This window comes from Heyndrickxia sp. FSL W8-0496, from assembly GCF_038007825.1.
Classification (GTDB): Bacteria; Bacillota; Bacilli; order Bacillales; family Bacillaceae_C; genus Heyndrickxia; species Heyndrickxia oleronia.
In genome coordinates this window covers 2,134,442-2,365,127 of the sequence record NZ_JBBOXX010000001.1, presented here as the reverse complement: position 1 = coordinate 2,365,127, position 230,686 = coordinate 2,134,442, and the positions used below count along the sequence as shown (strand labels likewise).

Below are 230,686 nucleotides of genomic sequence, written 5' to 3'. Positions count from 1 at the left end.
GATCTGGATTGTGCCTCCGTAATTCCACCATAATACCAATCACTGCAATAACTAAAGGTATGGCCCATATTAAGGCATATTTCCTAAGTAAATTTGTCGCTCCAACATCATTAGCTTTATTTGCATACCAGGTTAAAAAAACGGCTGAAATATAAAGAACTGCTGCAATTGCAAGAACGACTATACTCCATGTTAAAGGACTAGTAAACAATCCCCAGTAATCTAAAACCGGCTGTCCATTTTGCAGGGATATAAAGCCGCCTTCAGAGATAGTCAATACAACAGATAATGCAGCAGGTAATAATAATCCAGCCACACCATACATAAATGAGTAGCCCTTATGTCCCCGTGAACCATATGATTCAAAAGCATAATAACTTCCTCGAATGGATAATAAGATTATCCCAATACTTGCTGGTACCAGTAGGGTTGTACCATAGTAAAAAGCAGTTTTTGGAAAAAAACCTACAGTTCCAACGAAGAAAAAAACTAAAAATACATTGGTTATCTCCCAAACAGGTGATAGATAACGTTGGATAATATGTGTTAGTATATGCTGGCGCCCCGTTAGAACACTATATGCATTAAAAAAGCCTGCTCCGAAATCAATGGATCCAATAATGACATAACCAAATAAGAATAGCCACAATACTGATATACCTAATATTTCTAAATTCATAATCCAGCACCACTCCTATCAGCTTGTCGATCGGCAATTTCTTTTTCAATTGGATTTTTTCGGAACATACGAAGTAAGACAACTACACTTCCAATTCCAAGAACTAAATATAATAGACAAAAGAGCATCAGCATAAGATCAACATGTTCACTTGTTGTAGCTGCATCAGCCACCTTCATATATTTATACAAGATCCAAGGTTGACGCCCCACCTCTGCGAGCCACCAGCCCGCTTCCAAAGCAATAATTGATAATGGGCCACCGGCTACGATGATCCAACGAAACCAATTTGAAGAGATAAATTTCCATTTCTTGATTTTACCAAATACAAATATAGCAGAAAATACGATCATAAATGTTCCAATCATAACCATCGTGTCAAATAAGTAATGAATATATAAAAGGGGGGTTTCATCTTTTGGAAATTCATTTAACCCTGTTACCTCAGCTACTGGGTTCGTATGGGCTAATATACTTAAAGCATAAGGAACTTTAATGGCATATTTCACTTCCTCCCCATTGATTACACCAAATAATTTTAGCGGAGCTCCTTTTTCTGTTTCAAAATGCCATTCTGCAGTGGCAAGTTTTTCAGGTTGGTATTCCACTAAATATTTTGCAGAAAAATCTCCTATAACTAAAGTAGCTACCGAAAATACTAGACCTAATTTCATATATAAGAATAAGGCTTTTTTATAGTAAATATGTACAGAACCTTTTAATATTCTAAATGCTGCAATTGCAGCTAATACAAATGCAGAAGTCATATAAGCAGTAACAAGAACATGTCCTACTTTTGTTGGCATTGCTGGATTCAGCATGGCGAGAACAGGTTTAATATTCACTAGTTGACCATTTACTCCATCAAACCCTTGTGGTGCATTCATAAAAGCATTCACAATCGTAATGAACACAGCAGACATGGATGCACCAATGGCTACCGGGATTAGTAAAAGCAAATGCTTTTTTTGATTTTCGAATCGATCCCACGTGTATAAATAAATGCCTAGGAAGATAGCTTCAAAGAAAAAGGCAAATGTCTCCATAAAAAGGGGCAAAGCGATCACATTACCTGCTAGTTGCATGAAATTTGGCCATAATAGAGATAATTGAAGCCCAATAGCCGTTCCAGTTACAACACCAACTGCTACTGTAATAACAAATCCACGTGCAAGACGTCTTGCTAGCAAGATATAGTGCTCATCATTCTTCTTTATGCCAACCCACTGTGCAATCATAATCATCAACGGAACGCCGACACCGATTGTAGCGTATATAATGTGGAACGATAAAGTAAGTTCAGTTAAAACACGACTATAATAAACAGCATTTCCGTTGTCCATACATAAAACCTCCTTAGCCTCCGAATATTCGCCCAATAATTGACAATAGCATGATCCCAGCTACAATAAAGCTGAGCCACATAAGTTTCTTTTCTTGAGATTTATACATACCATCAACTCCTTATTTAGTATCTTACCCTTTTAAACAATTTATTAACTTTATTCTCGTATATAAATAATGAAAAATTACTGACTAAGAGTCCATTCGAGATTGTAGGAACGATGTATTGTTCATTAAAATAGAAGAAAACAAAAAGAGATTTTGATAGCCAAAATCTCTCCTTATTTTCAATTATTCTCTTTTTACTGCCTCAAAAGTTACTGGTACATTAGGGTTTTCCGGATATTTACCAAACTGATAATTTTCAGAAACGACAATATGCTCAAAGCCAATATGCTCTAATAAAAGTCTGAATTCTTCTATTCCATACCACCTTAAGGGAAAGCGCTCCAATTCAGTTTGTATGAGTGTACCATTTCTCCATTTCTCATATCGTCCATGTGAGATAAAATACTGATTAATATAATCTACCTCAACATTAGTTGTTTCTAAAGTAATCACATCTCCGTTTTTACAGGTCCATGTTCTTGTAGAAACTTTTCCTAAATCAACTTCAGTTTGTAAGAAAATATCAATGATTAATTTCCCACCATCTGCTAGATGTCGATGAAAATTATGTAATGCTTGAATGGACCTTTCTCTTTCATGTAGTAATAAAAATGTTCCAGATGGAATAATAATTGCCTCATATTTCATTTCAAGCGAAAAGCTTTCCATTTTAGCCTCGAATAGCTTTGGATTCAAACCTCTTTTAAGACAATTTTCACGACATATAGTCAACATTTCGTTTGAAATATCAAATCCATCCACCTTAAATCCTTCTTCTAAAAGAGGAATAAGAATCCGTCCTGTACCAGTTGCTGGTTCCAGTATTGGCCCACTAATAGATGCAAGTCTTTTACTATAAAATTCAATATCACCAAATGAATGACCTATTGGCTTATCCAAATCATATACTTCAGATGAAAGCTTGCTATAATAACTTAACAAAATCAACCCTCCAAATATTATTCAGTGCGATCCTTTTATGATTATCAACACAAATCGTTTTTAATAACAATTCCATATTCCAAGTAAATTTTTAATAAAGTTAATGCTTCCCCCCAACCAATTGCACAATCTATACAAGCTACAATATCATGCTCAGTATTGACGTATCCTATTTCATCTAATTGGACTAGAGTCCCATTCTTATAATCTATCAGTTTAAAAGAAACCATCGTTTTTCCCTTCACAGGGGACCACTGGAATACAAAACGTTGATTCGGGATAGCCTCTAGGATTGCTCCACCATCTTCCATATCCCTTTCATCAATTCCGAACTTTGACCATCTTAATTTGATTTCCCCAGTTCCATCCGGTCTAATATCCAGCCTTGTATCATCCGTAAACCAAGCATTCCATCCGTCTGCAGATGTAAGTACTTCATAAATCTTTTTTCTATCTACTTTTATATATGTACAATGTTGAATCGTAGGCATAGGGGGTGCTCCTCCATACAATCTTATATTAATTTGTACATGCTTTTACAATGAAAATTAGTATTACTATCATTACTAATGATAGTAAATTTATTAAACAACCACCGTCTGGAGATCCAGTAAGTGCTCTTGCAAAAGTATTGTTTAGTATGGCTCCTGGATTTTTTGACTGTTCTTTTGACTGAAGTTTGTCTCTCTGCTCTCTAGACATCAAGTTCATTCCTTTCGAGTGAACATATATTTATAAAAAAATATGATTGAAACTTGCGGGTTGAGAGAAGGTACAAGTTCAGTTAAAAAGTTTAATTTCCGCTCTTTTAGTATGGCTCTTTTCTCAAACATTGTTGCTATTTAGGCAACAAACTATACTACACTTAGTATTATGATTAGAGAAAATACATTGAACTTTGCTCCAATCTCCTTTTTTGTTCTATTCAATTCCTTTCATTTGGATTATAGTATGTAAATATGGAATTGTATATAAATATTTGTAATTATAGAAAATTTCACTTTATTGTTATTTATAACAGTAAAAATAGGTTTTCACCTTTAATCGAATGACTATAGTATACTTTTTAGTCAATGTATATGCTAATCTATGTAATAGTATGGCCTGGCATTTATATACGGCTTTAGATCATTTTTTATAATATATAGTAAAGTAATCAACTTCCTTATATGGATAAATTATAGATTGCGAGAGTTCATTAAGATACGTATTGAAGGGACACCATTTGAAGTTACTTATAATAACGTGTAGCAAATACGCAGGTTTAATGGATTTATGTACCCATTAACGAGCAATTCCATAGACCTAGATAAATGAAAAATAAAAAAAGATTCTATCCATAACCGTATAATTTATCTCTTGAAGCTTGCTTTGTATTTCAAAAAAAGTTGGATATGACACCTTAATTGCTTCACTATTTTCAATAACCGTTTCTCCATCAGCAAGACATCCTGCAATGGAGAGCATCATCCCGATACGGTGATCTCCTCGGCTGTTTACGTAAGCCCCTTTCAATGGGGTTCTACCATGAATAATTAACCCATCTCCAGTTGTTTCAATATGTGCACCCATTCTAATTAATTCCTCAGCTACGGTATTAATACGATTAGTTTCTTTCACTTTTAGTTCACTAGCATCCTTAATAATGGTTGTTCCTTCTGCTTGGGTAGCTGCAAGAGCAATAATTGGAATTTCATCGATTAACCTAGGAATCATTTCACCAGCGATTTCCGTTGCTTTTAAAGGGGCAAATTTAACTTCCAAATCGGCAAATGGCTCGAATGATTGTTCCTGCTTGCCTGTTATTTTAATAGAAGCCCCCATCCTCTCTAAAACATCAATGATCCCCGTTCTAGTTTGATTTATTCCAACTCTTTGAATGGTAATATGACTATTAGGTATAATAGAACCAGCTACTAAGAAAAATGCTGCAGACGATATATCTCCTGGTATATCAATTGTTGTGGCGGTTAGGCTCTGCTTCCCCGCAATAGTTACTTTTTTACCACTTCGGTGTATCGTTACTCCAAATGCCTTGAGCATGCGTTCAGTGTGATCTCTTGAGAAATGAAGCTCCGTAACAGAAGTTGTTCCTATTGCATGAATGCCTGCAAGTAGGATTGCCGATTTAACCTGTGCACTAGCAACTGGCATTGTATAATCAATAGCATGCAAACTTCTTCCATTAATGGTGAGTGGAGTATACTTACCATCTTGACGTCCATCCATTTTCGCGCCCATTAACCATAATGGTTCAACAATTCGATTCATCGGTCGTTTAGCAATGGAAGAATCCCCTTGCAAGCAAGCGTATAAAGACAAACCTGCCAGTAAACCCGATAACAATCGGATAGTTGTTCCCGAATTTCCAACCTCAAGTACAGATGTAGGCTCCCTTAAATGCTCTGTCCCTTTCCCATCAATTTCTACATAATCCCCTTCCTGCAAAATGTTTACTCCAAGCTGCCTTAGACACGAAATCGTACTCAAACAATCTTCTCCTGGCAAAAATCCTTTCACCACCGTTTTTCCGTTCGCAATTCCACCTAACATAATAGCTCGATGGGAAATCGATTTATCCCCAGGAACAGCTATCGTTCCATTAAGACCATTTTTTGTTTTCCTTACTACTTTTACTGTCACTAGTTTCACTCCTGCTATTATTTTTCACTGAATTCATTGATCAACCTTTAAACATGACTTGGTAAAGAATCACGGTATTCTTTTGCACCTTCAAAAAAATGATGGATCGCTTGTTCATCACCAGTCTGTAGAACAGTAGTTAAATTACGAATTTCATTCATCCAATCCTCCATTAATTCCATTAAATTACGGCGGTTATCCATAACGATTTCGCTCCAAATGCTTGGATTACTTGAGGCAATTCTTGTTATATCACGAAATCCTCCTGCTGCCATTTGACGGATAAGGGGTTCTTTTGTAGCATGTTTTTTTGCTTGATTCACCAATACTCCAGCCATTAAATGTGGAAGATGACTAATCATTCCTACAATATAGTCATGCTCATCCTTGTCGAGAATATGGAGACGTGCATTGGTACCTCGTAACCAATTCTTTAATTCACTTATTCTATTATTACTGATTTCAGGGGAAGGCGTAAGAATATAGTACGCACCGTCAAATAAATGTAAATCGGCATTTTCTACTCCGGTTTTATGAGAGCCCGCAATCGGGTGCCCGCCAATAAAGGTTACTTTTCTATTAAACACCTCATTAGCAGCCTCCATTATCTCCCCTTTTGTACTACCTGTATCTGTAATAATGACATTTTCTTTCAATGTCATGCTTGCTAACTGTTTCATTATTTTTCTCAGTTCTAATACAGGTGTTGATAAAATGATTAAGTCGGCAAGTTCTGCTCCTTGCTGTAAAGAATCCACTTTTTCATCAATAGTGTTGAGTTCAATTGCTTTTTCTATTTCATGTTGATGAATATCTAAACCATAAATTTTTGCACTTGGATGCTGTTTTTTTATTGTAAGGGCAAGTGATCCACCGATTAATCCTAACCCTACAATTAATACATTTCCTTTCATCATTAACCTCCATCATTACTATCCATTTATTGAGCGTTCTTTTATAAATTCCTTAATTGCCTCTCTGACTCTTTCATTTTGCTCTGCTAAACCAATCGTAATCCGCACACATGTTGGAAATCCTAATTGTTTGCCGGATCGAACGATAATTCCCTTTTCCAATAAAAAATTTGTAACTTCGTCCCCATCCCATTTAAAATCTATTAATACAAAGTTCCCCTCTGAAAGATAAACTTTTAGCCCATTGTCTAAGGAAAAAGCATAATATTTCTCCCTCTCAGTCGCATTTTTTTGAAAGCATTCCTTTACAAATTCTTGATCGCTTATTGCCGCGGCAGCAGCCATTTGGCCAAGAACATTTGTATTAAATGGTGGGCGGGCCGCTTCTAATTTTTGAATAATGTCGACAGATGAAATCCCATATCCCACTCGTAAACTAGCAAGCCCGTAAATTTTCGAAAACGTTCTCGTAATCATTACGTTAGGGAAATCCTCAAGCAATTCGATCGTATTACCTGGCTGTTCCACATATTCAAAATAAGCCTCATCCAGTACTACAAATACATCGTTAGGAACTTTCTTCAAAAATGTCCAAAGTTTCTCGATAGCAATATAAGTTCCCGTTGGATTATTTGGGTTGCATACCCATACCACGGTTGTATTTTCATCGATGGCTGATAGCATTCTGTCCAAATCATGAATCCCATCTATTAATGGGATTTCTCGAACCTCCCCACCCTCTAGCACTGCATTATGCTTATACTGTGAAAAAGTAGGGGTAGCCATTACTGTATTTTTCCCAGGTTGTATTAAAGACCTTGAAATGATTTGGATTAATTCATCCGTTCCATTTGTAAAAATTAATTGATTCGGATTAACCTCTAAAAGTGAGGCGGTGTCCGCTCTTAGTTTGCTAGCTTTTCCATCTGGGTAAATATTTAATGTACCGCCAAATTCTTTTAATGCAGGATCTACTTTTAGTGAATAACCATATGGATTCTCATTTGAAGCTAATTTGATAATCGAATGTCGCGTATGATGAGTCTTCACTTCAGCAATTGATTTACCGGGTTGATATGCATGTAGTTGATGCATTTGTTCTTTCCATTTCATTTTGACTACACTCCTTATTGTTAACTTGTAAATCTAAAAAAGTTTTTCTGAGTAACTCTTGATTAACTTTTTGCCTAACGGGGTTTCCTAAATCCTGCAGCAAAACAAATACAGGTTCATTTCTAATAGATTTTTTATCTCGAACCATCCACTCCAAGATTGCCTCAAATGAACAATTCTCAGGAATTTTCCACTCATACCCCAATTCCTCTAGCCAACTGATAAAGCTTTCATAAGGAAAAGCAAATGGATAGATTTGCATACTTAGGTTCAATGCATAAACGATTCCTATCAAGACAGCTTCACCATGAGTTAATTCACCAAACCCAGCTTCCGCTTCTAAGGCATGGGCGAGGGTATGACCGAAATTTAAATAGGAGCGAATATCTTTTTCCACTTCATCCTGTTTCACAATATTTGCCTTGGTTTCAATGCCTTTTTTTAAATATCTTTGTAAAGGAAATGCAGTAAGATCTTTGAGTGATTTTATTTCAGTTATCAATTCCTGTAAAAATAATGGATCTGAAATGATGGCATGCTTAATGATTTCCGCAAATCCACTTCTTTTTTCCCGAATGGATAATGTTGCTAAAAATTGAGTATCATAGATAACTAGATCTGGCTGCTTAAAAGCGCCAACCATATTTTTTCCCAATGGATGATTAATCCCTACCTTGCCTCCGACCGCACTGTCATGAGCCAAAATAGTGGTAGGAAGCTGAATGAAAGCAATGCCCCTCATATAAGTGGCGGAAACAAACCCTGCTAAATCACCAATTGCCCCACCGCCAAAAGCTAAAACAACCGAATGACGATCCATCCCGTGATTCATTCCAAATGAAATACAATCTTGATAAATCTCAAATGTTTTTGCATTCTCACCGTTGGGAGCTATATAAATATGGCTATCTATATTAGGAAGATGGTTCGTAAGTGTGTCGAGATGCAATTCCTTTAAATCCGTATTAGTGATAATCCATAGCTTTGAAAACTCGGTTAAATGATCCTTTAAATTCCCGAGGATTTCTCTTCCTAAATAAACATGATAGTTTTTCGATGCGGTCGAAACATGAATGACATCCATGTTAAAATCCCTTAGCATATACTCTGTGATCTTCAATGGATTGCTTCAATAACTCATAACGATCACTGCAAAATTGTTCGGTTATCGCAGCGGCTAGCTCCCAAGCAACAACCGCTTCTGCCACGACACTTGCGGCTGGAACTGCACAGCTATCGGAGCGTTCGATACTTGCTGAAAATGACTCTTTTGTATCTATATCAACACTTTTCAACGGTTTATATAGAGTAGGAATCGGCTTCATTACCCCTCTCACAACAATCGGCATACCTGTAGTCATTCCTCCCTCAAAGCCTCCTAATCTATTAGTCGAACGAACATATCCTTCATCCTCATTCCAGATAATTTCATCATGCACTTCACTGCCTGGTAATCTCGCCATCCCAAAGCCTAGTCCAAACTCAACACCCTTAAAGGCATTAATACTTAATATTGCTTGGGCAATTTTCGCATCCAACTTCCGATCATATTGAACATAGCTCCCTACACCAATCGGCATGCCTTCTACTATGACCTCTACAATACCTCCAATTGAATCGCCATTCGCTTTCGCTTGTTCAATAGCCTCTATCATTTGTTTTTCCACTTGTTCATCAAAGCAGCGAACGGGTGATTCTTCAGTTTTTTGCTGTAATTCTTGAATATTTTCATATTGTGGTGGATTTGCTCTCACTCCACCAATTCCTAAAACATGTCCGGCAACTTCAATTCCAAGCAGGGTAAGGAGTTTTTTAGCAACTGCTCCTGCTGCAACCCTAACCGTTGTCTCTCGTGCTGAGGAACGCTCTAGAACATTTCTCATATCGCGATGTCCGTACTTAATCCCACCAACTAAATCAGCATGACCTGGTCTTGGTCTCGTTACCTTTCTTTTCACTTCTTCTTGATTTTCCAAAATTAAAGGATCAATTCCCATGATTTTTGTCCAATGCTTCCAATCCTTATTTTCGACGACAAGGGATAACGGTGATCCTAATGTGAATCCATGGCGAACACCTCCAGTGATATTGACCATATCAGTTTCAATTTGCATCCTTCTTCCACGTCCGTAGCCTTTTTGGCGGCGGGCGAGTTCATGATTAATATCCTCTGTAGTTAAAGGCATCCCCGCGGGTATCCCCTCGATAATCGTTGTCAGTTGCGGACCATGTGATTCACCTGCTGTAATATGTCTCATGTCGTAATCCTCCTTTCATCCCTGCTGAACCGCAGGGATCTACTAATCTATTTTTAAAATGCTTTTACGCTAATTTTTCTTGTAACGTTTTTAATTCCTGGATAAACTCATTAAACTGCGGTATATCCATTTGCTGTGCTGCATCTGATAGTGCCACTGCTGGATCTGGATGTACTTCTGCCATAATTGCATCGGCACCAATGGCCAACGCCGCTTTCGCAGTAGGAAGCAGTAAATCTCGTCTTCCAGTCGAATGTGTCACATCGACTACGACTGGGAGATGGGTTTCTTTTTTCAATATAGGCACGGCCGAAATATCCAGCGTATTTCTTGTCGCTTTTTCATAAGTGCGAATCCCACGCTCACATAGAATGATTTGATTATTTCCTTGTGAAATGATGTACTCTGCTGCATGGATGAACTCTTCAATCGTTGCAGAAAGTCCTCGTTTTAAAAGTATGGGTTTATTCACTTTTCCAACTGTTTTAAGTAAATCGAAGTTTTGCATATTGCGAGCCCCAACTTGAATGACATCTACGTAGTCTAGTGAAAGCTCTACATCATTAGGTGAAACAATTTCACTAACAATCGACATTCCTAATTCATTTCCAACTTCTCTTAAAATCTTCAGACCTTCTACCCCTAAACCTTGGAAGTCATAAGGTGATGTCCGTGGCTTAAATGCACCACCACGCATGATACTTAAGCCTTGCTCTTTCATAGCAATGGCGACCTCTCTTACTTGTTCATAGCTTTCAACCGCACATGGTCCCATAATAAATCTTTGTTTTCCATCACCAATTGTTTCACCATTAATTTCAACAATGGTATTTTCAGGATGCGCTTTCCGGGACACTAGCAATACTTTTCGACTATTGTCTTCTTGAAGCTCTAAGCTTGCTTTAAATATTTCCTTAAAAATATGTTGAATGGTTGATGTTTTGAAATGTCCGTGGTGATGTTTAATAATTAAGTCAAGTGATTCTCGTTCACGAACAGGATCAAAACGAGTAACACCTTGTTTCTTCTTTTCCTCTCCAATTTCCTGGACGACCTCTGCTCTTTCGTTTAATAGATTTAAAATTTCTAAGTTAATCTCATCAATTTTGTTGCGTAATTGCGTTAATTTATTCGTTGTCATATTCTTTCCTCCTGATATTTATAATGAATATTCGTGATTTTTAAGTAAAAATTTTTATTGGAACCTAAGTATATACTTGATTACATCACCTCCTTTGCATTGATTTGAATGGTTATAAAAATAAAAAAAACCCTACTGGTTTTTCCAGTAGGGACGATTGTTTCGCGGTACCACCCTAGTTGTGAACAAACCTGTTCACCTCTCAATTTTGTTAACGATCATACGACCGTCTTTCCCTTCACAAAGATTTCTCTTTGCTTCGAAAAAGAAGCTCCAGGATTGTAATTCATGTTGATCTTTGTACTGATTTGCACCACCATCAGCTCTCTTGAACAGGGAGATCATCCACTACTTGCTTCCTTTCTTTGCCTTTCTTTGCCTTGCTTTGTATTAAATTTTGATAATAAAAAAGTCCCTACTGGTTTTCCAGTAGGGACGAACTTGTCGCGGTACCACCCTAGTTGTGAACAATCTTGTTCACCTCTCAATTTTGTTAACGATCATATGACCGTCTTTTCCTTCACAAAGATTTCTCTTTGCTTCGAAAAAGAAGCTCCAGGATTGTAATTCATGTTGATCTTTGTACTGATTTGCACCACCATCAGCTCTCTTGAACAGGGAGATCATCCACTACTTGCTTCCTTTCTTTGCCTTTCTTTGCCTTGCTTCGTATTAAATTTTGATAATAAAAAAGTCCCTACTGGTTTTCCAGTAGGGACGAACTTGTCGCGGTACCACCCTAGTTGTGAACGTACTTGTTCACCTCTCGATTTTGTTAACGATCATTTGACCGTCTTTTCCTTCACAAAGACTACTCTTTGCTTCGAAAAAGAAGCTCCAGGATTGTAATTCATGTTGATCTTTGTACTGATTTGCACCACCACCAGCTCTCTTGAACAGGGAGATCACACATTACTCGTGTTCCTTTCAATGCCGAACGTATAATTATTATTTTTCACATTATATATTGATTCAAGAAGATAAGTCAATAATTTTTTTAATAAGTTTATTTTTCATTTTTAAAAATATAGCTTATTTTTTGACACTTCTTAATTTAATAGAATTTCCATCTTATTCACCATAAATGATCCAAACAAGAGCTATTTTTTCCTAAAAGAAACACCTGAATATAGCAACATTTTGAAATGGAATAGAATTTTTTTTGTTAATCACTTGGATTGATGCAACACCTTTGCGCCTCTTTCCTATTGGCTAAAAGAAGTTAGCTGAATCTAAATTAAAGAAACACCATTACTCAAAATTGATTTAAAAAAAGATTTTTGTCGTGAGTCAATAATCCATACTTGTCCATTAATCCTGAATACAATGTTAAGTGAACAACTTATAAGGAGGTGATAGATTTGTCAGGAAATGAATTTCATCATGAAATGGGATCAGGTCCACAAGGTGTATGGCGTCCTGCAAAAAGAAATGGCCACCGGCATTCTGATGGGGGAATGAAGACCTCAACATGCCAACAATTAGCCGACATTATCGGAGGTGTGGTCATCGCTTCATCCCCAGCATGCGTTGTTCAGCGGCTGCGAAATATTAATGCTACGATTTTAGGTCGGCAAACCGAGTCCCCTTTAGCCCTTCCATTTGCTCTTTCCTTTGAAAACAATGTAAGAGGAAACACCCTTAACCTTGGGGAAACGGTACTCCTTCAAAAAGAAGCTAATGCTCTGATGTCTGCCTTACAAAGAAGAGACCTTATCGTAACTGCTTTCCATAATCACTGGCTATTTGAGAAACCACGGTTAATGTATATGCATTGGGAAAACGTTGGAGATCCATTTGAGTTTGCTGTAAATAGTTTTGAAGCTGCCAAAGAAGCTAGACTTTTCTAAGATTATGTTTCTTAGGTTTACGACATGGAGGTGATTTAATGGAAAGACGCGACGTTTTTGAAAATTGGTTCAGATATGTTAATCGTGATATCGATCCAAGCTCATTCGGGAGCAATCAGATGGATTTTGATATTGAATCTAGTTCAAATCCTATGGGGCGACACTCCAACGAACGTATGAGAAGTACAGATCGTGGTGCTAGTAGGAATATAACTGCTTCAACATGCCAACGACTAGCAGATATTATCGGCGGTGAAGTTATTTCAGCTGCACCAGTGTGTACTATCATGCGCCTTCGTGATATTAATGCTACTATTTTAGATCGCCGCACGCGTTCACCGCTTGCACTCCCGTTTATGTTATCCTTTGAAAATAATGGGTTAAATCTTGGTGAATCAGTAGTTCTCCAAAAAGAACTCAATCGAATGATTGCCGCATTACGGAAAAGAGGCCTAATCGTAACGGCCTTTCATAACCATTGGCTCTTTGAAGAACCACGTTTAATGTATATACATTGGGAGAATTTAGGCATGTCTGCGGAAGAATTTGCTAGAAATAGTTTTGCTGCTGCAAAGGAAGCAGGACTATTCTAAAGATAAAGCCATTTGTGATATGTATTAAAATAATCACAAATGGCTTCTTTTTTTGATTTTGCCCCAATGTTCTCTAAGAACTTACTAAGCAGTTTATCTATGAGAATCGTAACGTTATTTAATTGTTTAATCCATTCGATAATGTAATTAAGTCCTTTTTTGTTTTGACACAAAAAAGCAAGTTGAAGTTTTAACGAATAACTAGCTGCTGAAACCACTACACATTTACATTTCACTGCGAAAAGTGCTACAAACTTCATAAGAATCCCTGAATCCTTTATTGGGTGTAAAAAGCGGCAGTTAGGCTTTTACAAATGCAACAAACTATATGAAAACAACCTTCTATAAATTTCTCGTTATTCCAAGTAATGGAGCATTTCTCCGATGTATCTGATAAAGTACCAAGTACCTTTTTATGGATATCTCCATCGATTCCAATTGAAGTATAGCCTGATAGGTATAATCTATTGTGATGGAGAACATAGCTTTTCGTTACCTTGAACACGCGGTTTTCTCCTTTTGGGGATGCATTCGCTCTTTTTTTCTACCTCTAACTATACAAGTATCAAATTCATCCAATATCCTTCCCTTAAAAAAAACCAGTTACAAGGACTTTAGCGAACCAACCTTTTAAGATTACAAGGACAATATACCACCAAAAACCACTTGCTATTTTTCTGAAATGGAATGATAAAAGTTCCAAACATAATGTAGAACAGGGACTTTTCTAATAATAAGAAAAAGTCCCTGTCTTTCTACTTTATAAAATTTGAAATGGCTTTAATATTTTCTTTTTAATGACGAGAAGGTAGATCCATAAACGTACTAACTGAATTAATGTTATGACGAGATGGAAGATCCGCTAAGTTAATACTATCTTGTTGGATAGTTTTTACATGACGGGAAGGTAGATCTGCTATCGTATGTGAGTTTCCACCTACATTAACTAATCCAATTACTCCCAATGATAAAATACATGTTGCTACTAGTTTTTTCATATAAATTCCCTCCATAATTTTTTTTAATATGTCAATGAGCCTAGTAATTTCTTTTTTTCATTTTTTACTAGATCAGCATATTCATGATCTTCATATGTTTCAAATAAGAAAGAAGCTTTATTCATATATTCAATACCTGAATCGATATTCCCCATTTTTATGTAATTTTCCCCAATCTGATAATGAAGATCTGCAAACTGGTAGCTCACCTCATTATCGATACAAGTTTGAATGCCAAATTTACAAAAAGTAATAGAGTCTAAATACTCCCCTACCTTGGTTAGTACCTGTGCATATGAATAGAGAATTTTTATTCTGATTTTAGAGTCAATTAAATATGGTAATTGGTCCATATTTTTAATTGCTTCTTCGAAAAGATTAATTGCTTCATAATAATTGTTATCATCTTTTTCTATTATTGCTATACTGGCAAGAATATCTATTTCACTTTCTGTTAAATTCTGCATAGACGGATTAGTAAGTTTAATTGCATCTCTTAATAATTGAATAGCTAACTCTTTATTTTTTTCTAGATAAAAGCTACAGATCCCTTCGTGCCATAGTAAATATTGTCTTTTAGATGCATGAAGGAATATAGGGTTATTCTTTTCAGTTTTAATAATATTTGAGATTGCCATATAGTTTCTTTGTTTTTTATAATGATCAATTAGGTTAAATACACTTTTTACATAATTAAAATGACTGGTATATGAAAAATCAAAAAAGTAATTTAATTCTACATTTAATTTATCGGCAAAACTTGCTAATTGTTCAAGTGTAGGGTATTTTTTTCCTTTCTCAAAAAGGATTAGATCTTCCACAGAGCAAACATTATCCGCTAAATCAACCATTTCTATTTTCTTATAAACTCTTAATGAATTAAGAACTTCTCCCAAGTTCAAATATTCTAAATTCATATGGCAACTCCTTCCTTTCTTTATTATAGTTCAAATTTCCTGTTAATCAATCAAATTTTAGGTATTTTGTAGTATATAATAACAATTTTTTGGTCAATGTTAAAAAAACGCCAGATCTATAGTTATGTCTGCCGCTTTGTCAATGAAAATCTATTAAAAATTAAAGATGGAGTTGTTTCAAATATTATGTGAAGTGAATTTCCTAAATATAATTTCACATTCAATCTTACATTCAAAGTTGATATATTTTTTCATTTTCACTTATTTGATGTATGTTTCATTTACTGCATGCATATCTGAAATGAGTATGGGTTTTTGACTTTATTCGTGTTTCTTATACGAAATCATGATATAAATCACTTAATTCTAAAATTTTCTTTTTTATTTTAGCTCTTAACTCTATGGGTTCAACTACTTTTGCATGCTTTCCCATTTGTATAAAATAATCAGTCAAAAAGTCTAATTCTATTTCACTTATTGACCCCTTAATGACTCCATAGCCTTTACTGTCTATTGCTATTTCATAATATAGCGAAACATTAGATTTATATTTTTCTATTCCTTCAGGTGTTAATTCCACAACAAGCTCATAGTCTTTTCTCTTTGTTAAAATGTTTATAATATCATTTAAGTTGGTATCTTTTAGATTGATCTTGTCATTTCTTGCACTTAATCCTATTTCTAATATTCGATCGCAACGAAAAAGTCTAAATTCCTTCCTAAGATAACAATACGAAGGACAATACCATCTTCCATACTGAGAAAATAATCCAACTGGTTGAATTTCTCTTTTAACCCCCAAGTAAGAAATCCAAAGCGGTTCATTTCCAATTACCGCCATAAATAGATCTTTTAATAATGGACTTTCTTTACTCTGATTATCTATTTTAAAATCAATCTTATTTTTAATTAAATCTATTTCATCTTTCATCTTTCCGTTTAAGTTCAGATAGAATTTTTTAATGATGGAATTATATTCCGATTCAAAAGGCAGGCTAATAAAATGTTTTAAAGACAAAAGAGCAAAAAAGATAGAGAAAGTTTCCTCTTTTGTAAAAGAGACTGCAAGTAGATTTTTTTCTTCTAAAACTTGATATCCTCCATTAGCCCCTACCTCTGAAATTAATGGAACCCCTAAAATACTTAGTTCTTCTAAATCCCTTAGAATCGTTCTTCTTGAAACATTAAATTCTTTTGCTAAATCATCTACCTTAAACTTTTTGACTCGGTTAATATACAATCTTAATTCATTTAATCTAATTGCTTTACTCAAATTTTTTCACCCCTTTTGCTAATTGTGTCATCAATTGTCACTATTACATTATATACTGAAGATAGTATCAAATTAATAGAATTTTTATAATTTAATTAGGAGTGATTAATAATGAACCAAACTGAGAAAAAAGAGATTTTAATCGTAGTATTAGAGGAATTCGCTGATTGGGAAATGTCTTATGTAGCAGCTTTTTTAAATAGTACAGACAAGTATATCACTAAGATAGTTAGTGTAGATGAGGGCGTAATAAAGTCAATCGGCGGAATAAATGTCCTTCCAGATTATACTTTAAAAAGTATACCGGAAATCTTTTATGGATTAATACTAATTGGTGGAAACTCTTGGCGTAAGCCTCTAAACAATAACGTCATTCCAATAATGGAAAAGGCACTTACTATGGATATTCCAATAGGGGCAATATGTGATGCAACAGTCTTTATGGGAGCCAATGGATGGTTAAATGAAGTAAGGCATACAAGCAATGATCTTAATGATTTGAAAACTTATGCAAAAGATAACTACAAAAATGAAATGAATTATGTATTAGAACAAGCAGTTTCTGACGGAAAAATTGTGACCGCAAATGGAACAGCTTCATTAGAATTTACAAAAGAAATTCTTGAATTATTAGAAGCATATCCGAAGGAACATATTAATCAACTTTACAATTTCCATAAATTAGGTTATTACGAGGCACTAAAAACAAATTCATAAATATCCAATATTCACAATGCACATAATCCTTAAGTTCGGAATTTATGTGCATTTTACATTTACAATAATTACTCATAAATACCTTTCTAAAAAGAAATTTATTTGAAATCTTATACTCACATTAATTGTGAATGTTTATGTATTTTTGTTTTACTTTTTCCGTTAACCTGCACCGATAGTTCAATAAGCAATGCACCGAAATAGCAGCTTGATCTGTGACTATTGTAACAGTTAGTTAAATTATACACTATTTATTTCTTTAATTTGAAGGTTTCTGATTCTCCGTTCCAATTTATAGTTACCTTAATAACATCATCTTCGTGAAAAACTGCGCAACCGCTACAAGAATGTCCACCTAATTTCAAAACACCACTATTATTTAAATCACTAGTTCCATCCATTTTCCCAGATGGATATTCAAAATGATATTTTATTTTTTTTGGGGTGGTGTTCTTACCTTTATACTTTATTGTAAAATATGTGGTTTCGCTGTTTGTACCGATCACTTTAGCTTCAAAATTAACATACCAATTTTTACTTCTCCCAGTGAAATGCATTTCCTTTGTTTTTGAACAAGCACTAAAAAACAAAGAAGAAAAAAGAAGTATAACAAAAGCTTTTTTAAGCAAATAATCATCCCCCTTTTTTATTTCCAACTTACTACTGCAAGTTGTTTCTTTCTAAATTCCCCAAATAATTGAATAAGAAATACAAAGCAGTGCATTATAGGTAGGTATATTCCACAATCATTGTCCAAATTCCCCCTTGTTGAACAAAACTGCTCCGTTTGTTTATTTAGAATCCTTCACCATTTCATCTTTATCTTAACATGACTCAAATCCTTTTAATATTTAACTTAACGACCTAATTCTATTAGAAAAAGACGCCTTCTTACTAAAGAAAAGCGCCCGATTGCTAAATATAATTAATGTATCGGAGACGAACACCAGAAGATGTTGTTACTGAGAGTTATTATTTTCAACTGCTGTATTTCCCATGGCAATAGAAATTCTATTCCAACTGTTGATTTGATTGATTATAAAAATTAGGTCAACATATTGTCTTTCGTCATAATATTCACGTACTCGTTGATAAAGCTCATCTGGCAAGCGTTTTGTCGGAATTAAAGTCACATGCTCTGTCAACTCAAGAGCTACTTTTTCTGCATCTGTGTAAAATGTACACTCTCTCCAAGCACTAATACAATACAAACGTTGTTCCGTTTCTCCCATTTTTCTAGCATCTGCCGTATGCATATTCAAACAGTACGCACATCCATTTATTTGTGAAGCACGAATTTTTATAAGTTCACGTAGTTTACGGTCTATACCTGTAGTTTTCGTATACTTTTCCATTTCCATCATCATTTTAAGTGCTTCTGGTGCTACATTGTAATAATCAATTCGTTGTTCCAAATTAATTCCTCCTTTTACTTCTTTTCATTTATGATTTTTAATATAGATGCTAATCTAGAAGCAGCTATTTCAGCTGTTTTTTAGTGAGATTTTAACCAATAATAATAGCCACTTTTGGATACATCTACCAATATACATACAAAGGAAAAGAATAGTTTAACATGGACTTTTTTTCATAAAATTTTTTATTAATTGGAACCTCTTCCATTCCCCCTTTCACATTTTTATGATTTTTTTAGCACATCATTCTCTACTTCTTGAAAATTAATTTTAGCTTTACGATCTTCGAGATGGATTGTCAGTCTACCTTTATCTAGCTCTTTAGCCTTTCTTGATTCTCCCTCTAGCCCCTTAATCTTTCTGGATCAAGTGTTTAACACAGTGTCGTATAGCAGAATGATCAATACATCATTCCTTTGTGACTGTTTTAGAACCAATCCCCTTTTTAAAGTCTAGATCAACGGTCCTTTTCTTTAAGGTAATACAATATAATATGTCTCACTAATTTTCCCCATAAAAAATCCTCCTATAGTAGACAGTTTAGTATGCCTTCCTTTTTGTCTACTATAAGTTGAGCATATTATTATAGGATGTGCCGTTTTTATAATCATCGCTTCATTGGAATGATATCTGACACAAAATCAAAATAAAAAGTACGCTTCCCCTTTTTTGCCATAATGATAAGTGCATGAATCAGCAAGGCTAACCAAATGATGATTACAAATATGAAGATAACCATCGTTACCCACACATGAATAGCGTAAAAGTGAGATTCTATTTCTAATGTAATGTGATCGAGTAGGTTAACTAACTCAGATGCCAGCCAAGGTAAATATAAGGCAATAGTTCTTTTTAACACAGCTTGCCATGAAGGGGTATCTCCCTCCAAATTCGAAAGTTTAAATCCCATAATATTTGTTCCGATTGTTTTTCCTCCCCATCGAAGAGGTAAAAAAAAGTACAATACCACAAAGCCCACAGTTGTATAGATCATTTCTACGAATCCACTTGATGTTAGTAGTCCGACTGTGAAAGAAAATGTCACTTTAATGAAAATATAATCTATAAGTATGGCAAGTAATTGTGAAAGTGGTGAAACTAGATGGATCTTCTGCATTTTTTCCGCTTTCGCCAATAGTTTTTCCCTCGAAGGAAATAAAGCCAATATGAATGGAGCAATAAGGAAACCAAAAAGCGCACCTGTACTATTTAACATCAGATCGTCAACATCAAATAAACGATAGGGACATTTGTAAATTCCGTAAATCCCTGTAAGCTGCGTTACTTCGTAAAAGAGAGACAGGGTAAATCCTAAAGCTAATGCTCTTTTCCAATATCGTTTTTCTTGGAAAAAATATCTCAAATATACTCCAAAAGGGAGTAATAACAGAAAATTAAATGCCGCCTGCCAAAAGGCACTTTGATTGAATATTTTTATATATGACCTCGGTTGTGTCCAACTAATTGAACTGCTTTTCAATGTATCACGAATAAAGGTGAATGGTCTTAATGAATAATAAATGGTATTTGGTTTTTGAAAATCACATGTATTTCTAGTTGACGGTAAAGGCAAGAGAACTAAAAATAGTGCTGATAACATATAGAAAATAAACGAGTAAAAAACAATGGAAGCCCAAAAACTGAAATATCCATACTTTCTATAACTATATACCAGCCAAGGAATGACCAGTAGAAAACCCAATATACAGAACATAATAAAAGCGGTCATTATTGGTAGGGTATATACAGACACAAAAACACTTCCTTTGCTCTTATACATTGAATCCATTGAAACGCTGATAATATTCGCTGATTTACCCAGCTTGTTTTGCTTTATTATTGTTTAATTGGATTCCATGCATTCATAGTGTAATTACTTCTTAATGGATGCTAAATCGCCATACTTATCCTAATGGACCCATCTTAAAGAATTTAAACCAAATGACAAAATTAATATCTAAGGAAATGATTCTTTCCTTTTGTTTTATGGATATATTCATATACTAATTACTCCCTTTAATATGTAGCTTCTTTTATTATATTATTATAACGAACCAACCTTTCACGATATTAATGTTAACCTTACAAAAACCTTAAAAATTATGGACGAAAAAGTCGCAAGTAAATGGATACTTAAGGCTTCCTGCTATCATTTCGGCAGGGCTTTTGCATTGACTAGGGGAAAAGGAAAGGTGGTAACAGTGTAATAGATCGAATAGCTAAAAGACGTTTCATTTTTAATTCTTTGAGCATTAGTAAATTATTGATTAAAGCAGGATATTTTCCACAAACCTCTTAACTCCATATTCAACAGGAATTGAAAAAACCGTTATTTTGAAAAGTTATTAACCAAAATAACGATTATTTTTGTTTAAAATTCCTTTTTATCATAAAGTTTGATTATTTCTTATAGAAGTAAAGACCCTCTATCGCTTAAGTGAATATATCCACAATTATTATAAAGAACCATATTAAAGGACGCTTTCTCACTAAAGAAAAGCGCCCGAGTTGTTGTATATTGTAGCTAATTCATTTTTGGACGAACAATCCAAACTACAATAATTTATTGATTATTGTTAAACATTACTTAGTTTTTGAAGGTTAATAATTATTTACAATTTCTATTCAATTATCCCATACCCTTCTGGTGCAGGTATACCATGTTCTGCAGAACGACTGACTGATTCCCACTCTTTCCATGTGGATATACGTTTTTCGGCATTTTCAATAGCTAAATCGTAGACAATGCTTCCTAGAATCAAGCGCAGAGGTGGATTCTCACTATTGATCATTTTTATGATAGCTTCGGCTGCCAACTTAGGATCACTATCAACTGAGTCGGTTGAATTTTGTTTAGCCATTTCTTCACGTAATGAATCATATTCTTTTTTCTGAACAGTAAAGCCCATTTTTAAATAAAGATTCGTCCAGTAACCTCCGGGTTCTACAATAGTTACTTTTATTCCAAAATGAGCAGCTTCTTGTGCTAAAGCCTCGCTAAATCCCTCTAAAGCAAATTTACTAGCACTGTATATTCCGGACATAGGACCGCTGATCAGTCCACCGATACTTGATATTTGAATAATATGCCCAGAGCCCTGCGTCCTCAAGTACGGCATAACTGCTTGGCAAACCCAAACTGCTCCATAGAAGTTCGTCTCCATTTGACTTCTTACTTCATCTTCATTAAACTCTTCAATCATTCCCATTATCATATTTCCTGCATTGTTTATGACAATATCAATTTTCCCAAAATGTTTAATAGCTGTTTCCACTGTAGCAAAAACATCACTTCTCTTCGTAACATCAAGACTTAAAGGAAGTAACATTCCTTCATATTGGCCTTTTAACTCATTCAGTTTTTCAATATTTCTAGCGATGCCAACAACCTTATCCCCTAACTCTAATGCTTTTTTCGTGAATTCGTATCCTAGTCCACTGCTTGCACCTGTAATAAACCATACTCGTGCATGTTCAACGTTACTAAATGTCATATATAATCCCTCCGCTTAATCATATTTTTTCAGGAGCATTTAATGCTTATTATTACGAGTAAACAAAAGTAAAAAAATAAAAAGCATAGGCGATCTGCCTATGCTCCAAAAATATAGAAACTTCAATTAAATCCATCTTTATGACACTTTTTCTACAAAAAACAATCAGAAATAACCATTTTTTGTTATAGAAATAGCAAAGATAAAGCACCCTCTTTTATAATCGTATAATGAAGGCTTCCCATAAAAAGGACAGATCTATCCTATTTTCTCTGAGCATAAGCAGAGCCTTTGAACGTATAAAATTAACGGTTCAAAGATAGGATATCAATCATTCGGAAGCCTCCATTCATAAAAGTTAATTCAAGTATAACAAGTTTCCTTAATATGTCAAATAGATTTTTATAAATATATACCCTTTCCTGAGTATTTATTAGCAAAAGGACTTTGGTTGCTCACGTTTGACCCGATTACAATATAATTTGCCTTATGTACTCGGATTTCTTCACAACTATATTGAAAAAATAAGATTTTAATGATCAATTATACAAGGCATTCCTGCTGCCTGATATTGTGTAGGAACTCCTTCTTAGATTGAGGGGATTTTTAATCATTTTGTAAAATAGCTCAAGCAAGAATAACTTACAAACAATATACTATATCAGTAGTAATATGAGTTCCATTTTCACTTCCTGCCACTCATCAATTATTACTCCCTTCATTTTAAAAGTCCCTTCTCAATAATGAGAAGGGATTAAGTTTATTTCACAACTTGTAAGTTTCTTTTCTCACATAATGTTGGAACTTGTTTAGTATTAATTATTACTCATAACCATTTTCGTAACGATTATCAGCTCCTAATTTTGTTCTATCGCAAATTTAGCCATAAAAAAACACCTCAAAATGTTAGATTTATAGCTAACATTTGAGTGCAACATTAACACCCTCCATTAGGAAAAGAATCTAACTACCAGTGGTAATTATATAGTCCATTTGAGTTCTGAACAAAGTTATTAAATCACCATGGGGTTGATACAAGTTTCTCAATTATAGTTAGATTATCTTTTTAGTTCATTCCATATAATGTAACAACATCATAAATATTAAATTTTATCCTCCCGTATGGTGGAAAGTTTTCATCCTCCCATTTGTCCGATGACACGTCCTTCCTTCCGATTATCAATCTATTAGTGAAACATAACCAATCATAATCTTTCATTCCTCTAGTCTTTTAAATTTCTTTAGAACGCATAGTTAGTTTTTCTCTGATACAGATCCTTTTTTTGATACTGGAGCATTTTTGCCTAATATAACAGAAAAGACAACGATCACCGCTATTAGCAGAGTGAATAATGTGATCGATTCATTTAAAAATGCAGCTGCAAATAGAATCATTAAAAATGGTTGTAAGTACTGTATCTGACTAATTCGGGCTATTCCTCCCATAGCCATTCCACTATACCAGGCGACATATGCTAGAAATTGACTAACAACGGCTAGATAAATAAAACTAATCCAAGCACGTATTGGGACATGAAGCATATCGGTCGTGAGGTTTAGTCCAACTGGAATAACGAAAAATGGAGCACCAATCATGATTGCCCAAGCAATCACTTGCCAGCTACCTAATTCCTTTGCTAATATTCCACCCTCTGCGTAACTTAATCCAAGTATAACAACTGCTGCTAGTAAAGCTAAATCGGCAAATTGTAGTTGACCGAATCCAAGATGAAGCGCATACACAATTACGGCTAAAGAACCGATTATACTTGAAATCCAAAATTTAAGAGAAGGAATTTCTTTTGCTCTAAACATAGCAAATCCGGTTGTCGCTAATGGTAACAGGGCCAATTCAACAGCTCCATGAGAAACCGGTAAGAATTCCATTGCCCAAGATGTGAGGAGAGGAAATCCTAAAACTGCACCAACAGCAACAATAAGAAGACTTTTGAATTGAAGTGGAGAAGGTAATTTTTCTTTTCGAACAATCAATACCACAGCTACTAAAATAGCAGCAACAACTGTTCTTCCTAAACCCACTACTGTAGTCCCAAAATACTCTACTGCAATACTTGTAGAGGGAAGTGTTAAGCTAAAACAAATGACACCTACTAATCCCAACAATAATCCAAATTTCTCTCTGTTTTCTCGTTGCATCATTACCTACCCCTATCCATATATTTTGTCTCATATCTGTACCATTTTTTATTTTTATTAAAATACCGTTCGGATATAATCTAAATAATAATAGGTGCACACACTGAGTTAAACCATTTTTTTACCTATCTGTCATGGTACAGTTAAAGGAGAATCAATTTATGGGATTAAAATATTTTAAGATAATGGAAGAAATTAAACTTCAGCTGATAAATGGATCTCTCATTGCAGGTAGTAAACTCCCTTCTGTTCGTCAGTTATCTGAGCATTTCTCATGTAGCAAAAATACAGTCATTAAAGCATACACTGAACTAGAAAAAGAGCATCTAATTTATTCTGTTCCTAAAAGTGGCTACTATGTTGTTAATGAATTACAAAATGGGAAGAAAGAAAAAGAAGCGATTGATTTTTTGTCTGCTGGTCCAGATAAAAGAGTGATACCTTATATTGAATTTCAACATTGTATAAATCAAGCAATTGAACAATATAAAGAAGAGCTTTTTACATACTCTGATCAACAGGGGTTTTACTCATTACGAGTACAGTTAGTGAAATATTTACAGAATTTACAGGTATTCACTCAACCTGAAAGAGTAGTTGTTGTTTCAGGCTCACAGCAAGCCCTAAATTTATTAGTTTCTATGCCATTTCCAAATGGCAAAAACAATATTCTAATTGAACAACCTACTTATTTCGGGTTTATTGAGTCCGTCACTCTACATCAAGCTACTACTTTTGGAATTGAGTTATCGATGGAAGGAATTGATCTTGATCGTCTGAAATACATTTTTCGAAATAATGATATAAAATTTTTCTATATTATTCCGAGATTTCACAACCCTCTCGGACATTGTTACACGAATAGTGAAAAGAAAAAAATCGTTGATTTAGCTAAAAAATATGATGTATATATAGTGGAAGATGATTTATTAGGAGACCTTGATCCAAATGCCAAATCAGATTCTTTATTTTCTTTTGATCCTTATGGAAGAGTGATTTATATTAAAAGCTTTTCAAAAGTTTTCCTTCCAGGGCTAAGAATTGCTGCGGTCGTTCTTCCTGCAATTATGATTAACAACTTTTTACGATATAAATTTAGCTCGGATTTTAATAGTTCAGCACTTTCTCAGGGTGCACTAGAAATCTATTTAAAAAGTGGTATGTTTAATAGCCATCTCAAAAGAATAAAAGAGGTATACCTCACAAAAATGCAAATCCTACAAGAAGCATGTGAATTATTCCTGCCGGCTAATACTCATTTTTCTAAACCGACTTCAGGATTCTATCTATCCATCAGTTTGCCCGAGAATGTGACAGCAAAACAGGTAGTTCATATGCTAAACGAGCAGCATATATATGTTGATGATGCCTCTAGAATGTTTTTACCAGAATATAAAAAGGAAAATCTCCTTCGATTAAGTATCTCTCAAGTAAACGAGAGTCATATTAAACTAGGGATAGAGCAATTGGCATACTGTATTTCTTTAATTGATAGAAGAAAAAAATCTATAACTCCTAATAGATTTTTTAATTTTTTGTAGGGTTCATCTTTAATCAATATTCAATAATCTCAAGAAGACTCTTTGTCTGTCATAAACCTAATTCAATTAGAAGCTATACATCCAAATTCAATAGAGCGATTTTTATTGAATCTAACCATGTTGGTTTGATAATACAAGCGCAGATACTCCAATTAATATTATACCCATGATGGCTGGAGTGGAGTGGCTAACAATTGAATACAACTGTCCGCCAATAATCGGTCCAATAACTCGAGCTAGCGATTGAATGCTTTGAGAACCACCAAGTATACGCCCTTGTTCTCTGATGCTAACAGATTTTGAAAGCATGCCATTAAATGATGGACCAAAGATAGAGTCACCGAACCCAAAGAATATCATACCTACTATAAAGAGTGGATAAAATGCTGTTAATGCTGAAACAGCAATAAAGATATAACCTATAATTTCATTTATCATACCTAAAAGAGCAATTTTTTTATCTGTCACAAGCTTAAGTAATCGTGGCATAATGATCGCTTGCGAGATGATATCAAGCACTCCCATTATTGAAAATGTCAAACCAATTAGAACAGGCTTCCATGCAAAGGTATCAATTGAAAATTGAGAGAAAATAGCTTGTAATGATCCATTAGGAATCCATATTAGGAATCCAGTAATTAATAGCCATTTAATAGATTTAAAGGAAAAAATGTTTGATAGTTGAATAAACGGATTGAGATCCTTAGCGGAAATGCTAGAAGAGCGTCTAGGCTTTTCTAGGCTCTCAGGCATAAAGAAATATCCATATATGGCATTAAGCAATGTTAATATAGCGCCAGCATACAAAGGGACGCTATTCCCAAAAGTTGCAAGTGCCCCTCCAATTGTAGGACCGAGAGTAGTGCCAACTCCAACAACTGCACTAATCCAACCAAAGAATTTTGTGCGTTCACTGGAGGGAGTGATATCAGCAAAGTAAGCAAAAATCGCTGAAATTTCACCACCTGTCAAACCCTCAATGGTACGTCCAAGGAAGAGAATCCAAAGTGCCCCTCCAAGACCAAAAATAAAATAACCAAGACTAGAACCGATTAAGCTAATAATCAACACTGGACGACGACCATACCTGTCACTTAATGCGCCTAAAACTGGTGCAGCCAAGAATACAGAAAGTGCGTATATAGAAGTAATGAGTGTTATTGCAGTAGCCTGACTGTTTGAATCACTAGTATAAGATTTTACTAGAAAAGGTAAAACAGGGCTTACGATAGTCAATCCTAGACCTGTTAAAAAGACAGAGATAAACCCAAACGTTAGTGCGTGTTTATTGATTGAAGTATTCATAATATTTCCCCTCCAAGGTTATTGTTTCCTCGTTAACAAAATTAGTTTACTCCTTTATTGTTTCCTCGTCAACAATAAAACAAAATAAAAAAATACCACTTACACAGTGATATTTTTCAAATGTTGCCTGTATCGACCAATGAAACGAAAAATAGTGTTGAAATCGTCATCAGTCATGTTTTTAAATACTTCTTTGTCACGTTCGAGAAACGTCCGATGTAATTCTTGATGGACATTATTTATTTTTTGCCCATTCGTTGTTAATCGGAAATATATCTCTTTTTTATTTTCAGCATTTTGATAGCTCTCAATAATATTTTTCGCAATAAGCTTCTTGGTGAGCTTACTTATAGCACCTCGAGTCATATAGCTTGCCGCCGCAAGTTTTGTTACGTTTGCATTTGGGATTAGGGAGATATTTTCGATCAATTCTATCTCACTCAATGTATAGCCATCTATAGCCGATTCTAGTTCTGGTTTATTAAGCCAGGTTATTTCATTGCATAAATCCATAAGTTCACTCATTAACTGCTGCCTTTTATCCATGATAGCACCTTCCCGATTTATATAAAGTATACCCGGATTTTGTTTCTTTCGCAACAAAGCCTCAACAGTCTAAATGTTGTACAGTTACTCATAAAATTCACGAGTCTTATGATCTTCTAATACTTAATACGCTAATAATACTTTAATGAGTCCTAATTAATAAAATCTCATCTTGGTTCTTTACTTAAGCATAAACAGAAATTGGTTGTTTTGGTGGTTCATAATCCAATTAGAATGAACTCATACAATTATTAAATTCGCCAACATTTCATAAATTCCTTCATTTACAAACTTGCTTCAATAATTCAATAACATACTTACTCAATTAAAATTACAATCGATTTTACACTAATAATACAATTTGAATATTAAAGATTTTTTAGGTAAAAATACCAATAATTCGTAGTCCAGCATAGTATTTTTCACTTTACTCAGGAGGTTGTTTATGAAAGGGAAATGGAAAATGTATTTGATACTGTTTTTGCCTTGGTTATCTGTGGGAAAGCTCGGAAAAAATTCCTTTCTTCGCTTCCTCCCTACTATTATTTTTAGTGACTTGATTATTGCACTAATAAGTGAGCTATCACAAAAGTTAAAATGGTGGAAAGTAAGAAATCCTATCTTCCCTAAATTAGCAACAGATGTCTCTTTTGTTTTTGGTCCTTTTACTATCATAAATTTTTGGGTCTTTAAAATGACGTACAAGAGATTTTGGTTGTATTTATTGAGTAATATTTTTGCTGACTATTTATTTGCTTATCCTTTAACAACAATAGCAGAGAAACTAGGTATATATAAGATGGTTAAAATGAGCCGAAAGCAACTTTTCCTATTAAGTGTGGCCGTAGCAATTCTAAACTACTTGTATCAAAAAGTATTTGTTGAGCCTCTTAAAAGAAAAACTTCATGAAAAAGTTGTTAGGAGAATTAAAATATACACGGCCGTAAAAAAAATTAAAAGCGATGATCTATAACTAAGAACTATACAAAAGACCCCTGGTTAATGTAATTAGCCTTATCAGGATATTTATGAAAAAAACAGATAAAGAGTATTTAGCCTAACCAGAGTTCCCTGTGCGAACAATAATTCTATCTCCTTTTCACTTAAACAAAACAGAAGATTCTTTAAGATTATTCAATTCATTGATACCACCTTATCATTTTTCCATACATAAAAATAAATGAGTATTTTTTCGAAATATAAAATTTTTTATCAAAAATACTATTTCTATGGTATAATAAACAAACCATTTACTGTTACCTTTTTTTGAGGGGAAATCATAAGTAAAATATACTTATGATTTCCCCTCTTTTGCATTAAAAGGGACAGGGGGTCGGTTCTTTTGTCCCACTGGGACGAAAGAACCGACCCCCTGTCCCTCCGGATTTCATTAAAACGGCCATTCGAAATCAATTAACAACTCATTCCGATGAGGTTAATCAAATGATTATAAATAAATCCTTCGTAATTGGAATATGCAGATACAATCGGAAATCGCTTCAAGAAATTATACATAATAATGTGAAACTTGATATTAAAGTACTCGGAATGCTTATTCTAGAAAAGGATATTGATACGGATTTAGCCTTAAAGACCATTAATTCAATCAAAGTTTATGGTGTGCTTAAAATAAAAAATTATAATCTTAAAAAAACAATTCAACAATTTATGTAATTAAAATGTCATCGAAAAAGTCTGATCAAATAGCCAGTTTTCGTATTTTTGTTTCTTCTGTAAAATCCCTATTTCCGGCCTTTCAAATCGAATAAATGCTTTTGGCGCTTGAAGTTTGTAGCTTTTTCTCAGTTATTTATACTTAATATTAACAATGCTTTAGATAATGACTTATCAAACAATGGAAAATAAAAAACAGACTCAAAATGAGTCTGTTTTTTTATGCAACAATTAAGCTTTTACTACGTTAGCAGCTTGAGCTCCACGTTGACCTTGTTCAACGTCAAAAGTTACTTTTTGACCTTCTTCAAGTGTTTTGTAACCTTCGCCTTGGATCGCTGAGAAATGAACGAATACATCGTCTCCGCCTTCAACTTCGATGAAGCCGAATCCTTTTTCGCTGTTGAACCATTTAACTGTACCTTGTGTCATGTAAATCTTCCTCCTAGTGTGCAATACACACATTGTATTACTATCCTTGCTCAAGTGATATCAGGCGATATGTTAAAAACACTATCTTTTCCTTACATACCGAACAAAAATAATTCTTATTTAGAATAACAGATATAATTAAAAAATGCAAGTTTTTGCTAAAACAATTTTAAAATCATTTTTTCATATCAAGCATAAAAATTACATGATATATTAATCCACTAAATATTCATTTGATAATGAAGAGTTTAAATACCTTGCCATACCTGTTTTCGTTTTTTTGAATCCCAGTTTTTCATAAAATCCTTCGTTTCCAGTAGTAGCAATTAGGTGGACACACGAAACATTCTTGAAACGCTCGATAAAATAATGAATGATTTCTTTTGCTATTCCTAATTTTTGAAAGTCTCGATGAACAACAATATCATAAATTGCTGCATTGAACACTCCATCTGAAAGTGCTCGACCAATTCCAACAATCTTTCCTTCTGTCATTATTATACAAACTTCATTACTATTTTTAAAAACTGTTTGTATAATTTCTATTGTATGTTTATTCCAACCGACAGATTGATAGACCTCACGGATCTCTTCCCATTTCACATCATCTATCGTATTTTTTATTTCTAAAATCATACTCCCATTCTCCTTTTTAGCTAAAAAACATATATAATCAGTTCTAATTCACACCATTCATGGTGTCCCAATTGCCTTGGCTTTTACGAATATGAACGATCTGACCAATGTGATACGCATGATGTATTGGAATGTTTAATAACACTTCCCACCAAGTACTATTAGAATCATGTGGTGGATTGCTGTCTAACTTAGTTTCATGACAGTTTGAAATCTCTTCTTCCCATTGTTTTAAAATTTCATTAAATTGTTGAAGGATGGATTTCCAGTCACTATCATTTTTATAGATGAATGTTTGATCATTTATAATATCTTCCTTAATTACCATTTTCCCTTGAAATCTTTTTAAGTAAAGTTCATTCCAAAACAACAAATGCTGAATAATTTCTTTAATGCTATTTGTTTTATCTACATCTTTATACACAGCATCTGCATCATTTAGACCATTTAAAGCGTCATTTAGTGAAGAAAACCAGCCGCTTTCATTATGACAGGCACGCATTTGCTCTAGTAAAAATTCTTTACGTTCCATAAAAAACACCCCTATACATTTATATGTTATGTATTCTCTACTACTATGAATAATCCTCTTTTAAATCATAAGAATGAAAAATCACAAACAGGTTTTTACCTAATTTATACAATAACCCAGTAAAAACACTAAAAGACGTCATTTATTTGTGATATGCTAAAACATATCATTGAATTCATTAAATTTTTAGTGGGTGATTCTTTTTGGAACCGATTTTACATCAACCATATATTAAACACCTCGAATTAAAAACGAAGGAAATTCCATCTTATAATTATTATCCATTCAATCTTCCCATTCTGAAATCAATAGACAGGATTCAATTTCATCCAAAGGTAACTTATTTAGTAGGAGAAAATGGAATGGGCAAATCTACTTTACTCGAAGCGATTGCCGTTGCTATTGGATTTAACCCAGAAGGAGGAACCTTTAACTTTAATTTTTCCACCTATGATTCCCATTCAGAATTGGAACAGTATATAAAACTAGCCAAAGGGGTTTTTCGCCCAGAAGATGGTTTTTTTCTTCGTGCAGAAACATTTTATAATGTTGCTTCCAACATTGAACAATTAGATAATGAACCATTATCTGGTCCACGGGTCATCGATTCTTTTGGAGGCGTTTCTTTACATGAGCAATCACATGGGGAATCCTTTTTTAATACGTTTTTAAATCGATTTAATGGTAATGGCCTATATATTCTGGATGAACCTGAAGCAGCACTTTCCCCTATAAGACAATTATCCATGCTAACAAGAATCCATGAACTTGTGAATCAGCAATCACAATTTGTTATCGCCACACACTCACCAATTATTATGGCGTATCCAGATTCAAAGATTATTGAGTTAACTGATGAAGGAATAAATGAAGTTTCATTAGAGGAAACCAACCATTATTCTATTATGAAACAATTCTTTAATGATAAAGAAAGATTACTACATCATCTATTCCAACATGAAGAATGAAGGGGCTGTCTGAGGACTTTCAGACACCCCCTTGATCATTATTTTATCTACAACTCACTATAACCAACTCTACCATTTGATTCCCTTTATAGGGCATTTTTATTTATATCTACATGTGGTTCAAGTGTAATAGAAATTTACTTGTTTTTATATTCCATATGAATGAATATACCATCCTGAATATTGCAAAGGTCAAAATACTCTTTGTTATATATGCAGATTCCACTGACTTAATAGTCTCAAAAAGGTTTCCATTTTAACTTCTTTGCTTCCTCATAACGTTTTTCAACATTTCTCCAATACACAATATTCCACCATGCATCAACGTATTGATCGCGGTTATTTTTGTATTGTAAATAATAGGCATGTTCCCACACATCTAAGACTAAGAGTGGAATAGTATCCCATTGGGTTAGAAATTGATGTCTTTCTGCTTGAAGAATTTCTAAGCGATGTGAACGTGGTGACCATACTAATATGGACCATCCAACCCCTTCAACTTTTTTAGCAGCCTCTGAAAAATGCTTTTTGAATAGATCATAACTCCTAAAATCATTTCGAATTTGCTTTGCTAATTCACCTTGTGGCATCCCTCCTCCATGGGGGTTCATTACTTCCCAAAAAATTGTATGGAGATAATGTCCTGATCCATGGAACGCCGCTTCTCGCTCCCAATGTTTGATTAATTCATATCTATTTTTGTTACGTGCCTCCTCTAACATCGTTTCAGCCTTATTTAATCCATCTACATAACTTTTATGGTGTTTATCATGATGAAGTCTCATAATTTCTTCACTTATATATGGCTCTAATGCATTATACTCATAGGGTAATGGAGGAAGTATATGTTTACCAATTGGAATTGCCGTTTGAATTCTGTTTCGTTTTGCTTCTAGGGGCTTTAATGATTGATTAATGTCACTTACGGAGCGTTGAATCATTAAAATTTTTGATTCATTTGTTTGCGAGTCTTCAAGTTGCTTGTTAACTAGTTCTTTCGTTTCATTAATCAATAATTGAATATCCTCCTCCCCAGTATCATTGTTTAAATCTACAATAAAAATTGATACCTCTTCCAACCATGAATTTACATCATTCAAATAACTTCTCAGTTCTTCCTGATTGGCCATCCCCTTCATCTCCTCTCTCACTCACTATTTCTATTGTATTGTTGCTCACATGTACACATACCAAAATGTAGTCACGTATGTTGTAAAACCCGTCTGGAAAATATAGTATAATAATAAATAAAATGCGAAAGTGAGATAACAGATGGAATCAAGGGAAGAACTAGAACTAGAACTCAAAAAAATTAAAAAATGGGAAAAATCTGCTAGTGGCCTATGGATCTGGGAACGAATCAGCAGACTTCCATTTAAACTACTGGACAAGTTAACCCCTCATTTTATCCATAATAAGATTGGCATTCTTTTAGATGAATTAGGAAGTTTTATTCAAACGGGTGGCAAATATTTAACTTCTGAAAAACAAATTTTTCGCTTAATTGAAAAAGAGACTGAAGTTAGAATCGAAAGTTACGAGGACATTGATCATCTTTCTTTACAAGAAATGAGGACCATTTGTGATGACCTTATTCAACGTCGGACAAAGGTAGCCACACTCCAAGGAGCAACAACGGGGATTGGTGGAATCGTTACATTGGCGATCGATATTCCTGCAATTTTAGGCTTGTCATTAAAAACATTACAAGAAATCGCAATCGTTCACGGTTTTAATCCAAATAATAAAGACGAACGAATATTTATTCTAAAATGCTTGCAATTCTCATCTTCAGATGTTGTAGGGAAAAAAGCCATTTTAAAAGAGTTATCCGCCTTTTATAATCAAGATGAACGCTCTAATGAAGTAATGTCACAATTACAAGGCTGGCGCGAGGTTGTCTACACGTTCCGAGATCAATTTGGGTGGAAAAAGCTATTTCAAATGGTTCCCATTGCCGGAATACTTTTTGGAGCGATCTCAAACCGCTCCATGATAAATGATGTAGCAGAAGTTGGAAAAATGTTATATCAAAAAAGAAAGGTCCAAGAACGGTTACATCTTTTAGAAATGAAAGATTTTAATTAGATAGATGAAAACTTCATCAAATATTCCATAGAAAAAATAACAATGGCAAAACCACTGAAAATAAATGATCAGTGGTTTTATTTAAATAACTGGGTAATGGCTTTATTCCTGCCACCCTGTTAACTCATTATTATCAAAGGTTAAATGTTTAATATCTGAGTACACCCATTGTTCTGATACTCCTTGTTCTGTAGGGAATATCTTAATTTGTCGTGGTTTCCCCCAAGCTGAATGAATTACTTCCTGCTTTGACATACCAATCTCAAGCGGGATATTTTTTACTTGATCAGCTTTATATTCTTGATTCATAATTCTCTTATTAATTTTTACAATATATTTTTCTTTCCACTCATCTAATGCTACATATTTTGTAACAAATGCTTCTATTTCTTTATTTTTTTCTCCTTGATACATGGGGTTAATACTTGAAAGTAAGTCAAAGAAGTGGTTTGTTTCTCCATTTTTTTGAAATTCTTCAATGGCATACCCATACGATAACAAACTATCTAAAGTTTCTTTCTCTAGCGTATCATCTGTATAGGAATGTAAAGAATCAAAATTCCCATTTTCGATGATTGATAAAATGCTTTTTATCTTTTCTTTCTTAGCATCTTCTTCTTTTTTCACTTCTGCAACAATTTGCTTTACACTTTTAACTAAATCCTCTGACAATACTTCCTTATGATCTATAAATCCTTCAGTATACAAGAAATATAGTCTTTTATGATCCTTTGAAGTTATTAAATGTTGTACAACCTCATTATACATCTCATTAGCCGTATTTCTTGCTCTAGTTGTAGTAAACTGATCAATATATTGACTATATGTTTCGAAAAAATTCTGGGCACTATAATTCTCCTGTGCTTCAACTTCTAATATTTCCAACCAGGAAAGTTCTGTTTCTGTTGGCTCATTTCCTTCCTTTTCAGATTTTTGTTGAATCGTAGTATTCGAACATGCTGATAAAACAAGTATGGTAAACATTAAAAAAATCGAGAGTGCTTTTTTCAATATATACTCCCCCTTCATTGAGTTATTGAGAATTTATCAACATTCTATGTAGATTTATATTTATTTTTGCACCCAAATTGTCTTTGTATAAGCAATCTTCATCCCAGCTCGCTCCATATTATTTTGGCTAATGCTGCCGAACCTCGCTTGTCCAACAATCATTGTACAATCTAGTGCTTTTGCAAGTTGAATCCGGGAACTTATTAAGGCTTGATGAATTCCATTATTTCTAAAACTAGGTTCAGTAGCAGCTGCTGCAAGGGTTGCAATTGAATCTTGAATAAAGATGACACCAACACCAGCTGGTTGGTCGGAGAAGGATGCAAGATAAAAGGTCCAACCATCCCTATTATGTAGGACCTGATTATTTTGCGCGATTCCATCCTGTACAAATGCAGGAAGCTGGAATCCATTCGCATAAATTTCTGCGAATAAGTGAAATTCATCCTTTTCTAATTCACGTATCCATATTTCTGAATATGCATGATCATTTATTGATTGCAAATCGGCAAATAAAGTTGAATGAAAATCAGTTTGATAGAACCCAATATTAGCTAAATAGGTTAAGAACTTAGAGGATACATGTGCTGGAGTAATTTCTAAACGAACCGGAATATCTTTTTGCTTATAATAATTAATGATATTTTCAACTTCGTTTTGATCTTCATCTGTTATACCCTTTACAGTATTAAATGATGGTCCCGGAATATTCCTGGTTGAGAAAGCTGTAGCATTACCGAATGTTTTGACTTCAATCCCCATGGGATTTGAATGGATATTTTGAATAGCATTTAATCTTGAATGAAGTGTATTTATTTCAGCAGCTTCTAAAACTTTTGCCAATTCATTTGTTACTACAAGAGTCATATCCTTGCATCCTTTCTTTGTTAAACTGATTTTCATTAGAGCAAACATTCATTTCACTAGCTACACACTTAATATACTAATAAACGCTTATTTAGTAAAACAGATAATTCAGTAATAGCTTCCTTGTTTCCAAGTCGGTAAAAAATGCAACATATCCTCCATGAATTTTTTATTCACTTTTACCACCCTTATTAATCATCATTACTATTTTGTTAACATCCACAATAATATCATTCTTTCACTTCTTCTTTATTTCATTCCTCCATCTTACCCTCAAATGAAACATTTATATTTACCAAACGTATATCTAGTAATGAATAAAATGCGATGATTATAATATTCAAATCAGAATTTGCAAATTTAATTGTCAACCTAGTAAGCTATGTTATTGTTTTTACTGTACTAATTCGTATTTCTATTGGATATTATTGTCCATACTCGTATTAGCACATAGAGCAATTTACGACATAGTAAAGTACAAGAGAACTCATACAAAGGATTCATAAAAAAGTTTATTTTATTAATAACTCGACATTATTATTTTTGTAATATTTTTCCTAAAGAAATATGATTGTGTTATAATTGAGAAAAGGAGGAAAACAATGAAAGCTATAAAATTACCTATTGTCGTAATCCTAATCTCGTTAATTGTTGGTGCAATTGGATACTTTTTATTTATGAATGTTTTTATTCCAAATTTAATGGGAGCTCAGTAATAATCTGAGGTTTTTATTTAGTATAGAATTGCAATGTAACAAAATGCTTAGTAAGTTTAATTAAGTAATCCCTTCAAGTATTAAATTAATTTTAATTTGAAATACTTTATAGCCAAAAGTACATAGAAAAAGGAATTTTATTACTTAAAGAATCACATGCATCGTTTGGAGGTCATGATTTTGTTACTTTACTTTTGATATATCGTCAGCCTAAAAAGAATTAAATATTTAGGAGTTGAAAGTGATGATATATAAAAATTCTCTTGAGGAAGTTTCTTCGGACATGTTGAATGGCTTTTTTGTTGATTGGCTTAATCCTCCAAATCAACAAACCCATTTAAAACTATTAAAAAACAGTAGTAAAGTAGTCATTGCTATAGATGATAAATCTAATCAAGTAGTAGGATTTATAACAGCTATTAGCGACGGGGTGTTAACTGCCTACATTCCGTTACTTGAAGTGTTGCCAGAATATAAAAATAAAGGGATTGGTAAGGAGTTAGTCAAAAGAATATTAAAAGAACTAGATGATATTTATATGGTTGACTTGTGTTGTGATGACGACTTGGTTCCTTATTATGAGAAATTTGGAATGAGAAAATCAAACGGAATGATCGTAAGAAATTACGAAATGCAATCGGGAAATTTCAAATAAATTTAGATAGAAAAAAACACTTAGGTATATACCCCAAGTGTTTTTGTTTGTAAAAATTTTCAATTAGTAACAATTGTAATATGGAGTGTCTTTTTTATTGAACGGGATAGCTTTATTCAATTATTATATAATTGTTTATGCTTTTTCCGCTTCAAACTTCTGGCGAAATGAAGGATTAGTTTTTGAACAGAAAAGCCAACCAATAAAATGACTACTAATAATAGCGTGATGGTAGCTCCTGGTGGAGTTCCTAATTGATAACTTGTAATAAGACCTGAAAAAATACTAAATAATGCTATAATCATTGCTGTAGCAAACACCATTTTAAATCCTTTCGTTAACCGAATGGCAAAGGCAGCAGGTAGAACTAGTAAAGCTGAAACAAGTAATACACCAATCGTTGGAATGATCACTGAAATAGCCAAGCCGGTAATAATACTAAATGACAAGGATAAAAGTTTCGTATTAATGCCACTTGTAAATGCGGTATCCTCATCAAAAGTCATTAAATATAAAGGCCTTCGAAGGATAAAGAAATATAGTAAAATAACGATTGTAACACCAACCATTGTATAAACCTGTGAACTACTAATAGTTACAATCGATCCAAACAAGAACTGATCAATATTCGTAGTCATTCCACCATCAGTTATACTCATTAAAAATAATGCAAAGCTCAAACCTGCAGCCATTAAAATAGCAATCGACACCTCCGAATACGTATGATATGCCCTTCTCATATATTCAATCCCAACCGCACCAATGATGACTACAACAATCGTTGAAAACGTTACATTTGTATGAATAAAAAATCCAATCGCAACCCCTGCTAATGAAATGTGGGATAGTGTATCTGCCATTAATGCTTGCCTTCTTAAAACAAGAAAAACTCCTAAAAGTGGGGCGATAATACCGATTAGTCCACCAGCCCAAAACGCCCGTTGCATGAATTCAAGGTTAAACATTTCCATCCGCCTTGCTCCCCTTTCTCTAAGTGGATGATTTTATCAAGATAATCCTCTACCTCATCCTGATCATGTGTAACCATGATGACTGTGCGATTATGCTTTTTTACCTGATGACTCATAAACTCATAAAAGCCTTTTCGGCTTTCAAAATCCATCCCTGTTGTCGGCTCATCCAAGACTAATAGATCTGGTTCAGATGCCAATGTACGAGCAATACAAATTTTTTGTTTTTGCCCACCTGATAATGCGCCAATTTTGTGGTTTCGAAATTCCCACATACCAACCATTTCAAGTGCATTTTTTACATTTAACTCATCAGTTTCATTTAATCGCCTGAACCATTTTCCTTTTGGATATCTACCGGAACGAACAAGTTCAATTACTGTACTTGGGAAACCAACATTGAAGGATGCAATTTGTTGTGGTACATATCCAATCGTAAGACGTTTTCCTTGAGCATTTTTCTTACTAATGATCACTTCACCTTCCCATGGCTTTAATAAACCAAGCATAATCTTCAACATTGTTGACTTAGAAGCACCATTAGGACCAGTAATTCCAACAAACTCTCCACTATTTAATTCAAACGAAACCCCATTTAGTGCAGGGGTATGAGTATATCCAAATACAATATTGTGTAATGATGCTAATTTCACATGTACCAGTCCTTTCTCTAATTAAAGACAAAAAGCGTGCGTTTGAACATTGCACACGCTTTTGCTTTGCCTCAATAGTAAATTGCGAAGTAATATTAAGAAACAAGTGTGATTAACATTCTAATCAATTACAGACTTTTTAATCGCATCTAGATTCTTTTGCATTACCGTAATATAATTTGAACCCTTTTCCTGTTCTTCCTTACTTAAACCTTCTAGTGTACTTAATACTTCGGTTTTTGCACCAATTTCATTCGCTAATGTCTCAGCAACTTTTGGGGATGTAAGTTCCTCAAAATAAATGATTTTAACTTGATGCTCTTCAGCAAATTGTTTTAGCTCACTTAATTTAGACGGACTTGGTTCTTGAGAAGGAGATAAACCGGCAATAGGAACTTGCTTAAGTCCATATTCCTTTGTCAAATAACCAAATGCAGAATGCTGTGTGATAATTTCCTTTTTCTTCGCATCTTTTAAGGCTGTTCGGTAGTCTCGATCTAATTTTGATAATTTTTCAATGTATTGATCACTATTTTTTTGATAATATTCTTTATTTTTAGGATCAGCTTTTATTATTGCACTTGTTATTGCTTTAACTTCTTTCTGCGCTAATACTGGGCTTAACCAAACATGTGGATCAACATTTTCATGATGATTATCCGATGAATTTCCAGCTAAATGGATCTTGCTACTAGCCTCAACAAAAGAAAGTTTCTCATTCCCTACACTTTTTTGAATGGCAGGGACCCAAGTTTCGAAATATTGACTGTTATAGACAAATAGATCTGCATTTTGAATACGGCCAACATCTTTCGGTGATGGCTCCCAATCATGTGGTTCAATATTAGACGGAATTAAAAGTTCGACATTCGCTTTATCCTTAGCAATATTCTTTGTAAATTCATACATCGGATAAAAAGTAGTTACAATTTGCAATTTTCCATTGTTCCCATCTTTTACTGCAGACCTACTTGAACAGCCACTGACAATGAATAAAGTGGAGATAACCACTATTAGACTGATCATATAATGTCTTTTTAGCATATACGTACCTCGTTTCTATGAATCGACATAATTACGATTTATCATGTACAATTAAAATATAAGTATACTATTCTTTTATCTTTTCTTTTTTTAAAACAAAATCATTCCGATTTACAATTCAAAGGAAAAAGAAAAACAAAATATCCTCTCTAATAATAATACGGAATCATTCTTATTTGCAAGTATTTTATTTTTCCTTTCACCGACATTAATTTCAACTTTAGATGGATATATTAACTATCGCTAGATTCATTATTTATTATTTCAATAAAATTTTTTAATATATTTGCTGTTAATCCCCAAATAGTATAACTTCCATAAAAATAGAACAATTCATCCATATGTCTAATTTGCCATTTATATTTTTCCCCACCATAAATTGAATGGAAAGGAAAGTCTTTTTCAGGTTCTGCATGAAAATGTACCTTATAATATTCTGGATCTGTTTCCATAAAAAAAGATAAAGGAACTGTAAACGTTTCTGCTACTTCCTCTGGGTTAGGAATAATTTCTACCTCGTCTCTTATTATTCCTGCATATGGATAAATAATGGTACCAAATGGTGACACAACATAATCTAATGGAAATATTTGTTCTATATTTACTGAATCCACGCCAAGTTCTTCCTTTGTTTCACGAAGGGCTGTCATTTTGGAATCTCTATCAGTTTTATCTACTCTACCTCCAGGAAAACAAACTTCTCCTGGCTGCCTTCTCATATGATAGGCACGGACCTCGAATAAAATATGATACTCTTCTTTCTTCTTAATAATAGGTAAAAAAACAGCGTACTTGCTATAATTTATTTCACCAATTATTTTTGGAATTCGATTTAAATATTTCTCTAACAACTTAGATCCTCCCTTCTTCCATGTTCAAAAAATCCATTACAACTAATTAAATTTCTGCAATCTTATTTACAATCATTTCACATAACTCATGAGTTTTGACGAGTTCTTCTTTAGTAATGGATGGAGCATGATTATATTCAATTGCGTGAATAAAATCTGCTACAGCTTGTTCAAATCCACGTTTGTACAGGGTCTGTTCCCAATCACTATATCCAATTCTTGTTTCATTTCTATCTTTCCGAATGATTAAATCTGCCACATTGGTCACTACTCTTTTTTCTTCTGAATTCATCATTTCAAGTTTCTCTTCATTTGTTCCACTATCACGATTCATTATCCCTATTGCTGTACCATATTTTGAAATCAATTGAATAACTACATGGTAAAGAAGCTGATTTTGTTTTCTGCCATTAATGACAATATCCTCAATCGGATAAGGAAACATATATAGTAATGTATCTACAACATGGATAAAGTCATCAAAAATAAATTTTCTATTATCTTCAGGGAGGTTTTGGCGATTTTTTTGCATAATAATCATGTTAGGATTGGAAAGCTTTTTTAAATTTTTATAAGAAGGTGCAAATCTTCGGTTAAACCCCGCCGTTAAGATTAATTTATTTTTTTCTGCTAATCTAAGTAATTTTTCCGTTGATTCAAGATCATATGTAATTGGTTTATCCACATAAACATGAATATTATTTTCAAGAAGTTTTTCGATAATTTCTTCATGTGATTCTGTCGCACTATGAACAAAAGCTCCTGTAATTCCGCTAGTTATTAAAGATGATAGGGATTCATGGCTCTTTTTAAAACGATATTTTTCTTGAATATTTTTTAACTTGATTTGATTTCTTGTATAAAGATGGATTTCAATATTTTCAAGACTAGATAATACGGGTAAATAGGCTTTATTGGCTATATCCCCAAGTCCGATAATTCCAATTTTCAACATGATTTTCACCTCATTGTATTTATATTCTTCTATATTAAATATTAGCACGTATCCAGTAATGAATAAACTGAGACTCCAGTTTAAAAATGAAAAACAGACTACAATTTATAGTCTGTTTTATAGGAATATGACATTGGTTTACATAATAAAATTACAGTATATCAAATTCATCACTGATGGACCTATGCACAGTAGTGATTCACCAATTCTTCAATTTGATTATGTTCAGGGAATTTACCTTGGAATTCGAATTTAATTTCTTCAACAAATTTTCCTTCCTTATAGACATGTATTGCCCCATCTTGACTAATAACGCTAAATTCAGGTTCAAATATATAGCCATTTCTTTCAATTGCACCCATAGCTTGACATCCCCTTTATTTCAATTGCTTGCCATTTTAAATGATGATCAAACTTTAGATAAGTAATTCATAAACTTCATTTAGCTGATGTACTCTCTTCTCATCTTTTTCATTCTGTGCATAAGAAATTTCATCTTTTAAAATTGAGTTCAAAAAAGAAATTTCTTCCTCATCTAAATCTCTTACAAATTCTTCTTCGTTTTTATAATGATTTTGTAATTTTTTATAAATCCTTTGACCTGTTGACCGATTTACATGGTTTGATAATGATTCTCTTAAGTAGGCTAAAGTTGTATCCAATTATTTTCACCTCAAATTAGAATATACCTCTATCATATAAATTCGGTTAAAGATTCATAAATCATGCATACCAATTTTTCTTAATTAAGCACCAATTTCTTCATTTATAATTACATCTTTTGGACGTGAAATATAACTATGTAGAATCATTCCTATAATAACGAGAAAAATACCAAATAATGCAAACATTGATGGAAATGCTGCATGTAAAATAATAATTTCTCCAATTAAGGCAAATAGTATTTCAACAGACTGGGTTGCTTCCACAGCTGCTAGTTGAGAAACATCATCTTTAACAAGATCAGTCGCTTTAAAAAACAGGACAGTTGCAATGACTCCTGAAGAAATAGCAACAATTAATGACTGATTCAACTGGCTTACACTAGGAGTTCCGACTGTTTTAAGAGCATAAACAGATAGGATGATCCAAAAAGGAAGACTCGCAATTGTCATTCCTAATACCCTTTGAAATGGATCTAATCTTCCTTCACATATTTGCATCATCTTTCGATTACCCAGTGGATAGGCGAAAGATGCAATCAGAACAGGAAGCACAACCAATAATGTACTCTTTAGAGATATGTCCTCCCCTTGGTTAAATTGCATACAAAAGACACCAATTAAAATAATTAAGGACATCATTAATCCTTTAAAAGGGATTTTCCCTTTCACTTTTACAGGACCATTGGGTGTTTGGATCACTTCTGAGAAAAATGGGACAAGTAATGAGCCTGAAATGATGGTAATTTGCCATGTTCCAGCAACAAGCCAACCAGGACCATACGCAGATGAAAAACATAAAGGACCATAAAATAATCCAAACCCAACACAGCTCCATAATAACCATTGAACAGGATGCTTTTTCATTTCTCTTAGTAAATCTTTAAGACTTTTTCTCCATAAAACAATAATCAATAAAAATGGAATCATGAAAAAATAGCGTAATGATGCACTCCATAGCCAACTGCCACCAGAAAGCTCCATTGAACGATTTAGTACAAAAGTTATGGCAAAAAAGAAAGCTGCACCAATCCCTAATATAATTGCTTTCATAAACTACCTCCTTAGTTGAATCTATCCATGATGTATGTGTCTGAAGAATACGAAGATATCTACACCTGTACTTCATGTTATTGATCAGTTTAACTGACTAGATTATTACAAAAATTAAGAAAAGTGCTCTTTTACAAAAATCTATATTACAAGAATATTCGTTTAGACAAAAAAAATCTAGAGGAGTTTTTCCTCTAGATTTTTTAATATGCATTAAATAATTATTTCTGTTCAACTTACATATGCGATAATGCCTTCTTCATCATTTAATTCTAATTCTAATGCTACAGCCATAGGGTCTACTCCATGTTCCGTATCAAGCCAGTGACGAAGTGCTTCAATCAATTTCACTTCATTTAGCTGATGTAAACGATCATTTAATTCAACCTCTGCACCAAATCCAGTATCATCATCGAAAACTAATTCAACCGATACCTCTTCTGGTTGAATATAATTTTTGTCCGCAATATAGATACATATCGCATTGATGATATCTTGTTCGTATATCGCTGTCTTTTCCATATTAGTTATACCTTCTTGTTTTATTTCGCTTGAAGAAGCTGAAGATTCGTACAATAACCATAATCACTCCAATAAGAATGATGACATTTACAAATCCTGCAAGGATGGATCCAAAAGCACCCATTCCCATTCCTCCAAATAGGTTACCAATTAGTAATCCACCTAATCCACCAAGCAGCATACCTTTCATAAATCCGCCTTTATTGGTTTTATTGGTAACAGATTTTGAGTTTGAGTTTGAAAACGTATTATTTTTCTTTTCTTGCTGGAATCTATTTGTGTTTGTATTCTTATTCGTTGAAAAAGGTGTTGATTGTGAAGGACTATATGATCGTTTTCCTGAACGATACCCTTTAGCATCAGCATCATGAACAAAACCAATACTTGTGACACTAAATATTAATGTAAATGCTGTTAAAAACATGATCAGTTTTTTTCTCACTTATGATTCTCCTTTTTTAGTTAAAGTTTTTACGAGTTCCTATGAACCTATTATATGAACTTTTGAAGAAAAAATCAAGATTTTTTTATATTAGACACTAAAAAGTCAAAAATATCAAAAGATTTCTAACATCTTTTAGTAGAAATTCAATAGAGGATTTGAATTTTTTTTTAAATAGTAGTTTGACATTTCATATTACTAATCATAACATAAGTTCATAAGAACCTTGTTTTATGGAGGTGGAATGGTGCTTACCTTTCAATTAACTAGAAAAGAAATGGCTGAGCTATTATTATCTCTTAAAGGATGGAATAACAATCGGCCGATAACGATTCTCCAAGAAGCTTGGATTCGTTCAAATCATATCACAGTAGATGAACAAAAACCATTAAATGCATTTATTACAACCGTTTTAGCACCTATATTTGAAAAAGTGATTAAATATGATAAAACAGAAATTGCATTTTCATTAAATGAGATTGTTGCCCTTGGAAATCAAATAGAGAATACTAACTTTACGACTACTGCTGTTCAAAATTGGGTAAAAAGAGATATAAAAGAAATGATTTCTTCCCCTCAGAAAGGGAAAAAATATTCTTTGGAACAAACTGCATTATTATTTCTAGTTGAAGATTTGAAAACAGCACTAGATTTTGAATCGATTCGTAAATTATTAAAATTAGTCGTAAATGATCCGGAAAATGAAAATGATGATTTAATAAATCCCGTTCATTTATATGCAGCTTACTCTACTATTTTTGATCAAATCAATCAGCAATATCATAATCAAACAAGCCATACAATCCAAGATATTGAAAACATGATTGAATCAACTGCTAACCAATTGGTGGATGAGTATTCTCATCTTTCAGATAAACACCGAGAAGCTATTAGGAATACAATTGTTATTGCTACTCTATCTGTTTTCACAGCATATTTCCAAATGTATGCTCGCAAGTACCTATCGGCAACCTTATTTTTACAAGATTTTACGAACCAAAATTCTTGATCACTTTCAGCACTAAGTTTGTTTAGAAACTTAGTTTTTTTAATCCATTAAGACATTCGAAAAGTAATTTTACTATTTTTTATTATATTGATGCACTTATACTGTTTTTTAGATAATATGTGTCTTGAATGGATTATATAAATTAAGAAGTTTCGGTTCAAATGATTAATGTTTATAAAATATAAGCTATAAAAAAAACAGGCCCGACATAGACTCAGGTCTGTTTACTATTACCAGTTTTTAATTTCTTGACGGTCTCCTTTACTATTTCCCTTTTTTGCGAATCTATTTTTTAATTCTTCTTCAATTTCAGAAAGTGAAATGTTTTTCTCTGCCATCAAGACGAAAATATGATAAAATAAATCACTGCATTCACTAATCATTTCTTTAAAATCGTCATTTTTAGCAGCTATAATGACCTCTCCAGCTTCTTCTATCACTTTTTTTCCTATTTTATCGATACCTTTACTAAGCAAATAGTTGGTATATGAATTCTCCAAAGCATTTACTTTCCGATCATTGATTTCCGTCATCATCTTATTAAAGATATCTGTCTCCTTTTCATTTGGCTCAGAAAATCCCGGAACTGTACGATAAAAACAAGAAGTCTTTCCTGTATGACAGGCAGGTCCAGTTGGTTCAACATAAATAAGCAATGTATCCGCATCACAATCAAATTGAATGGATTGCACCTTCTGTCTATTCCCAGAAGTCGCACCTTTATTCCAAAGTGATTGACGACTGCGTGAATAGAACCATGTTTCCTTCGTTTCCAAAGTTTTTTGATATGCTTCTTCATTCATATAAGCAAGCATTAAGACATCTTTTGAATGTATATCAACAATAATTGCAGGAATTAATCCTTTAGAAAAATCGAACATCACGAATATTCACCCCATTTTCCTTACAAATTTCCTTTACTTCTTGAATCGTACATACACCATCGTGAAAGATCGATGCTGCTAATCCTGCAGATACATTGGTTTCAGCAAAAACTTCAAGAAAATGGTGAGGCTTTCCACAACCACCTGATGCAATGATTGGTATATTTACACTATCAACTATTGTTTTTGTTAAGGGAATGTCGAAACCATCTTTCACTCCATCACAATCAACACTTGTTAACAGAATTTCTCCAGCTCCTAAGCGTTCCACTTCCTTCGCCCATTCGATCGCATTTAAACCTGTATCCTTATTTCCTCCATGTGTCATCACATGCCATGTACCGTTAGGAAATCGTTTTGCATCTATTGCTACCACTACACATTGAGAACCAAAGCGATCTGATGCATCTTTTATTAATTGCGGATTAGCAACAGCTGCAGAATTAATTCCTATCTTATCCGCTCCCGCCCTTAGCAATTCGGTTACATCATCAATCGTTCTTACTCCACCACCGACAGTAAAAGGAACAAACACTTCTTCTGCAGTTTTCTTTACCACATCAATCATTGTTCTTCTGCCTTCATTTGTTGCGGAAATATCCAAAAAAACTATCTCGTCTGCACCATTTTCAGAATAAAATTTTGCTAAATCTACAGGATCACCGAGCTTCCTTAAAGATTTAAAATTGACGCCTTTTACGACAGATCCATTTTTAACATCTAGACAGGGAATAATTCTCTTGGCAATCATATGTGATCCCTCCGGAGAGTTACCTTTCCATCATATATTGCTTTACCAACTATCGCTTCAGTTATCCCAATCCCTGACAAAGAAAGAATATCCTCATAATGACGTATTCCTCCTGATGCAATAATTTTACAACCGACTTCATTGACGATTTTTTCTAGTTGATAAAGATTAGGTCCACTCATTGTTCCATCCTTTGAAATATCGGTGTAGATAATTGTTTCAACGCCAAGCTGCTCCATTTTTTTTGCAAATTCTAGATAATTCACATCTGAAATATTTTCCCATCCACTCGTAGCCACTTTTCCATTTTTTGCATCGATGCCAATGACAATGTGATGATGATATTTTTTTAATGCTTCCTGCAAGAATCCTGGTTTTTCAATTGCTGCTGTCCCTAACACCAGTCTTGCAACCCCTGCACAAATATATTGATCAATCGTTTCTAGATCACGAATACCTCCACCGACCTGAATAGGTATACTCGAAATTTCTACTAGTTGCCTAATTAATTCAAACTGTACACTCGTTCCCCTTCTTGCTCCATCAAGATCAACAATATGTACAAGCTCAGCTCCATCCTCAATAAATTGTTGAATTTGTATAAGAGGATCACTTGCCACTTCAGTGGTTTTTCGAAAATCCCCTTGGTACAACCGTACACATTTTCCATTTATTAAATCAATCGCCGGTATTATCTTCACCTTGTAACCACCTAACTTAATTATTTACAATTTTTATATTATTTGACTGAAGAAATATTTCTATTAACTTCCTACCAATAGCCCCACTTTTTTCAGGGTGAAATTGCATTCCATAGATATTTCCCTTACGCACAATTGCTGGAATCTGTGTACCATAGTCCGTAGTAGCCAATACATATTTAGAATCAGTTTTTGCTATATAGGAGTGAACAAAGTAAACATATTGATCTTGAAATCTTCCAAACTCTTCGTCCTTAACATCAAGTGTATTCCATCCGATATGGGGGAGTGGATCAACTGTACACATTTTTTCAACTGTTCCTGGAATTAAATTTAAACCCAATGATTGCTCCCCCTCATACCCCTTTGTAAATAATAATTGCATTCCTAAGCATATTCCTAAAATGGGTTTGGATTTGGCTAATTCATGTAAATTCTCTCGCAATTGGCGGTTATTAAGTTCTTGAGCAGCCGCTTGGAATGAACCGACTCCTGGAAGGATAATATGTGATGCTCTTTCTAGTTCTGTTTGATTATCAGTCACACATACATCACAGCCTAAACCTATCAGCGCATTGGATACACTTGAGATATTCCCCATTCCATAATCAATAATAGCAATCATTCGAGTAACCCCTTTGTTGAATTGACTCCATTAATTTTCGGATCAATGGTAATTGCCTGACAAAGTGCACGACCTAAGGCTTTAAACAATGATTCAATTTGATGATGCGTATTTTCTCCATATAACACTCTAGCATGTAATGTAATGGCTGATTGATAAGCAAAAGCAATAAAAAATTCTTTCACTAATTCCGTATCAAATGCACCTAATTTAGGATTAGTAAATTGTGCATCAAAATGTAGATATGGTCTGCCACTAATATCTACTGCTACAAACCCCAATGTCTCATCCATCGGTACGTAAGAATATCCATATCTTGAAATTCCTTCTTTATTTCCTAATGCTGCCTTCACTACTTGACCTAAAACAATTCCTACATCTTCTACTGTATGGTGACCATCAATGTGTAGATCTCCTTCTGCTTTAATATGAAGTCCGAACCTTCCATGTTTGGCGAATAACTCAAGCATATGATCAAAAAAACCGATCCCTGTTTGAATTAAAACATTTGACGGATCGTCTAAGTGAATTGCCACAAATATCGATGTTTCATTTGTTTGTCTTCTTTTTTCTGCTGTACGCATGAAGCTCACTCCTTCTTTACAAGTCCATCGGGCCATATTCTATTACATTTGTTTATTTTCTTGAATTCTTACTTGAACTGCTCGTGCATGTCCTGCTAACTTTTCTTGATTTGCTAATGTAACCACATCTTTGGAGGCATTTTCCAAAGCTGCTTTAGAATAATATAAAAATGTAGTTTTTTTCATAAAATCATCAACGGATAGTCCGGATGAAAACCTTGCCGTACCACCTGTCGGTAATACATGGTTAGGACCTGCAAAATAATCCCCAAGTGCTTCAGGAGTATGATAACCAAGAAAAACAGAACCCGCATTTTTGACTTTATTTAAATAGGTTAGAGGCTGATCTAATTGAATTTCTAAATGCTCGGGGGCTAATTGATTCACTAAGTCAAATGCCACATCTATCGAATCAACTATGACACTAGCACTTTGAAATTCTAGTGATTTCTCAGCAATTTCCCTCCTCGGTAAACATTCACATTGTTTAATTAATTCCAACTTGGTTTCGCTTAATAATTTCTCACTAGTAGTAAAAAGAAAAGTGCGTGCTTGAACATCATGCTCAGCTTGAGCAATTAAATCTGCTGCAATAAATGTTGGATTCGCATTTTCGTCCGCAATGATAGCTACTTCAGATGGACCTGCAATCATATCGATACCAACATCACCAAATACTAGTGATTTTGCTGCAGCAACATAGGCATTGCCCGGACCAACAATTTTATCCACTGCTTGCATCGTTTCGGTCCCATATGCAAGTGCTGCAATTGCCTGAATCCCACCAATTTTATATATCTTATCTACACCTGCAATATCTGCTGCTACAGATAAAATAGGTGAAATCCTTTCTCCCATTCTTGCAGGAGTGGTCATGATGATCTCTTCAACGCCTGCAAGGGAAGCAGGAATGGCATTCATAAGTACAGTTGAAGGATAACAGGCTGTTCCACCAGGCACATAGATTCCTACTCGTTCTATCGGACGAAATAGTTGACCAGATATGACATCATCAGATAAATCCATAAATCTGGACTGTTGAAGTTGTTTTTTATGAAATTCTTTAATATTTTTAGCCGCTTTTTTTAGCGAAACAACGATTTCATTTGATATATTTTTCCATGCAAGTTCTCTTTCTTCTTTTGTAACTTCCCATTGTTTTGGTACTATACCATCAAATTTCTTAACATATTCTTTTAGAGCTTCTTCTCCATTTAAACGAATAGACTTAATGACTTCCTTTGCAATGTTTACTATTTCTTCCTGCATTGATTTTTCTTTATACCGACATTGAATAAAATTATTGATAAATTGCTCAGGTGAATAGTTGTGAATCATCGAATTTCCTCCTTAGGAACAATCGCCTCAATTAACGGTGTTATTAGCTCACGTTTTATTTTCAAAGATGATCGATTGGCAATGCAACGCGCAGAAATCCAATGAATATCTTCTGTTACGATTAGGCCATTTTCCCTTAATGTCGTTCCAGTTTCTACAATATCAACTATTGCATCTGCTAAACCCAATAATGGTGCTAGTTCAACTGAACCCTCTAGTTTTACAATATCAACAGATTCCCCTTTTTTTCGAAAAAAATCTGTTGTAACATTCGGATATTTAGTTGCAATGGTCCGTTTCTGTTTTCGTTTGACGCCTTTTTTTTCTTGTTCAGCTAGTGAAAAACGACATTTTCCAAACGGGAGAGGCAATAAATTATAAACATCTGGTTGATATTCAAGAAGAATGTCTTCACCAATGATGCCAATATCCGCAATTCCATGTTCAACATATGTTGCTACATCTACACCCTTAGCAAAAATAAATTGAAAATTTTCTGTTTCTACAGATAGTTTTCTTCCCTTATTAACTAAAGGATCAATATTATAAGATAAAGTGCGAAAGTAATTAAGAAATTGTTCTTCCAGCCTACCTTTTGTTAATGCAATACATATCTTCATTTCTCAATCACCTCGTAATCACCATTGCTTCCTATTATATTTAGCACCTTATCAAACGCATCTAGATTTGTTGCCTTATCCAGAACTTCAACAATTGAATCCTTATATCGTTCCCTTAATTGTTCTGCTATTGAATACGTTTCTTCAGTTGCAATCACACAAATTTTTTCTCTATTTTTCTCTACTTGTATTTGTTCAGCTAACTGATCTGCATCAAATGCTAAACCAACAGCACTAATTCTTTGTTCAAATTGTTCATACAATTTATCATAACGGCCACCTGAATAACACGTTGCACCATTTTCCTTCAGAAAACCTCTAAACATAATCCCAGAATAATACGGAAGATTTTTTACTCTTCCTAAATCAACGATTATGTCTGTTTCACCCATTGACTGTAGCATCAGTGATAATCGTTTTATCTCCCCTAGGATGTTCAATAAGGTGGCGTCATTTTTCCAACGGATTTCATACATTTCTATTACTGACTCAAAGTTGCCATAGGCATCGACCAAAGATACAAACTCATCGGCAATCTCATGATTGCCATGGTTTTTAGCTATTTGATAAACCGTATCTTTTCTTTTATCATGCATAGCTAAACGCAATTGCTCAAAATCATTTTCACTTAAATTTAATTGCTTGGATAATTCTTCAAAAATTCCTGTATGGGCTAGTTCGGTTATGTATTCCGATATCTTCATCTCATTAAGAAAATTTCTAGCCATAAATAAGCATTCACTTTCAGCTAGTAGATTGGAATAATTGATTATTTCTATTCCAACCTGTCTACCCTCTACCCCCAGTTTATTTCTTCTGAAAATAGAGCCTTGATATGCCCATTTTTGAGGCTTGTCACTATGCTTTGCTATAGCTCTTGCGATGGCTGTAGTCCAATCCGGCCTTAATACTTCAATATCACCATCACTGTTAAACCATTTCAACATGTTTTGCAAGGGCATTCCGACATATTCATTTGTAAATGTACTCGCATATTCTACAACCGGAGTCGCTATTTCTTGATACCCCCTTAAAGTAACAACTTGTCGAAATGTTTCAAACACCTGGTTCTGCCGGCTAACTCTACTCCCCAACATATCTTTACTACCACTTGGTAAAAACATATTTTCACTTCCTACACCACTAATTCTTTAGTATATTATCACTCTACCAAACTAAAGTATTTTGAGTTGTATTTACAATAGCACAGTTCTTTGAAAAACGTCAATACATTAAAATTAATGGAATGGCTTTTAACTACGTAAAAAAAGAGTACACCTCTAATTTTAAAGTGTACTCCCTTTATCAAAATTAATATCAAATGATTTTATCAATAATCCCATACTCAAGAGCTTCTTTAGCAGACATGAAATAATCTCGATCGGTATCTTGCGCAACCTTGTCATAGGATTGTCCTGTACGTTCAGCAATCATTTTGTTTAAATGCTCTTTAAGCTTTAAGATTCTTTTTGCAGATATTTCTAAATCAGTCGCCTGCCCTCTTACGCCACCTAGAGGCTGATGGATCATAATTTCACTATTTGGTAATGCCATTCGTTTCCCTTTTGTTCCTGCCAATAGCAGCATTGCACCGAATGAGGCAGCTAAACCAATACAGATGGTTTGTACATCAGGTTTGATATATTGCATCGTATCCAAAATGGCAAAACCAGCAGATGTCGATCCTCCAGGACTATTAATATAGATGGAGATATCTTTTTCTGGGTTATCAGCAGCTAAAAATAATAATTGCGCGACTACACTGTTTGCAACTGAATCATTGATTTCATCGCCAATGATAATAATACGATCCTTTAATAATCTTGAATAAATATCAAATGATCTTTCACCATGCGATGATTGCTCTATTACATATGGAATTGTATTCATGCTTTTTCCTCCTGTTTTTAAGCTGCTCGTAGTTGGAGGCTTGTCGAAATGGAAGGTGATGTCGATTTCAAGTTAAACAATCGGAATAATTCGACAAGAATAGATGGATTTTCATTTTTTATCGCTTCATACGTTGCATGAAGCAAAGCTTCCCTCTGTTCAATATTCATATATGTTGACTGCAACAACCTTTGAGGATCATTATCTGCCACAATATTTTTTAAACGATTACGAGTTCTAAATAATGAAGCCTTTATGGCACCTTCTGTCATATTTAAGGATTCGGAGATTTCTGAAAGACTGTATTGAAAAACATCCTTTAAAATGAAAATTACAGTCTGTTGATAAGATAAATTTGAAACAAGTTTTTCAATTGTTGAGTATAGCTCTGGAAGATCCTTTATCGGATCATAGGATGGTTCTTTTAATGAACCATTTACTACTTTCGAATCTTTTCGCATTTGATCTACCCATCGATTATGTGCAATACGATACAATAAGGCTATATTGATACTTGCATTTTTATCAATATATGTTTTAAGCATTTTTTCCATCGTTTCTTGAGCCAAGTCATCCCCATCCCAGTTATTTCTTGTCATCATTCGACAATACCTCTTTAGAGCAGGATAGAAATTTGTTATTTCTGTTTTATCAATACCAGATTCATGACCAAGCTTGGTTTTCAAAGTGATCACTCCTTTTGAACCTCTATATAATAAACGAATCTTAACAAGAAAAAGTTACGGGTATGAAATTAAATCACTAATTTTTTTCTCCGCCATTTTTTAAATAAAACTCCATGCTTCGGCGAAGCAAACAAAGTAATGAAGAAAAGGAAGCCTGCTACCATAATCATACATCCTGCAATTGATGCATCCATTAAATAGGCAAAATAATAACCTAATACCGCGCTCACGATTCCTGTAATCATACTATAAATAATCATGATAAACAGCCGATCAGTAAGTAAATATGCAGTTGCCGCAGGAACTATTATCATTCCAACAACAAGAATGGCACCAACACTTTCAAAAGAGGAAACAGTTGTTAAAGAAACGAGGCTCATTAACAAATAATGAAAGAAAACAACTGGTATTCCTAATGCAGCTGCCATTGCTGGGTCAAATGAACAAAGCTTAAATTGTTTATAGAAGAGCCCAATTACTAGGATATTCAATAAAAAAATACTCCCCACGATCCAGACCGCTTTTGGACCTAATTCCATCCCATTTATTATAAATGTATCCCATGGTGCATAAGCAATTTCCCCATATAGAACACAATCAAGATCCAGATCAACCTGCCTAGTAAATAAACTGACTAATACGACTCCTCCTGCAAATAGTGCTGTAAAAACGACTCCAATCGATGCATCAGATTGTACACCATTATTTTGAAACATTTGTATAAGAAAAACAGTAATGATCCCTATAACCGCAGCACCTATCATCATGACGAAGGAATCTCTTGTTCCACTTAGAAGAAAGGCAATAACAATCCCCGGTAATATGGCATGACTAATAGCATCACCAATCATTGACATTTTTCTCAATACTAAAAAACAACCTACCAAGCTACACGAAGAAGCAACTAGTGAGCCAATTAACATAATCCATATATGATTCATCATGCATTTCCATCCTTTATTGCTTGTTTAAGTTGCTGTTGGTTCATTATTTCTGTTTTTGCCCTTTTCTGTCTCATAGCCTTAGCTAATACTCCTCGACTAGGAGCAAATACAATTGAAACGACAAAAATACTTGTTGCTGAAAGGACGATCAATGGACCAGTTGGTAAATTATTTGCCCATGTACTAATAATTGTACCAATTAATCCACTTGTTCCGCCAAACAGTCCCGCTAATATAACCATTATATGCAATTTTTCCGTCCAATAACGAGCTGATACAGCTGGGATAATTAATAATGCTGCCATCAAAACAACCCCTACAGCTTGTATTCCAATCACAACAGCTATGACCATAAGTAGCATAATAAATTGATCAAGAATCATTGTAGGTAAACCGATTCCTTTTGCAAAGCCTGGATCAAAGGATAGTAGTTTAAATTCTTTAAAAAAGACAATACTTACTCCAATTAAAAACAAACTAATCCCTGCCATCGTATACACATCGGAATGAACCATTGATGCCGCCTGACCAAACAAAAATTTATCCAATCCACTTTGATTCCCACTCGCGCTATGCTGAATTTGTGTTAATAAAACAATACCAATGCCAAAAAATACAGTTAAAATAATCCCTAATGCAGAGTCTTGTTTAATCCGAGAATATCTTGTAATAAAACTAATTAACATTGTTGCTAGAATACCAGCGATCATCGCGCCGATTAAGAAAAAAAAGATTGATTTCGTTCCAGTTAATATAAAGGCAAGACATACACCTGGTAAAGCAGCATGAGATAAGGCATCCCCCATTAACGATTGCTTGCGCAAATAAGCAAAGCATCCGATCACCCCACTGCTTATACCGAGTAAAACGGAACCAAATAAGATCCATTGAGTATTGGGGTCTTGAAAAACTTGAAAGATATTCATTTCTCTCACCTCGAATTAATCAGTATTGGTGATGTTTCAGAATCAAGCATCGTTAATTTGCCACCATATGTTTTTTGGAGATGGTCCTTAGTAAATAAATCTTTCGTAGGTCCTGCCGCAATAAGATGAACGTTCAACAAGATAAGCCAGTCAAAATATTCTTGAACCGTATTTAAATCATGATGTACAACCAAAACTGTTTTACCTTGCTTTTTTAAATCATTGAGAAGTGTAATAATTGCTTTTTCGGTCGCCGCATCCACTCCAACAAATGGTTCATCCATAAAATATAGTTGGGCATCTTGTGCTAATGCTCTTGCAAGAAACACACGCTGCTGCTGTCCACCTGATAATTGACTAATTTGCCGTTGTGCAAATTCTTCCATCCCAACTTTTTCTAAACATTCCATAGCGATCCTTTTATCCTTCATCCCTGGTCGTTTAAACCAGCCCAAATGGCCATATCTTCCCATTGTTACAACGTCTAATGCATTAGTAGGAAAATCCCAATCTACCGATTCCCTTTGCGGAACATATCCAACGATTTTCCTTTTCTCTTTATACGTTTTCCCATATATTTCAACAGTGCCTGAAACAGAAGGAATTAATTCCAAGATCGATTTAATAAGTGTTGATTTCCCCGCTCCATTTGGACCAATAATACCGATTAAATTACCTTCAGGAATATCAAAGGAAACATTTTCTAGGACAGGTTTCTTTTGATAAGCTACAGTTAAATTCCGAATACTTAATGGTGTAATCATCTTGAATTTCCTCCTTTTTATTTCAATGCATCTACAATGGTGTCTACATTATGTCTCACCATTCCAATATAGGTTCCTTCAGGAGTTCCTTCTTCACCCATAGCATCAGAGAAGAGTTCTCCACCAATTTTTACATTATGTCCTTTCTTTTTTGCTCCTTCAACAACCGCGTTAATAGCTTTTTTAGGCACACTTGATTCCATAAAAACAGCTTTAATTTTATTAGCTACTAAAAAATCCCGAAGCTCACTGACATCCTTTGATCCGTATTCAGAAGCTGTACTAATGCCTTGGAGTCCCATCACTTCTATACCATATCGGTCTCCAAAATAACCAAATGCATCATGAGCTGTTACTAATACACGGGTTTGCTCAGGAATACTTGCAATTTTATCCTCCGCATACTGATCTAATTCCTCCAATTTTTTGATATATGCATCAGCATTCGTTTGATAATCCTCCTTATGATCTGGATCATACTTTATTAATTCATCACGTACTGTTTTTGTAGCTGTTATCCAATGCTTTACATTAAACCAAATGTGTGGATCATGTCCTTCTGTCCCATCATCCCAACCACGTAACTGATCTTCTGAAATGTCCTTTGACACTGCGATCGTTGTTTTTTTCTTCGCCATCTTTTCGAATATATCAATCATTTTCCCCTCTAAATGTAAACCGTTATAGAAAATGATATTTGCCTCTTCAAGTTTCTGTATATCTCCCTGTGATGCTTTATAAAGATGTGGGTCAACACCAGATTTCATTAAGCCAACCACTGCTACATGCTCTCCACCTACCTCGTTTACAATATCTTTTATCATGCCAATTGTAGTTGTTATTTGAATTTTACCTTTATGCTGTTTGCTAGTTTTTGCACTATTTCCACAGCCTGTAATGAAAAGCATTGTTATAACGAATAAAATACAAAAATATTTTAAGTGACGCATTAATGCAATTCCTCCTTCATTCTCTAGGCATACTTTTTTACTAATAAAACTTTCAAACCTTTTATTTTACCTCCATCAAGTTATTTAGTCACACAACATTTTCTTTCCCTTGTGCAACTTTTAGACGAAAAAATATATCAACACAAAAATGTTTCCTTAGTGAAAAACTAAATCAAAACTGGAATAATGTCAATAGAATTTTTAAAATTCACTATATTAATGTTCATTGTTATGATGCAAATTTTTAATTTGAACTTGGTTATTTTCTAATATAATTTTCGCATCTTCCTTACTTAGTATCCCTATTTTTTCACATAGCAACGTATAAAATATCAAACTCTTTCTCATCTTCATTCCTCCATTTTCAATATAAACGTTATTTTTTAAAAATTATATGCATAAAGGTAAAAAAGTTTACTTGTTGCAAAAAAATAATTTATTTGCATACTAAAATTTTTTTAAAAACTTGGAAAGTACCTATCACAAATAGAAGTTCTACTCATAGTCTGTATCATAACAGAATAAAATTATTTACAACTGTTTTATATAAGTTTATACTATAAAAAACATTTACTTTTCTGTGAATTAAAAAAATGGAGGCGAGTATCGTGTTACAAAATCCTGTTGAATTTTTTTACAATTTAATGAATTCAAAGAAAATCTGTCCGGAATGTGGGGAAAAAGTAGAAGATCAGGCAGAATCCTATATTCTAGAATGTGAACGTTGTTTAGCTAATAAATTAGAGTAATAGTAAGTGCTTTTAATTTTTCTTATAAAAGTGCAGTATTAGTATAGTTTGTTGCTTTGTAAAAGCCACACTGCCGTCTTTTACACGTAATGAATGGGATTCAGTAGTTCTTATGAGTTTTCTTTTTTCTCCCTGTGAAATCAAATTTGTAACGTTCCTCAGCAGATATTTATTAGTCAAAAGTTTACTTAAATAACAACAATGTTTAAGGAATAAGCCTATACCAAAACGTAAAAGAACTTGGTATTATCCCCACTAGGTAGACTTGAAAAAAAGAGAACTTGAAATGATGTTCGTAATAGTCTACCTGGAGGGGAAGCTTTCTATGATCAAAAAAGAACAAACATTTACTACTTATAATGAGGAATTAAGCGTGAAGTAGTTATTTTAAATTGGAGAAGGGCTGGCTCTACAGCAGTTTCGTGAACGATTTAGATTAAAAGAGATACCCCCAAATAGCTGATTGGGTAAAGAAAGTAAAAAATAATAAATCACTCAAAAATCATCGTGGGAAATGGATCAAAAAAAAGAATTTTAACAATTATGCCAGCAAATCATGTTACTATGCTTCTTCAAAAGCAAATACTTAAATCATCTCCTGCTCCCTCCTTTCAAAATAACTTTCACTCATACTAGTTTCTGGTACCTCAAAAAAATTATTACCTATTATAGTTGATGCTAAGTACAGCATAACAACAGCCAAGGCTCTTTTGAAAAAACCTTGGCTGCTTAGGTATTTCTAAATTTGTTAAAATAAAAGTCTATTTGACTAATATATGGAGGTTACTTCAAATCAGGTGACCTTTTTCGTCTTTACGCACATCAATCTAGAAATGCTTTTTGCAATACTTCCAGGCCATCCTTGTAGATATTTAACACAATAAAAAGTACGTACTTTAAAGTGATATAGGTACTTATTAGTGCTGTTTTTCGCTCAAAAAGAAAAAGGCCACCGAAAACGGTAGCTAAATTCTTTAACTGTTGCACCCATTAGTAGTACAATTAACACTTTTTCTTCAACTTTATATACTCAGCGATCTTACTCATTAATATTTGAATCTGGTAGCGTTAAATTGAATTAACACTACCAGATTAACAATCGATTGTCTTGATATGTGAAATCACCCTATTAAGGAAGTGAAACAAAGGCAAGAAAAAATATCTATTTTAACCATGCTTATGTTTCTCTTCCTTTTTTCTACGCTTCTCTTCCTCTTTTCTGCGCTTTTCTTCCTCTTTTTTTAGTTTCTTTCCCTCTTTATTCAGTTTTTCCTCCACTTTATTTCCGCCTTTATTAGGATGCATGATGACATTGTCGATTTTTTTCTTTGGTGGAACTTCTGCAGAACCAATACCCTTTATATAAAGTTCATTATTTACTCTGTAGACACTTTTTGGTTGCTTAAAATTGCCGGAGTCCGTTCCGAAAGATTCCATCATCTCTTTAAACATTAGCTGCGAGATTTTCGTAGTATTTCCACTGATATAGTTACCTTGGCCGTTTTGGGCATAACCGGTCCAGACAGCCATGGTATATTGCGGTGTATACCCTGCGAACCAACTATCATTTGTCGCTGAACTTGGGTATCCATATCTAGCTCGCGTTTTTGAATCAAAATTGGTAGTACCTGTTTTCCCGGCAACATCCAATCCAGGAACATTGGCAGCTTTTCCTGTGCCAGCATTGACGACTGTGCGAAGCATATCCGTTACCATATAAGAAGTGTAATCTTCCATCACTCGCTTGGACTTCCCTGCAAAATTAACCACTTTGCCATCCGGAAAAACAACCTTTTGGACAAAATGCGGTTTATTGTACATGCCATTATTGGCAAAAGCGCTGTAGGCACCTGCCATGTCCAAAGGACTAACTGTGTTACTGCCGATCGAGTAGGATTCATGTACTTGGTCATCTTTAAACGTAATGCCAATTTGTTCTGCAAATTTCCTCGCCTTATCCATCCCAACCTCTCTCAATGTGAGCAGAGCCGGGATATTGTACGAATTTTGCAGAGCACTCCGAATTGTCAGCAATCCATGATATTGATGATCCCAGTTGGAAATGGACTGGCCGGTTGAATAGGTTGTCTCCCGGTCATTGATCAAATGAGCAGTGGACCATTTTAAGTTTTCAATCGCAGGGCCATAATCGAAAATCGGCTTAAAGGAGGAGCCTGGCTGACGTTCTATATCGACTGCAAAGTTGTTACCCAAGAATGTCGCTTTATAGTCGTTCCGCCCACTTCCAATCGCTCTAACTTCACCTGTTTTGTTATCTAAAAAAACAAATGCTCCCTGAAATTTTTTATCTGGATAGGCAATGATTTCGTTTGTATTCATCATTTTGTCCGCATAGTTTTGTGCCTTTGGGTCCAGGGTAGTATAAATAGATAATCCATCCTTACTGATATCTACATCCTTCAGTTTTCCCTTTACCTCTTTCACCACTGCATCCAAAAATGCTTCATAAGGTATGCCTTGTTGAGTATTTTTTGCTACAAGTCCCTCCGTTACAGGAACTTTTTCGGCGTCTTTCTGTTGTTTTTCCGTGATATAGCCATCTCGAAGCATAGAACTTAAGACAATGTGACGGCGCTTCGTCGCTGATTCTTTGTTTTCCGGTTTAGTCGGATCGTAATTATTGGGACTCTGCGGCAGTCCGGCTAACATGGCTGCCTGAGCCAGCGTCATTTTTTTTAAATCATTTGCTTCAATTCCATAGTAATTTTTCGCCGCTGCAGCTACTCCATACGAGCGGTGTCCGAGGTAGATTTTGTTTAAATACATCATTAAAATATCCTGCTTGGAATATTTTTGTTCCAACTGATACGCCAAGTCCCATTCCTGTACTTTTCGTTTCAATTTTTTCTCAGGAGACAAAAACGAGTTTTTAATGACTTGCTGAGTAATCGTACTGCCTCCCTGAGACCCGAAATCTCCTGTAACGTTCACGAAAATCGCCTTGGCCGTCCTTTTCAGGTCGATCCCATGATGTTCATAAAAATGGGAATCTTCTGTGGCAATAAACGCTTGTTCCAGCACTTTTGGCACTTGATCATATGTGATTTTTGTCCGCTTTTCCTTCCCATATTCATAAAGGAAGTTTCCGTTCTTATCATAAAATTTTGTAGAAAGCGGATCCACCAGCTTAGAAGAATCTAAAGTAGGTGTACCTTTAATCATGGATGCGAACGTAATGGCTCCTATTCCGGTTGACAAAAAAACAAATACCAAACAGACGATAACCACTTTTTTTAACAAATATCCTTTATTCGGTATTCGATTACTTCTTTGTTTATCTTGTGTTGCCTTTTCCGCTTTTTTTCGTTCCTCACGAGATTGATAGGTTTCTTCTGACATTCATCTTCTCTCCCATGTAAATTAAATCAAAGTTAATTTAAGATAAAAAGCCCATTCTATAATTATAGTTTAATGAGATTAATATTCGGTTCATCGTTTTCATAAACTTTTATATAATTGATTGAAGTACGATTAATCCGCTTGGTCACCTTTCGCAAGCAAGTATTTACGTCGCTCCATCTTATTTACTATTTCTTGTATAATTATTCCTTACTAACATCAGCCTCTTTCAGTATTCTTTCTCATATCATCTTCTAAGATATAACAAACCACAATTCCCATCCTAGTAACTCCCCTATAACATGCTCACATAGTTGATCAATCAACCTCTAAAAATCTACAGTTGGATTTTACATTACTTGAGCATATTAATATAGGTTCGGAAGAAACCCTAAATTTATGGGGGGATTCTGGGTTCTACTTTCTACTTCACCTAAGCAAAAAATAAAAAAAGCTGCTGCTGCAACTCATTCTTTTCATCTAACCTCACCCGTTACATCAAGAAAAAGGCTTTAGCCGTGGTTCGAGCAAAGCTCCCGTTATTGCAGATAAAAACTGGCAAAGGGTTAATTCTTAAAAATAGCACTTTTTAAGTTCGCTCCATATAAACATCCATATTTTAGAACTATATTAAAACATGTTTTATTACTAGATCATTATATTTTCACAGAAAAAGGAGCCTATATAAAAAACGAGAAGGTTCTCTTCTCGTTTTTAACGAATTTATATGTTCATTTTGTAGGGAATAAAAATTGGATCTTTTGCCTCTCTTGATCCCATTCAAGATAAGCGTCAAAATTTCTCTCTTCTTTTTTAAACCCTTTAATTAGCTCTGTTTTTCCTTCCTTAAGTAGTTTCGAAATATTTTTTTGCGAAATGGTCTTCCCGAGTATTTTTTTAGAAATCGTAAAATCACATTTTGTTTTTTGATAGTTCGTACACCCATAAAAATTTCCTTTTTCGACGATGCTTCCATCACATTTTTTACAAGCTCCTAATTTTGCTTTCGCATGTTTACGTCCTTGTTTTTTACTCGTAAAATGAGAAATTTCCTCAAGTAAGTCTTCGGAAAAGGTCCATTGTCCTTCAGCACTTTTTGCATCATCAATTAATTTCATGGACAATTTTTTTGCTTGCTCCATAAATATGGCCGGGGAAGCTTGTCCTTCGCCAATCTCCTGTAGCCTTTTTTCCCACTTAGCTGTCATTTCCGGTGAGGCTAAAATACTTTTACCGATACTATCAATCAATAAAATCCCTTTTTTTGTAGCATAGACTAGATTTTTAGTTACTTCAATATACTTACGGTCTTTTAATACAGTAATAATCCCTGCTCGTGTCGCTTCTGTACCTAATCCTTCCGTCTTCTTTAGTATACTTTGTAATTCTGCGTCCGAAGTAAATTTTCCCGCTGTTTTCATTAACGTAATAAGCTGTCCTTCTGTATATCGTTTGGGTGGCTGTGTTTTTCCTTCTTTCACCTTTGATTGTTTGACAATACCCGTTTCATCCTTCAGTAAATCTGGGAGTAATTGATCCTCATCTTTCTTGTCATCTGTTTGATGGAGAACCTTTCTCCATCCCTCTTGAATCATTTGTTTTCCTTTTGAAAGAAAGGTTGCTCGTTCTTCAACAATCGTGTGTATCGTTGTATAATCAAAAATGCTTTTTTCATAATGGGCAGCAATTAATCTCTTAATAATTAGGTCATAGATCCTTTGTTCATCCTTCTCAAGTCTACTTGGATCGACTACTTGTTCCGTTGGAATAATAGCATAGTGATCAGTAACCTTTTTAGGATTCACATAGCGCTTATTATCAATTATTGACTGGTATGGGAGTGGAAAATATTCTTTATATGCATTCATTTCACCAATCTGTTTCAAAATTTCAGGAAACATCTCAGCCTCTTCCTTCGTTACAAAACTGGAATCAGATCTTGGATAGGATATAATTCCACGTACATAAAGCTTTTGAGCAATGTCCAATGTCTTCTTCGGTGGAAACTTGAATAATTTGTTGGCCATTGCCTGTAAAGCAGAAAGATTATATAAATATGGCGGATGAAATTCTTTTCTCTCTTTTTGGATATCCATCACTCTCGCCTTTTTTCCCTTACAAAAATCGGCAATATCGTCTGCCTTTTCCTGGGTAGAGATTCGAGTTTCTTGATCTAAATGCCAAATCCCTTCGTATTTTTTTTGATCCATTTGAAAAGTTGCTTTTACCTCCCAAAAGGGTTCACTCTTAAACTGTTCTATTTCTTTTTCTCTCTCTACAATTAAAGCCAGTGTAGGGGTTTGAACTCGTCCTGTTGAGAACACATCATTAATCCCTTTCTGTTGCAGTAACAATGTATAAACACGTGATGCATTCATACCGATTAACCAATCTGCACATGCTCGACTCATGGCTTCAAAATAGATCGAACGTGTCTCGTCTTCATTTAATAAATTTTGAAAGCCGTGAATGACTGCTTTTTCTGTTAATGAAGAAATCCACAACCTTTTCATCGGTTTACGGTTTTTAGCTTGTTTTAAAATGATGCGAATAATAGCTTCCCCTTCACGCTCAGCATCTCCAGCCATAATTACTTCATCAACTAACGGTTGATTTAAAAGATCCTTAATTATCTTGAATTGATTCCACTTATCACGTTTTACTTTATAGTGAAAGGATTCTGGTAAAATCGGTAAGGTATCAAGTGACCACTTTTTCCACTTCGGATCGTACTCTTCCGGCGGAATTAACTCACATAAATGTCCAACCGCCCATGTTAAATAGGCACCTTGTGGGAATGTTTGGTTTGAGGAAATTTCGATGTATCCTTTCTTTTTCTTATGAGGAAAAGGTGCTGCTAGCTTTGCACCTTGGTCAGGTTTTTCAGCAATGATTAATGGAAAAGACATAGATTCCAAAAACCTTCTTTCAAATTTTATGTATTTAATAGTTTGCTTTATACGTTTTTATTAGAGAAATAAATCCATACTTAGTATATCAAATTTTAAAGGTATTGGTTCAAATGAATAATACTATCATTCCAGTGGAAGGATAAACAAAAACGTTAGGATAGGAGTATAAAATGGGAAAAGAATCTTCTAACAAGCCAGATTATAAAATTTTAGCCTATTTGACAGCAAATAAGGACAGAAAAATTTCAGGTGCTCCTCTTTTTTTATCATTTAACACTGAAGATGAACTAAAAGAGACCACTAACGATATTGCTAGTGCCTTGAAGGCAGACGTTGTAAAGCTAAAAAATAATGACTATATGATAATCCGAGTATGACGTTCTAAAAGACAACATATTTTTAATTCCTTCCTCATAAAATGGACAAGAAGGGGGAATATGCATGGATGTTTCGATAATTAAATTAAGAGATCGTTTTAATTAGAAATGAAAAATACTTTCATTACTTATCTAGGCCTATTATTTGGTGCTGCTGTACAAGGAATCGCTATGTCTTTATTTCTATTTCCACATTCTATCCCTTCAGGTGGTGCAGCAGGTTTAGCCCTTTTATTAAATCATTGGTTCCATCTTTCACTTGGTTTTTCGTTATGGCTTGCCAATGCTGTATTTTTACTATTTGCTTTAAATTATTTTGGATCTGCGTGGACCTTCCGAACAATCATTTCTGTAGCAACTACATCAGCTACTGTTACCGTCTTTACATCTCAAAATATTCTACCACATATTCATATCCTATTCGATGTTTTAGTTGGTAGTATTTTCTTTGGTATAGGTGTTGGCATATTGATACGGCTAGGAGCATCAAGCGGCGGTATGGTCATTCCTGCATTAATGATAGCCAGCTATAAAAATTGGAGTCCTGGAAAAGTTATGATGGGTATTAATCTATTTATCTTTTTATTAACTTCTCTTGTAATCGATTATAAAATCGTGATTTATGCAATTATATGTCAGTTTTTTTCAACAAATATTATTGATTTTATTAATGAAATGAAATTGCCAAAAGGTAGTTCTCTCTCATTAAACTGGCGAAAAAGATAAAACGATCCCTAATACAGGATCGTTTTATCTTTTAGATGTGATAATATAATACTGACTGATTCATCAATACTTAAACTGTCAGTTTGAATCACAATTTCAGGATTATTCGGCCTTTCATATGGGGAAGAAATACCCGTAAAATCAGATATTTCACCTAGTCTTGCTTTTTTGTATAATCCTTTTGGATCACGCTCTTCACAAATATTAATCGGACATTTTACGTAAATTTCGATAAACTCATCCTTTTCAAACATATTTCTCACTAATTGTCGATCTTCACGAAAGGGAGAAATAAAAGCGGTGGAAACTATTTGACCACTATCTACAAAAAGTTTCGCTACTTCACCTATCCGACGAATATTCTCTTTACGATCCTCATTTCGGAATGTTAAGTCCCGATTTAACCCATGCCGAATATTGTCTCCATCTAAACAATAGCTTTGACAATGTTGTTTAAATAGTTCATTGTCTACAGCATTTGCTAGCGTAGATTTCCCTGATCCAGATAATCCTGTAAACCATAAGACCACACTTTTATGTTGATTTTTTCGTTGGCGATCCTTTTTCGTGATTGTTGCCTCATGCCAAGTAAGATGGTTACTTCCCATATCCTACACCCTCATAGTTATCTTTCTTCATTCCTTGAATTAATATATCTATCACTTCAGGACGACTAAATTCCTTAGGTGGTTGTTCACCTTTTCTTAACATGCCTCTTACTTTTGTTCCGGATAAAATAACTCGATGAATTTCATGATGTGGACAGGTTTTATCTGATGCCATGTTCTCACATTTCCTACAGTAAAAACTATGTTCAAAGAACAACGGTTTAATTCCTAACTCTGCTTCATTAAAGTGACTAAATATTTTTTGGGAATCGTAGGTCCCATAATAATTCCCTACACCAGCATGATCTCTTCCAACAATAAAATGTGTACAGCCGAAATTTTTCCTTACCAGCGCATGAAAAATAGCTTCTCTAGGCCCAGCATAGCGCATTGCAGCAGAAAATACAGACAAAAATACTCGGTCTTTCGGATAATAATTATCAAGTAATACTTGATAACTTTCCATTCTAATTTCCCCAGGAATATCATCCGATTTTGTTTCACCTACAAGTGGATTTAAAAATAAACCATCAACAATTTCCAAGGCTGTTTTTTGAATATATTCATGGGCTCGATGGACAGGATTTCTAGTTTGAAATCCAACCACTGTTTTCCACCCTTTTTCTTCAAAATGCTTTCTTGTTTGAACAGGGTCCAAATAATAATTTGCAAACTGTTGTTTTTCAATTCGTTTAGTTAAGGTAATTGGGCCACCTATATATACTTCAGGTCGTTCCATAAGCTTCTTTACTCCTGGATGAAGATCATCGGTCGTCTGATACACCTTTAATGCTTCCAAATTTTTATCAGGATAATAGATGTCTTTAATTTCCATTTGGCCATAAATCGTATTTTCAAAAACAAGATTAATGGTTTCTCCTACTTGTAATTCCTCTGCTTTCTTTTTGTCGACACTTAACGTAATAGGGAGGGACCATGGTAGATGATTGGATAGTCTCATATCCTGAACGACTGATTCATAATCTTCCCTTTCCATAAACCCTTCTAACGGGCTATAGCTGCCATTTGCAATTAACTCCAAATCACTTATTTCTAATGAATCTAATTCAACATAGTTTAAAGAATAATTTTCCTCTATCTGAAGGTCGATTCGATCAACCAATTTTCCTCCATGTGGAATACTTTTACTCATTATTTTTCCCCTTCCTATTATTTGTAATAATCTATTTATGTTTGATGAAGTCCACATTCCGTTTTTGAGCTGCCGGCCCATCGTCCTGATCGGGAATCTGATAGATTTGTAATTGGTTTTGTACACATCGCACATCCAATACTCGGATATCCTTTATCATGTAATGGATTATAAGGGAGATGATTGATTTTTATATAAGTCATGACATCATCCCATGTCCAATGGATAAGAGGACAGATTTTCACCTTCTTAAATCTTTCATCCTTATTAATATATTGAGTTTTACTCCTTGTAGGAGATTGCTCTCGTCTTAAACCGGTAATCCAAGCTTTCGCATTGTCTAATGCTTCTTTTAATGGAACAATTTTTCTTATATAACAGCATTGATTTGGATCATGAACCCATAACTCCTTACCAAACTTTGTTGCTTGTTCTTCTAAAGTTAATTTCGGTTGAATCATATTTATTTTCAAAGTAGGATAACGTTGTCTCACCTGATCGATTAACTCATAGGTTTCCTGGAAATGAAGATTCGTATCCAAAAAAACAATTTCAGCGTTTTTATTCACCTTATGAATTAAATCTATTAACACGATTCCCTCTGCGCCGAAGCTGCATGCGTAAACAATCTCATCTTCTTTATACTCTTGAAAAGCCCATTTTAGAATACCGATAAAATCTGGTTGAGCATCAATTAAATTAGCTACTTTTTCTTCATCAAACGTTTCATAGGTTAGTTGTTGGGACAAATTTATCCCTCCTTTATTGAACTGAATCAACAATGGTCGTGGTTATAACCATGCATTTATTGTTTTCAACCGTAATTTTATTCATTTCGTTAATATGCCCATATTGTTTTAGTGAAACAAACGCACGTATCCAAGCACCATGACCAAAAACTAAAAGATTGTTATACTCTTTATATTTATCTATAAACATTCTAATTCTTTGTTCTAAATGGTTGAGGCTTTCACCTAAAATGATCTCACCAGGATTACAAATCCATTGATTCCCATACTCTTTATAAAGCATTCTCTTTGAAACACCTTCAAATGGACCAAAGTCTAATTCATCCAATAGCTCTTCTATTTTAAAAAGATAACCATACCATTTAGCCGTTTGTTGTGTTCTTTTTAGGGTGCTTGCTAACACAAGATCAAATGGGGAAAGCTTACTAAGAAGCTTTATGTTATGCTGAATCTCTTCCTGGATTTTATTGTTCGGATAGGAAATATCAATATTTCTTTTTCCTTGCAATAAGTCTTGTTTATTCCATTCAGTCGGTAAATGTCTTATTAAAGTAATAGTTTGCACTCACTTTCCTCCAAAAAAAAGGTCTCACTTCTTAAGCCACAACGCTGTGCTTCTAAGACTAGTACATCGTTCAATTTTACATTTCCTAAATTGACGTTTGGTCCTATTTCTTTAATAAAATACATTTGATGTTTTGCTGTGGGGGCTTCGAAAATAATTTTATTACAATCAAAATCCTTTATTAATTCATGAATTAAATTCGACTTTATTTCTCCACTTTTTTCATATATTCCTGCTGTACCAGAATCTCTCCCTTCTGTAATAACGTACTCACATCCAGCATCAAATAAAAGTTTCATCTCTTCCTTCCATTTGCTTTCTGACATTTCCTTATTTGCGTCTTTAGATCCGACCTCAGCAATTACATGAAAATCCTCCCTAAAAAGAGCAATCATATTTAAACGTTCTTCGATCGGTATATCGAGTGTTCCATTTGATATTTCCACCCATTCAATACCTAATTGATATAAATAAGTTTGATATTCGGCAATTTTGTTTTGATAATAGCATTTTTCAAATAATGTTCCTCCACAATAAGGCCTTATATTATACTCCTTATATAATTTTACTTTATCTTTGATATTAGGTGTAACATACGCAGATCCAATTCCCATTTTGGCAATATCAATAATATGGCCATAGTCTGCTAATATGTGATCTAGTTCTCCCATTGGAGTTCCGAAATCAGCAACTGATGTAATCCCATTCGTTCTGATTCCTTTTGTTCTTTCTGGTAGAGTTAAAAATTCCATAGGAGAAGCACCTCCTCTATTTTTTTGATTGTTTTCATATTGTATGTTTCTTTTGTAAAAGCTGCCTGCTTTTGCACCAAAAAAGTACTCCATATTTCTATAAAAAGGTCGCAGCTCTTTTCTCGATAGAATGAAGGGTTTGAGGCACTTCAACTTATTTTTTTTATTAAAACTTCACTTAAATACCAACAGTGTTTGAGAAAAGAACTTTTACTATAAGGAAAGATAACGCACGGTTTAATACATAGAATTAACTTTTCAAAGTAAAAATTAACACGTGTTACCATGCAGTTTTCGTAAGATAGAGTATTCAAAAATTAGGCGAATGTGTAAAAATATAACCCGACTCTATGAAAAATAGGCATTTGCCCTGAATAAATGAAAAAAACCGGACAATTATTGTCCAGTTTTACAGTCAATCGGCGTATCCTTAAATCTATTCAGATTCATAACCTTCGTGCGGAATTTCTGTTCGCTCATTATCAAGAACCGCGTTGATTTCGCCTTCAATATAAGCATCACTTACTTGTTCATGTGTAATTGCTAAGCCTGTTGATGTTTGGTCATTTCCCTGATAATCCTTTGTTTGATAGTGCTTACCCGCTACTTTTAAGCTTTCTTCATTGTATTTTTTATCCATACATCCCACCCTTTCTTCATTATTTTCTTTCATTTTGATAAAATCCATTCAGGAATTATTAGGTATTTAATTTTTAAAAACAATGTACTTTTGTCCTAAATAATTCATAATCGTATAAAATCCAGTCCCGATTAGGATCGCCTGTTCTTCATCAGATAAGTAGAAACCTTTTATCAAGGTGCTTAAAAGATTATATACAATCAAATGGCTGAGCGAATAGGAGAGATAGTAACAGACAAGGATCGTCACAATAAATAGAATTACACTTTTATTCAACTCCACTCTACTTTGAAACGTAAATACTCTGTTTAAAAAATAACTAACACACGCACCAGTCCCATTCCCTATAAAAGTGGAAAGCCAATATGGTTGGTGAAAACCATTTAATAACGTGAACATAATAAATAATCCGATAAGAGTATTTATCATTCCGACGAGCAAAAAACGAATGAATGAATTAGTTCGTTTCAGATAAATTTCTAAAGCTTGTACGATTGAGCTCATGATCTTTCCCTCCGGCATTTATTAAATGACGGGGCATGGGTAAATTTAAGGTGTCCATTTCGATAATAAACTTAGGTCGCCGCTTCGTCTCTTTATATATTTTACCGATATATTCCCCCACTAAACCAATAGACATTAACTGTAACCCTCCAATTAACCATATAGAAGTAATTAATGAAGTCCAGCCAGTCGTTGTATGACCGAAAAACTTTAATGCTAAAAAATAACATCCAAATACAAGGCTGATAAGAAAAGACAAGAATCCTACTACCATCACCAAACGGATAGGTGTAACCGAAAGAGAGGTAATTCCTTCAAATGAAAAGGCAAGCATTTTCTTTAATGGGTACTTCGTTTTACCAGCCAACCTTTTATTACGCACATAGTAAACTTGCGTGGATTTTAATCCTATTAGTGGGACAATTCCTCGTAAAAACAAATTAACTTCTTCAAAACGTTCTAACTCGTCTATTGCACGTTTGCTCATTAAACGGAAATCCGCATGATTATATACTAAATCAATTCCTATTATATTCATTAGTTTATAAAAGCTTTGAGCTGTACTCCTTTTAAAGAAGGTATCACTATCTCTGTTGCTTCTAACTCCATAAACGATTTCATAGCCTTCGTGAAATTTAATTAAAAAATCACGAACAACATGAATATCATCCTGTAAATCAGCATCCATTGATATGACACAATCAGAAGTTTTTTTGGCAGTAAATAATCCAGCAAGGAGCGCATGCTGATGTCCAACATTTCTTGATAGTTTTAACCCTCTAATTCGTCCACCTTTTAAGGTTTCTTTATAAATCATTCTCCAAGTATCATCTTTACTTCCATCATCAACAAATAGAATTTTACTTTTATCCGATATGAGTCCCTCTTCTTCCAAATTCATTAGTAAATGATCTAATTGTAAAATGGAGTCTTCTAAAACATCCTCTTCGTTATAACAGGGAACAACAATTGTGAGAATCGGGTGATCCATTTAATCCCTCCTCCTACTACTACAATGCTTTATAAAGATAGATTTTCCATGCTGAGCTTTTTGATTCAAAAACCTTTTCTAAGGCAAGATTATTATCGATTGCATTATCAATTGGAACAGCAGAAAAAATAAATCTTCCTCCCATTTCCTTGAAAACTACTGTATTAAGTTCTAAATTTTTCACTCTTTTTTTTGTGTGTTTTTTAAACATATAATGTTTTCCAAGTTCGCTTGAAAACATATAACAACGTCCACCCCATTCATCAAAATAAACTCGAATGGTTTTATTTTTTGCAAGTTCTTTTTCTATAATTTTCCGAAATTGATATTTATAGCTTAAAGGATAAAAATTATTGTATGTATCCAATGTGTAAAACCCATTATATTGGGCAATAGCCGGATGAAGTCCAAGGCTTGCTACACGATAACTTTCTAGTGGCAAGTTAATATAATTTTTAATCTCACTGAACTGCTCCTCTGCAAAAAATTGCTTAACTGATGGTTTATCCCGAAAGAGAATCTCCTCATTAAAAAAAACAATGACAATTATTTGTAATAGCACGAATCCTTCTAGGATTAACTTCCGAAAGCTCCCATACTTGAAAAGAATTTTTAATGATAGGGCAAATAATACATAGATAATAAGCGGTCTTAAAAAGTGAAATCTTGCAAAATTAAAAGTATCCATAAAATGAAACATTTTCGTTAGTGGAAGCCAACCTTTATAAAACCAAAAGGCATACCACGCAGATAGCGCAAAATTTAATATAAATAAAGAAACAAACATTTTTTCCTGCTTCCACAGTTTTTTTACAATAATGAGAAAAAAAGCAAGAATCATAACTGGTAAAATGACAAGTGTATGAATAGTTGCAACATGATGATGACCGAAAATAAAATTTTTAAAAGTAAGACGAATGCAATGCCAAAATGACAGTCTAGCATGAAAATATTCATCTCTACTGTTTGGCACATGGTCAAATAAAAAAGAATAAACTAGTCTATATTCAACAAGGAAATAGACACAGGTCATATAAATAATTGATAGGATAAATCGAGGATTCCATCCTTTCCCCTTTATTACATCTACTAACCACAATATTCCCATTGCTGTTAAGAAAAAAAAGAAGCCTAACACTATACTAGAATAAAACGGAATTAGAGTTAGAACTACGTAATTACGAAGTAAGCTTTCACCTTTTCTAATATTTAAAAATGCCCAAAGGGCTAATGGCATCCCAAGCGTACTTAACATACCTGATGGCCAAAAAGGAGTAAATGCAAAAGCAAGTGCCGTACCGACATTAACAATTTCCCAGCCTTTTTCATATAGAAAATGCTTTTTTAGTAAAAGGTACATCCCTATAAAAGCAACGACTCTTGTAATCGTTTGGCTAAGAGCATAAGCGATCATTGTAGGAAATAACTTATACAGCCAAACGATTAAACTAAACTCCGTTCCGAAAGCATTTCGCGATAAATTCCCATTGATAATTTGTGAAATAGAGCCATTTAATGGCCCAGTCATTTGTCCACTAATTGCTAAAACTTTATACCAAGCTAAATTGGAATCCAAATTATCATGTACACGGATATGAGCGTCTTCTCCTAAAATAAACAGTGGAGAAACAAAAATCGCTAGTAACAGAAATGCTATGATCAATATAAGTTTTTCTTTTTTTTTGTTTTGCAATTGCAATTGCTACACCTCATAAAATTGTATTGACGATAATATCGTTTCGCAAAATATAGAATAATATTCCTATTTCTTTGCTCTTGTTCCTTCCTCATTCATTTGTGATAATACAACCTTCACCTCTCATACAAAATAAAAAGACATCTAATAAATAACAAGGGGTGTTCTAAATGATAAAAAAAGCAGTCATTCCTGCTGCAGGATTAGGTACCCGCTTTTTGCCAGCAACAAAAGCACAGCCCAAGGAAATGCTTCCAATTGTTGATAAACCGGCAATTCAATTTATTGTTGAGGAGGCTATCGCTTCAGGAATTGAAGATATAATTATCGTAACTGGTAAAAATAAACGAGCAATTGAGGATCATTTTGATATATCGGTTGAAATGGAAATGTTATTAAATAAAACCGGAAAATTTGAAATGCTTCAGATGATCCGTAATATCTCTCAATTGGCTGATATCCATTACGTAAGACAAAAAGAACCTTTGGGACTTGGCCATGCAGTTTTATGTGCTAAAAAATTTATCGGTAATCAGCCTTTTGCTATCCTCCTTGGTGACGACATTATTGATAGTGAAGAACCGGCCTTACAACAGATGATTCGTGAATTTCAAAGAAATAAGACTAGTATTTTAGGTTGTAAAGAGGTTCCTCGCTCAGAGGTTAGAAAATATGGGATTGTCGGCTATACAGAACAGATTGGCGAGCTATATAAAGTAAACCACCTCATTGAAAAACCAACCATTGAAGAATCTCCTTCTACGCAAGCCATAATTGGAAGGTATATTTTAACGCCTGCTATTTTTGATATGATTGAAAAGGTCAAACCTGACGAAAATGGGGAGATCCAGCTTACTGATGCCTTACAATTATTACTCCATCAAGAAGCCATCTTTTCATACAATATCAAGGGAAATCGATATGATATTGGCGATAAATTAGGATTTTTACAAGCGTCCATTGATTTTGCTTTGAACCGGCCAGACTTGAAAGAAAAAATGGCAATGTATCTAAAACAACTTCGTTATTAATCTTCATCATAACCTTTACTCAAATAATGTTTTTGATCCTATGAAAGGAATAAATTTGCTCTTTTCTCAAACATTCTTGCCTTTTAGATAAAGTTTCAACTAAAAAATATAAATTGAAGACTGTCAGCCCTCTACATTTCACTGAGAAAAGAGCTACCTAAAAAAACAACAAACGGTATGAAAAATGACTTTGTTTAGAAAGAGGAACTATCTTTAGGCTACTAATGAAGTATTGAAGTATTTCATATCTAATGAATAAATCAGATGAACATTTCAAATAATGTAAAACAATTAAGTATATGGAGTAAAAAGTTATGAACTGTAATTAAAACTAATCTTGATGGATCCTTGTTTTAATAATGTGATCATATTAAAAGATAATGAGGGAATCCTAAATCAATCCATTTTTTTAATTAGGGGGTACTATTCTTGCCAAAGCAGAAACAAAAGGGCTTGACCATAGTAGCTATTGGGTCCATCCCACTTATTTTGGTCTTAGGAAACTCTATGTTAATTCCCATTCTACCTAAAATGCGAACAGAACTAGATGTTTCTCAGTTTAAAATTAGCTTAATCATCTCAGTTTTTTCTATTGCCGCTGCAATATCCATCCCAATATTAGGCTATTTATCTGATCGTTTTTCAAGGAAAGCAATTATCATTCCTTCTCTCATCCTTTACGGAAGCGGGGGAATTTTAGCAGGAGCGGCAGCAGCTTGGTTCTCTAATGCCTACATATGGATACTCGCAGGTAGAGTTATGCAAGGAATCGGAGCGGCAGGAACTGCCCCTATTGCAATGGCATTAACTGGAGATTTATTTAAAGGTGGAGAACAAAGCAAAGTTTTAGGGTTAGTTGAAGCTTCAAATGGCTTTGGTAAGGTCATTAGCCCCATTCTCGGCTCACTCCTTGCCATATTATTTTGGTATGCAGCCTTTTTTGCTTTTCCCATTTTTTGTCTCATTTCAATACTTTTAACGGTTTTTTTTGTAAAGGAAAAAAAGTCAAAAAAAACTCCGCCACCTGTTGGAAAATATGTTAAAGGACTAATTTCTGTATTTAAGACAGAAGGGCGTTGGTTGTTTGCAGCCTATTTAACTGGGGCAGTATGTTTATTTACCCTATTTGGAGTATTATTTTATATCTCTGATATTCTTGAAAAAGACCATAATATTAATGGACTATTAAAAGGGAGTATTCTCGCGATCCCTCTTTTAATCATGACGATTACCTCCTATATCACCGGTAGTAAAATTGGTAAGAATATGCGCTTAATGAAATCCTTAATTATTTTAGGACTGCTTTTCATGACTGTATCTTTCTCAGTACTCGTATTTTTTAAGAGTTTAGTCCCCTTTTTTTCTATACTTGGGATTAGCAGTATCGGAACAGGATTAGTTCTCCCATGTATAAATAGTTTTATTACAGGCTCTGTCCCCTCAGATCGTAGGGGATTCGTCACATCCTTGTATGGATCAGTACGTTTTCTAGGTGTGGCTATCGGACCACCCATTTTTAGCTCTTTAATGGAGTGGTCTCGTACAGGAATGTTCTTAATAACTGCAGGTTTAACATTATTTGTTGGATTTTTATGTTTAGTACTAATTCATGTAAGTAAAAAAGAACCTTCAAATAAAAAAGATACCTTGTTTGAAAAATTACAATTAACTTAATGCGTTCGAATAGGACGAACTATGTTCATAAGGAGTTGATCGTTTTGCAAATATATTTTTCACCTGAGATAATTAACCCACATTTTCAAGTATTAAATGTTGTTGATTCAACAAACAAAGCAGTAGGAAATATTGCTATTTTATTTGAAGAAAAGAAATTATATGTATATGGCATATTAGAGGAAGAAGGTGTGGGTTCAGATTTTAAAGATTTGGTCACTCCATATCTAAAAGGTTTATCAAAAGCAACGTCGGGTCTAGATATTTTCTCTTGTTTATATGTTGGTTGCAAAAAAATCAATTTAAACAATGAAGATGAACCCAAATAATCATCTTCACTTAACTATCGGAGTGATGAAATGAACCAAGAATCGATTTCACACGAACATATCATCATGATTGTTACAGCTATTATTGTAGGAACACTTGCAAGAATTTTCTCATTAAAAGAAGACTTCCGTCAGTACCCAAGCTATCCTAATGGATATTTAATTCATATTGTTACTGGCTTTATTTCCGCAGCTTTAGGGGCAGTGGCTATTCCTGCTCTTCTAACAAAAAATTTTGTTGCAATGACCTTTTTAGCCATAGCTATTCAGCAATTTAGAGATGTTAGAAAAGCAGAAAAGGAAAGTTTAACAGACCTTGAAAATACTGAATACGTATTTCGAGGAAACGCATATATAGATGGAATAGCAAAATCCTTTGAGTCGAGAAATTATTTTTCTCTAGTTGTCGCATTTGTTACAGCATTGACCATACAAATTGTAAATTCTAAAAGTGATTGGATTAATATTTTAGTTGGTTTCATTGTCGGATTGATTATATTTTATATTTTAAAAAGATTTTCTAAGGGCAAAACAATTGGAGATATTGCTGAAGTGGAACAAGGTCAGATTGAAGTACGCGATTCAGAGCTTTATGTCAATGATTTATTTGTCTCTAATCTAATTGGCTCTGATTATGCATCCCAGTTATTTAACAATGAAGGACTAGCAGTAATAATTACCCCTCATGAATACCAGTTCAGCCTTACATTAAATAACCTTGGTCAAAGACAAGCGGCACTTTTTGAAGCAGCAAGAGCGGTAGGTGTTAAGCGATACCACTTTACAAGAAAAGATTTTGAAACAGGTAAAGTCATCCTAGCCATAGTTCCTCTTATGCATGATATTGATCGGATCATTGAAGCAGTAAAAAAAACTCCCCTCCTTGAAAGTGTCAAAAAAACTGAGGCAGTTATGGATACCAATTTATTTGGAAAAAAATAATTGTAAAAGTCTTCTCACGAGAAGGCTTTTTTCAATTATACCCTTTTAATACAACCCATTTTTAAAATTTAGATTGTAACAAGGTATATACCCATTTCATAAATTATCGATATGGGTTTCTTGCTTTTTAGACTTTGAAAGTTTGGAGCGTGTGCAAATGAGTATTGGAATTATTATAATGGGGATATTAATTGGTTTTATGGTAGGATTAACGGGTGTTGGGGGAGCAGCTTTATTAACACCCATATTAATACTGTTGGGCATTAGCCCATCAATTGCTGTAGGAACTGATCTATTCTATAATTCAATTACAAAATTTTTTGGTTCCATTCAACACTGGCGGCAGAAAACAATCAACCTCCAGTTGGTAAAAAATCTCGCCATTGGAAGTATACCAAGTGCTATCCTTGCTGTTGGCATGCTCCATTTATTTGATACCTTCTTTCATAATCAAGAGCAAATCATTAAGCATGCATTAGGTTATGTATTAATTTTAGTTGCATCTGCGACCCTTATTAGAACCTTTGGAAAGGATAAATTGAACTTCAATCGTTTTCAATTAAAATCCATACACGAAAAGCGCATGTTAACCATTATAGTTGGGGCAGTCTTAGGTTTCATTGTAGGCTTAACCTCCATAGGAGCGGGATCATTATTTGCTTTAGCCATGCTATATTTATTTAGAATGAGCCCTTCTGAACTAGTAGGAACAGATATTGCACATGCTTTTTTATTAGTTACTGCAGCTGGTATCATGCATGCAGGTATTGGTAATGTCAATTATCTATTAACGATTAACTTATTGTTAGGATCAATACCAGGAGTAATCGTAGGAAGCATCCTCTCTTCTAAGCTACCAGTTAAACCGTTAAGAACGATTATGGCTATAATGATCTTAATAAGTGGAGTAAAACTAATTTAAGGATAGTGTAGCTTTGTCTAATAGGGTCTTCATAAGACTATATATTTGGGAGGATGCCGAATCCCCCAATTCCTTTTATAACTACGTTAGAAAAAAATAAGCCCCCACTATGATGGGGACTACCAGCTTGCCTTTTTGATTCCTGGGATTTGACCTTTATAGGCTAATTCACGGAAGCATATACGACATAGCTTAAATTTACGGATAACTGAATGCGGACGTCCACAATTCTTACAGCGTGTATAGTTTTGGACTTTATATTTATGTTCCTTATTTTGTTTAATTATTAATGCTGTTTTTGCCATTATGAAACCTCCTCTTTAGATTGTTAGTGGAGGTAGAAGAGCATATTTTCATCTTATCAAATTAATATCCTTCAGTAAATAGTAGATTATTGGTACATAGGATTTTTCGTTTTACGATATGATACGAAAAAATTTTTTACGTAATTCAAAATAATATATTAAAACACGCAATTATATGTTAGAAAATTTTATTTTAAATAGATCTCTTTTTAATAAGATCTTTCTAATGGCTGTTTTCGTATAGTTAGTTGCTTTTACAAAACTACTCCCTTATCTTCCAATTATTAAAGGTAAACTTTATGAAGTTTGCAGCTCATTTCTAAGAATGAAGGTTTGATAATTTTTAACCCATACAAATATCACCTACATACATTCAAAGAGCCTGTTAATCATTTCTAATGTTTAATGATGACCATCCACAAAACGTCCATAGTCTGGTATGGCTATTTGGTCAAAATTTTCAACGAGTTTTTTTAAACCACTAGCTAATTTTTCTCCAGACATTGGAACCCCATGTCCAGTTATCACATGATCTGGATATAACTTTTCTAATTTTCTTACGGATTCCCAAGCATCCTTCCAATTAGTTGTTAAATATCTTGGTGGACCGTTCACTTCCTCTTCTTGCATCAATACTTTAAAAAGCGAATCCTGTTTTACCGTGATAAACGCATCTCCAGCTATCAGCGAACGATCGTTATCACGAAACAAAGATACATGACCGGGTGAATGACCTGGAGTATGAATCCAACGCCAATCCTCCATCCCTGGGATACGACCATCTGATGGCAGTTTCTCAATATTCGTTCCTAAATGGATCGGTTCATTTGGAAAATATGGGGACATTTTTGCTACAAGTCCCCCTTCTACTGTTGCATCGGGTTCTGGATAACTTTTATCTCCTATTAAATAGGGTAACTCCAACTCATGCGCATATACTGGAACATTCCAATGTTCGACCAATTCAACAATTGCTCCCACATGATCAAAATGACCGTGTGTTAAGACAATAGCTTTAGGCCGGCTACTAGGACCAAATCTATCTTCTGCTTCACGGATAATCATGTCAGCTGATTTCGGCATTCCGGCATCAATTAAAATCCACTCAGAGTCTTTCTTAGGATACCCAACAAACCCTACATTGACCACCTGGACTGTATAACAATATAGATCATTTGATACCTCCTGACCCAAACCGCTCATAATTGAAGTGACAGGTATATATTTGTAATCTTCGCCGTACTCCATTTCCTTATCCACGATATACGATTCCTCGTTTCTTGTTATTTTCCCTTCCTTTCATATTATTTCAACATTTTTTTTCATTATACGATTGATAAAAATTGTAATCCTTCTGTAAAAAATATAATTATACAATAATAATTCTTAATACGATTATTATCTTATTGTAACTTTATTCGGGTATAGAGATGATAACATTATTTATATAAATACAATATTTTTAGTAATACATTTATATCACAGGGTTAGGATTTATAGTTTTGTTAGTCGAACAAATTAAATAATGTTATATAAAAATAGAAATAAAATTATATAGTGAGGTGTTAATATGGCTTCGACCACTAAAAGAAATTTATACTTTGATAATGCAAAGTTAATCTTAATTTTTTTAGTCGTCTTTGGGCATGTCATTAGTCCTTTAAAAAGGAATGATGATTTCTTATTTACAGTATATACAGTGATTTATCTGTTTCACATGCCTGCATTTATTTTAATATCTGGATATTTTGCAAAAGGATATCGAAAAAAAGGATATTTAATGAAATCGGTTAAAAAGATACTTTTACCCTATGTTATTTTTCAAGTCATTTATTCCATTTTTTATTTCTTTAACGGAGAAGAACAAACATTAACATTTGATTTTCTACAACCACATTGGTCATTATGGTTTTTACTGAGTTTGTTTTGTTGGAATATCTTCCTATACGTTTTTGCACGATTAAAATGGGCTGGATTCTTGCTTGCCGTTGGAATCGGTATAGCTGTTGGCTATATAGATCGAATTGGAAGCTTTTTAAGCCTTTCAAGAACTTTTGTATTTTTCCCTTATTTTCTATTTGGTTTTTTAATCGACGCAAAGCATATCCAATGGATAAAAGATTTCAAGTTTTCGAGTGTAATTGGAATCGGCCTAATATGTGCTACCTTTATTGTTTTTAGCTATTCTTTTCCAAGTGAGGCAGTTCCATGGTTACTCGGATCCTCTTCCTATGCAGATATGGGAAATGTAAACCTGATTGATGGTGTATTTCGAGGAATACAATATATCAGTACATTTATTGTGATTTTTGGCTTTTTAACATTAGTTCCTTCCGGTGGATCTAAGTTTACTGTCATTGGTGAACGTACCTTGTATATCTATTTATTACATGGATTTATTATTAAAATAATCGAAACATTTGTATCTGATGAATCACTTGCAGCATTTGCGCAAAATTATTTATTGTTAATTTTGTTTTCCATCTCTATCTGTTTAATATTAGGAAGCTATTTAATAAAAAAATATACAAAACCACTTATTGAATTGCGCTTATAGTGGGGATTTGTATAATTTTCACATTCATTTCACACCATAGTAGTAATAACAAAATTAGAGGTGAAATGGATGGGACTTTTAAATACATTTCAGGAATGGGCTAGCAACCGGCATGAAAAAATGCTAGCTAATATGGAATCAAAGGGCTTTTGCCCAGATTGCCGAGGAAAAGGAATTAATCATCTTGCATTGAGTGAATATTATTATTCAACTTCCATAGAATGTCCTGGTTGTAATGGAAGTGGTACGTACACGGACTGGGCAAACAATAGTAAATAAAAAATTAGGCTTTTAGCTGATTTTTATAAGATAAGAAGCAACAATGATAATGAGAAAATACGCAACCAAATTAAGAGCCTGACTCCATACTGCTCTTTTCAGAGAAATGAGTGTTTACTTGGAGTCAGGCTCTTATATATATTAACCGCCAAAGAAAAAGTCTAGTATATTGGAGGCGGTTGATGCTTGTTTATTATAAAATTCCGAGTATCCGCAGTTATTACAATATACAACTGTAAATTGATTATTTTGAATGTCGAACATTTTAGATAAGCCCGTACCTGTCATCGCTACATCCTTTTGACCAGCATTTTGACTTCCACACTTTATACATCCTTTTTCACTCATATAAAATTCCTTCTCTCATTTAGATTATTATTCATTAATATTTACGTATTTTCCTTAAAAAAGTTTCAATCTAATTAAATCTAGATTTGCTAGTCTTAAGAAACCAAATATATAGATCATACTTAGTACAAATCCCTATATTAAATAAAAATGCCTAATTTTCAAATGTAAAGAGCACCACCAATGTGATGCTCTTTCTATTATTCTAAATCAAATTTTTCTAAAGATGTCTCTGCCGGTCCTTCTATTACATCTCCAGCGATCGAGAACCTCGAACCATGACATGGACAATCCCAAGTACGATCTCCAGAATTCCATTCCACTTCGCAGCCTAGATGTGTACAGGTAGTATCAACTACATATATTTTTCCCTCTGAATCACGATAAGCTCCTGCTCGCTTCCCATTCACATTAACAACTGAGCCTTCATCCTTTTCTAAATCATCTATATCTCTAAGTGGGTATTCTAATTTTCCTTCTACTAAATGCTTAGCCACATCAAAATTCGTTGAAATAAATTCTTTTACACTTGGATCAGCATTAAATCGCGAAGGAGAGAATAATTCTTCAAATCGATTTTCCTTCTCCCTAATGATGTCTCTTATTAATAATGCGGAAACAGTACTATTGGTCATGCCCCATTTCCTAAAACCTGTTGCGACAAGTATTCTATCGTGATTGCTTGTAATTCGACCAATATATGGTACTTTGTCTAGAGTCGTTAAATCTTGAGCAGACCAACGAAATAAGAAATCCTTGATTCCAAAGGTCGTTTGTGCATATTCTTCAATAGCCTCGTAATGCTGAATGGTAGGAATCCCTTGGCCTGTCTTATGATTTTCACCGCCTACCAACAGAACATTCTCCCCCTGATAATTCATACGGCGAAAAGATCTTGTTGGCTGTTCAGCATTAATATACATACCAGGTGGAGGGTCTTTTTCTGTTTTCACAGCAATAAGATAAGATCTTTCAGCATACATTCTTGTTGGATAAAACCCGAGACCGTCGTAAAACGGAAAATGAGAGCATGCACATACATATTTACATTTTACCTTTGGTCCACCTCTCGTGATAACAATAGGATATTCTGCATAATCTACATCTGTAGCTGTTGTATGCTCGAATATTAGTCCTCCAGATTGCTGGATATACTCAATAAGCGGTTTTAAATATTTTATTGGATGAAATTGAGCCTGGCTTCTCATCACTAATGCAGCTTTCACGGAATAATCAATAGGCAATTGTTCAACCAATTCACCATTAATCCCTAATTCCTTATACGCTTGCTCCTCTGTTTTCAATTTTGGTACATATTCATCACTATTTGTAAAAATATAGGCATCTTCTTCACTAAAGTCACATTCAATTCCATGTTCTTTAATAGTTTCTTTAATAAATTGTATGGCTTCCGTACTCGCCTCATAATAAAGTCTTGCCTGTTCTTTTCCTAGATTTTGAATTAATTCATCATAGATTAAACCATGCTGTGCTGTGACTTTTGCAGTTGTATGACCTGTCGTTCCATTCAACAATTCTCCAGCTTCGATAATGGCTACCTTTAACCCTTCCTTTGTTAAAAGATAACCAGTGGTGATACCAGTAATACCGCCTCCTACAATTGCTACATCTACCTCGATATCCTCTAGCAACTCGGAATAACCAGGAATATCCATCCCCTGTTTCCATATTGGTTCAGGAAATTGTGGCATTTTCACTTCTTCGTTTGGCATCTAATCTTCCTCCAAATGCAATTATATACTTTCTATTTTTAACCAAAGGAAGAAATTTCATGTATTCTTTTTTATCGCCACGATTGAATTTTTACATATATTAAGTAAATAATACTCAAAGCTACTTACTAAACAGAAAGGTGAATTAAACTTAATGACTGAATCATATGAAGACAAAAGATTAACAGATGCACCAAAGCAGCCAAAAATAACGATAAATACAGCAATGAGTACTAATAACCAAAAAAAATATTATCCTGGTCATTCAGTGGCTGATCATAAACAATTAGAAGAGGCAAATACCAACATAGCTGGAGACGAAATAAAGCAACAGAATGAAAATTTATAAATGAGATATGTACACATATAAAAAAGACGCTTTGATTTTTGTGCTATCCAAAGCGTCCCTACGTATTTCATAGATTATTGTTATTGCAAGTAACAGCAAAAAATCAATTGGATAAATCCACCCCGATATACAATATAAGTAGAATTTTAGAAAATTGATTTTTGATTATGCTTAATTAAGCAAATCTTTTAACAAGTCTTGGGCTCATCGTAATGATGATACTCAAAATAATTGCACATAAAAGACCTGATAGAAGCATTGTTGTTCCATTAGCAATTAATGAATATATGAATGGCGATTGCCCTTCTGGTGCAAATTTTCCCCAAAAAATCATCCCAGCTAGGAAATGCCAAAAATAACGACCAATGCTGCCAATAAATGTTGCAACCACAACTAAGAAAATCGTCTTTCCTTTATTACCCTCATGGATATTCGCTTGAATGAATGACCTAAATAAACCTGCTACACCAATAAAAGAAAAGGCAATAAAAAATTCTATGAACCCTTGAACGGGAGTTAATATATCATCTGCTGCATCTCCCAAAACAATTTGAAGTAATCCCCATAACAATCCCCCGACAAAGCTTGCTTTCACACCCCATCGAAAAGCAAGAATGAAAATAGGAACCATTGCAAAGGAAACTGAAATCGCTGAGCTTAGTTTTATAGATGGTAATAAATCTAACACAAACGCAAAAGCAGCACATAATGAAATCTCGATCAAAGTTAGCAAACTAAATTTTTTCATAATAAAATCCCCCTCTATAGTGTTTTTAAAGAAACGCACCGCAAAAGGGGGAATAAACGATTGCATATTGTAAAAAAAGCAATCCCTTATTCAATCCACATCCCTACGCTAGTACTAACTAACAGGTTCAAAGGGTCAGAACAAATATGTTCACTCTCAGCAAAAAAATGCTCCCCTTGTGGTAACGTTCATTAAATTTTCATTAACATTGTACAATAATTTTAATTATTATGAAAGTCATTTTTTTAGAGAAGTAACTGAATCCCTTTATATAACTGACTTTTCCCTTTTTTAATCAACTCATGGTATAATTAATAAGATATTATTCTTTTGGAGGTATTTGTCTTTGATTACTGTAAATAATGTAGGCTTACGATTCGGTGAACGTAAACTTTTTGAAGATATTAATATTAAGTTCACACCTGGAAACTGTTACGGCCTTATTGGTGCAAATGGTGCTGGGAAATCAACATTTCTTAAAATATTATCTGGTGAGCTTGAGCCTCAAACTGGTGATGTGCATATAACACCAGGCGAAAGACTTGCTATCTTAAAGCAAAACCACTTTGAATTTGAAGAAGAAGAAGTTTTAAAAGTTGTTATTATGGGACATTCACGTCTATTCGAAGTCATGCAAGAAAAAGATGCAATTTACATGAAAGCTGATTTCAGTGACGAAGATGGAATGAGAGCTGCGGAGCTTGAAGGAGAATTTGCGGAATTAAATGGTTGGGAAGCTGAGTCAGAAGCAGCAATCCTTTTAAAAGGACTCGGTATAGATGAAGAGCTTCATTCAAAAAAAATGGCAGAGTTAACAGGTGCAGAAAAGGTAAAAGTATTACTTGCACAAGCTCTTTTTGGGAAGCCTGATATTTTACTTCTAGATGAGCCAACTAACCATCTAGACTTAAAAGCAATACAGTGGTTAGAAGAATTTCTAATCAACTTTGAAAATACAGTGATTGTAGTATCGCATGATCGTCATTTCTTAAATAAAGTCTGTACACATATAGCAGATCTTGATTTCAGTAAGATTCAATTATATGTTGGAAATTATGATTTTTGGTATGAATCTAGCCAATTAGCACAAAAAATGGCCCAAGAAGCGAACAAGAAAAAGGAAGAAAAAATTAAGGAATTACAAAGCTTCATTGCCAGATTTAGTGCAAACGCATCTAAATCGAAACAAGCCACTTCACGTAAAAAGCTTTTAGACAAAATTACCTTGGACGATATCAGGCCATCTTCAAGGAAATATCCATATGTACATTTTACACCGGATCGTGAAATTGGAAATGATCTTCTCCGTGTAGAAGAACTATCAAAGACCATCGATGGTGTTAAGGTACTCGATAATATTAGTTTTACAATGAATAAAGATGATAAAATCGCATTAGTAGGTCATAATGAATTAGCAAAATCTACTTTATTTAAGATTTTGGCTGGAGAAATGGAACCCGATAGCGGAACATATAAATGGGGTGTCACAACCTCTCAATCATACTTCCCTAAAGATAACACAAGTTATTTTGAAAATGGCGAATTGACTTTAGTAGATTGGTTACGTCAGTACTCCCCTAATGATCAAAGTGAAAGCTTCTTAAGAGGATTTTTAGGAAGAATGCTTTTCTCTGGTGAAGAAGTGATGAAAAAGGCCAATGTTCTATCGGGTGGTGAAAAAGTTCGCTGCATGCTTTCAAAAATGATGCTTAGTGGAGCCAATGTTTTATTACTAGATGAGCCAACAAACCATCTTGATTTGGAATCCATTACAGCAGTTAATAATGGTTTAATACGTTTTAAAGGTTCTATGATTTTTGCATCACATGACCATCAATTTATTCAAACCATTGCCAATCGAATCATTGAAATTACACCAAATGGCATTATTGATAAAGAAATGACCTATGATGAATATCTAGAAAATGACGAAATTCAACATCAATTAAAAATGTTATATGCATAAAAACGATAAAGAGGTTGTCTAAAAGATTGGGTCTGACATCACTATACGATATCTAATAAGAATTTTGTTCTAAAAGATAACGTATTTATGTGAGGTCGGCCCCTTAAATAGACAGTCTTTTTTATTTTATAAATTTCACTGGGTAGTCCCGTTTAAATTTGAGCATACAATTTATTATTCATAAAAGTGGGGTGGTAAAATTGTCTTTAAATGGAGATGATTTCATTAAAAGAATTGATGGTTTAAATAATGAGGTGTGGGTGGATGGAAAACGAATAACTGGAAAAATCTCGGCACACCCTGCTTTCAGTGGAGTATTAGCAATGAAAGCTAAATTATATGATTATCAAGTAGAACATAGTGAAGAATTTACATTTTTTTCAGAAAGAACGAATAGTAGAGTGAATTTTTCATACCAACAACCTAAAACAAAAGAAGATTTAAAGAAAAGATCGATTGCTACGCAAAAGTTGGCCAAATTAAATGTAGGTTTACTAGGTCGCTCCCCTGATTATATTAATACCGGAATAATGAGTCTTGGTGTCGCTGAAGAAATTTTTAAAGAAGAAAATCACCATTTCCATATGAATATACGCCAAATATATGAAGGTGCAATGGAAAATGATTTGACATTTACCCATACATTTATCAACCCTCAAGTCAACCGTTCAGACAATTATTTCGAGGAATCTGATAAAGTTATTGCCGCAAAAGTAATTCGAGAAACAAGTGAAGGCATAATCATTTCTGGAGCTAGATTATTAGCGACACAAGGTGGAATTACTGATGAGATCTTAGTTCTTCCTGCAGGGGGAAATTACTTTGAAGATCCATATAATTATGCATTTTCTATTCCATCGAACACACCCGGCTTAAAATTTATTTGTCGGGAATCATTCGTCTCCACTGAATCCATTTACGATGCACCTTTAAGTACAAAATTTGAGGAAATGGATTCTATTGTTGTATTTGATAATGTATTAGTTCCTTGGGAAAGAGTATTTCTTTATAAAAATTTTAATATCTCTTTACGAATGTTTTCCGAAACTAAATTTAATACTTTCCTTCTCTACCAAGCCATTTCCAGAATGATTGTAAAAACTGAGTTCCTGTTAGGAATAGCAGAGTCCATTGCAGAAACAATTAGTATTAAAGAATATCAACATGTTAAAGATAAGATTACAGAAATAATCTCAGCTCTTGAAATAATAAAAGCATTACAATTATCAGCCATGACACATGCTAAAGCTGATTCGAGGAATACAATGGTTCCAGATGATTATCCACTTAATGTTGCCATTTGCTATTACCCTAAAATATATCCCCGACTCGTAGAGATCCTTCAATTATTAGGTGGAAGCGGTTTAATCCTTCTCCCAACAAAAAAGCAATTTGACTCTTCTATTGGATCATATTTAGACGATTATCTTCAAGGAGCAAATTCAAATGCCATAGATCGTGTGCAACTTTTTCGACTGGCTTGGGATCTCTGTATGAGTTCATTCGGGTCAAGACAAACACATTTCGAGCGATTTTTTTTTGGAGATCCTATTCGTATCAGTATGGGTTTATACGATGGATATCCAAAAGAAAAATACATAAATATGGTTAAAGATTATTTATCTTAACATTTCCTGAGACATTTATTCTACTAAAAAAGGTTTGATCCTGTTGACCATATTTTCAATTCGCTTTGCATTCAGTTTATACATTTCTTGAGCAGGTTTTGATTCTGTTGCTAATGTAAATAATTCAAGATCTGCTTGACATTTTTTAAGAGTCGCTAATAAAAGTGCTCGTTCCTGGGAATTTGGCAATTGAATTTTATCGTCATAAATATCAACGGTTAATTTTCCGTATGAATCAATTTGACCAATAAAAACATTATCAAGGGCAACATTTAATTTTTCTAATTCCGCCTTTAACCAAGCTCGATTAAAAACCGTTTCCCCTAAAACCTCATCTAGTATCTGACCTTCTGATATAACTGTTTTTGCCTCCTTCTCAGGTGCCACCTGTAATTGGATATCTTTCGGAGTAATAGGTTGGTTTTCTTTTTTAAGAAGAACATTTAAGTCACCATTTGGTTCTAAGACAGCAAATTCAACATCTGCCAGATTAAATGCATTCTTTTTTCTTAAAAGCTCCGTTAAATCATCTACTGTATATTTTTCCTTAGTTAAAGTATCTTCTTGTATTTTTCCTTCCTTTATTATTACCTTCGGTGTACCATCAATAAAATCCCTGAATTTTTTGCTTTTTAACGAAAGAAATAAAATGCCTAAAGGAAGTAAGCTCCAGACTAACAGACTATATATACCATATAAAAAGTTTTTCTCGATACCTGTGGAAATCTCAGCAACAATACTTCCAATAGTTATTGCTATAATGTACTCAAAAAGTGTCAATTGAGTAATTTGCTTTCTTCCAAGAAATTTTGTTATGAAAAATAATACTATAAGTGCTGTGATAGACCTTAAAATGACCTCAAACCATGCCGGTACAGACATATTAACACTCCCCTCCTTTTAATTTTTATATTGTGGTTCTTCACGTTCGAGAATAACTAATCGTTTTTGTAAGTCATTTATAATTTCTTCGGTCTCCATCATACATTCATGAAATTCTTTTTGCGCTTTCTCATCAACAGCCTTTAATGCGAGCTGACTAAAATTGTTCTTTGCTCCATTTAAGCTTGCAATACATGATTTTACATCCGATGCAATCGTCATATCATCATTCCTTTTTTTAGGAAAAGGACTGCCGATTTGCAGGATGACAGTCCCTTTCTCATTTTATTAATTTCCTTACTGTTGTTTATATTGTGGTTCTTCTTGCTCAACTTCATTCATTCTTGGAGTTAACGTATCAATGATTGATTGTGTTTGCTGAGCACATGTTTGATATAGCTGTTTTGCCTGTTGATTGTCAGTTTGTAATGCGAAAGTTTCTAAATTCGCTTGTGCACTTTTTAATCCAGAAACAGTTTGTTTAATATTTGTAATTACAGTCATGTACATAACCCCTTTTTTGTTTAGGTATTGGGATGTTCATAATGAACAATGTTATTTTATGAACAAACATATTTTTTATAAATTGAAATATTATCCTTTTTAACTTCATATAAAAAATTGTATGAAAAATAAAAAGATTCATATATAATAGAATTAATTAGTGCATCGAAATATCTCGTCAAAAAGGAGAGTCACATTATGGAAAAAACACTGCAAAAACGCATTACACGCTCAGAAGTCCCTGTAGAACACACATGGAAGCTTGAAGATTTGTTTGAGACTGTTGATGAATGGAGCAATGAGCTTAAAGCCATACAAAATGATTTACCAACTGTTACACAATATCGAGGAAAATTAAGTGAAGGTGGAAAAACTTTATTAAATTGCTTAAAAGCAGAAGAAAAACTTCACTTAAGATTGATAAGAGTTGCAACCTATGCAAGTCTACGCTCATCTGAGGATGGAACAAATCCCTTAAATCAAGGAAATTCAGCAAGAATGGCTTCGATGCTAGCTAATATTAGTGCTGCCCTATCCTTTTTAGATACAGAGATCCTTGCATTACCTATTGGCACGATTGAACAATACATACAACAAGAAACTGAATTAAACGTCTTTAAAAACTATCTAGAAGATTTATTAGCGAAAAAACCACATACATTATCAGCTGAATTAGAAGAAACATTGGCTTCATTAGGTGAAGTTCATGATGCACCTTATATGATCTATCAGCGTGGTAAATCATCAGACATGCAATTTTCGGACATTAAAGATAAGGATGGGAATTTACTTCCTATGTCATTTGCTCTTTATGAGGATCGATATGAATTGTCTGCAGATACGGACCTACGTAGAAAAGCGTATACATCCTTTAATGATTCTTTAAACCAATATAAAAATACATTTGCCGCAACATATGCTACGGAAGTAACAAAGCAGGTTGCTTTATCCCGAATTAGAAAATATAATTCTGTCACTGAAATGCTGTTACATCCACAGCATGTAACCTTAGAAATGTATCATAACCAGCTAGATGTCCTTCAAAAAGAGCTTGCTCCAATTATGAGGCGCTTTGCTCAATTAAAGAAACGGGAATTAGGTCTTGATAAAATGCTTTTCTGTGATTTAAAAGCACCACTAGATCCCGAATTCAATCCACAAACGACATATGAAGAAGCATCGAAATTGATTATTGAAGCATTACAAATCATGGGACCAGAATATAGTGATATGATTCAAACTGCCTTATCAGAGAGATGGGTTGATTTAGCGGATAATATCGGAAAATCTACAGGTGCTTTTTGCTCTAGTCCTTATGGAGTGCATCCCTTCATTTTAATTACATGGACGGATACAATGAGAGGAGCATTTGTATTAGCACATGAACTTGGCCACGCAGGTCATTTTTATCTAGCAGGAAAAAATCAGCGAGTTGTAAATACAAGGCCATCTACTTATTTTATTGAAGCTCCTTCAACGATGAATGAGTTGCTTCTTGCAGACCATATTCTATCTACTACTGATGATAAACGGATGAAAAGATGGGTAATTTCTCAACTATTAGGCACATACTATCATAACTTTGTCACTCACTTATTAGAAGGTGAATTACAGCGACGTATATATAAGCTAGCGGAGGATGGTAAACCAATCACGGCTACTACACTTTGTGAGCAAAAAAGAGAATTATTGCAAAATTTCTGGGGAGATGCTGTTGAGATAGATGAAGGTGCAAGCTTGACGTGGATGCGTCAGCCGCATTATTATATGGGACTTTACCCATATACTTATTCTGCTGGGTTAACTGTTTCCACTGCCGTTGCAGGAATGATTAAGAATGAAGGTCAACCTGCAGTTGAGCGCTGGCTAGATGTATTAAAATCTGGTGGCACTTTAAAACCGCTGGAACTTATTAAAAAAGCAGGTGTTGACATGTCAAAACCTGCTGCAATAAGAAGTGCAGTCTCTTATGTAGGTAAATTAGTCGAAGAATTAGAGAATAGTTATAATTAAGGTACTCGAAAGAAATAAAAAAACACCCCGTTTTATTGAACGGGGCGTTTTTTTGAAATAAGTAGGGCTATTTGTGCCATGGTAATTGGTAAGGATGTTTTTTTACGGTAAGCCAAATATTTCGGTTCCCAATAATTGGCATACTTTTCTTTAAACCTCTTAAGGCCTTTAAAATGATAAACAAAATTACCATGCGTATAAATTTGCGAGGCTATTTTTTCTCCAGTAAAAGAATATTTGGACAAGCCAACATTAGCAAGAGGCGCCATCCCTAAATTATAACGTTCATAACCGTTCATTTTGCCCCATTCAATCACTCCTAAAAATAGAAAATCCATGGTTCCAGGTGGTGCTTCTGGTAAATATCTCATTAAATCAATAGATAAAGTTGTTTGCTGATCATATACTGGCATTATACTTGCAAATGCAATTGTATGATTTTCAGCATCATTAAGAATAGCTATTGGAGCCTTATTTAAATAATCCTCGTCATAATAGCCTAATGAAAATCCTTTCTCTTTCTTTTCACCTAGCCATTGATCAGATATATTTTTGAGTATGCTAAACTGTTCAGCGGAAAAAGGTGGTTCAATGATTTTGAATGTATACCCTTCCTTTTCGAACTTATTCTTTGTAGCACGAAGACCTTTCATTTTACTTCCTGTTAAAGTAAATGACTGTATATCAACAAACGCCTCTTCACCAAGTTTAAAGAAGTCATAACCATTTTCATGTAATTTTGGTAATAGTTCTTTCGTCACTTGATAATATGCAGGTGTATATCCATACAAATCAGCAAAATCTTGAAATTCTTCAATAGAATGAAGGATCTCATCCTTCTTACCAATTGGATCCCCTAAAATAACAAGCTTATCAGCATATTTTTGATACATAAACATAACTTGTCCGGTTTCATTCCAAAACACCTTTTTATCATTTAAGAAAACAAGATGCGATAGAACAGATCCCCCATACTTTTCAAGATGTGCTTTTACTTTTTCTTTTTCAATTGGAAAAAATTCAAGTGTTCGTGGTTTTATAAATAAGTATGTACAGAACATGATGATCGCTGCAATAACTAAACCAATGATTGCACTAATAATTAAGTCACCTGCATCCACAATCATATATTTACGAATAAAGCTTGGAATTTTCAACTTGCTGTCTGGCAAATTATAATAACCGATGATGATATAAAGAAAAGTGAAAAAAAGAATTACACAAAAATCAAATAATGCCCTTCCCCATGTTATTACAAAATTTATTCGATAAAAACGTTTCTTTGAAATAACGAGCATTAATGCAACAAAACTTAAATAAATAGTTTCCTCATAATCCAATCCCTTAACAAGACAAAGGATTGATGCACTGATTAAAACAATTAATGTCGAGTAATATGCCCATCTAACTTTATATTCAATACCACGGGAAAGAAGTATTAACAAAAATCCTGAAACGATTGTTAACTGATGTGAAAAGTCCATTAAGGGAGAGGATAGAAAACCCCTTAAAAATTTTATTCTATCTAGTACTCCAGGTAATGAAGCAGACAAAAGTAGGATAATCCCTGATAAAAAAACAAGAAGACTTAAGACCATATGACTAACATTTTTTGTTATTGTGTAAAAAATTTGTTTATATTGTATGTCAAGTAAATTCCAAAAGTGACGGCCAAATAATAAAACGGCTATTAAAAATGGGATAATATAGTAACTCACACGATATAAAAGTAATATAAGTAAAACCTGTTCAGATGGAATATGATAAAATTCAAATCCCATTAAAAGAACTAGATCGAATGAGCCTAATCCCCCTGGAATCATACTTATAATTCCAGCACAAGCTGCAACAATAAAAATTGGGAACAAATGTCCAAAACTAATTTGAACATGAAGCAATCTCGCAATTAGATAAAATAAAACGAGCGATCCCATCCATTCTAGCAACGATATAACCATTAATTCTAATAAATAGTTGTTTTTAAATGAAAAATCCTTGTTTTTAAGATTTTTGAGTTTAAAACTAATTAATAGAAACGGGATGTATAAAGCAATTACCCACACAACGATTTTTAGCCATTTCATTTCTTCAAGAAAAGTCGGTTTAAATATTCCTAATGCAACGAACCAGCATAAAATAGAGACCCCAGATAAATAGAATATCGAAACCTTCGCTATACTTTTAATAATAGCGTCCTTTTCCTTATAGTGGTCTTTGTAAAAGTACCCTCTTAGGCTTAAACCAATTACACCACCAAAACCAAGAAAATTGGAAAATGTATTAACAATCCATGAATAAGATAGAATCTTTTTAAATTGTAACTTCAAATTTAATAATTTACATAGGATGATATCGTAAAATAGCATTGGAGATACTGCGATAATCCCAAGTAAAAAAATAAGCAATAATTTAGATAAATTTAGTTCTGAAATATTATTTTTTAACAAATCAATATTAAAATCCTTCACCATACTTTTAGATTCAAATAAAATTAAAACTAAAAGTATGATTGGAAAGGCTATTTTTAATATTGATAATAACTTTCTTTTGTTAAGATTCATATTTACACCAGCTTTCCAACACTCACCTTTTCGGTCTATTTTACCTACCTTTTTTCCATTTATTTTCTTTCAATTTACTAATACTATTCATTATTCTTAATATATGTATATACTGACTATTTTTTCAGTTAAAGGATTACAAAAAAACAACCCAAGTATTGCTACTTGAGTGTTTTTTGGTTTTTATCCTATTATCTTTGCGAAACCGTTTCTTCCTCTTCAATCTTTTGAAGTCTTTCCGCTACTTCCTCTTTAGTTAAACCATGTTCTTTGATATAAAGATTTCTAGGATGTACACGACAGTCATGTGAACAACTTCTTAAATATTTATGCTCGTTTTCCTCAGAACATAGCATTTGACGATTACATTCTGGATTTGCACAATTAACATATCGTTCACATGGTTCCCCAGTAAAGTAATCCTTACCGACAATTACATGCTCTTTATGGTTAATTGGCACAGCAATGCGCTCATCGAAGACATAACATTGACCATCCCAAAGTTCACCTTGTACTTCTGGATCTTTACCGTAAGATACGATCCCTCCATGAAGTTGTGCAACATCTTCGAATCCTTCTCTAACTAACCAACCAGAAAACTTCTCACAACGGATACCGCCAGTACAGTAAGTCAAAATCTTCTTGCCTTCAAATTTTTCTTTGTTTTCACGAACCCAGTTAGGAAGATCTCTAAATGTTTCTATATCAGGACGAATGGCTCCTTTGAAATGACCAAGATCATATTCATAATCATTTCTAGCATCTAGAATAACAGTATCTTCATCTTGCATAGCCTCATAAAATTCTTTTGGACTATAATATTTACCAGTTAATTCATTTGGATTTATATCATCTTCTAAGCGAAGCGTAACTAACTCTTTTCTTGGTCTAACATGCATTTTTTTAAATACGTGCTTATCAGCTTCATCCACTTTAAATACAATTCCATCAAATCGTGGATCATTTTTCATCATTTCCATATATTGATTTGTTTGTTCTACCGGACCTGAAAGTGTACCATTAATCCCTTCATTGGCCACTAGAATTCTTCCTTTTAACCCTAAATCTTTGCAATATGCCAGATGCTGCGCAGCATATTCTTCAGGATTTTCAATTTTTGTGTAGAAGTAATACAATAATACTCGGTATGGTTTTTCACTCATTTTTTATTACCACCTGTCAATTTATATTTGCAAGATATAAATGTACTTAGGTTGTATAGTTTATACACTTGTCTCTTACAATAGATTATTGTATACAAATTATCTCACTTCTGCAAGGAGAATTTTATATTTAAATAATATGTTCTGTTATAAAAATAGGGAAAGTTATTTATAAAAACATTTATGAATTTACGGATTGAGGTTCAGTTTTTTGATTTTTTCCTTTTACTAAATAATGAATAAACTGATTTAATATACGTGTTCCAAATAATCCACACCCAATAATAAATGGAATAAAATAATAGCAAATTCTAAATAAAAGTAAAACTAATAATGCCGTTTCTGAAGGTATGTGATGGTATTGGAATCCCATTAATAAGATAAAATCAAATGAACCTATTCCCCCTGGTAACATGCTAAGAAACCCAGCACAAGTTGCAATACTATAAATAGGGAAAAGTTGAATTAATTGAATGTGAATACTTAGTAAACGAGCAATAACAAAAATGAGTAAAAGTGAACCAATTTTCTCAAATATGGAAACAATGATTAATGAGAATATTTTACTTTGTCTAAACGAAAACCTTCGATTATTTCGATTTTTAAGTTTAAGGCTTAATAATATAAAAGGAATATACATGGCAAGAAACCAAACAGCAATTTTTAACCATTTCATATTCGTCAAAAATGTGGGTTTGATCATACCTACAGCAGTAATTAAACAAAATATTGATGTACCTGATAAATAAAAAACAGAAACCTTTGCAATGTTTTTTATAATTAGCGATTTTTCCTTTACATAATTTTTAAAAAAGTAGGTTCTTAAACTTAAACCGATCGCCCCACCAAATCCGAGAAAATTAGAAAAACTATTAATGATCCATGCCAAGCTGAACAACTTTTGCACTTTTATTTTTAAATTTAAAATTTTACATAGAATAACATCATAGAATAATGTTGGAGCCATGGCGACTAATCCTACTATAATAATAAAAATTAATTTTAGTGGGGTTAACTCAATAAAATGGCTTTTTAACAAATTGAAATCAATTGATTTTACCATATTTTCTGATTCAATAACGATTAAAAACAATATTGAAACAGGAAAAAGAATTTTAAAAACTAATAGCCAATTTTTTTTGTTTAATTTCACATATTCACCGCTTCTCCATTGAATGAGCAATAGCGCTAATAAGCTTTTCTATTGCTTAGCACTTTGATGTATTAATAATTTTGAACAAGAGAATATTTTACCTAAGTTTATTTATAAGTTCAAGAATAAAACTACAAAAAAGAGACAACCTTTTTGAATTGCCTCTTTTATGGATTAATCGAACTTCAAGCCTTTTAATGCATCTTTAAATGCATTATTTAAAGGCTCTTCACTTTTTTGCTGATTTTTCATGTATTTTTGTACTTCATGTTTCGATACTTTACCACGGGATTCCTTTTTACGACGTGCTTCAAATGCTGATAATTTTTCACGGTGTCCACATTGACATGCAAAAATTTGCCCTTCACCTTCGCCACGTATCTCTAGCTTTTTATGACATTTAGGGCATCGAGCGTTCGTCAAACGTGAAACATTTTTTCTGTGACCACATTCTCTATCTTGACATACAAGCATCTTCCCCTTTTTCCCATTGACCTCGAGCATTGGTTTTCCACAGTCAGGACAATTTTTGGTTGATATATTATCATGCTTGTATTTTTTGTTACTTGCTTTGATTTCTGCCACGATTTCTTTCGTGTAATTTTTCATTTCCTTGATAAATACATCTTTTTTCAGCTTTCCATGAGCAATACGATCTAGTTTTTGTTCCCACTCTGCTGTTAAGGTAGGAGATTTAAGCTCTTCAGGGACAAGATCCAATAATTGAATTCCCTTTGAAGTAATATGAATATCTTTGCCACGCTTTTCGATTAAGAATGAATTAAATAGCTTATCAATAATATCTGCTCTCGTAGCAACCGTACCTAAACCACCTGTTGATTTTAATGTATCTGCCAATTGTTTATTTTGAGTATCCATATACTTCGATGGATTTTCCATAGCTGAGAGTAATGTAGCCTCATTGAATCGTGCAGGTGGTTTTGTTTGTCCCGATGTTTGCATAATTACTTTTATTTTTAATTGATCACCTTTATTCATTTGAGGCAATTTTTGTTCTTTCAGATCATCTTTTGTTTCATCATCATCAAAATGATTTTCATAAACCTCTTTCCACCCATTTGATAGAATGGTTTTTCCTCTTGCAATAAAATTCTCATCATCAATTTTTGCATGCAAGGTTAATTGCTCATATGTGAATGCAGGAAATAATACTGCCAGAAATCTTTTTACAACTAAATCGTAGATTTTCCGTTCTTTATCTGTAAAGGCAGATAGATTCACATAGCTTTCAGTCGGAATAATTGCATGATGATCTGACACTTTACTATCATCAACAAATGCTTTGTTCGCTTTTATTGGATTTTTGAGCACCTTATTCGCTAATGAACGATACTCACCAATCCCACATGCTTTTAAGCGCTCGGGAAGGGTAGCAACAATATCAGATGATAGATAACGTGAATCGGTACGTGGATAGGTTAAAACCTTATGCTGTTCGTAAAGCTTTTGCATTATATTTAGCGTCTCTTTAGCAGAATAACCAAAAATTTTATTCGCATCACGCTGTAGCTCTGTTAAATCATAAAGGCCAGGTGAAAAAGATTTTTTCGATTTCTTATCAATTTCAGTTACAACCGCATTTTGTTTACCTAGTTTTTTTACAATTGTATCTATTTTCTCTTTATCAAAGCTACGCCCATTCCCTTTTTTATCTTGCCATGTCAATTTAATATGATCGATCGTTTGGGCTTCAATCCCATAATAAGTTTGTGTTTTAAAGTTTTTGATTTCTTCCTCTCGTGCTGCAATCATTGCAACAGTAGGTGTTTGTACACGTCCACAGTTTAACTGAGCATTAAAGCGAGTCGTTAATGCACGAGTAGCATTTAAACCAATATACCAATCAGCCTCTGAGCGTGCGACTGCAGAAGCATATAGATTATCATATGCTGAACCTTGCTTTAAATTTGCAAAGCCATCTTTAATCGCTTTATCCGTAACAGATGAGATCCATAATCGTTTAATCGGTTTTTTTACTTTTACTTTATCAATAATCCAACGTGCGACCAACTCTCCCTCTCTTCCAGCATCGGTCGCAATAATAATTTCTTTAATATCCTTTCTAATTAATTGACTTTTTACCGCGTTATATTGTTTTCCAGTCTGCTTGATAACAGTTAATTTTAATCGTTCGGGTAGCATCGGTAAATCATCTAAATTCCATTTTTTATATTTAACATCGTAGCTTTCTGGGTCCGCAAGTGTGACTAAATGTCCAAGTGCCCAAGTAACGATATATTTGCTACCTTCTAGATATCCGTTTCCTTTTTTATTACAATTCAGTACACGTGCAATATCACGTGCTACCGAAGGTTTTTCAGCAATTACAACACTTTTTTCCATAATCTATACATCCTTTCGCTCTACCTAATTTAATATACCATACTCGTAAAAACTTCGCGATTGAGCATAATTACATGTTTATTAGAGAAAATATAGTCTTATAGAAAAAGTTTTGTTAAAGTAAAGATGAGGTGATTATAATGGGAAAAAGCTTAGCAAAAAAGAAAAGAGATAAGTTAATTAGAGAAGGCAGGAGAAACCCTGAAGAAAATCGAAGTTTCTTTGCGTTTGCAGATTTACGTTCAAGAAGGACAAAAACGAAAGCAGAGACACTTCAAAAACAAAAACATAAAAACCGATTATCTAATCAATATGATGAAGATAATCGGTTTTTTACGTTTAAATTAACTAAGGATATGATCAATAGAATAAGTAAGAATTAATTACCTTGTTTGTTCATTCAATTCCTTCACCTTTTCATCTTTTGGAAGTAAAAACGTCAGTAAACCTAATAATGGTAAAAAACTACATAAAATCATTACAAATTTAATGCTAAAGAAATCGGCAAGATTTCCATATAATACCGAACCAATTGCTCCCATTCCAAAAGCAAGCCCCACAATTAACCCTGATACCATGCCAATCTTATTTGGCATTAATTCCTGAGCATAAACAACAGTTACACTAAAGCTAGATGTAATAATGAAGCCGATTAGGAAAAACATCGGAATGACTAAAAATAGCGGTACATAAGGTAACATCATTGCGAGTGGTGCCGCCCCCACAAGAGAAAATAAAATAATATTTCGTTTTCCAAATCTGTCGGCTAATGGACCACCTAAAAATGTACCAATGACACCTGCAATCATAAAAATAAATATATAGATCTGTGCCCCTTGAACACTAATGCCATAATCCTCAATTAAATAAAATTGATAAAAATTCGATATGCCAGCTGAATACCATGATCTAGCGAAAACGATAAATACCAATAAAATCATTGCACCAATTAATTTTGGATGAATCCGCTGTTTGGTAGTTGAAGCCACTATTTTTTTCTTTATTTGAGCTCCAAAAGAAATCTGTTGTTTGTACCATTTAGATACAAAAATTAATAATATAATTCCCATTGCTGCAACAAAGGTGAAAGATAATATTCCCTTTTGTCCAAAAGGATAAAAAATAAGTGCAGTAAAAACTGGTGCAAGTGATTGACCAAAATTCCCACCAACCTGATAGATTGATTGAGCAAGACCTCTCTTTTCTCCTGCAGCCATATATGCTACCCTTGAGCCTTCCGGATGAAATACAGCTGATCCGATTCCAATAAAAAAGACAGAACAAAGGATAATGTAAAAATTAGGAGATAACCCAAATCCAATTAGTCCAAGCATACTCATAAACATACCTAGTGGAAGTAAAAATGGTCTCGGTCGTTTATCAGCATACAGCCCAAAAACCGGCTGCATTACGGATGAGGTCATATTAACAACAAAGGCAATCCAACCAATTTGAGAATAGGAAAGGCTAAGTGTTTTTTCCAAGATAGGAAACATTGCGGGAACTACTGCTTGAATTGAATCATTAAAAAAATGACCAGCACCAATTGCAAATAGTATCCCATAAATAGTTGGAATACCGGTACCATGAGCTTGCTTTTTCGCAATAACTGCCATAAATGATAACTCTCTCTTTCCGTTGAAATATATTTTATTTTCTCATTATACACTTTTTTCTATTTACGAAATGTTTTTTCTGCGATTTTTTTACATACATTATTGGTCGGCAAGGAAATAATAAAAATGGAGGTGAGAGTAGAATGGGCAAACGAAAAAAAGATCCATCAAAAACAGGATTAAGTAACCCAAATGTGAAAGGGCAAGGAACAACTACGGTAGAAACTGGAGAAATCAAAGCGGATGCTTCTCGCAAAAAACACGGAAGATAACAATAGAAAATTGTTTGGAATGATTTTGATATCAATTAGACATTCTAACTTATACATAGGAGGTGTTGAATAGTGGCAAAAATTGGAGTAGAACAATCATTATCAAATGTTTCACAAGCACTTAAAGAAAAGGGTTATGATGTTGTCGAATTAAAAAATGAAAATGATGCAAAAGGTTGCGATTGTTGTGTAGTCACTGGTGGTGACAACAATGTGATGGGTATTCAAGATGTAATTATTGATGGTTCAGTTATTGATGCAACTGGTCTATCTGCAGAAGAAATCTGCAAGCATGTGGAAAGTAGACTACCATAAAAAAAATTGGTGACCGCATTCGTACGGTCACCTACCTTCTAAATACTGATTCTCGGTATGACGATTTTGATTACGCAAACAAAAGTATTTCAACGTAAAATTATCTTTAATATATAAAATGATTTCAATCATCAATAATAAAATGACAACTACAACACCATATTTCACCAATGCTTTATGAATGACTAAAAAAGATGTAGAAAGAAAATGTACTGGTAATTTTATAGTAAATGCCAAAAACATCCCAAATGTAAAATTACGTGTCCATTGTGATACATGATACTGAAATAGTCCTTTTCTAAATCCTAAATATTTTGCCCTCATAACCGCTCGATAGATTTCAATAAATTCAACTAAGAAAAAACACACTAGGACCCAGAACCAAATAGCAATTATTATTTTTTCACCAATAACTCCAGAGGTAATTCCTGCTAAACCAGTAATCGACATTGCCCCATGTATAACACAATTCGTATTGTACCAATCCTGTTTAATATCCATTACTTTATATGTCGCTAAATACCTCTTTACTATTATCGATAAACTAACAAAATAAAATAAGATTCCTAAATAAAAGAATCCCTGATTGATCATTTTTAAATTATTGGTTGTTCCAAATATCGTGGATAAACCTATTACTATTGATTGCGTACTGACTGTAGAAAGTAAAATAATCCCATGTGTTTGTTTATAGGAATCAGATTTTAACAGTTTACTAAAGTTCTTTATACAGAGAATACAAAAAATAGCCCACAATACACCATTTACACTTATCACAATCTCTGGTATGACTTTAACTTCAGGAATTTGATTAAACATGATGGTAGAACAAACAGATGTACCAGCAATCCAAGTTCCAATAGCAAAGCTTTGAATTTCATTTTGTCGATGTAATAGTTTAAAAGTATGATTAAAGACACTTTTCAAGAAAGAACCTGAAATGACCATCCATGCGATGATTAGAAACCACACGAACCATTTATATTCTGTAAAACTTTTAATAAAGTAATGGGGAATAAATCATATTCAAAAATTCCTATAGCCATTACTATTGCACCCGCTGCAGTTGCTGAAGGCTTTCTATGAAAAAAGAAATACTTGAAAAGCAACATAATCATAAGAAGTAATAAAAAAGCCAAAAGTTTTCAACTCCAATACTAATATATTGTATCAGATTTTTGTTGTTATGTGATATCCATCACTGCTATTTTCCTTGATTTTTACTAACATATTCTTATAAATATGAAAGGAAGTGACGATCATGTCACCATTTACTATTGATAACAAAGTAGGTGAAGTGGTTACTGTTTTTCCAAAAGCTAGTGATATTTTCAAATCAAACCGCATTGATTTTTGCTGTGGTGGTAATCTTACGATTAAAGAAGCGGCTGCTAAACAAATGATTTCCGCAGAGCAATTAATTACACAATTAAATATATTGTACAAACAGTCGAATCCTAATAATGATTACATCAATTGGAAAGAAAAGAGCTTCAGCCATATCGTCCATTATATTGAAGAAACACATCATCAATATTTAAAGGAAGAGTTACCTCAGCTTACCCCCTATATTACAAAGGTCTATAAAGTACATGGAAACAAGCATCATCATCTTGAAAAAGTAAATACTTTGTTTCAGCAATTAAAAACTGAGCTTTTAGAACATTTAATGCTAGAAGAAGACACACAGTTTCCTTTAATAAAAGAATATGATCGTCATCCAACTCATGAAACACTAGAAAGAGCTGTTTCGCAATTAGATCGTTTAGAAAAGGATCATCAAAATGTGGGTAACATATTAAAAGAATTAAGAAAGGTTACAAATAACTATCACTTACCAGAAGGAGCTTGTAGGACCTTCCAACTCGTATATAAACGACTTGAGCATTTAGAAGAAGACACATTGAGCCATATTCACATCGAAAATAATATCTTATTTAAGCGGCTTATTAATCTACATGCTTAAAAATGTAAGGCTGTTTTCGTATAGTTTGTTGCCTTCATAAAAACCTAAGGCCGGCTTTTACACCCAATAAAGGATTCAGCGATTCTTATGGAAATTGCCGCTCTTTTCTCAGTGAAATGATAGAGTAGCAGTTTTCAGTCGCTAGTTATTCGTTAAAACTTTACTGAAATAGCAACAATGTTTGAGAAAAGAGCCAAATGTAAAAAGGTCTGATCCAAACATCTTTTCGTGTTTGTAAGGGAATACACTTAAAGATATTGGATTAGACCTTTTTCTATTTATAATATAAGATGCTTTCTTATCAGTTTATTGCTTTCGTGAAATCACATCTGATGATGACCTTAGCATTTCCTGTAGGGTTGAACAGCTTCTTCTTAATAAAACGGGCTTTAACCATCTCCATTAGTTGAAACTTTACCTAAATAGCAACAATGTACGAGGAAAGTGCCTAATTATATTGAGTAAAAAGCCATTTAATAAATTCTTCCTTTTGTTTTATTGAAAAAATTTTATACGGGTAGGTATTTTTCAAAGGCACCCACGTAAGAATAGCTTGAATATTGCTCAACTGATCTAGTAGGTAAGTATCTTCCTCACCTCTTATTAATACGGCTTTCGGATAATCCTCATACTTATACCCTTCAATCAAAATGAAATCGAGTGAAAAGTTCTCGTAAAATTGAATAATATCTACTAGTGACCAATTTAGATTTTGCTTAAGTAGTACTAACTCCCCTTCTCCTTCACACGCAACCATGCTAGCTCCAGCGTTTACATGCTTGTCCGTATCTTTTTCATCCACTCTCTTTCTTGGTTTCCCCCCATGTCCGTGATGCTTTATCGTTCCTACCTTAAGATCATGTTTACTCCAATAATTTATAATGCCTTCCATTAATGTGGTTTTTCCACTATTTTGAAACCCTACAATTTGGTAGACCTTTCTATCTCTATCCATGGTTCTTCACTTCCTATTTGATCGTCTATTAGTAAGATATCCACTAGATCATCCTTTGAATAGCCTCTTGTGCTTCCTGGCAATACCATTAAGCAATCGGCCCAAGCGATTGAAGTGACTACATTCGATTTATCTAATCCAACGGGTTCAACTAAGCATCGATTACCCTCATAAGTAAGTTTACTTCTTACAAATCGATTAAATGGATTTGCCTTTGGAAAATCTGTTTGTAATCTCGCCTTCGCTTTCCTTAAATATGGCTTTTGTGAATACAACCAATAACGAATAATAGGTCGAACATATAATTCGAAACCTACATAACATGCCGAAGGATTTCCTGATAATCCGTACAAAAATTTCCCCTTGCAATTTGCTACAGTTGTTACACTTCCAGGTCTCATTGCAATTTTATTGAATAGAACTTTTGCTCCTAGTTTCTCATATATGTGCGGTAGCAAATCATAATCACCGACAGAAACGCCGCCAGTTGTTATGACCAAATCGCATTCATCTAAAGCTTGTTTTACCACACTTAATAGTGATTCTATTTCATCTACCTGGTTTTCATATCTTTTATATATGGCACCTGACCGAAGTATTTGTGATTCTACCATGTACCCATTACTATTACGAATCTTTCCAGGGACTAATGGCTCATTCACCTTAAGCAGTTCAGTTCCTGTAGCAATAACGCCTACCACTGGTTTTCTAATAACAGGAACTTTGTCATATCCAAATGTTGCTAACAATGCTTTTACTCCAGGATTAATCATCATCCCTTTTTCTATCAAGGTTTGTCCTTGTTTAGCATCCTCACCTTGAAAGGAAATATTTTCACCCGGTTTTAGTTTCCTCTTAATCGAAATATAATTCTTATGATTTATTTGTATTTCCTTTACCAGTTCAAGCATAATGACACAATCAGCACCAGTCGGAATAGCCGCACCAGTCATGATACGGACGGCCTGAAACGGACCAATATTTTTAAAACTAACCTGTCCAGCACCGATTTCATCAATAATTTCAAATTGAATAGGATTACTTTGATTTGCCAAATAGGTGTCCTTTGAACGAATGGCAAAGCCATCATAGGGTGATCGATTAAATGGTGGAACATCATGATCTGCACAAATATCTTCACCTAAAAATCGATCATCACATTCATCAATTGAAACCCATTCAATCTCCCCTCTGCATTTCCATTCCATGACTAACTCAATCGCATCTTTTATTCTAATAGGCTTGCGTCGTTCCACCATATTAAATCTCCCTTCCCTATCCTCCAATATAGGACATTTCTATTTTATTTTTCTTTGCATTTCCATTGCTCATGCGCTCATCAGAATACCGATCGTTTCGATGATTCCAAATAGAGATAATTTGAGATTGTATAAATTCATTACTACTTTTATTGCGGAGCATAGACTTCAAATCAAATCCTTTTCCGGCAAATAAACAGGTGTACAACTTTCCGTCTGCTGATATTCTAGCTCTTGTACAACTTGTACAAAAAGATTCGGAAACCGAAGTTATAAAACCAATTTCTGCTTGTTTATCTTTATATTTATAGCGTTTAGCAACTTCTCCAAAATAAGCTTCATCCACTGGTTCTAAATCAAATTCCTGCGATAGCATGTGATATATTTCTTTTTTCGGTATGACCCGTTCGAAATTCCATCCATTTGAATTACCGACATCCATAAACTCGATAAATCTTAGTGTGACACCTTTTTCTCGAAAATATCTTGCCATAGGAATAATTTCTTGATCATTCACTCCTTTTTGAACAACCATATTTATCTTTATATGAAAACCTGCTTTTAACGCTGCATCAATTCCTTTTAAGACAATTTTTGAACTGACACCTCGACCATTTAACGCTTGAAATACTTCATCATTTAATGCATCAAGACTTATATTTAACCGTCTCAAGCCAGCTTGATATAAGCTTTCAGCATGCTTTGAAAGAAAAACTCCATTTGTCGTTAAACCAATATCAGTTATTCCGTTTATATTTACTAATTTCCTAATGAGATCTTGGAGATTTTGTCGAAGCAGTGGCTCCCCACCTGTTAACCGGATTTTCTTCACACCTAATCTAGCAAATATATTCGCTAATCGTTCAATTTCTTCAAAAGATAATACTTGATCTTTCGGTAGAAAAGCATAATCTGGACCAAACACCTCTGCAGGCATACAGTAGCTACAGCGAAAATTACAACGATCTGTTACAGAAATTCTCAGATCATGTAATGGTCGATTCAATTGATCTCTGATTATTTCGTCCATATTCCCATCTCCTTAAACACACCCCATTTTAACAAACAGGAGAGTTCATCCTACTTATATATTAACAGTTTTAAAAATGAAATCTTTTAAAAAAATAATATATTTCTTAAAAAATGACAGGGAGGCACATTGGCCTCCACTTAAGCTTTATGATGTTTAATTTCAGTAAACATTCCCACATAATATTTTGTTTCACCCGCTGTATTTTGAACAGGGCTAATTGTCAACCATTCTAAATATATTTCACCATTTTTTCTTTTATTCCAAATCTCCCCTTTCCAATAACCATTTGTTTTAATAGATACCCACATCTTTTCATAAAATTTTTTATCATGTTTTCCTGATTGAATAATTTTTGGTGTTTTTCCTATAACCTCACCCATCGTATATCCTGTTACCATAGTAAAGGCAGGATTTACTCTTGTGATAGTCCCCTGTAAATCTGTTACCATTACTCCTTCAATGGTATGATCAACAATATTTTGTGATAATTCAAGCTTTTCTTGATGATACATCCAAACGACAATTATAAGACAAGCAAGGGCGACTTGTGACAGCGCCATAAATCCAATTGAATAATTTCCAGTCATATTAAATAAGAAAGAAAGAATTAATGGTGGAAAGAAACCACCTAACCCCCCCATTGCGGAAACGACACCATTGACGATCCCCGCTTGTTCAGAAAAATAAAGAGGAACGAGTTTGAAGATGGTACCATTTCCTATCCCTGCTCCAATGGCTATCACGATACACCCAATAGAATACAGTGTTAGTGTAGGTGTAAAGGCTAATAATAACCCTGCTACAGTTAATCCCGCAAATACACATATTAATATTTTAAAGGAATTAAATTTATCTCCTAACCATCCTCCTACTGGCCGTAAAAATGTTGCAATCGCAATAAAGCCGGCAGTTCTAAATCCAGCATCTACCTTATCTAATCCGAAATGCCCTACTAAAAAGTTCGGTAAATAAATCGTGAATGCTACAAAAGATCCAAAAGTTAAAAAGTAAAACAAACTTAAAAACCAAAGCTTTTGATTGTCATATACTTTTCTAAACTGTTCACTGAAAGATACTTTCATTCTTTTTTCTTTTTTATCCCCAAAGATAAAATTAAGTACGGCAAATAATAGAAGTAAAATAATGTACAATTGAACGGTAGTTTGCCAACCAAATTTAATAGCAAGTACTGGTGCTAAAAATGTAGTAATTGCTGTTCCAATATTTCCCGCTCCATATATTCCATTAACAAATCCGTGTCTTTCCTTGGGGAAATATTTAGGCAATGATGTAACTCCAACCGAAAACACAGCTCCACCAATCCCAATAAATAATCCTCCAATAATTAAATCTAAAAAACTATTTGCATAGCTTATATAAACGGCTGGTATGATAAGAAGAATAAAGCTTGTAGTAAATAATGCTCGTGAACCAAAACGATTTGTCCAAAATCCAATGGGAATTCTTAATAATGATCCTAAAATAACTGGAACTGCCGTTACAAGGGCAATCTGGTTATCTGTTAAAGCAATATCCATTTTAATAAACGACATTAAAGAAGATAAGATAACCCATATCATAAAGCCCATAATTAAACTCAATGTCTGAAGTGGTAATTGTTTTTTTCCGGAATGCATAAAGAGTACCCCTTTCTATATTTTTTTCCATTGCATGTATTCATCATAAAAAAATGAAATCTATTAAGATGTGATGTTTTTCACATAAAGATTATTTTTTTCATATTTTTGTATTTTTTAAGTACAGCAGTTATTTAATGCAATTTTCCAATTATTAACTATAATAAAAAAATACTTTTTTCAAAATTTATCCTTGATTAGACCTATACTTTTTTATGCTTAAAGAGTAAGTTATAGGTAACACAACACAATTTAAAAGGGTGATACGGTTGAAAATAGAACAAAAACCAATTAAACCTACACATTCCATTAAAATAAATGAATTAATCAAGTTTTCGGAAAAAACGATAAAAATAACGAAGGGAAATTATTTATTTCAAGAAGGAATGACAGCAGAAGGTCTCTATATCATCATCTCCGGAAAGGTTCAAATAAGTAAGATTACTTCAGACGGGCAAGAATTAACCTTTAGAATATGTAGTCAGGATGATATTGTAGGTGAAGCGATTCTTTTTTCTTATTCTTCAAGATACCTATTAACTGCTAAGGTAATTGAGGATGGCGAAGTAGCTCTCATCAGAAAAGATATATTAGAGGATGAACTGTTTAAAAATAGCTCACTTGCCTTTGAATTTATGAAATGGATGAGTGATCAATATCGGAAAACACAGACAAAATTTCGAGATCTTATTCTTCATGGTAAAAAAGGTGCTTTGTTTTCTACTTTAATTCGAATGACTAACAGTTATGGCGTACAACAGCGCAATGGAATTCTCATTGATTTACCTATTACAAATCAGGAACTGGCAAACTTCTGTGGTACCTCTCGAGAAAGTGTCAATCGTGCATTAAGCGAATTAAAAAAAGACGGGATCTTATCAACGAATAAAGGAAAAATTACGATACATAATTTACAGTATTTAAAAGATGAAATTTGTTGTGAAGACTGTCCAGCTATCTATTGCAATATTGAATAATCATTAGGTGTTAAAGCATGAATTTCATGCTTTTTTTTTGTTTGAAATTGTATATGTCTTTTTCGTGAAGTGTGATGAACTTCACAACTTCATCACATTTCAATGTTTATAGTGTAGGTATCAATACATTATTTCACATAAGGAGTGAAGCAAATGCCACGAAAAAGATCACCATTAACTAATCGGTTACGCTACTTTTCTCCCACCGAAAAACTGAATGATAATCATAGTGAAGTTCGCGAAGGAAATCGTGAATGGGAGGAAGTTTATAGGAGAAGATGGCAATATGACAAGGTCATTAGATCCACTCACGGTGTGAACTGTACTGGCTCATGTAGCTGGAACATTTTTGTTAAAGATGGAATCGTTACATGGGAAGGTCAAAATTTAAATTACCCTACTACAGGACCAGATATGCCTGACTTTGAACCACGAGGCTGTCCACGTGGTGCCAGCTTCTCATGGTATATATATAGCCCATTACGAGTGAAATACCCTTACATCCGAGGAGTTTTATTACTCATGTGGCGTGAAGCGCTTCAAGCACATTCCAACCCTCTTGAAGCATGGAAAAGTATCATTGAGGATAAAGAAAAAGCGAAGCAATATAAAGAAGCTAGAGGAAAAGGTGGATTTATGCGAGCAGACTGGGAAGAAGCATCCATGCTTGTCGCTGCCTCCCTTCTCTATACGGTTATAAAATATGGACCTGATCGCAATATTGGCTTCTCTCCAATTCCAGCCATGTCTATGCTTAGTTACGCTGGAGGATCAAGGTTCATGCATCTGATGGGTGCCCCAATGTTGAGCTTTTATGATTGGTATGCAGATTTGCCGCCTGCGTCCCCACAAATTTGGGGTGATCAAACGGATGTACCAGAAAGCAGTGATTGGTATAATTCAAGCTACATTATTACATGGGGTTCAAATATTCCTTTAACTCGCACTCCTGATGCTCATTTTCTAGCGGAAGCACGGTACCGTGGGGCAAAAGTAATTTCTTTGAGTCCTGACTATGCTGAATCAACCAAATTTGCGGATGATTGGTTAAGTGTGAAACAAGGTACTGATGGTGCTGTTGCTATGGCTATGGGCCATGTCATCTTGAATGAATTCTATGTGCAAAATCAAGTAAATTATTTCTCTAATTATGTGAAGAAATACACAGACTTTCCTTTTCTCGTAACATTAAAGAAACAAGATGAGGGGTATATTGCCGACCGATTTTTAAATGCCAACGATATTGGCAGATCCACTAAAAATGGTGAATGGAAGCCTGTTCTCATGAATGATAGGTCACAAAAAATTGCTGTTCCAAATGGCACAATGGGTTCTCGCTGGGAAAACAACAGAAAATGGAATTTACACCTACAGGATGAGGATTCCAATGAAGTGATCGATCCTAGACTTTCATTACTTGGTATAGAAGAAAAATGTGTAAAGTTATTTATCCCTTACTTTGGTGAAGGTGACACAAATGCTATGGAGCGCGTCGTCCCCATTCAAAAGATAAAGCATGACGGAGAAATCATTTATTACACCACTGTCTATGATTTAATGCTGGCTAACTATGGAATCGACCGAGGAATTGGTGGGATGGTTGCAAAAAGTTACGATGATGATGTGCCCTTTACTCCAAAATGGCAAGAAAAGATTACTGGTGTGAAAAGTGAGCAAATCATTAAGATTGCCCGTGAGTTTGCACAAAATGCGATTGATACGAACGGAAGATCAATGATCATTGTCGGCGCTGGAATAAACCATTGGTTTCATTCTGATACAATTTATCGAGCTGTTTTAAATCTCGTTCTTCTCGTTGGAGCAGAAGGAGTTAACGGTGGAGGTTGGGCCCATTATGTAGGTCAAGAAAAATTGCGTCCTGTTGAAGGCTGGCAAACTATTGCTATGGCACGTGATTGGCAAGGACCACCTAGATTACAGAATGGTACTTCCTTCTTTTACTTTGCTACCGACCAGTGGCGCTATGAAGATATACCAGTTTCAACCCAAGTATCACCTGTATATGGGAAGCCAAGATATGAGCATAACGCTGATTATAATGTAATGGCAGCAAGACTAGGCTGGCTCCCTTCGTATCCAACCTTCAATGCAAATAGTTTGGAACTGTTTAAGCAAGCAAAACATGCAGGGAGTCATACAGGATCTGAAATTGCGCAATATATCGCCAAACAATTAAAGGATCGAAAATTACAATTTTCTATTGAAGATCCAGATAATGAAGTGAATTTTCCCCGCAATTTAATTGTATGGCGTGCCAATTTAATCTCAAGTTCGGGAAAAGGACATGAATATTTTTTAAAGCACTTATTAGGTGCAACAAATGGTCTATTAAATGATGATTCAGATAGTATTAGGCCAGAAGAAATTCATTGGCGCGATCAAGCACCTGAAGGAAAACTAGACTTGCTGATCAATTTAGATTTTCGAATGGCTGGAACTGCACTTTATTCTGATGTAGTCCTGCCGGCATCAACATGGTATGAAAAACATGATTTGAGCAGTACAGACATGCATCCCTTCGTTCATCCGTTTAATCCGGCAATCTCCTCACCTTGGGAGGCAAAATCGGATTGGGATATTTTTAATAGACTTGCAATGGCAGTTTCTAAGCTTGCTAAAGATATTGATTTAGAGCCTCTTAATGATATCGTTGCTACTCCATTGCAGCACGATACTCAACAAGAACTAGCACAGCCATTAGGAAAAATAAAAGATTGGTCAAAGGATGAATGCGAACCAATACCAGGCAAAACGATGCCACAAATTCATGTGGTTGAACGAGATTTTCGTCTCATCCATGAAAAAATGAAAGCTCTTGGTCCAAATGTTAAAAATCAACCAATGGGTACAAAAGGAATTTCCTGGTCTGTTGAAGATGTATACGAAAAGTTAAAAAAAGTTAATGGAACCATTAAGGATGGCATTGGAGATGAATGTCCAGATATTAGCAATGCTTTTAAAGCTTCTGAAGCTGTTCTCATGCTCTCCTCTACCACAAACGGAAAGCTTGCAGTGAGAGCATGGGAATCTTTAGAAAAGCAAACGGATTTACATTTACGTGATTTAGCAGAAGAGCGTGAGGAGGAATGCTTTAATTTTGAACAAATTACAGCTCAACCGAAAACTGTCATCACCTCACCCGCTTTTAGCGGATCTGAAAAAGGTGGCAGACGTTACTCACCATTTACGACTAATATTGAAAGATTGATTCCTTTTAGGACGATTACGGGTAGACAATCCTTCTATATTGACCATGAAATGATGAGCGAATTCGGAGAAAACCTAGCTACGTTTAAACCAATTTTGCAACATCAACCATTTACAGATAAACGTCCATCAGTTAAAGGAAAAGAAATTACATTAAATTATTTAACACCACATAATAAATGGTCTGTTCATAGTATGTATTTCGATTCCCAACCAATGTTAACACTCTTCCGTGGTGGACCTACTGTTTGGATGAACAAGGACGATGCAGATGATGCGGAAATTGGAGATAACGATTGGATCGAATGCTTTAATCGAAATGGAGTAGTTGTTGCACGTGCCGTTGTCTCACATCGTATTCCACGAGGGATGGCTTTTATGCATCATGCACAGGATCGGCATATTAATGTTCCTGGTACAAAGCTAACCCAAAATCGAGGTGGTACACATAATAGCCCTACGAAAATTCATGTTAAGCCTACACATATGATTGGCGGGTATGCTCAGCTTAGTTATGGATTTAATTACTATGGACCAACTGGTAACCAAAGGGATTTAAATGTAGTTATTCGCAAGTTAGAGGAGGTTGATTGGCTTGAAGATTAAAGCTCAAATCGGAATGGTCATGAATTTAGATAAATGTATTGGTTGCCATACTTGTAGTGTAACATGTAAAAACACCTGGACAAACCGTCCAGGTGCAGAATACATGTATTTCAATAACGTAGAAACAAAGCCGGGTATTGGCTATCCCAAAAAGTGGGAAGATCAGGAAAAATACAAAGGTGGATGGGAGAAAAGAAATGGAAAACTTCAGTTAAAATCAGGAACAAAATTCAATCGTTTAACGCATCTTTTTTATAATCCTTATCAGCCTACGATTGATGACTATTATGAGCCTTGGAGCTATGATTATGAAACATTAACTAATAGCCCTCAAAAAAAACATCAGCCGGTTGCACGTCCAAAATCTAATCTTTCAGGTGAATACATGGAAATATTATGGGGGCCCAATTGGGAAGATGATTTAGCTGGGGCACATATTACTGCTCATGAGGATCCAAATGTACAAAACATGGAAGAAAAAATAAAAACAGAATTTGAAGATGTATTTATGATGTACTTACCTAGAATTTGTGAGCACTGTCTGAATCCTGCATGTGTGTCTTCCTGCCCTTCTGGTGCTATGTACAAAAGAGATGAAGATGGAATTGTTCTTGTTGACCAAAACGCTTGTAGAGCTTGGAGACATTGCGTCAGCTCATGTCCATATAAAAAGGTGTATTTTAACTGGCAGACGAATAAGGCGGAAAAGTGTACCCTCTGTTTTCCGAGATTAGAAGCTGGATTGCCAACGATTTGCTCAGAAACATGTGTTGGGAGAATTCGCTATTTAGGTATTATGCTTTATGATGCCGATCGTGTAAAAGAAGCTGCTTCAGAAGAGAACATACATGATTTATATCAATCACATTTAGATATTTTTCTAGATCCAAATGATCCTGAGATTATTAAACAAGCAAAAGCAGAAGGAATTCCTGAAGATTGGCTGGAAGCTGCCCAAAAATCTCCTTTATATAAAATGATCATTGAATGGAAAATTGCCCTTCCCCTTCATCCGGAATATCGTACTTTACCTATGGTTTGGTATATTCCTCCGCTAAGTCCAATCATGAATACCATTGAAGGAGTTGGCAGCAATATAGATGCAGATGAGATTTTTCCTGCGATAGATAATATGAGAATACCTATCGAATACTTAGCCAATCTGTTGACTGCAGGCGAACAAACACATATTCGAAATGCACTCAAAAAGATGGCCGTCATGCGGACATATATGAGAGCAGTCCAAACAAATAAACCACCAAATTCAACATTACTGAATGAAATCAATCTAACTAAACAACAAGTGGAAGATATGTATCGACTTCTAGCAATTGCCAAATTCAATGACCGCTTTGTCATCCCACCATCCCATAAAGAAGATATTTCAAATCTTTATATGGATCAAGGATCATGTGGACTTGACTTTGCTGGTGGCCCCGGTAAATGTATAACATTATAAATTTTTATTTAATAAAGGAGGTATGCTAGATGGATGCACAACTAAAAAAAATATTTCATATCTCCTCCTTCCTTCTCACCTACCCAGATCGGCACTGGTGGGACGGCCTAGAGGATTGTAAAAATGAAATTAATACTTTAGATGATCATCAGGATGCAAAAGAGCTATTCTTACAATTTTTTAGTCAATTAGAACAAATTGAACCGATAAAATGGATTGAGTCCTATGTATATTTAATTGATTTTGGGAGAAACACAAATTTCTACTTAACTCATGGGAACGACGGACAACAACGTGAGAGAGGAATAGAATTACTAGCTTTAAAAAATTTATATAGTAATGCGGGATTTGTTGTAACTGATCAGGAGTTACCGGATTATGTCCCTCTTATCCTTGAATTTTTATCATTTGCACAGAATGATTATGTCCTGCCGATCATAGAAAAATTTAAAGCTAATTTTCTTCAGCTAGAGAAGCAGTTTATTGAAAAAAAACATGGTTACCAACTGATATTTAAAATTATTAATCTTTCAATCCAGAAATTTGAAGATGACTGAGGGGAGCTGCCTAAACTATGATTCATCAGTTTTTATGGGTTATCTATCCGTATCTTGTACTTATCGTATTTATAGGTGGTGTGATTTTTCGTTATCAGCATGATCAATTTGGTTGGACAACGAAATCTAGCGAAATGCTAGAGAAAAAGAAGCTTGCGTACGGAAGTAGCTTTTTTCACTGGGGGTTAATTTTTGTTTTTGGTGGCCATGTGATGGGCATTCTTATTCCGGAACCAGTATATACAGGACTTGGCATTAGTGAGCACCTGTACCATAAAATTGCTATTGGTTTTGGAGTTCCTGCTGGAATTATATCTTTAATTGGGCTCGTGATTCTATTTTATCGAAGGATTTCCCTCAAAAGGATTCGATATACTAGCTCAGTCAGTGACATTTTAACATTAGTTTTTTTGTTAATCGTTATGTTAACAGGACTTTCAGCAACATTATTTAATATTACACCAGAGGGCTTTGATTATCGTAAAACAATCAGTCCCTGGTTTAGAGGTCTATTTTACTTCCAACCTAATCCATTACTAATGGAAACTGTCCCACTATGGTTTAAAATGCATATTCTTTCCGCATTTTCAATGTTAGCTGTATTTCCATTTACTCGTCTAGTACACGCATTCAGTATGCCATTGAAATACTTACGCCGAAGTTATGTCATTTACAGAAAACGCGGTAAGAAAATGGATGAACATTTATGAAAATCTCCATTATAAAAGGTTATAGCTAGTAGGAGAATTCCCCTACTAGCTATAACCTTTTTTCTCTACATTCTTTTTTGATTAATCTTTTTGATTATAACAGTTAAAATAAGCAAAAAGGCAAATATGACAAAATAAAGGCCCCAATTTTTCGAAGGTGAGGTGATTTGTTTTTCAGTAACTTCTGGTTTAGTTTCTGCTGCTTTTACTTTCATGGGAGTTAGCTTTAATGTATCTAAAGTGTCCCCCGAACGATCAGAGATTTGAAGCATACCATCATCTAAAATATCTTCAGAAACAGTTCCATTTAACGGCTTTGTATATTCAATATCTTTTGGAGCTTCAAATATTTCCTCACCCACTTTAAATGTAACCCCTTTAGCTAAAGTAGATGTTTCAAAATGATTAAAACCATAATCTAGAAGTTTTTTTGTATCATTATAGGCATCATTTTTGGATTTTGCATTCATAATGATGACAGTCAGATGAATTTTATCATTTTCAGCAGTTGTAGCTAATGTTTGACCAGATTGATCAACATAGCCAGTTTTACCGCCTGTCACCTCTTTATACTCAATTTCACCTTTTAAAATTAAATGATGTGTGAATAAAGTTGTCTGCCATCCTTCACCATTCCACTCTAATTCCTTTGTACCGAAAATTTGTTTGAAAATATCGTTTTTTATTGCATAATTCGTAATCTTAGCAAGATCATATGCGGTCGTATAATGATTTTCATCAAAAAGACCGTGTGGATTAACAAAATTCGTGGCTGAAACACCGATCTTATCAACTAGATACTGATTTAACTGAGAGGCGAATTTTGGAATACTTCCATTCATGTATTCTGCTATTGCTACTCCAGCATCATTTCCAGAGTTTATTAAGAGACCCTGTAATAAATGTTTCAATGTCACTTTTTCACCTGCTACTAAATAAACACGTGTACCATCGGTATCTTCAACGTTTTTACTAATTGTCACCGTATCATTCAAATTCCCATTTTCAATGGCATATATAGCGGTAGCAATTTTTGTTAAACTGGCTGGATACAAACGCTTAAATGCATTTTTTTCATACAATACCTTTCCAGTTGTACTATCTACTAAGACTGCAGATTCACTTGCTAAATTTAATATTGGTTTTTCTGAAGCATGTACTTTATATAAAAAATTAAATGACAATACAATCACAAAAGCAAATAACCAAATTTTCTTCAAACTTCGACACATCCATTTTACAAAATTCATCAAAATTATTTTATCAGATAATATGAAACATTTTCATTAATTTAAAGAAAATGTAATCAAATTGAAATACAGTCCAAATAAATAAGCGACTCTCAAGCTGTCACCCTCCTCGTGCATGTCGAATAAGATATACAAGCAAAAAGGAGGAAACAAATTGAATAATAAAAATGAATTTTTAAATTGGAAGTTCATTCTGCCCCTATTCATTGGACTTCTCCTAATTATTCTTGTCCCTTTATATTATAATTACAATAAAGAGGATCAGAAAAAATTAGATAATCAAAGCAGTCAAGAAAATAAAAAACAGGAAAATGCTCCAAAATACTTATGGGGAGTGGATTCTGCTAGTAAAGCAACAAAGGAAATGTACAAATGTGTGAATGAGAATTTTGGAAAACCAAAAGTATGGGGGAGATATATTGGAACCAATGAAGAGGTTTCAACAGGTTTAACCCAACAAGAAATTAAACTACTTCATGAAAAAAAGGTAAAAATCCTGTTAATTTATAATCACTTTTCAAATGCTACAACCCAAAAAGCTGGACAGCAAGAGGCAAAAAAAGCGATTAAATATGCTAAAGAGTTGCGAGTTCCGAAGGATACCTTACTATTTGCTGACATAGAACCCAACTATCCAGTTGATTCAGCCTTTATTAAGGGATGGGTTGAAACATTGAATAAATCCGATTATCTTCCTGGAATCTATGGAGTTTTTGATAAAAATCAAAAATTATTTAGTGCATTTAATAAAGCAGGAAACGATGTGAAAGAAAAAGCAATCATTTGGTCTGCAGCACCAAATATAAACATTACCTCGAAAGAAAAAGCTCCTAAATATAACCCTTCCGGCCCTAAAGAATCAAAAATACTTGGATGGCAATATGGGATCGATGCGAAAAAATGTAATATTGACACTAATTTATTCAAAGAGGAAATTGAAAAAAATTTATGGTAAACCAACAAATTAGGTGTTTAAGGGAAGCTATTCCCCTTAAACACCTAAAAATAATTACAATTATGCAATGCTTTTATAAAGTAATTTTTTTAGTATAGGAAATAATACATTAGGTAATTCTTCAATATTGGACACTAAAATACTGAAATTCCCATATATATCATGTAAAATCTTTTTTTGACTTTCTTCAATTTCTGAATTGGACAAAAAGATATTAATCACGTCTATTCCCTTTTTCCTTGCTTGTAAAACTGCTTCATGAGTGTCCACAATCCCATTTTGTTCATATCCAAACGCTGCCGGCTCCCCATCAGAAAATACTAATAAGAACTTTTGATTTTCAAATCTAGTCATTAAGCGATCGGTCATAAGACGGATTGCATAGCCATCCCTATTATCTTCCTCTGGTTGAAGTTGCATAATTTCTGGACCGGATAGATTTCGTAATGATGTTGAAAATTCAATGACAGGTTTAAAATAATTTGGCTGCTTTTCCTTTGTTGCATCATTCGTATCTTCCCAAAATCCAATAACCTCATGTGCAACATTTACAGATTTTAAAGCTTCATGAAATAGTGTAATGCCGAGCTTCGTTTGCTCCATTTTGTCATACATAGAAGCAGAACAATCTACTAATAGTGAAAAGACCGCATCAATTTCACTTGAAGGTTCCTGTTTCTTATAAAATAGTCTCGGATTTTCGTCTGTGAAAAATGGCAACAGTTTCTTACGTAATCTTCCAAAATGTAAATCCGTTCGTGGTGATATTTTTTTATGTTCCAATGTCTTTTCAATAATCTTTTTCAATTTCTTTTGATAATTACTGATCGTTGACTTGAACTCGCGATACTGTTTCTCTTCTTCATACGTAGGTTTTTCTGGGCTTAAAAAAATAGGATAAGCAAAAAGGTTTTCTTTACCATATTTTTTTTCAATCCCTTGATTGCTTCTTTGCTTATGTTCTTGCACTTCTAAATTTGAATAATCATTTTTATTTGTTTTTTGTACTGAACCTTGAACAACAGCAAGTGCTTGATCACCTGCCTCACCTTCTCTTACCCCTTCGCCTAATAAATCAGTACCTGAACCTTGGTCCAAATCAAATTGCAAGAAGCTTTTACTTAAATCACTTGTTTCTCGGTGCCATGTACGAAACTCTTCTTCAAATACTTCCTCATCCCCCTCTGATTTTTTATCAATTACATCATTATTTTGAAGGGGATCCTTTCTTTTTAAGTCGTCAAAAGTTGGGTCATGAACAATCTCATCATATTTTTTATCAGGAAGATGGAAATACTCATTTAACATGTCCTGATCTAAAATATCCTCCAATGTTTCTGTTAATTCTAAACAAAGCTTTACGGTATCTTTTGTTGATTTTGTTTCGTAAAATTTAGTGATTGTATTTTTAATGTATGGCATCACCAAATTAATCTCTTCATTGTATTTAGGTATGTTTTCATTAGGAGAATCTGAAGTTAATAAGAGAAAAATATTATTAAATAAAGCATCTGTATAAATACTTTTGACAAGATTCACTTTTAATTGTGATTCAAAATATTTGCGATAGACAAATATTCTATCCTTAAAAGCTGATTTTGTTCCTGGACGTTTCCGTTTAATTATTTCTTCTAGTCTTAAATCCTCAGTTATCATAAATAATTGCTTTGCAAAACTCTTTAATGAAGTAGTAGATAGTTTTTGAAGTAAATAGTAAATATCCTCTTCATTTGTAAATGAATAGTTGCCTATCGCTCGTAAATAAACATCACTCTTTAGTCCATTTATCATTATGTTTTTGGGACGATGGTTCCAAAAATGGCGTACATATATTTTTTTTGACATTCGATCTAAATAAGAATGCACACCAAACTCTACTTCATAATCAAGGTTTTTCGTTAAAGTAGTAACTAAATCAGCTAATTCCATAACAATCATTGAATCAATTTTTTCATCATTGAATTGAATAAATCGTTGCATGCGATTGCCCCCTATTCAAACAATGTTTCGGCAATATTACGAATCGCTGCTTTTTCACGTTCATCCTCTAATTTATCTATGATCCCTCTTTGGATGGCCCTTAATGGAGGTAAATAGATGGAAAGATCACAAGTATCAATGAGAGCTCTAATCGAGGCTGCTTCTTCAGAAATTTTCCCCATTTCGGCTTGAACAATTAAATCACTAGATAACTGTACAAAGCGATTAATTAATTTCTCGTCTTTTAACTGGCTTTGTGCATGTAATACCTTTTTCAAAATCTCCCCTTGAATATAAGGAACATCGATTACGATAAAGCGATTTTTCAGTGCCTCGTTTAAAGGAACTGTACCGACATATCCTTCATTAATTGCGGCAATAACACCAAAATGATTCTCAGCTGTAATGACTTCACCAGTAAACGGATTGGCAATCGTTCTGCGATAATCAAGTACTCCATTCAAGATAGGCAATGTTTCTGGCTTTGCCATATTAATTTCATCTATATATAGTATATATCCTTTTTTCATGGCCTCTATAACGGGGCCAGATACAAACTTTATTACGTTTTGTCCATTTTCCTGACCGATTGTTTTAAAACCTAAGAGACCTTCTGCATCTAAATCTACGGAACAGTTAATACTTTTCATAGGTTGTCCAAGGAGCAAAGAGAGTGTTTCGGCTAGCTTTGTTTTCCCAGAGCCCGTTGGGCCTTTCAATAGTATATTTTTTCCGAGTAGAATCGCGACGAGTGCATCCATTAAAATAGAATCATTAGAGGGGATATATCCTTCTTGTTCTATAAGCTTATTTTCATCATTTGCTTTAAAATAGTCTTTTCTTTTATTTAATCTATCTTTTATTTCATCAGGTAATGAGATCATATTATCTAACATATTGCAATTCCTTTCTATATCTTGCATACTAAGGAAATTATATTCCTACAATTGTATTTTAGGTTAATCATTCTATAATTGCAAAATCTAAAAGGAAATCAAAATAAATAATTACTGATTATGTTTCATATGGTAAAATTATATAAAGTGTTTGAAAAACGAAAAAATTTAAGGTATACTTTGCTTTTGAATGGAGTTTAAGGTGCGTGAATATATGGTAATGGAATATTTATTCAATCTCATATACGATCCTGTTATTTGCTCGTTCTATGTAAGTATTTTACTGACCATCGGACTAGCTTATATATGGAATCATTTCATTGTAAATCCCTATTCTTGTATAACAACGGAACCAACTGCTACAAGAATAACCAGTTCACAACAATGGCTTAGAGATTGTAAAATTATTCAAAATAACTTTATCTTATGGATAATTAAATGTATTAGAAGAAAGGAATCACCGAATGAGGATCCAGACCATCATTTATCCGTTACTCTTTTCTTAACATGAATTTATACTAGGAGGATATATGATGAAACGTTCTTTACAATACACCATATTATTAATTGGTTCAGTATTTCTACTCTCTGCTTGTGGAAATACAGCTCCAGGTACGAAGAAATCTGGTTTTTTTAATGACTATTTTGTTGAGCCTTTTTCAAAGGTCATTCATTTTACTGCTGATCTATTCGGTGGTAACTATGGAGTTGCGATTATTCTTATTACGATTCTAATTCGTTTAATCCTCATGCCTTTTATGATGAAAACGTTTAAAAAACAACAAATCATGAAGGTTAAAATGGAAAAATTAAAACCTGAAATGACAGCAATTCAAACAAAAATGAAACAAGCAAAAACAAAAGAAGAACAAATGAAATATCAACAAGAAATGATGGGGCTTTACAAAAAACATGATGTAAATCCATTAAATATGGGATGCTTACCTTTAATTATTCAAATGCCTATCTTAATGGCCTTCTATTATGCGATTAGAGGTTCAAAAGAAATCGCTACACATTCATTCCTTTGGTTTGATTTAGGTCATGTAGACATTCCAATGGCGATTATTGCTGGGATCATTTATTATTTCCAGTCAAAAGTTTCACTAATTGGTATGAGTGAAGATCAACAAAAGCAAATGAAAATTTTTGGTCTGATTTCACCTATTATGATTTTAATCATTTCTTTCAGTGCTCCTGCAGCACTTCCACTTTACTGGGCTGTCGGTGGTGCATTCTTAATTGGACAAACGTATTTGTCTAAACGCTTTTATCAAACACACCCAGTAGAACAAGAACAACCTAAAAAGGGAAAATAAGAAAAGCACCTGTTCTAATTAGGAACAGGTGCTTTTTGTTCATTGTTAACATACAAATACAATCCCCGATTCGGTTTTTGAATATTTACGTCGACCTTTTCTACTACCTTCATAAAGGTAGTCATGTTCGCAATTTTTAATCCTGACTTTTCCTCAATTTTCTTTTGTAAATCTGTACCTCTAATTGGTTCAGTTTCTTCTTTTAATATTTGAATGGCAACCTCACACATTTTACTCGTTTTACTTCTCCTAGAAGGACGTGACTTTCTTATTTTCAATGGTGGGCTGTCCATATGGAATATTTCTTTCTTTTCTCCTTTTGATTGTGGTGCTTCCATTGATTTAATCTGTATTATTTCTTCGTATTTATTCGTCTCTAATCTATCTTTTTCATCCAACTCTCGTAATTTTGTAAATAAACGCTCACGTTCTTCACGCAACTCTTTTAATAAGCGTATTTCCGTATTTTCTAATTGCTCAAGCCGGAGTTTAAGCGCCATCCTCTCATTGAACATATAATCCCCTCATTTTTATATGCATTTTTCAAATTAGACATCGTAACTTTTTTACTATTACCATTATAATATGTGATATTATAAATAAAAAGATAGAATTATGTGAATTTTATATTTATAAATCTACATTTTTCTACTTCCTTTTGTCGTCTTGATGAATAATTTGTAGAAATATATTTTAAATTTTTCGATAAATATAATTGAAAAAATCCTGTTAAACTAGTAGGATTATTTGTAAGCGTTGCCATTTTTTAATTCAAGTTTAACAACTACACCCAGGATATACCTCTAGTTAACTATGAATGCAATAAGGAGGGCTATTGAATGAGTCAAGTTTTAGCAGGTATTAATGAAAAGGTGGAAAAGTTCTTACAAGGAAAAAAGAAACTTTATATTAATGGAGAGTTTGTGGAAAGTGTCTCCGGTAAAACATTTGATACACCAAACCCTGCAACAGGTGAAGTTTTGGCAACCGTATATGAAGCAGGTGCAGAAGATATTGATCGTGCTGTAAAAGCTGCAAGGACAGCATTTGATCAAGGAAAATGGTCTAAAATGAGTGCCGCTGCACGTGGCAGACTCATGTATAAATTAGCAGATTTAATGGAAGAGAATAAAGAAGCATTAGCACAATTAGAAACATTAGATAATGGAAAACCGATCAATGAAACGATGAATGCTGATGTTCCATTAGCAATTGAACATATGAGATATTATGCTGGATGGACAAATAAAATTACTGGTCAAACTATTCCAGTTAGTGGTCCTTTCTTTAACTATACACGTCACGAAGCGGTGGGAGTCGTTGGTCAAATCATTCCTTGGAACTTCCCACTTCTAATGGCAATGTGGAAAATGGGTGCTGCACTCGCAACAGGCTGTACCATTGTATTGAAACCTGCCGAGCAAACACCATTGTCCGCCCTTTTCTTAGCTGAGCTTGCAGAAGAAGCTGGTTTTCCTGCAGGGGTCATTAATATAGTCCCTGGATTTGGTGAAACAGCCGGACAACCGCTTGTTGACCATCCACTCGTAGATAAAATTGCTTTCACAGGCTCAACTGTTGTTGGAAAATCTATTATGGAACGAGCAGCAAAGACACTGAAACGTGTCACATTAGAACTAGGTGGCAAGTCTCCTAATATTATTCTACCTGATGCTGATCTAAGGAAAGCCATTCCGGGTGCATTAAATGGAGTAATGTTTAACCAAGGCCAGGTATGCTGTGCGGGTTCACGTGTATTTATCCAAAAGAAAAGCTATGATAATGTGGTTGCCGATATGGTTTCACATGCAAAATCGATTAAACAAGGATTTGGTTTGGATTCAGAAACTCAAATGGGGCCACTTGTTTCAACCGAACAACAAAGTCGAGTTCTCAATTATATTGAAAAAGGTATCAACGAAGGGGCTGAACTACTTACTGGTGGCGGTAAACCACGAGAGGAAGGGTACTTTGTTGAACCAACAATATTTGCCGATGTCAACGATGAAATGACGATCGCGAAAGAGGAAATCTTTGGACCAGTTATTGCTGCATTACCATTTGATGACTTGGATGAAGTAATCAATCGTGCAAATAATAGTGAGTATGGTTTAGCTGCAGGTTTATGGACACGTGATGTTGCAAATGCACACTATATTGCAAACAAGCTTCGAGCTGGTACTGTATGGGTAAACTGCTATAATGTATTTGATGCAGCTTCCCCATTCGGTGGTTATAAACAATCTGGTATCGGTCGAGAAATGGGATCTTATGCATTAAACAATTATACCGAAGTGAAAAGTGTATGGCTGTCACTTAAATAAACATAAAAAAATAAGAGTCGAACCAGACTCTTATTTTTTTATGTTCTTCTTATGAATAAACATTTTTTTAGAGCTATCCATCCTTGGTACCCCTTATAGATAGCCCCCAAAAATTAATGATTATTTGATATTAGCTCTATAGATTGTTCACGTAAACGATATTTTTGTATTTTCCCAGAGGCTGTCATTGGATAACTATCCGTTATTTCTACAAATCGAGGTATTTTATGTCTAGCAATTTTGCCTTTACAATAATCTCTTACTTCTTCTATTGTAATGCTTTCTCCCTCTTTTGGAATAATCCATGCCATTACTTGTTCACCATATGTTTCGTCGGGAACACCGATTACTTGTACATCTAATACTTTCGGATGAGTATATAGAAATTCTTCTATTTCACGGGGATAAATATTTTCACCCCCTCTAATAATCATATCTTTCAATCTACCTGTAATTCTACAATAACCCTGTTCATCCATAACAGCTAAATCCCCTGTATGAAGCCAGCCCTCTTCATCAATTACCTCTTTAGTGGCTTCAGGATTCTTATAATACCCCTTCATTACATGATATCCTCTCGTACATAATTCACCCTGCTCCCCATTTTTTACAACTAGGTTGGTGCTCGGGTCGACTATTTTTACTTCTACATTAGGTAATGCACGTCCAACTGTTTCAACTCGTAGTTCAATAGGATCATTGGTACGGGTTTGTGTTATTACTGGTGAAGATTCTGTTTGCCCATAAGCAATTGTAATTTCTGAAGCACCCATGCGGTAAATTACACCTTTCATCACCTCTATCGGACAGTTCGATCCTGCCATTATCCCAGTTCTAAGACTAGAAAGATCATATTGATCGAAATCAGGCTGATTTAGCTCAGTAATAAACATGGTCGGAACTCCATGAAGTCCCGTGCATTTTTCATCCTGAACAGTTTGCAATACTTGTTTTGGATGGAACTCCTGGATAGGTACCATTGTGGCTCCTACAGAAACACATGCCATCGTTCCTAATACACATCCGAAGCAATGAAAAAATGGTACAGGTATACAAAGTCGATCCTCCTTAGTTAACCTCATACAGTTAGCAATATTGTAACCATTATTTACAATATTACTGTGAGTTAGCATCACCCCTTTTGGAAAACCAGTTGTACCTGATGTATACTGCATATTTATCACATCACTTGACTCAAGTGAATACAATCGCTCGTCTAATTCATGATCTGAAATATCTTCACCTAATTTTTTTATATCCTTCCAACTATATGTACCAGGGTAATAATTATCTCCTAAAACGATTACATTTTTAAGCATAGGTAATCGTTTACTATTTAGTGATCCCGGTTTTGCCTCTTTTAATTCAGGACAAATTTCATTGAGCATCTCTATATATGATGCGTCCCTGTAACTCTCCATCAAAATGATTGTTTTTGAGTCTGATTGGCGTAATAAATATTCCAATTCAGTTGTACGATAATTTGTATTCACAGTAACTAATATAGCTCCCATTTTTGCTGTTGCAAATTGTGCTGTGAGCCACTCAGGTGTATTTGTTGCCCATATAGCTAAATGATCCCCTTTATTTATTCCCAGTTTCATTAATCCCTTTGCAACGATACGGCATTCATCATTAAATTCCTTATACGACCACCTAAGGTTTCGATCTGCATATATAACTGCTTCATGATTTGGGTGTTTTTCTGCCTTTTGTTCAAGTAATTCACCTATTGTTACTGTCAATACTGACGACATGAATATAGCTCCCCCCTTTGAAATGACTGAATACGATTAATAGTTATTAATTTATCGTCTTAGTTATTCATTCATTACACATATATTATCACGTTTTTCTGAATATTCAAATACAAAATAAATGATTGCCCATCACTGGAAATATTTATTTATCTGAAAAATATAAGCAAAAAGAACTAAATTTATATAAAGTTAAAGATTTTAAGTCTTTAACCTTTTCATTTCACAGAAAAAGAGTTAAAATGATTAGAAAATATAGAAAACATTATATTCCACTAGGAGGTTTTGTCATGAAAATCATGAGTAACGAATTGTTGGTGGCAGCCTATCGAGACGCTGAAAAGAAAGGTCAAGATCGTGAGTGGATTAAACTATTAAAATCAGAAATTACGAAGAGGGGTTTAAACCCTTATAAAAATTAAATTTGAAAAAGAAGGGGTTGTCTCTAAATTGAGGCATCCCCTATTATATTTATTCCTCATATCTTGGTTTAGTTGGATCACATTCAGGAAGTTTAATATTTGTTGATTCAGCTAATTTTGTCAAATAGTAGCATTCCTCACGAAACATATGATCAGCCATTAATACTGGAAATGTTCCAAGTAATTGATCAGATAAATCCAACTCAAATATTTCATTTAAAAAGAATTGAAACATTTCCATCTCTATTTGGACATCTGAATTAAATCGCTTCAATGCTGGAAAACTTTCTTCTTGTGTTCGCAAATACCCTGTTAGCTCTACTGCTTTTAAATAAAATTGCTCAAAATGTTTAACGAATTCGGCACTTGACTTCTTTATTCTTTTTTCTGTCGCATCCATCTCATCGTTAATTGCACCTGCATGCCCATAGGCATCTTGTAACCATAATAAATGGTGATGTAATTCATGAAAAATCGGAGGCTGTTCTCCAATTTTTAAAAAGCCCAAAATCCTCTCGTATTCTTCAAGCTCATTCACCATATGATTTAGAAAACTGGGTGATAAATGAATACTAATTTTACTAACTAAATGTCTCTTAATCAATTCTAACTTGAAATTTTTTAGTTTCACTACATACGGTTCTACATCATTCGCTAAGTTAATTGCAGCTTCATCACTTTGTAAATCTCTTGCTTCCTGTAAAAAGCTATCAAAAGCTTCCTTCAATTCTAATGCGATCTGTATGGACTGCTTTTCATTTTGACTTAAAGAAGATAATATAAAACGGGAATGGTCCCCAAGAATCTGTAGCCAAAATGTATGTTCAAATTTAGCATTTGTTAATAAAGAACTCATCACACTCACCTCCCATCCTATTTTTATTCATACATAAGCTTGACTTATGATTATGTATAAAAGAAAAGCTGTTTTCATAAAATTTGTTGCTTTTGTAAAAGTCCAACTGCCGGCTTTTCCATCCAATAAAGGATTCAGCGATTCTTATGGAGTTTGCAGCTCTTTTTTCAGTGAAATGAAAAGATATAGTGGACTGCAGCCGATAGTTATTCGTGAAAACTTTACTTAAATAGGAGCAATGGTTGAGAAAAGAGCATTGGGAAAAGAGCCAAAAGAAAAACCTTTCTCTTTTAAAAGAGAAAGGTTTTAGCAAATTATGCTTCAAGCAATAAATCCTCAGGATTTTCAAGAAGTTTCTTAACTGTCACTAAGAATCCAACAGCTTCAGCACCGTCAATTACTCTATGATCATAAGATAAAGCTACATACATCATAGGACGAATTTCAATATTATCCCCTACAGCAACTGGTCGCTTTTGAATTGTATGCATACCTAAAATCCCCACTTGTGTTCCATTGATAATAGGTGTTGAGAAAAGTGAACCAAATGTTCCACCATTAGTTATGGTAAATGTTCCGCCTTGTAAATCGCCTAAAGATAATTTATTTTCTCGTGCTTTCTTAGCAAAACCAGCGATATCAGCTTCAATTTCAGCGAAGTTTTTACGGTCACTGTCACGAACAACTGGTACTACAAGACCTTCATCAGTAGAAACTGCAATACCAATATCATAGTATTTTTTCACAATTAATTCATTGCCTTGAATTTCAGAGTTAACTGCCGGATATTTTTTCAAGGCAGCAACAACTGCTTTCGTAAAGAAAGACATGAAACCAAGTCGTGTACCATCATGTTCCTCTTGGAATTTATCTTTTTTACGCTTACGTAGCTCCATAACAGCAGTCATATCGATTTCATTAAATGTAGTTAACATTGCTGTATTTTGTTTCACTTCAAGTAAACGTTTAGCAATCGTTTGACGACGACGGGACATGCGAACAATTTCAACTGGTTTTCCATCTTCTTGAGAGACAGGTGCTGATGGTGCTGATTTTGAAGCTTGCACCTCCTGTTTCGGTTGAGTAGTATGTGCATTTACATCTTGTACACGTACACGTCCCATAGGATCGACAGGACTTACTGCAGATAAATCAATCCCTTTTTCACGAGCAAGTTTACGTGCAGCAGGAGATGCTATTGGGCGATCCTTTTTATCAGTTTCAGGAGTAGACTGTGGTTGAGCAGCTACTTTCTCCTCTTGCTTAGGTGCTTCAGTTTTTTCTGTATTAGCTGGAGCAGATGCTTCTCCTCCTTCAGAAACTACTGCAATAACTTGTCCAACTTGAACAGTATCACCTTCTTCAGCCTTAAGTTCTTGGATAACCCCAGCTTCTTCAGAGATTACTTCAACATTGACTTTATCTGTCTCTAATTCGACAATGTATTCTCCTTTTTCAACGCGATCTCCAGGTTGTTTTAACCATTGAGCAATTGTTCCTTCTGTAATTGATTCCGCTAATTCTGGTACTTTGATTTCAGCCACTATGTTGTCCTCCCTTAATATGAATCACTTTTTCTTTATATAATATAATTATTTCGTTAATGCCTCATTTAAGATTCGAGCTTGTTCTTTCTTATGAACAATTGGATCTCCTTCAGATGGGCTAGAACGTCTTGGACGACCTACATATTTAACATCTACTCCATTTGGTGCGAGTTCACGTAAATAAGGATCAGCGAAAGTCCATCCACCCATATTTTGCGGCTCTTCTTGAACCCAGACAAGTTCTTTCAAATTACTATATTTATTAATAATCTCTGTAATTTCTTTTTCAGGGAATGGGTACAATTCTTCAACTCTTAAAATATGAACCCAATCTAACTGTTCATCCTTAATGCGTTCTTCGAAATCAATAGCGATTTTTCCACTACATAAAATAATACGTTCTACTTTTTTAACTTCTGCTCCTAATCCCTTTTGCTCCAATACAGGTTTAAATTCTCCAGTTGTTAGTTCGCTTCCATCTACTGAAGATAACGGATGACGAAGCAGACTCTTAGGAGTGACTAACACTAATGGACGTACTTCTTCTTTTTGTAGCATTGCACTTTGACGACGTAATATATGAAAATATTGAGCTGATGTAGAAAGGTTTGCCACAGTCCAGTTATTTTCAGCCGCTAACTGTAAGAAACGTTCCAATCTTGCACTTGAATGTTCCGGTCCTTGGCCTTCGTATCCATGTGGTAATAACATAACTAAACCAGATTTTTGTCCCCATTTTGCACGACCCGCAGAAATAAACTGGTCAAACATAACTTGGGCCATATTAGCAAAATCGCCAAATTGTGCTTCCCAGATAACAAGTGTTTCTGGAGAAAATACATTGTAACCGTATTCGTAGCCAACAACAGCTGATTCTGTAAGTGGACTGTTATAAACAACGAATGAAGCATTCGCATCTTTTAAATGATGTAAAGGAATATATTCATTTCCATTTTTTTCATCATGTAGAACTAAATTACGGTGTGCAAATGTTCCACGCTGGGAATCCTGACCTGTAAAACGAATCGGGGTTCCATCTTTAATGATTGATGCAAAAGCAAGGGATTCTGCATGTGCCCAGTCTATTTTTCCATCGCCATCAAACACATTTTCTCGACGTTTTAGAATTCTAGCTAATTTCTTAAATGCATTAAAATCTTCTGGCCAATTTAATAGTTCAGAATTAATTTCACGTAATTCCTTTTCATTGACTGCTGTTTCAACCTTAGGGAATCCTTTTGCAACAATTTCTGGTGGATTCATCACTGTATCTGGATCTTCTTCTTTTTTAGGCACACGATCATAAGCGGCTTGAAGCTTAGTTTGAATGTCTTGTTCAATCGTTTTCACTTCTTCATTCGAAATGATACCTTCAGCCATCAACTTGTTCGCATATAGTTCTCTGACAGTTGGATGCTTATGAACAATGTTATACATTAAAGGATTTGTCACCATAGGTTCATCCATTTCATTATGACCAAATCGACGGTAGCCTACTAAATCAATTAGGAAGTCTTTATGGAATCTATTACGATATTCATAAGCTAAAGTTGCTGCAGCTAGAACAGCTTCAGGATCATCGGCATTCACATGAATAATCGGTATTTCAAAACCTTTAGCTGTATCTGAAGCATATTTTGTCGAACGAGAATCATAGCTTTCCGTTGTGAATCCTATCATATTATTAGCAATAATATGGATAGAACCACCAGTATGAAAGCCCTTTAGACCACTCATATTTAAAGTTTCTGCCACAATACCTTGACCAGGGAATGCAGCATCACCATGTACTAATATTGCATACGAACTGTCTGTATCTTGAGTTGGATAACCAGCAACATTTCTTTGTTCTTGTGCCGCTCTTGTATATCCTTCAACAATTGGACTCGCCACTTCTAGGTGACTAGGGTTATTTGCTAATACAATTCGGGTTGTTGTTGTATTTTCGTCTGTTACACGTCGATCTGCACCAAGATGATATTTCACATCCCCTGTCCAGCCATAAGTGATCCCTATGGAGCCTTCGGATGGGATTAAATCTTTATTTGGTGCATGCTGAAATTCCGCGAAAATGAGTTCATACGGTTTTTCTAAAATATGAGCTAATACATTTAAGCGGCCTCTATGTGCCATTCCTATATTTACAGTCCTTGCACCTGTCTTAACAGATGAATGAATGATTTGATCCATTAATGGTACTAAGGAATCAAGCCCTTCAATTGAGAATCTTTTCTGTCCTACAAAAGTTCTATGGATAAACTTCTCAAAACCTTCAACTTCTGACAGACGTTTTAATATTGCTATCTTTTGCTCTTTTGTTAGTTCTGGCAGTAAGCCTCCAGATTCAACTGTACGCTGTAACCAATTCTTTTCTTCCAAATCATGTACTTGATAAAACTCAAATGCCAATTTCTTTGTGTATACAGATTTCAAATGATTAATGGCATCTAAACCATTTTTCACTGTAGCCGGGGCATCAGGACAAATAAAAGATGCTGGTATATTTTTTAAGTCTTCCTCGGTTAAATCGAATTCTGACAATTCAATCCTTCGAGTATCCTTTTTACGATCATTTAATGGATTAATATCCGCTGCAAGATGTCCATATGTACGGATATTATCCGCCAATTTAACAGCTGCAACCATTTTACTAAATACTGTTGGGTTTGTTGGCAATTGGAATGAAATATCTGCCTGCCCATGAGTCGTTAAGCCTTCTTCAGAAACAGTAGGTGATCCCCACTCCTCAAAAAGAACTTTCATTTCCGGATCTACACTCTCCGGATCATTTACGAATTGTTCGTAAACTTCCATCACATAACCAAGGTTTGGACCAGAAAAACTTTCCCAAAAACCTTTTGATGCTTGTCGTTTCATCTCAAAAAACCTCCAGCTATTAAGCCTAATATTATTGATAGAAAAGATTAGAAAAAATAAATATATGTAATTAAAAACAAAAAACCAAAAACGCTTACAGACATCATTCTATCACTGTAATCTAATAATATAAAGGATAAAAAACAATTTTTTCAAAATTAATATGAATGCCCATTCAATCGAGTTACTGCTCGTTTAAAATCACATATTTCTGCTTTAATACAGGTTGTTATAAACTATTTTCGGGTTATTGAATTCTGAATATTCTATTAATAATTGTACTGCTATTTCTATTTTAGAATTACCATTTTGGATACCACTCATACTACCATTCTAGAAGATTTAAAGTTCAAGCTTGAGACTGATACTTATGTGTTATTTGCCCTGTCCTTTAATAACAATACCATCCGATTTGCATACATTATTATATAGTTCATTTGCTCAGGAGGTACAAATTATGTTTCCTTGGAATATGTTTCCCTTTAACAACAAAAATAACTTTATGAAACAAATGAATTCTCAAGATATTGAAAAACAAGTTCAAAACATGATTTCACAATTTATGCCTGAGCAATGGAAGGATATGTTTAATCACGAGGATATGATAAAACGTGCAGCATCAATGTTTCAGAATGGAGGGCAACCCCAATCAAATCAAGCATCGGAGAATACTCAACAAGATCAGCCGCAGCCTTCTGCAAGCCCAGCAATTGATGTAAGTGTTTTTGAAACCTTTGATGACATTTATGTAAGATTGCCTATAAAAAATGAATCTTGGTTGAAGCAAGTGAAAATTTACCATACTTCCAACCAAGCAATTATAGAAAATATACCTGAAATGGGCCAAAGACATGTGATAACCTTACCTACTTTAATTAAGAAAAAAGGAACTATCGCACAATATAAAGATGAAATGTTAGAAATTAAAATGACAAAATCTGCTGATATGCAGTATACGGAAGTAGACGTAGCGGAGAAATTATAATTTGAGCAGCAATTACAATGGACACCCTTTTTGGTATCACCAGCAACTGAATGAAAAATAGATGATAAAGAAAGAGCTATCTGAAAATCTCTTATCAGATAGCATCTTTAATCACTGGCAATGAAAAAGTTATACTTGTTCCTTTACCAAGCTCACTTGTTGCGCGTATATCTCCCTCATAGCTTTCTACTAATTGTTTAGCAATTGAAAGCCCTAAACCATTTCCACCCTTTGCTCGGCTTCTAGCTTTATCGACACGATAAAAACGATGGAAAATCTTTGACAAATCTTCTTCTGGAATACCTAAACCATAATCTCGTACAGTGATTCTGATCTTTTCATGATCCTCTTCAATAGATACATCGACCTTTTGAATTTCATCAGAGTATTTAACGGCATTATCCAATAAAATTATCATTATTTGTTCAAAGTGATTTTCACTAATTTGTACAGTAGAATTTTTCAATTTATGTTCAATCAGTTCAAATGTAAAGTTTTCATGTATGACTTCAAAGTTTTTAATAATTCGGGATAAGGTTTTTATTAATAATGTGCTATGATCCCTAGTTTTAATTTCAATTTGTTCTGCTCTAGATAAATCTAATAATTCCTGGACAAGATTTTTCATTCGATCTAACTCTTGGATTGATGCATGTAATGATTCATCTAAAATACTCGGATCTTTTTTCCCCCAACGGTTTAACAATTTCAAATGTCCTTCCATGATTTGAACGGGGGTTCGTAGCTCATGGGAAGCATCTTCGACAAAACGTTTCTGTTGATTAAATGACAGTTCAATTTGATCCATCATTTCATTAAAAATAAGGGCTAACTCTCCCATTTCATCTTTTGAATTACTTGGCTCCATCCTTTCATGAAAGCCTTTTTTACGTATTTTTTTCATCGTTGTAGAAAACTTCTGCAAAGGCTTTAAAAAGCCTTTGGCCATTAAAAATCCTATTAAACCACTTAATAAAAGCGCAATCCCGCCAAATATACTCATGATAAAAAAAAGACTACCCATCATTTGATGGTATCTTGTTAAAGGTTGAACAATTGCAACATAGCCTGAAAATCCATTAAAGCGCACAGGTGCACGACCTAAGTAAATTTTTTTATGCTTTGTAGTATACAGCTCCACGGTTTTATTACTAACAGGACTAAAAGGAATAACATATGTTGGTGTTTCTGGATTTTTAATAGTTACTTTATTTCCTTTGGCATCAAAAATCTGAATCGTTAAATCTTTTTCATAGATTTGATTCCTTATTTCTTCGTTATCTGCAAAATTACCACCCTGCTTTACAAAGATCGATATTTCATCCAATGCTTGGGAAATATTATTTTTTTCTTCATGAAGCATCCATTGACTAACTACATGATATTGAATAAAACTAAAAAAGAAAAATGCAAAAAAAATGGCCGCACTTGTTCCTATTGACCATTTTACCTTCAAGGATTGACCTCGATACCAATTTTTTATACGCTTCATTCACGCATCACATACCCTGTTCCTCGCACAGTTTGAATATAACTTTCTTCGCCAGGATTATCAATTTTATTTCGCAAATAACGAATATATACGTCTACGACATTCGTTTCAACTTCAGTTTCATAGCCCCATACTTTATTCAATAATACTTCTCTCGTCATCACAATATTTTTATTCTCTAATAAGGTCAAAAGCAAATCATATTCTCTTTTTGTCACATCGATAATTTTGTCATTCTTCTTTACGATACGACTTTCTTTCTCCACGAACAAATCACGAAAAGTATAAGAGGTAAGTTGGATTTTCGGATCATGTATTTCAATTCTTCTAAAAATCGAACGTAATCGAGCTAATAATTCTTCAATGGCAAAGGGCTTGACAATATAATCATCTGCTCCATGATCTAAGCCAGAAACACGATCTATCACACTATCACGTGCTGTTATCATTATAATTGGTGTATCTTTCTCCTGTCGTAATCTTCGACAAACTTCCATTCCATTTAAGCTAGGGAGCATTAAATCAAGTAAAACAACATCCCAATCTTCTTGAAGAGCCGATTGCAAACCTTCACGGCCATCATTAGCCACCTTTACCTCATAGCCTTCATATTTGAGTTCAAGTTCAATAAATCTTGCTAAATTCTTTTCATCTTCTATAATTAATATCCTTTTCATTTGAACACCTGCTTCATCTAACAAGTTTTCTTACTCTTCTTATTTTATACGAGTTTTAGAAAAAATTAAATCCATTACCGCATGGACTATTTCAACTGATTGAAAGGCAAATAACATAATCGCTGTTGCACTAAAAAATACGATGGGAATAAATCGTATCCACATAATGATGCGCCTCCTTTAAGATATACATATCATACAAAGCATAGATGAAAATCAGATGAGAAAAAGATAATAAAAAGAAAAAAAATAACCGGCTATATTAGCCGGAATTAAAGAAAGAACTTTATAATGAGTATAAAAAGAACTAACCATAGTAATGGGTAACAACTATGTAATGTCCCTTTAACGCAAAATCAATGGTACATAATAATTACTAAAGACTCATGAAAGAAAGATTAAAAATTCATGAGAAAATGTATTTTTCTCATCATTCAATATAAATATTGTTAAGAAAACGTTCATATTTTAGTATTTATCTATAAGTTGTTAAAATAACAATTTATGTATAATTAAGGTAAACAGATCAAGGAGGTTTGGAAAATGACATTACGAATAAGTAATCAAAGTTGGGTTTGGTTCGTTCTTTTAGCTACCTTGATATTGCTTGCGAATTTTTCACTATATAGGGTCGAATTCGCACAACCAATTACACCCATGATCACTATTAGTTCCTTTTTAGACTTTATTGTTACAATTCCCATACTAGCATATTTCCTTATTATTAGAAGACGCCTCTCCATTAAATATCTCTTTGCATTTATAGGTGCTGGGTATGTTGCTGCATGGCTTATTATTCCCGCAACTTATTTTCAAACATTATCCGCTGCAAAATACATTTTATTTGCTGTAGAAGGCGCTTTCATTATTTTTGAATTGGTTTTAATAGCATTATTATTAAAAAGACTACCTTTAGTTATAGACACATTTAAATCAGAAAAAGAGCGGATTCCTTTTTTTAAGGATCGATTAGAAAATTCCTTACTCACCCATTTTAAGCCTTCAAAATTTCTATATATTCTTATCTCAGAAATCTCCGTTTTTTATTATAGTTTGTTTGCATGGAAAAAAAGACCCAGTCATATACACTTCAAGGCATTTTCATACCATCAAAAGACAAGTACGATCGCATTAAATATCATGATCATACATGCTCTAATTATTGAATCTATAGGCTTTCACTTTTTATTACATCAGTGGAGTCCAATCATAGCAATAATCGCTCTTGTGATTAATATATACGGTTTATTCATGTTGCTTGCCGAAATACAAGCAGTTAGATTATGCCCTTATTTGTTATCGGATCAAAACCTTATTCTGCAAACAGGGATCATGAAGAAAATAGATATTCCTTTAAAACTTATTCTTTCCGTCAATGAGTACACTCGTTCCACTCCTCTTTCCAAGCAGGAACTAGCTTCTATTTTTGATGCAGCTCCTTCTGACTTTATCAAGGAAAAGCCACAAATAGAAATAATTTTAAAGGACACAATTCAGGCATCTTACTTATATGGGATGACAAAAAAAGTAAATACTGTTCATTTACGTGTTGATGATCCTCAATTATTTTTAAGCACATTAATGAACAAAATAGAATCATAGTATTATCAGGTTCCTATTTTAATTTGAGTATTTAATAGATATATATTGTCATGAAAGCATCGAATATGCTATGATAAAACACAATATATAGTTGTATATTATATTTTCGAAACTAAATATTGAATTATTTCAAGAGAAGGTGTCCATTTACTGGACTTAATAGGGAATCCGGTTTGACTCCGGAACTGTCCCCGCAACTGTATTTGTGAACGAACAAGACTAACCACTGTATCTAAATTGATATGGGAAGGTTCTTAAGTAGGCTGCACATAAGTCAGGAGACCTGCCTTTTCTTGAAAGTTTCAAATTTCTTCGGGGATTGAGAAGATGAAACGATAGTGAGAGTTTTTTTAGCTTTTATTTTTTTACATCTTTTCCTATCGTTTGATCCGCTCAAATTACTTGTGACGGATCTTTTTTTATGGCTTTTTTTAGACAAGTTTATTAAAAGTCACATTATCTATTGGAGGGAAAAAAATGACTCTATTAACAAAGGGTGCTGAAATGACGGAATGGATGAATCACATATTACAAATATTAGATGGTTCTGATACAAAAAACGATGATCTAAAATCGATCTTGTTGTTTGGTAAAAATTTATTTGAGCATAAACCATGGCTATCCGAGGATGAATGGGTAAATCAAATCATTCTAGAATGTTTGTCAAACATAAACGCAGAAAATCCTAATTGGACATATCATGCATCTAAACTATTTATGGAACATCTATATTACAAAGCTTCACAAACACGTGAATACTTATTCCAAAATAAATATGGAAACTTATTTGAATTAATTGTTCGTCTTACAAAAGATGGTATATATTCAAGAGAATTATTAAATAAGTATACAAAGGATCACATTCATTTGTTTGAATCCTTTATTGATCCGACAAAGGATGAACTTTTTACATATATTGGTATACGCACGTTAGCTGATAGATATTTGGCAACCGACCACAAAAAAAGAGTGTTTGAGTTACCGCAAGAACGTTGGATGATTATTTCGATGCATTTAATGCAAAATGAACCTATTGAGAATCGTATTCAGTTGGTCAAAGACGCCTACTGGGCATTAAGTAATCTTTACATGACTGTCGCTACACCTACACTATCTAATGCAGGAAAAAATTACGGGCAATTATCGAGCTGTTTTATCGATACTGTTGATGATAGTTTACAAGCCATCTTTGATAGTCATACTGATATTGCTAATCTATCAAAAAATGGAGGAGGTATTGGTGTTTATTTAGGAAAAATTCGCAGTCGTGGCAGTGCGATTAAAGGATTTAGTGGTGCTTCCTCTGGAGTACTTCCTTGGATGAAGCAATTAAATAATATTGCAGTGAGTGTGGATCAATTAGGGCAAAGAAAAGGAGCTATTTGTGTTTACTTAGATGTATGGCATAAGGATATTACTTCCTTTCTAGATTCTAAATTAAATAATGGGGACGAACGATTACGTACACATGATCTCTTTCATGGTGTTTGTCTTCCAGATTTATTTATGGAACAAGTAGAGGCTCGTGAAAATTGGTATTTGTTTGATCCACATGAGGTAAGACAAACTCTAGGTTTTTCTCTAGAGGATTATTATGATGAACAAAAAGGCAAAGGAAGCTTTAGAGAGAAGTACTGGGAATGCGTTAACCACCCTTCCCTGACGAAAACGAGTATACCTGCGATTGAATTGATGAAGAGAATCATGAAAAGCCAACTTGAATCAGGTGGTCCCTTCATGTTTTATCGTGATGAAGTGAATCGAAAAAATCCAAATAAGCATCAAGGTATGATCTATTCTAGTAATTTATGTACAGAAATTATGCAAAATCAAAGCCCAACAACGATGATTAGCCAATACACTGAGGATGGGAAAATCATGATTGAAAAACAGCCTGGAGATTTTGTTGTATGTAACTTATCATCAATTCATTTAGCTAAGGCAGTGAAAGATGATGTTCTTGAAAAACTTATCCCAATTCAAGTTCGGATGCTAGATAATGTCATTGATTTAAATACAATCCCTGTCCTACAAGCACAATTAACGAACAAAAAATATCGTGCAATAGGATTAGGAACATTTGGTTGGCATCATTTACTAGCTTTAGAGAAAATTTCGTGGGAAAGTGAAGAGGCAATTGAATATGCAGATAAACTATATGAAAAAATTGCCTTTTTAACGATTAAAGCTAGCATGTTATTAGCACAAGAAAAGGGCGCATATGAGCTGTTCCACGGATCGGATTGGGAAACTGGTTCTTATTTTAATTCCAGAGGATATTTTAACACTGAAAGCTCCCATCCCTGGTTACGATTATTCCAAGATATCCAAAAATTCGGGATAAGAAATGGCTACCTAATGGCAGTTGCTCCTAACTCATCAACATCATTAATAGCAGGAAGCTCTGCAAGCATTGATCCAATTTTTCAAAAGTTTTATTCAGAAGAAAAAAAGGATTATAAAATCCCTGTAACCGCTCCGGATCTAAATGCAGAGACAACTTGGTATTATAAATCTGCCTATTTCATTGATCAGCATTGGAGTATCCGGCAAAATGAAGCCAGACAAAGACATATTGATCAATCCATATCATTTAATCTTTATGTTCAAAATACCGTTCAGGCGAAGGAGCTATTAGATTTACATCTTCATGCTTGGAAAGCTGGTTTAAAAACTAGCTATTATTTACGCTCTACCTCTACAACATTAGAAGATTGTGATTCTTGTTCAAGTTAAGAAAGGAGAAAAATGAATGTCTAATAATCTACAAACACGCAAGATCATTGATAATACAGCACCAAACCGATCAACATCAATCATTAATGGAAGATGCTCCAATATACTTAATTGGGATGATGTCCGCTTTTCTTGGGCCTATCCTAAATATAAGAAAATGCTAGGAAATTTTTGGACACCGTTTGAAATAAATATGTCCCAAGATATAAAACAGTTCCCAACTTTATCAAAAGATGAGCAGGATGCCTTCTTAAAAATCATTGGTTTATTAGCTTTATTAGATAGTATTCAAACCGATTACGCAGGCAAAGTAGCCGATTACTTAACAGATTCTAGCTTAAATGCGCTAATGATTATTTTGGCCCAGCAAGAAGTTATTCATAATCATTCCTATTCATATGTTTTATCTAGTATTGTCCCAAAGCATGTCCAGGATGAAGTATTTGAATTTTGGAGAACGGAACCAGTTTTAGAAAAGCGGAATGAATTTGTTACAAATGGCTATGCAGCTTTCGCGACAAGTCCAAGTGTAGAAAACCTATTAAAATCTATTGTTTTTGATGTGATATTAGAAGGTCTCTTTTTTTATTCAGGTTTTTCCTTTTTCTATAATCTTGCACGAAATCAAAAAATGGTCGCAACGTCAACGATGATTAATTATATTAATCGCGATGAACAATTACATGTTGATTTATTTGTAAAGATCTTTAAAGAAGTATTGGTAGAATATCCGGAATATGATAATGAGGAGTTAAAAGCTTTCGTTGAAGATACCTTTAAAAAGGCAGCGAAATTAGAAATCGAATGGGCAAGATCTATTATTGGCAACCATATAGACGGAATATTAGTAAAGGATTTAGAGGATTATATTAAATTCTATGCCAATATACGCTGCAAGCAACTTGGATTCGAACGTCCCTTCCCAGATTATCGTACAAATCCATTACGTTGGATTAAAGCCTATGAAGAAGTAGATTTAGGTAAGTCAGATTTCTTCGAACAAAAATCACGCCAATATACGAAAGTAAATTATGTGGATAATGGATTTGATGAACTATAATAATAGTTCAAAAACCTGCAAAAATATTTGCAGGTTTTTCCATAATTTTGGCTCCTTTTCAAACCATGTTACTAAATAAGTAAAGTTTTAACTAATAAATATTGGCTGAGAACTGCTATACCCTTTCATTCTAGCTGCCGCTCCTTTCTTTGGTGTAAAAGCCAGCAGTTAGCTTTCAAGTAACATATTTTTCGAAAATAACCTTAATTTTTCATTCTAGGATCTAATGCATCTCTCAATCCATCGCCCATAAGATTGAACCCAAGAACCGTTAACATAATTGCTAAACCTGGGAAGATAACCGTCCAAGGTGCCTGTAGAATAAAATCCTTCGAATCAGCCAGCATTTTTCCCCATTCAGGTGTCGGTGGCTGTGCACCTAATCCTAAAAATCCTAAAGCAGCTGCCTCAATGATTGCACTAGCAATCGCTAATGAACCTTGTACAATAATTGGTGCCATACTGTTTGGAAAGACGTGATGCAATAAGATTCTTCCATCACCCATACCTATAGCTTTTGCTGCTGTTATATACTCTTCTTCCTTGACCGTAAGAACCCTTGAGCGCACCAATCTACCAAAGGTAGGGATATTAATAATCGCAATCGCAATTAATGCATTTTGTAATGATGGTCCAAGCATAGCTACGATAGCAATTGCTAATAAAATACTTGGAAATGCCAATAAAATATCAAAAATCCTCGAGATGATTCCATCCACTATTCGACCATAATATCCAGCAATGATCCCTAAGAACGAACCTACGATTGCTGAACCTATAACCGAAAAGAAGCCAACAGCTATAGAAATTCGTGCACCAAAAATAACTCTACTAAAAATATCACGACCTAAATCATCCGTTCCGAACCAATGTTTTGCAGAAGGTGGAAGATGCTTGTCACCCGGTTCCGTATAATCATACGGTGCTAAAAAGTTGGCAAAAATAGCAACAAGAATAAAGAAAAGAACTAATCCAAGTCCAAAAACTGCGGCTTTATTCTTTTTGAAATTTTTCCAGCCCTCTTTCCATGGAGAAATCAATGGCTCTTCAACCGGAGTTGTATGAGTTGCATTTGTTGAAAGTTCTGGCATTGATTAAACCTCCTAATATTTAATACGTGGATCAATGGCTGCATAGAGTAAATCCACAATTAAGTTTATTAACACAAAAATAAGAGCCAAGATTAAAATTCCGGATTGAATAACGGGATAATCACGAAATTGAATGGCCTCATAGATATAAGTCCCCATACCGGGCCAACCAAAAATCGTTTCAGTTAAAATAGCTCCACCTAATAATAATCCTGTTTGTAAGCCTATAATCGTTAAGACAGGTATAAATGCATTTTTTAACGAATGCTTGTACACTACCCAAAACATCTTCATACCTTTTGCACGCGCAGTTCGAATATAATCTGAACGCATAACTTCTAGCATGCTGGAGCGAGTAATCCGGGCAATAATCGCCATTGGTATCGTTGCTAATGCGATACTTGGCAAGATTAAATGTTTGAATACCTCTATGAACTGATCGAATCTACCTTGTATTAATGTATCAATTAAATAGAGATTCGTTATTGCCTCTACGGGATTTCGAATATCATCGCGACCCATTGTAGGTAATAAATCTAAATGAAGGGAAAAAACATACTGCTCCATCAAGCCAAGCCAAAAAATAGGCATGGATACACCTATAAGTGCTATTAACATAACAATGTAATCAAACCATGAATTTTGGAACCAGGCAGATATAATTCCTGCATTCACACCAACAACAATCGCAATTAACATTGCTACCAATGCTAATTCAACTGTAGCACCAAAATATGGCCAAATTTCATCGCTAATAGGTGCTTGAGTTTTAAGTGAGGTACCTAAATTTCCTGTTACTAAATCCTTTATGTAATCAAAAAATTGAATATACATTGGTTGATCAAGACCTAGCTGCTTCGAAAGTTCGGCAACAGCCTCTTTTGTGGCGAGCTGTCCTAAAATGGCCCTTGCAGGGTCTCCAGGAATAGCATGGATAAGCGAAAATACAATAATGAGCATTCCGAGAAGTACAGGTATTAGTAGAAGTAAACGTCGAACCGTATAAGCAACCATTTACAACTTCACCCCTTTAATTATGTAGTTTGAATGAAAAAGGGGAGTCATTGCTCCCCATAAATGTTATTCAACTGTAGTGTCAGCAAAACTTTGTGATCCAGTTGGATGTGGGAAGAATCCCTTAACTGTACTTTTTCCTGCTAATTGTGGTAGTGAGTGTGCAATTGGTACCCATGGTGCATCATTATGAATAATCACTTGTGCTTCCTTATAATATTCATTTCGTTTTGCTTCATCTGTTTCTGTTTGTGCTTTAACTAAAAGCTCATGTAACTCATCATTTGAATATTGCGAGTTATTATTTGAGCCAATGGCATCCTTATCAAGTAAAGCATATAAGAAGTTATCTGCATCACCATTGTCACCAGTCCATCCAACAATGTAAACCGGCGCTTCTCCTTTTGCTAATTTATCTAAATAGGTACCCCATTCCATCGTAACAATTTTCGCTTTTACGCCAATTTTTGCAAAATCGGCTTGTATTGCTTCAGCTACTTTTTGTCCATTAGGCATATATGGACGAACAACTGGCATTGTCCACAGGTCAACACTAAAGCCATCCTTGAAGCCTGCCTCTTCAAGCATCTTTTTCGCTTTGTCTAAATCATATTCATAGTCTTCAATTTCATCATTATATCCATTGATTGAAGGTGGCATTGGGTTCTTTGCTGGTTCTGCTGTACCTTCATAAAAGTTTTTAATTAACGCTTCTTTATTAACAGCATGACTAAGTGCTTGACGTACCTTTACATTATCAAAAGGTGCTTTCTTAACATTAAATCCAAGATATCCAATATTCATAGATGGTCTCTCAAAAATTTGAAGATTTTTATCGGATTTTACAGTTGAAATATCACTTGGATTTAGCCCATCAATAAGATCGACTTCACCTTTCTTTAAAGAATTTAGTCGTGTTGAATTATCCTTAATCACTTTTAGAACCACCTTATCAAGCTTAGGTAATCCTTTTTTCCAGTAATCTTTGTTTTTTACAACTGTAATGGTATCATTTCGCTTCCAACTTTCGAATTTAAAAGGACCTGTGCCAACAGGGTTTTCAATATATTTATCTCCAAACTTATCAATAGCTGTTGGGCTTGATATACCAAATGGAGTCATTGCCAAGTTCTTTAAGAATGGTGCTTGAGCACGGAAAAGTGTAAATTGTACAGTGGTGTCGTCAATTGCCTTAACCTCTTTAATTACGGCTGCTTCATCCCCTTTATACCCTCCGAATTGAGACTGGTAGTATGGAAATTTCTCCACATCCCCATTTGCCCAACGATCAAAATTCTTTACAACTGCTTCAGCATTAAAATCTGTTCCATCATGGAATTTAACGCCTTCTTCTAGCTTAAATGTATAAGTTAAACCATCATCAGAGATTTCCCAAGACTTTGCAAGTCCTGGCTCAATTTCTGTTGTTTCCTTTTTAAAATTAACAAGTGTATCAAAAATCTGTTCAGCAACAATAAGTGATTCCCCATCAGTTACCGCGGCAGGATCAAGTTTTACTGCATCCCCCCCACGTGCATATACTAGAACACCTCCTCCATCAGATGAATCTTTCTTCCCATCACTGCTCTTTTCACCATTTGATTTGGATGAGGAACATCCCATCAAAGCCAGTGACAGAACAAGGATAAAAATAATTAATCCCGTCAATCTTTTTCTCATCTTTTTCCCCCCATTTTTTGATTGATGTTAGTAGTTTTTTTAACATCTTTCATGTTAAATCTATGCAAAATCACCCATGTAGATGACATGCCGCAAAGTGACCTGGTTCAACCTCTTTAAATAAAGGTCTTTCTACTGCACATTTCTCAAATGCTAATGGGCATCGAGTATGAAATGTGCAACCCGAAGGAGGATTTGCAGGACTTGGAACATCCCCCTGGAGAACGATTCTTTCTTTTTTATAATCCACATCAGCAATTGGTACAGCTGATAGCAAAGCTTGAGTATATGGATGTTTTGGATTCTGATATACTTCTTCACTTTCAGCCAATTCAACCATTCTTCCTAAATACATCACCCCAACACGATCACTAATATGTCTAACCACACCAAGATCATGGGCAATAAATAAATAGGTAAGGTCAAAATTCTTTTGCAAATCCTTCATTAGATTTAATACTTGGGCTTGGATTGAAACATCTAAAGCGGATACAGGTTCATCTGCAATAATTAGCTTTGGATTTAAACTCAATGCTCTTGCTATTCCAATCCTTTGTCGTTGACCACCACTAAATTGATGGGGATAACGAGTAGCATGATAGCTATTAAGCCCAACGATTTCTAAGAGTTCGCGAACCTTTTTTTGACGTGCTTCCTTGTCCTTCACACCATGTACCAGTAATGGTTCTTCTAATATTCTTTCAATCGTATGTCTAGGATTTAATGATGCATACGGATCCTGGAAAATCATTTGCATTTTCCCTCGTATTTTCCTTAATTCACGATTTGATAGTTTCGTAATATCGTTGCCTTCAAAAATAATTTTGCCTTCACTTGGTTCAAGAAGGCGTAGGAGCATTCTTCCTGTCGTTGATTTTCCACAGCCGCTTTCACCAACTAATCCCAATGTTTCACCTTTATGTATCGTGAATGATATATCATCTACTGCTTTAACAGCACCTATTTGTTTTGAAAATACACCACCACGGATTGGAAAATTCTTTTTTAAATGTTCTACCTTTAATAGAGGTTCATTCATGAAATCTCAACTTCCTTCCCCTCTTCGTATAACCAACATCTAACCTTTTGTCCATTTTTCAAAGTAGTTAATTCTGGTGTGTCAGTGAAGCAACGATCATGTGCATGCGGGCAACGCGGAGCAAAATGGCAACCAAATTCTATCGATCCTGGTTTTGGAACATTACCCGGTATGGAATATAATCTTTCCTTTTTTTGTCTCATATCCGGAACAGACTGAATCAAACCGACTGTATATGGATGCTTGGGTTCCTTAAAAATCGTACGAACATCAGCTTCTTCAACAATTTTCCCGCTATACATCACGATGATTCGTTGACACATCTCAGCTACGACACCTAAATCATGCGTAATCATAATAATAGATGTATCTGTTTCTTTATTTAGCTTTTTCATTAATTCTAAAATCTGTGCTTGGATCGTAACATCCAATGCTGTTGTTGGTTCATCAGCTATTAAAAGTTTAGGATTACATAGCATGGCCATGGCAATCATTACACGCTGCCTCATCCCACCTGATAATTGGTGAGGATATTCATTGATTAATTGTTCTGCACGAGGCAAGCCTACTTTTTGTAACATTTGAATGGCATGCTCTCTCGCTTTCTTCTTTGACCACTTCCAGTGGATTTTTATAGATTCGGTTAATTGTTCACCAATTGTAAATACAGGATTTAAACTTGTCATTGGTTCCTGAAAGATCATAGCAATTTCATTCCCGCGAATACTTCTCATTTTTTTTTCTGAAAAATTTGCTAGATTCTCACCATTAAAGTAAATCCCACCTTCTACTTTCCCGTTGCTTGTTGGGATAAGTCCCATAATTGATAGAGATGTAACACTTTTTCCACAACCAGATTCACCAACAATACCAACTACCTCTTGCCGTTTAACAGTAAAGTCAATATTATTGACGACTGGAATAATACCGTTATCAGTTGAAAATGATGTCGATAAACCTTTCACTTCCAGGACCAGATTTTCCATTTTTCCCCTTCCTTTCATATGATCAGGCTTGATGATTTAAAAACAGAAAGCCAACGAAAACCGTCCACACAATATATATGTATTATAAATAAACATTCTATTTATAATATTCTACCTTTAATAAATATATTTGAAAATACTTTTTTTAAAAAATAATTTGAATTTTCAACCTATAATTATAGGAAACATAGTTTTATATAGTTTCCTATAAAAAAGGAATCCATAAATGGACCCCTTACGATTTAATATATAATAACAAGGATGTAAATTCTAACTCATACTTTTAACTTATTTAATTTTTTCACAAAGCTTTTTCTCATCGCATCCGCTAACTCAGGTACTTCTATTATTTTCTCCATACTTTGTACATGATCACCAAAGAATAATGCGTTCATAGTGTCGAAAACACTAACCTGCATAGGATGACGTTTAATCAGCTTGATGCTAGAATCCTCCCGAATCATCCCTTCCTTTAAAACACGTGCAAAATATCCCGTGTAACATGTGTCGACTGTTCTTTTTAATAGCGAGTCTAATGAATTATATTTTGAAATGGTTGAACAAGGAACACGTCCTTGTGTAATCTGAACAATTGTATCACCGATTTGAAAAATATCCCCAATACAAATATCCTTTTCTAGCATACCTGAAACAGTCAAATTCTCACCAAAAGCTGGGATGGATAAGATTTTGTTAAATTCCTCTTCCCATAGTTTATAATGCTCATATGGGTAAAAACAGACAGCCCGATCTGTACCTCCATGAAAGGAAGGATTTGCTACACCATCCCCAACAAACTGATCCTTTAGTAGCAATGCCTCAGAAATGGATTTTTTGCCAATCCCTGTAAGAAATTCTTTTGATTTATAGGTAGAAATCTTTGGCTTTCCGATGTTTAATCGTATAATTTTCATCATTTAACTCCTCATAATTTATAGATTCATAATTTAAGTAGATACTTTACTTTTCGTCATCAATGAAACAATGATAAACATTAGAAATGATAAAAGAATAGGTATGACAACCGTATGCATACCAAATAGATTAGGGTGGAAACGATCCAAATAAATATAAGAAGCCATTCCTACAATCATAGAAGTAATCGCCCCAAATTTATTCCCTGTTTTCCAATACAAACCCATGACAATTGGCCAAATAAAAACTGCTTCCAAACCACCAAAGGAAAATAAATTTAACCAGATCAAAAGATCAGGTGGATGAATGGAAAGAATAACAACCGCGACACCAATGATGGTCGTCGACCAAAAACTGATTTGCTTTACTTTTTTAACACTGGCATTTTTATCTACAAAACCAATGTATATATCCTTTACAACCGCAGAGGAGACAAGTATTAGTACGGAGTTGACCGTTGACATGATGGCCGCCATAGGTGCTGAAAGCACGATTCCAGCTGCCCAGGCGGGAAGAACCTTCATTGTAATAATCGGCATTACAGTATCTGCATTTTCAATTCCTGGAACGATTGCCCTCGCTAACACACCGATTAAATGCATACCAAACATTATGACACCAATAACGATTGTGCCTATTATTATGGCTCTATGCATAGCATTTGCATTTTTATAAGACATTGCTCTAACCGCAATTTGCGGTAGACCAACTACCCCTACTCCAACCAGAATCCAAAAGCTAGAGATGTATAAAGGTGTTAAAGAGCGATCAGCTCCATATGGACTTAATAAATTTGGATTTTGATGCTTTAATTCTGTCATTATATTTTCCATTCCACCACCAGCGACAATGGTAGCTATTAGTAGGATAATGGTTCCTCCTAGCATAACAATCCCTTGAATAGTATCTGTTATTGCAACAGCTCGAAATCCACCTATAATTACATATATAAGAACAGAGATTGCAAAAATAAATAAGGCTGTTGTATAAGATACCCCCAATATAGATTCCATGAGTCTAGCACCACCGACCCATTGAGCAATCATAGAGGAAAATAAAAAAACAATAATACTAATCGCTGCAATAATGGTAACCCAATTTGATTGGTATCGTTCTTTTAAAAAATCTATTAATGTGATTGCATTGTATTTCCGAGCAATAATGGCAAATTTCTTGCCTAATACCATAAGAACAAAATATCCTGTTACAACCTGGGTCATAGCTAGCAATACCCATGCTAATCCATAGTTATAAGCTGCACCTGGCCCGCCAATAAAGCTACTTCCACTACCATACGTAGCCACCATCGTCATGGCTAAAATAAATCCACCCATCTGTCTACTACCTAAAAAATATTCTTGAATAAATGAATTAGAAGAATGAACGTAGCGAGATGAGAGAATCCCTACTAAAAAAAATAATACTAAAAATATGACAAGAGGAATAATCACCTGAATATTCATTGTTCATCACTTCCTTCATCTTCAAAAGGTACATCTTTAAAAAACAATTTAACAGAAATAAAAACTAACACCACAATGATGATGAAGCCAAGCACACAGCTATAAAAAAACCATGCTGGTAACCCTATTATGTATGTATATCGTTCAACTTTATTACTTCCAATTCCATAGGCAAACCCATACCACCAAAGAAAATGTATAATGGCAAGGGCCACCCCTATCCATGCTTCTTTATGAGCAATTTTAAAACGAGGATCATTCATATGAGATAGATTCCCTCCTAAACAGTTTACATAATAAAATTATTGTTAATTAATGTTTTTGAATGAATTGTTCAATCAAATTATTTACTTTTTCGAACCTTCTAGTAGGTAGTTGATGACCCGACCCTTTAATCAAATGAATCTCGGTATCGATAAACTTTGAATAATATTTAATATGGTGATTAATATAATCTGTCTTCGTGCTATATAGTAACATTAATGGGGCATTTAATTGTCTTATACGGTCAACACAATTAAATCGTAATGATTCAATATAGAACTGCCTCCACGTGTATCGATTGGACTTTAAAATATGTTGATATAGTTCTGCTTGTAGAGAAGCTTCGCGATAGTGACTTAACGATAATAATTTCGCTAACATCTTTGGTGCATACACGACCATATTTATACCTATCTGATGTTCAATTCTTAAAAGCTCAGTTGTAACTTTAGGGTACCCACCTGATAATATCACACCTTTAACATTCTTTGGATACTTAATTGCATATTCTTGGACAATCGTTCCACCTGCAGAGTAACCAAATAAAAAAATTGCTTCTTCTCCAATTTGATTTCTAATCGCTTCAATTTCCTCTACATACAAAGAAATATTCATCTTTCCATCCATTGAGTAACTGTCTCCATGTCCTGAAAAATCCGGTATTAATAAACGATAGCTGGATTGAAGTGCCTTTTGCTTTATAAATGTTTTTCTCCCCATTCCTGGAGGATGAACAAATAATATAGTCGGACCTTTACCTAAATCCTCATAAAATATTGATCGATTTACACATTCTACGAATGGCATACATACACACCCTCTTCATTCTTATCTTATAGAATAGGGTTTGCAGAATGGATAAAATTAATAAAAAAAAAAGAAAACATCATAAAGATATGCTTTCTTTTTATGTATAAATTTTTTACTGATTAAACTGAACAGGTCCTATAATCTATGTAATAATTTCAAGCAAATTATTTGGTGATCCTTCAAATTGTTTCAGTTCATTTGCTTCGTAATCTCCATGCATTTCTTTACCTCATGTGTGACGGTACTTATGCCCTCACTATGCAACAATGTTTCATTTGATTAATATTTTTGATGTTTTTAAAAAAGCTTGCAATCATACTGAATACACAATCCTTCGATAATATTCTATTTAATTTGTTTGATATATCTGTTACCAATAATTATTCTATTTTAATATAGGCTCTTTTCTATAACATTGTTGCTATTTAAGAAAAGTTTTAGCAATTAACTATGAGTTAAAGACCGCTACACCTTTCATTTCACTTAGAAGAGAGCTTCAAACTTTATAAAGAATCGCTTTATCCTTTTTCAAAAACAACAAACTATACGAAAACGGCCTTGCAAAAAAACTTCAAATAAATGTAAAAATTAATGGGAAATTTAATATATTTTACAGAATTATCAAAATTTCTCAGGAATATTGATTTATAACAAAATGTTTCTTTACTTCTCTTGATTAATTAGCTTTTGATGGTCGACAGCTTGCGGTGGTTCTTCCAACCATCCATGTTTAATCATCAAATTCGCACCATCTTCCGCATATAAAGCAATTTCTGCAGAAAGCCGGGTATATGTAGCACTTAAGTCCATTCTTTGACAAGTTCCAGCTGCCGTTCCGTAATTACCTATTCCAACTGCTATTAAATAAGTAGTATGAAACATCATTAACTTATCTGAAAATGGTGCATGCGTACTATTAAGAACATTTGCATCCCAATTCGATGGTGCCGGAATATCCTGGTTTATTAAAATTGAACTAAATTTCTTCATATGCTTTGACGCAATTTCTTTTCCTGCCGATAAAAATTGCCTAACATCATTATTTTTACAAACCTGTGCAAACCCCATCATCAATACTTTCCCTAAGGCATTAGTTTGATAATTTATAAATAAATGGGTCATTTCAATTGCTGTCAAAGGGCGTTTATGTTGTCCGAAAAAGTCAAATAAGAAGCTTTGTTTTTCTACAAAATCTACACTAGCAGGTGGTGCTATTTGTGGTGGTCGTACATATACACCTTTTGACAATAATACTTTCCTTGCCTTGTCATGTAATTCTGTTACAGAAATAAGTATTTCATTGAAGAATTGGCTAACGTCTGTTCGTGCTGAAATACCAATAGCAACTCCTATACCTGCCATAGCAATCATTTCTAACTTTTGCAAATATAATAAGATAAATACATCTGTAAACAATCTTGGTGCATTTTCATTCACATCCTTATCTGTGAATCCCTCTGGCACAGGGATATTTTCTCTAGAAAATATCTCTTTAATTATATTAATATCATTCTGTGCAATATTTAGAGATTCTTCAATTAATGGTAGAATTTCATCGTCCCTGCAAATATTTTTAAAATACTTCATAACACATAATGCTAGTGTATCGTTTAAGTATTGAGTCCAAAGAAAACCCATTTCCGATGAACTTAAGGGAATATTATGTTCTTTTATTATTTTCCCATCTTCATTCACATTTGACATTCATTCTTTCCTCCTTAATTTAGCAAAACCTTTTTCATTTTATATTGATATTTTTACGCAAAATTTATGCATTCATTATACTATTGGATCTGCTAACAACCTTTATCCATAAAGAGAAAACTATTAACAAATAATATTCCTCTTTAGTACAAAAAATATTTCATCTATTAATGATATTCGTCCATGCCTTCAAAGTCTGAACATCATAAACTGAGCAAAATGAGTATCTTCAATTGAAATTTTGGAGACCTAGTTAATTAGGACTCTAATAATTTAAAAATATCCCATTCATTATTCTTGGAAAAAGGACAGTTTTCCACTTGTAAAGCCTCCATTTTTCATTATCAAAAAATGGGATAAATGATGTAAGCGAAACGGTTTTACTCCAAAAGAAATAAAACCGTTAATGTCAGTGTTAAAAAAACGAAAAATATTTGTGTTCCTAGTCCATAATTATTGTTTTTTTTTTATAAACCAATAGCAAAGTTATATGTATTTTGAGTCAATTAAGCCTCCATTAGAATTTGCGAAAAAAAGTAAGTGAAGCATTAAAGTATGAAAGAACAAATAGAAACGATAACTGTCAGTTATTATTCAAAATGTACACTTTAACTAAAAATGTGCAAATGCACTCTATCAAATGACTATGCGCATTGAATTACCATGAATATACTGTTTATGAAAACTGTGAAAGGAGTTGAAATAAATGAGAAATTATGATGAATCGGGAAATCAAAATTATTTTAGAGGAAATGGTAATAGAGAAAATAATCGTACTAACACAAATGTTGATGTAGAAGCTGATTTTGATAATGATATTGATAATAGAGCAGATGCTGATTCTGAATCGAATGTAAGAAATACAGATAAAAATACGAATATTGCTCGCACTACCGTTTCAAATTCCGGTAATTCTAGAGTAGATATTAGGTTAAACAACAGAAGTATTGCACGTGTTCGGACGGATCAGGATCAAGATAATGATCAAGATCAAGATCTAGACATTGATGTAGATTTTGAAGATTAATATTTTACCTACTAAAGTGAAAAAATGGAGGGCTTTAGATGTCAAAAAGAAATCGTAACCGGAATAATAACAATGTCTTTTCTGACGAAAATCGCAGAAACAACACCCGGACAAATGTTGATGTAAATGTCGATACTGATCTAGATAATGAAGTTCGTAACAGAGCAGATGCTGATTCTGAATCGAATGTAAGAAATACTGACAAAAACACTAATATCGCGAAAAGTAATCTTCACAATTCTGGCAATTCAAGAGTAGACATTCGTATAAATAGCCGTAGCAATGCACGTGTTCGTTCTGAGCAAGATCAGGACAATGATCAAGATCAAAATAGCAATGTTGATGTTGACTTTGATTTTTAAAATCTTAAAGTGGGATACTGTTTCCCACTTTTATTTTAGTAGGTGATGTTATGGGTTCACGAATTCCAGTCACAACTAATTCGATTACAAATAGAAATAAGCGCACTACTCAAAATATAGCTGAAAATACAAATACTCTTAAATCTAAAAATGAAAGCCAGTCCATTGAAGATACTCGTATTAACATAAACAACGATAATAAGAATACAATTGGTCAGAGCGGTAACTCTGATGTAGATGTTCATGTTGATGTCCATGTTGATACAACTGCAATTGGCTTTGCCATCCTTTGTTCCCTACTAGCTACTAAACAAATGAGTAATGCTGAGTTCGAAGAAGCAGTAAGCCGTCTTCAACAGATCACCCAAAATAAATTTGTTTTTAATGATAATAATAGTTTATCTACAGTAAAACTATTCGAAGACAATCATAGAGTGAATTAACAATAATTCACTCTTCTTTATGTCAGAAGTCCTCCTACTTTTTAAGAAAAATAAGGCAAAATATTTTTCATTCTAGTCTTCACCATTTGTTCAATATTTTATGATTTCTCGAATTATTTCTATGCTTCAAAAAATATGCCGTACGATAAATAGTACGACATTCAATTTAGTTATTCATTATCAGGCTTTATTGCAAAAAAGGTCGCAATCAAGGCTATTATACTTAATCCACTTAGTAAATAAAAAAGTGAGTTTTCAGCGTTCTTCATTAAGATAGCCATTATAGGAGGACCTGCTGCAACCCCAATAAATCGCATTGAGCTATAAATAGATGAGATGGTTCCGCGCTCCTGTTTTGCAATTCCCGACGTAATAAATGCATCTAAACATGGTAATCCAACACCTATTCCAATCCCACTAATTAAAAATAAACTAAGCATAAACCACATGTCTTTTGACATTCCTAGAAATGCAATAGATCCAGCAAGTAATACTATTCCACCGAAAGTAATCCACTTCATTAGTATTTTATTTTCTTTTATTAATTTACCTGTGATATAGGAAGCGATACATAATCCGCCTAAAGGTATCGCCAGTAAAAGCCCTTTTTTAACATCCTTTATATGATAAACCTTTTCTAAGATATCAGACATAAAGAACAATACTGCAAAAAGAACAAACATTAATATTATTCCGATCAAAAAAATTGCGAATAGCCATTTCCAATTATTTTTGAATGTATCTTTTATACTTGCTATAAACTTTTTGAAGGGAATAGGTTCTTGCTTCTTTTTCGGGCTTTTCACTAAAAAAATCATTAATAAAATCGAAAGTAGGCAAAAAATAGGAATGGAAAAAAACGGGATAAACCATACGAAACCAGCCAAAAAAGCACCTAAAATTGGACTCAGTACTTTTCCTAGAGTATTCGATGTTTCAATTAAACCTAAGGAACTACTGACGTCATCATCACTTTTAAACATATCACCAACAAGGGGCAAAACAATAGGAAATGCACCTGCAGCTCCGACGCCTTGAAGCGCTCTTCCGATTAGAATAATCCAATAAGGATTTTCCATTTTCCAGCCAGCCCATGCGGAAATGAGTCCGCCTATACCTGTAATAATTAAACTTGGAATAATGACATTTTTTCTACCGATATGATCAGATAAAAACCCTGCAACGGGAATTAGTATGATTGCTACTATTGAATAAACGGTAATAATCATACTAGACTCAAAGGGAGAGATGCCTAACTGCTTTTCCATTGCAGGAAGAACTGGAATTAGCATAGAATTTCCTAGTGTCATTACAAGCGGAATAGATGATATAGATAATACAGCCCATTTTTGATTATTTTTTTTCGAATCGCTTTTCGATCTTTTCTTTCCAACTACAGATTGAATATTTTCTACATGTTCCATTATTGACACGCCTTTTTGTGTTTTATTTTCAAAGATGGATTAAAAGTCTTAAACGAATCACGCTACTTTTAATATGGACTAATACTCGATAAAATACATGTACCTTTTGATTACATTTTATGGAATGTCCTTAATTTCCTTTTACTCCATAGAGAATACATGCTACCCCACCAAATATCCAAAGCATCTTAGTAAAAGAAATCTTATCTGCAAGACCAAATAAACCGATTGTTGTTGTAAGGATTAAAATAATTGGACCAATAAGAGCGAGGGAGCTATTAATAACTAGAGCCTTTTCCACATCATTATATTTAAGGATTAATAAAGCAACTAAAATCTCTATACTCCCAGATATAATTCTTAAAAATGCCATCCCTATAATCGCTTTTTCAAAGAAAAGAAACATCATTGTCCTCCTCAAGCACATCACTTTTTTACATTATATGCATCATGTGGTCGGAGAAGGACAAGTAATAAGCATTATCGAGAGTTTTTACTAAATCTACTCTTTTTTACTTTCCGGTTTTTTCTCATTTAAAGTTCGGTATAATTGGGTATTCATACTTCCTTGAACAATATTGTCTAGAAAAAAGCTACCAATTATTTTTAGATATTCTTCATCAGCGAACATCTTTTTGTTTTGCAGTTCCATTTCTGCTAATCCTTCATAAGTCGAAAGAACTGCATATGTATGATCAGGGCCAGTAATAGGAGTTAAAATTTCCATTTGATGACTATAATTTTCATTACGATAATTTTTCATTTCATGTAAATTTTCGATAGCTTCTTTAAATTTTTCTTGTTTAATTTGAAAAGTTTGATAAACAAATACGGGCATAATTCTACCTCCAAAATTTTATAGTAAATTGGCAATATCAAATGCCTTGTGGAAATAAATTTTTCTTCTTTCTTTTTGTCATTTGTAATATGACAATGACAATAATTACCACTGCAACAAAACCAATACTTACAAAAAATCCTGGCCTACTCGTCTGATGAATGCATGTCCCACTAACAGCAAGTACTATTAATAACATGCCTATGAAACGCTTTAAATGATCAAATTTGGTTGCTTTAATTAATCTTGGAAAAGAAATAAGTATAAAGAACCAGTTATATAAAAGCATGAGTCCTGCAGCAGTTGTTATATATTCATACACCCGATCAGGCATTATTAAAGCTAATATAATTGAAAGGATCATTCCACAAATAGTTAAGCCTAATGCAAGTGGGGGTACCTTCATTTTTCCTTTTTTAGAAAAAATCCTAGGTGCATCGCCATCCTCTGCTAACGTTACTACCATACTAGTTACTGCGAATAAAGATGCAACCATTGTTGAAAATCCAGCAATAATTATTCCACCTGTAAACAAATGAGGAAAGAAGGAAATATCATATTTATCAAGAGCAATTACAAATGGACTTTCCTTCGCATTAAATTTATTGAAACTTACTAAACTCGTTGCAAATATCAATGATATTAAATAAATGAATGTTAGCATAAGAAGCATACTTGCCCCTGACTTTTTTGCATCTTCTTTTTTCTTTAATCTAGTAGCCATAATACCCATAATCTCGATGCCACCAAAAGCGTAAAAACCAAAGATAAGTGAGGACCACAAGCCCATAATTCCTTTTGGAAAAAAATCTGTCTTGTGATAATGAAAGTGAAAATCTGCCTTACTTCCCCCAAAAAAGCCGATAACTACAGAAATGGCAAGCACTATAAACATAAAAATAGCAGCAATCTTTATGATTGCAAATACATTTTGAGCTCTTTCAAATCCCTTTGTGCCTATAATGACAATAAGTATACCAAGAAGAGCGTATCCCGATGCAAATATCCAAAGGGGAATATTCGGAAACCAAAACCTCGATAAAATTGATAGAGCAGTTAATTGGCTACCAGTGATCAACATTTCTGAAAACCAGTATACCCATCCACTACTAAAACCCGCCCAGGGACCGAATGCCTTTTTAGCATAGGACCGAAATGAACCCTTTTGAGGGTCTTGTGCTGACATTTTTGATAAGGCTTCTGAAACGATATAAGTACCTACACCAGCTAATATAAAGGTAATAAGGATTGAAGGACCAGTCATCTTAATTCCTATTCCCGATCCTAGAAAATACCCTGTACCAATAATGCAACCTAATCCAATAAGTGAAAGTTGCCACCAAGCTAGTTTTTTCTCATTGCTATCCTCTTGTTTTTTTCCCGCACTAGCAGGTATCTCCATAAATTTATCCCCTCCTTATTACTCAATTTATTATTTGTCTCACTATTATTTATTATGTAATAGGAAAAATAATGGCTTTTTAATCCAATAATTTTAACTTCTGTCTAATCATAATTACCAGAAGACAAGCATATGTGTAAAAGTGCAAAGTACTATCATAAAGGAGTGTAAACTTAAATGACTAGGAAACGATTTAATAAAAAGCTTTCAATTGTCGTTATACTTCTATTTACTTTATTGACTATGGCCTTTTTAGATCATAAAACGGAGGTAGATACGTTTAAGGTACCAGTATCGATTGCAACAATGGGAAATGATCAGGAAAATCAATCAACGAAATTGAACGAAACCATTAATTTAGAATTTAAGCTCGTTGATACAAAAGAAGATAAGGATGAAGGAGAAATCGTTGAGACTTACCAAGAATTTGAAGTGTATAAAGATGAAAATGGTGTTGTTACAAAAGAAGTGCCAACAAACCATTATAATTACTTAACCTATTCAACTGACAATGGAAAATCTGATCAATAAAAAATTCTGCTGTCTCTTCCTACAGAACGGGCAGTTTTTTTATTTATATCCATTGTAGAACGAATAAACTTTCCTTGTTATATAGAAACTATTATCAATTCAATTATGAAAGGAGTTACACTTTTGAAAAGATTAACTGCATTGGTGCTTAAATTTGGGGCCACTCTCATTGCACTCTTTATTGTATTAGGTCTTATTTATGGCATGTCTTTCCAAAGTATTGTCTTACTTACAGCTGTAATAGGTGTTGTATCTTATATTATCGGTGATTTATTAATCCTACCTCGGTCAAACAATATCGTAGCTACTGCAACAGACTTTGGTTTAGCTTTCCTGTTAATTTGGTCTATTGTATCTTTTGGAAATGTAGATAACAATTATCGTGCACTCTTTTTTGCATCCTTATTAGGAGCATTCGCTATATCTATTTGTGAGTCTCTTTTTCATATCTATATGTATCGAAACTTCTATCAGGATGAACCGAAAAGTAAGCGAAGAATTTCTGTCATGAATTATGCAATGGAGAGTTCAGAAGAAATAGCTCCACCAAATAAAAAAAGCAAGAAATAATCTTATAAATAGTTGTACAAGCATAGTCCTCTGAATACAATGTAATACACAAATATTGTATGGAGGACTATTCATTTGAACAACTTTATTAGTTATGTTTTTTTAGGGATTACTTTAGCTGCTCCAATCGGACCAATAAACGCTGCACAATTAGATAAAGGGATAAAAAGCGGATTTCTTCACGCTTGGTTTGTAGGACTTGGAGCAATAGTTGCAGATTGTTTTTACATGCTGTGTGTATATTTTGGACTTGTTCACTTTTTGGAAGCGCCTATTTTAAAACTATTTCTTTATTTATTCGGTTGTTTTGTCTTAGCGTATACAGGAATAGAGAGCCTGTGTACTGCAGGAAAAATTTCAACAAATCAATTTCGCAATAAGGAATCTTTAAGAAAATCATTTTCAACAGGTTTTCTTATGTCTATCTCAAATCCATTATCTATTTTATTCTGGCTTGGTATTTACGGATCAGTTTTAGCTAAATCTGTTCAAACCGTCGATTCAAGTCAACTTATCTTTAATAGTAGTGCCATATTTATCGGTCTCTTCATTTGGGATATTGCTATGGCTGGTCTAGCTAGTACCTTTCAAAAGGTTATCAATTCAAAATTTCTTACCCTAATTTCCTACTTATCTGGACTATCACTCATCGGTTTTAGTATCTACTTCGGATTTGAAGCTTATAAAATGATATTTTAATATTAATGGTAAGTTCATACGGCCATCAATTTAAACCAAGTTCATTCATAAAACGATTGATGGTCTTAGTATCATCATCATGTATTCTATATAATCCTTAGCTCTATTATAATGATACCACGCGAACTGTGCATTCATGATAATATCTTCTTATAAAGCATTCAAGCTATTTAGATAAGCCTTCTCCATTTCTTAGTACATAATTTTTTCTCTCATCATGCTTCTACAGAGTCTATTCCTTCTCATAAATGGAAAATATTCCTCTTTGCCTCTAGCGCGTCTAATTACTTTCTATAGCAACTAATTACGTTGATAAATGATAAGATGACTTTTTCTAGTGGATTTTTCATTTCTAATTCCCTTTTTTTACTTCAACTGCATACCTTTAAAATGAAAATACCCCGTATATGGTAGTCATTAAACTATCATTTACGGGGTATTTCTCAATGAGAATTTTTATTTATCTTTATTATTTTTTTCTTTTTCTTTTTCACTTGTAATTGGATTATTGATCGTTTGATCTGTTGTGTAATCATAATCCGCGCGATTTACTGGTGTAAAGCCATTAGGTGTATAGAATCTTAATAAATCATCATAAACCACTTTATCTGAAAGTTCTAATTCAGTTTTTGAAACCTTGTCACCTTCTTGACAAAGCTTATTATCCACTTTCTCACCCGTTGGATTACTATAACACTCACCACTTACTTGTGTTACATCTTTTGATACAAAATCACCATTACGGAATGGAACAATTTGACGATGCTCTTTAGATAATAAATCAGAACCAAATTGAATGTATTCTTTTGTATCGATACCAAGTAAATGCATTAGAGTAGGACGAACATCAACTTCACCACCATATGTGTGGTCAGCCTTTGCTTTCACTCCTGGTACATGTATAAATAAAGGAACTCTTTGTAATTGAGCATTAATATAAGGAGTAATTTCATCTACACCCATTACTTTAGCCATTGCTTTATTATGATTTTCTGATAAACCATAATGGTCACCATACATCACAATAATCGAGTTATCATATAAACCAGATGTTTTTAAATCATTAAAGAATTGTTCAATTGACTCATCTAAATAATGAGCAGTTTGAAAATACTTATTAACAATTTTATCTCCAAAGTCACCTTCCGGGAAATTAGGGTCGTTATTTAACTCAAACGGGAAGTGGTTTGATAGTGAGATAAATTTTGTATAAAACGGTTGTGGAAGTTTTTCAAGATAAGGCATTGACTCTTTGAAAAATGGTTTGTCTTCCATACCATAGTTAATTGTATTTTCCGGACTCATATCATAGTAATTCGCATCAAAGAACTTATTATATCCAAAGGACTTATAGATTTCATCACGATTCCAGAATGTTTTCGTGTTACCATGGAATACTGCAGATGTATACCCTTTTTGTCCTAAAATCGCAGGTGCTGCTTGATATGTGTTCAGTGCTTTAGTAGTGAACACTGCACCTTTTGGTAGAGGGAATAATGAGTTCTCCATCATAAATTCAGCATCAGATGTTTTCCCTTGTCCTGTTTGATGGAAGAAGTTGTCAAAATAAAATGTGTTTGGGTCCTTCGTCAATTTATTTAAGAACGGTGTAACTTCTTGACCATCTAATTTGTAATTAATAATAAAGTTTTGTAGAGATTCTAAAGAAATGTAAATGACATTTCTACCCTTTGCTGCACCAAAATAATCTGGATTTGGTTCAGAATGGTTTGCCTTCACATAATTTTCAACATCAACTACATCACTACTATCAGCTAGCGCACGTTGTGCAGATGATTTTGTCGTTTGAATCGCATCATAAATCGTATAGTTATATGCTCCTAAATATTTTACGATATAGTTACGATCGAACGTACGTGTTAATAATTCTGGGCGATCAGCTTCAGCTAATCCTAAGTTAATGATAAAAAATGCAATCGCTGCTGCAAATACAGCAAAGATTGAGCGACGATTTATTTTTTCTGCTTGTGATTTAATTACTTTAAATACAATTAAACCGATTATGATAATCGTATCAAGGAAATAAAGCACATCATAAGGCTCCATTAACGCTGCTGCACTTCCGCCTAAATCTCCAAAGTTCTTTGTTTGAAAAAGTACTGGAATGGTAATAAAATCATTGAAAAATCGATAATAACAGACGTTTGCATATAACAGTATCGATAAAATTAAATCGATAACTATGATCGCAATTGTACGGGCACGTCCTTTAAAGAACAACGCAAAGCCAAAAAAGAGTAATGCTGAGCTTATTGGGTTAAAGAACAATAAGAACGCCTGCATACTATTTTTAATGTCTAAATTAAATTCTGCCTGATAAACTGCATATGATTTTAACCAAAACAAAATAACGATTAAGAAAAACAAAGAAAACTTTTTATTTAACAAACTATGAATTTTTGATTTTATATTTCCCATTTTTTTACCTCCTATTTGTCATCGTGATGACTCAAAGGTGAATGAATTGAATTACGTTGATATTTTTGACCCCATGTAATTGGTACTCAATCATTTTAATACTTTCTAAAAAAAAAGCAAGCATTTTTAAAGAAAACAGTATATCCGTACTAGTAAAAAATATCGGTAAATTAGCTGATTTTTCGACAAAAAAAATAAACATACTGTTTTATATTAGGCTAAAACTATGTTTAACTTATATATATTATAACATATTTTTATTTAGATTCTCGAACTTCATATAATTGTCAAAGTTTCTTATTCCAATAAAAAAAACTGCCTAAAAAAGGCAGCTTTTTAATCAATTATAGTTTTACAACGTTGTCAGCTTGAGGTCCACGTTGGCCTTCAACGATATTGAATTCAACACGTTGACCTTCTTCTAATGTTTTGTAGCCTTCTCCAGCGATTGCACTGAAATGTACAAATACATCATTTCCACCTTCAACTTCGATGAAGCCGAATCCTTTTTCACTGTTAAACCATTTTACTGTACCTTGTGTCATATATAGACAACCTCCAAAAATTTTTTAATATGTTACTCATATTTACGCAGTAAATAAAAATTCACATATTATAAAGAGCATCCACACAAATAAAAGTAGGTACTCTTTATAACATGTGAATCTAATAAACTCGATATTTGCATCCATAATAGATAATAAAAATGATTGGTATCCTTGTAATGCCTAAAGTAAAATGTAATGCATTGCACTATGCATCTGTCTTTCAAAACAACGAAAGCCCTTCCTCTCTTCCGTCCTTACGGTTCCTAGACCGCGCCAGTATGAATTGAAAACTCCAAACCATACAGCGGAAAAGAATATAGCTTCAAAACTATTCACTCCTTAACTGAGTACTACCATATTGTACAACTATTTACAAAAAAAATCAACAAATATAGAAATTCTCCCATTTATTTCATGGATTTTCTTGTTTTCTTTATATATAATGAAAAGGCATCTAAAAAATAGATGCCTAAAATAATCACCAGAAGCCGCCATATCCACCATATCCGCCATAACCGTAGCCGTAGCCACAACCACCGCCGCCAACATAGGCAGCACCTACTATTATTAAAAGGATAAATAATACGACGATAAACGCAAAACCACCGCCATATCCTACTCCACCTGCAGCACCACTCATATGGTCATTCCTCCCTTATAGAAACTTCCCTAGCATAGTATTCATTTATTGGGATTTGGGAATAGAAATTTATATTATTGGGCGAAAATGGACAATAGCCTATATAAGTAAAACCTATTGATTTTTTCTCCGTTTCCATTTCTCAATTATTCCATATGTATTAAAACAAATGATTAACCAAAATGCTCCAGCAATATATCCACCGACTACATCACTTGGGTAATGAACACCTAAATAAATTCTACTTATTCCTACAATTAAAATCATTATAATACCAATAATGGCCCCACATAACTTAGCCCATTTATGTTTATAAACTTTGAAAAGTACAAACGCTAAGCATCCATACAATATCATTGACCCCATCGAATGTCCACTAGGGAAACTATATCCTTGTTCTTGAATAATCGGTTGAATATCAGGTCTTTCACGTTTAAAATACAATTTTAAAATCTTATTAAATACACCCGCACCTAGTCCAATTGTAAGTGCCAAAAACAAACACATTAAGCGATGACGTGTAATAAATAAAATGATGATTGCGATTACTGAAATGATTGCTACTCCTTTTACTGAACCAAAGAATGTGATAACTAACATTATGGAAGTTAACCTATCAGATATATTGCTTTGTACTATTGAAATTATATTGTTATCAAATGAACGGATTTGTGGTCCATTTAAGCTTGTACCAATCATCCAAAACGCCAATATAAAAACCACTAGCAATAATATTTGAATTGCACTTAACCAAATTACTTTCCTTTGCATCCTTAAACCTCCTGAAAACACTAATCATTTTATGGTAACATAAGAAATGAAAAAGACAATTCTTTTTCGAACTGTCTTGTCATTCTTTACTGGACTTTTTTCTCCTTTCCTGGGGATTTCCGACGTCTTGTAGGGGCTTTCTTTTCAACCTTGGGCTTCGTTTTATCTATGGATGCTTGCAATGCAGCCATTAAATCAGTAACATTTGCTGTTGGAATCTTTTCTTTCGGTGTAACCATTTCTTTCCCTGTCCGTTTCGATTCAATCAATTCCATAAGTTTAGAACGGTATTCATCTGTATATTTCTCTGGTTCAAAAGGAGTAGTTAATTGATCGATTAAAAGAATTGCGGTATCAATTTCTTTTTTTGTTACTTGATCCTCTACTGGTACATTCGGTACATCTCCTACATTTCTTACTTCATCTGGAAAATGAATGGTCTCCATTACTAATGTGTTTTCATATACCCGTATCACGGCTAATTGTTCTTTAGAACGCATAACAATTTTTGCAAGTCCTGATTTTTTAGATTCAATCAATGCTTTGCGAAGTAATCCATATGCCTTCATGCCACCTTCATTTGGAGACATATAATAACTACGATTATAATAGATTGGATCTATTTCCTCCATTTTAATAAAATCAATAATTTCAACAGCCTTTTCTTCAGTTGCCTTCTTTAAATCCTCCAACTCTTCATCCTCAAGTATCACATATTTTCCCTTTGCAATTTCATATCCTTTAACAATTTCATTCATAGATAGTTCTGTTTCACAAACTGGACATCTTTTCTCATATTTTATTGGTGTGTGGCATTTTTTATGAAGTGATCGAAGCTTTATGTCTTTATCCTCAGTCGCAGCATGTAGTTTGATTGGTATATTGACTAATCCAAAGCTAATGCTCCCTTTCCAAATAGTGTGCATGGATGTCACCCTTTCGTAAATAACTATATATTATAAGGGTTAATTGTTAAGGGTGGTTTCATACTTAAAAAGTTATGGAAATAATATATCCCATCTTGTTAATAATCACTTGAATAGAAAGGGGACTAGCTATGAAACCGATGCTCCCAACTTTGAAATCAATTGCTCCTCTCACTTCAGATTGGCTATTTGAAATCAAATATGATGGTTTTCGAGCTATTTTAGATTGGGACCATAACACGATACATTTATGGAGCAGAAATGAAAAAGATCTACTTCCACAGTTTCCAGAAATTAAAGAGTATTTATTAAGTATCTACGATCAATTCAAAGATGTACTTCCTTTAATATTTGATGGTGAACTAGTTGTTTTGGAAAATGAAGGAAAGGCGAATTTTGGAGAATTACAGAAAAGAGGTCGCATGAAGTCACTTGATCGAATTCAGCAAGTTGCCTATAAAAGACCATGCACTTACTTAGTCTTTGATCTATTAACCATTAATGGAAATACCCTCATTGATCAAAGTTATTTAGAACGAAAAAAAATGTTAAAGGGCTTGTTTGTAACTTACCAATTACCTTTAACTCCAACACCTGGTACTTTTGAACTACTTCAATACATTCCAAATGAACAACATTTTGATACGATATGGGAACAAGTCACAACGGATGACGGAGAGGGCATCATTGCAAAACTAAAAAAAAGTAAATGGGAAGTTGGTAAACGGACAGAAACATGGCTAAAAATAAAAAATTGGAAGAAAGTTTCATGCTTTATTACTGCGTTCGATTCCACCAATGGATATTATCATGTTGGTGTTTTTAAGGGAGAGCAGATCTACCAAATAGGCTTATTTTTATTCAGTCTAGATCCTGATCAAAAAAAAGCATTAAGACAAGTCATTAAGGCGAATGCACTTAACAATCAGAATGGTGTCCTTAATATCCATCCTTCGATATGTGTTGATATTCATTATTTGGAGTGGTATGAGGAACAGCTGCGAGAACCACATTTTCATGAGTTTCGTTTTGATTTATCACCAGAATCCTGTACATATGAACAGTTTCTTTTAGATGAAGCAGCTATACCAAGGGAAATTGCGGTGACCCACCCAGATAAACCACTTTGGGAAAAGGAGCACATAAAAAAGTTAGATTTTATTCGATATATGAGAGAAATTTCGCCATTTATTCTGCCTTTTCTACGTAATCGTACATTAACTGTAATTCGTTATCCCCATGGTGTATTTGGTGAACCTTTTTATCAAAAAAACTGTCCTGATTACGCACCGAATTTTATTCAAACATACCATCAGGAAAGCATAGATTATATTGTTTGTAATGATTTAAAAACATTAATGTGGCTGGCCAACCAATTAGCAATTGAATACCATATACCATTTTCTACTATAAATAGTACTTATGTGAGCGAGATCGTTTTTGACTTGGATCCTCCATCTAGAAACGAGTTTCACTTAGCGGTTACAGCTAGCCTAATGATGAAGAAAATATTTGATCAATTAAATATTATTAGCTTTATTAAAACATCAGGAAATAAAGGACTGCAAATATATATACCATTGATTGATGGTACATATACTTGGAGTGATACTCGATTATTTACGGAATTTATCGCTAATTATCTTGTAACAGAAAGATCTGACCTCTTTACTATTGAACGAATGAAGAAAAAGAGAAATGGACGATTATATGTTGATTTTGTACAACATGCAGAAGGAAAAACCATTATTGCTCCGTATTCAATGAGAGGTCATAGTGATGCACTTATTGCAACACCATTGTTTTGGGACGAAGTGAATGAAAATCTTAATCCAGAATCCTTTACAATTCCCACCGTCTTGCATCGGGTTAATACCCTCGGATGTCCATTTGCTAACTATGTAAAAGCAAAATCAATACAAGTTTTCGAACCTATACTTAACTTTTTAAAAGCAAATAATGTGAAATAAGAAGAAAACGGAGCTATATAGAGGAGCTCCGTTTTGACAATTTATTTAATTCATAGTTACATTAGAAGAGAATCTTCTCAACATATTCTTTCGCATGTGTTTCTAATTGTTCATATCGAATTTGTTCTTCTTTGTAATGTGTTGTGCTACTTACCTCAAAGGAACTTTGATTATTGTTCATAATGATTTCTGCATCATATAAGTAAGTTGCATTTCCAATGAGTTCAATCCAATAGGTTTGATCAGACTTATGAACGACACAACGAACTTTTCCACCATTATTATATACATCAATTTCCTCTTCATAATTATTTAAGGACAATATACATGAAATTAATGATGACGCAGACATGGCGGTTCCACAAGCATTTGTGAATCCAACACCACGCTCAAACGTACGAACATAGATAACTCCTTTTTCAATGGAATGAACAAAGCTTACATTAACTCCATCAGGAAATAACTGATTGGGTCGATTTACATATTCAGAAATCATTCTTTGTGTATTCGTTCGCATCATTTCTTTATCTACAAAAGTTATAAGGTGAGGATTTGGAACAGCGACTGCGCTAAATAATAATTGATCTGAGAGTTCATGAATCTTTTCATTCACCAGTTGCTCTTGTTTAAGATTCAGCGGTAACGCATCTAACGAAAAAAGTACTGGTGATATTTCGACACAATAGGTTGGTAATTCATTAAAAATAGAATCTGACTTATTCACCTTTAAAATCGCCTTCATTGTTTCTACTCTTATTTCATCTTTCTGTAATAATTCACACACATATCTACCAACACAGCGCAAGCCATTGCCACACATGGAAGCCTCTGAGCCATCAGCATTAAATACTCTCATTTTTGCATCTGCTTTATCACTTTTCATGACAAAGAGAATACCGTCCGCACCTAATTCAGAATTTCTGTCACAGAGAGTAATACTCAAATTTTGACGGTCCTCTTCAGAAAACGTATATGGCATAGAGATTTCATCTATTAATAAAAAGTCATTTCCTGACCCATGGCATTTTCGAATGTTAATATTCATAGCCTTCCCCCATTAATTCAATGTGTTAATTTAAGCTCTATCTTCAAGATTAATGTTAATTAGAAATTTCTAATGATCACAATTTCTAAAAGGATTCATTTCAAACCTAATATACATATATCCATAATCCTACCATTAAGGGTGACATAAAAAATAAAATCAATCAAGTGTGATATATGAAAAATCCTCATTCATGACCTGGTCACTCCATTCCCATGCTTGTTGATAAAATCTTGACAGTTCTTGCTCAGTAAGATTAGTAAGCTGTAATAATTCATCCATTCTTTCCCATTCCGCTTTTTCCAGAGCAATCGATAAATCAAGCACTTTCCGCATATTATTCTCTTCACCACATAATGCATTAAAAAGGCTTTCCTCCAATGATAATTGATTTAGCACCTCATCCATTGGCTTAAAGAGGATAGCGTCTAATAAAGAAAAAAGACCTAACAAAAAAAATTTCGGTGATTCTGATTTACCGAACTGCTTTTCAGATATTAACTCACAAAACTTCGCTCTAGTTAAGCTCGTTCTACATACTTCTTCTGAAAGTTGTTGTCTCCATCCAGCGTTTTCCCTTATTGCTAAAATAAATATCCATCTTTTAATTTCAATTAAACCTAGTAATATAATTGCCTGATGGATAGAGTGTATTTTTTGAGTAGGACGGTGAGCTGGTGAGTTTATTAGTTTTAATAGTTTATAGGCTAATGATAAATCTTGTTCAATAATCATACTAATATGCTCAATACTGACATCTTCATTAGATAATAAACGAACGATTTGTAAGTACGAATGAAAAGATGCTGGAATATCAAATGTTGAAATAATAACAGGTTGACTAAAATAATAGCCTTGAAAATACGTATAGCCATTTTGTTTAGCCTCTTCAAACTGCTCCTTCGTTTCAACTTTTTCAGCCAGTAATTTTATGTTAAACGATTGAATAATTTTTTCTATTTCTTTTCTTTCGATTTTATTCGTGTTCATAAAATCTATTTTTACTATATCTACAAATTTTAATAATTCTAATGAGTACAGATTATTACTATAAAAAATATAATCATCCAATGCAATTTTATAACCTAGCTTTTTTAATTCGCTACATATTTCTACTAATTCTCGAGAAGGAGTAACATTTTCAAGTATTTCAATCACTATATCCCTTGGTGAGAAATAAGTTGGAACCTTATGCTTAAGAAGGTTTTCGGTAAAATTAATAAAACATGGTAGTCCTGATGAAAGATTATCTATACCAATATTAAAAAAACTGTTAATGATTACGTCAGCAGTTGCTTGATCCCCATCAATATTCGGGAAGGAATTGACATTATCATTCCTATACAATAATTCATATGAAACAACCCTATTATCAATATTAAAAATGGGCTGACGTGCAACAAAAACTTCCATCGAGCTCTCTCCCTGCTTTAAAATGCATAATATTTCAAAATATATACGATTCTCTACTAAATGTATGTTAACAAATTACTAGGATAAAAGTCTATATTCAAAAAATAGAAAAAGAGGGTGAATCCATAAATGGTTCCCCTCAAATTGTCAAACAAAATTACATATACTGTAATAAAAAATTGATAAAAAACAAACATGCAATAATATAAAGAGGAATGGATACGTCCTTTGCTTTACCAATAGAAAGCTTCAGAACAGGATAAAGAATAAATCCAATCGCAATTCCATCTGAAATGCTAGATGTAAATGGAATCATAGCAATGATTAAAATAGCTGGCAGTGCCTCGGTCATGTCACGTAAATCCATAAATCGAATATTTTGAGTCATCAATATGCCAATTAATATAAGGATGGGGGCAATTGCATTATCCGGTATAATTTTCATATAAGGTATTGCAACTACAGACAATAAAAACAGGGCCCCAGTAGTGATTGCGGTTAAACCGGTACGGCCACCAGAGGTAATTACGGCAGTTGATTCTACAGCTGACACTGTTGGACTAGATCCAAGCAGACCCGAAAAAATCGCAGAAATACTTGTTGCCTGTAATCCTTTACTAAATTTAGCTTCGTTTTTTAATTGGACTGTATGACTATGAACAAGACCGATATTTTCAAACACGACAACCATAGAAATTGTAAATACCGCAACCCAGAAAGACAACGTCCATACCCGTTCAAAAGAAAAATGACCAAAAACTATTTGATAATTTTCTAATGAAAAACCTTGCTTACCTGTTTTCGGTACAATTCCAAATAATGCTGATAATCCAGTTCCAAAAAGAATGGTCCATAAGAAATGTCCCTTTACATTTCTCAAAAAAAGGATCAATAATACTAAGAAGGTGATAATCGTAGCCAAAACTTTTATATCACTTAAATTACCTAATGCAATGATGGTAGTTCCACCACGAACGACAAGACCACCTTTTTCTAATCCAATCAGCATTAAAAACAATCCTAACCCAACGGTTATAGCATCCTTTAATGTTGTAGGAATAGATGTATTCAAAATGTTTGCCAATCTTGTAAATGCAATGATCGAAAAGATCATGCCTGACACAAATACAACTGCTAAAGCCTCTTGCCAGGTCAATCCCATTGATTGTACTAGTGTGTAAGAGAATAATGCATTTATTCCCATACCTGGTACAAGAATAATTGGTGAATTTGCCCATAATCCCATTATTAAACAACCAAAAAAAGAAGTTAAAATGGTTGCAATAACAGCACCTTCTAACGGTATACCTGCTTCGGAAAGGATAAGGGAATTAACAGCCATAATGTATACTACAGTAAAAAAACCAATGACTCCAGCCGTTATTTCCTTTTTCACTGATGTCTGATGATTTTTAATCTGAAAAATACCTTTCTTATCCATTTATTTGACACCTATATTTAGTTGTCCCTCTCCCAACCCGCTTTTATCTGTAAGAAAATACAGATTAGCCACAATTTAATATTATATAGATGAATCTCCGGAATGACAATATTATTAATCGTAGTAAACATGATAAAGATAAGTCAATAGTCCAATACAAATAAAAAAATCCCTTTCACTCATAGTTTCTGTAAACTCAATAATTGGTGTATTGGGAGAAAAGTGTTTTTGCCAGTTTAAAGGCATAACCCCTTTGGTGATTTTTGAAATAACTTGATCATTCTTACAAATTTTTATCGTTGCCAAGCTCTTATTAATCGTAAATTGATTATTTTCTACTGAAAAGCACACGGTTCTCCAATTCTCTTTCTTAGGATACATTTCTATTGTTTTCGAAGGTAGAATCATTTTTGTAGCTTTCTTCTTGTTTTTACTTATTTCAATGTATACACAGTTGCTTCCATTGTGATTTTGGATCATATATGTACTTTTTAACATATGATTGAGGTTACTCCACTTCTTACCGTTTTTATTATAAGGTGCGATCTCCCATGCACAAAGTCCATTACTTTTAAAAAATTTTAATTGTAGAAAGGGAATGGCAGAAAGAACGAATAAGAAGCGATCATAAGAAGGTAACTCTTTCTCTTGAGAATCCAATGGAATAGAAGATTTTATTTCGCGAAAGACATAGTAATAATATTTTATTAAATAGTAGATGATTACAATAAAAAGAAGACATACTGCCCATTTAGCGATTAAGGTAAAACTAGTATTCAAAAGAAAAAATAAACAAATGGTCATATATATCCCGATAATGATTAACTGCTGCAAATATAATTTAGTCTTATAGGAATAGTGTTCTTTTATATTCATCTTTCAATTCACCCTATCAATGAAGATTCTTTCTATTATATGAATACAACAAGAATATATTCCTATCTAATTACTTCTATATTAATTCTTTTCTTTTAAAAATTGATAGAGAAGATACGATCAGTATAATAGTTAAACATATAGTAATGATAACCGAAGAAATTGTTCCTTTACTTATATAGCCATTCGTCCATAATTCTCCTGTATATTTTAGGATATTTGAGGGTAGCCATTTTAATTTTTCAGATAAAACCGAAGATAGAAAGCTCAGAACGATTGTAACGGCAAGTGTTAAAGCTGCAGTAACTCCAGAGGTATTTGACATACTTCCGAAGAAAAAGATTAAGGTTACAATTAATGTTAGCCATAACCCATATAGAATCATTCCTTTAAGCATTAGTGATAGATTTACTAATTCAAATAATTGGTATGTATAATACCAATTTGCCATCATTCCCATAAAGTAAGAAAACCATACGATAAGTAAAGCCATCACCCATTTTGCGATCATATAGGAGGAAAATGAAACTGGTTTCACTAATATCAGTGCAGCACTACCATTTTTTCTTTCTGCTGTAACAGAAGACATAAAAGCTAAAACAATCACTAGTAAACCAATCATATTAAATTGTTGGCTTAAAGTACTGAATAAAACTTCAGGTGCATGTGGTAATGGTATTTCTATCACTGTACCTTCCGGTAGATCTCCTAAGGAATCAATAATTTTAGGCAAATAGTAAGTTGTAACTGGTTGCATAATCCCTAAAAGGATAAATAGTAAAGGCATCCATAACCATCTATAGTTTCTCAAGGACTCAGTGTTTTCTTTTTTTATAAAAATAAAAAATTGATTCATTCTTTCACCACTTTTCTAAATATCTCTTCTAACGAAAGTTGACATAAATCAAAACTATCTAATGGCCAATTCTCTTCACTAGCCATTTTAAGTAGTTGTTGTCTTCCAACCTGTAGATCCTTTACATACAATACGATGACTTTTTCATTTTGCTCTATCTTTTCTATCCATGAATACTTCTGAAAGCGAGGAAGTAATAACCTTGGATTAGTTGAAAAAGTTAGTCGAATCATTTGACTGGAATGCTTTGCTCTTACATCAACGATATTCCCATCCTCTATTAACTCGCCATTATTTAACAGTAATACCTGATCACAGACCTCTTCTGCATCATTTAAAATATGCGTTGAAAATAATATCGTGGTTTCCGTTTTCATCAGTTTAATTAAATCGATAATTTCCCTGCGACCGAATGGATCTAAAGCAGAAACTGGTTCATCAAGAATAAGAATCTGCGGCTTATGGATAAGCGCTTGAGCAATTCCAAGCCTCTGTTTCATTCCTCCCGAATATTGTCCAATTCTACGCTTTCTCCCCTCCATTAAACCAACTACTTCAATTAGTTCATCAATTCTTTGATTTAAGTTATTGCTTTCAATATCAGTTAATCGACCAACAAAAGATAGATACTCTTCTCCACTCATCCAATCATAAAATGCTGGATATTGAGGCAGAAAACCAATCATACCTCTTAAATCCTTTTGATTTGGATAATTAGGAGAAAAGACTTTTCCACTCGTCGGAGTGATCAAACCTGCAATCATATTAAGAGTGGTTGTTTTACCTGCACCATTGGGACCTAATAATGCAGTACATTTCCCTTCTTCTAGTGAAAAACTAATTGTGTCAACCGCCGTTTTCCCTTTATATTCTTTCTTTAAATTTTGTATTTTCAAGATACTCATCTATTCTGTCTCCTTCCTACAATGAAATAGATAATTGGACCAACTATATTTATAAATAAAATAATCAATACCCACATCCATTTAGGACCGTTTGGTTGTTTGTTACGTATAAGATCAATGACCGCAATAATAACTAACAAAAATTGAATAATTATGATGGGCGCAATCAATCCCCAATTTATTTCTTTTAACACCCCATAAATATTTTCCACCTTTATCCTCTCCTGCTCTAATTACTATTCATGATTATCTGTTATATAAACAATAGAACAGATAATCATGAATAGCAATAGTTTAATTATTAATGTCAAAAATAGCTGTTTTCGGATCGTTTGATGCTTTAGTAAAACTATTGTAAAAGCACAACTACCAGTTTTCACTCCAAATAATGGATTCTAGCGTGTCTTATGGAGATTTTTCTCAGTAAAATGAAACGTGTAGCGATCCTCAGTCGATATTTATTAGGTATTACTTTACATAAATAGTAACAATGTTTGAAAAAAAAGCTAAAAAAAAGAATGACCACAACTTCAGTCATTCTTTAATACAGTTTTATTTAATCCATTCAAAGGTAAAAGGAATTTTATAATGCTCACCCTGAAAGGCTTTGACAGCACCTATTATCGTAAATACAAATACAACGATTCCAAGTAACCAAAGCAATACAAAACCAATTAGAACAATAACGAGAATCCCGAAAATAATACTGTATATAAAATAAGAAATTATAAAATTAAAATATGCTTTTCCATGTGCATTAATAAATTCAGAATCGTCTTTTTTAATTAACCATATGATTAAAGGACCTATGATCGTTGTAAAAAAGCTTGTGATATATATTCCAGCTGCTAATATTTTTTCCTCTTGTGATACCAATGATAACCCCTCCTTTTATTCTTACTAGTGAATATACGTTAAAATTTCACTTTTAGTTTCATTTCGGAAAATTTTTTCTTCATTATTATTTCCATCTGACTTGCATATGTTTATTATAGTTGTCCATATTTATTTTACTCAAGAAGTAGGTGATTATATGTTATCCAATATTGAGGCGTTCATTTTAGGAATTATCCAAGGTTTAACTGAGTTTCTGCCAATCTCAAGTACCGGACATTTGTATATTGGAAGACATCTATTTGGATTAGATGAAGCTGGTCTTTTTCTTGATACAATGCTCCATGTAGGTACTCTCCTTGCAATTATTGTGGTTTATAAGGATGATTTATGGAACATGATACGTAAACCATTTAGCAAATTGAGTCTCATTATGGTGATTGGTACAATTCCTGCAGTGATCGTCGGATTTTCACTAAAAGATTACTTTGAAGAAATCTCTAAAACTGGGGTAACAATTGGTTGGGAATTTCTCGTAACTGGAGGGGTGCTTTGGTTTGCAGAGAAAGCAAAAAAGGGCAGTAAAAAGCTTGAAGATATCAAATATTCCGATGCACTAATCATTGGCACATTTCAAGCTGCTGCAATCTTCCCTGCCTTATCGAGATCAGGATTAACGATTGCTGCCGGATTGATGAGAAAATTGGATAGACAAACGGCAGCATATTTTTCTTTTTTGTTATCTACTCCAGCCATTTTAGGTGGAATAGTTCTACAAGGAAAAGATCTTATAGTAGGACAAGTTGAATCCGTTACTTTATTTGGTCTTCTAATCGGTACAATTGCATCAGCCATCTTTGGGTATCTAGCAATTGTTGGAATGGTCAATTTTTTAAAGAGAAAATCTTTGAAAATCTTTGCCTATTATGTTTGGACACTGGGAATCTCCATCATTCTATTGCAATGGTTGGGAATTTTTTAAATGGAGTTGAGGTTATTGTCAAGCGAATGGATAACAAACACATTAGAAACACTTGGCCAACATGGTTTTTTCGGAATTGCTTTTGCCCTTATGATTGAAGTGATCCCTAGTGAAATCGTATTAGGCTATGGAGGGTTTCTCATTTCTGGTGGGAACATTTCATTTTTTTCTGCCTTGTTAGCGGGAATCATAGGTGGGACAATGGCACAAGTTTTTTTATATTGGTTGGGTAGCTATGGAGGCAGACCATTTTTTGAAAAATACGGGCGTTTCCTTCTGATTAAAAGAAATCATTTAGATGCTGCTGAATCTTGGTTCGAAAGATATGGTACAATTGTTATTTTCCTAGCAAGATTTATCCCCATCGTTCGACATGCTATCTCAATTCCAGCGGGCATCGCTAGGATGCCGTTCTACCAATTTCTTTTATATACGATTGCAGCTATGTTGCCATGGACCATCCTGTTCCTTCTTATAGGAATGCAGTTAAACCAACATTGGAACACAATCAGTGAGGTTGCAACTGCTTACATTAAACCGATTGTATTCATTGCTGTAGCATCCTTGACCCTCTATTTCTTCTACCATTATTTAAGAAGATATAGATCTAAATAACAGAATGTCGAATCAAGGGAAAAATAGTCAAAAAAAATTAACAAAAAACCTATTTTCAATTTTAAATTTTTATTGTAAGATACAAAAAGAAATACACACATAAACGTATATACTGCAATTAGGGAAGGCAAATGGTGCGCCACCAGCAAAGTTTCTTGACTGGTCCTAGTGGGTTCGATTCCCACCCCGAAATTTTTTACGTAACTTTAAAAAATTTCGAGGGTGAGGCTGACCTATTTAGGTGAAATCTGCCCTCTGTGGAGGGGATAACATGCTCAAGAAACGTGAATTAATTGGCCAAGAGAGTCAAATTCTTTTTGATTTGATGGTGCACCCAGAAGTCTTCCCTTTTGTACGTCATAAGGCATATTCACATGATGAATTTCTCTTTTTAACGAAGCAAATAATCGAGGCAGAAGAACAAGGAAAATTAATTTCTCGTACGATCACAGACGAATGGGAAAATCCAATTGGAACCATTAATTTATATGATATTGAGGATAATGCAGGTTTTCTAGGTACATGGATTGGAAAACCCTATCACGGTAAAGGCTATAATCAATTAGCAAAGGAAGCTTTTTTTAACGAAGTATTTTATGAATTAGGTATTGAAACCATTTTTATGAGAATTCGAAAAGAAAATATTCGTTCAAGAAAAGCGGCTGAAAAATTACCCTATACAATAAAAGCGAATGAAACGAGAAAATCTGTGTTCGAACAACTAAATTCAACAGGTTATATTTATGATCTTTACGAAATATCAAAAGATCTTTTCTCACTTCATATGATGCGTAACTCGTCTATCAAAGAAGATACTCAAGCTTTAGAAGCTTAAAAAAAGGATGACTCACATGTCATCCTTTTTTTAGTTCCCTATTCTTTTGAATTTAATTCATTATATAGATTTCTGACCACCCATGTTTTATAAAGTTCTAGTTTTTTTCTACCTACAGGATGATAACGGATTCCTCTGTTTTTTAATTGCATCACATACCAACCTTTAGAATACTTATATGCCATGGACATGTCTCCCCTCTCAAAATGCTTGTCCATACAATATATGTGAGCATTAGATGAAATATGTTTAGCTAAATCATAATTCTTTTGAAGACCATTTATGTAAAATGTATTCCTTTTAGTTTTATGATTAGTTAACAATTACATAGGTATAGTTTATATCGATTCAAATAGTATTTTAACTTTAACTATTGATTAGGCTTTTCTATAACATTGTTGCTATAAGTAAAGTTTTAACGAATAACTCAGCTGAAGATTGCTTCGCATTTAAATTTCACTGAGAAAAGAACAGCAATCTCCATCAGTACCGCTAGACTCTCTTATATGATGAAGAAGCCGACCAGTTAGACTTGTACAAAAGCAACAAATTTTACGAAAGCAGCCTTTAATTAAAATGATAAAATAACAAAAAGAACCCCATAACAGGGGCTCTAGTCGATTATTTATTTTCCAATAAATTCTTGTGTCCAATAATTTCCATTTGCTACATAACCTACACCAATATGTGTATAGTTTTTATTTAAAATATTCGCACGGTGACCGTCACTATTCATCCAAGCTTTCATAACTTCTTCAGGTGTACGTTGACCCATAGCAATATTTTCACCCGCTGTTGAATATTTTATGCCAAATTTCTTCATCATATCAAATGGTGATCCATAAGTAGGACTTGTGTGATCAAAATATTTATTTGTAGCCATATCATTTGATTTAACTCGTGCGACCTTACTTAGTTCATTATCAATTTTCAATGCAGGTAATCCTTGTTTCGCACGTTCTTTATTAACTAACTCTACTACTTGCTTTTCAGAAGCATTTAAAGTATCTCCTGCTGATTGATTGGTTGAAGTAGTTGGCTTTGTTGTCTGTGATGTAGACGGTTTATTTTGATTAACTACTGGCTTATTTTGTGAAACTTGGGGTTTCGCAGGTTTTGATACTGGTTTAGTAGTTTCACTTGGTTTTTGTTGAGTAATGTTTTTTGCTTGATTATAGCTTACATTATATTTAGTCATAATCTGATTGATAAGAGATTGTAAATCTTTTGCATTTTCTACTTTATATTCATATTTTGCTATATTAACAGTTTTATGTGAATCATTTTGAAATGTAGCAGCATCAGCTTTGTTTACAAATGGTGTCGCAAGAAGTGCAAATGCAGTTGCAGTAGTAATAATTGTTTTTTTCATCGTAATTTCTCCTCCTTGAGATCTGCGATATGTGTTTGTCTTACATGAAAATCATATCACAGCTTTTTTGTAATAAACTTGGAAGAGAATACTATTTTCATTTTAAAAGAGTCATTTTAAGTTATTTTCATATGAAATTAATATATAATTAGCTATATTAATAGATTTATCTTTTTCCAACTCCATTTACTTACATCGGAAAATTTACCATCTAATACTAAAACAAACCATATATTAACTGGTTTTTTCTATTGACAGGTTTTAAAAAGAGCGCTATATATAACGATTATTACAATTAAATTTCAATCATGTAGTTTAAGTAAAAAGAATAGAGGTTAAATATCATTAACCCCGTAAATCTTCCATTTGCTTTATAAAATAATTAATCAATCCCATTTTTTCAGATAAATCCAAGGAGGAATTAGATATCCTCTGGACAGCAAAAAAGAATTTTGTCTCTTTACTTACTCTAAGCCTCGGGTGTGTTTGCTCATCTAATAACTCACTTGACACAGCAGCTTTTAATAGTTCTTCTGATTTCCGATGACAATTTGTAGTTTTGCGATTTTTCCAAATGCTTAAATACACCTCTAATAATCTTTCATCATTCACTCGTCAATTTCTCCCCTTTTCGATTATTCTTTCGAATACTCTCCAAATTATTGGGTATTCTAACCCAATAATAAAAAAGATTGGAGGATATTCATATGCATGGTCCCTATTGTTGTCCAAATTGTAAAACGAATAGAACCCGATTTAATATCATTCAGCAAGTTCCACAGGCAGTAAAAATGGATCCAAAAACTGGTGACATCATTGAGCAATATGGAAATGAAGCATCTGATCTATTCCATATATCCTTTAAAGGCCCTGAATTTAGGGTTCAATGTGGAGCGTGTGGGCTAGTAGAAGACGAAACAACCTTTTTGAAATTTGGTGAATATAAACGATAAGAAATGGCTGTCTGAAAGTTTCAGACAGCCTCATTTTATGTTCCTATTTTTTCAAAATACTAATTGCTTTTTTGACCTGTGTATCATTTTTAACAATATCTTCTCTCAATTGATTCATCAATTGAAGTGTTGTTTCTCCTTGTAAAACACCAGTTTCTTTTAAATTATTCTTCCTTTGAAACTCTTTAACAGCAGCCTCTGTATCTTGATCAAAGAATCCATCAACTTTCCCTGGGTTGTAGCCTAATGCCTTGAGCATTTCTTCTGCAGCCTTCACATCAGATGAAATAGATGACATTTCGATTTTAGTATCTGGATTTATAATTGGTAGATCTGCATATTTTGGTAGACTTACTTCATAGTCTGGTTTGATACCTTTTTGATGAATCCAGTTTGCATCAGGCGTTAGCCATTTTGCTGTTGTAATTTTCATATTAGACCCATCTTTAAAATCAGTGGCAGATTGTACAGTTCCTTTACCAAATGACTTTTGCCCAACTAATGGTATACCAGCAGACTCTTTAACAGCAGCTGCCAGGATTTCTGAAGCACTTGCACTTCCATTATCAATAATTACTGCAACTGGAACATCAATTTTTTTACCATCTTCAGCGACAAACTCTTCACGTTTCCCTTTTTTATCTTCAATTTGAACAATTTTCTTGCCTTCTGGAACAAAAAGATTTGAAATTTTAATTGCTTGGTCTAATAATCCACCTGGATTTTGACGCAAATCTAATATCAGTGATTTCATTCCCTTAGATTCCATATCTTTTAATCCATTTAATAGTTCATTATACGTATTCTCAGAAAAGCTAGTGATTTGGATTTTTGCAATACCATTATCCAGCATTTCGGAATAAACCGTATTGACAGGAATATCATCTCGAGTGATCGTAATCTTTGTTGATTCACTTGACCCAGCTTTTTGAATGGTTAAAGTTACTTTGGATCCTTTTTCACCGCGAATCAATAGGACGGCTTCATTGGCGCTCATTCCTCTAATACTTTTTCCATCAACAGCTAATATTTTATCATTTGGTTTTAAACCAATTTTTTCAGCAGGAGAACCTTTGATTGGAGATACAACAACAATATAACCATCCTTTTCCTGTATCTCTGCACCAATTCCTTGGAAGGAGGATGAAATACTCTCATGAAATTGTGCTGCTTCCTCTTTAGTCATATAATCAGAATAAGGGTCATCTAATGAGTCAAGCATTCCGTTAATGGCACCATTTATTAATTTATCATTATTCAGATCTTTATAATAATTTTTCTTCAATTGATCATAAGTATCATATAATTTATTGAATTCTGTTCTTTGATTTACGGCAACTTTTACAGGTTTATCATCACCAAATGCTAAGGCAAAGGTTGTCACTCCTGCTGTAGCAAAAACAAGAACAAAAATTAGCATGACAAATTTAAATTTTCTAATTCGAATATATCCATTTGTTTGTGCTGTCTGTGTTTCTTGAGACTCTACTTCTTTTTTCTCATTTTCCAAGACTTTCACCACTTTCATAACCAAGTACATTACAAGTTATATTTTCAAATACTAACTTCTTTATTTTATCAGTTTTTTTGATTATAAGGAAGAAAAGCTTTTAATTCCTAACTTCTTTCCTATTAACTGTTTCTCATTAAAATGGCCAAAGAAAAAGCAGGCCAAGCCTGCCTTACATTTTCTCAACATGCTGAAAATACTCTTCTAGAGTCCATCCATTTTTATAAATAACAGCAGCTGCCTTTTTGCCAACATAACGGAAATGCCATGGTTCATATTCATAACCCGTAATGTTTTCTTTATCTTTAGGATAGCGCAGAATAAAACCAAATTCATGAGCATGTTCTCTTAGCCAAATCCCCTCTTTTTGTTTCCCAAAATTTTCGGAGAGAAGATAATTTTCACTTTCGCTAGTAATATCCATCGCAAGTCCTGTCTGATGTTCACTTTGGCCTGGAGTCGCTACTGCTTGCTCAGCTTTTTCTTTCCCTACATTTGCAATTTCATTATTTAAAATCGCTTTTTGTCTTTCATAGGAACGATACCCAGATGATGCAAATAAATATATCCCATTTTTTTCAGCTTCACTGAACATTTTTTCTAATGCCGTAGCTGCTTCCTGTCTCATATAGCTTTTTTCTATATCTTGATCACCAAATGAAAATTTCACCTTTGGGCGGACCAAGTCATTAGGAACATAACTCCCAATCGAATATTCTTTATTTACTAATGATAGTATATTAGATGTGTTTTCTATCATTTTTTGACCATTTACTTCTTTGATTTGATTAAAATACTTTGATTCCAATAGCAAATCATTATTTTTTTCTTTTGATTTCGTACCATTTTCTGCATTTGCTTGTTCATGGTTACTAGTTTGTTGTGAATTTTTGGATGCATCTTTCTCATGATTCTGTCCCCCACTACAACCACCTAATAGAAGAAGAACTGCTGCAACTGATACAATTCGTTTCATAATTTCACCTTTCTCTTCCTTTTGAGGCTTTTTTTCATAAATATTGGATGCTTAATCCTATCGAACGCACCCAAAAATTAGAAAATAGCCTTTGAAAAACATAAGTAAATATTATCAAATCAGAGGAAAGTCCGCTAGAGGAAAATGAATAAAGAAAGACCATCCCAAAAGCATGTTTTTAAAACCATCTCTCACTAAAAATTAATAACCTAGAAAGATGATGAAAAACACTTATGAGATAGTCTCATTTTCCACATAAGACTGTTATGTAATATACTTCTTTACAGTCTATTAGACAAGTGTAGATAAAGCAACTTCAATCATGTCATTAAAAGTAGTTTGTCTCTCTTCAGAAGTCGTTTCTTCACCAGTTAATAAATGATCACTTACAGTTAGGACAGATAATGCTTTACGATCGAATTTTGCTGCTAATGTATAAAGAGCTGCTGTTTCCATTTCAATGGCTAAAATACCGTATTTTGCCCATTTTTCATGTTCTGCATTATCATTATAAAACATGTCAGCAGTAAATACATTTCCTACTTTCAGGTTCAATCCTTTTTCTAGTCCGCCATCATATGCTTTCTTTAATAAATCAAAATTTGCTGTTGGCGCATAATCAATTCCATTAAATGTTAGTTTATTCATTTGTGAATCAGTAGACGCAGACATTGCTAATATCACGTCTCTTACCTTAACATCCTTTTGAATCGCACCACATGTCCCAACTCTTATTAGATTTTGGACATTATAGCTTTGCATTAATTCATTAATATAAATTGAAATCGAAGGTACACCCATACCTGTTCCTTGAACAGACACTCTTTTCCCTTTATACATACCTGTATAACCAAACATATTGCGAACTTCGTTGTAGCAAGTTACATTTTCAAGAAATGTTTCCGCTATATACTTAGCTCTTAGAGGATCTCCCGGTAATAGGACTGTTTCCGCAATTTCATTTTCTTTCGCATTAATATGTACACTCATTTTATTTCCTCCTCCAAAATACCAATGTTTTCATTGTAATGTTTTCCTGGCAAGGATGCAAATATTGTTTGTAAGAATGTCGAAGTGGTTTTAGGCAATACTAAAAATGTAATGTACTAAAAGGAGGATTAGCATGGGCAAAAAAAACCGTAATCGGATAAATGGTCAGAAGAAAAATAATCATATTCCTGCAGAGCAAATAATTGCAGAGCATGAAGCTCATGGAAAAGAATTTTCAGCACAAAGCCGAAAAAAATAAAACTAAAATGTAAATACCTACTCAAATCCAATCACTTTTTTGGGGAATTTTCCATAGGAAGTATAAACTTTGTTGTCATACGGTGAAAGTGATTAAACTAACATACACGATGATGATAGACTGCGAAGTAACTTTCATATAAAAATTATCTATCGTATGAGTAATATCCTAAATTATAAAAAATAGGTCGTCTAAAAAAGTAAAGGGGGCTGATCCTTAAATACAATATCTAATGAGATATCGCATTTTAAATGGAGTCAGACCCCTAATAGATTAATTATTCTTGAGTTATTACCTCAAATTCTTTTCTAATAAAGGTCATCCTCAGATTCCTCATCGATTATGGATTTTGCAATTAAGTAATCAAATGTTATGTCGGCGATTTCTTCTACCTCTTCTTCCTTAGGGGCATATCCCCTCTTGATTAATTCTTGAAAGAAAAACTCAGCAATTTCTTCTGTATCAATAAATACTTCGATTTCCTTCATCAAAATCGCCTCCTCTGATTTACAATGTATGTTTTATAACAAAAAATTATGCAGAATAACTTGATAATAGTCATCAATTTCACAGGACAAGCATATGGATAGAATAAATCATTCTTTTCAAGACTAGGGGGCAATAAGTATGAATCGTTTATCTAACGAATCTGCCAATCATATCGAAATGAAAATCATTCAATTCATGGACATTATTTTATCATTATTATTTAAATCTTTCATCCTTTCTTTTATTGCTTTATCACTTTATTTACTGTTAAGTTAACTTACTTTTCCAGCCTTAGTAATATAAATAATTGCTCGCCTATTGTTTTTTTAATCTTTTGTTTTTTGCTATCGTAAGATGGTGCAATTGTTTTTCAATTGAATGTATACAAGAGAGATATTCATCGTCCTGAAATAATAAATAAAGTGCTTTATAATCATTGTATTTATCTAGCAAACAGTCAATTTTATGGGAAAGTTGTTCCTTTGACGTTGAGATATTCAATGGTTTTTTTGTTTTTTTAATTGGGTAAACAAAGCCAAACTTTTTTAAAAAGCTGTCAGCATGTTCTGAATCAGCGACTAAAATTAATTCCGCTTCATCCGCTTCTAGCCATTCTCCGTCATGTATTCTTGTTAGCTCGTAAATAATATCTTCCCATGCATCTTCCTGATAACGCCAAATTTCTGTACGAAAACCTACTACCTTAAATATCTCTTCTCTATATCCTTTAACTTGAACTAAATCTCCAAAAAAGAATTTATATTCTATATCAATTTGTTCCTTATCAAATAATTCACCTTTATAGTCTGCTAGTAACATAATTCCATTTTCATTAAATAAGCCACCACTCTCATTAATTTCATACAATAATTGTCCATCCACAAATTTAATGCTTGTTATTTTACCAACAGAACCATATTTGATAATAACAACAATATCACCTATCTCAAATTTTGATCTGCCATATTCATCCATATCCTCCCGTCTCCTTATTTACTATCTAAGTATTATTAGTCAGTATATGCAATTGATTTCTTTTCGGTTTGGTTATTCGTTTGTCATTTTAATTTATGTATTTATTTATACTTATTTTATACAGGCTATTTTCGTATAGTTTGTTCCTATGTATATTGACCAACTTCGGAGCTTTTACACTTAAACAGACATTTCGCAGTTTTTATGAAGTTGTCATGCTTTTTCTCAATGAAATAAGGACTTATCCTTATTCAACTTGTTTTTACAGTTAATACATTATCTTAATAGAAAAAAGGTTTGCAAAAAGAGCCTTAATTGAAATAAAAAAAGGCCTTCTTACCACACTTGCTCAAAATGATAAGAAGCGCCTTTTTATTATTTTTTTTCATTTTCATAAAGTTCCCATGCATCATCAAATACCTTCATAGACTGTAGGTAGTGCCCATTTAATTCTAGGTAAGTACTCAATTCATGATAGTCAGATAATCCTTTTGGAAATGAATGATCTTCATAAGCATGATTAGCAAATTCAGATAAGCTATCCTTTGGTTTTGGATCACGATATTTTATTAAAAAGTGGTAAAAAGATTGATTCAACTTTGTGACCCCCTTATTGATTGACTATATAAAAAAAATTTATTGAGAAGTAAAAACCTCCTCTATTATATTTTATCTAATCAAATTTTTAAACACATGACGAATGTTCTATCACTTTTTTCACATAAATTTTCTTTCTTTTTCGACAAAATTATTTTTAATTACTAGATAATTCAGTCCACTCAGGTTAAAATGATAATTATTAATAGTTTTTAAATTCAGTTATAAAGGGAAAAAGGGGGAAAAGGTTTGGTGAAAAAACAACAAAAGAGAATAAAGGAAAAAAGTCATATACCAAAAAAGAACAAAGAAACAACACTAGGGAAAAAGACCCTCTTTCAAAAATCAGATAATAAAAAGCAAAAAACAAATGCTCAAAAAGGAAAAATCATATCTTATTTACAAACAATACGTGGAAAGGTTGTAGTATCCTTTAGTATTCTGACCATACTATTAATGATTTTAACTACTACTTCCTATATCAATATGTCTAAGCTTGAATCTGAAATTGATAGAGTGGTAAATAAGGATTTAGTTATTCATGATAAAGTAAAAGATATTGAAAACACTTCCTTAAAAATTGAATCTGCAGAATTAAGCTATGTTGCTTCTGGAGATAAAACATTCTTAAAGACGTTAGAAAAAGAAAAAGACCATGCAGGTGTATTAATCAAAGATCTACAAAAATTATTAAAAAACAACAAAGATCAATTAAATAAACTGGACGGTATTGAAAATTCCTATCAATTCTGGGTTGAGTGGGTTAACAAGGTTATACAAATTCGTGATTTTTGGACAATCGAAGAAGCTGGAAAAGAAGTAAAGTCTGCTAGAGGCCAAGATTATATGAAGCAAATGAATGATAATATTCAGGCTCTAATTGAAGCAGAATCGAAATCTACAAAGCAACGAATTGACAACTTACATACTCAAGCAAATATTGCAAAAATAGTAACCATTGGATTGTCCTCTTTAGCACTAATTTTATCGGTTGTACTTGCAATCATTTTGTCTAAAAATATCGTTACAAGTGTAAGAAAAATCAGTCGATCCATACTTGATATAGCAAATGCTGGAGGAGATCTAACCAAGAGGATTGTTGTTAAGTCAAATGATGAACTTTCAGACTTAGCTAAAGATACAAATACTTTAATTCAAGGAATTGCTGAGCTTGTAAAAAGAGTATCTGCAATGTCTGAGAATGTTTCAGCTAGTAGTGAAGAATTACTAGCATCAGCTGAAGAAACCTCTAAAACCATTCTGTCAATTGCTGAAACATCAAGTGAGATTGCAACTGGAAGTGAAAAAACAACCACTCAAATGGATGAGTCTTTGAGTAAGATGAAGAATTTAGAGAAACTAGTCCATTCATTACATTCACAGGCTGATCGTGTAAAAACTGCTGCTATGCAAATGCAGTCAGCTGCAGTAACTGGTAGTGAATCCGTCAAAAAAGCATCCAATGAAATTATGGGCATTGAGGAAACAATGGCTAGTACTAGCACAACTGTGGAAGCACTTGGTAAAAAATCTGATGAAATCACCAAAATTATAAACACGATTACAGGAATTGCTGAACAAACAAATCTCTTGGCACTAAATGCGGCTATTGAGGCAGCACGTGCTGGTGAACATGGACGTGGCTTTGCAGTGGTAGCCGATGAAGTTAGAAAGCTTGCAGAACAATCTCAAGGAGCAGCAAAAGAAGTAACAAAGATTGTATACTCAATTCAAGATGAAGTGCACAGAATCATAAGCCAAAATAAAGATGGTGTTCAAGCTGTTGTTGCTGGAGTTGAAATATCAAACGAAACCAATCAGTCACTTCAAAGAATTTTGCAACAGTCCACTCAAACGAATGATGTAGTTGCCGAAATGGTCGCACAGATTGAACAGACGTTACTTCTTAGCAAGGAGGTCTCCACTTCATTCACCGCTGTTAGTGAGATCGCTGAAATTACAGCTTCTCATACTGAAACAACTGCAGCTGCCTCAGAGGAAGGTTCAGCAGCTATGGAAGAAGTTACAGCATCTGCATCTGAACTATCTAAGCAAGCAGAAAACTTAAGATCACTTATTTCTAATTTTAAAATTTAATACACAAATAGAAATGGGGAGTTTTGACCTCCCCATTTTATATTTAACATTTAGGTCCTATCCAGCTTGCGCCAATAATAATTAAAAGAATAAATAGAACAACAATTAGAGCAAAACCATTTCTGTATCCACCACCATATCCATAACCACATGGGGCATAATTATATGTTGGATAGCAGCAGTTATCATATCCGTAGTACATACCTTTCACTCCTCATTTTTTTGTCAATGCTAAGGTATGATGATAACCTATTTTTTGTATGTGTATTTGCCCATATTTATTGAACATACTTCTTATTCTTTGTGATCCTCAAACAAGGAAGCCCATTCATCATATCCCTCTTCTTTAAGTTTATCTTTCGGGATAAATCTCAAAGCAGCTGAATTTATGCAATAACGAAGCTTTGTTGGTCCTGGACCATCCTCAAATACATGCCCTAGGTGTGAATCTGCCGTTTTACTTCTCACTTCAGTACGAATCATTCCATGACTTGTATCTCTTTTTTCCATAATTTCTTCTTCAACAATTGGTTTTGTAAAACTAGGCCAACCACACCCTGCATCGAACTTATCTTTGGAACTGAATAGTGGTTTTCCAGAGACAATATCAACATAAATTCCTTCAGCAAATTGATCCCAATATTCATTTCGGAACGGTGGTTCAGTGCCATTATTTTGTGTCACTTCATATTGTAACGGATTTAATTTAGATTTGATTTCCTCATTTTTCATGAATATCACTCCAATGCTTTCGAATAAATGACGCTCTTCCTGATCCTTCATTGTATGCGTTGTAATGTGAAGGATTTTTCTTATAGTAATCCTGATGATAATCTTCCGCCGGATAAAATGTTGTTGCTGGTAGAATTTTAACAACAATAGGTTTATCAAATCTCCCACTTGTCTGTAAATCGTTCTTCGATTTTAACGCTAATTGCTGCTGATGATCGTTATGATAATATATGGCAGGCTGATACGAGATTCCTCGATCAAAGAATTGTCCATATTCATCTGTAGGATCAATTTGCTGCCAATATACTTCTAAGAATTTTTCATACGAAAAAGTATCTGGGTGGAATGTGATTTGAACAGCTTCAGTATGACCAGTTGTTCCCGAGCATACCTCTTCATATGTAGGGTTCTCTGTTCTTCCTCCCGTATATCCTGAAACAACACTCTCTATGCCTGGTTGTTCATGAAATGGCTTTACCATACACCAAAAGCATCCACCTGCAAAAGTAGCCTTTTCCGTTTGCAAATTTCTCATCCTTTCCATCTATTTAAAATAAATATTACGCTTTTTTTTATTAATGCACAAATAATAGGAAACATTTACAGATGATAACGAATACAATGACAACGGTAAACCATCGTATTTAATGAATGGAGAGAATAGTATGGCAGATCAATCGTATTTTTTTCATCATTTAGGAAATCCTTATATTCAATCAAATTCTACCTCATTTCTAAATACTTTAAATTCTGTTAGGGTTTTTCATAAACATTTACCTACTAACGTTAATAGACAAATCTATCTTCCGCCAATTATTATACGTTTTCTACATGCAACACAAAGCTTAAAGGGAGTAGACGTTTATTTGAATGGAAAGAAAATACTCTATAATTTTTCTTTTAAAGAAATTAGTCAATATATTACCTTACCTGTTGGTATTTATTTAATAGAGATTTATCCACAAGGATCTACATCTACTCCAATCATTCGAAAGGAAGTGAAACTCAAAGAAAATCATCATTATACATTACCTCTCATTAGTAAAGACAAAACCTTTCAACTTCTTGAATATATTGATGATAATAAAATCCAATCACCAATCACAAATATACGTGTTATCAATTTAAGCTCATTTTATAAGAATATCGATGTTTCTATTAAAAATGGAAACACTCTTTTCTCTACAATTGGATTTAAAGAGGCTACACCTTACTTAACTTTAACGCCTATGACTGTCGATCTCGAAATAAAAAATTCTTTAACAAAAGAAACCATTAGAGAAATAACTAATACTACTTTCAAGCCCAATCTTAATCATAGTATTGTGTTACTTAATCACTCTGTAATCATCTATTAAAAAAGCCTCTCTTCTCAAACATAGTTGTTATTTACGTAAGCTTTCAACTAATAAACATCCGTTGAAGACATTCCCCCTTCATTTCACTTAGAAAAGAGCTGCAAGCTAAATAAGAACTGCAAAAAGCCTATAACAGAAGTAAAATTCGACAGCTGGACTTTTACAAAAGGCACTAGATGAAAACAGCCAATAAAAAAGAAAGGATTAAACTATTAATCCTTTCCTATCGATGTGTAATTTTTATACATATTGGTTAGTTCATTGGTACTTGTAAGGAAAATTCAATATCATCATTTTCTAAATCAAATGTATTTGCTCGTACAGTCATATTATTTACCTTTAAATCATGTAAACCGACATAGATTACTTCTTCATTCGGTACAATTGTTACCCATTCGGGCAGTTTATATGACTTTTGAATAATTTTCAACACATATGAAACAGGTAAATTTAGATCTCCAATTAAAATCGATTTTTGCTTTAATAATAAGTCACCGTTTTTTAGTGCTACTGGTTCAAAAGTCATTTTTAATTGGACATCCTCTGAAAAAATTTGCATTGTTCCAAAAAGCTCAACTTCATTATCTAAATTTACACTATAATCTATCGGACCGTTTAAATTCTCCTTTTGAATATAATGGTTAATTAAATTTGTTAAGTCTTTTTTATTCGATTTTACTTTTAAGTTGATTTTATCAGATTCTTTGACATTATATTTTGGAATCTCATTAACACCGGGACTAAAAATGAAATATGATAGTAAACCGACAATCAAAATATTTAGGACTAATAAACTAAAAAATGCGATTTTCCATCGACTTTTTTTCATTGTATCTCTTCCCTTGCACCATATTACTCTATGAATTGAGCTAATTTATTATTGTCTAAATAACTAAAGATTCGTTTCGCCATTAGCTTATAGCCATGATCATTTGGATGAAAATAATCGGTATACAGTAAGTCCTCTTCTTGATTTTCAAATATATCGAAGATTGGAATAAACTTTGTTTTACTATATTTAGCCAAAATTTGTTCACTGGCTTGATTCCATTCCTTAATGATTTCATCCACTTCTTTAATATCCGAAAACCATTTCATAAATGGATTATATATACCAACAAGTACAATCCCCGTTTCGGGATTATTTTCTCGAATTGTTTCAATGATTTCTCCCAGTCTTTTTTTGTAACCTACTAATGCCTGTTCAAATTTAGATACTTGAAGACTTGAAAAATTATCTTTAAACACTTGCATTACATCATTTCCACCGATTGTTATAATAACTAAATCTGCTTTTTTAATCGCTTTTTTTATTTCCTTTTGATCTAGTCTTTTTTCTAATTGATCGGTACGATTCCCTTTGACACCATAATTTTGAAAATTCGCTGACCTTACCTCTTTTAATGTTTCAAGATTTTTTTTCAAATACGGAATATATCCACCCTGATTTGTACTATCACCCACACCTTGAGTTAATGAATCACCAACAGAGACTATTTCCACATCCTTAGGAATAAAACTAGATGGAGGATTTTTTTTATCTTGAACATCTATGCTCTTTAATGCATGTTCTGCTGTTCCACTCGAACAACCTGACACAAATAACATAGTAGCAAAAAGGAAGGTGAGAATTCTTTTCATTACACATCACCCCACTTTTACATTGTTTTATTATAACACGTAAATTAAGGGTCAAACATTTTTAAAGGGAATTTTTCATACTTTTTAACTTTTGATTGCAGTTAATGTTTCAATGACCTGTTTAATAAATAGTGAATAATTAAATTGTTGGGCAATATGATGGACTGGCCATGGTGCCTTCATAATAGTTTCGCGAAAATCTCCTAAACTTTGACCATAAGCATCCCCTTTTGTCACACAAATTTTCACAGGAACATCAACAAACTTTATATCGGCATAATCACTTATGGACCAAATGGCAAATAAGTCATGTATGGGACTACCTATTAATTTTGGATTCATTTTTTTATAATAATTGAAATAAAAATCGATCATAGGTTTAATCAATTGTCCAACTTTATTTTTTGTCATACTATAATGAGTATGCAATTCGTTCACTAGTTCTGGAGTAAGAATAGCATATTTGGTCACATCCAACGGAACAATATGAATCTTTATAGGAGATAACTGCATGACTAGATTGGCAGCGTAAGGATCACTAAAAATATTCGCTTCGGCAACTGGAGTTACATTGCCTGGTGATTGAAAAGCACCCCCCATCATATAAATTCCTTTCACTTTTTTCATCATTTCTGGATATAAAATAAACATTGTTGCCAACGAAGTTAGTCTGCCAGCACTAAAAATAATTAGTTCGTTTTCATATTTTTTTATCACATCATTAATACTATTGAAATTTTCCAATGAATTTTGTGTATATAGTTCGGGTATTATCGGACCTAAACCAGATGGTCCATGAATTTCAGGATAGTAAACGGGGCTTTCTCCAGTAAGAGGAATCACCGCACCACCGAAAACTGGTACATCATAAATCCCTGTTAGTTGTTGGAAAAATTTAACATTCCGCAAAGCATCTTCTCTTGAAACATTCCCATAATCTGCTACAAAGCCAACAAGCTCTATTTCTTCACTAAAATAGGCATATATTCCTGCAAGCATGTCATCGACACCGAAATCACTAAAAAAAAGAACTTTTTTTTTCCTCATGATCTCATCTCCTTACTTACATCTATGTGAGAAGGCTTGGTTTTAAAGCATGTTTAAAAAAAAGGATTGGCTCTATCAATTAAGCATCCTAGGAAAAGTTTGCTTAACACTGTAGAAACAGTTATCATATGGTTAAGTTATGAAGGAAAAATCGCGAAATTGTAATGGTTATAGAAGGAGGTAGACTAATTGAATAGTACTTATTTCTATGATTGGAAAGAAGAGCTCGCAAATGCAATTACTCATGGTATAGGATTTTTATTAAGTATTCCTGCATTAGTCATGCTTATTATCTTTGCAGCACAAAAAAATAATCCTGTATATATGGTTAGTTTCATTATTTTTGGAACAACTATGTTATTGCTTTATTTATTTTCAACTATGCTACACAGCTTTAAGCCATCTAGAGCCCGCAAGGTATTTGCTATTCTCGATCATTCGGCTATTTATCTATTAATCGCCGGCACATATACTCCACTTGTCTTAATATCTATTAATGGAGCATTCGGTTGGACATTATTCGGAATCATTTGGGGTCTTGCCTTATTAGGAATTACTTTTAAATGTTTTATGATTCACCGTTTCCGAATCCTCTCCACTCTATTTTACATTTTAATGGGGTGGCTTGTTATTATTGCAATTAAACCCCTTTATGCAAGTCTTACAGGTACTGGCTTTGGTTTACTTTTAACTGGTGGAATCCTCTACACAATTGGTGCAATTTTTTATATATGGCGAAGATTGCCATACTCCCATGCAATTTGGCATTTATTTGTCATAGGTGGAAATGCATTTATGTACTTTTGTGTCTTATACTTTGTGTAAATCTTGATGTAAAACAACCATTTAACAACAACATTAATACGATATCACTTAGAAATGTAGAAAACCGTGAACAAGATATGTTCACGGTTTTCTTTGATATACCTGAAATTCATAATCATAAGGATTATCCTTATTTTTTAGACCTGTTTCTGATGAGACTAAATCCCACTCATCCCACTCGATGATTGGAAAATACGTATCTCCCTCAATATCATGGTAGATTTTTGTAACATACAACCGATCCACCTCATCCATCAGTAAGCCAAAAATTTCCGCTCCCCCGGTAACAAAAATCTCATTTGGAACATTCTTAGATGCCCATTCTAGTAGCTGCTGTTTAGACTGAAAAATTAAGCAACCTTCAGCCTTAAAATCTACATCTCTAGTGATGATAATATTTTGTCTCCCTGGTAGTGGTTTCCCAATAGAGTCGAAGGTTTTCCGTCCCATCACAATGGGGTGTCCCATCGTAGTTCGTTTAAAATATTTTAAATCCTCGGGAATATGCCATGGTAACTGATTATTTCGCCCAATAACCCCTTTTTCATCCTGTGCCCATAAAAAAGAAATCATACACTTACCACTCCTTTTATATGTGGATGTGGGTCATATGCTTGAATCTCGAAGTCTTCATATTTAAAATCAAAAATATTTGTTACATTAGGATTTATAACCATTTTTGGTAGAGCGCGTGGTTCTCTTGTTAATTGCAACTGGATTTGTTCGATATGATTTTTATAAATATGTGCATCCCCTAGAGTATGCACAAATTCACCCGGTTCTAAATCACATACTTGTGCAATCATCATCGTTAATAATGCATATGATGCTATGTTAAATGGAACGCCCAAGAAAATATCTGCTGAGCGTTGATATAATTGACATGATAATTTTCCATTTGCTACATAAAACTGAAAGAAACAATGGCATGGCGGAAGCGCCATTTTATCAATTTCTGCTACATTCCAAGCATTCACAATCATTCTCCGTGAATCAGGATTGGTTTTAATTTGTTGAATCACTTCGACTATCTGGTCAACGGTTGTTCCATCAGCTCCAGTCCATGAGCGCCACTGATGTCCATAAATGGGACCAAGATTACCATTTTCATCAGCCCATTCATTCCAAATCCTTACACCATTTTCTTGGAGATAGCTAATGTTCGTATCCCCTTTTAACATCCACAGAAGTTCATGTATGATTGATTTCATATGTAGCTTTTTTGTCGTTAAAAGCGGAAAACCCTGTTGAAGATCAAAGCGCATTTGATAACCAAATGTACTAATAGTACCTGTTCCAGTGCGATCCTCTTTAGTTACTCCAGTTTCTAGTACATGTTGACATAAATCTAAATACTGTTTCATTACTTGATATCCCCCAATTCTACTGAAGAAGTGAAATATAGGTGTATGTGCTTGGTGCCAATCGCCTTAATTCATTTTTCGTTACTTTATTATAGTAGTACATCGCAAAGGTTTCTGCAAAATATTCTTCTGGATATGTTAAAAAATATTGTGTATGGGGGAATAATAATGGTGCTTCCTCTTTCCAAATATACTTAAAATTCCTTTTTTTGTCATTAGAAGAATAGAGAAATCGCTCTAATGAATGAGCCATTTCATGAAGCTCTAAATTTACAGAACCATGCCCCATTCCTTGTTCACTACTACCAATCTTCACTAATACGATTTGTGAGCCACCAATACCCGGAACTTTATCCCATGTAATGGACCGATCCTGATAACCTCTTGGGGTTATTCCTTTTAAAAAAGCAGCTGAGGGATTATCGGTGAGCTTGCCATCGAATAGTTTAACTTTTATGCCCGCTAGCATTGCCCGATTAAGCATAGATGATGGTAAATGGTCCAATCTAGAAATAATTTTTTTTACTTCCCCATAATTGTAATTTTTATGATTTGGTAATATGATTATATTTTTTAATTGCTTGCCCGATTTCAAGCTCACCGTTTGAAAGAGCTTTGAATTTTTCAATAGAATTCCATCAATATCAGGTTTTGAATTTCCTTGCAGCAGCACTAAAGAAAAAATTAAAAGACTAATCATTAAGTATTTCCCCGTTGGCTCCACTTCCAACTAGTATAATAATTTCATTATATCATAGAGAAATAGTCACTACTTTTAATTAAAATTTGGTAAATAAAAAAAATCGGTCTTAGCCGATTTTTTAAACGCTCATCCATTTTGGTGGTGTATTTTTATCCCAGTATATTTCCCCTAAATGATAATGGGTTTGATAGTTATCAAACTTAGTATGATAATGAAAATTAAAATAATACCCATCCATAGGTGGGTGGTCTCTTCTAACGTGAAAACGAATAATGTCTTCATTCGTCTCAATATTGTAAATATGGAAAATTTTCTCACTTACGCCACCACTTGGTGTTTCAGTAATGGCCAATGAAGATAATTCTTCTTCTGGATATTCTGCAATCGTCAATTCAATTGCATCTTGGATTTTTGGTAGAATCACTTGGCGAAATTCATCTTCAATAATTGGTGAAATTTTTTCACCAAACTTTTCAAAGGATTGTTTCTCAGCTTCCATCATCATTTTTTGAATAATCGTGTCACGATTATTTTCTTGATGTTCACTTATATAGCTGCTAAGTGTTGTAGCTTGTTTTAAATCTGAAGCTTCATTTTGATGTTTTGCTTTATCAACCCCGTGATTCTCATTCCAAATTGCATGGGCAGGTGTCACTAGCCCAAATGTTAATATAGAAACGAGTATTACGACGGATTTTCTCAACCATTGTTTCATATAACATAGTCCTTTCTATTAAGATAAGACATGATTATTCTCCACTTAAGTCCAGTTACTAGAATCATATACTTATATAGACGATTTTTCGAATGAAAAGGTTTCAATTATTACCTAAAGGATATATAGTAGTATATATGTTGTTTGATTAATTGATTAAATAGTAATATTCTAAAATTAATCTTTATATGAATATTGTAAATCTAAAATTATTTATTGTAAAGGAAGAGTATTTTATACTGTAACGGTATAAGCTAATTGTAACTTACATATCCTTGTGTAAACTTATTTCATTCATAGGAGGGGTCGAAATGGAAACAACACTTACTTATATTGGTATATTTATCATGCTGGCATATTTTGTTTATTTAACCATAACAGATTAATGAATGATATAAATAGAGGACTATCTGGATCTGAACTGCACCCCAATTGTTAGACACAACTAACAATTGGAGGTGCAGTTTTTTATGACGAAATATTCACTTGAAATTAAATTAAATGCTATTCAAGACTACCTTAAAGGTGTGGAATCTTTCAAAGATACAGCAGAACGCCATAATGTCAGTACAACGATGTTGAAAAAATGGGTAGCGAAGTATCGACAACATGGATTGGAAGCTTTTCGGGAAACATATACAAATTATTCGGTTGAGTTTAAAATGGACGTAATTCATTATATAAATGAAATGGGAGCGTCCATTAATGAAACCACCACAGTCTTTAACATTCCTGACTCTGGCACTGTGTGGAATTGGAAACGTTTATTTGAAACACAAGGGATAGACGCTCTACAACCGAAAAAGAAGGGGCGTCCATCCATGAAAAAGGAATCAAAGAAAACTCAACCAGTAGAAGGATCACCAGAAGCACTACTCGCTGAAATTGAACGTTTACGTATGGAGAACGCCTATTTAAAAAAGTTGAATGCCTTAGTTCAAGAAAAGGAAAGATTACAGTACAAGACAAAGCGAAAGTAATTTATGAACTAAGGCAGGAATTTAAAGTGAAAGATTTAGTAAAAGTGGCTGAAATTCCTCGCAGTACGTATTATTACTGGGTAAACCAAATGAATAAACCAGATAAATATAAAGAAGTGAAAGAAGTGATCCAACAGATTTTTGATGAACACCAAGGTCGATATGGCTATCGTCGTATCACCTTAGAATTGCGTAATCGTGGTATAAAACTAAACCATAAAACGGTGCACCGCTTAATGAATGAGATGGGGTTAAAATGTCTTGTCCGCATGAAAAAGTATCGTTCATACCGTGGAAAAGTAGGAAAAATCTCCCCAAATATTTTAGAACGTGATTTTCAAGCAACAAAGCCAAATGAGAAGTGGGTAACCGATGTAACGGAATTTCATTTACATGGGGAAAAGCTATATTTGTCACCAGTCCTTGACCTTTATAACGGAGAAATTATTGCATATAATGTTGAAAAACGCCCAGTTTACGCACTTGTTTCAAAGATGTTGGACAAGGCTTTTAAGAGATTAGAAGATTGCGATACCCCTATTCTTCACTCTGATCAGGGCTGGCATTATCAGATGAAGAAGTATCAACATGCATTAAAAGAACATAGAATTACACAAAGCATGTCTCGTAAAGGGAATTGTTTAGATAACGCGGTGATAGAGAATTTTTTCGGCTTATTAAAGAGTGAACTGCTTTATCTTGAAGAATTTAACAGTATGGCGCATTTCAAAGAAGAATTAGAGAAGTATATTCACTATTACAATCACAAACGAATTAAGGCAAAATTAAAAGGCATGAGTCCGATTCAATACCGTACTCATGCCAAGGAAGCTGCTTAAAATTCGTGTCTAACTTTTTGGGTTCAGATCAGATCAGATAGTCCTTCTATTTTGTTTCAAGTTCAATTACTCCATAATGAAATTTTGCGGACTTTCTAATATTGACATGGAATCCATACATTTGAAAATTGGGGGAGCGAAAATGATCTTTTAGAATGATTCGTTTTTTTGCGACTCGCTTTGCCTCAGAAATTAGCCCCTCATTCAATGAAGAATAGGAAGCAAATTGCCGTAACCCTGATATGCCATCAGATGATAAAATTGCATCTTCAAACATTGGATCAAAATAGACGATATCTACACAATGGTCTGGTAAACCTTTTAAAAACTCTAAGTGATCTGCATGATTTGTTTCTATTCTCCTCATGGCATGATTCATTTCTTCTATTTCCGATCGCCACTGTGTTAATCCATTTTTCACAATATAATGCAAATAAGGATTGGCTTCAATTGCGATGACCTTCCCTGTATTTCCAACGATGAAGGATGCAACAATACTGTCAGATGCGAGTCCCATTGTACAATCTAAAATCGACATTCCAGTCGATAATTGACAGGCATCGATAAATGGATCTTTGTCACCCTTTTTTAATCTTTTAATTCTGAAACTTGCTGAATTAGGGTGAAAGAAAAACGCTTGATCTGAAGCGAAAGGAACTAATTCCAGTCTTTCTTTTCCTACAATCAGACAATCACAGCTATATAAGTCATGTAACCTTTTTACAGATTGCTTGTTTCGGGGAATATATCGTAATAGTAGTTCAGCTGCAATTAATTTTGCCTTCTCTATCATTTTTTTATCCGTTCGTCCTGCTGTTGTTACAATCATTTTTTCAACCTTCATTCAATACTATATTTAATTCACTATTTTTCTATAACAAAAAAACAGGGTGTAAATAAACACCCTATTATAAATACTTATCAAATGCAGTTGTCAAATTACTTACTATCTCTTCCACATCATGATCCTCGATTTCATCTCTCGGAATGAAATGAACAACTTCTTTACCATTTAGTATGGCCATAGATGGAGAGGATGGTTCAAAACCAGTAAAAAATTCACGCATTTTTCCTGTCGCTTCCTTATCTTGGCCAGCAAATACAGTAACTAAATGATCTGGTTTTTTTGTACTGCTTTGAACAGCAGAAACAGCTGCAGGGCGAGCCAATCCAGCTGCACACCCACATACAGAATTAACAATCACTAATGTTGTTCCTTCGACAGTATTCATAAAATTTTCTACTTCTTCTTCCGTAGTTAGTTCTTTGAAACCTGCATTGACTAATTCTGCCCGCATAGGTTTTACTATTTCTCTCATATATTCTTCATATGCCATTGACATATTATTCAGCCTCCTATTCGCTTTTACACTCATTTAATATGGATTTCTTTTAACAATAGCTTATGTCCTACAATTCGAACAAATTTTTTCATTTAACTCTTCTTTTTGAAAGCAAGAAAGTCAATGTTTTTGGTAGTATACGTTTAACTATTTTTTTGACGGGCTTCCAACATTTGCTTCCAAATTGATCCTTTAGCTTGCTCTCCACCTTCTATTCTTTCAATTGCCATCTTCACCTGTAACTGAACTTCAAATTCCGAATCATTTTCTGCTTGATGTAACGCAGAAAGTGCTCTTTCATCTCCTTCTTCATATAAGAACATCGCAGCTCGCCAACGTACTATTTTACTCTTATCACTAAGCGCCTCCATCATTGGTTCTATTGCTTCTTTGAAACCAAGATCTGATAAAGCGTCCCCTGCTGTTCTTCTTACCGTTACAACTTTATCTTTTAAGCCTTTATATAATAAGGGGAGAACTTGTTTATCTTTTATCATCCCAAGATAAACAACTGCTAATCTTCTAATTGAAGATTTTTCATCTGCTAGTGCCTTTTCTAATAAAGGGAGATCTTCTACTGTTGGCTCTTCCATTTGTTCGAGAAGCTGATATCTCTTTCTCCAATCAGGATCATCTAACATTTCCGGGGTAAGTTTTATAAGTTTCTTCAATTGTTTAGAACTTTCAGGGTTCTTTGCCATTTCAACGAGATTTTTCAATCTATTTTCTGGGTATGCAGCTAAGAGTTCTTCAACTACATCTTCACCGATCTGTTGAAGATCACCGTAGCGAACACCATATTCTTGCCATCTTCTTAATAGTACATAATTATCTCCCTCTAGCTGAGCTTCATTCATCGCTTCTACAAACATGCTTGGAAGACCAAATCGCTGTTCATGTTCCCCATCTGTAAGCTTTACTTGCAAAGGAATTCCTTTAAACATTTGGACATGAACATTAACCTCTCCAAAATGCTCATCTACGATCTCATGGTCTGCTTGATTTCCATCCTCTTCCCCAAATACTTCCCTTACTTTTGGTAAGATTTGTTGCCAATCAACTTTTCCATTTCGTTCAACCGCAAGGAAATCTGCTACGTGGTACACACCTTTGACTCCATCAATTTCTAGTATAGCTTTAATATAGGCTGGCGCATCTTCAATCTGTTCTTGTTTATAATTATTGCTTTTACCTGCAGGGAGCTCCTGATCTAATATTACTTTCATTGTATTTGGACTCGGTGTAGGTTCAATAGAAATAATGTTCATGAATCAATATCCACCCTTCTCTTTTTTCTTATCCCCATTTTAACATAAGAGAATTTTATCTTGTTTTAATTCGCACAAACTGTATTAGATAGCTTAATCTTTTAAAACGCTTCAAATAAATTGTCTAAATCAATACCAATATTAGTTAAAAAAACAATAGTAAATTATGAGGAGAAGGATTCGATGAGTTCAGATAAATAGCTCCATCTTTCAATTAACTGTTCAAGCTTCTCATTTTCAACGTCAATTTCCTCTGTCAATGCTTGAGCCTTTTCAAAATCACTCCCAACCTGATTTAATTGATTTTGTAGTAATTCAAGTTTTGCTTCTGTTTCTGAAATTTTGGTATCAATCTCATCCCATTCACGTTGCTCATTATAGGATAATTTTTTCTTTTTAGCCGGTTTATTTTGTTCAATCGCTGACGTGTCTTCTTTTACTTTTTCTTTTACTTGCCCTGACTTGATAGTCTTCACAGATTGCTCCAAATACTCACTATATGTCCCATAATATTTATCAATCACTCCATCTCCTTGAAACACAAGAAGCTGTTCAGCAGTTTTATCAAGAAAATAGCGATCATGCGAGACTGAAATGACAACACCAGGGAACTCTTCTAAATAATCCTCTAAAACCGTTAAAGTCTGGGTGTCTAGATCATTCGTTGGTTCATCCAATAGGAGAACATTCGGTTTTCCCATTAATAGTTTTAATAAATACAAGCGACGCTTTTCTCCACCTGATAATTTTCTAATAGGTGTACCGTGGGTATGCATCGGAAATAAAAATCTTTCTAGCATTTGCGCTGCAGAGATGGTTTCCCCATCCTTAGTCGTTACAACGTCCCCATATTCCCTTATATATTCTATCATTCGTTTCGATTCATCTAACTCTTCATTTTGTTGCTGGTAATAGGCGATTTTCACCGTTTGACCTGTAATAAAACTACCTTGATCCAACTCAATTTTACCAGCAATCATATTCATAAGCGTTGATTTACCACTTCCGTTTTTACCAACAATTCCAAAGCGATCCTGAGGTTTTACTAACCAATTAAAATCTTTTAAAATCATTTGAGTCGGATACGATTTATAAGCATGTTGAAATTCGAACACTTGTTTACCTAACCGACTTCCTTGGATAGCAATGTCTACGTTTTCTTTTGCTGGAACATTTCCTAAGTTCCCTTCTAATTCTTCAAATCTTTGTATTCTTGCTTTTTGTTTCGTAGAACGTGCTTTTGCTCCCCGTCTCATCCATGCTAATTCTCTTCGATATAAGTTTTTTCTTTTTTCTTCTGCTTGGATATTTTCTTCATCACGCCTTGCCTTCGTTTCGATAAAGGATTGATAATTTCCTTGATAAGCATATAAAGAACCGTGATCCAATTCAAAAATTCGGTTCGTAACATGATCGAGGAAATAACGATCATGAGTGACTAATAGAACTGCACCTTGATATTTTGCTAAATACTCTTCTAACCATTTGATCGATTCATAGTCTAGATGATTGGTTGGTTCATCTAAGATTAATAAATCTGGTGTTTCAATAAGAACTTGTGCTAAAGCAACACGCTTTTGTTGTCCTCCAGACAACTCTCCAATTTTTCTATAAAAATGATCAATACCTAATTTGGATAAAATAGTTTTTGCATTTGAACTTGCATCCCAAGCATTTTGTGCATCCATATCAGCTTGAAGTTTAAATAGCTGTTCTTGGTATACTTGATTTTCCGGTTCCTGTTCGAGTTTTATAAGAGCGGTCTCATATTCTCGTAACAGCTTCATTATCGCCGCTTCTCCTTGATATACCTGTTCTAAAATAGAAAGTTCGGGATTTAAATCTGGTTGTTGTGATAAATAGTTGATTGTGTAATCATTCGGGTGGATTAATTCACCTGTATCTGGATCATCAATTTTTGCAATAATTTTAAGCAGACTAGATTTTCCGGTTCCATTTACACCAATGAGACCCACTCTTTCTTTTTCATTAATATGAAATGAAATCTGTTGAAATAATTGTTTATCTCCGTAAGATTTTGAAAGATTTTCAACAGTTAATGATCTCATATGTCACCATTCCATTCTTTAAAAAATTGTTTTAAAAAGTTTTCTATCCACTGATGTCTTTCTTCGGCCAATTTTTTGGCAGTCTCGGTATGCATTCGATTCTTTAGTAATAATAGCTTTTCGTAAAAATGATGTATTGAAGTTGATTTACCCTTTCGATATTGTTCCACTGTCATGTTTTCACGTACTGAGATGTCTGGATCATATATTGGTTGTCCTTTTTTTCCTCCATAGGCAAAAACACGAGCAATCCCTATTGCCCCAATTGCATCAAGTCGGTCAGCATCGCGAACTACTTTTTCTTCAAAGGTAGTTAACTCTGCTTCATTTCCCCCTCTAAATGATAGCTTACTGATAATATTGATGATTTGTTGCCTTTGGACATCTGTTAGCTGAATAGAGGCTAAAAAGGAATGTAATTTAGTCATCCCTGCATGGATGTCCGTGTTTAATTTTTCGTCAGGTATATCATGAAGGAGGGCCGCCATTTCAATAATGAACAGATCTCCATTTGCTTCATTTTCAGCTATATGTAAAGCAAGTTTCCTTACACGGTTCACATGATAATAATCATGTCCACTGGTATCCTCGCCTAATTCTTTTTTTATAAATTGCTCTGTTCTCTTAATGATCTCTTCCAAATAGTTCTCTCTCCCCTCACATCCATTTATTTTACCATGTTTTCAATATATAACATAAAGAAGAACCCTTTTCTTTACATATTCTTAAGAGAAATGTTTACTGTTTTGTTTTGTTTGTTATAATATTAGAATATGCAAAATGAATGTGTTAGAAGGGTGATTAATTAATGGAAGAAAAAACGACTCCGTCCAATTTTATAAAAAATATTATGGTGGAAGATTTACATAACGGAAAACATGATACAATTGTTACTCGTTTTCCTCCTGAACCAAATGGTTACTTGCATATCGGTCATGCAAAATCCATCTTTATTAACTTCTCTTTAGCAGATGAATTTAATGGCAAGACAAACCTCCGTTTTGATGATACAAATCCTTTAAAGGAAGATATAGAATTTGTTGAGTCAATTAAGGAAGATGTAAAATGGCTTGGCTATGAGTGGGAAAATCTTCACTTTGCCTCCGACTATTTTGAAGAAATGTATAAAAGAGCTGTGCTTTTAATAAAAAAAGGACTTGCCTATGTTGAAGACTTTTCAGCTGATGAAATTAGAGAGCATCGTGGTACATTAACAGAACCTGGAATAGAGAGCCCTTCAAGAAACCGTTCAATCGAAGAGAATCTTGATTTATTCGAACGAATGAAGAATGGTGAATTTGCCAATGGTGAAAAAGTATTACGTGCAAAAATTGATATGACTTCCCCTAATATTAACTTAAGAGATCCAGTTCTATATCGTATCTCACATACTAATCATCATAATACAGGAGATAAATGGTGTATTTATCCGATGTATGCATTTGCCCATCCAATTGAGGATGCTATTGAAGGAATTACTCATTCACTGTGTACGGTAGAATTTGAAGATCAACGACCACTTTACGATTGGGTAGTTAAAAACTGTGAAATGGAAGCAACTCCTAGACAAATTGAATTTGGACGTCTAAATTTAACGAATACAGTCATGAGTAAACGAAAACTAAAGCTATTAGTTGATGAAAAAATCGTTGATGGCTGGGATGATCCTCGCCTGCCAACCATTTCTGGTTTACGTCGCAGAGGCTACACACCTGAGGCAATACGCGCCTTTTGTGAAGAACTTGCGATTACAAAGGGCAGCGGTGCAGTAGATGTTCAAATGCTTGAGCATTTTATCCGTGAAGATCTAAAATTAAAAGCACCTCGTACAATGGCAGTATTGAAACCATTAAAAGTTGTCATTACTAATTATCCAGAAGGACAAGTAGAGATGCTGGACGCGGAAATCAATCCTGAAGTTCCAGAAATGGGAATGAGAAAAATTCCATTCTCTCGTGAGATTTATATTGAACAAGAGGACTTTATGGAGGATCCGCCAAAGAAATATTTCCGCCTTTTCCCTGGGAATGAGGTACGTTTAAAACATGCCTATTTCATAAAATGTGAAGAGGTCATAAAAGATGAAAACGGTGAAGTTATAGAATTACGTTGTACTTATGATCCTGAAACAAAGAGTGGCACTGGATTTACAGGTAGAAAAGTAAAAGGTACGATTCATTGGGTCGAAGCTTCAAAAGCAGTTCCTGCTGAGTTTCGTTTATACGATTCATTAATATTAGACGAGGAACTAGATGAAGATGGCGGAACATTCCTAGATCATATCAATCCAAATTCATTGGAAGTTGCCCAAGGCTTTGTAGAACCAAATATGGCTGATGCGAAACCATATGATAAATTTCAATTCTTCAGACACGGGTATTTTAATGTTGATCCAAAACATACTACATCTGATTCAATCGTCTTTAATCGTGTAGTATCATTAAAGAGTTCATTTAAATTATAGTTTCTTCATTTACTTTGTAAGAAAAAGCATTAGGATATTATTAATGTTCTTCGCAATCAAACGTAGATTAGAAAATGAAGAATACACACACCAAAAACTATATGTGAAAAGTAATATTTTTAAGATAAGATCCAATTTATACTAACAATAATAAGTGGCTTGTATACAAAGAACTTAATTTCTTGTAGACAAGCCTCTTTTTCCCCATCATCCTACTCATAAATCCTTGTATTTCGAATATGTTTTTAAAAGGACAAACTATAGAAAGGAGAACATTTGTGGCACTAAAACATACATCGATTCCACATTTTAGAAACCACCATATTCGTCATTCCTTTTCAAGTGATCTAACTGCTGGTATTATCGTTGCCATACTGTTTATCCCACAAAGTATGGCTTATGCGAATCTTGCAGGTGTCAATCCTGTATATGGCCTATATGCAGCCATTACTTCTTTATTAATATATACATTACTCGGTTCATCCAAATTTTTATCTGTAGGCCCAACTTCCATCATCTCTCTTATTGCTTTTGCAGGAGTTTTTTCAATAGCAAAACCACAGTCTCTTCATTTTTTTGAAGCAATGGTACAACTTACTTTTTTAGTAGGAATCATTCAAATTCTATTAGGGATTTTTCATGTAGGCAAATTAGTTAATTACATTCCTAAACATGTGATCAGTGGGTTTATTTCTGCTGCAGCGGTTATTATAATCCTTCATCAAATCGATGTTTTATTAGGTATAGAACGGATTACACAAACTAATGTTCTTAACTATATGTTTAAATTGTTTACAAACCTACCTTCTATTCATCCAGTCACTACCTTGATTGGTATAGGGAGTATCATTATATTAATAACCCTAAAGAAAACCACTAGCATTTCACCTGGACCATTATTACTTGTTTTTCTTTTTCCAATCATAAATAAAATGTTTTTATTACCCTACCATACAGCTATAGTTGGCTATATTCCTAATGGGCTTCCTGAATTTATACTTCCTAAAATAAATTTGGAAGATATGAAAGCACTCATACCTACAGCATGTATTATCGCCTTCATTTCCTTTCTAGAATCATATGCAATCGCCCATTCTATTGCAGAAAAGGAAAATCAACTAGTTCACCCTAATCGGGAATTGACTGCATTAGGTTCAGCAAATATTTCAAGTGCTTTTGTCGGATCGATTCCAGTTGCTGGTGCATTGTCCCGGACAGCTGTTAACTATCAATCCGGTGCACAAACTAAACTTGCAAACATCATTTCTATGTTCATGATATTAACTACTCTCCTCTTTTTCACATCTATATTCTATTATTTACCACTTGCTACTCTAGCAGCTGTGATAATTGTTTCCGTCTACCCTTTAATAAATCTTAAAAGGATGATTTTACTATTAAAAAATAAGCCCCTTGATGGATTTAGTTTACTTATTACATTTATTTGCACATTATTCGTTGGTATGATCCAAGGATTTATTATTGGGTTAACACTGGCAACTATAAGTTCTTTATTTCAGTTAAATAGAGTGAAAAACTAAAAAGGGCTATGAATACGGAACTTCCATATTCATAGCCACTCTTTATTACCTACCTTAATCACTATCCTCAGACTTAATCCCTTTTACTTTCTTCACCTTTTCCTGTTTATAAGTTACAAAGAAATAAATAGACAAGAAGAAAAGGATGAAAGGAAAAACACATAAACCATTATTGTTATTAGGATACGGTGAAAATGTTTCAATTAAATACATAAACATTACTAATGAGAACTTAAAGCAATGGTACCACTTACTAGTTTCATCTTTTGTATCCCCTTATCGTTACTCTATAATGTTTCTTAACCGTGGAAACACTTTTAAAGCATTATTGTAAAAAACATCTTCGTGAAATCTTTCTGGTATCAGATTCTTTACGAATTCAATATAGGGTTTTACCGGTGCTAATGGCCAATCCGTCCCAAATAATAATCGATCATAATGATCACAATAAACTAATGCATGACGTAAATGGTCTAAAAAGCGACCTTCCGAATAACTTTTCAACTCTTTTTCGGTACCAACAATTAATCCTGATAAATCAGCATACATATTTGAATTTTTATAAACAACTTCTGCCCCTGTTAATACCCAGGGATCACCGAAATGAGCCATGATAAAACGGATATTTCGGTACCGAACAGCTACTTCATCTAATGTGAGTGGATGAGAATATTTCAGTAAACCACGCTCAGAATAAGTATCCCCCGTATGAAAAACAACCGGAACATCATATTTTTCAGCAAGTTCATAGACTGGATGATATACTTCATCATAAGCATAGAAAGGATAATAACCCAAATATATCTTTAATCCCACTACATTTGGTTTTTGGAGCTCTTTTTCTAGAAATATTAGACTTTGGTCATTTAAAGAATATGGATTAATTCCTGCACAGTAAACGATGTTATTTGGTAGCTCAGTATCTAAATCTAATCCCATAGGGGTCATTGCTTCGGGATCCGGGAATCCTATCCCTGTTGTTTCTGTTAACCCCATGCCTATACCTAGGACAACTCCAGCTTCAGTAAATTCCTTTACAATCCCAGATTTTGAGTAATCAACATGTGATTGCTGATTAGCGGTTTCATGGAATGAACGAATATTGGAGAAATGGATATGTGCATCAATAATTTTCATAACTTTCTCCTAAAATTTAATGGTTTTTAAACTTTCAATCGCTTCTTTTTCTATCGGCGTTCCTGGGAATAACATAAAAATTGGTTCCGTTCTATGATCTTCACCTGGATTAATATTTAAATGAGAAATTGTAGCTGCTAGGGCAAATTCTTCGCTAAAAATACATTCTGAATCTGCCTTTGAATTTGCCGAAAATACTTGCATCCATTCTGTTTGATCATGATTAGAAACTAGATAAGGATTGCTAGAACGGAAGATATGTTCTTCTGACCCCGCTTTGAACCATTGGCTTCCTTTAGTATCAACTAATTGTGCCATTGTATGGTTAATCGATCCTTTCTTTAACCAAAATTCAGTATAAAGTGATTCATGTATTGAGCGATGGAGATGAGCTAATTCTGTAAAATGAACGATAATTGGCACACCTGGCAAGGTTAAATAATATTGAATACTTCTTAATCCTTTCCATTTTTCATGTTTTTCAAAATTCGTATGAATAGCCAACCCTTCCCATACATTCCCGTGCTGATCCGTTTTCTTCACAAATGTTGTATAGGATTGTTCTTTTAACCATGAAAAAAGACTAATCCCATTTAAAGATGACTGTACTCCACCCCCCCAAGGATTCCACCATGCTTTTGGTTCAGGGACTGGAAAGCTAGAATCTAACCACTCTTGGTCTTTATATTTAATTGAATATAGTGTTGGAAAAAATCTCGTTGATGCCCGTATAGTTAAATCACCATTCGTTAACTTATAAATAGATTGTTCTTCCTCTTTGGTTAACTGAATTTTTGTTTGATCTTGTTGAATAAATAACATTGAACCTTGTATTTGCTGCGAATCACTTGCCAATGAATAGTGAATAGGAGTAAACGCTTTTTTCTTTGTTGGAATTTCCAATTGAATATCCTGATTATTTTCTTGATGTATCTCCATTTGATGGATTATTTCCTGTCCTTCTTCAATGGATAGTGTTCCGTGAAAATATCGATTTTGGATTCTTTTTAATTGTACCGCCATTTTATCTTGATCCGCTAAAACTAAATTAGTTGTCGGAGTAGATAAATTTACTTCTTTATTGATGAGCATTGTTTCACGTAAACCGGTCGCAAAAAATTGAAAGTCTTCAACAGATTTAATTGCCCCAACCGCTATATGGATAGGACTCGTTCTTATTTTCCCCTTTACTTGAAGCGTTTCTATCTTCTCTTCTACATATAGTAGCCAACCATCAAAGCCTATTTTTGCATTTTTACTCCAAGATAGACCATGAGGTTCATTTAGGTCCTCTGAAAAAATCCAATTCTCCGAAACTTCATTACTATTTAATTGGCTGAGATCCGTCATTTTAGCATCGTTAAAATATATAATATTATTGTTTAAAGGGACATATGTTTGATTAAGTTCATGTCTAATGGGTTGGTATACATAAAGTTCATGCAATTCATCCTGGGAACCATTTTCAATTTCTAACCAATATTTCAATAGCCCTTCTCCATATAATTCAAAGCAAGCTATTAGTTTTAATTTTGATGGCTTAGAAATCTCATAAAATAATTTTAATGTTGACTTTTGCTCATCCTGATTCCAGTCAAAATGACTTGCCTCTTTTTTCGAAAGTTCTCCAATATAGGGTTTACCAAATTTCGGAGGAAACATCACTGTTCTTTGAATAAGATTTTCCTCAGAACCAACTGTCATTGCATTGTCTCTTTTTCTTATACGCAGTTTATAGTAGCCATTTTGTAAGTAATAATATTCTTTATCATACCCACATGCTTTAACGCCGAAATTTGGAAGAGAAAATGCAACTGGTTCTGACCATTCGAAGGTCTCATCTTCTGTTTTCACCGTTACTTTACATTCAGCCTGTATAAATCCATATTTATTGATTAAAAATGGAACCTCCAATAGTCCAATTTCCTCAACAGAATTTGTGATAATTGGTTCCGTCCACTCCAGCCAGGAATTCTCTGGTAATTCAAGTGAGATTTCAGCATTCTGTTTTAATTGATTATCAATCTCTAAATAACAGATTTGCCTTTTATTGGTTTCAAATTTTTTCGGGTGGTACACCCATTTTAACTTCATCGCTTTTTTCGGGTAGGTTCCTAGAGCCATTATAGATCTCAGCCCATTCATTTGAATATTTAATTCTGCTTTAGGATGTGTAACCCACTCGTTCGGTTCACTTCCATCATAGATGGATACAGGTATATCTATATGGTATTGTTCTTTGACGTTTACTTGTTTATAAGTAGCATGAACATGAATTCGTTCATTTTGCAATCCGTTCACATCGATAGTCAAAGCCTCATTCGTTTTATTTTTTACAAAAACCTGTAAATTTGCATCTCTTCCCTCAATCTTTGAGTGACTATCCATCTTAATTTCTAATAAATAGTCATTTGTTTCAATGAGACGAATTCCTCTTCCACTCTTTTCAATCTGAACCCTGACATAGTACTGTTCATTCTGCCAAATATATTCAAAAAAAGTAAATCCATTCTCTTTCGTTCCATCAGGTTTTACTTCAATAACTCTCTTATTATCTTTATACCAATCTAAGTGTTGAAAATATGGTTTTAAAAGTTCATTTTGCAAGACTAATGGGATAAAATTCATGAGGTGAGTCGTTTCATCTCGGTCCTCCCAAAAGAAACCACATTTTTTATAAAGAGGTACTGCCTTTACATTTCCTGCCCATGTATATAGATCAATCCGCGGCCATCCGAGTTCAACTGTTTTTTCAACAGCTTTCAAAACTAATTGCTTACCAATCTTTTTCCCCTGATAATCTGGATGAACATTTAATAATCGAATATAAAGAGCTTTGACATCTTCTTTATATTCAGATATACCACAATACCCCACTACCTTTTCATTATCTAAAGCAAGGTATAAAAACAAATCTTCTGAATTAGCTTCTTTTTCAATGACTTGCTCTTCAGTCATGATACTAGCATCTCCGCCCCAGCCCTCACGACTTTCATTCCACATATCAGCAATTGATTTAGCTAATCCTTCATGGTATTTTACAATTTTTATACTATCTATGGTTGATTGGGTCATTTAATAGCCTCCTTAAAAAAATCCCTTCAATTTAAACTATGGAGAATCGTCCTTTAATCTTTTTAAAGACTTTTTTGAGTGCTGCATCATGTCAAACTCCTCCTTTTTTCTTTAAATTTGGAAGTTTTTTCTTCCTTTTGTAATACTAAAGGATTACTCTTTCTTTGTAAACACTTTTCTGAAAAATATATACGTTCTGAAAAATAATCATACAATTATTGTTTTCAATAAAAAAACAGGCTTTTAGCCTGTTCCTGTTAATAACTTTTTGATTGTTACAATGGAATAGTGAAACATCTCTACTAAATCATCTACCATCTCTTCTGTCATCGTACGAGAAAATCGAATCGTCATTTCTTCATGTGAACCATGTAACGTAGATATGATTTGTTTTTCCTCATATATATGTTCTGGACCCCAATGGGACTTGATGGAGTGAAAAAAACCCTTCGTATTTTCACTCGTATTCCAAGAAAAAGAAATGGCTATATTCGCTCCAAACATACTTTGATTTTCAATATTTAATAATTCGGAAGCTAATTGATTTAAATTTGCTTCAAGTGATATATTCGCCTTTATAGATGGCTGATCGACAAGTATATAGGTTATTTCATACCGTCTTACTATTTTCGCTAAATCTACGATATCATTCCGTTCAATTATTTTTAATTCCCCACTTAAATCTAAATCGTATACTGCTCCTTCCAATATTACTTTCAAATTATCATATGCTGTTGGATCGAACATAAAGTCACCTCTACTAAATTAAACGCAGGTAAACTTAGAAGAGTCCCATGGCTCTTCCATTTGCGTCAACGTCCATCTGATAAGCTGCTGGTTTTTTAGGTAAACCTGGCATGGTCATTACATCTCCAGTTAATGCAACAATAAAACCTGCTCCCAATTTTGGTTTTAGTTCACGGACATGAATAGAAAAATTTTTGGGACGACCTAATTTACTAGGATCATCAGATAATGAATATTGTGTTTTAGCCATACAAACAGGTAGATTTCCCCAACCGAATTTTTCAAATTCGATTAATTGTTTTTCGGCTTTAGAAGAAAACTCTACATCCGTGCCTCCATATACTTTTTGTACAATCGTTTTAATCTTCTCCTTAATTGGTAATTGAAGATCATATAGATATTCAAATGTTTTATTATTTTTTTCAATTTCCTGGAGCACTAACTGTCCAAGCTCGATTCCGCCTTTTCCACCTTTTCCCCATACCTCTGTTAATGCAACAGGAACGGAACGCTGCTGACACCAATCTGTAAGTACAGCTATCTCATCCTTAGTATCTGTCGTAAACCGATTAATAGCTACTACAATCGGAAGACCATATTGCTGAATCGTTTCGATATGCTTCTGTAAATTTTCAAGGCCTAGTTTTAATGCATCTAGGTTTTCTTTCTGTAACTCAGTTTTTGGTACTCCACCATGCATTTTTAGTGCTCTAATTGTGGCAACAATAACTACTGCATCAGGCTTAATATTTGCTGCTCTAGATTTAATATCTAAAAATTTTTCCGCACCTAAATCAGCTCCAAAACCTGCTTCTGTTACAACATAATCCGCTAATTTCAAAGCAGTTTTTGTTGCCATGATGCTATTACATCCATGGGCAATATTAGCAAATGGGCCCCCGTGAACAAGTGCTGGAGAATGTTCGATCGTTTGAACTAAATTTGGTTTTAATGCATCTTTTAATAGTAGTGTTAGTGCACCTTCAACACCTAAGTCACCAACTGTGACTGGTTCTTTTGCAATATTATAGCCTACCACCATTTTCGAAAGTCTTAGTTTCAAATCATCTATGCTAGAAGACAAACAAAGTACTGCCATAATTTCTGATGCTACAGTAATATCAAAACCATCCTCACGTGGAACGCCTTGTGTTGGTCCACCTAAGCCAATTACAATCTGTCGTAAAGCACGGTCATTCAGATCTAATGCACGTTTCCAAACGATTCTTCTTTGATCAATTTGTAATAAGTTCCCTTGATGGATGTGATTATCCAATAGGGCCGCAAGTGCATTATTGGCAGTCGTAATCGCATGTAAATCACCTGTAAAGTGAAGGTTAATATCCTCCATCGGTAGTACTTGTGCATATCCTCCGCCTGTTGCTCCTCCTTTCATTCCCATTGTCGGTCCTAAGGAAGGCTCTCTTAAGGCAATTAATGTTTTTTTGCCAAGCTGATTTAATGCATCACCAAGACCTACAGTAACTGTCGATTTACCCTCTCCAGCAGGTGTAGGATTGATGGAAGTGACTAATATTAACCTTCCATCGCTTTCATTTTGTAAACTATGTATTTTTTCATAAGTGATTTTCGCTTTATATTTCCCATAATAATCAATATCGTTTTCAGAAAGTCCAATCGATTTCGCTATATCTTTAATTGGTAGTAAACTAGATTCCTGTGCAATTTCTATATCTGTTTTTACTCGTTTGTCTGTCCCCATTTTTCTTCCCCCAATCAACTTTTGATTCATCAATATTTTAACATTCCTCTGTAACAATTTGGTTAAAAGAATAACTATTTTACTTTTAAAATGAATATGGTCATGAATGATAAAGCTTGCTTTAATTTATTCGATAATCCCGTTACATGTCTATCTGTGACTTCTTTTTTATATACTTCTTTTTCCGCAATAAGTTCCCAACCATTTTCCGTTGCCAATTTTAAAAATTCCCATGGCATCATTGTATTACAAATGGTGTCTTTTCCTTCTAGCCTTGAAAAACTATTTATCCGTGGCATTGCCGTAGGGCCTAGTATGCCAAAGCAGCCAAACCCATTATCTTTCATCACCCTTTTTACTTCATTTAATGCATCTAACGGTCTTTCAGTCCATTCCAAAGAATTAATGGCCATCATTCCAGTAAATTCTTCATCATTAAATGGAAGGTTTAGCATATCCCCTTGATAGAAAATCAAATGGTTGGTTTCCTTTTTTTTCGCATACTGAATCATCTTTTCCGAAATATCTATCCCGCTGACGTCGTATCCCTTTTCAAAAAGTAAATAGGATCCAAAGCCATCACCACAACCTAAATCAAGAAACTTACCTTTAGGAATATAATTCTCAATAAACGGGATAATTTCCTTCCTACTTCCGTTTAACCACATATTTAAACTTTTAGAATGCCAAGATTTTGCGCGCTCATCCCATTGAAATTGAGACGTGTCCGTCCAAGAAAATGATTTCATCACTTACCTCCTTGACCTTAATGAAGAGTGATAGAAAAAAAGAACCGGTTAACGGTTCGATTTTATACCTCTTTTTCATTCTTTTCTTGTAATTGTTTAAGCACTTTCGCATGTTCTGGATTCTCTTCAAAAAATTGGACTAAATCTCCAATACGATCAATGGAATTCCAACTAAGATGATGTTCGATTCCTTCAACATCTTGATATATATTTTCTTCTTTAACGCCTATAATAGTAAGAAATTGTTCAAGTAGATCATGTCGGTCTACCAAACGTTTTCCAATCTTTTTCCCTTTTTGTGTAAGAACTAAACCACGATATTTTTCGTAAACTAAATATTCATCCTTATCAAGCTTTTGGACCATTTTTGTCACTGATGAGGGGTGAACAGATAGAGCATCCGCAATATCCGATACTCTGGCATATCCTTTATTTTCAATTAATAAATAAATTTGTTCGATATAGTCTTCCATACTTGGTGTAGGCATCCCTAAACCCCCATTATATAAAATAAAAAGTTAAATCACAATTCAAATATATCAATTATGTATATAGAATAAGATCAAGAGCATAAAAATAAAATTCTATTTTTATCTTCCATAAAAAGTTTACTATAATTACAATAATTAAACAAGAAATCCTATGTTTTAGGCAATATGGCATTAGCACAAATCACTTATCAAAAAATTCATAAAATTTTATTTTTAACAAAATGTTATCTTGACGCACTGAATGACATTGGTGTATATTAAATTTAACATTAATAGATATAAATATTTCTTATTATGGAAATCTTTATGACTCATTAATGGACTATATTTTTTCTTGGCACTTTGTGCTGTAAGATTTAGGAGGAATAAGAATTATGCAAAACGGTAAAGTTAAATGGTTTAACAACGAAAAAGGCTATGGTTTTATCGAAGTGGAAGGCGGAGATGACGTATTCGTTCACTTCACTGCTATTCAAGGTGAAGGCTTCAAGACTCTAGAAGAAGGCCAAGAAGTTTCTTTTGAAATCGTAGAAGGAAACCGCGGACCTCAAGCTGCTAATGTTACAAAAAAATAATCAAAAATAAATGATATGGCTGACTTCTGTCAGCCTTTTTGGTTTTGATTCATATGCGCCTCGGCAGTTTGACCATTTTTGTGATTAAGTAGTGCTTCTCCATATTTCTTTATTTGCTCCCCAACTGTACACTCACGAATACAAAATTGATGTGCGTATCCTTTATTATATTCCTTCCTCAAAGCTGATTTAACAAAACATCCTTCACAATATGTGCTTATTATAGTATTCATATCCTCTAAGATGGTTCTTCGATTCATCGTCTCAACCTTTCATTATATAAAATGGCCCTTTTGGTATGGATTTTAAGTTCTGATTCCAATATCCATTATCTAACATTTATAATTCAATTTGACTATGCACGATCTTATTATTAAGTGCTTGAGATGCTAATTGGTCGGCTTCCTTATTATCACTACGAGGGATCGGCTCATAAATTGGTTTTATCCCTAATTTCTTTATTTTTGATTCAATTCGATCCAGCCATTGATTTAAAACCTTTTCAAAGCATGGCCATTCTCCTGATAATTGCTTCAATACACCATGCGAATCCCCTTTTATTGTACATGGCATATGGCGAATATTTAACTCTTCCAATAACATAATTGCATTATAAAGTGCTGCATATTCTGCTTCATTATTTGACTCAAGTTCTTCCAATCGATAGTTCGCACGTACTCGAAAATGTTTATCACCTTTATCATAATAAATCACTATTCCGATTCCTGCTACCTTTTGCTTAAGGTCATATCCTCCATCAAAATAAACAATAATATTGCTGGGCTCCAGTTCAATTGCTTTTTTCAATTTTACATATTCTTTTTTCGTCCACTCATTTCCCATTTCATCGAGAATCGTTATATCTACTGTCCGACCCGTTTTAATAAAATCATCCATTAACCGATCGATAACTTTTTCTGATATCCATTCCGTTTCTAATAAAATCGTATCCATTTTAGGTGCTTTATATTTCCAAAGAATTTTATAATTCATAGCAAATCCCCTAATTAATTATTAATTATGTTTTAATGCCCTTGTTTAAACTTTTCCTTTTATTGTCGCTTACATTCATATTACAATAGAGAGAGTTCCTGGAATTTAAATTATTCCGTAAGGACGATAAATCCATCATTCATCCTACAACATAGATATTCTCTCTGTACTTAAATAGATAATATGGAAAGAGACTAAAAACAATGTTTACTTAATGATACTATTTATTTACCAATTGGTGATATATTATTACTTTTACAATTGATAGGAGTGGTTAGTATTGGTGGAAGTCTATATTGATGGAGCAAGTGCAGGAGACCCAGGGCATAGTGGTGCTGGAATCTTCATTAAAAATAATGGTCAAGTTGAACGTTACTCTTTTCCCTTAGGGATTCTAAATAATCATGAGGCTGAATTCCATGCACTTATTAAAGCGCTAGAGATCTGCCAATCAAAGAAATATTCGATTATTTCTGTTCGATCTGACTCCACAGCAGTTGTGCATGCTGTTGAAAAAAAGTTCGCAAAAAAAGAAAAATATCGAGTATTACTAAATCAAGTATTATCATTAACAAAAACATTTGATTTGTTTTTTATTAAATGGGTACCAAGTTCTGAAAATAAAACTGCAGATGAATTAGCACGTCAAGGAATACGTTTAAATAAGGATTTGAGGTGATAGTTTGAATAAAAAATTCACAGCTGAAATCTTACTACTATTTGTTGCATTTATTTGGGGTGCAACCTTTGTCATTGTACAAAATGCAATTGATATTTTACCCCCCCTTCTATTTAATGCTATTCGTTTTATGATTGCAGGAATAATCATTCTTATAATATATTTAATTAGAAAGAAAAAAAATAAAATCCCTCAAAAAAACGCATTTATAGCAGGTGTTGTTTTAGGAAGCTGTTTATTTATTGGTTACTCACTACAAACAATAGGATTACTCTATACAACCCCTTCTAAAGCTGGCTTTATTACAGGTTTAAGCGTTGTAATGGTTCCATTACTTTCTTTTTTTATTTTGAAAAGTCGGCCATCACCTACAGCGATACTAGGGTCGATTGCTGCTACAATTGGATTATATTTATTAGCAGTAAAAAATACTTCTCCATTTTCAATTGGTGATTTTTATGTTTTACTTTGTACATTTGGCTTTGCTTTCCATATTATCTTTACGGATCGTTTTGCAAAAAAATTACCCGTATTGTTGCTCACAACTATACAACTTTTCACTGTAGCATTTCTTTGCTTAATAAGTGCATTCATATTTGAAAATTGGGAAATCATATTAAATCCAGAGCTTTACAATTCTTCGTCATTATTATTTGCACTATTTATTACTGCTATTTTAGGAACTTCAATTGCTTTTTTTATCCAAACGTATTCCCAAAAAGCTACTTCACCCACAAGAGTTGCGATCATTTTAGCCATGGAACCTGTTTTTGCAGCTATAACATCATTTTTATGGATCAATGAGCGTTTGAGTATAGGAGCGGTAATTGGTTGCATTCTTATATTATTTGGCATGATCATAGCTGAACTTCCAGTAAGTAAATGGGGGATATACCCATTTAAGAAGAAGCAGACAATTCCAAAATAAAAGAGGGCGTCATGCCCTCTTCATGCAGGTAATAAGCCGATCTCTCTAACATATGTATATGCCTGCTTCCTTGTTTCAATATTTTTTCTTTTAAACGTTTCCAATAAAGATATATAAAAGCTGCCATCAAAGCTTTTTTGTGTTTTTAGTGTTATTTCAATCGCAGCCTTTATGCTTTGATCTGATGCAGCGGTATATTGTTTACCAAAATAGATAAACCCGATGACATCCTCCTCAAATTTAAAACCTTTATCCCTTAAATAAACTAGGTACTCATCTAATGAAGTTTTTCTTGAATCCACTTCTTTCTCCTCCACTCCCCGAACATCCTTTATTATTGTACAGTATTTTTAATTTGGTGACTATATGAATGTTTTAAATGTAATGGAAATTGGGAAACATCCTTTCAGGATCAGCTAGTTCCTACTCTTTTCATCTATTCTTTAGATTTGCTCAAGACAATTTATTACAAAGTCCAGCTTACTAGCGTACAATTTTTTCTTTTTTTAACGGCAAATTTATATATTTCTATTTATATTGGGAAGTCTACATTTACGGAGGTGAGTTTATTGGGTAGAAGAAAAAAAAATAGTAAGGAAAAAGTTACACCTGGTTCACACCCCTTAGGTTGGGGTCAAGAGAACATAGAATTTTCCGAGGAATTTCAGCCAAATTCACAAACCTCAATTCAAAAGAAACCAAATAAAGTGTGAAGATAGAATCGTCTCTTGTGGGATCAGACTTTGACTTTTAGACGCGCTGTTTGCGTTGTTGCTTTTGAAAAGTCCAATAAAGGATATCAGCTGTTCTTATAGTGATTGCAGTTCTAGCGATCTTCAGCGGATATTTAGTAGTTAATCTTTTACTTAAATACTAACAATGTTTGCGAAAAGAGCCTTTAAAAAAACATCAAAAAAACCGAAAAGCCGGAATTAAGTGCTTTTCGGTTTAAATTAAATCTCCAAATAGAACAAATTATCTTTAAGCAAGTTCAACCTGTTCCAACCATTTACTTTGAATCAAGTGACGTCTTATGCTTTTTAATTCTAATTCATCAATCATATCTATAAATGAGTTCGGGATTTGTTTTCTAATCACGGTTTCAAGAGAAAATTCAATTGGCACTTCACAATGAATTCTTGCTAATTTTCTTGAAAGATGAAGCATTTCCATATCCTCTTCAATCTTTTTTCGTTGACCTGGTGTTAACTGCTCCAAATTCTTTAGCAATTCATCGATCGTACCATATTCCTGAATAAGCTTCATCGCAGTCTTCTCTCCAATTCCCTTGACACCTGGATACCCATCACTTGTATCTCCCATTAATGCTTTAACATCTATAAATTGATTAGGGGTTATTCCCATCTCTTCTATAAAGCTAGTATGAGTATAATGATTATAATTTCCAAAGCCCTTTTGAAGAATTTGAACCTCGATATTTTCATCTAATAGTTGCAATAAATCTCGATCACCCGTTAATATAGTTATCTTGGCATCATTTTGCATTCTTTTGGCGATAGTTCCTATACAATCATCTGCTTCATATCCTACCACCCCATGATTGGTTAAATGAAAAGCCTCTACAACTTCCTTAACTAAATCAAATTGAGGAATCATCTCAACTGGTGGTGCGGAACGATTTGCTTTATATCCATCAAACATTTCATTCCGAAATGTTTTACTTCCCATATCCCAGCATATTGCTGTATGGCTTGGCTCAACAGCTTCTAAGGCAAAAAATAAATGCCGCATAAATCCCTGAACAGCATTGGTTGGCATTCCTTTTGAATTAATCATAAATTGGCCAGTAACGGAAGTGGCATAAAAAGCTCGAAACAATAATGCCATTCCATCAACTAATAATAAATTTGGTTTATTATTCATATTTTCACCTCTATTTTCTTTACGTTATCTTTATTCCATTTTATATAGTCCATTATAACACGAAAGGACAAAGTTATTTTTACCACTTTGTCCCTTGGTATTTCCTATACTTTTTCAATTGGATTTTCATCGTAGGAAACCCAATCAGAATAACTTCCCACATATAGCTTTATCTTTGAAAATCCTGCCTCCATTAAGGCTACTATATTTGGTGTTGCTGTTACACCTGAACCACAATAAACAATAAATGAATCAGACTTATTAAATTCAGTGAATCTTTCTATTTGTTGTTCTTTCTCTTTCCAATATCCATCTTTTAAACCTTCCATCCACTCTTTATTGATCGCGCCAGGGATATGACCCGGTTTCTTATCAATAGGTTCCTCGATCCCAGCAAAGCGTGAATAAGCTCTAGAGTCTATTAAAATTGCATGCTTAGAAAGCATATTTTCTTTTACATCTTCAATGGTTGCTAGCATTGAAGATTGAATAGAAACTGGAAAGTTTGCTTTTTTATAATTAGGCACTTTATTATCAATTGGATATTTTGCGTTTATCCACGCACGATACCCACCATTTACTATTGAAACCCTCTGATGTCCTAAATACGTGAGGAGCCACCAAAAACGGCTTGCATATTGCCCCTCCCCATTATCATATAGTACAACATGTACATTTCCATCTATTCCTGCTGTTTCAAGTTTTTCTTTTAATTCACTCAATGATGGAAGAGGGTGCCTACCACCATGTTCTTTAGGTTTACCGGATAAATCCTTTTCCAAGTCAAAATAAACAGCACCTGGAATATGATTTTGCTTATATGCTTTTTCCCCTGCACTTGGTTCACCTAAGGTAAATCGACAATCAATAATTCGAACGTTATCTTCGTGTAAATGATTCTTTAACCAATTTATTGGAACAATTATACTCAACATGACTCCCCCCGTTCTTTTTCTATTAGTTTGATAATATGGTCTTTTGGAGTCCAGCAATCAAAAGTGTAATTCGGCTTTGTCTCATATCCTAAACGACTACATGAATAATGCATACCATGATCCAATTTTTCAGCATGAAAATGGATACATGTTGCACATACATGAAACCGATTTTTCTTCACTAAATCCACTCCCTAATTTCCAACTATTATCGATTAAGTTGATTTTTAATTTCTACCCATTCCTGAATATCTATATGTTCATCAAGGATATCATACCAACCATTAAATTGTTCACTGACATCAGCAGCAATCTCTTTTTTCATTCGTGAAAATTCATGATTAATATAGTTTGTATAGCTCAACAAAATTACCTTTTCCTGCTCACTAATATATTCATCCGCCAATGGTTTAAGTTTTTCTTCTAGTTCATCTTGCATTTTTTGTTTTTCATTTTTTTCAAAAAAGGCATTGGCGTTTTTAAAATATTTAAAGGACTTCTCTAATGGAGCTTTTGAAATCGATTCAAATGCATTAGGAAACTCTGGTGTTTTGTTTGGATTGAACTCTATCATTGAAAGAGTAATATCCTTCTCAATTTCTGTAATTTGATCTTTTATTTGATTGAATCGATGTTTTAAAGTTTCTTTAATAAAGTTTTCCAATCTTAATGACGTTGCTCTAAGTTCCTGTGCAAAATCATAGCCAAGACTTTGTAATAAGTCATCAAGAGCAATATTAAGTGATGATTTATTCGTCTTTTGAATTAATGATGGATTAAATGCTTCTTTAAAAAAGTCTGGGAAACGATAAAATACTCTTTGTTTCACATAAAATAATAATTCATTGCTTTCGTGCTCAAATTGTTCAATGGCTGACTCAGCTGTTGAAGCATCCATTAATTGAATAATATCTTCCTGCTCTTTTTTTAATTTTTGCTTCTTCGATTGTTTCTCTTCTTTTCCTTCCTGTGCAGTGGTTATAAATTGATCTAGCATTTGTAAGCCTTTTTGGTATTCTGATACAGCTGATTGAATGGTCATTTGCATTAAATCATTGTCAAGAAAATGATTAAATTCTTTTTTAAACTCATCAATTCTCGATTCCACTACACGATCTGTAAGTGCTAAAAGACTAGATATACCGAAAAGACGCGGAAAACGAATTCCATATTGGGTTAATTGTTCATACACATATGTATGAACTTCCTCTTTTTCTTCTAAAGAATCAGCTAAATCGATTGCATTAATCATAAAGAACATTTTATCTAATTCAAATGCATCCTTTACTCTACCTAACTGGATTAGAAATTCACGATCTGCCTTAGAAAATGCATGATTGTAATAAGTAACATAGAGAATGGCATCTGATTGTTTAATATATTCAAATGCTACACCAGTATGACGCGCATTAATCGAATCTGCCCCTGGAGTATCAACTAGAGTTATTCCTCTTCTCGTAAGTTCAGAATCATAAAATAAATCAATAGACTCTACAAAGCATGATTGCGCTTCATTCGCAACAAAACCTCTGAATTCATTCATATCTGTTTTTAATGTTTGGCCTAGTGTGTCCTGGTAAATTGAATATCCCGCATGAAATGCTTTAAGAAATGAGAGATGTACATTTACATAACCCTCCGTATTTTCCTTCTCTATTAGCTTTGGAATCAATGCCTCTGCCTCAGCCAAAGATTTACATTGTTGGTCAAAGTATTTCAGTGATTTTTGGACATCTTCTAACACTTGTGCCTCTGTCTTCAAATGTACAGCTGCAGTACCATGCATATGTTCTTTTGTTGGTGGACAAATGCGGTTAATAGCGGCCGTCGTCGGATTTGGTGATACAGGAAGTACTTTTTCTCCTAAAAGTGCATTCGCAAAAGAAGATTTACCAGCACTAAACGCACCAAACAAGGCAATCGTATATTTTCTATTCTTCAGTCTTTCTGCTTTTAAGGCTAAATTATCTATTAACCGTTGAAATCCTTTTCGATTTTTTAATAAGGTGACAGCTTGATTCAATTTAGAAATGATGTTCTCTAACGAATCATTTGTTTCCAATTTAGTAGTTTCTTTCTCAGCTTCTTTAATAATCTGTTTTTTTTGCTCCTGTTTTGTTGCTTGTTCCTCTTGTTTATTATAAATCCGAATATTTTTCTCTTCTTCTAGCCAATGATTTTGTAATGCTTGATAGCATTCATTTAGGTCTGATAATGGTTTAAAGATATTTTCTTCCTTTTGTTTTCTTTCACTTTCAAAGTTTTCGATTTCTTTTATCGCTTCCGTTGCTTTTTGTACATAATGCCATTCAACTCGAAGAGCTGATAAATCCTTGTCAATTTGTCTTTTCAATATTTCCCCTGTTTTTTCTTTAAAATCTTGACAAACTACCCTTGCTTTTTTCTGTAAGCGTTCAACTATTTGATCACAATAGTTTAGTACATATTCACCTGTTAATCGTGCACCAGATTTAACCATTTGAGAGATGAACTCTTCATCAAATTCAACGGTTAAATTTTGAGCAGTTCTTTGAAGATCATCATTAATAATGTCTTCTTCCTTCAATATCTTTATAGCGAACTGGCGAAGATGCCAATTCAGTTGGGAATCTACTTGAGTACACAGATTTTGATAGAAGGATTGTAATCGTTCAGTTCTTTCAATCACTGTTTTTTTCTTTCCAAATAAGCCGACTTTAAAATCGGGTTGAACCGATTCCAAATATTTTTCTGCTAATTCCCGTGTTTGATAAGGCATTAAATATGCAGTTTTTAAAATTTCTTCCACCTGTTCATGGAATTTGTCTTGCCAGTTTTTAAATCGGCTATTTAAATGCTCAATTTGTTCAGTAAGAACCTTTTCATCCTTTAAAATGGTTGCTAGCTTTTCTTCAGAATATTGCTGTAGAATTTCCTCAGCGTGTAGAGATTTCTCTTCCTGCTGTTCTTTAAGCCATTTAAAATGCTCTTGAACAAGTATATGAATTGATGATTCCGTGGATGCTCTTAAACGTTCTTCCTTATTTTTCAACGTGCTATCAATTAGATTTTTAACATCAGGAAATTGATTTCGTTTATCATTTGGCTTTTTTAATGTTGTATAAAAAATCCCATTTGGATGTACATTCCATGATGCAAAGGACTCTTTAACAGACATTTTAAACTCTTCGAAGGACAACTCCTCCTCATTATGTTTATCAATTTGATTGATGATTAAGTATAGTTCCACGCCATTTTGTAAAAGTTCCTTCGTATACGTAAAATTTAATTCTGACTGGACATGATTATAATCCATTACATAAAATACGATATTAGCCAAATGAATAGCTGACTCAGTTGAAATTCGATGAGCATCATCTGTAGAATCCACCCCGGGCGTGTCCATCACTGTTACACCATCAGATAATTTTGATAATGATTGACCGATCTCTATTTCTCGAACATCACCATTTTTACAAAACTCCTTAACCTTGGCAAAATCATATGGTGCTTGGAATAACAATGGTGGTTCATTACGATAAAATACCTTAGCAAAATCCTCTTGGGATTTATGCACTTTAACAAGATTAGCACTTGTCGGAATGGGACTTGAAGGAAGGACATTCTCTCCAAGTAAGGAATTGATCATCGTTGATTTTCCTGCTGAAAAATGACCACAGAAGGCAATAATGTATTCATGATTCAATAATTTCTTTAATAGTGCTTCCGTTTTTTCCGCACGCTCTATATCTCCATTATTATGAAAATGTTTGTATAACCCAATCAATTGCTCTGTTGATTCTTGTGTTTGATTGATGTCCATCGTTTTTGTCATGTTGATTTTTATCTCCCTAACTAACATTTGATACTCCTATTTTAACGGATTTGATGTTGTTTCCCAAGAAAAAATTCTGCTTTTAAAAACATCTTAGTTTTGTTAAAAAAATGATTGCTTTCGTTTAGTTGCCTAACTGCATTCTTTTAGACTTAATAAACTTCAGCGATTCTTATGAAGTTTGTAGCACTTTTCTAAGTGAATTAAAGGGAGGCTATGGTATTAATCTTATATTTATAGTAAAAAACAATTATTCGAGAGAAGGACCACATAAAAAAACGTCCACATTAGCCGTGAACGTTTAAAATCGCTTATAAGTTTAATCTTGCTTCACTATATTAGGATTAAGTCCTTTTATAATATATTTCATTAACATACTATAGACAACAATAGTTATGCTTACCAATCCCCAAACCATATTGTCCCACCACCTTTTGTTTAATGAAAAATAGACCTATTATTTAAAAAAATTATTTTCTATGTAACTGAGAATAACTTTCATCCTCAAGTAAAAAGATATCATAATCGAGAAAGGTTTTCAATTACTTTTTTAGCTTTGGAAAAAATCTTGGTTGTTCATTATGAATGAATGCGTAATCCGTATTTTCAGCTAATATTTTCTCTTCATATGGAATTCTTATCGCTAATATCAATTGATTTAATATGAAGAAGCAAATTAATGTGATATAAGCATTAAACATTAGTGGAATGATTAATAATTCTAAAGTAACAATTAAATAATTGGGATGTTTTAAATATTTGTAGGGTCCTTTAGAAATTGTTTTGGAACTAGGTAGTACGATAATTTTCGTATTCCAATACTTCCCCAAAGAATGAATAACCCATATCCTACCTAGCTGTGTGATAACAAAAAGGGCTAACCAGACTATCCATAGTGAATGAATCGTTTTTTCGAAAAAAAATACTTCAAGTAGTAAGGAAAGAAAGAAACAGGAATGGATCATCACCATTAGTTGATAATGTCTAACGCCATATTCCTCTCCACCGTTTTGCTTCATCCAGCGTTCATTTTTCTTTGCTAAGTAAAGTTCAGCTAGTCTTTGTATAATAATGATTGAGAAAAAAAGATAAAAAAACATTATTCCCACCTCATTAACAACTGTTCTGAACTAAAACCCGGGCCTAAAGCTAAAGCGAGACCCCATTCACCTGACTGGACATTCTTTTCCATAATGCTTTTTAGTACATAATGGATGGTAGGAGAAGACATATTCCCAAATTGTCTGAGTACTTCCCTCGATGCTTCTGTTATTGAAGATGGAAAGTTTAAACTTTTTTCGTAGGCACTAATAACTTTTTTCCCACCTGGATGAGCAATAAATTGTGAGATATCTGTAAGCTTAAGCCCATATTTTTGAATAAATGTTGCTATTTTTGGTTTTAGCCAGCTTTCTACTATTGATGGAATATCCTTAGAAAAAACGACATGAAGACCATCATTCTTAATATTCCACCCCATTACATCCATAGAATTTTTCATCAAGTTAGATTTCGTGTCAATTATAGTTGGTAGTGGGAATGAAATATTTTTAAGGAGCTCACAATCATTTCCTACTACTAACGTACATGCAGCACCGTCGGCAAATAATGATGTACCAATTAAATTACTTTTGGAGTGATCATTTTTTTGAAACGTAAGACTGCAAAGCTCGATGGATAGCACAATAGCCTTATCTTTCGGATGTGCTAGACAATAATCATAAGCACGTGATAACCCTGCAGCCCCACCAGCACAACCAAGTCCCCATATTGGAATACGCTTAATATCCTCTCTTAAAGGAAGTTGATTCATTATTCGCGCTTCTATACTTGGGGTAGCCATCCCCGTTGTACATATCATAAATATTGCATCAATATCGTAATAATCGATTCCTTCCACTTGTTCGAGGCAATCATTTATTGCTTTTTTTCCTATTTCAACGGATTCCTCTATAAAAGCATCATTTTTCTCGGCAAATGAATGTTCCTGACTATACCAATCTAAATCCTTAACAAAATATCGTGAAGTTATTTCACCGTTTTCAAACACTCGTAAAAGTCTATGAATATCTGGAAACGAGGAAGAAAACAAGCGCTTGGCAAATTCCATTGTCTCATTTTGTGAAATCTTATAAGTAGGCTTTCCTAAACCAACTGCACATATTTTAGACATCTGATAATCTCTCCTTATGTGATAAGGATATGTTTACCAAATAAAGGAGAATTATGTATAAGAATAAAAATAAAAGGCTGTTTACGTATAGTTTGTTGCTTTTGTAAAAGATTCAGCTTTTCTTATAATGGTTGTAGCTCTTTTCTTAATGAAATGAAAGGGGACTAGCTATATGAATCGATGTTTTCTTCCTTAACGGCATTCAAACACTCTCTTGGGTTACCGTGTCCACGCAATTTCCTCCTTCAAGGGAATCAAACACTCTCTTTTGTTACCGTGGGATGCTCCATTTCCTCCCTCAAGGTACCAAACCCGCTCTTTTGTTACCGTGCCCAGGTGATCTCCTCTCATCCTTCACAGTATTCATACGTTCCGCTGATTGATTCAATCTTTACTTAAATAAACAATGCTTTAGAAAAGAGCAAAAAAAAATGCCCCAATGACTTGGAGCATCCACTTTTTTCGTTTTGAAGGAATTGTTGTGCAATTATATTATACCTTTGAAATCATGTATACCATAGAATCAAAAATTTCCATATAAACATTCTAAGTCGCCATCATACCCATTTTTTCAAAATTATTTAAAAACTATTTAATAATTTCACCTAAAATGATACTATAAATTTAGACAAAATTCGGGAGGAAACGACTATTGACACAAACAAAAAATGTGACAGATGTACTAAATTCAACAATTGAAGCATTACAATCTGTCCTACCCTTTACGATTATCATTGATTCTCCAAAGCTTTTTAAATCACCAATTGCCGGGCATACTGTCGGTGTCTTAATCGGAATTACTGGTGACATTAAAGGAAGAATGATCATTGATGCTGAAAAAGAAATAATCTCAAAAATTGGAGAAGGTATGTTTGGCATGCCACTTCAAAAAGAAATGCTCGAATCCTTTGCGGGAGAATTAGGAAACATGCTAGCAGGAAATATGTCAACTAGTATATCCCAAAAAGGATTTATCATTGATATTACTCCACCAACTGTTATTATTGGACATTCTAAGTTTTCTGGTTTCGAAAAAGCACTTTGTCTTCCTGTAAATATCGAACAAGCAGGGGTATTAAACATTATCTTATCAATTGAAATGTAAAGAGCGGTTACTACAATGTATAAACCGCTCCAGAAAAAATTTAAAAACCATTTATCGTCATACCACCATCAACAAATAACGTTTGACCTGTTATGTATTTTCCTGCTTCCGAGGCAAACATAATCGCAGGACCAACCAACTCTTCCAGTTCACCAATTCGTCTCAAAGGAGTAACGGCTAAGATATCATTTACATAGGATTCATCTTGCAATAAAGATTCCGTTAAAGGAGTTTTGAAGTACCATGGTCCAATGGCATTTACGTTAATATTATATTTCCCCCATTCAAAGGCTAAAACCTTAGTCATCTGAATTAGTGCAGCTTTTGTAGCAGCATACACCACACCTGTTCTTAATGCGATATGTCCTCCTACAGAAGCAATTGTAATAATCTTTCCTTCATTTTGCTGCTTCATAAAATGTCCTACCTCTTGAGAAGCCATGAAAGCAGATTTTAAATTCGTATCCATTATTTTTTGCCATTCCTCATCTGTTACATCCAATGCTTGAGAACGAATATTCATTCCGGCATTGTTAACCAAAATATCTATTGTCCCTGCAGACTCAGCTACGTGGTTAATAGCTGCTTTTACTTGATCGCGATCAGTTACATCCGTGGGTAAAATATAAGCTGTTCTTCCTAGTTGTTCAATTGTTTTAGCTGTATCAATTAAATCAACTTCTGTTCTAGATAATAGCGCAATATTTGCTCCAGCTTCCGCAAAACCAATTGCTAAAGCTTTTCCAATTCCTCTACCAGCACCAGTAATAATTGCTGTTTTTCCATTTAAATGAAATGAAGGTAAGTACATCATATCCCTACTTTTTTAAACATATATTAACACACTCATATCAATCGATAAAATAAAAGGATCAAACCCCATTAAGGTTTGATCCATAAATGTTTTGATATTGTACGTGGATAATAATTTTTCTTGTTACGTCTTTCCCGCATTTACTGCAACTTTCCTGTTTATCGGTTAAGTTTCTACAATGCTCACAATAATATTTTTCCATATGATCGTGTCACACTCGCTTCATAAAACTATAGATTATTATATGCACTTTAAAGCGATAGTGTGACTACTTTTTTAAGAAGCTTTTTGACCTATTATTTCGATGCTTTGCTTTTGCTTAGTAGCCGAATGATTAAATAAAAGATTTAAAAGAATTGCCGTAAAGCTTCCTGCAACAATGCCATTACTTGTTAAGATTTGAAAATTTTCAGGGAGATGGATAAACATTTTAGGAACCACTGTTACTCCCATTCCCATACCAACTGAGCATGCGATAATCATTAAATTCCCTTGTGAAGTTAGATCAACACGGCTAAGCATTTTAATACCAGACGCAATGACCATTCCGAACATCGCTACCATGGCGCCACCTAAAACAGCAGAAGGAATAATGGTAGTTAATGCACCAATTTTAGGAATAACACCCAAAATCATCAAATACACTCCCACTAAATAAATAACATTTTTAGACTTAATCCCTGACAGTTGAACAAGTCCAACATTTTGCGAAAAGGTAGTATAGGGAAATGAATTAAATAGTCCCCCGACTACACTTGCGAGTCCTTCTGAACGATATCCCCTAGCTAAGTCATCCTCTGTTAACTTTTGATTGGTTATATCACTTAAAGCATAATACACACCTGTAGATTCAACTAAACTTACAACAGCTACTAAAAACATCGTAATGATAGATGTCCATTCAAAAGTAGGAACCCCAAAGTAAAGTGGTTGGATCATATGAAACATCGAAGCATCAGCTACAGGAGAAAAATCTACTTTTCCCATTAGAGCTGCAGCTGTCGTTCCAGCCAATAATCCTAATAATATAGAAATAGAACGAATAAAACCAGTAAAGAATCGTTGTAAAAGAATAATTAAAATGAGTGTACCAAAAGCTAAACAAACATTACTAACAGAACCATAGTCGGCACTTCCCTCTCCACCAGCCATATTATTCATTGCTACAGGAATAAGTGTAATTCCAATTGTCGTAACTACCGAACCTGTAACAACCGGTGGAAAAAAGCGCACAAGTTTGCCAAAAAATTTACTAATAATCATGATCATAAGTCCAGATGCAATAACTGCACCATAAATAGTTGTTAAACCATGCTGTTCACCTATTGCAATCATTGGACCGACAGCGGTAAACGTACAACCTAATACTACGGGTAGACCAATACCAAAGAATCGACTCTTCCAAACTTGTAAAATAGTCGCTATGCCGCACATAAAAATATCAATAGATACTAAATATGTTAATTTTTCTGGAGAGAGTCCCATTGCCCCTCCAACTATTAAAGGGATAATCACTGCACCTGCGTACATCGCAAGAACATGCTGCAAGCTTAAAGTTGCTGTTTTTAACTTGCTATGCATTAGGCCATTACCTCCTCTTTGAAAATGACCTGCCCATTATCAAGTTTTTCAATTTCTGCTAGTGACTCTACTCTAATACCTTTATTACGAAGAAGCTTACCCCCATCTTGAAATGCCTTTTCAATGACGATACCAATCCCAGCAACTGATGCCCCCGCCTGTTCAACAATATCAAGTAGTCCTAACGCAGCTTGGCCATTTGCTAGGAAATCGTCAATTACTAGTACATGATCATTTTCATTAATAAAACGTTTAGAAACCGCAATTTCATTTGTTACATTTTTGGTAAATGAATGTACACTTGCTGTATATAATTCATCAACAAGAGTAAGAGATTTTCGTTTTCTAGCAAAAATAACATTGACCCCCAAATTTAAACCTGCCATCACAGCCGGTGAGATTCCTGAGGATTCAATCGTTAGTATTTTCGTAATCTTTTCATTTTGAAATCTTTTAACAAACTCATCACCTATCTCCTTCATTAGTGCAGGATCAATTTGATGATTGAGAAAAGAATCTACTTTCAATATTGAATCTGATAATACTACTCCATCTTGTTTAATTTTTTCTTTCAATAATTTCAATTTTTATTCCTCCCTTAGTTAATCATCGACCAATGAAGAAATATAAAAAGCCCAATGGTCATTGCACTCACCATGATCATGAGTGAGGCAATGTCCATTGAGCGTTAAGTCAATAGAAAATAAAATTGATATCCCATTGCTCACTCATAGTCAAGCCATTTACGGTAGCTTGGTAGAAACTTACGAGCCTTATTCTCGTGATTATATGAGTAAATGCAAGCTTATTTAAATGTAGCTAGATTATACCATCAATATTCAAGGAAGAAAAGATGTTTAGAAAAAGCCTAAATAATATGAATTGTTCCGATCCTTGAATGAATTATTGATTCTTTTAAAGTAATAGTCCTATATTGTTGTCCTTCTATTTTCACAGATTCATCACAAAATGACTAGGAAAGTGTGATAAAAGTCACAGATGATTATAAAGGTCCCAACTATGATAAAGGTATCAGGAAGATCATTTTTTTAGGTGGGAGTGAGAAAAATGGCTAAAATTCAACCAAAAAAGAACATCCATGAGGAAACTTCTTCATTAAAAGGTACTTTAATTGCAGTATTCATTGTTGGTGCCTTTCTAGTTATTTCATGGATTGCCGTCTTCGGATTATATCTAAATCGATTATAGGAGTTGAAAGTATATGCATTTACATCGTTATGAGAAATGGTGGTTAACCTTTGGAATTGGTGCACTTATTATCTTTCTAGCTATTGTAGGTATTCAAGCATTTCATCAAGGACACCAACCACCAAGTGCAAAAGTAAAAGTGGATCCTGAACGTGTAGATCAAACCGAACCTTTTACCAAACCAGGATTACACAAGGTCACTGGGAAGGATTGGGATTATGAGTTAGTCATCGTTGCCTCTGCCTTTATGTTTAATCCAGGTGAAATCGAAATTCCTAAAGGCTCAAAGGTTAAAATTATTGCAACAACAAAGGACGTTGTTCATGGGTTCGAAGTAGCTGGAACAAATATTAATATGATGCTCGAACCGGGATATGTTAGTGAATACATTACAACGTTTAAGAAAAATGGGGAGTATTTAATCGTGTGTAATGAGTATTGTGGTACTGGACATCATATGATGTCTGCAAGACTTAAGGTGGTGGATAAAGCATGATAACAACAATTAGTAAAGTAGATAAACAAGATGCACGATTGTCTATGGCATATATATACGTTGCCTTTGCTGCATTAGCTATAGGCGGTTTGATGGGACTTTTACAAACATTAGTGCGGTCAGGAAGACTTGAATTACCTGGTGGCATTAATTATTATGAAATTTTAACTGCACATGGAGTTTTACTTGGTCTTGGACTTACTACTTATTTTATATTAGGCTTTCAATTTGCAGCTATTAGCCGTACAGTTGGAACTTTATCTAAAAAAGCTCGATTATCCGGTTGGATTGGCTTTTTACTAATGATCATTGGAACATTATTTGCTACTGCTATGATCTTAACAAATAAAGCAACTGTTCTTTATACGTTTTACGCTCCATTGCAAGCACATTTCCTATTTTATTTAGGATTATCTCTTTTAATAGTTGGGAGTTGGGTTGCTTGTGGGGCGATGATAGCCACATATATTAGATGGAGGAAGCAAAATCCTGGAAAACCAAGTCCATTATTAAGCTTTATGGTAGTAACAAATTCTTTGATGTGGATTGTTTGTACACTTGGTGTAGCAGGAGAAGTATTATTCCAATTACTACCTTGGTCCCTCGGTTGGGTTGATACAGTGAATGTACTCGTTAGTCGAACATTATTTTGGTACTTTGGTCATCCATTAGTCTATTTCTGGTTATTACCTGCCTACATGGCATGGTATGTAATCATTCCAAAAATCATCGGTGGAAAGATATTTTCAGACTCACTTGCTCGTTTAGTGTTTATACTATTCCTCTTATTCTCTATACCAGTAGGATTTCACCATCAATTAACTGAGCCAGGTATTAATGCCAATTGGAAATTTGTCCAAGTTATCCTTACATTTATGGTTATTATTCCATCTTTAATGACTGCCTTCTCAATGTTTGCAACTTTCGAGATGTTTGGGAGATCAAAGGGTGCCAGAGGATTATTTGGATGGTTAAAAAAACTACCTTGGAAAGATGCAAGATTTCTCGTTCCATTTATTGGTATGGTAGCCTTTGTACCCGCTGGTGCAGGTGGAATAATAAATGCATCTAACCAAATGAATCAAGTTGTCCATAATACCATTTGGGTTACCGGTCACTTTCATTTAACCGTTGCTACAACAGTAGTACTAACTTTCTTTGGAATAAGCTATTGGTTAATCCCACATTTAACAGGAAGAGTA

General features: G+C 33.9%; 229 protein-coding genes, 1 pseudogene, 3 riboswitches and 3 other annotated features (2 of these 236 cut by a window edge). Of the genes and pseudogenes, 69 read left to right on the top strand and 161 right to left on the bottom strand.

Annotation, left to right across the window (positions count from 1 at the left end):
* The 11 genes from NST63_RS11930 to NST63_RS11880 form a co-directional block, all read right to left on the bottom strand.
* Window positions 1-679, bottom strand: the 5' portion of a protein-coding gene (locus NST63_RS11930; protein WP_071974872.1) for a cytochrome d ubiquinol oxidase subunit II. It extends 347 nt beyond the left edge of the window; only the first 679 of its 1,026 coding nucleotides appear in the window; its start codon is at window positions 677-679; the stop codon falls past the left edge of the window.
* Window positions 676-2,022, bottom strand: a complete 1,347-nt coding sequence (locus tag NST63_RS11925) for a cytochrome ubiquinol oxidase subunit I (RefSeq protein WP_341042214.1) — start codon at window positions 2,020-2,022, stop codon at window positions 676-678. Before NST63_RS11925 ends, NST63_RS11930 begins: the two co-directional genes overlap by 4 nt.
* Before the next feature lie 292 nt (window positions 2,023-2,314).
* Window positions 2,315-3,073: a class I SAM-dependent methyltransferase gene (locus NST63_RS11920; protein ID WP_212945286.1), complete on the bottom strand. Its 759-nt coding sequence runs from the start codon at window positions 3,071-3,073 to the stop codon at window positions 2,315-2,317.
* Window positions 3,074-3,117: 44 nt separating this feature from the next.
* Window positions 3,118-3,564, bottom strand: a complete 447-nt coding sequence (locus tag NST63_RS11915) for an SRPBCC family protein (RefSeq protein WP_212945285.1) — start codon at window positions 3,562-3,564, stop codon at window positions 3,118-3,120.
* A 28-nt stretch (window positions 3,565-3,592) separates the two neighbouring features.
* Window positions 3,593-3,775: a hypothetical protein gene (locus NST63_RS11910; RefSeq protein ID WP_212945284.1), complete on the bottom strand. Its 183-nt coding sequence runs from the start codon at window positions 3,773-3,775 to the stop codon at window positions 3,593-3,595.
* Window positions 3,776-4,378: 603 nt separating this feature from the next.
* Window positions 4,379-5,716 carry a 3-phosphoshikimate 1-carboxyvinyltransferase gene (aroA, locus tag NST63_RS11905; RefSeq protein ID WP_341042210.1) on the bottom strand — a complete coding sequence of 446 codons (1,338 nt, stop codon included), beginning with the start codon at window positions 5,714-5,716 and terminating at the stop codon, window positions 4,379-4,381.
* Between the two features lie 47 nt (window positions 5,717-5,763).
* Entirely contained in the window at window positions 5,764-6,630 is an 867-nt protein-coding gene (locus NST63_RS11900; RefSeq protein ID WP_212945282.1) for a prephenate dehydrogenase, read from the bottom strand.
* Between the two features lie 18 nt (window positions 6,631-6,648).
* On the bottom strand, window positions 6,649-7,743 hold the full coding sequence (gene hisC / locus NST63_RS11895) for a histidinol-phosphate transaminase (protein WP_212945281.1): 1,095 nt from the start codon (window positions 7,741-7,743) through the stop codon (window positions 6,649-6,651).
* A complete protein-coding gene (gene aroB, locus NST63_RS11890) occupies window positions 7,694-8,827 on the bottom strand; it encodes a 3-dehydroquinate synthase (protein WP_341042205.1) in 1,134 nt (377 codons plus the stop codon). The genes hisC and aroB overlap by 50 nt, the downstream gene beginning before the upstream one ends.
* Before the next feature lies 1 nt (window position 8,828).
* Window positions 8,829-10,001 (bottom strand): chorismate synthase, encoded by a 1,173-nt coding sequence (gene aroC, locus NST63_RS11885; RefSeq protein WP_212945279.1) that lies wholly within the window; start codon window positions 9,999-10,001, stop codon window positions 8,829-8,831.
* A gap of 64 nt (window positions 10,002-10,065) precedes the next feature.
* On the bottom strand, window positions 10,066-11,142 hold the full coding sequence (locus NST63_RS11880; protein WP_078110234.1) for a bifunctional 3-deoxy-7-phosphoheptulonate synthase/chorismate mutase: 1,077 nt from the start codon (window positions 11,140-11,142) through the stop codon (window positions 10,066-10,068).
* Window positions 11,143-11,288: 146 nt separating this feature from the next.
* Window positions 11,289-11,517, bottom strand: a binding site (T-box leader).
* 53 nt (window positions 11,518-11,570) lie between these two features.
* Window positions 11,571-11,799, bottom strand: a binding site (T-box leader).
* A gap of 53 nt (window positions 11,800-11,852) precedes the next feature.
* Window positions 11,853-12,082: a binding site (T-box leader), on the bottom strand.
* A gap of 421 nt (window positions 12,083-12,503) precedes the next feature.
* On the opposite strand from NST63_RS11880, the gene NST63_RS11875 reads away from it, so the two are divergent.
* Both NST63_RS11875 and NST63_RS11870 read left to right on the top strand, forming a co-directional pair.
* Window positions 12,504-12,992 (top strand): DUF1259 domain-containing protein, encoded by a 489-nt coding sequence (locus tag NST63_RS11875; protein ID WP_242598279.1) that lies wholly within the window; start codon window positions 12,504-12,506, stop codon window positions 12,990-12,992.
* A 38-nt stretch (window positions 12,993-13,030) separates the two neighbouring features.
* Complete coding sequence (locus NST63_RS11870; protein ID WP_341042203.1) at window positions 13,031-13,585, top strand: DUF1259 domain-containing protein; 555 nt, start codon at window positions 13,031-13,033, stop codon at window positions 13,583-13,585.
* Window positions 13,586-14,379: 794 nt separating this feature from the next.
* On the opposite strand, the gene NST63_RS11865 is transcribed toward NST63_RS11870, so the two are convergent.
* The 3 genes from NST63_RS11865 to NST63_RS11855 all read right to left on the bottom strand — a co-directional run bounded on the left by NST63_RS11865 (window position 14,380) and on the right by NST63_RS11855 (window position 16,773).
* Window positions 14,380-14,583 carry a hypothetical protein gene (locus tag NST63_RS11865; protein WP_212945277.1) on the bottom strand — a complete coding sequence of 68 codons (204 nt, stop codon included), beginning with the start codon at window positions 14,581-14,583 and terminating at the stop codon, window positions 14,380-14,382.
* 23 nt (window positions 14,584-14,606) lie between these two features.
* A complete protein-coding gene (locus tag NST63_RS11860) occupies window positions 14,607-15,500 on the bottom strand; it encodes a helix-turn-helix domain-containing protein (RefSeq protein ID WP_341042202.1) in 894 nt (297 codons plus the stop codon).
* 334 nt (window positions 15,501-15,834) lie between these two features.
* The gene (locus tag NST63_RS11855) at window positions 15,835-16,773 is read right to left on the bottom strand and encodes a helix-turn-helix transcriptional regulator (protein ID WP_341042201.1); all 939 of its coding nucleotides are present in this window, start codon (window positions 16,771-16,773) and stop codon (window positions 15,835-15,837) included.
* A 111-nt stretch (window positions 16,774-16,884) separates the two neighbouring features.
* Between NST63_RS11855 and NST63_RS11850 the strand changes: the two genes are divergently transcribed.
* Window positions 16,885-17,490 (top strand): DJ-1/PfpI family protein, encoded by a 606-nt coding sequence (locus NST63_RS11850; protein WP_212945274.1) that lies wholly within the window; start codon window positions 16,885-16,887, stop codon window positions 17,488-17,490.
* Between the two features lie 251 nt (window positions 17,491-17,741).
* Here the strand turns inward: NST63_RS11850 and NST63_RS11845 are convergent, their stop codons facing one another.
* The 5 genes from NST63_RS11845 to NST63_RS11825 form a co-directional block, all read right to left on the bottom strand.
* Window positions 17,742-18,119, bottom strand: a complete 378-nt coding sequence (locus NST63_RS11845) for a hypothetical protein (RefSeq protein ID WP_212945273.1) — start codon at window positions 18,117-18,119, stop codon at window positions 17,742-17,744.
* A 330-nt stretch (window positions 18,120-18,449) separates the two neighbouring features.
* Window positions 18,450-18,905 (bottom strand): carboxymuconolactone decarboxylase family protein, encoded by a 456-nt coding sequence (locus tag NST63_RS11840; protein WP_212945272.1) that lies wholly within the window; start codon window positions 18,903-18,905, stop codon window positions 18,450-18,452.
* 607 nt (window positions 18,906-19,512) lie between these two features.
* Entirely contained in the window at window positions 19,513-20,658 is a 1,146-nt protein-coding gene (locus NST63_RS11835) for a VanZ family protein (protein ID WP_341042200.1), read from the bottom strand.
* 868 nt (window positions 20,659-21,526) lie between these two features.
* Window positions 21,527-22,399 (bottom strand): SDR family oxidoreductase, encoded by an 873-nt coding sequence (locus tag NST63_RS11830; protein WP_341042199.1) that lies wholly within the window; start codon window positions 22,397-22,399, stop codon window positions 21,527-21,529.
* A 1,254-nt stretch (window positions 22,400-23,653) separates the two neighbouring features.
* Window positions 23,654-24,556 (bottom strand): DMT family transporter, encoded by a 903-nt coding sequence (locus NST63_RS11825; protein ID WP_341042198.1) that lies wholly within the window; start codon window positions 24,554-24,556, stop codon window positions 23,654-23,656.
* Window positions 24,557-24,717: 161 nt separating this feature from the next.
* Between NST63_RS11825 and NST63_RS11820 the strand changes: the two genes are divergently transcribed.
* Complete coding sequence (locus NST63_RS11820) at window positions 24,718-26,097, top strand: aminotransferase-like domain-containing protein (RefSeq protein WP_341042196.1); 1,380 nt, start codon at window positions 24,718-24,720, stop codon at window positions 26,095-26,097.
* Between the two features lie 111 nt (window positions 26,098-26,208).
* Here NST63_RS11820 and NST63_RS11815 read toward each other — a convergent pair whose 3' ends face one another.
* Together NST63_RS11815 and NST63_RS11810 are read right to left on the bottom strand one after the other, a co-directional pair.
* Complete coding sequence (locus tag NST63_RS11815) at window positions 26,209-27,402, bottom strand: MFS transporter (protein ID WP_341042195.1); 1,194 nt, start codon at window positions 27,400-27,402, stop codon at window positions 26,209-26,211.
* A gap of 99 nt (window positions 27,403-27,501) precedes the next feature.
* Window positions 27,502-27,948 (bottom strand): MarR family transcriptional regulator, encoded by a 447-nt coding sequence (locus tag NST63_RS11810; protein ID WP_212945266.1) that lies wholly within the window; start codon window positions 27,946-27,948, stop codon window positions 27,502-27,504.
* A gap of 445 nt (window positions 27,949-28,393) precedes the next feature.
* On the opposite strand from NST63_RS11810, the gene NST63_RS11805 reads away from it, so the two are divergent.
* Window positions 28,394-28,858, top strand: a complete 465-nt coding sequence (locus tag NST63_RS11805; protein ID WP_212945265.1) for a hypothetical protein — start codon at window positions 28,394-28,396, stop codon at window positions 28,856-28,858.
* Window positions 28,859-29,299: 441 nt separating this feature from the next.
* Window positions 29,300-29,623, top strand: a complete 324-nt coding sequence (locus NST63_RS27770) for a CopG family transcriptional regulator (RefSeq protein WP_436580487.1) — start codon at window positions 29,300-29,302, stop codon at window positions 29,621-29,623.
* Window positions 29,624-29,854: 231 nt separating this feature from the next.
* On the opposite strand, the gene NST63_RS11800 is transcribed toward NST63_RS27770, so the two are convergent.
* The 3 genes from NST63_RS11800 to NST63_RS11790 form a co-directional block, all read right to left on the bottom strand.
* Entirely contained in the window at window positions 29,855-30,055 is a 201-nt protein-coding gene (locus NST63_RS11800) for a cold-shock protein (RefSeq protein ID WP_058006790.1), read from the bottom strand.
* Window positions 30,056-30,268: 213 nt separating this feature from the next.
* Window positions 30,269-30,691 (bottom strand): GNAT family N-acetyltransferase, encoded by a 423-nt coding sequence (locus tag NST63_RS11795; protein WP_341042193.1) that lies wholly within the window; start codon window positions 30,689-30,691, stop codon window positions 30,269-30,271.
* A 43-nt stretch (window positions 30,692-30,734) separates the two neighbouring features.
* A complete protein-coding gene (locus NST63_RS11790) occupies window positions 30,735-31,223 on the bottom strand; it encodes a DinB family protein (RefSeq protein ID WP_341042192.1) in 489 nt (162 codons plus the stop codon).
* A 212-nt stretch (window positions 31,224-31,435) separates the two neighbouring features.
* Between NST63_RS11790 and NST63_RS11785 the strand changes: the two genes are divergently transcribed.
* Window positions 31,436-32,191 carry an AAA family ATPase gene (locus NST63_RS11785; protein WP_212945365.1) on the top strand — a complete coding sequence of 252 codons (756 nt, stop codon included), beginning with the start codon at window positions 31,436-31,438 and terminating at the stop codon, window positions 32,189-32,191.
* Window positions 32,192-32,430: 239 nt separating this feature from the next.
* Here the strand turns inward: NST63_RS11785 and NST63_RS11780 are convergent, their stop codons facing one another.
* A complete protein-coding gene (locus tag NST63_RS11780) occupies window positions 32,431-33,321 on the bottom strand; it encodes a superoxide dismutase (protein ID WP_212945260.1) in 891 nt (296 codons plus the stop codon).
* 142 nt (window positions 33,322-33,463) lie between these two features.
* Between NST63_RS11780 and NST63_RS11775 the strand changes: the two genes are divergently transcribed.
* Complete coding sequence (locus NST63_RS11775; protein ID WP_212945259.1) at window positions 33,464-34,279, top strand: EcsC family protein; 816 nt, start codon at window positions 33,464-33,466, stop codon at window positions 34,277-34,279.
* Between the two features lie 102 nt (window positions 34,280-34,381).
* Here the strand turns inward: NST63_RS11775 and NST63_RS11770 are convergent, their stop codons facing one another.
* Window positions 34,382-35,290 carry a hypothetical protein gene (locus NST63_RS11770; RefSeq protein ID WP_212945258.1) on the bottom strand — a complete coding sequence of 303 codons (909 nt, stop codon included), beginning with the start codon at window positions 35,288-35,290 and terminating at the stop codon, window positions 34,382-34,384.
* A 60-nt stretch (window positions 35,291-35,350) separates the two neighbouring features.
* Complete coding sequence (locus NST63_RS11765; RefSeq protein WP_341042191.1) at window positions 35,351-36,157, bottom strand: GNAT family N-acetyltransferase; 807 nt, start codon at window positions 36,155-36,157, stop codon at window positions 35,351-35,353.
* A 960-nt stretch (window positions 36,158-37,117) separates the two neighbouring features.
* On the opposite strand from NST63_RS11765, the gene NST63_RS11760 reads away from it, so the two are divergent.
* Complete coding sequence (locus tag NST63_RS11760; RefSeq protein ID WP_212945257.1) at window positions 37,118-37,528, top strand: GNAT family N-acetyltransferase; 411 nt, start codon at window positions 37,118-37,120, stop codon at window positions 37,526-37,528.
* 116 nt (window positions 37,529-37,644) lie between these two features.
* Here NST63_RS11760 and NST63_RS11755 read toward each other — a convergent pair whose 3' ends face one another.
* The 10 genes from NST63_RS11755 to NST63_RS11710 all read right to left on the bottom strand — a co-directional run bounded on the left by NST63_RS11755 (window position 37,645) and on the right by NST63_RS11710 (window position 44,681).
* A complete protein-coding gene (locus NST63_RS11755) occupies window positions 37,645-38,499 on the bottom strand; it encodes a metal ABC transporter permease (protein WP_212945256.1) in 855 nt (284 codons plus the stop codon).
* On the bottom strand, window positions 38,445-39,152 hold the full coding sequence (locus NST63_RS11750) for a metal ABC transporter ATP-binding protein (protein WP_058004449.1): 708 nt from the start codon (window positions 39,150-39,152) through the stop codon (window positions 38,445-38,447). Before NST63_RS11750 ends, NST63_RS11755 begins: the two co-directional genes overlap by 55 nt.
* A 120-nt stretch (window positions 39,153-39,272) precedes the next feature.
* Window positions 39,273-40,196 (bottom strand): metal ABC transporter substrate-binding protein, encoded by a 924-nt coding sequence (locus NST63_RS11745; protein WP_212945255.1) that lies wholly within the window; start codon window positions 40,194-40,196, stop codon window positions 39,273-39,275.
* 233 nt (window positions 40,197-40,429) lie between these two features.
* The gene (locus NST63_RS11740) at window positions 40,430-41,047 is read right to left on the bottom strand and encodes an NUDIX hydrolase (RefSeq protein ID WP_212945254.1); all 618 of its coding nucleotides are present in this window, start codon (window positions 41,045-41,047) and stop codon (window positions 40,430-40,432) included.
* 46 nt (window positions 41,048-41,093) lie between these two features.
* Entirely contained in the window at window positions 41,094-42,002 is a 909-nt protein-coding gene (locus NST63_RS11735; protein ID WP_341042189.1) for a Gfo/Idh/MocA family protein, read from the bottom strand.
* Between the two features lie 182 nt (window positions 42,003-42,184).
* The gene (locus NST63_RS11730) at window positions 42,185-42,364 is read right to left on the bottom strand and encodes a YbxH family protein (protein WP_341042188.1); all 180 of its coding nucleotides are present in this window, start codon (window positions 42,362-42,364) and stop codon (window positions 42,185-42,187) included.
* 54 nt (window positions 42,365-42,418) lie between these two features.
* On the bottom strand, window positions 42,419-42,664 hold the full coding sequence (locus tag NST63_RS11725) for a sigma-G-dependent sporulation-specific acid-soluble spore protein CsgA (protein ID WP_212945252.1): 246 nt from the start codon (window positions 42,662-42,664) through the stop codon (window positions 42,419-42,421).
* Window positions 42,665-42,748: 84 nt separating this feature from the next.
* Complete coding sequence (locus tag NST63_RS11720) at window positions 42,749-43,717, bottom strand: DMT family transporter (protein WP_341042186.1); 969 nt, start codon at window positions 43,715-43,717, stop codon at window positions 42,749-42,751.
* A gap of 231 nt (window positions 43,718-43,948) precedes the next feature.
* Complete coding sequence (locus tag NST63_RS11715) at window positions 43,949-44,239, bottom strand: YxcD family protein (protein ID WP_212945250.1); 291 nt, start codon at window positions 44,237-44,239, stop codon at window positions 43,949-43,951.
* 1 nt (window position 44,240) lies between these two features.
* On the bottom strand, window positions 44,241-44,681 hold the full coding sequence (locus NST63_RS11710) for a hypothetical protein (protein ID WP_341042185.1): 441 nt from the start codon (window positions 44,679-44,681) through the stop codon (window positions 44,241-44,243).
* A gap of 247 nt (window positions 44,682-44,928) precedes the next feature.
* Here NST63_RS11710 and NST63_RS11705 point away from each other — a divergent pair, with 247 nt between their 5' ends.
* Window positions 44,929-45,690, top strand: a complete 762-nt coding sequence (locus NST63_RS11705; RefSeq protein WP_058004440.1) for a DUF1836 domain-containing protein — start codon at window positions 44,929-44,931, stop codon at window positions 45,688-45,690.
* Window positions 45,691-45,920: 230 nt separating this feature from the next.
* On the opposite strand, the gene hisIE is transcribed toward NST63_RS11705, so the two are convergent.
* The 15 genes from hisIE to NST63_RS11630 form a co-directional block, all read right to left on the bottom strand.
* The gene (gene hisIE / locus NST63_RS11700; RefSeq protein WP_242598275.1) at window positions 45,921-46,574 is read right to left on the bottom strand and encodes a bifunctional phosphoribosyl-AMP cyclohydrolase/phosphoribosyl-ATP diphosphatase HisIE; all 654 of its coding nucleotides are present in this window, start codon (window positions 46,572-46,574) and stop codon (window positions 45,921-45,923) included.
* Complete coding sequence (gene hisF, locus NST63_RS11695; protein ID WP_341042182.1) at window positions 46,555-47,325, bottom strand: imidazole glycerol phosphate synthase subunit HisF; 771 nt, start codon at window positions 47,323-47,325, stop codon at window positions 46,555-46,557. The genes hisIE and hisF overlap by 20 nt, the downstream gene beginning before the upstream one ends.
* Window positions 47,322-48,026 (bottom strand): 1-(5-phosphoribosyl)-5-[(5-phosphoribosylamino)methylideneamino]imidazole-4-carboxamide isomerase, encoded by a 705-nt coding sequence (hisA, locus tag NST63_RS11690; protein WP_341042181.1) that lies wholly within the window; start codon window positions 48,024-48,026, stop codon window positions 47,322-47,324. The genes hisF and hisA overlap by 4 nt, the downstream gene beginning before the upstream one ends.
* 16 nt (window positions 48,027-48,042) lie before the next feature.
* Window positions 48,043-48,651, bottom strand: coding sequence for an imidazole glycerol phosphate synthase subunit HisH (gene hisH / locus NST63_RS11685; RefSeq protein ID WP_212945247.1), 609 nt, complete (start codon window positions 48,649-48,651; stop codon window positions 48,043-48,045).
* Window positions 48,648-49,235 carry an imidazoleglycerol-phosphate dehydratase HisB gene (gene hisB / locus NST63_RS11680; RefSeq protein WP_341042179.1) on the bottom strand — a complete coding sequence of 196 codons (588 nt, stop codon included), beginning with the start codon at window positions 49,233-49,235 and terminating at the stop codon, window positions 48,648-48,650. The genes hisH and hisB overlap by 4 nt, the downstream gene beginning before the upstream one ends.
* Window positions 49,236-49,277: 42 nt before the next feature.
* Window positions 49,278-50,573 (bottom strand): histidinol dehydrogenase, encoded by a 1,296-nt coding sequence (gene hisD, locus NST63_RS11675; RefSeq protein ID WP_212945245.1) that lies wholly within the window; start codon window positions 50,571-50,573, stop codon window positions 49,278-49,280.
* The gene (hisG, locus tag NST63_RS11670) at window positions 50,570-51,193 is read right to left on the bottom strand and encodes an ATP phosphoribosyltransferase (RefSeq protein ID WP_251337018.1); all 624 of its coding nucleotides are present in this window, start codon (window positions 51,191-51,193) and stop codon (window positions 50,570-50,572) included. Before hisG ends, hisD begins: the two co-directional genes overlap by 4 nt.
* Complete coding sequence (locus NST63_RS11665; protein ID WP_212945243.1) at window positions 51,190-52,317, bottom strand: ATP phosphoribosyltransferase regulatory subunit; 1,128 nt, start codon at window positions 52,315-52,317, stop codon at window positions 51,190-51,192. The genes hisG and NST63_RS11665 overlap by 4 nt, the downstream gene beginning before the upstream one ends.
* A gap of 193 nt (window positions 52,318-52,510) precedes the next feature.
* Window positions 52,511-53,083: an ATP-dependent Clp endopeptidase proteolytic subunit ClpP gene (gene clpP, locus NST63_RS11660; protein WP_212945242.1), complete on the bottom strand. Its 573-nt coding sequence runs from the start codon at window positions 53,081-53,083 to the stop codon at window positions 52,511-52,513.
* 17 nt (window positions 53,084-53,100) lie between these two features.
* On the bottom strand, window positions 53,101-53,769 hold the full coding sequence (locus NST63_RS11655) for a sigma-70 family RNA polymerase sigma factor (protein WP_212945241.1): 669 nt from the start codon (window positions 53,767-53,769) through the stop codon (window positions 53,101-53,103).
* 68 nt (window positions 53,770-53,837) lie between these two features.
* A complete protein-coding gene (locus tag NST63_RS11650; RefSeq protein WP_341044183.1) occupies window positions 53,838-54,710 on the bottom strand; it encodes a metal ABC transporter permease in 873 nt (290 codons plus the stop codon).
* The gene (locus NST63_RS11645; RefSeq protein WP_212945240.1) at window positions 54,710-55,639 is read right to left on the bottom strand and encodes a metal ABC transporter permease; all 930 of its coding nucleotides are present in this window, start codon (window positions 55,637-55,639) and stop codon (window positions 54,710-54,712) included. Before NST63_RS11645 ends, NST63_RS11650 begins: the two co-directional genes overlap by 1 nt.
* Before the next feature lie 5 nt (window positions 55,640-55,644).
* Window positions 55,645-56,403 (bottom strand): metal ABC transporter ATP-binding protein, encoded by a 759-nt coding sequence (locus tag NST63_RS11640; RefSeq protein WP_341042175.1) that lies wholly within the window; start codon window positions 56,401-56,403, stop codon window positions 55,645-55,647.
* A gap of 17 nt (window positions 56,404-56,420) precedes the next feature.
* Entirely contained in the window at window positions 56,421-57,311 is an 891-nt protein-coding gene (locus tag NST63_RS11635; protein ID WP_341044181.1) for a metal ABC transporter solute-binding protein, Zn/Mn family, read from the bottom strand.
* 258 nt (window positions 57,312-57,569) lie between these two features.
* A complete protein-coding gene (locus tag NST63_RS11630; protein ID WP_257234068.1) occupies window positions 57,570-57,701 on the bottom strand; it encodes a hypothetical protein in 132 nt (43 codons plus the stop codon).
* A gap of 260 nt (window positions 57,702-57,961) precedes the next feature.
* Here NST63_RS11630 and yhfH point away from each other — a divergent pair, with 260 nt between their 5' ends.
* A complete protein-coding gene (yhfH, locus tag NST63_RS11625) occupies window positions 57,962-58,102 on the top strand; it encodes a protein YhfH (RefSeq protein ID WP_413229499.1) in 141 nt (46 codons plus the stop codon).
* A gap of 1,167 nt (window positions 58,103-59,269) precedes the next feature.
* Here yhfH and NST63_RS11620 read toward each other — a convergent pair.
* Both NST63_RS11620 and NST63_RS11615 read right to left on the bottom strand, forming a co-directional pair.
* On the bottom strand, window positions 59,270-61,462 hold the full coding sequence (locus tag NST63_RS11620) for a transglycosylase domain-containing protein (protein WP_341042174.1): 2,193 nt from the start codon (window positions 61,460-61,462) through the stop codon (window positions 59,270-59,272).
* 731 nt (window positions 61,463-62,193) lie between these two features.
* The gene (locus tag NST63_RS11615; protein WP_341042172.1) at window positions 62,194-64,371 is read right to left on the bottom strand and encodes a DNA topoisomerase III; all 2,178 of its coding nucleotides are present in this window, start codon (window positions 64,369-64,371) and stop codon (window positions 62,194-62,196) included.
* A gap of 173 nt (window positions 64,372-64,544) precedes the next feature.
* Between NST63_RS11615 and NST63_RS11610 the strand changes: the two genes are divergently transcribed.
* Together NST63_RS11610 and NST63_RS11605 are read left to right on the top strand one after the other, a co-directional pair.
* Complete coding sequence (locus NST63_RS11610) at window positions 64,545-64,751, top strand: capping complex subunit for YIEGIA (RefSeq protein WP_058004425.1); 207 nt, start codon at window positions 64,545-64,547, stop codon at window positions 64,749-64,751.
* A gap of 108 nt (window positions 64,752-64,859) precedes the next feature.
* Complete coding sequence (locus NST63_RS11605) at window positions 64,860-65,477, top strand: YitT family protein (RefSeq protein ID WP_212945235.1); 618 nt, start codon at window positions 64,860-64,862, stop codon at window positions 65,475-65,477.
* 8 nt (window positions 65,478-65,485) lie between these two features.
* On the opposite strand, the gene cysC is transcribed toward NST63_RS11605, so the two are convergent.
* From cysC to NST63_RS11560, 9 genes are all read right to left on the bottom strand, one after another.
* Complete coding sequence (gene cysC / locus NST63_RS11600; protein ID WP_212945234.1) at window positions 65,486-66,085, bottom strand: adenylyl-sulfate kinase; 600 nt, start codon at window positions 66,083-66,085, stop codon at window positions 65,486-65,488.
* The gene (gene sat, locus NST63_RS11595) at window positions 66,075-67,238 is read right to left on the bottom strand and encodes a sulfate adenylyltransferase (RefSeq protein WP_212945233.1); all 1,164 of its coding nucleotides are present in this window, start codon (window positions 67,236-67,238) and stop codon (window positions 66,075-66,077) included. Before sat ends, cysC begins: the two co-directional genes overlap by 11 nt.
* Before the next feature lie 35 nt (window positions 67,239-67,273).
* A complete protein-coding gene (locus NST63_RS11590) occupies window positions 67,274-67,987 on the bottom strand; it encodes a phosphoadenylyl-sulfate reductase (RefSeq protein WP_212945232.1) in 714 nt (237 codons plus the stop codon).
* 13 nt (window positions 67,988-68,000) lie between these two features.
* Window positions 68,001-68,552, bottom strand: coding sequence for a histidine phosphatase family protein (locus tag NST63_RS11585; protein WP_236722798.1), 552 nt, complete (start codon window positions 68,550-68,552; stop codon window positions 68,001-68,003).
* Window positions 68,534-69,304: a phosphosulfolactate synthase gene (locus NST63_RS11580; protein WP_071974918.1), complete on the bottom strand. Its 771-nt coding sequence runs from the start codon at window positions 69,302-69,304 to the stop codon at window positions 68,534-68,536. The genes NST63_RS11585 and NST63_RS11580 overlap by 19 nt, the downstream gene beginning before the upstream one ends.
* 436 nt (window positions 69,305-69,740) lie before the next feature.
* On the bottom strand, window positions 69,741-69,944 hold the full coding sequence (locus NST63_RS11575) for a YozQ family protein (RefSeq protein WP_071974919.1): 204 nt from the start codon (window positions 69,942-69,944) through the stop codon (window positions 69,741-69,743).
* A gap of 66 nt (window positions 69,945-70,010) precedes the next feature.
* The gene (locus NST63_RS11570; protein ID WP_212945231.1) at window positions 70,011-70,448 is read right to left on the bottom strand and encodes a GtrA family protein; all 438 of its coding nucleotides are present in this window, start codon (window positions 70,446-70,448) and stop codon (window positions 70,011-70,013) included.
* Window positions 70,402-71,439 carry a glycosyltransferase family 2 protein gene (locus tag NST63_RS11565; protein ID WP_071974921.1) on the bottom strand — a complete coding sequence of 346 codons (1,038 nt, stop codon included), beginning with the start codon at window positions 71,437-71,439 and terminating at the stop codon, window positions 70,402-70,404. Before NST63_RS11565 ends, NST63_RS11570 begins: the two co-directional genes overlap by 47 nt.
* Before the next feature lie 19 nt (window positions 71,440-71,458).
* Window positions 71,459-73,132, bottom strand: a complete 1,674-nt coding sequence (locus tag NST63_RS11560) for a DUF6044 family protein (protein WP_341044178.1) — start codon at window positions 73,130-73,132, stop codon at window positions 71,459-71,461.
* Window positions 73,133-73,305: 173 nt separating this feature from the next.
* Here NST63_RS11560 and galU point away from each other — a divergent pair, with 173 nt between their 5' ends.
* The 5 genes from galU (at window position 73,306) to NST63_RS11535 (ending at window position 78,033) form a co-directional block, all read left to right on the top strand.
* Entirely contained in the window at window positions 73,306-74,166 is an 861-nt protein-coding gene (gene galU / locus NST63_RS11555) for a UTP--glucose-1-phosphate uridylyltransferase GalU (RefSeq protein ID WP_212945229.1), read from the top strand.
* A 429-nt stretch (window positions 74,167-74,595) separates the two neighbouring features.
* On the top strand, window positions 74,596-75,840 hold the full coding sequence (locus NST63_RS11550; protein WP_212945228.1) for an MFS transporter: 1,245 nt from the start codon (window positions 74,596-74,598) through the stop codon (window positions 75,838-75,840).
* A gap of 44 nt (window positions 75,841-75,884) precedes the next feature.
* Window positions 75,885-76,169, top strand: a complete 285-nt coding sequence (locus NST63_RS11545) for a hypothetical protein (RefSeq protein WP_071974924.1) — start codon at window positions 75,885-75,887, stop codon at window positions 76,167-76,169.
* Between the two features lie 30 nt (window positions 76,170-76,199).
* Complete coding sequence (locus tag NST63_RS11540; RefSeq protein WP_341042167.1) at window positions 76,200-77,111, top strand: YIEGIA family protein; 912 nt, start codon at window positions 76,200-76,202, stop codon at window positions 77,109-77,111.
* A 157-nt stretch (window positions 77,112-77,268) separates the two neighbouring features.
* Entirely contained in the window at window positions 77,269-78,033 is a 765-nt protein-coding gene (locus tag NST63_RS11535) for a sulfite exporter TauE/SafE family protein (RefSeq protein WP_058004412.1), read from the top strand.
* 119 nt (window positions 78,034-78,152) lie between these two features.
* On the opposite strand, the gene NST63_RS11530 is transcribed toward NST63_RS11535, so the two are convergent.
* Both NST63_RS11530 and NST63_RS11525 read right to left on the bottom strand, forming a co-directional pair.
* Window positions 78,153-78,338 (bottom strand): type Z 30S ribosomal protein S14, encoded by a 186-nt coding sequence (locus NST63_RS11530; protein WP_071974926.1) that lies wholly within the window; start codon window positions 78,336-78,338, stop codon window positions 78,153-78,155.
* Between the two features lie 402 nt (window positions 78,339-78,740).
* Entirely contained in the window at window positions 78,741-79,598 is an 858-nt protein-coding gene (locus NST63_RS11525) for an MBL fold metallo-hydrolase (protein WP_071974927.1), read from the bottom strand.
* A 310-nt stretch (window positions 79,599-79,908) separates the two neighbouring features.
* On the opposite strand from NST63_RS11525, the gene NST63_RS11520 reads away from it, so the two are divergent.
* Together NST63_RS11520 and NST63_RS11515 are read left to right on the top strand one after the other, a co-directional pair.
* The gene (locus NST63_RS11520; protein WP_341042166.1) at window positions 79,909-80,895 is read left to right on the top strand and encodes an acyltransferase family protein; all 987 of its coding nucleotides are present in this window, start codon (window positions 79,909-79,911) and stop codon (window positions 80,893-80,895) included.
* Between the two features lie 69 nt (window positions 80,896-80,964).
* Window positions 80,965-81,174, top strand: a complete 210-nt coding sequence (locus NST63_RS11515; RefSeq protein ID WP_341042165.1) for a methionine aminopeptidase — start codon at window positions 80,965-80,967, stop codon at window positions 81,172-81,174.
* 141 nt (window positions 81,175-81,315) lie between these two features.
* On the opposite strand, the gene NST63_RS11510 is transcribed toward NST63_RS11515, so the two are convergent.
* Both NST63_RS11510 and NST63_RS11505 read right to left on the bottom strand, forming a co-directional pair.
* Window positions 81,316-81,522: a zinc ribbon domain-containing protein gene (locus NST63_RS11510; protein ID WP_341042164.1), complete on the bottom strand. Its 207-nt coding sequence runs from the start codon at window positions 81,520-81,522 to the stop codon at window positions 81,316-81,318.
* 200 nt (window positions 81,523-81,722) lie between these two features.
* On the bottom strand, window positions 81,723-83,255 hold the full coding sequence (locus tag NST63_RS11505) for an FAD-dependent oxidoreductase (protein ID WP_341042163.1): 1,533 nt from the start codon (window positions 83,253-83,255) through the stop codon (window positions 81,723-81,725).
* A gap of 154 nt (window positions 83,256-83,409) precedes the next feature.
* On the opposite strand from NST63_RS11505, the gene NST63_RS11500 reads away from it, so the two are divergent.
* Complete coding sequence (locus tag NST63_RS11500; protein WP_212945374.1) at window positions 83,410-83,604, top strand: hypothetical protein; 195 nt, start codon at window positions 83,410-83,412, stop codon at window positions 83,602-83,604.
* Between the two features lie 175 nt (window positions 83,605-83,779).
* Here NST63_RS11500 and thiT read toward each other — a convergent pair whose 3' ends face one another.
* Window positions 83,780-84,352, bottom strand: a complete 573-nt coding sequence (thiT, locus tag NST63_RS11495; protein WP_212945225.1) for an energy-coupled thiamine transporter ThiT — start codon at window positions 84,350-84,352, stop codon at window positions 83,780-83,782.
* A gap of 83 nt (window positions 84,353-84,435) precedes the next feature.
* A riboswitch (TPP riboswitch) is annotated at window positions 84,436-84,539 on the bottom strand.
* Window positions 84,540-84,698: 159 nt separating this feature from the next.
* On the opposite strand from thiT, the gene NST63_RS11490 reads away from it, so the two are divergent.
* Window positions 84,699-86,318, top strand: coding sequence for an ABC-F family ATP-binding cassette domain-containing protein (locus NST63_RS11490; protein WP_212945224.1), 1,620 nt, complete (start codon window positions 84,699-84,701; stop codon window positions 86,316-86,318).
* A 200-nt stretch (window positions 86,319-86,518) separates the two neighbouring features.
* Entirely contained in the window at window positions 86,519-87,946 is a 1,428-nt protein-coding gene (gene hpaB / locus NST63_RS11485; RefSeq protein ID WP_341042162.1) for a 4-hydroxyphenylacetate 3-monooxygenase, oxygenase component, read from the top strand.
* A 15-nt stretch (window positions 87,947-87,961) separates the two neighbouring features.
* Here the strand turns inward: hpaB and NST63_RS11480 are convergent, their stop codons facing one another.
* From NST63_RS11480 to NST63_RS11470, 3 genes are all read right to left on the bottom strand, one after another.
* Complete coding sequence (locus tag NST63_RS11480) at window positions 87,962-88,828, bottom strand: DUF421 domain-containing protein (protein WP_071974932.1); 867 nt, start codon at window positions 88,826-88,828, stop codon at window positions 87,962-87,964.
* Between the two features lie 18 nt (window positions 88,829-88,846).
* The gene (locus NST63_RS11475; RefSeq protein WP_058004400.1) at window positions 88,847-89,050 is read right to left on the bottom strand and encodes a DUF1657 domain-containing protein; all 204 of its coding nucleotides are present in this window, start codon (window positions 89,048-89,050) and stop codon (window positions 88,847-88,849) included.
* Between the two features lie 75 nt (window positions 89,051-89,125).
* Window positions 89,126-89,332 carry a DUF1657 domain-containing protein gene (locus NST63_RS11470; RefSeq protein WP_058004399.1) on the bottom strand — a complete coding sequence of 69 codons (207 nt, stop codon included), beginning with the start codon at window positions 89,330-89,332 and terminating at the stop codon, window positions 89,126-89,128.
* Window positions 89,333-89,530: 198 nt separating this feature from the next.
* On the opposite strand from NST63_RS11470, the gene pepF reads away from it, so the two are divergent.
* Window positions 89,531-91,345, top strand: a complete 1,815-nt coding sequence (pepF, locus tag NST63_RS11465; protein WP_341042161.1) for an oligoendopeptidase F — start codon at window positions 89,531-89,533, stop codon at window positions 91,343-91,345.
* Window positions 91,346-91,377: 32 nt separating this feature from the next.
* On the opposite strand, the gene mprF is transcribed toward pepF, so the two are convergent.
* The 4 genes from mprF to NST63_RS11445 all read right to left on the bottom strand — a co-directional run bounded on the left by mprF (window position 91,378) and on the right by NST63_RS11445 (window position 98,586).
* Window positions 91,378-93,906: a bifunctional lysylphosphatidylglycerol flippase/synthetase MprF gene (mprF, locus tag NST63_RS11460; RefSeq protein ID WP_212945220.1), complete on the bottom strand. Its 2,529-nt coding sequence runs from the start codon at window positions 93,904-93,906 to the stop codon at window positions 91,378-91,380.
* A gap of 191 nt (window positions 93,907-94,097) precedes the next feature.
* Window positions 94,098-95,069, bottom strand: coding sequence for an oxygen-dependent tRNA uridine(34) hydroxylase TrhO (gene trhO, locus NST63_RS11455; RefSeq protein ID WP_212945219.1), 972 nt, complete (start codon window positions 95,067-95,069; stop codon window positions 94,098-94,100).
* Between the two features lie 181 nt (window positions 95,070-95,250).
* Window positions 95,251-96,222, bottom strand: a complete 972-nt coding sequence (locus NST63_RS11450; RefSeq protein ID WP_212945218.1) for a lysylphosphatidylglycerol synthase domain-containing protein — start codon at window positions 96,220-96,222, stop codon at window positions 95,251-95,253.
* 174 nt (window positions 96,223-96,396) lie between these two features.
* Complete coding sequence (locus NST63_RS11445) at window positions 96,397-98,586, bottom strand: DNA topoisomerase III (protein WP_341042160.1); 2,190 nt, start codon at window positions 98,584-98,586, stop codon at window positions 96,397-96,399.
* A gap of 140 nt (window positions 98,587-98,726) precedes the next feature.
* Between NST63_RS11445 and NST63_RS11440 the strand changes: the two genes are divergently transcribed.
* Complete coding sequence (locus NST63_RS11440; protein WP_212945216.1) at window positions 98,727-98,969, top strand: hypothetical protein; 243 nt, start codon at window positions 98,727-98,729, stop codon at window positions 98,967-98,969.
* On the opposite strand, the gene NST63_RS11435 is transcribed toward NST63_RS11440, so the two are convergent.
* Window positions 98,970-100,202, bottom strand: coding sequence for an MFS transporter (locus NST63_RS11435; RefSeq protein ID WP_341042159.1), 1,233 nt, complete (start codon window positions 100,200-100,202; stop codon window positions 98,970-98,972).
* Between the two features lie 143 nt (window positions 100,203-100,345).
* Here NST63_RS11435 and NST63_RS11430 point away from each other — a divergent pair, with 143 nt between their 5' ends.
* Together NST63_RS11430 and NST63_RS11425 are read left to right on the top strand one after the other, a co-directional pair.
* Window positions 100,346-100,474, top strand: coding sequence for a YuzL family protein (locus tag NST63_RS11430; protein ID WP_071974936.1), 129 nt, complete (start codon window positions 100,346-100,348; stop codon window positions 100,472-100,474).
* Between the two features lie 72 nt (window positions 100,475-100,546).
* Complete coding sequence (locus NST63_RS11425) at window positions 100,547-100,789, top strand: YkuS family protein (protein ID WP_058004391.1); 243 nt, start codon at window positions 100,547-100,549, stop codon at window positions 100,787-100,789.
* A gap of 27 nt (window positions 100,790-100,816) precedes the next feature.
* Here NST63_RS11425 and NST63_RS11420 read toward each other — a convergent pair whose 3' ends face one another.
* Complete coding sequence (locus tag NST63_RS11420) at window positions 100,817-101,761, bottom strand: hypothetical protein (protein ID WP_341042156.1); 945 nt, start codon at window positions 101,759-101,761, stop codon at window positions 100,817-100,819.
* A gap of 289 nt (window positions 101,762-102,050) precedes the next feature.
* Here NST63_RS11420 and ric point away from each other — a divergent pair, with 289 nt between their 5' ends.
* Window positions 102,051-102,755 (top strand): iron-sulfur cluster repair di-iron protein, encoded by a 705-nt coding sequence (gene ric / locus NST63_RS11415; protein ID WP_436580478.1) that lies wholly within the window; start codon window positions 102,051-102,053, stop codon window positions 102,753-102,755.
* A 448-nt stretch (window positions 102,756-103,203) separates the two neighbouring features.
* On the opposite strand, the gene mobB is transcribed toward ric, so the two are convergent.
* The 4 genes from mobB to NST63_RS11395 form a co-directional block, all read right to left on the bottom strand.
* The gene (gene mobB, locus NST63_RS11410) at window positions 103,204-103,710 is read right to left on the bottom strand and encodes a molybdopterin-guanine dinucleotide biosynthesis protein B (RefSeq protein WP_341042155.1); all 507 of its coding nucleotides are present in this window, start codon (window positions 103,708-103,710) and stop codon (window positions 103,204-103,206) included.
* Window positions 103,677-104,969 carry a molybdopterin molybdotransferase MoeA gene (locus NST63_RS11405; RefSeq protein ID WP_341042154.1) on the bottom strand — a complete coding sequence of 431 codons (1,293 nt, stop codon included), beginning with the start codon at window positions 104,967-104,969 and terminating at the stop codon, window positions 103,677-103,679. Before NST63_RS11405 ends, mobB begins: the two co-directional genes overlap by 34 nt.
* Window positions 104,970-104,985: 16 nt before the next feature.
* Entirely contained in the window at window positions 104,986-105,999 is a 1,014-nt protein-coding gene (gene moaA / locus NST63_RS11400) for a GTP 3',8-cyclase MoaA (RefSeq protein ID WP_078110814.1), read from the bottom strand.
* Window positions 106,000-106,139: 140 nt separating this feature from the next.
* Window positions 106,140-107,639: a nitrate/nitrite transporter gene (locus NST63_RS11395; protein WP_071974939.1), complete on the bottom strand. Its 1,500-nt coding sequence runs from the start codon at window positions 107,637-107,639 to the stop codon at window positions 106,140-106,142.
* A gap of 275 nt (window positions 107,640-107,914) precedes the next feature.
* Between NST63_RS11395 and NST63_RS11390 the strand changes: the two genes are divergently transcribed.
* From NST63_RS11390 to narI, 5 genes are all read left to right on the top strand, one after another.
* The gene (locus NST63_RS11390; protein WP_058004465.1) at window positions 107,915-108,616 is read left to right on the top strand and encodes a Crp/Fnr family transcriptional regulator; all 702 of its coding nucleotides are present in this window, start codon (window positions 107,915-107,917) and stop codon (window positions 108,614-108,616) included.
* A 153-nt stretch (window positions 108,617-108,769) separates the two neighbouring features.
* Window positions 108,770-112,450, top strand: a complete 3,681-nt coding sequence (locus NST63_RS11385) for a nitrate reductase subunit alpha (protein WP_341042153.1) — start codon at window positions 108,770-108,772, stop codon at window positions 112,448-112,450.
* The gene (narH, locus tag NST63_RS11380; protein ID WP_212945209.1) at window positions 112,440-113,909 is read left to right on the top strand and encodes a nitrate reductase subunit beta; all 1,470 of its coding nucleotides are present in this window, start codon (window positions 112,440-112,442) and stop codon (window positions 113,907-113,909) included. Before NST63_RS11385 ends, narH begins: the two co-directional genes overlap by 11 nt.
* A 29-nt stretch (window positions 113,910-113,938) precedes the next feature.
* Window positions 113,939-114,466, top strand: coding sequence for a nitrate reductase molybdenum cofactor assembly chaperone (gene narJ, locus NST63_RS11375; RefSeq protein WP_341042152.1), 528 nt, complete (start codon window positions 113,939-113,941; stop codon window positions 114,464-114,466).
* 17 nt (window positions 114,467-114,483) lie between these two features.
* Window positions 114,484-115,176 carry a respiratory nitrate reductase subunit gamma gene (narI, locus tag NST63_RS11370; RefSeq protein WP_212945207.1) on the top strand — a complete coding sequence of 231 codons (693 nt, stop codon included), beginning with the start codon at window positions 114,484-114,486 and terminating at the stop codon, window positions 115,174-115,176.
* A gap of 65 nt (window positions 115,177-115,241) precedes the next feature.
* Here the strand turns inward: narI and NST63_RS11365 are convergent, their stop codons facing one another.
* Window positions 115,242-116,396, bottom strand: a complete 1,155-nt coding sequence (locus NST63_RS11365; protein ID WP_242598272.1) for a D-alanyl-D-alanine carboxypeptidase family protein — start codon at window positions 116,394-116,396, stop codon at window positions 115,242-115,244.
* Between the two features lie 184 nt (window positions 116,397-116,580).
* On the opposite strand from NST63_RS11365, the gene NST63_RS11360 reads away from it, so the two are divergent.
* Window positions 116,581-117,381 carry a glycoside hydrolase domain-containing protein gene (locus tag NST63_RS11360; protein WP_212945206.1) on the top strand — a complete coding sequence of 267 codons (801 nt, stop codon included), beginning with the start codon at window positions 116,581-116,583 and terminating at the stop codon, window positions 117,379-117,381.
* Window positions 117,382-117,441: 60 nt separating this feature from the next.
* Here NST63_RS11360 and NST63_RS11355 read toward each other — a convergent pair whose 3' ends face one another.
* Both NST63_RS11355 and NST63_RS11350 read right to left on the bottom strand, forming a co-directional pair.
* Window positions 117,442-119,361 carry a vWA domain-containing protein gene (locus NST63_RS11355; protein WP_212945205.1) on the bottom strand — a complete coding sequence of 640 codons (1,920 nt, stop codon included), beginning with the start codon at window positions 119,359-119,361 and terminating at the stop codon, window positions 117,442-117,444.
* 11 nt (window positions 119,362-119,372) lie between these two features.
* Window positions 119,373-120,257, bottom strand: a complete 885-nt coding sequence (locus NST63_RS11350) for an ATP-binding protein (RefSeq protein WP_341042148.1) — start codon at window positions 120,255-120,257, stop codon at window positions 119,373-119,375.
* A gap of 202 nt (window positions 120,258-120,459) precedes the next feature.
* Here NST63_RS11350 and NST63_RS11345 point away from each other — a divergent pair, with 202 nt between their 5' ends.
* The gene (locus NST63_RS11345) at window positions 120,460-120,768 is read left to right on the top strand and encodes a hypothetical protein (RefSeq protein ID WP_152984766.1); all 309 of its coding nucleotides are present in this window, start codon (window positions 120,460-120,462) and stop codon (window positions 120,766-120,768) included.
* Window positions 120,769-120,790: 22 nt separating this feature from the next.
* Window positions 120,791-121,576 (top strand): membrane protein insertase YidC, encoded by a 786-nt coding sequence (gene yidC, locus NST63_RS11340; protein ID WP_058004376.1) that lies wholly within the window; start codon window positions 120,791-120,793, stop codon window positions 121,574-121,576.
* A gap of 14 nt (window positions 121,577-121,590) precedes the next feature.
* Here the strand turns inward: yidC and NST63_RS11335 are convergent, their stop codons facing one another.
* Window positions 121,591-122,091: a Rok-like winged helix domain-containing protein gene (locus NST63_RS11335; protein WP_341042144.1), complete on the bottom strand. Its 501-nt coding sequence runs from the start codon at window positions 122,089-122,091 to the stop codon at window positions 121,591-121,593.
* A gap of 324 nt (window positions 122,092-122,415) precedes the next feature.
* Between NST63_RS11335 and NST63_RS11330 the strand changes: the two genes are divergently transcribed.
* Window positions 122,416-123,900 (top strand): aldehyde dehydrogenase family protein, encoded by a 1,485-nt coding sequence (locus NST63_RS11330; protein ID WP_212945201.1) that lies wholly within the window; start codon window positions 122,416-122,418, stop codon window positions 123,898-123,900.
* A 113-nt stretch (window positions 123,901-124,013) separates the two neighbouring features.
* Here the strand turns inward: NST63_RS11330 and NST63_RS11325 are convergent, their stop codons facing one another.
* Window positions 124,014-125,657 (bottom strand): AMP-binding protein, encoded by a 1,644-nt coding sequence (locus NST63_RS11325; protein ID WP_341042143.1) that lies wholly within the window; start codon window positions 125,655-125,657, stop codon window positions 124,014-124,016.
* A gap of 290 nt (window positions 125,658-125,947) precedes the next feature.
* Between NST63_RS11325 and sda the strand changes: the two genes are divergently transcribed.
* Entirely contained in the window at window positions 125,948-126,079 is a 132-nt protein-coding gene (sda, locus tag NST63_RS11320; RefSeq protein WP_058004372.1) for a sporulation histidine kinase inhibitor Sda, read from the top strand.
* Window positions 126,080-126,128: 49 nt separating this feature from the next.
* On the opposite strand, the gene NST63_RS11315 is transcribed toward sda, so the two are convergent.
* The 3 genes from NST63_RS11315 to NST63_RS11305 all read right to left on the bottom strand — a co-directional run bounded on the left by NST63_RS11315 (window position 126,129) and on the right by NST63_RS11305 (window position 131,359).
* On the bottom strand, window positions 126,129-126,935 hold the full coding sequence (locus NST63_RS11315) for a DUF2935 domain-containing protein (protein WP_071974950.1): 807 nt from the start codon (window positions 126,933-126,935) through the stop codon (window positions 126,129-126,131).
* A gap of 314 nt (window positions 126,936-127,249) precedes the next feature.
* Window positions 127,250-128,479 (bottom strand): 2-oxoglutarate dehydrogenase complex dihydrolipoyllysine-residue succinyltransferase, encoded by a 1,230-nt coding sequence (gene odhB, locus NST63_RS11310; RefSeq protein ID WP_078110879.1) that lies wholly within the window; start codon window positions 128,477-128,479, stop codon window positions 127,250-127,252.
* 48 nt (window positions 128,480-128,527) lie between these two features.
* Window positions 128,528-131,359, bottom strand: coding sequence for a 2-oxoglutarate dehydrogenase E1 component (locus NST63_RS11305; RefSeq protein ID WP_071974952.1), 2,832 nt, complete (start codon window positions 131,357-131,359; stop codon window positions 128,528-128,530).
* A 457-nt stretch (window positions 131,360-131,816) separates the two neighbouring features.
* Here NST63_RS11305 and NST63_RS11300 point away from each other — a divergent pair, with 457 nt between their 5' ends.
* Window positions 131,817-132,344 (top strand): hypothetical protein, encoded by a 528-nt coding sequence (locus NST63_RS11300; protein WP_071974953.1) that lies wholly within the window; start codon window positions 131,817-131,819, stop codon window positions 132,342-132,344.
* Between the two features lie 94 nt (window positions 132,345-132,438).
* On the opposite strand, the gene NST63_RS11295 is transcribed toward NST63_RS11300, so the two are convergent.
* The 3 genes from NST63_RS11295 to NST63_RS11285 are packed head-to-tail and all read right to left on the bottom strand — an operon-like array spanning window position 132,439 to window position 134,678.
* Window positions 132,439-133,836, bottom strand: coding sequence for a HAMP domain-containing sensor histidine kinase (locus NST63_RS11295; protein WP_071974954.1), 1,398 nt, complete (start codon window positions 133,834-133,836; stop codon window positions 132,439-132,441).
* Window positions 133,833-134,513, bottom strand: a complete 681-nt coding sequence (locus NST63_RS11290; RefSeq protein WP_071974987.1) for a response regulator transcription factor — start codon at window positions 134,511-134,513, stop codon at window positions 133,833-133,835. Before NST63_RS11290 ends, NST63_RS11295 begins: the two co-directional genes overlap by 4 nt.
* 39 nt (window positions 134,514-134,552) lie before the next feature.
* Window positions 134,553-134,678: a hypothetical protein gene (locus NST63_RS11285; protein ID WP_257234065.1), complete on the bottom strand. Its 126-nt coding sequence runs from the start codon at window positions 134,676-134,678 to the stop codon at window positions 134,553-134,555.
* A gap of 378 nt (window positions 134,679-135,056) precedes the next feature.
* On the opposite strand from NST63_RS11285, the gene NST63_RS11280 reads away from it, so the two are divergent.
* From NST63_RS11280 to NST63_RS11270, 3 genes are all read left to right on the top strand, one after another.
* Window positions 135,057-136,115 (top strand): hypothetical protein, encoded by a 1,059-nt coding sequence (locus tag NST63_RS11280; RefSeq protein WP_212945197.1) that lies wholly within the window; start codon window positions 135,057-135,059, stop codon window positions 136,113-136,115.
* A gap of 120 nt (window positions 136,116-136,235) precedes the next feature.
* Window positions 136,236-136,420: riboswitch (cobalamin riboswitch) on the top strand.
* Window positions 136,421-136,592: 172 nt separating this feature from the next.
* Window positions 136,593-138,851 (top strand): ribonucleoside-diphosphate reductase subunit alpha, encoded by a 2,259-nt coding sequence (locus NST63_RS11275; protein WP_079991117.1) that lies wholly within the window; start codon window positions 136,593-136,595, stop codon window positions 138,849-138,851.
* Between the two features lie 16 nt (window positions 138,852-138,867).
* Window positions 138,868-139,911: a ribonucleotide-diphosphate reductase subunit beta gene (locus NST63_RS11270; protein WP_341042138.1), complete on the top strand. Its 1,044-nt coding sequence runs from the start codon at window positions 138,868-138,870 to the stop codon at window positions 139,909-139,911.
* 203 nt (window positions 139,912-140,114) lie between these two features.
* Here NST63_RS11270 and NST63_RS11265 read toward each other — a convergent pair whose 3' ends face one another.
* The 10 genes from NST63_RS11265 to NST63_RS11220 all read right to left on the bottom strand — a co-directional run bounded on the left by NST63_RS11265 (window position 140,115) and on the right by NST63_RS11220 (window position 150,877).
* Complete coding sequence (locus tag NST63_RS11265) at window positions 140,115-141,002, bottom strand: ABC transporter permease (protein WP_071974957.1); 888 nt, start codon at window positions 141,000-141,002, stop codon at window positions 140,115-140,117.
* A gap of 12 nt (window positions 141,003-141,014) precedes the next feature.
* Complete coding sequence (locus NST63_RS11260) at window positions 141,015-142,016, bottom strand: ABC transporter permease (protein ID WP_071974958.1); 1,002 nt, start codon at window positions 142,014-142,016, stop codon at window positions 141,015-141,017.
* A gap of 66 nt (window positions 142,017-142,082) precedes the next feature.
* Complete coding sequence (locus NST63_RS11255; RefSeq protein ID WP_071974959.1) at window positions 142,083-143,696, bottom strand: ABC transporter substrate-binding protein; 1,614 nt, start codon at window positions 143,694-143,696, stop codon at window positions 142,083-142,085.
* Window positions 143,697-143,766: 70 nt separating this feature from the next.
* Window positions 143,767-144,735: an ABC transporter ATP-binding protein gene (locus tag NST63_RS11250; RefSeq protein WP_071974960.1), complete on the bottom strand. Its 969-nt coding sequence runs from the start codon at window positions 144,733-144,735 to the stop codon at window positions 143,767-143,769.
* Entirely contained in the window at window positions 144,732-145,721 is a 990-nt protein-coding gene (locus tag NST63_RS11245; RefSeq protein WP_341042132.1) for an ABC transporter ATP-binding protein, read from the bottom strand. The genes NST63_RS11250 and NST63_RS11245 overlap by 4 nt, the downstream gene beginning before the upstream one ends.
* Window positions 145,722-145,996: 275 nt before the next feature.
* Window positions 145,997-146,638, bottom strand: coding sequence for an MOSC domain-containing protein (locus NST63_RS11240; RefSeq protein ID WP_071974962.1), 642 nt, complete (start codon window positions 146,636-146,638; stop codon window positions 145,997-145,999).
* Window positions 146,639-146,668: 30 nt separating this feature from the next.
* Entirely contained in the window at window positions 146,669-148,099 is a 1,431-nt protein-coding gene (gene panF, locus NST63_RS11235) for a sodium/pantothenate symporter (RefSeq protein WP_212945193.1), read from the bottom strand.
* A complete protein-coding gene (locus NST63_RS11230; RefSeq protein WP_071974964.1) occupies window positions 148,096-148,362 on the bottom strand; it encodes a YhdT family protein in 267 nt (88 codons plus the stop codon). Before NST63_RS11230 ends, panF begins: the two co-directional genes overlap by 4 nt.
* Window positions 148,363-148,411: 49 nt before the next feature.
* A complete protein-coding gene (locus tag NST63_RS11225) occupies window positions 148,412-149,170 on the bottom strand; it encodes an alpha/beta fold hydrolase (protein ID WP_341042127.1) in 759 nt (252 codons plus the stop codon).
* A gap of 666 nt (window positions 149,171-149,836) precedes the next feature.
* Window positions 149,837-150,877, bottom strand: a complete 1,041-nt coding sequence (locus NST63_RS11220) for a DUF3231 family protein (protein WP_341042125.1) — start codon at window positions 150,875-150,877, stop codon at window positions 149,837-149,839.
* A gap of 706 nt (window positions 150,878-151,583) precedes the next feature.
* Between NST63_RS11220 and NST63_RS11215 the strand changes: the two genes are divergently transcribed.
* Genes NST63_RS11215 through NST63_RS11205 form a run of 3 tightly spaced genes read left to right on the top strand, consistent with a single transcriptional unit; the run spans window position 151,584 to window position 152,709 of the window.
* On the top strand, window positions 151,584-151,904 hold the full coding sequence (locus NST63_RS11215) for a hypothetical protein (RefSeq protein WP_071974967.1): 321 nt from the start codon (window positions 151,584-151,586) through the stop codon (window positions 151,902-151,904).
* Between the two features lie 38 nt (window positions 151,905-151,942).
* Window positions 151,943-152,266: a hypothetical protein gene (locus NST63_RS11210; RefSeq protein ID WP_079991118.1), complete on the top strand. Its 324-nt coding sequence runs from the start codon at window positions 151,943-151,945 to the stop codon at window positions 152,264-152,266.
* Between the two features lie 50 nt (window positions 152,267-152,316).
* Window positions 152,317-152,709, top strand: a complete 393-nt coding sequence (locus NST63_RS11205; protein ID WP_201788800.1) for a hypothetical protein — start codon at window positions 152,317-152,319, stop codon at window positions 152,707-152,709.
* Window positions 152,710-152,879: 170 nt separating this feature from the next.
* On the opposite strand, the gene NST63_RS11200 is transcribed toward NST63_RS11205, so the two are convergent.
* From NST63_RS11200 to NST63_RS11185, 4 genes are all read right to left on the bottom strand, one after another.
* Window positions 152,880-154,133, bottom strand: a complete 1,254-nt coding sequence (locus tag NST63_RS11200; RefSeq protein ID WP_071974968.1) for an MFS transporter — start codon at window positions 154,131-154,133, stop codon at window positions 152,880-152,882.
* A gap of 130 nt (window positions 154,134-154,263) precedes the next feature.
* Window positions 154,264-154,539, bottom strand: a complete 276-nt coding sequence (locus NST63_RS11195) for a YqhV family protein (RefSeq protein ID WP_058004351.1) — start codon at window positions 154,537-154,539, stop codon at window positions 154,264-154,266.
* Window positions 154,540-154,635: 96 nt separating this feature from the next.
* Window positions 154,636-154,971 carry a hypothetical protein gene (locus NST63_RS11190; RefSeq protein ID WP_071974969.1) on the bottom strand — a complete coding sequence of 112 codons (336 nt, stop codon included), beginning with the start codon at window positions 154,969-154,971 and terminating at the stop codon, window positions 154,636-154,638.
* A gap of 37 nt (window positions 154,972-155,008) precedes the next feature.
* Entirely contained in the window at window positions 155,009-156,373 is a 1,365-nt protein-coding gene (locus tag NST63_RS11185; RefSeq protein ID WP_212945191.1) for an amino acid permease, read from the bottom strand.
* 177 nt (window positions 156,374-156,550) lie between these two features.
* On the opposite strand from NST63_RS11185, the gene NST63_RS11180 reads away from it, so the two are divergent.
* The 3 genes from NST63_RS11180 to NST63_RS11170 all read left to right on the top strand — a co-directional run bounded on the left by NST63_RS11180 (window position 156,551) and on the right by NST63_RS11170 (window position 158,173).
* On the top strand, window positions 156,551-156,904 hold the full coding sequence (locus tag NST63_RS11180; RefSeq protein WP_071974971.1) for a hypothetical protein: 354 nt from the start codon (window positions 156,551-156,553) through the stop codon (window positions 156,902-156,904).
* Between the two features lie 123 nt (window positions 156,905-157,027).
* Window positions 157,028-157,474: a YndM family protein gene (locus NST63_RS11175; protein ID WP_058004347.1), complete on the top strand. Its 447-nt coding sequence runs from the start codon at window positions 157,028-157,030 to the stop codon at window positions 157,472-157,474.
* Window positions 157,475-157,549: 75 nt separating this feature from the next.
* Window positions 157,550-158,173 (top strand): LysE family transporter, encoded by a 624-nt coding sequence (locus NST63_RS11170; RefSeq protein ID WP_071974972.1) that lies wholly within the window; start codon window positions 157,550-157,552, stop codon window positions 158,171-158,173.
* A 456-nt stretch (window positions 158,174-158,629) separates the two neighbouring features.
* Here the strand turns inward: NST63_RS11170 and NST63_RS11165 are convergent, their stop codons facing one another.
* The 5 genes from NST63_RS11165 to ku all read right to left on the bottom strand — a co-directional run bounded on the left by NST63_RS11165 (window position 158,630) and on the right by ku (window position 163,497).
* Window positions 158,630-160,612: an LTA synthase family protein gene (locus tag NST63_RS11165; protein WP_212945190.1), complete on the bottom strand. Its 1,983-nt coding sequence runs from the start codon at window positions 160,610-160,612 to the stop codon at window positions 158,630-158,632.
* A gap of 344 nt (window positions 160,613-160,956) precedes the next feature.
* Entirely contained in the window at window positions 160,957-161,157 is a 201-nt protein-coding gene (locus NST63_RS11160; protein WP_058004345.1) for a cold-shock protein, read from the bottom strand.
* Between the two features lie 481 nt (window positions 161,158-161,638).
* A complete protein-coding gene (locus tag NST63_RS11155; protein ID WP_212945189.1) occupies window positions 161,639-161,800 on the bottom strand; it encodes a YjcZ family sporulation protein in 162 nt (53 codons plus the stop codon).
* A gap of 114 nt (window positions 161,801-161,914) precedes the next feature.
* Complete coding sequence (locus NST63_RS11150; RefSeq protein WP_212945188.1) at window positions 161,915-162,571, bottom strand: phosphatase PAP2 family protein; 657 nt, start codon at window positions 162,569-162,571, stop codon at window positions 161,915-161,917.
* 86 nt (window positions 162,572-162,657) lie between these two features.
* On the bottom strand, window positions 162,658-163,497 hold the full coding sequence (gene ku, locus NST63_RS11145) for a non-homologous end joining protein Ku (protein ID WP_212945187.1): 840 nt from the start codon (window positions 163,495-163,497) through the stop codon (window positions 162,658-162,660).
* Between the two features lie 131 nt (window positions 163,498-163,628).
* Between ku and NST63_RS11140 the strand changes: the two genes are divergently transcribed.
* Window positions 163,629-165,467: a DNA ligase D gene (locus NST63_RS11140; protein ID WP_341042113.1), complete on the top strand. Its 1,839-nt coding sequence runs from the start codon at window positions 163,629-163,631 to the stop codon at window positions 165,465-165,467.
* 61 nt (window positions 165,468-165,528) lie between these two features.
* On the opposite strand, the gene dapF is transcribed toward NST63_RS11140, so the two are convergent.
* The 8 genes from dapF to NST63_RS11100 all read right to left on the bottom strand — a co-directional run bounded on the left by dapF (window position 165,529) and on the right by NST63_RS11100 (window position 172,879).
* Window positions 165,529-166,512, bottom strand: coding sequence for a diaminopimelate epimerase (gene dapF / locus NST63_RS11135; RefSeq protein WP_341042111.1), 984 nt, complete (start codon window positions 166,510-166,512; stop codon window positions 165,529-165,531).
* A gap of 159 nt (window positions 166,513-166,671) precedes the next feature.
* Window positions 166,672-167,925 (bottom strand): EAL and HDOD domain-containing protein, encoded by a 1,254-nt coding sequence (locus tag NST63_RS11130; RefSeq protein WP_212945184.1) that lies wholly within the window; start codon window positions 167,923-167,925, stop codon window positions 166,672-166,674.
* Between the two features lie 157 nt (window positions 167,926-168,082).
* Complete coding sequence (locus tag NST63_RS11125; protein WP_341042108.1) at window positions 168,083-169,366, bottom strand: NCS2 family permease; 1,284 nt, start codon at window positions 169,364-169,366, stop codon at window positions 168,083-168,085.
* 114 nt (window positions 169,367-169,480) lie between these two features.
* Complete coding sequence (locus NST63_RS11120; protein WP_341042105.1) at window positions 169,481-170,242, bottom strand: hypothetical protein; 762 nt, start codon at window positions 170,240-170,242, stop codon at window positions 169,481-169,483.
* A gap of 76 nt (window positions 170,243-170,318) precedes the next feature.
* Complete coding sequence (locus tag NST63_RS11115; protein ID WP_341042104.1) at window positions 170,319-171,098, bottom strand: ABC transporter permease; 780 nt, start codon at window positions 171,096-171,098, stop codon at window positions 170,319-170,321.
* Window positions 171,095-172,003 (bottom strand): ABC transporter ATP-binding protein, encoded by a 909-nt coding sequence (locus tag NST63_RS11110; protein ID WP_341042102.1) that lies wholly within the window; start codon window positions 172,001-172,003, stop codon window positions 171,095-171,097. The genes NST63_RS11115 and NST63_RS11110 overlap by 4 nt, the downstream gene beginning before the upstream one ends.
* The gene (locus NST63_RS11105) at window positions 172,000-172,215 is read right to left on the bottom strand and encodes a PLDc N-terminal domain-containing protein (RefSeq protein ID WP_242598270.1); all 216 of its coding nucleotides are present in this window, start codon (window positions 172,213-172,215) and stop codon (window positions 172,000-172,002) included. Before NST63_RS11105 ends, NST63_RS11110 begins: the two co-directional genes overlap by 4 nt.
* 340 nt (window positions 172,216-172,555) lie before the next feature.
* The gene (locus NST63_RS11100; protein WP_212945179.1) at window positions 172,556-172,879 is read right to left on the bottom strand and encodes a DUF4870 domain-containing protein; all 324 of its coding nucleotides are present in this window, start codon (window positions 172,877-172,879) and stop codon (window positions 172,556-172,558) included.
* Between the two features lie 157 nt (window positions 172,880-173,036).
* Here NST63_RS11100 and NST63_RS11095 point away from each other — a divergent pair, with 157 nt between their 5' ends.
* From NST63_RS11095 to NST63_RS11085, 3 genes are all read left to right on the top strand, one after another.
* Complete coding sequence (locus NST63_RS11095; protein ID WP_212945354.1) at window positions 173,037-173,819, top strand: undecaprenyl-diphosphate phosphatase; 783 nt, start codon at window positions 173,037-173,039, stop codon at window positions 173,817-173,819.
* The gene (locus NST63_RS11090; RefSeq protein WP_212945178.1) at window positions 173,820-174,434 is read left to right on the top strand and encodes a DedA family protein; all 615 of its coding nucleotides are present in this window, start codon (window positions 173,820-173,822) and stop codon (window positions 174,432-174,434) included.
* Between the two features lie 271 nt (window positions 174,435-174,705).
* Window positions 174,706-175,269 carry a GNAT family N-acetyltransferase gene (locus NST63_RS11085; protein ID WP_212945177.1) on the top strand — a complete coding sequence of 188 codons (564 nt, stop codon included), beginning with the start codon at window positions 174,706-174,708 and terminating at the stop codon, window positions 175,267-175,269.
* A gap of 38 nt (window positions 175,270-175,307) precedes the next feature.
* On the opposite strand, the gene NST63_RS11080 is transcribed toward NST63_RS11085, so the two are convergent.
* From NST63_RS11080 to NST63_RS11070, 3 genes are all read right to left on the bottom strand, one after another.
* Entirely contained in the window at window positions 175,308-175,454 is a 147-nt protein-coding gene (locus NST63_RS11080; RefSeq protein WP_071975549.1) for a DUF2639 domain-containing protein, read from the bottom strand.
* A gap of 440 nt (window positions 175,455-175,894) precedes the next feature.
* On the bottom strand, window positions 175,895-176,641 hold the full coding sequence (locus NST63_RS11075; RefSeq protein WP_212945176.1) for a CAP domain-containing protein: 747 nt from the start codon (window positions 176,639-176,641) through the stop codon (window positions 175,895-175,897).
* A gap of 345 nt (window positions 176,642-176,986) precedes the next feature.
* The gene (locus NST63_RS11070) at window positions 176,987-177,253 is read right to left on the bottom strand and encodes a hypothetical protein (protein WP_212945175.1); all 267 of its coding nucleotides are present in this window, start codon (window positions 177,251-177,253) and stop codon (window positions 176,987-176,989) included.
* A 95-nt stretch (window positions 177,254-177,348) separates the two neighbouring features.
* Between NST63_RS11070 and NST63_RS11065 the strand changes: the two genes are divergently transcribed.
* Complete coding sequence (locus NST63_RS11065; protein WP_212945174.1) at window positions 177,349-177,594, top strand: DNA alkylation repair protein; 246 nt, start codon at window positions 177,349-177,351, stop codon at window positions 177,592-177,594.
* 43 nt (window positions 177,595-177,637) lie between these two features.
* On the opposite strand, the gene NST63_RS11060 is transcribed toward NST63_RS11065, so the two are convergent.
* From NST63_RS11060 to deoD, 3 genes are all read right to left on the bottom strand, one after another.
* Window positions 177,638-179,122 (bottom strand): lmo1851 family serine protease, encoded by a 1,485-nt coding sequence (locus tag NST63_RS11060; RefSeq protein ID WP_373312671.1) that lies wholly within the window; start codon window positions 179,120-179,122, stop codon window positions 177,638-177,640.
* A 154-nt stretch (window positions 179,123-179,276) separates the two neighbouring features.
* Entirely contained in the window at window positions 179,277-180,080 is an 804-nt protein-coding gene (locus NST63_RS11055; RefSeq protein ID WP_341042097.1) for a M15 family metallopeptidase, read from the bottom strand.
* A gap of 291 nt (window positions 180,081-180,371) precedes the next feature.
* Entirely contained in the window at window positions 180,372-181,070 is a 699-nt protein-coding gene (gene deoD, locus NST63_RS11050; protein ID WP_058004327.1) for a purine-nucleoside phosphorylase, read from the bottom strand.
* Between the two features lie 133 nt (window positions 181,071-181,203).
* Here deoD and NST63_RS11045 point away from each other — a divergent pair, with 133 nt between their 5' ends.
* On the top strand, window positions 181,204-181,329 hold the full coding sequence (locus NST63_RS11045; protein ID WP_139254839.1) for a hypothetical protein: 126 nt from the start codon (window positions 181,204-181,206) through the stop codon (window positions 181,327-181,329).
* 308 nt (window positions 181,330-181,637) lie between these two features.
* Here the strand turns inward: NST63_RS11045 and NST63_RS11040 are convergent, their stop codons facing one another.
* Window positions 181,638-181,817 (bottom strand): YozD family protein, encoded by a 180-nt coding sequence (locus tag NST63_RS11040; protein ID WP_058004326.1) that lies wholly within the window; start codon window positions 181,815-181,817, stop codon window positions 181,638-181,640.
* Window positions 181,818-181,956: 139 nt separating this feature from the next.
* Here NST63_RS11040 and NST63_RS11035 point away from each other — a divergent pair, with 139 nt between their 5' ends.
* Entirely contained in the window at window positions 181,957-182,094 is a 138-nt protein-coding gene (locus NST63_RS11035) for a hypothetical protein (protein WP_212945171.1), read from the top strand.
* Between the two features lie 39 nt (window positions 182,095-182,133).
* On the opposite strand, the gene NST63_RS11030 is transcribed toward NST63_RS11035, so the two are convergent.
* Both NST63_RS11030 and NST63_RS11025 read right to left on the bottom strand, forming a co-directional pair.
* Window positions 182,134-182,793: a hypothetical protein gene (locus NST63_RS11030; RefSeq protein WP_212945170.1), complete on the bottom strand. Its 660-nt coding sequence runs from the start codon at window positions 182,791-182,793 to the stop codon at window positions 182,134-182,136.
* A gap of 375 nt (window positions 182,794-183,168) precedes the next feature.
* Window positions 183,169-183,390 (bottom strand): YozE family protein, encoded by a 222-nt coding sequence (locus NST63_RS11025; protein ID WP_212945169.1) that lies wholly within the window; start codon window positions 183,388-183,390, stop codon window positions 183,169-183,171.
* Window positions 183,391-183,642: 252 nt separating this feature from the next.
* On the opposite strand from NST63_RS11025, the gene NST63_RS11020 reads away from it, so the two are divergent.
* On the top strand, window positions 183,643-185,487 hold the full coding sequence (locus tag NST63_RS11020) for a HAMP domain-containing methyl-accepting chemotaxis protein (protein ID WP_341044174.1): 1,845 nt from the start codon (window positions 183,643-183,645) through the stop codon (window positions 185,485-185,487).
* 43 nt (window positions 185,488-185,530) lie between these two features.
* On the opposite strand, the pseudogene NST63_RS11015 reads toward NST63_RS11020, so the two are convergent.
* The 3 genes and pseudogenes from NST63_RS11015 to msrA all read right to left on the bottom strand — a co-directional run.
* Window positions 185,531-185,620: pseudogene (locus NST63_RS11015) on the bottom strand (YjcZ family sporulation protein); the annotation flags it as partial.
* Between the two features lie 161 nt (window positions 185,621-185,781).
* Window positions 185,782-186,219, bottom strand: coding sequence for a peptide-methionine (R)-S-oxide reductase MsrB (msrB, locus tag NST63_RS11010; protein WP_341042096.1), 438 nt, complete (start codon window positions 186,217-186,219; stop codon window positions 185,782-185,784).
* Window positions 186,209-186,745 carry a peptide-methionine (S)-S-oxide reductase MsrA gene (gene msrA / locus NST63_RS11005; RefSeq protein WP_341042095.1) on the bottom strand — a complete coding sequence of 179 codons (537 nt, stop codon included), beginning with the start codon at window positions 186,743-186,745 and terminating at the stop codon, window positions 186,209-186,211. Before msrA ends, msrB begins: the two co-directional genes overlap by 11 nt.
* A 139-nt stretch (window positions 186,746-186,884) precedes the next feature.
* Here msrA and NST63_RS11000 point away from each other — a divergent pair, with 139 nt between their 5' ends.
* Complete coding sequence (locus NST63_RS11000; RefSeq protein WP_341042094.1) at window positions 186,885-187,577, top strand: DUF4397 domain-containing protein; 693 nt, start codon at window positions 186,885-186,887, stop codon at window positions 187,575-187,577.
* A gap of 253 nt (window positions 187,578-187,830) precedes the next feature.
* Here the strand turns inward: NST63_RS11000 and NST63_RS10995 are convergent, their stop codons facing one another.
* From NST63_RS10995 to NST63_RS10985, 3 genes are all read right to left on the bottom strand, one after another.
* Window positions 187,831-188,406 (bottom strand): YpmS family protein, encoded by a 576-nt coding sequence (locus tag NST63_RS10995; RefSeq protein WP_341042092.1) that lies wholly within the window; start codon window positions 188,404-188,406, stop codon window positions 187,831-187,833.
* 23 nt (window positions 188,407-188,429) lie between these two features.
* Window positions 188,430-189,218 (bottom strand): SGNH/GDSL hydrolase family protein, encoded by a 789-nt coding sequence (locus tag NST63_RS10990; RefSeq protein ID WP_212945163.1) that lies wholly within the window; start codon window positions 189,216-189,218, stop codon window positions 188,430-188,432.
* 84 nt (window positions 189,219-189,302) lie between these two features.
* The gene (locus tag NST63_RS10985) at window positions 189,303-190,265 is read right to left on the bottom strand and encodes a nucleoside hydrolase (RefSeq protein ID WP_212945162.1); all 963 of its coding nucleotides are present in this window, start codon (window positions 190,263-190,265) and stop codon (window positions 189,303-189,305) included.
* 189 nt (window positions 190,266-190,454) lie between these two features.
* Here NST63_RS10985 and trhA point away from each other — a divergent pair, with 189 nt between their 5' ends.
* Entirely contained in the window at window positions 190,455-191,090 is a 636-nt protein-coding gene (gene trhA, locus NST63_RS10980; RefSeq protein WP_058006409.1) for a PAQR family membrane homeostasis protein TrhA, read from the top strand.
* Between the two features lie 81 nt (window positions 191,091-191,171).
* Here the strand turns inward: trhA and NST63_RS10975 are convergent, their stop codons facing one another.
* The 4 genes from NST63_RS10975 to NST63_RS10960 form a co-directional block, all read right to left on the bottom strand.
* Window positions 191,172-191,663, bottom strand: coding sequence for a dihydrofolate reductase (locus NST63_RS10975; protein WP_341042089.1), 492 nt, complete (start codon window positions 191,661-191,663; stop codon window positions 191,172-191,174).
* Window positions 191,660-192,454: a thymidylate synthase gene (locus NST63_RS10970; protein WP_058006411.1), complete on the bottom strand. Its 795-nt coding sequence runs from the start codon at window positions 192,452-192,454 to the stop codon at window positions 191,660-191,662. Before NST63_RS10970 ends, NST63_RS10975 begins: the two co-directional genes overlap by 4 nt.
* Window positions 192,455-192,473: 19 nt before the next feature.
* Window positions 192,474-193,154 carry an anthrax toxin lethal factor-related metalloendopeptidase gene (locus NST63_RS10965; protein ID WP_341042088.1) on the bottom strand — a complete coding sequence of 227 codons (681 nt, stop codon included), beginning with the start codon at window positions 193,152-193,154 and terminating at the stop codon, window positions 192,474-192,476.
* Window positions 193,155-193,275: 121 nt separating this feature from the next.
* Entirely contained in the window at window positions 193,276-193,872 is a 597-nt protein-coding gene (locus tag NST63_RS10960; protein WP_212945158.1) for a YpjP family protein, read from the bottom strand.
* Between the two features lie 470 nt (window positions 193,873-194,342).
* Between NST63_RS10960 and NST63_RS10955 the strand changes: the two genes are divergently transcribed.
* Window positions 194,343-195,691 (top strand): IS3 family transposase gene (locus NST63_RS10955; protein WP_341042086.1). Its coding sequence is split into 2 segments (ribosomal slippage): window positions 194,343-194,787 and window positions 194,787-195,691, totalling 1,350 coding nucleotides; the frame shifts between segments, so codons are not numbered across the junction.
* A 46-nt stretch (window positions 195,692-195,737) separates the two neighbouring features.
* Here NST63_RS10955 and NST63_RS10950 read toward each other — a convergent pair.
* From NST63_RS10950 to NST63_RS10930, 5 genes are all read right to left on the bottom strand, one after another.
* Window positions 195,738-196,520, bottom strand: coding sequence for a class I SAM-dependent methyltransferase (locus NST63_RS10950; RefSeq protein WP_341042085.1), 783 nt, complete (start codon window positions 196,518-196,520; stop codon window positions 195,738-195,740).
* 79 nt (window positions 196,521-196,599) lie between these two features.
* Window positions 196,600-197,034, bottom strand: coding sequence for a BrxA/BrxB family bacilliredoxin (locus NST63_RS10945; RefSeq protein WP_341042084.1), 435 nt, complete (start codon window positions 197,032-197,034; stop codon window positions 196,600-196,602).
* 143 nt (window positions 197,035-197,177) lie between these two features.
* Entirely contained in the window at window positions 197,178-198,302 is a 1,125-nt protein-coding gene (locus NST63_RS10940) for a conserved virulence factor C family protein (protein WP_341042083.1), read from the bottom strand.
* 164 nt (window positions 198,303-198,466) lie between these two features.
* The gene (locus tag NST63_RS10935; RefSeq protein ID WP_212942765.1) at window positions 198,467-200,371 is read right to left on the bottom strand and encodes an ABC-F family ATP-binding cassette domain-containing protein; all 1,905 of its coding nucleotides are present in this window, start codon (window positions 200,369-200,371) and stop codon (window positions 198,467-198,469) included.
* Window positions 200,368-201,012 (bottom strand): HD domain-containing protein, encoded by a 645-nt coding sequence (locus NST63_RS10930; protein ID WP_212942766.1) that lies wholly within the window; start codon window positions 201,010-201,012, stop codon window positions 200,368-200,370. Before NST63_RS10930 ends, NST63_RS10935 begins: the two co-directional genes overlap by 4 nt.
* A gap of 167 nt (window positions 201,013-201,179) precedes the next feature.
* Here NST63_RS10930 and NST63_RS10925 point away from each other — a divergent pair, with 167 nt between their 5' ends.
* Together NST63_RS10925 and NST63_RS10920 are read left to right on the top strand one after the other, a co-directional pair.
* Entirely contained in the window at window positions 201,180-202,835 is a 1,656-nt protein-coding gene (locus NST63_RS10925; protein ID WP_212942767.1) for a glutamine--tRNA ligase/YqeY domain fusion protein, read from the top strand.
* Between the two features lie 278 nt (window positions 202,836-203,113).
* Window positions 203,114-204,376: a SulP family inorganic anion transporter gene (locus tag NST63_RS10920; protein ID WP_341042082.1), complete on the top strand. Its 1,263-nt coding sequence runs from the start codon at window positions 203,114-203,116 to the stop codon at window positions 204,374-204,376.
* Between the two features lie 282 nt (window positions 204,377-204,658).
* Here the strand turns inward: NST63_RS10920 and NST63_RS10915 are convergent, their stop codons facing one another.
* The 6 genes from NST63_RS10915 to mntR all read right to left on the bottom strand — a co-directional run bounded on the left by NST63_RS10915 (window position 204,659) and on the right by mntR (window position 212,295).
* Window positions 204,659-205,513: an amidohydrolase family protein gene (locus NST63_RS10915; RefSeq protein ID WP_212942771.1), complete on the bottom strand. Its 855-nt coding sequence runs from the start codon at window positions 205,511-205,513 to the stop codon at window positions 204,659-204,661.
* 9 nt (window positions 205,514-205,522) lie between these two features.
* The gene (locus tag NST63_RS10910) at window positions 205,523-208,588 is read right to left on the bottom strand and encodes a GNAT family N-acetyltransferase (RefSeq protein WP_341042081.1); all 3,066 of its coding nucleotides are present in this window, start codon (window positions 208,586-208,588) and stop codon (window positions 205,523-205,525) included.
* Between the two features lie 243 nt (window positions 208,589-208,831).
* Window positions 208,832-209,335, bottom strand: coding sequence for a hypothetical protein (locus NST63_RS10905; RefSeq protein ID WP_212942775.1), 504 nt, complete (start codon window positions 209,333-209,335; stop codon window positions 208,832-208,834).
* 34 nt (window positions 209,336-209,369) lie between these two features.
* Complete coding sequence (locus NST63_RS10900; protein WP_341042079.1) at window positions 209,370-211,058, bottom strand: formate--tetrahydrofolate ligase; 1,689 nt, start codon at window positions 211,056-211,058, stop codon at window positions 209,370-209,372.
* Between the two features lie 74 nt (window positions 211,059-211,132).
* Window positions 211,133-211,807, bottom strand: coding sequence for a class I SAM-dependent methyltransferase (locus tag NST63_RS10895; protein ID WP_341042077.1), 675 nt, complete (start codon window positions 211,805-211,807; stop codon window positions 211,133-211,135).
* Window positions 211,808-211,869: 62 nt separating this feature from the next.
* On the bottom strand, window positions 211,870-212,295 hold the full coding sequence (gene mntR, locus NST63_RS10890; RefSeq protein ID WP_058006426.1) for a transcriptional regulator MntR: 426 nt from the start codon (window positions 212,293-212,295) through the stop codon (window positions 211,870-211,872).
* A 377-nt stretch (window positions 212,296-212,672) separates the two neighbouring features.
* Between mntR and cspD the strand changes: the two genes are divergently transcribed.
* Window positions 212,673-212,873 (top strand): cold-shock protein CspD, encoded by a 201-nt coding sequence (gene cspD / locus NST63_RS10885; RefSeq protein WP_058006427.1) that lies wholly within the window; start codon window positions 212,673-212,675, stop codon window positions 212,871-212,873.
* Between the two features lie 29 nt (window positions 212,874-212,902).
* On the opposite strand, the gene NST63_RS10880 is transcribed toward cspD, so the two are convergent.
* Window positions 212,903-213,133, bottom strand: coding sequence for a zinc-finger domain-containing protein (locus NST63_RS10880; protein ID WP_058006428.1), 231 nt, complete (start codon window positions 213,131-213,133; stop codon window positions 212,903-212,905).
* Window positions 213,134-213,212: 79 nt separating this feature from the next.
* Entirely contained in the window at window positions 213,213-213,866 is a 654-nt protein-coding gene (locus NST63_RS10875; RefSeq protein ID WP_212942781.1) for a reverse transcriptase-like protein, read from the bottom strand.
* Between the two features lie 280 nt (window positions 213,867-214,146).
* Between NST63_RS10875 and NST63_RS10870 the strand changes: the two genes are divergently transcribed.
* Together NST63_RS10870 and NST63_RS10865 are read left to right on the top strand one after the other, a co-directional pair.
* A complete protein-coding gene (locus NST63_RS10870; protein ID WP_212942782.1) occupies window positions 214,147-214,545 on the top strand; it encodes a reverse transcriptase-like protein in 399 nt (132 codons plus the stop codon).
* 4 nt (window positions 214,546-214,549) lie between these two features.
* The gene (locus NST63_RS10865; protein WP_341042073.1) at window positions 214,550-215,473 is read left to right on the top strand and encodes a DMT family transporter; all 924 of its coding nucleotides are present in this window, start codon (window positions 214,550-214,552) and stop codon (window positions 215,471-215,473) included.
* A 20-nt stretch (window positions 215,474-215,493) separates the two neighbouring features.
* Here the strand turns inward: NST63_RS10865 and NST63_RS10860 are convergent, their stop codons facing one another.
* Window positions 215,494-215,775: a DUF6123 family protein gene (locus NST63_RS10860; RefSeq protein WP_078110802.1), complete on the bottom strand. Its 282-nt coding sequence runs from the start codon at window positions 215,773-215,775 to the stop codon at window positions 215,494-215,496.
* A gap of 267 nt (window positions 215,776-216,042) precedes the next feature.
* Between NST63_RS10860 and NST63_RS10855 the strand changes: the two genes are divergently transcribed.
* Window positions 216,043-216,186 carry a hypothetical protein gene (locus NST63_RS10855; RefSeq protein WP_341042072.1) on the top strand — a complete coding sequence of 48 codons (144 nt, stop codon included), beginning with the start codon at window positions 216,043-216,045 and terminating at the stop codon, window positions 216,184-216,186.
* Window positions 216,187-216,454: 268 nt separating this feature from the next.
* Here NST63_RS10855 and NST63_RS10850 read toward each other — a convergent pair whose 3' ends face one another.
* The 6 genes from NST63_RS10850 to NST63_RS10825 all read right to left on the bottom strand — a co-directional run bounded on the left by NST63_RS10850 (window position 216,455) and on the right by NST63_RS10825 (window position 224,279).
* On the bottom strand, window positions 216,455-217,357 hold the full coding sequence (locus NST63_RS10850; RefSeq protein WP_341042071.1) for a 5'-3' exonuclease: 903 nt from the start codon (window positions 217,355-217,357) through the stop codon (window positions 216,455-216,457).
* A gap of 104 nt (window positions 217,358-217,461) precedes the next feature.
* Window positions 217,462-218,289, bottom strand: coding sequence for a sulfurtransferase (locus tag NST63_RS10845; protein WP_242598142.1), 828 nt, complete (start codon window positions 218,287-218,289; stop codon window positions 217,462-217,464).
* Window positions 218,286-218,474, bottom strand: a complete 189-nt coding sequence (locus tag NST63_RS10840; protein WP_058006434.1) for a hypothetical protein — start codon at window positions 218,472-218,474, stop codon at window positions 218,286-218,288. Before NST63_RS10840 ends, NST63_RS10845 begins: the two co-directional genes overlap by 4 nt.
* A gap of 26 nt (window positions 218,475-218,500) precedes the next feature.
* On the bottom strand, window positions 218,501-222,106 hold the full coding sequence (locus NST63_RS10835; RefSeq protein ID WP_341042070.1) for a dynamin family protein: 3,606 nt from the start codon (window positions 222,104-222,106) through the stop codon (window positions 218,501-218,503).
* 542 nt (window positions 222,107-222,648) lie between these two features.
* Window positions 222,649-223,206: an isoprenylcysteine carboxyl methyltransferase family protein gene (locus tag NST63_RS10830; protein ID WP_212942788.1), complete on the bottom strand. Its 558-nt coding sequence runs from the start codon at window positions 223,204-223,206 to the stop codon at window positions 222,649-222,651.
* Window positions 223,206-224,279 (bottom strand): type III polyketide synthase, encoded by a 1,074-nt coding sequence (locus NST63_RS10825; RefSeq protein ID WP_341042068.1) that lies wholly within the window; start codon window positions 224,277-224,279, stop codon window positions 223,206-223,208. Before NST63_RS10825 ends, NST63_RS10830 begins: the two co-directional genes overlap by 1 nt.
* 652 nt (window positions 224,280-224,931) lie before the next feature.
* Between NST63_RS10825 and NST63_RS10820 the strand changes: the two genes are divergently transcribed.
* Entirely contained in the window at window positions 224,932-225,384 is a 453-nt protein-coding gene (locus tag NST63_RS10820; protein ID WP_212942792.1) for a chemotaxis protein CheX, read from the top strand.
* Between the two features lie 40 nt (window positions 225,385-225,424).
* Here NST63_RS10820 and NST63_RS10815 read toward each other — a convergent pair whose 3' ends face one another.
* The 3 genes from NST63_RS10815 to NST63_RS10805 all read right to left on the bottom strand — a co-directional run bounded on the left by NST63_RS10815 (window position 225,425) and on the right by NST63_RS10805 (window position 228,363).
* Window positions 225,425-226,195 (bottom strand): SDR family NAD(P)-dependent oxidoreductase, encoded by a 771-nt coding sequence (locus tag NST63_RS10815; protein WP_212942794.1) that lies wholly within the window; start codon window positions 226,193-226,195, stop codon window positions 225,425-225,427.
* Between the two features lie 279 nt (window positions 226,196-226,474).
* Window positions 226,475-227,779, bottom strand: a complete 1,305-nt coding sequence (locus tag NST63_RS10810) for a nucleobase:cation symporter-2 family protein (protein ID WP_341042065.1) — start codon at window positions 227,777-227,779, stop codon at window positions 226,475-226,477.
* A complete protein-coding gene (locus NST63_RS10805; protein WP_341042063.1) occupies window positions 227,779-228,363 on the bottom strand; it encodes a xanthine phosphoribosyltransferase in 585 nt (194 codons plus the stop codon). Before NST63_RS10805 ends, NST63_RS10810 begins: the two co-directional genes overlap by 1 nt.
* Window positions 228,364-228,490: 127 nt before the next feature.
* A riboswitch (purine riboswitch) is annotated at window positions 228,491-228,592 on the bottom strand.
* A 255-nt stretch (window positions 228,593-228,847) separates the two neighbouring features.
* On the opposite strand from NST63_RS10805, the gene NST63_RS10800 reads away from it, so the two are divergent.
* The 3 genes in view from NST63_RS10800 to NST63_RS10790 are tightly spaced (at most 13 nt apart) and all read left to right on the top strand, a layout consistent with a single transcriptional unit that may run on beyond the window.
* Window positions 228,848-228,988 carry a cytochrome c oxidase subunit 2A gene (locus tag NST63_RS10800; RefSeq protein WP_212942801.1) on the top strand — a complete coding sequence of 47 codons (141 nt, stop codon included), beginning with the start codon at window positions 228,848-228,850 and terminating at the stop codon, window positions 228,986-228,988.
* Between the two features lie 13 nt (window positions 228,989-229,001).
* A complete protein-coding gene (locus NST63_RS10795) occupies window positions 229,002-229,484 on the top strand; it encodes a cytochrome c oxidase subunit II (protein WP_058002410.1) in 483 nt (160 codons plus the stop codon).
* A protein-coding gene (locus NST63_RS10790; RefSeq protein ID WP_341042061.1) for a b(o/a)3-type cytochrome-c oxidase subunit 1 crosses the window boundary here: on the top strand, window positions 229,481-230,686 show its 5' portion. The gene runs 444 nt beyond the window's last position; 1,206 of the gene's 1,650 nt are visible here — the first part of the coding sequence; its start codon is at window positions 229,481-229,483; its stop codon lies off the right edge, out of view. The genes NST63_RS10795 and NST63_RS10790 overlap by 4 nt, the downstream gene beginning before the upstream one ends.

Coding starts and splice junctions, on each gene's coding strand:
- mntR (WP_058006426.1), bottom strand. CDS start 212,295: ATGCCTACACCAAGTATGGAAGACTATATCGAACAAATTTATTTATTA.
- narJ (WP_341042152.1), top strand. CDS start 113,939: ATGGATGCACAACTAAAAAAAATATTTCATATCTCCTCCTTCCTTCTC.
- NST63_RS11000 (WP_341042094.1), top strand. CDS start 186,885: ATGGCAGATCAATCGTATTTTTTTCATCATTTAGGAAATCCTTATATT.
- NST63_RS11195 (WP_058004351.1), bottom strand. CDS start 154,539: ATGTTTCTTTTCTTTGAAAAAGCGATTATAGGGATGGCATTTTTAAGA.
- yidC (WP_058004376.1), top strand. CDS start 120,791: ATGAAACGTTCTTTACAATACACCATATTATTAATTGGTTCAGTATTT.
- NST63_RS11910 (WP_212945284.1), bottom strand. CDS start 3,775: ATGTCTAGAGAGCAGAGAGACAAACTTCAGTCAAAAGAACAGTCAAAA.
- NST63_RS11790 (WP_341042192.1), bottom strand. CDS start 31,223: ATGGAACGTAAAGAATTTTTACTAGAGCAAATGCGTGCCTGTCATAAT.
- NST63_RS11305 (WP_071974952.1), bottom strand. CDS start 131,359: ATGAAACGACAAGCATCAAAAGGTTTTTGGGAAAGTTTTTCTGGTCCA.
- NST63_RS11515 (WP_341042165.1), top strand. CDS start 80,965: ATGGGACTTTTAAATACATTTCAGGAATGGGCTAGCAACCGGCATGAA.
- NST63_RS11385 (WP_341042153.1), top strand. CDS start 108,770: ATGCCACGAAAAAGATCACCATTAACTAATCGGTTACGCTACTTTTCT.
- NST63_RS11805 (WP_212945265.1), top strand. CDS start 28,394: ATGAAAGGGAAATGGAAAATGTATTTGATACTGTTTTTGCCTTGGTTA.
- NST63_RS10995 (WP_341042092.1), bottom strand. CDS start 188,406: ATGAAAAAAAGTCGATGGAAAATCGCATTTTTTAGTTTATTAGTCCTA.
- NST63_RS10900 (WP_341042079.1), bottom strand. CDS start 211,058: ATGGGGACAGACAAACGAGTAAAAACAGATATAGAAATTGCACAGGAA.
- NST63_RS11220 (WP_341042125.1), bottom strand. CDS start 150,877: ATGTCAAATGTGAATGAAGATGGGAAAATAATAAAAGAACATAATATT.
- NST63_RS11880 (WP_078110234.1), bottom strand. CDS start 11,142: ATGACAACGAATAAATTAACGCAATTACGCAACAAAATTGATGAGATT.
- NST63_RS11405 (WP_341042154.1), bottom strand. CDS start 104,969: ATGGTGGAACGACGCAAGCCTATTAGAATAAAAGATGCGATTGAGTTA.
- mobB (WP_341042155.1), bottom strand. CDS start 103,710: ATGGATAGAGATAGAAAGGTCTACCAAATTGTAGGGTTTCAAAATAGT.
- mprF (WP_212945220.1), bottom strand. CDS start 93,906: ATGAATCTTAACAAAAGAAAGTTATTATCAATATTAAAAATAGCCTTT.
- NST63_RS11635 (WP_341044181.1), bottom strand. CDS start 57,311: ATGCTTTTCATTACAGGCTGTGGAAATAGTGCAAAAACTAGCAAACAG.
- NST63_RS11900 (WP_212945282.1), bottom strand. CDS start 6,630: ATGAAAGGAAATGTATTAATTGTAGGGTTAGGATTAATCGGTGGATCA.
- NST63_RS10835 (WP_341042070.1), bottom strand. CDS start 222,106: ATGACAAAAACGATGGACATCAATCAAACACAAGAATCAACAGAGCAA.
- NST63_RS10975 (WP_341042089.1), bottom strand. CDS start 191,663: ATGATTTCTTTTTTATGGGCACAGGATGAAAAAGGGGTTATTGGGCGA.
- NST63_RS11150 (WP_212945188.1), bottom strand. CDS start 162,571: ATGCAAAGGAAAGTAATTTGGTTAAGTGCAATTCAAATATTATTGCTA.
- NST63_RS11825 (WP_341042198.1), bottom strand. CDS start 24,556: ATGCAACGAGAAAACAGAGAGAAATTTGGATTATTGTTGGGATTAGTA.
- NST63_RS11850 (WP_212945274.1), top strand. CDS start 16,885: ATGAACCAAACTGAGAAAAAAGAGATTTTAATCGTAGTATTAGAGGAA.
- NST63_RS11800 (WP_058006790.1), bottom strand. CDS start 30,055: ATGACACAAGGTACAGTTAAATGGTTCAACAGCGAAAAAGGATTCGGC.
- narI (WP_212945207.1), top strand. CDS start 114,484: ATGATTCATCAGTTTTTATGGGTTATCTATCCGTATCTTGTACTTATC.
- NST63_RS11795 (WP_341042193.1), bottom strand. CDS start 30,691: ATGATTTTAGAAATAAAAAATACGATAGATGATGTGAAATGGGAAGAG.
- NST63_RS11165 (WP_212945190.1), bottom strand. CDS start 160,612: ATGGGAAATATAAAATCAAAAATTCATAGTTTGTTAAATAAAAAGTTT.
- NST63_RS11580 (WP_071974918.1), bottom strand. CDS start 69,304: ATGGAATTTTTAACTCTACCAGAAAGAACAAAAGGAATCAGAACGAAT.
- NST63_RS11315 (WP_071974950.1), bottom strand. CDS start 126,935: ATGAGTTCTTTATTAACAAATGCTAAATTTGAACATACATTTTGGCTA.
- NST63_RS11265 (WP_071974957.1), bottom strand. CDS start 141,002: ATGCCAGAACTTTCAACAAATGCAACTCATACAACTCCGGTTGAAGAG.
- pepF (WP_341042161.1), top strand. CDS start 89,531: ATGGAAAAAACACTGCAAAAACGCATTACACGCTCAGAAGTCCCTGTA.
- NST63_RS11125 (WP_341042108.1), bottom strand. CDS start 169,366: ATGGATAAGAAAGGTATTTTTCAGATTAAAAATCATCAGACATCAGTG.
- NST63_RS11565 (WP_071974921.1), bottom strand. CDS start 71,439: ATGGATCACCCGATTCTCACAATTGTTGTTCCCTGTTATAACGAAGAG.
- NST63_RS10850 (WP_341042071.1), bottom strand. CDS start 217,357: ATGAATAATAAACCAAATTTATTATTAGTTGATGGAATGGCATTATTG.
- NST63_RS11260 (WP_071974958.1), bottom strand. CDS start 142,016: ATGGTTGCTTATACGGTTCGACGTTTACTTCTACTAATACCTGTACTT.
- NST63_RS11130 (WP_212945184.1), bottom strand. CDS start 167,925: ATGGAAGTTTTTGTTGCACGTCAGCCCATTTTTAATATTGATAATAGG.
- NST63_RS11295 (WP_071974954.1), bottom strand. CDS start 133,836: ATGAAGCGTATAAAAAATTGGTATCGAGGTCAATCCTTGAAGGTAAAA.
- thiT (WP_212945225.1), bottom strand. CDS start 84,352: ATGAAAAAATTTAGTTTGCTAACTTTGATCGAGATTTCATTATGTGCT.
- NST63_RS11120 (WP_341042105.1), bottom strand. CDS start 170,242: ATGAATATAAAAGAACACTATTCCTATAAGACTAAATTATATTTGCAG.
- NST63_RS10915 (WP_212942771.1), bottom strand. CDS start 205,513: ATGAAAATTATTGATGCACATATCCATTTCTCCAATATTCGTTCATTC.
- NST63_RS10825 (WP_341042068.1), bottom strand. CDS start 224,279: ATGTCTAAAATATGTGCAGTTGGTTTAGGAAAGCCTACTTATAAGATT.
- NST63_RS11720 (WP_341042186.1), bottom strand. CDS start 43,717: ATGAAAGCAATTATATTAGGGATTGGTGCAGCTTTCTTTTTTGCCATA.
- NST63_RS11270 (WP_341042138.1), top strand. CDS start 138,868: ATGTCTAATAATCTACAAACACGCAAGATCATTGATAATACAGCACCA.
- NST63_RS10905 (WP_212942775.1), bottom strand. CDS start 209,335: ATGTTCGATCCAACAGCATATGATAATTTGAAAGTAATATTGGAAGGA.
- NST63_RS11335 (WP_341042144.1), bottom strand. CDS start 122,091: ATGTTCAATGAGAGGATGGCGCTTAAACTCCGGCTTGAGCAATTAGAA.
- NST63_RS11040 (WP_058004326.1), bottom strand. CDS start 181,817: ATGAAGGAAATCGAAGTATTTATTGATACAGAAGAAATTGCTGAGTTT.
- NST63_RS11180 (WP_071974971.1), top strand. CDS start 156,551: ATGACTAGGAAACGATTTAATAAAAAGCTTTCAATTGTCGTTATACTT.
- NST63_RS10990 (WP_212945163.1), bottom strand. CDS start 189,218: ATGAAAAGAATTCTCACCTTCCTTTTTGCTACTATGTTATTTGTGTCA.
- NST63_RS11350 (WP_341042148.1), bottom strand. CDS start 120,257: ATGTTAGATAATATGATCTCATTACCTGATGAAATAAAAGATAGATTA.
- NST63_RS11285 (WP_257234065.1), bottom strand. CDS start 134,678: ATGTGGATACGATTTATTCCCATCGTATTTTTTAGTGCAACAGCGATT.
- NST63_RS11250 (WP_071974960.1), bottom strand. CDS start 144,735: ATGAATGAACCTCTATTAAAGGTAGAACATTTAAAAAAGAATTTTCCA.
- NST63_RS11475 (WP_058004400.1), bottom strand. CDS start 89,050: ATGACGATTGCATCGGATGTAAAATCATGTATTGCAAGCTTAAATGGA.
- NST63_RS11225 (WP_341042127.1), bottom strand. CDS start 149,170: ATGCCATTCGTAGAATGTGTAAATCGATCAATATTTTATGAGGATTTA.
- NST63_RS11230 (WP_071974964.1), bottom strand. CDS start 148,362: ATGAATGATCCTCGTTTTAAAATTGCTCATAAAGAAGCATGGATAGGG.
- NST63_RS11570 (WP_212945231.1), bottom strand. CDS start 70,448: ATGAGCTCAATCGTACAAGCTTTAGAAATTTATCTGAAACGAACTAAT.
- NST63_RS11765 (WP_341042191.1), bottom strand. CDS start 36,157: ATGACTCTTGTAGTAACAAATGAATTGGCAAAAGTTTTAGAAGCTGCT.
- NST63_RS10815 (WP_212942794.1), bottom strand. CDS start 226,195: ATGTACTTACCTTCATTTCATTTAAATGGAAAAACAGCAATTATTACT.
- NST63_RS11300 (WP_071974953.1), top strand. CDS start 131,817: ATGTTTCCTTGGAATATGTTTCCCTTTAACAACAAAAATAACTTTATG.
- NST63_RS11055 (WP_341042097.1), bottom strand. CDS start 180,080: ATGAAACGAATTGTATCAGTTGCAGCAGTTCTTCTTCTATTAGGTGGT.
- NST63_RS10800 (WP_212942801.1), top strand. CDS start 228,848: ATGGCTAAAATTCAACCAAAAAAGAACATCCATGAGGAAACTTCTTCA.
- NST63_RS11065 (WP_212945174.1), top strand. CDS start 177,349: ATGCATGGTCCCTATTGTTGTCCAAATTGTAAAACGAATAGAACCCGA.
- NST63_RS11355 (WP_212945205.1), bottom strand. CDS start 119,361: ATGCAACGATTTATTCAATTCAATGATGAAAAAATTGATTCAATGATT.
- NST63_RS11110 (WP_341042102.1), bottom strand. CDS start 172,003: ATGAGTATCTTGAAAATACAAAATTTAAAGAAAGAATATAAAGGGAAA.
- cysC (WP_212945234.1), bottom strand. CDS start 66,085: ATGGGAAGTAACCATCTTACTTGGCATGAGGCAACAATCACGAAAAAG.
- NST63_RS11605 (WP_212945235.1), top strand. CDS start 64,860: ATGAAAAATACTTTCATTACTTATCTAGGCCTATTATTTGGTGCTGCT.
- NST63_RS10910 (WP_341042081.1), bottom strand. CDS start 208,588: ATGACCCAATCAACCATAGATAGTATAAAAATTGTAAAATACCATGAA.
- NST63_RS11445 (WP_341042160.1), bottom strand. CDS start 98,586: ATGGAAAAAAGTGTTGTAATTGCTGAAAAACCTTCGGTAGCACGTGAT.
- NST63_RS11620 (WP_341042174.1), bottom strand. CDS start 61,462: ATGTCAGAAGAAACCTATCAATCTCGTGAGGAACGAAAAAAAGCGGAA.
- NST63_RS11095 (WP_212945354.1), top strand. CDS start 173,037: ATGTTATCCAATATTGAGGCGTTCATTTTAGGAATTATCCAAGGTTTA.
- NST63_RS11470 (WP_058004399.1), bottom strand. CDS start 89,332: ATGACTGTAATTACAAATATTAAACAAACTGTTTCTGGATTAAAAAGT.
- NST63_RS11190 (WP_071974969.1), bottom strand. CDS start 154,971: ATGCCCGTATTTGTTTATCAAACTTTTCAAATTAAACAAGAAAAATTT.
- hisH (WP_212945247.1), bottom strand. CDS start 48,651: ATGATTGCTATTATTGATTATGGAATGGGGAATATCTCAAGTGTATCC.
- NST63_RS11430 (WP_071974936.1), top strand. CDS start 100,346: ATGGGCAAACGAAAAAAAGATCCATCAAAAACAGGATTAAGTAACCCA.
- NST63_RS10935 (WP_212942765.1), bottom strand. CDS start 200,371: ATGAGATCATTAACTGTTGAAAATCTTTCAAAATCTTACGGAGATAAA.
- ku (WP_212945187.1), bottom strand. CDS start 163,497: ATGCACACTATTTGGAAAGGGAGCATTAGCTTTGGATTAGTCAATATA.
- NST63_RS11155 (WP_212945189.1), bottom strand. CDS start 161,800: ATGAGTGGTGCTGCAGGTGGAGTAGGATATGGCGGTGGTTTTGCGTTT.
- NST63_RS11240 (WP_071974962.1), bottom strand. CDS start 146,638: ATGATGAAAATTATACGATTAAACATCGGAAAGCCAAAGATTTCTACC.
- ric (WP_436580478.1), top strand. CDS start 102,051: ATGTCACCATTTACTATTGATAACAAAGTAGGTGAAGTGGTTACTGTT.
- NST63_RS10875 (WP_212942781.1), bottom strand. CDS start 213,866: ATGAATTATAAAATTCTTTGGAAATATAAAGCACCTAAAATGGATACG.
- NST63_RS11080 (WP_071975549.1), bottom strand. CDS start 175,454: ATGGCATATAAGTATTCTAAAGGTTGGTATGTGATGCAATTAAAAAAC.
- NST63_RS11870 (WP_341042203.1), top strand. CDS start 13,031: ATGGAAAGACGCGACGTTTTTGAAAATTGGTTCAGATATGTTAATCGT.
- NST63_RS10960 (WP_212945158.1), bottom strand. CDS start 193,872: ATGAAACAATGGTTGAGAAAATCCGTCGTAATACTCGTTTCTATATTA.
- NST63_RS11435 (WP_341042159.1), bottom strand. CDS start 100,202: ATGGCAGTTATTGCGAAAAAGCAAGCTCATGGTACCGGTATTCCAACT.
- NST63_RS11325 (WP_341042143.1), bottom strand. CDS start 125,657: ATGTCGTCAGTATTGACAGTAACAATAGGTGAATTACTTGAACAAAAG.
- NST63_RS11085 (WP_212945177.1), top strand. CDS start 174,706: ATGCTCAAGAAACGTGAATTAATTGGCCAAGAGAGTCAAATTCTTTTT.
- NST63_RS11115 (WP_341042104.1), bottom strand. CDS start 171,098: ATGAATCAATTTTTTATTTTTATAAAAAAAGAAAACACTGAGTCCTTG.
- sat (WP_212945233.1), bottom strand. CDS start 67,238: ATGAGTAAAAGTATTCCACATGGAGGAAAATTGGTTGATCGAATCGAC.
- NST63_RS11275 (WP_079991117.1), top strand. CDS start 136,593: ATGACTCTATTAACAAAGGGTGCTGAAATGACGGAATGGATGAATCAC.
- NST63_RS10940 (WP_341042083.1), bottom strand. CDS start 198,302: ATGAACATTATTTCTATTGAACCTACACCGAGTCCAAATACAATGAAA.
- NST63_RS10925 (WP_212942767.1), top strand. CDS start 201,180: ATGGAAGAAAAAACGACTCCGTCCAATTTTATAAAAAATATTATGGTG.
- NST63_RS11510 (WP_341042164.1), bottom strand. CDS start 81,522: ATGAGTGAAAAAGGATGTATAAAGTGTGGAAGTCAAAATGCTGGTCAA.
- NST63_RS11615 (WP_341042172.1), bottom strand. CDS start 64,371: ATGTCTTTTCCATTAATCATTGCTGAAAAACCTGACCAAGGTGCAAAG.
- NST63_RS11730 (WP_341042188.1), bottom strand. CDS start 42,364: ATGGGTGCAATTGAAAGAAATGGCTATATATTTGAACCTGAATTTAGC.
- NST63_RS11160 (WP_058004345.1), bottom strand. CDS start 161,157: ATGACACAAGGTACAGTAAAATGGTTTAACAGTGAAAAAGGATTCGGC.
- NST63_RS11330 (WP_212945201.1), top strand. CDS start 122,416: ATGAGTCAAGTTTTAGCAGGTATTAATGAAAAGGTGGAAAAGTTCTTA.
- panF (WP_212945193.1), bottom strand. CDS start 148,099: ATGAATATTCAGGTGATTATTCCTCTTGTCATATTTTTAGTATTATTT.
- NST63_RS10880 (WP_058006428.1), bottom strand. CDS start 213,133: ATGAATCGAAGAACCATCTTAGAGGATATGAATACTATAATAAGCACA.
- NST63_RS11815 (WP_341042195.1), bottom strand. CDS start 27,402: ATGAATACTTCAATCAATAAACACGCACTAACGTTTGGGTTTATCTCT.
- NST63_RS11575 (WP_071974919.1), bottom strand. CDS start 69,944: ATGGATAAAAAATACAATGAAGAAAGCTTAAAAGTAGCGGGTAAGCAC.
- deoD (WP_058004327.1), bottom strand. CDS start 181,070: ATGAGTGTACATATTAATGCGAAAGAAAATGAAATTGCGGAAACAGTC.
- NST63_RS11185 (WP_212945191.1), bottom strand. CDS start 156,373: ATGGAGATACCTGCTAGTGCGGGAAAAAAACAAGAGGATAGCAATGAG.
- msrB (WP_341042096.1), bottom strand. CDS start 186,219: ATGAAAAATGAGGAAATCAAATCTAAATTAAATCCGTTACAATATGAA.
- NST63_RS11745 (WP_212945255.1), bottom strand. CDS start 40,196: ATGCTAAAAAGACATTATATGATCAGTCTAATAGTGGTTATCTCCACT.
- NST63_RS11030 (WP_212945170.1), bottom strand. CDS start 182,793: ATGGATGAATATGGCAGATCAAAATTTGAGATAGGTGATATTGTTGTT.
- trhO (WP_212945219.1), bottom strand. CDS start 95,069: ATGAGTGAAAAACCATACCGAGTATTATTGTATTACTTCTACACAAAA.
- NST63_RS10985 (WP_212945162.1), bottom strand. CDS start 190,265: ATGAGGAAAAAAAAAGTTCTTTTTTTTAGTGATTTCGGTGTCGATGAC.
- NST63_RS11045 (WP_139254839.1), top strand. CDS start 181,204: ATGGGCAAAAAAAACCGTAATCGGATAAATGGTCAGAAGAAAAATAAT.
- hisB (WP_341042179.1), bottom strand. CDS start 49,235: ATGCGTACAGCAGAAAAAAGAAGACAAACAAATGAAACATCGATATTT.
- NST63_RS11480 (WP_071974932.1), bottom strand. CDS start 88,828: ATGTCTGTACCGGCATGGTTTGAGGTCATTTTAAGGTCTATCACAGCA.
- dapF (WP_341042111.1), bottom strand. CDS start 166,512: ATGAATATTAACATTCGAAAATGCCATGGGTCAGGAAATGACTTTTTA.
- NST63_RS11810 (WP_212945266.1), bottom strand. CDS start 27,948: ATGGATAAAAGGCAGCAGTTAATGAGTGAACTTATGGATTTATGCAAT.
- hisC (WP_212945281.1), bottom strand. CDS start 7,743: ATGAAATGGAAAGAACAAATGCATCAACTACATGCATATCAACCCGGT.
- NST63_RS10965 (WP_341042088.1), bottom strand. CDS start 193,154: ATGATTAGTCTTTTAATTTTTTCTTTAGTGCTGCTGCAAGGAAATTCA.
- NST63_RS10970 (WP_058006411.1), bottom strand. CDS start 192,454: ATGAAACAGTATTTAGATTTATGTCAACATGTACTAGAAACTGGAGTA.
- NST63_RS11540 (WP_341042167.1), top strand. CDS start 76,200: ATGAACCAAGAATCGATTTCACACGAACATATCATCATGATTGTTACA.
- hisG (WP_251337018.1), bottom strand. CDS start 51,193: ATGAAGATATGTATTGCATTAACAAAAGGTAGGCTGGAAGAACAATTT.
- NST63_RS11645 (WP_212945240.1), bottom strand. CDS start 55,639: ATGAATATCTTTCAAGTTTTTCAAGACCCCAATACTCAATGGATCTTA.
- NST63_RS10950 (WP_341042085.1), bottom strand. CDS start 196,520: ATGATTGTAACAACAGCAGGACGAACGGATAAAAAAATGATAGAGAAG.
- NST63_RS11780 (WP_212945260.1), bottom strand. CDS start 33,321: ATGGCCAATCAGGAAGAACTGAGAAGTTATTTGAATGATGTAAATTCA.
- NST63_RS11090 (WP_212945178.1), top strand. CDS start 173,820: ATGGAGTTGAGGTTATTGTCAAGCGAATGGATAACAAACACATTAGAA.
- NST63_RS11865 (WP_212945277.1), bottom strand. CDS start 14,583: ATGAAAAAACTAGTAGCAACATGTATTTTATCATTGGGAGTAATTGGA.
- NST63_RS11500 (WP_212945374.1), top strand. CDS start 83,410: ATGACTGAATCATATGAAGACAAAAGATTAACAGATGCACCAAAGCAG.
- NST63_RS11760 (WP_212945257.1), top strand. CDS start 37,118: ATGATATATAAAAATTCTCTTGAGGAAGTTTCTTCGGACATGTTGAAT.
- clpP (WP_212945242.1), bottom strand. CDS start 53,083: ATGAATACAATTCCATATGTAATAGAGCAATCATCGCATGGTGAAAGA.
- NST63_RS11505 (WP_341042163.1), bottom strand. CDS start 83,255: ATGCCAAACGAAGAAGTGAAAATGCCACAATTTCCTGAACCAATATGG.
- NST63_RS11775 (WP_212945259.1), top strand. CDS start 33,464: ATGGAATCAAGGGAAGAACTAGAACTAGAACTCAAAAAAATTAAAAAA.
- NST63_RS11640 (WP_341042175.1), bottom strand. CDS start 56,403: ATGATTACACCATTAAGTATTCGGAATTTAACTGTAGCTTATCAAAAG.
- NST63_RS11210 (WP_079991118.1), top strand. CDS start 151,943: ATGTCAAAAAGAAATCGTAACCGGAATAATAACAATGTCTTTTCTGAC.
- NST63_RS10795 (WP_058002410.1), top strand. CDS start 229,002: ATGCATTTACATCGTTATGAGAAATGGTGGTTAACCTTTGGAATTGGT.
- NST63_RS11035 (WP_212945171.1), top strand. CDS start 181,957: ATGAATCGTTTATCTAACGAATCTGCCAATCATATCGAAATGAAAATC.
- NST63_RS11925 (WP_341042214.1), bottom strand. CDS start 2,022: ATGGACAACGGAAATGCTGTTTATTATAGTCGTGTTTTAACTGAACTT.
- NST63_RS11060 (WP_373312671.1), bottom strand. CDS start 179,122: ATGAAAGTGGTGAAAGTCTTGGAAAATGAGAAAAAAGAAGTAGAGTCT.
- NST63_RS11755 (WP_212945256.1), bottom strand. CDS start 38,499: ATGGAAATGTTTAACCTTGAATTCATGCAACGGGCGTTTTGGGCTGGT.
- NST63_RS11290 (WP_071974987.1), bottom strand. CDS start 134,513: ATGAAAAGGATATTAATTATAGAAGATGAAAAGAATTTAGCAAGATTT.
- NST63_RS10945 (WP_341042084.1), bottom strand. CDS start 197,034: ATGTCAATGGCATATGAAGAATATATGAGAGAAATAGTAAAACCTATG.
- NST63_RS11650 (WP_341044183.1), bottom strand. CDS start 54,710: ATGAATCATATATGGATTATGTTAATTGGCTCACTAGTTGCTTCTTCG.
- NST63_RS11205 (WP_201788800.1), top strand. CDS start 152,317: ATGGGTTCACGAATTCCAGTCACAACTAATTCGATTACAAATAGAAAT.
- NST63_RS10810 (WP_341042065.1), bottom strand. CDS start 227,779: ATGCATAGCAAGTTAAAAACAGCAACTTTAAGCTTGCAGCATGTTCTT.
- cspD (WP_058006427.1), top strand. CDS start 212,673: ATGCAAAACGGTAAAGTTAAATGGTTTAACAACGAAAAAGGCTATGGT.
- NST63_RS11200 (WP_071974968.1), bottom strand. CDS start 154,133: ATGGAACATGTAGAAAATATTCAATCTGTAGTTGGAAAGAAAAGATCG.
- NST63_RS11860 (WP_341042202.1), bottom strand. CDS start 15,500: ATGAATTTAGAATATTTGAACTTGGGAGAAGTTCTTAATTCATTAAGA.
- NST63_RS10895 (WP_341042077.1), bottom strand. CDS start 211,807: ATGAAATCATTTTCTTGGACGGACACGTCTCAATTTCAATGGGATGAG.
- NST63_RS11735 (WP_341042189.1), bottom strand. CDS start 42,002: ATGTTGAAAATTGGAATTATCGGACTTGGGGATATAGCCAATAAAGCC.
- NST63_RS11140 (WP_341042113.1), top strand. CDS start 163,629: ATGAAACCGATGCTCCCAACTTTGAAATCAATTGCTCCTCTCACTTCA.
- NST63_RS11665 (WP_212945243.1), bottom strand. CDS start 52,317: ATGTTTTTACCAAGTGGTAGTAAAGATATGTTGGGGAGTAGAGTTAGC.
- NST63_RS11830 (WP_341042199.1), bottom strand. CDS start 22,399: ATGACATTTAGTAACGTTGAACATGCACGAGTATGGTTTATTACAGGT.
- NST63_RS11535 (WP_058004412.1), top strand. CDS start 77,269: ATGAGTATTGGAATTATTATAATGGGGATATTAATTGGTTTTATGGTA.
- galU (WP_212945229.1), top strand. CDS start 73,306: ATGATAAAAAAAGCAGTCATTCCTGCTGCAGGATTAGGTACCCGCTTT.
- NST63_RS11280 (WP_212945197.1), top strand. CDS start 135,057: ATGACATTACGAATAAGTAATCAAAGTTGGGTTTGGTTCGTTCTTTTA.
- NST63_RS11440 (WP_212945216.1), top strand. CDS start 98,727: ATGGGAAAAAGCTTAGCAAAAAAGAAAAGAGATAAGTTAATTAGAGAA.
- aroC (WP_212945279.1), bottom strand. CDS start 10,001: ATGAGACATATTACAGCAGGTGAATCACATGGTCCGCAACTGACAACG.
- sda (WP_058004372.1), top strand. CDS start 125,948: ATGAAAATCATGAGTAACGAATTGTTGGTGGCAGCCTATCGAGACGCT.
- moaA (WP_078110814.1), bottom strand. CDS start 105,999: ATGGACGAAATAATCAGAGATCAATTGAATCGACCATTACATGATCTG.
- aroB (WP_341042205.1), bottom strand. CDS start 8,827: ATGGATGTCATTCATGTTTCGACCGCATCGAAAAACTATCATGTTTAT.
- NST63_RS11245 (WP_341042132.1), bottom strand. CDS start 145,721: ATGGAAAATCTGGTCCTGGAAGTGAAAGGTTTATCGACATCATTTTCA.
- NST63_RS11820 (WP_341042196.1), top strand. CDS start 24,718: ATGGGATTAAAATATTTTAAGATAATGGAAGAAATTAAACTTCAGCTG.
- NST63_RS11255 (WP_071974959.1), bottom strand. CDS start 143,696: ATGAGAAAAAGATTGACGGGATTAATTATTTTTATCCTTGTTCTGTCA.
- NST63_RS11075 (WP_212945176.1), bottom strand. CDS start 176,641: ATGAAAAAAACAATTATTACTACTGCAACTGCATTTGCACTTCTTGCG.
- NST63_RS11915 (WP_212945285.1), bottom strand. CDS start 3,564: ATGCCTACGATTCAACATTGTACATATATAAAAGTAGATAGAAAAAAG.
- NST63_RS11395 (WP_071974939.1), bottom strand. CDS start 107,639: ATGCATTCCGGAAAAAAACAATTACCACTTCAGACATTGAGTTTAATT.
- hisF (WP_341042182.1), bottom strand. CDS start 47,325: ATGATTGCCAAGAGAATTATTCCCTGTCTAGATGTTAAAAATGGATCT.
- NST63_RS10830 (WP_212942788.1), bottom strand. CDS start 223,206: ATGTTTTTTTATCTTTTTTTCTCAATCATTATTATACAAAGACTAGCT.
- hisD (WP_212945245.1), bottom strand. CDS start 50,573: ATGATTCACAACTATTCACCTGAGCAATTTATCAATAATTTTATTCAA.
- NST63_RS11715 (WP_212945250.1), bottom strand. CDS start 44,239: ATGGAAAAGACAGCGATATACGAACAAGATATCATCAATGCGATATGT.
- NST63_RS11520 (WP_341042166.1), top strand. CDS start 79,909: ATGGCTTCGACCACTAAAAGAAATTTATACTTTGATAATGCAAAGTTA.
- NST63_RS11530 (WP_071974926.1), bottom strand. CDS start 78,338: ATGGCAAAAACAGCATTAATAATTAAACAAAATAAGGAACATAAATAT.
- NST63_RS11630 (WP_257234068.1), bottom strand. CDS start 57,701: ATGAGAAAGAGTTTGATATTTTATACGTTGCTATGTGAAAAAATAGGG.
- NST63_RS11610 (WP_058004425.1), top strand. CDS start 64,545: ATGGGAAAAGAATCTTCTAACAAGCCAGATTATAAAATTTTAGCCTAT.
- NST63_RS11215 (WP_071974967.1), top strand. CDS start 151,584: ATGAGAAATTATGATGAATCGGGAAATCAAAATTATTTTAGAGGAAAT.